The organism is Tahibacter soli, assembly GCF_025717065.2.
Classification (GTDB): Bacteria; Pseudomonadota; Gammaproteobacteria; order Xanthomonadales; family Rhodanobacteraceae; genus Tahibacter; species Tahibacter soli.
Genome location: NZ_JAOVZO020000018.1, coordinates 286,704 through 517,389 on the forward strand (window position 1 = coordinate 286,704; position 230,686 = coordinate 517,389).

Below are 230,686 nucleotides of genomic sequence, written 5' to 3' on the forward strand. Positions count from 1 at the left end.
ATGCGAACCGGCAGGCATTCGTCGACGCCGGCTGCGCGCCGCTCGTGTACCGGCGCATGAAGGAGCCGATGCCGATGAGCTTCTGGTCGGTGCCGGCCGAGGCGCTCGACAGCGAGGAGGCGATGCGTCCGTGGGCGCGCCTCGCGCTCGACGCGGCCGAGCGCAAGGCGGCGTCGAAGCCGAAGAAAACTAGTCGTTGAAACCGTCGGCGAACAACGCGTCGACGATCGTCACGCGATACAGCACCGCGTCGCCGATGCCGTAGCTGCCGATCAGCAGCTGCCCGTCCGGCGTCATGCCGAAGCCGGTCGGCATGCGCGGCAGATGACCGACGACGACGCGCTGCCAGCCGTCGTCGGGCCGCGCGGCGTAGATCGCGCCGGTGCAGAAGTCGGCGAACACGTAGCGGCCTTCGAGTTGCGAATACTCGCCGTTGCGCACGCGCGGGCCGCCGATCACGGCGCAGCCTTCGTTGTGGTCGTATTCGATGACGGGCAGCGTGAGACCGGTCGTGTCGCAGCCGGGATTCGGATAGCAGTGCGTGCCTTCCATGCGGTTCCAGCCGAAATTCACGCCGAACCGCGTGCCGGCCGGCACGAACGACACCTCCTCGTACGTCGACTGGCCGACGTCGCCGATCCACAGGTCGCCGGTCAGCGCATCGAAGCTGAAGCGATACGGATTGCGCAGGCCGAGCGCCCAGATTTCCGGCAGCGCGCCGGGCGTGCCGACGAACGGATTGTCGGCCGGAATGCCGTACGGCTGGCCGACGGGAATATTGTTCACATCGACGCGAAGTATCTTTCCGTACCGTTCGGCGAGCGACTGCGGATCGTGCACCGGCGTGAACGGCGGTCCGCCGTCGCCGCAGCCGATGTAGAGATAGCCGTCGGGACCGAAGCGCACCTCGTTGCAGTTGTGCGTCGGGTGCGGCTGGGACAACGTCAGAAGCTCGGTCTCGGATGCGGGATCGGCCGCGAGCACCGGGCCCGGCAGCAGGTGAAACCGCGACACGCGCGAAGCGCCGTCGAGGCGGATGTAGTGCGCATAGACGAAAGGATTCGCCGGAAACGCCGGCGACAGCGCGAAGCCGGTGAGGCCCTGCTCGAAGCCGGTCGACAGCGTGCGGTCGGTGATATCCAGAAACGGCGCCGCGCGCAGCACGCCGTTTTCGACGAGGCGCACGCGGCCGAGCTGTTCGGCGACGAACACCTTGTCCGGATACAGCGGCGTCGAGACGATCGTCGTGAGGCGGTCGAGGCCCGTGGCGACGGGCACGAAATCGATGAGGTCGGTAGCGGCAGTCGATACCGGGAACGCGGCGAAAAACAGAAGCAAAGCAGCAAAGCGGGTCATGTAGCCTCCCCCTCGAGGCGATGACGGACTCCAGTCAGCCGTAGTCAGCGTGAAAGTTCGGCGAAAGCTATCAGCCGAACCTCCCTCTCCCCCAAGCCTGCTTGGGGGAGAGGGCCGGGGCGACGAGGCGACGCCCGGCTGTTCGTCGAGCGCAACGCAGGTTCAGCGGCACCCCCTCAACCCATCCTTCTCCCCCAAGCAAGCTTGGAGGAGAAGGAGTCGTGATTTTCAACGCCACGCAAGGTTCGAACCGAACTACGCCCGGCTTCCGCTTTGTGGATTTATTCCGATCGGCGCGGCGATATCGCCGACCATCGCCTCGACCGACACGCCCGCGCCCGGCAGCCGATGCCACTGCGGATCGTCCGGCGTCACGCGCAGCATATATGCCCAGTGCACCACGAGCACCGGTCCCGCGCCCGACGACATCTGCATCTCGAAGCGCGGATCGCCCTGCCCCCCGATCGAACCCGTGCCGATCGTCGTCGAACCGTCGCCGTGTACAAACGTGATGTGCACCCGCCCTTGCGGCGTGACGCTCGCGAAGAACGTCATGTCGTTCTTGCCCGACGCGTCGGGCTCGCTGCCGGCCGGCGTCACGAGCGCCGACGCGACACCCCAGAAGTACCCGTCGGCGTAACCGGCGATCGACCACACCGTCTGGTCGATCACCGGCTCGAAGCGATTGCCCGGCAGCGTGCGCAGCGCGGGCATGCAGGCGGCAGCGCAGTACCAGTACGTGCCGGCAAGCCAGGCGTAGTCTGTGCGCGGCGGCGTCATCGGATTCCCCCGGAATCAGGTTCCGCCATTTTGCAGCGAATTGTACTTTTCCGCAACACGGGAACGACGAGGCCCGGACATGCCGGGCCTCGTTCGAACGCGTTGTCGCGGCAGATCAGACCCCGACCGGGCTCGCCTTCTCGACGTCGATCTTCCATTCCTTCGCCGCGCGCGCGACGTCCTTCGCGTGCATCTTGCCTTCCTGCGCGAGCGCGGCGATCGCCGCATGCGCGATGTAGTAGCGGTCGACTTCGAAGAACCGGCGCAGGTTCGCGCGCGTGTCCGAGCGGCCGTAGCCGTCGGTGCCGAGCACGGTGTAGCGCTTGCCTTCGGGCATGAACGCGCGGATCTGGTCGGCGTACTGGCGCACGTAGTCGGTCGCGGCGATCGCCGGACCCGCGCGATCCTTCAGCTGCGACGTCACGTACGCGACACGCGGTTCGGCTTCCGGATGCAGGCGGTTCCAGCGCTCGGCTTCGTAGCCGTCCTTGCGCAGTTCAGAGAAGCTCGGGCAGCTCCAGATGTCGCTGGTGACGCCGAATTCCTTCTCCAGCAGCTCGGCCGCGAAGATCACTTCGCGCAGGATCGTGCCCGAGCCGAACAGCTGCACGTGCGGCGCGTTCTTCTTCGGCTTGCCGCCGTCCTTGAACAGGTACATGCCCTTGATGATGCCGTCCTCGGCGCCCTGCGGCATGTCCGGGTGGCTGTAGTTCTCGTTCATCACGGTCACGTAGTAGTACGTGTCCTCCTGCTCGGTCAGCATGCGGCGCACGCCGTCCTGCAGCACGACCGCCACTTCGTAGCTGAAGGTCGGATCGTAGGCGCGGCAGTTCGGAATCACGCCGGCCAGCAGATGGCTGTGACCGTCTTCGTGCTGCAGGCCTTCGCCGTTCAACGTCGTGCGGCCCGACGTGCCGCCGACGAGGAAGCCGCGCGCGCGCATGTCGCCGGCCGCCCAGCACAGGTCGCCGACGCGCTGCATGCCGAACATCGAATAGAAGATGAAGAACGGCAGCATCGGCAGGTTGTTCGTGCTGTAGCTCGTCGCCGCGGCGATCCAGCTGCACGTCGCGCCGGCCTCGGTGATGCCTTCCTGCAGCACCTGGCCGCTCGTGTCTTCGCGGTAGTACAGGAGCTGGTCGGAGTCCTGCGGCTTGTACTTCTGGCCGAACGGCGCGTAGATGCCGATCTGGCGGAACATGCCTTCCATGCCGAACGTGCGCGCCTCGTCGGCGACGATCGGCACGATGCGCGGACCGATCGTCTTGTCGCGCAGCAGGAGGTTCAGGCCGCGCACGAACGCCATGGTCGTGGAGATTTCGCGCTCGCCGCTGCCCTTGGTGATCTGCTCGAGCGCGGACAGTTCCGGCACCGGCAGCGACTCGCTCTTCTGGCGGCGCTGCGGCAGCGAGCCGCCGAGCGCCGCGCGGCGCTCGAGCATGTATTTGACTTCCGGCGAATCCTTGCCGGGGTGATAGAACGGCACGTCGCCGATCTTGTCGTCGCCGATGGGGATGTTGAAGCGGTCGCGGAATGCGCGCACCGCCTCGTCGTCCATCTTCTTCTGCTGGTGCGTGATGTTCATCGACTCGCCGGCGCCGCCCATGCCGTAGCCCTTGACGGTCTTGGCGAGGATCACGGTCGGCCGGCCGTTCGTCGACATCGCTTCGGCGTACGCGGCGTAGACCTTGTGCGGATCGTGGCCGCCGCGGTTCAGGCGCCAGATGTCCTCGTCCGACAGGTTGGCGACCATTTCCTTGAGCTCGGGGTACTTGCCGAAGAAATGCTCGCGCGTGTACGCGCCGCCGAACGCCTTGCACGCCTGGTATTCGCCGTCGACGGTTTCCATCATCAGGCGGCGCAGCGTGCCCTTGGTGTCGCGCGCGAGCAGCGGATCCCAGTACGAGCCCCACACCACCTTGACGACGTTCCAGCCGGCGCCGCGGAACACGCCTTCGAGTTCCTGGATGATCTTGCCGTTGCCGCGCACCGGACCGTCCAGGCGCTGCAGATTGCAATTGATGACAAAGACGAGATTGTCCAGTTTTTCGCGACCGGCCAGCGAAATCGCGCCGAGCGATTCGGGCTCGTCGGTTTCGCCGTCGCCCATGAAGCACCACACCTTGCGGTCGCTCGCGGGCATCATTTCGCGGTGTTCGAGGTACTTCCAGAAGCGCGCCTGGTAGATCGCCATGATGGGACCCAGCCCCATCGAGACGGTCGGCGTCTGCCAGAAGTCGGGCATCAGCCACGGATGCGGATACGACGACAGGCCGCCGCCGTCCACTTCCATGCGATAGCGGTCGAGCTGCGATTCGTCGATGCGGCCTTCGAGGAACGCGCGCGCGTAGATGCCCGGGCTCGAATGGCCCTGCACGTACAGGAGGTCGCCCGGATGGCTCTCGCTCGGCGCACGCCAGAAATGGTTGAAGCCGACGTCGTACAACGTCGCCGAGGACGCGAAGCTCGCGATATGGCCGCCGAGCTCGCCCGGCTTGCGATTGGCGCGCACGACGGTCGCGAGCGCGTTCCAGCGGATCAGCGAACGGATGCGCCATTCCATCGCGGCGTCGCCCGGATTGCGCTTTTCCAGATGTGTCGGAATGGTATTGATGTACTCGGTCGTCGGCTGGAACGGCAGATGGCCGCCGGCCCGGCGGGTCGCCTCGACCATGCGTTCGAGCAGGTAATGCGCGCGGTCCGGGCCGTCGGCGCCGATCACGGCGTTCAACGCGTCGATCCATTCCTGGGTTTCGACCGGATCGAGATCCTGGTTCAAGATGTCTTGCAGCATGTTCACGGCTTACCCTCCACGAACGCCGTCCGACTGGGATGAACGCGGCGCTCTTTGCTGTTGTCGTCGTCGAAAGCAATGGCGCGGGCCAACGACCTGCGCAACAGGTCAAGTCTAGCCGTACGGTTCGAATCTGCCTATCGAACGAACGTTTAGGGTGTGCCGCGATGCGGCACGAAGCCGCGGCGCGAACCGTCGCGGTTCGCGCCGGTCGCGCCGCCGGATCAGCCGAGGATGGCGGCGCCGAGCTTGGCCTGCCCGCGAATCTGCGCCTCGACGCAGGCGATGGCGGTCATGTTGAGCACGCGGCGCACGGTCGCCGACGGCGTCAGCACGTGCACGGGCTTGGAGACGCCCATCAGGATCGGGCCGAGCACGACGCCGTCGGTCATCGCGCGCGTCATGTTGAACGCGATGTTCGCCGAGTCGAGATTCGGGAACGCGAACACGTTCGCGCAGCCCGACAGCTGCGAGTTCGGGAAGATGCGCTGTCGGATTTCCTCGTTCATCGCCGCGTCGGCCTGCATCTCGCCTTCGATCTCGAGCTTCGGCGCGCGCTTGCGCACGATTTCGAGCACGCGGCGCATCTTGCACGCGTTCGGCGTTTCGGCGCTGCCGAAGTTCGAATGCGACAGCAGCGCGATCTTCGGATGGATGCCGAACAGCTTCAGGCGGATCGCGGCCTGCAGCACCGCCTCGGCGATGTCTTCGGCGCACGGGTCGGGCTGCACGTGCGTGTCGAGATAGAAGAACACGCCCTTGTCGTTGAACACGGCCGACATCGACGACGGCTTGTCGACGCCGGCGTCGAGACCGATCACCTCGCGGATGTACGCAAGCTTCTTGCCGTAGCGGCCGACGACGCCGCAGATCAGCGCGTCGGCTTCGCCGCGCTCGACCATCAGCGCCGCGATCACCGTAGAGCGCGAACGCACGACGGCCTTGGCCAGCGCCGGCGTCATGCCGCGGCGTTCCATCAGGCGATGGTAGTGCTGCCAGTAGTCGTTGAAGCGCGGATCGTCGTTGATGTTGCACAGGTCGAAGTCGACGCCGGCCTTGATGCGCAGGCCGATGCGCTCGATGCGCTTGTTGATGACGTCGGGCCGGCCGATCAGGATCGGCCGCGCGAGGCCCTCGTCGACGACGACCTGCACCGCGCGCAGCACCGTTTCTTCTTCGCCTTCGGCGTACGCGACGCGCTTGGGGTCGGCCTTCGCGCGATCGAACACCGGCTTCATGATGAGGCCGGTGCGGAACACGAAGCTCGTGAGCTTTTCGCGATACGCGACGGGGTCGGGGATCGGGCGCGTCGCGACGCCGGAAATCGTCGCGGCGTGCGCGACGGCCGGCGCGAGTTCGACCAGCAGGCGCGGATCGAACGGCTGCGGAATCAGATAGTCGGCGCCGAACGACAGCGGCTTGCCGCCGTACGCTCGCGCGGCGACGTCGCTGACTTCGCGCCGCGCGAGCGCGGCGATCGCATGCACGCAGGCGACCTTCATCGCTTCGTTGATCGTCGTGGCGCCGACGTCGAGCGCGCCGCGGAAGATGTACGGAAAGCACAACGCGTTGTTGACCTGGTTCGGATAGTCCGAACGGCCGGTCGCGATGATCGCGTCGGGGCGGACCGACCGGGCGAGCTCCGGCAGGATCTCCGGCGTCGGATTGGCCAGCGCGAGAATCACCGGCCGTTCGGCCATCGTCGCGACCATGTCGGGCTTGAGCACGCCGCCGGCCGACAGGCCGAGGAAGATGTCGGCACCGACGACGATCTCGGCGAGGCTGCGCGCGGACGTGGCGCGCGCGTAGCGCGACTTCGCCTCGTCCATGTCTTCGGTGCGACCTTCGAAGACGACGCCGAATTTGTCCGCGACGAGGATGTTCTCGGGCTTCACGCCGAGCTGCACGAGCATGTCGAGGCAGGCGATGCCGGCCGCGCCGGCGCCGGAGCACGCGACGCGCACCTTGCCGATGTCCTTGCCGGTGACCTTGAGCGCGTTGATCACGGCGGCGCCGACGATGATCGCGGTGCCGTGCTGGTCGTCGTGGAAAACCGGAATTTTTACTCTTTCGCGCAGCTTGCGCTCGACGACGAAGCATTCGGGCGCCTTGATGTCTTCAAGGTTGATGCCGCCGAACGTCGGTTCGAGGCTCGCGATGATGTCGACGAGCTTGTCCGGGTCGAGTTCGTCGATTTCGATGTCGAACACGTCGATGCCGGCGAACTTCTGGAACAGCACGCCCTTGCCTTCCATCACCGGCTTCGCCGCGAGCGGGCCGATCGCGCCCAGGCCCAGCACGGCGGTGCCGTTCGTGATCACGGCCACGAGGTTGCCGCGCGCGGTGACGGTCGATACCTCGTTCGGATCGTCGACGATCGCCTCGCACGCGGCGGCGACGCCGGGCGAGTACGCGAGCGCGAGATCGCGCTGCGTGAGCATCGATTTGGTCGGTGTGACCTTGATCTTTCCGGCGGGGGCCTGGCGGTGGTAGTCGAGCGCGGCTTGCTTGAGTTCTTCTGAGTTCGACATGGGCGATGGCGCGCGCAAATGCTTGCCGCGCAACGACTTAGGGCGGGCGCAGGAATATAGCACAGGCGCCCGTGCCGCCCGGCCGCGAAACTATGCGCGTATCGCATGGTTCGATGACGGCGCCGCGCGACCGCGGCTCGCGGCGCGCTTTCGGGAAAGGTGGACTTCGCGCGGCGCAAGACGCGGCGTAGTGGCGTGCGGGAAAAAACGGGCGTCGCGCGACGGCGGGGGAAAGAGGCTAACGATGGCCTTCGCGCGGCGCCTCCCGTGAAATGGACGGGAGCAACGAAAGCGCGATGCGAGGCGGCGCGGATGACACGGCGACCGTCCTGATCGCCGTATCCGGGCCCAATGTGCGCACCGTGACGCTGCGCATGCTACCCCCTGGAGATTCGCGGCGCGGCGATCATCCGATCGCTGCGCCTGAAGTCCCGGCTAGGTTAGACCCGGCAATGGCGTTGCGCACATCGGTCACATTTTTTTGCACTCGGCGACGATCCGTATCCGACTCACAATCCGAGTACGAGATCCTCCGCTTCGACATGCGCCATGCGAATGTGGTTGGCGAACAGCGAGAACGCGAGCATGCCGGCAAGCCCGTTCGCGCGGCGCGCCCACGGCGGCAGGTACATCGGCTGCGCGATGTAGCCCGATGAAAAATACGGCTCCAGCGCGATCACGTCGTGCAGCGCCATCTTGCCCGCGAACAACGCCCTGCACAGCGACAGGCGCCGGTTCTTCAACGCCCAGCGAAAGAACGTGTGGACGGTCATCAGGCCGTGCAGGTACACATTGTCCTTGGTGAACGCCGCGCCGCCGGTCACCGGCACGCCGCGAAACACGCGCTGCGCCGACGAGAAGCTGTCGGCTTCGGTCTGGCCCGAATCGAGGAAGTAGCGGAACACCTCGATGAAGTCGGCGCCGCCGAGCGCCATGTGGATCGCGACGATGCGCAGCGAAATGCGCTTCATCCGCTCGATGTCGATAGAGCCGGACATCAGCTCGGCGAATACCGCGAGCCCTTCCTGCGTCGCGGTGACGCGGGGCGACGAACGCGACAGCGACTTGAGGTTCGGCTGCTCGCGACCGTTGAGACCCGTCAGCGAATGCACGAACGCTTCGTGCTCGATCAGCTGGTGGCGATCGTACTCGGTGAAACAGGTGGCCGAGCGCAGGCGGATGCGCGTCGGGCCGGCCGCGGCCTTGGCGATCAGGTCGGGGTCGATCTCCACGTCCACTTTGTGCGAATGGAAGAACGCGTCGAGCTGCTGCTGCAGTTCGAGGCGCAGCACTTCGGCCGGAATGCAGTAGTCGGCGTCGCGGCTGCCGAGTTCCTGATCGAACTCTCCGGCAAGGCCGATGAAGTGCCTCGCGGCGTCGAGGTTCGTCAGTTCCGATCCGGCGAGGAGATCGCCGGGGCGTCCGTACAAGCGGATCGAATGTCCGGTGATCGCCGGCGTGCCGACCGCATCGAGCAGTTCCGTCGCGATGCGCCACGATTCGGCGCTGCTGCGCAGGTATTTGCCGACCGGATGGCCCGGGTCGGCTTCGTGCGCGATCGCGGCGAGTTCGGCGCGTTCGCCGGCGAGTCCGGGCGCGCGGTATTCGATATGCGGCAACCGGCGTTCGCCGCGCTGCCAGTCGTCGCAGAAGCGCTGTTGCGCCGAAGCGGGCCAGCTCACCGCCTGCAGCAGGCGGATGCCGCGCGTCGCGGCGACGAGGCGCCGGTCCAGCGCCGTGCAACGTTCGAGGATGCGCTCCTCGCCGGAATCGAGTATGGCCACCATGGCCCGAATATAGCGCGGCGACGCGACAACCGAACGTGATGCGACGAGGCTAGCGCCGCCCGTACTTTCCCTTGAGCCGCTGCCCGAGCGCCTTGTTCGCGACGTGCGGTTCGCCCTTGCGCTTGAGCTGCGCTTCGAGATTCGCCGCCTGCACGTCGAGTTCGCCGCGCAGTTTCTGGTAGCTGGCCCAGCGCTCGTCCGACAGATCGCCCGCGTCGAGCGCCGCGCGCACGGCGCAGCCGGGTTCGCTCTGGTGCGCGCAGTCGCCGAAGCGGCACTGCGCGGCGAGCGCGTCGATGTCGGCGAACTGGCCGGCGTCGAGGTCTTCCTCGCCGGTGAGTTTCAGTTCGCGCATGCCGGGCGTGTCGATCAGGCAGCCGCCCTGCGGCAGCGAGATCAGCGCACGGAACGTCGTGGTGTGGCGCCCGCGGCTGTCGTTCGCGCGCACTTCGTTCGTCGCCATGCGTTCGCGGCCGAGCAGCGTATTGGTCAGCGTCGACTTGCCGACGCCCGACGAACCCACGACGACGACGGTCTGCCCGGGCCCGATATACGGATGCAGCACCCCGAGACTGGCGGCGTCCTTGGCGTTGACCGGATGGATTTCGACGTCGGGCAGCACGTCCATGACGTCGGCCATGACCGCCTCGAGGTCTTCGTGGCGATCGGCCTTGGTCAGCACGACGACGCAGTGCGCGCCCGACGCCTGCACCAGCGCAAGATAGCGTTCGAGGCGGCGCGGATTGAAATCGCCGTCGAGGCCCATCAGCACCATCACCGTATCGACGTTCGTGGCGATCAGCTGGCGCTGGTAGCGCTCGCCGGCCGCCGCGCGGGTCAGCGCGGCGTGGCGCGGCAGGATCGTTTCGATCTGCACCGGGTTGCCGGGCTTGAGCAGCACGAAGTCGCCGACGGCCGGGCGTTCGGTGGGATCGAGCGAGCGTTTGAGGAACCGCGGCGCCGGCTGGACGGTGGATTCTTCTTCGCCGTCGTGCACGACGTAGCCGTTGCGATGCTGGATCAGGACGCGGGCGGGCCGGTGGTCGGACGGGGCGTCGTCGGGCAGCGCGATTTCGTCGCGCCAGCCGATCGCGGCGAGACGGGCGCGCTGTTCGGGAGTTAACTGCATGGCCCGATTCTAAAAGAAAACCCGGAGCCTTCCTGGCTCCGGGCTTCGTCCCGACCTGAAACGAAAGTCAAAACCTCAGGCTTTCGGCACCACGGCGACCGCCGCGGCGACCGCGGCGCGCTTGAGCGCCTCGACGAGGCTGCCGTCGACGAGCGCGGCGTGGCCGGCGGTGATCACTTCGGCGCCCGGCTCGACGCCGGCCAGCACCTGCACGTTGTTGCCCGACTCGTAGCCCAGCTTGACCGGCACCTTGACGGCCTTGCTGTCGCGGACGATGAAGACGCTCGAATCGCGATCGCCGGTCAGAAGCGCCGACTTCGGCACGAGGATCGCCGCGGCGACGTGGTCGTACGAGATCTCGAGGCGCGAGAACAGGCCGGGGCGCAGGAGGCGTTCGCCGTTGTCGACCTTGACCAGCACTTCGACCGTGCCGCTCTTGGCGTCGACGACCGGGCTGACGCGCTCGACGGTCGCCTGGAACGTGGCGCCCGGCAACGCATCGGCGCGGTATTCGACCGGCTGGCCCGGCTTGAGCGCAACGCTCGCCCGTTCCGGCACGCGCAGGCGCGCCTTGAGATCGGAAAAGTCGGCCATTTCGAACGCCACGTCGTTCGCCTTGAGCAGCTGGCCTTCCTTGACCCAGCGGCGCGTCACGACGCCGTCGAACGGCGCGACGACCGCGCACTTGGACAGCGACAGACGTGCAAGCTCGACTTCGGCCTTGCGCGAGGCAAGGTCGGACTTGTTCTGTTCGTACAGGTTCTTGGCGATCAGCTGGCGCTCGAACAGGCGCTCGTTGCGCATGTCGTTGTGGCGCAGGCGTTCCATTTCCGCCTCGGCCTGGCGCACCAGCACCGCATGGCGTTCGCCGTCGAGCTTGGCGAGGATCTGGCCCTTGCGCACGAACTGGCCTTCCTCGACGTTGAGCTTGAGCACGACGCCGCCGATTTCGCTGACGACCTTGGCCTCGCGCTCGGCTTCGAGAGTGGCCGTGCCGGCGTACTTAGCGGTGATGTCGCCCTGCGCGACGGCCGCGACCTCGACCGGCACCGCGTCGACCTTCGGCTTCTTCGCGTCGGCCTCGGCCGTGGCGGAATGCGCGTCGCTGCCGCAACCGCTGATCAGCGGCAGGGCGGCGGACAGGAGAATCAGAGAAGCGAAGATGCGCGTTTTCATGGTCGTGGCTGTTGCCCTGGTGTTGTAGGTAACTATAACACCAATACTGTTATCGTCAAGCGGGAATGCTATGTGTCTAACGGCCTATGACTCGCGTGCCGAACGAGCTACTGACGTTCGGCACGCTGTCGGGTTCCTCAGATGCGCCGGCAGGAACAATGGTTGCGTCGAACCGTGGCGCCGCGAAGGCGCAATCGTGACGTTTTGCTTCCCCTGCCCCGTGCGCGGCGCATTCTGCGGCGTAAGTCCTGCACCGCAGCACAATGCCCGCAAAAAGCCCTGTTTGTGACGCAATGTCGTTTGGACATTTTCTGATCAACCATTAGGATGGCGCGGACTTTCACGAGGGCTCCGTCCATGCCGCAACGCACCGTTCCCGTCAGCTCGCGCCTCAGCGACGTCCGCTACGAGATTCGCGGAGCGCTGTCGCGGCGAGCTAGGGAGCTGGAAGCGGAAGGGCGTCACATCGTGCGCCTCAATATCGGCAACCCGGGGCTGTTCGGATTCGCCGTTCCGGCGCACGTGCGCGCGGAAGTCGAGGCGAATCTCTCGCGCAGCGAAGCCTATTGCCACCAGCAGGGTCTGCAGGCGGCGCGCGAAGCGATCGCCGCGCGCGAAATCGCCCGCGGCGCGCAGGGCGCGCATGCCGACAACGTGTTCATCGGCAACGGCGTCAGCGAGCTCATCGACCTGACGCTGCGCGCGCTGCTCAACACCGGCGAGGAAGTACTGCTGCCGAGTCCCGACTATCCGCTGTGGAGCGCCGCGACCGTGCTCAACGGCGGACGCGCGCGCTACTACCCGTGCCCGGCGTCGCGCGGCCATCTGCCCGATCCCGACGAGGTCGAAGCGCTGATCACGCCGCGCACGCGTGCGCTCGTGCTGATCAATCCGAACAACCCGACCGGCGCGGTGTACCCGCGCGAGCTGCTGGAGGCGCTGGTCGCCGTCGCCGAACGCCATCGCCTGCTGCTGCTCAGCGACGAGATCTACGACGGCATTCTGTACGACGACGCAAAGTTCCATCCGCTCGCGCCGCTCGCCGGCGACGTGCCGTGCGTCACCTACGCCGGCCTGTCGAAGATGCAGCGCGCGTGCGGCTATCGCACCGGCTGGATCAGCGTATCGGGCAGCGAAGCGAAGTTCGCCGAGTTCCGCGCGGCACTCGACCTGCTCTCGGCGCTGCGCCTGTGCGCGAACGTGCCCTCGCAGTGGGCGATCGTGCCCGCGCTGACCGGCCCCGACACGATGTCGGCGCTGACCGCGCCGGGCGGCCGTCTGTTCGAGGCGCGCCGTGCCGTGATCGAGGGTGTGCGTGCGAGCGAATTCCTCGAGGTCGTCGCACCGCAAGGCGCGCTGTACGCGTTCCCGCAGGTGAAACCGGGCGCACTGCCGGCGTTCGACGACGAGGCGTTCGCGCTCGATCTGCTGGAGACCGAAAGCGTGCTCGTCGTGCCGGGCAACGGCTTCAACATCCGCGAGCGCAACCATTTCCGCATGACGCTCCTGCCGCAGCCGGCGGAGATCGGCGACGTGTTCGCCCGCATCGAACGCTGCCTGCGCCGCACCGCCGAGCGCGCCGCGCCGGCGCGGCATGTGGCTTAAATACGCGCTCGCCGCCATGGTCACCATTGCAGCGCCCGCGACGCAGGCCGCCGAAGGGCGCTTTCTCGCGCTGGGCGATTCGTACACGATCGGCGAAGGCGTCGCCGCGAGCGGTCGCTGGCCGCAGCGCCTCGCGCAGCGCCTGCGCGCCGACGGCATCGGTCTTTCCGATCCGCAGATCGTCGCGACCACCGGCTGGACGACCGACGAGCTGTCGGCCGCGATGGACCGAGCCGCGCTCGCGCCGCCTTACGATTTCGTGACGCTGTCGATCGGCGTCAACAACCAGTATCGCGGTCGCGGCGTCGACGAGTATCGCGTCGAATTCCGTGCGCTGCTCGAACGCGCGATCGCGCTCGCGGGCGCGCGGACGCAGCGGGTCGTCGTCGTGTCGATACCCGACTGGGGCGCGACGAAGTTCGGCCGCGAATCGGGCCGCGACGTCGCCGTCATCGCGCGCGAACTCGACGAGTACAACGCCGTCAATCGCGAAGAATCGGCGCGGCGCGGTGTCGCGTGGGCCGATGTCGCGGCGATTTCGCGCAAGGCGGGCGACGAAGCCTCGCAGCTCGCCGACGACGGCCTGCATCCGTCGGCGAAGCAATATGACGCGTGGTTGACCGCGATCGAACCCAGGGCGCGGCAGGCGCTGTCATCGCCCTGACCCATCGCGGCAACGCTATCGACGCGCGCTTTCGCCAAGATTCGCAAGGCTTGGCTACCGGCGCGCCGTCATGGACCGCCTGCGTTACCGCAGCATCTTCGTTTCCGACGTGCATCTCGGCACGCGCGACTGTCGCGCCGAGTTCCTCCTCGACTTCCTGCGCTCCACGCACTGCGAGCAGCTGTATCTCGTCGGCGACATCGTCGACATCGAAGCGCTCGAACGCACGCCCTACTGGCCCGCGAGCCATAGCGCGGTGCTCGCCGAATTCCTCGACAAGGCGGCGCGCGGCACCGAGGTGATCTACATCCCGGGCAACCACGACTGCGCGATGCGCGGCATGGCGGGACAAAGCATCGGCGCGATCCGCGTTGAACTCGATGCGATTCATACAACCGCCGACGGCCGTCGCTTCCGCGTAAGCCACGGCGACGAATTCGATCCCGAGCACTACGGCAAGACCTGGCTCACGCGCTTCGGCGACAAGGCCTACACGTTCCTGTGCTTCTTGAATCGCCGTTTCAACGCGGTGCGCAAGCGGCTCAAACTGCCGTACTTCGCGCTGTCGATACTCGCCAAGTCGCATATCGGCAGGGCGCTGGCGTACATCCGCGCGTACGAGTCGATGGCGCTCGAACGCGCGCGCGCGCTCGGCCTCGCCGGCCAGATCTGCGGCCATATCCACTTCGGCGCGATCCGCGAGAACGACGGGTTGCTCTATTTGAACGACGGCGACTGGGTGGAGCACTGCACCGCGCTCGTCGAACTCGACGACGGCTCGCTCGAACTCATCCACTGGAGCGACCGCCGCGCGGCGCTCGTACGCGCGAACGCCGGCGAGTCGCAGCCGGCGCCGCTGCCGCTGCCGGCCTGGGCGCGCGCATTGCACGCGCGCTGAATCGGAAGTCGCCGCGGCCCGCCGGCGCGGGCCGCGGCTGCCGGTGTTACGGATTCGGCACGTTGGTGACGAAGACCACGACGATCGCCGTGGCCTCATGCCCGTGGTCGTCGGTGATCGTGTACCGCAGGCGGCCCGCGCCTTCGGTGCCGTGCACGTGTTCGAAGCGGATCGTGCCGTCCGGATTGATCGTCACCGTGGCCTGGTGCGGCCCGAGGTTTTCGACCGACACCACGCGCAGGCGGTCGCCGTCCGGATCGGTGTCGTTGGCGAGCACGTTGATGTCGGCGCCGCCGCCCTTGAGCACGTTCGCCGTGTCGTCGACGGCAATCGGCGCGCGGTTGCCGGCCGCGCCGATCGTCACCGTCACGCGCGCGGTCGCCGTGCCGCCCTTGCCGTCGCTGACCGTGTACGTGAACGTGTCGGTGCCGGTGAAGCCGGCCGCCGGCGTGTACGTGACCGCGCCGTTCGCACCGAGCGCCGCCGTGCCGTTGGCCGGCGTGCCGACGCTCGCGACCGAGAGCGTGTCGCCGTCCGGATCGCTGTCGTTCGACAGCACCGCGATCGTCACCGGCGTCGCGGGCTGCGTCGAGGCCGTGTCGTCCTGCGCGACCGGCGGACGGTTGCCGTCGGCGCCGATCGTGATCGTGACGGTGGCCGTGTCGGTGCCGCCCATGCCGTCGGCGATCGTGTACGTGAACGTGTCGGTACCGACGTAGCCCGTGACCGGCGTGTAGTTCACGACGCCGCCCGCGATCGTCGCGGTGCCGTGCGCGGGCGCGCCGGTCGCGGTGATCGTCAGCGGATCGCCGTCGGGATCGACGTCGTTCGCGAGCACCGCGATCGGCGTCGCGGCGGCGTTGCGCGGCACGGTCGCCGTGTCGTCGCGCGCGTCGGGCGGGCGGTTGGCGAATACGCGCGGACCGAGCGTCGTGGTGCTCGACGACTTCTCGAAGCGGTACACGTCGACCGTGCGCTTGTGCTGCGCCGGATTGCGCAGCGCGCGCTCGATCCACGCGGCCGGGGCCGGCACCGGCTCCCTCTTCCATTCGACGATCTTCTTCGGCTCCGGCGCGACCGGCGCGGCGGTTTCCTCGATCGTCAGGAACTCGACGTCGACGCGGCGGTTCTTCTGCCGGTTCGCGCGCGTGTCGTTCGGGTACGCCGGATTGCGCTCGCCGTCGCCCGCCGTGTCGATTTCGGCCGCGGATACGCCTTGCGAGATCAGATAGTCGGCTGCCGCCTTCGCACGGCGCTCCGACAGCCTCTGGTTGTACGCGTCGGTACCGACGCTGTCGGTGTGACCGACGATGCGGATACGACTGACACGCTTGGTACCGTTCGCCTTGGCGATCAGTTCGGTCAGTGCGGCAACCGCGTCGGGACGCAGCGTGGAACGGTCGAAATCGAAGAACGCGTCGCCGTCGAGCTTGACCTCGTTGCGCACCACCTGCATTTCGGCCGGCGCGGCGGCGACCGCTTCGGTGCGCTCGACCTGCACTTCGCGGTACGGCTGCTTGGGCCGGAACGTATCGCCGAAGTCGTAGCGCACGAACAGCCAGCCGCGATCGTCGTTCCTGTCGATCTCGAAGTCGCCCTTCTTGCGTACGTGCTCGCCTTCGAGCGACAGGCTCCAGCCGGAGTTGCGGAAATACTTGTCGACGCCGGCCGACAGCGTGAACTGGTCGGAGTTGTAGCGTCCGCGTTCGTAGTCGAGGCCGCCGCGCACGCGCCACAGCGAATCTTCGAAGTGCTTGCCGACGCGCACGCCGACGCCCGCTTCGTACGGACGCTCGAACGCGTCCACGACCGTGCGCGTGGTCGACGTCTGCGTATACTGTCGCCCATTTTCCACACCGGTAAGAATATCGGTGACGGTCGACGCCGCGCTCGAGACGAAGCGGCTGCCGGTGATGCCGCCCGACACGTAGCCGTCGACGAAGAAGTCGTCCTTCTCGTAGCCCATGCCGAGCGTGGCCTTGCGGTCGTGCCAGACGTTCTGGTCGACGGCGACGAACGCCTTGCCGACGCGCACGCTGTCGGGATTGTCGATCGTGTCCTGGCGCGTCTTGCCGCCCCACAGGAAGTGATAGTCGAGCTGCACGCCGCCGGCGCCGTGCTCGGCGAGCCAGAACTGCGCGATCCACGCCGAATCGCCGTCGAAGCCGAAGACGCCGAGGCCTTCGCCGCCGACGTCGCCGTCCTGGTTGACGCCGAGGCTGACGCGCGCGTTCGGGCCGACGTAGGTCAGCGGAACGCTCGGATCGACCGCCGGGCGGCGTTCTTCCGGCGTAGCGTTGTCCTGCGCCGCGACGGGCGCGGACAGGGCCAGAGCGATGCTCAGGGCGAGCAGCGAGCGATGCATAGGTTTTCTCCCCAGGGGTTCCTTGGCTCACGCCAGTGGCGCGGATTATCGCCGATGAACGCGTCGTTGCGTCGAACGGCGCCTCACTTCCACAACACGCTTGCGAACGGTGCGGGAATCCCCACATGCCGACCGTGAAGGCCGCGCGAAAACCGGCGGACCGATGTATATCGTTATACAAGCGCACCGCGAGCGCCGCGTCGCCTGCCCCGAGGGCACCGGCGTATGATGGTCGCCTTTCCCAGACGTTCGACCTTTCGAGTTCCCCCATGAACCTTGCCCCAGAAACCCGCGACCGCATCGAAGACATCCTCCGGAACCACCGCATCGTGCTGTTCATGAAAGGCACGCGCAACGCGCCGCGCTGCGGTTTTTCGGCCGGCACCGCCGGCATCCTGAACGGCCTCGTCGACGACTACGCCAGCGTCGACGTGCTCGCCGACCCGGAAATCCGCGAAGGCATCAAGGCGTACGGCAACTGGCCGACGATTCCGCAGCTGTACGTCGACGGCGAGCTCATCGGCGGCGCCGACATCGTCGCCGGCATGGCCAACTCCGGCGAACTCCACGAACTCCTGGGCCTGCCCAAGCCCGACCGCACGCCGCCGTCGATCACCGTCAGCGACGCCGCCGCCGACGCGATGCGCGCCGGCCTCGCCGACGCCGACGGCATGGCGCTGCACCTGTCGATCGACGCGCGCTTCCAGGCGCAATTCTTTCTGCGCGAAACCGACGGCACGGAAATCCGCGCCGAGTCGAACGGCATCGCGATCCTGATGGACGTCGCCACCGCGCAGCGCGCGCGCGGCATCGCGATCGACTGGGTCGACACCGTGCAGGGCAGCGGCCTGTCGATCACGAATCCGAACGCGCCGCCGACCGTGCAGTCGCTCGACGTGCAGGGCTTGAAGGCACGGATCGCGGCCGGCGACATCACGGTCGTCGACGTGCGCCCGGCGCCCGACCGGCAGTACGCGCCGTTCGCCGGCGCCGAGATACTCGACGAGGATTCCATCGCGCGTCTGTCGGCACTGCCGAAGGACCGTCCGCTCGCTTTCCTGTGCCATCACGGCAACTCGAGCCGCGGCGCGGCGGAGCACTTCCGCGGCCTGGGCTTCCGCCAGGTGTTCAACGTCGAAGGCGGCATCGACGCGTGGTCGCGCCAGATCGACGAATCGGTTCCGCGCTACTGAACGGTACGCGCAGCGCTGCAAAGCGGAGGCCGCGTACGCGCGATAGCCGCTGATATACTCGCCCGCGACGCAGCTGCCACTGCGCCGCGGCGAGTCCGCGCACCGGCCCGGACGCTCGCGGCGCTGCCACGAGGAGAACGTCGATGCGTGCACGCGAAGACCGAACCGCCGGGCGCCATCGTCGATCTCCGACGGCCGCGCTCTGGCGCGGCGCCGCGCTCGCCCTCGCCGCCGTGACGCTGGCGTCGTGCGGCGGCGGCAACGAGACCGCCGCGGCCACGGCGTGCGTCGACGCGGTACAGGCCAAGCTCGCCGGACGCAACTACGAGCTGCGCGCAAAGGATCTCGCCGGATCGGCCAAGACCGTCGGCGACGAATGGCACCTGAGCTCGCAGATCACGTTCGACAAGTCGCTGTCGAGCGAATACAAGCAGACGGTCGACTGCAAGGTGCGCCTGGAAGCCGGCAAGGCGCCGAGCGTCATCTTCCTGCAGTTCAACTGGAGCATGGACGACGTCAAGAAGGGCTGACGCCGGACGCCGACCGGGCTCGCGCATCGCGCGAACCCGGCCTGCCGCGCCATCAGAAACGCAGGTGCTTGACCGACTTGCCCTCGTCGCGAATTTCCTTCAACGCGTCGATGCCGATGCGGATCTGCGCCTCGACGAATTCGCCCGTCACCTTGCGGTCGCTTTCCTCGGTCTTGACGCCTTCGGGAATCATCGGCTGATCTGACACGAGCAGCAGCGCGCCTGTCGGAATCTTGTTCGCGAAGCCGACGGAAAACAGCGTCGCGGTTTCCATGTCGATCGCCATGCAGCGCGTGCGGCGCAGATAGCCCTTGAACGCCTCGTCGTGCTCCCACACGCGCCGGTTGGTCGTGTAGACCGTGCCGGTCCAGTAGTCGCGGCCGTGGTCGCGCACGGTGGACGACACCGCGCGCTGCAGCGTGAACGCCGGCAGCGCCGGCACTTCGGGCGGGAAGTAGTCGTTCGACGTACCTTCGCCGCGCAAGGCCGCGATCGGCAGTATCAGGTCGCCGAGCTGGTTCTTTTTCTTCAGGCCGCCGCACTTGCCGAGAAACAGCACGGCCCTGGGCATGATCGCCGAGAGCAGGTCCATCACGGTCGCGGCGGTGGGACTGCCCATGCCGAAATTGATGATGGAGAGGCCGTCGGCGTGCGCGCTCGGCATGGCCTTGTCGCGCCCGCGAACTTCTACACCATGCCAACTTGCAAACAAATCCACATAATTCGAAAAATTCGTGAGCAGCACGTGCTTGCCGAAGTCTTCGAGCGGCACGCCGGTGTAGCGCGGCAGCCAGTTGCTGACGATCTCGTTCTTGTCCTTCATCGCATGCCCCTGCTGGTTCGCCGCGCCAAGCGGCGAACCTGGGTTACCGGCGACGCCACGCCGGCGAGGTTCCATTTGAGCAACCATGCGATTTTAGCCACCGGCAGGTGATTGGGGAAATGAACGAAAGATGCGAAGCGCTGGGTCTCGCGCTCTCGCTCTCGGAGCCCCCTTAAGTTAAGGGGGCGCCTGACGCGGCAGCGTCAGGCAGGGTTGCGGGATGTGATACAGCGCCAGAAGAATCAAAGCACGAGCGCTTCTTCGCGCCCATGCAGCGACTAGTACACGCCGTGTTCCAGGCGCATCAGCTCGTTCACCACGGCTTCGCGATCGCCGACCATCAGCACTTCCAGCGGCGTGCGCTGCGACAGGTGGTGATTGCGCGAACACAGCCACGTCGAGGCGATGACGCTGTTGCCGAGCACGTGCGTGGCGAGCTGCACGAGGCTGTCGTCGATGATGCGCAGGCTTTCGTACAGCGTGAGCGCGCGGCGCGCGAAGGCTTCCTGAGCGGCCTGCAGTTCGCCGCGCGCGGTCCGCGCCTGACGCGCAAGATCGGCCAGCACGGCGCTGTTGGACTGGTGCGGGGGCGCCGACATCGGCGGATGCGACGGCGGCGGCGGGGTCGCCGGACGGCCAAGTCCGCCGGCACCGGCAGGCGGCCGTATCACGGGCGGAACGGGCGCGCGGGGCGGCGGATTCTGCTTGGAAGCAGCCGCAGGCTGCGCGGCTTCCGGCGCGCTCGGCGGCCAAGTCGGAGCCCAGGACGATCGCTGGCTCGACATATTGCCTCCATTCGATAGCGTAGTGCCGGTATTCCGCCGGGCCCTTTCCGGCTGAACATCCGCGCGTTGATCTCCGGCCGGACGGACTTTGCGCCCGGCCCCTCGCCGTCAGACTACGCCGCGATCCTACCATACGCAGCCGTCTACACGGCCGGTTCACGATATCTCGAAACGCCCGCGCCGATCGCGACCTGGCGCACGCTGCCGCCCGGGTTTCGGACCGGCGGCAGCGTTTGGTCGGCGTATCGGCCTTGCGGCGGCGCGCCGCTAGCGCCGCTCGCCCTTGGCCAGCATCTCGTCCATGAACGCGATCGCCTCGTCCGAACCCGACTGGCCGAGCCAGAAGAGCGCCTTTTCCTTGGCCGAGCGCGGGTAGTCGCCGCGTATGACCGCGATCAGCGCCTGGTCGGCGCCAGTCTCGAGCTGCGACAGTGCAAAAACCGCCTGTTCGCGCACCTCGTCGGACGGATCGCGGCGCAGCGCGGCCGTGATATCGGCCTGGGCGCGCGAATCGTGCATCTGCGCCATCCAGAACAGCGCCTTGCTGCGCACGTCGTCGCTCGCGTCGCTGCCGGCGATCGCCAGGATGCGCGCATACGCATCGCCGGCCTTCGACTGCGACAGCGCGAATACCGCGTGCTCGCGCACTTCCGGATCGTCGTCGCGCGTCGCGAAGCGCTCCACGATCGTCGCACCCTCGGCGCCGCGCAGCTGGCCGAGCCAGAACAGCGCCGATTCGCGCCGGTCGCGCGGCTTGCCCGGCGCGGCGGCATCGGCGAGCGCCTGCGTCGCCGCCGGTTCGGCGTGAAACGCGAGCGCGGCGACGGCATGGTCGGCCTCGTCCTTGTCCGCGACCGCGAGTCGGGCGAGCCAGGCGACGCTGTCGGCCGGCGCCGCGTCGATCGCGGCGATGTCGCCCTTCGCCTTCACCGGGCACGACGTGGCGAGCGCGCGCAGCTTGTCGACCTTGCCGCCCTGCACGTGCGCGTAGATCGTCAGCGATTCACCCGGCGTGTGCGGATAGTCGCTGCTCGACCCCCACGACCAGTTGCGGGCGTCGAGGTCGCAGGTGCGCACGCTGGCCTTGCGCGAAAAATTGCCGTAGCAGCACGGCGGTTCGGCGCCGTCGACGATCGGCACCTGCCACGACGTCCAGCCGTTCGCGCGCGACAGCGCCGCGTCGAGCGAGCCCGCCGCCGCCGGCATGGCGACCAGCGCCAGCACGATGCCGAAGAATCCGGTTGCTTTCGTGTATCCGTTGCGAGCCATCACTTGAGCTCCTGTTCGATGATGTCGAGCGCCGCGTCGTCGCCCATGACGCCGAGCATGCGCAGGATCGACTGCTTCTCTTCCTTCGATTTCGCCTGGCGGTACAGCGCCGCCATGCCCTTGCCGTCGCCGGCGATCAGGAGGCCCTGCAGCACCGCGTCGCGCAGCGCCGGCGTATTCGCGCTGCCGTACAGCTTCACCAGTTCTTCGCTGCCGCCGGCGACGCCGAGCGACTGCAGCGCGGCGATGCGCGTGTCTTCGCCGACGCCGCCGTCGGCGACGATCGCCGCGAGTCCGGCGCGGTCGCCGGCGACGCCCAGCGCCTGCACGATGTTCTTCTGGTTGTCCGGTTCCTTGACCGAGCCGAACAGCTGCTTGAGTTCCGCCGAGCCGTCCATCGCGCCGAGCGCGTTGATCGCCTCGCGCCGCACCGACGGATCGGTTTCGTTGCGCGCAGCGTCAAGCACCAGATCCTTGCGGTCGGCGACGAGCCACGCCTGGATCACGTCGCGTTTTTCCGGCGCGCTCTTGCTGGTCTTGTAGATCTCCATCAGGCGCGACATCGCCGCGTCGTCGCCGCTGATGCCGAGCATGCGGATCGCTTCGCCGCGCAGATCCGGATCGCCGCCGCGCGCGGCCTGCATCACGAGATCGATCGCGCCGGCGTCGTCGAGCTGGCTCGCGACGAACAAGGCGCGCTTTTTCACCTTGATCGAATAGTTGCCCTTGACGACCTTGGCCAGGAGCGGCAGCGCGCGTTCGGGCGGCGCGCTCATCAGGCCCTCGACCGCGATCTGCGCGAGATCGTCGTCGCCGGTGGCCAGTTCCTTCTGCGCGGCGGCCGGCTGCGGGTTCTGGCGCAGCAGCGCGTCGGCTTCCTTGCCCCAGCGGCTCTTCGGAAACTCGCGGTGCAGGCGTTCGACGGCGGCCTTCGCCTCGGCGCCGCGCTTGCCCTGCGACAGCGCGTACGCCTGCCAGTACACCGCCGCGTCGGCGCTTTGCGGCTCCTTGGCCTTGAGCTCGGCTTCGAGCGTTTCGAAGCGCTTGAGCGCGACGGTCCATTCGGATTTCTTCAGCGCCTCGTGGCCCTGCCAGTACAGCGTGTTGAGCACCTTGTCGTTCGGCGCCATGTCGCCGTCGGCGGCCGGCACCGCGCAGGCCGCGCCCGCGGCGCCGACGAGAATCGCAAATAGTGCTTTGTGCAAAAGACTCTTTTTCATGTTCGCTCCAATCAAGCCGAGGTCGGGCGGCGCGCGTCGGAATCGATGCGTTTGCGCGTCGCCCGCAACTGAAACAACAGATCGGTCTTGTCGAGGTAGTCGCGCAGACCGTCAGTGCTTTGGATGGACCCGCCGGCCGGCGGGTTAGCAAGTTCGAGCAACAAAGGTTCGAGCTGACGCAAAAAGTCGGCCAGGCGCGTATTGCCGGAGCGCGTCGCGGCGGCCGCGTACAGACGGTTCGATTCGATCAGGTTCGACGCCAGCTCGCGATTGCCGGCGAGGAGTTCGGCGCTGTCGCTGTTGACCGCGGTCAGCACCGCGCCCTCGGTCGCGCGCAGATGCGCCGTGACGTACGCGTCGAGCACGCGCGAGGCGCGCAGCGTGTCTTCCTGCGCGACGGTCGGATTCGTCGGCAGGCTTTCGCGGCCGAGCCGGTAGCCAACGCCGGCCGCGATCGCCAGCGCGAACGCGCCGCCGAGCGCGAGGCGCGGACCCGGCGCGAGCAGTCGCTCGAACCACGAGCGGCGCGGCGCCGCGGGCGGTACTGCCGCACGCTCGGCCGCGTCGATGCGCGCGTCGAGCACGTTCCACAGCCGCCGGTCGAAACCCGCGTCCGGTTCGAAACCGGGCAGCGTGTCGGCGGCGTGCAGCGTCGCGTAGATCGCCTCGTAGCGCCGGCGCAGGTCGGGCGACTGCGCGAGCGCCGCGGCGATCCGCGCGATCTCGTCGTCGGCCAGGCCGTCGCGGTAGTGGTAGAGGATCAGGTCCGTGTCGCGAATCGTGTCCATCGCGTTACCTCAAGGGTTCCAGCGCGCCGCGCAGCTTGCGCACGGCGCGAAAGATGGCCTGCTTGCAGGCCGATACGTTGATCGAGAGCTGGCCGCAGATTTCTTCCAGCGACTGGCCCTCGTGGTGACGCAGCACGAACGCGCTGCGTTCGAGCGCGGTCATGCGGCCAAGCTCGGTTTCGACGCGCCGGCGGATTTCGCCGCCGCTCGCGTGCCGGTCCGGGCCCGGCGTTTCGTCGGCGCGGGCGGCGAGGAAGTCGCCCGCGGCGTCCTCGTCGTCGGCCGGCGCGGCGTCGGTCGCCACCAGCTCCTTGCCGCTGCGCTTGCGCAGCTGCTCGAGCGCCGCGTTCACGGCGATCCGGTGCAGCCACGTCGCGAAACTCGCTCGGCCGTCGAAGCCGGCGAGGTTGCGCCATGCGTTGAACAGCGCCTCCTGCACCGCGTCCTCGGCCAGCACGGGGTCGCGCGTGATGCGCCCGCACAGCCCGTACAGCGGACGCGAATGGGCGTCCACCAGGCGTCGAAACGCGGTGCGATCTCCTCGTCGGGCCGCTTCGACCCAGGTTTTTTCGTCTCCCATGGCGCCTAGGATGCGCCCCGTGCGGTTTCGGTTAGCAAGCCCGCGCCGGTTCTTATGCCGCCCCGTCCGGGCGGCGGCGCGCCCGAAACGCTACAATCGGGGTCTTTGACGTTCCCACCCCTTGCTTGAGGAGCCTCCCATGGCGGTGAAAGTTGCCATCAACGGTTACGGCCGCATCGGCCGCAACGTGCTGCGCGCGCTGTACGAATCGGGCCGCAACCACGAGATCCAGGTCGTCGCGATCAACGACCTGGGCGACGCCGAGACCAATGCGCACCTGACGCGTTACGACACCGCGCACGGCAAGTTCCCGCACGAAGTGGCCGTCGACGGCGGCGATCTCGTCGTCAAGGGCGACCGCATCAAGGTGTTCGCCGAGCGCGACCCGGCCAAGCTGCCGTGGGGCGAGCACGGCGTCGACGTCGTGCTCGAATGCACGGGCCTGTTCACGACGAAGGCCAAGGCCGGCGCGCACATCGCCGGCGGCGCGAAGAAGGTGATCATTTCCGCGCCGGGCGGCAGCGACGTCGACGGCACGTTCGTCTACGGCGTGAACCACGACCAGCTCAAGGCGTCGCACGAGGTCATCTCGAACGCGTCGTGCACGACGAACTGCCTCGCGCCGCTCGCCAAGGTGCTGCACGAAAAGATCGGCATCGTGCACGGTCTCATGACCACGATCCACGCGTACACGAACGACCAGGTGCTGACCGACGTCTACCACAGCGACCTGCGCCGCGCGCGTTCGGCGACGATGTCGCAGATCCCGACGAAGACCGGCGCCGCCGCCGCCGTGGGTCTCGTGCTGCCGGAACTGAACGGCAAGCTCGACGGCTTCGCGATGCGCGTGCCGACGATCAACGTGTCGGTGGTCGACCTGTCGTTCGTCGCCGCGCGCGCGACGACGAAGGAAGAAATCGACGCGGCGGTCAAGGAAGCGGCCGAGGGCAGGCTCAAGGGCATCCTCGGCTTCAACAAGGCGCCGCTCGTGTCGATCGACTTCAACCACGACGCGCGCTCGTCGGTCTACGACGCCACGCTGACGAAGGTAATGGGCGGCACGATGGTCAAGGTGCTGTCGTGGTACGACAACGAATGGGGCTTCTCGAACCGCATGCTCGACATGACGCTGGCGCTCGTTGCCGCCCGCTAACGAATCGACCGCCCTGCGGAACGACCAAAGGCCGGCGCAAGCCGGCCTTTGCGTTTCTACTGTCTGGCGACGTCCGCCTTCCCCGCCAGATCCGCCGCCAGCAACCCGTTGCTGAACAGATAGCTCGCCGTCTGGTAGTAGCTCATCGCCTCGCGCGCGAGCTGCGGGTCGAGCGCCGTCTTCGGCTGCGGGCTGTTCTTGTCGTAGTCCGGCGTCACCGCGCCGACGTGCCGTGCCGGCGCCAGTTCGATCAGCGTGTCGTTGCGCAGCAATCCCAGGCGCTGATAGTTGCCGACGAACGCGCGTTCGCGTCCCGGCTCGAGCCGAAACACGTCGGCGCCGTAGAAGCGGCTGCGATAGCTCATGCCGAGCATGCCGAGCACCGTCGGCCCGACGTCGATCTGGCTGACTATGCGATCGAAAGTGCCCGGCTGCACGTTGCGCGGCGAATAAATCCACAACGGGATGTGGTAGCGAAATACCGGCAGACTCGCGATGCCGCCCGACGACGCGCAATGGTCGGCGGTGATCACGAACAGCGTGTCGTCGAACCACGGCTTTTCTTTCGCGCGGCGCAGGAAGTCGCCGATCGCCCAGTCGGTGTAGCGCACCGCGCTTTCGCGCTTGCCCTGCGGCGCATCGACGCGGCCCTCCGGAAACGTGTACGGCCGGTGGTTCGATGTCGTCATGATGTGCGCGAAGAACGGCTTGCCCTCGCCGTGCAGGCGGTCGAAGTCTTCGATCGCAAGCGTGTACAGGTCTTCGTCGGCGACGCCCCAGATGTTCGCCTGGTGGATCTTCTCCGGCGCGATCGCGGCGCGGTCGCGCACGACGTAGCCGTTGTTGCCGAAGAAATAGTTCATGTTGTCGAACGCGCCGTAGCCGCCGTACAGAAATTCCGACACATACCCTTTCTCGTTGAACACCGTGGCCATGCTGAACAGGTTTTCGTTGTGCGGTCTTTTCACGATCGACTCGCCCGGCGTCGGCGGCACCGACAGCGCGAGCGCTTCGAGTCCGCGCACCGTGCGCGTACCCGACGCGTACAGCCGCGTGAAGCGCAGGCTTTCGTCCGACAGCCGGTCGAGTTCCGGCGTCAGGCTCGGATGGCCGCCGTAGACGCCCGAATAGAACGCCGACAGGCTTTCGATGCTCACGAGCACGACGTTGAGTTTGCGCTCCGGCTTGTCGGCCGTGATGTCGCGCGTGATGTCGGCGACGTCGTCGCTGACGTACCGCGCGTCCGGCGTCTGCAGCAACCGGCGCAGCTGCGCGAACGCTTCGTCCCCGGGCAGCGTGCGGTAGAAGCGCGGGTACGACAGCTCGCTCGCGCGAAACGCCGCGAAGAACTCGTACACGCCGTTGCCGGCGAGCTGGTTGACGTATTCGTTGCCGGTGCGCTCCTTCAGATCGCTGCGCAGCGCGAACGTCACGACGACGCTCGCGGCGAGCCACGCGAGCGCGAAGACGCTGCGCTGCGCGAACGTCGACGTCGCATCGGCCGGTCGGCGCCAGCGCCGGCCCGCGAGAAACAGGCACGTCGTCGCGAACGCGACGCCGACGAGGATCGCGCCGATCGGATACGACTCGCGGATGTTGCCGATCACTTCGTTCGTGTAGACGAGGTAGTCGACCGCGATGAAATTGAAGCGCGTCTGGAACTCGTCCCAGAACGTCCACTCGGCACCGGCGACGAACACCAGCGCGAATACGAGCGCGAAGCACAGCGCGGCGAGCCCCGCACGACCGAACCGGCCCTCGTACGCGCGCCGCGGCACGAGCCACAGGAACAGAACGAGCGGCCAGGCGAAATAGACGAATGTCGCCGCGTCGTAGACGGCGCCGACGGCGAACGCGTACAGCCAGTACGACGGCGCGAAGCCGACGCCGTCGCCGGTCGCGACGAGCAGCGCCAGGCGCGTGGCCGTCGACAGCGCGAAGAACACCGCGGCGAACCACGCGAGCGGACGAAAGCGCGGCCACACGGAAGCGATCAGGGACACGTCGGTCTCGTCTGCGGGGATTTCGCGAAGCGTGACGGGCGGGTTGTAAAGCCGGCTCAGCCGAATCTCAGCCGTTCGTTAACGACGGCGCGGTTTCCGACCGTCGGTTACCGCAGCGACGCCGCCGCATGGCAAGCTAGCGCGACCTTTGCCCCCGATCGCCGTCGATGTCCCAGCCACAATCGATCCTGCTGATCGAGGATCAGCACGATATCGCCGCGAACATCTGGGATTTCCTCGAGCGGCGCGGCTATCGCATCGATCACGCGGCCGACGGCGAGGCCGGACTCGCCGCGGCGCTCGCCGGCGGCTTCGACGTGATCGTGCTCGATCTGGGCCTGCCGCGCCTCGACGGCCTGGACCTGTGCCGGCGCCTGCGCGAGGCCGGCCGCGATACGCCGATCCTGATGCTGACCGCGCGCGACACGCTCGACGACAAGCTGCGCGGCTTCGCCGAAGGCGCCGACGACTACCTCGTCAAGCCGTTCGCGATGAAGGAGCTCGAGGCGCGCATTCGCGTCGTGCACCGGCGCGGCCAGCCGCTGCCCGGCGCCGCGCTCGCCGTGGGCGATCTGACGTTCGATCCGTCCGCGATGCTCGCGGCGCGCGGCGGCAGGTCGATGCCGCTCACGCGCGCGCAGTCGGCCCTTCTCGAACGGCTGATGCGGCGCTCGCCGCAGATCGTCGGCCATCGCGAGCTGATCGAGGCGGTGTGGGGCGACGAAGGCGGCGACACGGCGGCGTTGCACACGCACGTCTACGAACTGCGCAAACTGATCGATCGCCCGTTCGCCGTCGCGCTGATCCAGAGCGTGCACGGCGTCGGCTACCGGCTGGCGGCGCCATGACCGGCCGCCGCCTGTCGCTGCGCCGGCGCGTCGGCCTCGCGTATACGCTGCTCGGCTTCGCGCTGTCCGTGCTGTTCGCGGCGGCGACGATCTATCTGACCGAAGCGTACGAAGAAATCGTCGTCACCGAAATCCTGGAAGGCCAGGCTCAGGACTACGCCGAGCGTCTGGCGCACGACCCGGGCACACCGCTGCCGAGCACCCACCGGTTGTCCGGCTATCTGAGACGGCCCGACGGCAGCGGCGACGTGCCTGCCGACATGTTCGACCTGCCGCCGGGCATCCACGAATCCGACGACGAGAACGAGGACGGCCGCCACATCGGCGTGTTCGATACGCCGCAGGGCCGATTGTTCTTCGTGATCGATCTGGGCCAGATCGAAGCGCTCGAACGCTATCTCGCCGGGTTTCTCGTCGCCGTCGTGCTGCTCGGCACCGCGGCCGGCGGCTGGATCGGCTGGCTGCTCGCCGGCAGCACGATCGAGCCCGTGCGCAAGCTCGCGCAGGCCGTCGACGCGCTGTCGACGCGACCGCACGTCACCGCGCTCGCGCAGCACGCGACCGACGACGAACTCGGCCGGCTCGCCGCCGCGATCGACGCGTATCAGGCGCGTCTCGTCGACGCGGACGCGAGCGAGCGCGCGTTCTTCGCCGACGCGAGCCACGAGCTGCGCACGCCCATGGCCGTCGTGCACGGCGTGGCCGAGGTGCTGCTCGACGAACCGAGCGCCGATCCGGTCACGCGTCGCCGGCTCGCCCGCCTCGACCGCGGGGTCGGCGAACTGACCGATCTCATCGACGTGCTGTTCGGCCTCGCGCGCCGCACCGCGTATACGCCGATCTCGGTCGACGCGGCGACGCTCCTGCGCGACGCCGTCGCGCCGCTGCGCGCGGCGCACGCGGGGGCGTTGACGATCGACATCGACGCGACGGGTTCGCTGCACGTGCCGCAGTCGCAGGCGCTGCTCGTGCTGCGCGGCCTGCTGCGGCGACTCCTGCCGCCGGCGCCGAACGGCGTGCTGCGCCTTGCGGCGATCGATACGCGCCTGACGCTCGACTATCGCGCGGATGCGGCTGCCGCCGCGCCGCCGCCGCACGATACGCGCAGCGACCGCGGGCTCGGCCTCACGCTCGTCGGCCGCTTCGCCGAGCACCTGGGCTGGCACGTCGCCGAGACGGCGAGCGATCCGCTGCATCGCGGCGTGACGCTGCAGCTGCCGGCGAGCGCGAGATCCTGACGGTGTTGCACACGTTCACGGCTGCCAACTACCGCTCGCTGCGCGACTTCAAGCTCGCGCTCGAGCCGCTGACCGTCGTCACCGGCGCGAACGGCAGCGGCAAGTCGAACGTGTATCGCGCGCTGCGCCTCGTCGCGCAGGCGGCCGACGGCCGGCTCGCCGATTCGCTCGCTCAGGAAGGCGGCATCGCATCGGTGCAGTGGGCCGGACCGCACGATACGCGCTCGCAGCAAAAGCGCGGCGTCGCGATTCAGGGCACGCAAGGCCGCGGACCGCTGCGCATCCGGTTCGGCTTCGCCACCGACGACCTCGCGTACGAGATCGCGCTCGGCCTGCCGAAGGCCGACGGCACGTCGCGCTTCAATCTCGATCCCGAAGTGAAGACCGAGGCGGTGTGGCAGCAGCCGCCGCGGCGGCGCGCGAACACGTGGCTCGAACGTGACGCGAGCGTCGTCAACCTGCGCGACAAGGACGGCGAGTGGCAGCGCCTGCGCGCGCCGGTCGAGAACAACCGCTCCGTGCTGTCGGAACTGTCCGAACCCGATCGTTTTCCCGAAGTGTTCGCGCTGCGCGAACGCATGCGCCGCTGGCGTTTCTACGACGGTTTCCGCACCGATCCCGACAGTCCGCTGCGACAGGCGCGTATCGGCGTGCGCACCGGCGCGCTCGCGCACGACGGCCGCGATCTCGCCGCCGCGTTGCAGACCATTCTCGAAATCGGCAACGCCGAGGCGCTGCACGCCGCGATCGACGATGCGTTTCCCGGCACGCGCCTGACCGTCCTCGACGAGTCGCCGCGCTTCGAGGTGGGCCTGCATACCGAAGGCCTGCTGCGCCCGCTGACGGCCGCCGAGCTGTCGGACGGCACGCTGCGCTACCTGTGCCTCACCGCGGCGCTGATGAGCCCGCGCCCGCCGGAACTCATGGTGCTCAACGAGCCGGAACAGAGCCTGCACCCGGATCTCCTGCGTCCGCTCGCGCGGCAGATCGCCGCGGCGTCGAAACGCAGCCAGGTGTGGGTGATCAGCCACGCCGCGGCGCTCGTCGCCGCGATCGAGGACATCGCGCACGTCAGCGCCGTGCACCTCGTGCGCGAATTCGGCGAGACGCGCGTCGCGGGGCAAGGCTTGCTCGACGAGCCGGTCTGGCCGTGATGCCGGCTCAGCGCGGTAGTGGCCTGCAACAGACAAATCGAAAGCAGCTCGCTCGTCCTGGCCGCGCAGTACTTGCTGCTCACTCGGCCAATAGCGGGTGCTATCGGCCTCGCTCCGCAGCGGCGTCCTGCACGACCAGTCCTTCGCGATCCCTCTTCCGATTTATCTGTTACAGGCCACTAGTTCGCGCGCCAGCAATCCGTAGATCGCCGAGTCGCAGACTTCGCCGTTGACGCGCCAGCGTTCGCGCAGCACGCCTTCGCGGCGGAATCCGATTTTTTCCACGAGCCGGCACGACGCGTCGTTGCGCGGATCGATATCGGCTTCCACGCGTGCCAGTTCGAGCACGTCGAACGCGTGCGCGAGCGCCGCGCGCAGCGCCTCGGCCGCGTAGCCGCGGCCCCAGTGGGCGGGATTGAAGATGTAGCCCACTTCGCAACGGCGCTGCACGCGGTCGATCTGGAACAGCGTGAGCGCGCCGATCAGCCCCTCCTCGTCGCGGCGCTCGACGCCCCACGGATAGTGTTCGCGCGAATGCCCGAGCGTACCGCGCTCGTCGAACCAGGCGTCGGCCTGCGCGCGGTCGGTCCACGCGGGGAAGCTCCAGTAGCGCATCGCGCGCGGATCGCCATGGAACGCGTAGACCGCATCGAGATCGTCGCGCGCGATGTGCCGCAGCACCAGGCGCGGCGTCGTCACCACCGGCACGTTCGCGAGTATCTCGGTCATGGCGCAACTCCGCGGAATGCGTGCATAGTGCCGCCGAAGGTACTCGAAGGAACGAAGCGATGGCGACCATTCTGATCCCCGGCATCAAGGGCAGCGAACTGACCGACGGCTATCCGCTCGACTGGCCGGTGCGCTGGAGCCTCGAAGACATGATGTTCGGCGACGCGTTCGAGAATCCGCTCGACTTCGCGCTGCTCGACGGCCGCTACGAGCGCAACGACGGCCATCGCATGCTGCCGTCGCGACCGATCCGCTTCGTCTACGGCGAGATGGTGGGCAAGCTGCGCGCGTGGCATCCGAACGAGCCGCTGCACGTGTTCACCTACGACTGGCGCCGGCCGATCGAACACGCCGCGGCTCGGCTCGTCGCGTTCTGCGCCGAACTCCAGGGCCGCGAAGCCGCGCTCGGACGCAAACCTGCGCTGAACTTCGTCACGCACAGCATGGGCGGGCTCGTGCTGCGCTCGGCGCTGCACCTGCGCGACGCGCGCGATCCGTTCGCCGGCATCGGCCGCGTCGTGTTCATCGCACCGCCGTTTCGCGGCACGATCGCCGCCGTGCAGATGCTCGTCGCCGGCGAACGCGACGGCTGGTTCGGCACCGACGAGGACTACCGCAAGATCGCGCGCAGCTTTCCGTCGGTGTACCAGATGACGCCGCACTACGCCGGCTGCGCGACCGACGAGGACGGCGCCGCCGTCGATCTGTTCGACCCGAACGCGTGGCAGGCGAACGTCCGCGACGGCAGCGGCGGCTTCGATGCGCGCTTCGTCGCGGCCGCGCGCGACTTCGCGTTCGGCGGCCCGGCGAGCACGGCGCCGCTCGTGCCGGACGCGATACTCGCCGCGAACGCCGACCGCGTGCTGATTCTGCAGAGCACGGGCTACGACACCGCACGCCGCCTGCCCGTGCAGACGCGCAATCCGAACAATCCGAACTGGTTCGACTTCACCGGCGCCGACCGCGACAAGCTCGGCGACGGCCGCGTGCACCTGACCAGCGCCGCGGTGACCGGCGTCACGCTCGCCGCGTTCGCGGGCGCCGCCGACCACGGCCGCGTCTGCCGCGACACGCGCGTGATCAACACCGTATCGCTATGGCTCGAAGGCAAGCGCGCGCTGAAGATGTCGCCGCGCGGCCCCGAGCACAGCGTCGAGCGGCGCGGTCGCAGCTATTTCGGCGCATGGGACGGCGACGCCGCCACGCTCGCCGATCACGTCGCGTAGAACACGTACGCGCCCCAGGCCGCAACGTTGATCGCGATCTGCCCCAGCGTCGCCGGCACGCCGAAGCGGCGCCCGCCGCCCGAGAACGCGGCAACGCATTTCATCAGTGAATTCGTGGAAAACGCGGCCAGCAGCGCCGGCTCGGCCTGCACGGCGTCGAGCCCTGTGCCGATCTGCTGACCGAGCGACACCGCCGCCGCATGCACGTCGGCGAAACCGGTCAGCGCCGACGCGATCGTCACGCCGCCGCTGCCGAACCAGTGCCGCGCGAGCGCCGACGCGAGCAGCGCCGTCGCGACGATGCCGGCGAACAGCAGCGCGTGCCACAGGCGAAACGGGCGGTCCGCGGTCGGCGCGTCTTCGCCCGCCTCGCGCCCGGCCTTCCAGGCGAACGCGAGGCCGCCGAGCGCGGCGACGACGCCGGCCGCCGCGAGCGGTAGCGCGAACACCGCGAGCAGCGGCCGCGACACCGCCGCGAGTATCAGCGAAAGATTGATCATCGTCGCGACGTTCGACAGCAGTGCGCCGGCGACGCAGCCGTGGTAAAGCTTCGGATCGGCCGCGAGGCGCTGACCCATGCTGTTGTGCGTCGCCGTGCTCGACACGAACCCGCCGGCGAAGCCCGCGATCGCGAGGCCGTAGCGCGCGCCCAGCAGACGCACCGCGACGTAGCCCGCGGCGTTGAGCGCCATCACGAGCACCGCGATCAGCCACAGCCGGCGCGGGTTGATCACGCCGAGCGGATCGAGCGCGCGATCGGGCAGGAGCGGCAGCACGATCAGCACCGAGGCGGCGAGTATCAGCGCATCGTCGAGTTCGCGCTCGCTCAGGGTCTGCCGCGTGAACGCGTGCAGCCATTGCTTGCTGTCGAGCAGGATCGTCGCGATGATCGCGACCGCCGCCGCGAGCTGCGCGTTGGCGAGCGCGAGCACGCCGAGCGCATACGTCAGCACCAGCGCAAGTTCGGTCGTCAGGCCCGGATCGTCCTTCGCGGTGCGGCGGTAGCTCGCGAACGCGAACAGCGCGACGGCGCCGCCGCCGAACAGCGCGAACGGCAGCCCGATCGACGCGCACACCGCGCCGAACAGGCCGGCGATGGCGAAGCTGCGTACGCCGGCCGATTCGCGCGACACGCCCTCGCCCTTCGCGCGCTCGCGCTCGATGCCGATCGCAAGACCGGCGCCGAGCGCGGCGAGAAAACTCAATGCGTGTTCGACGTCGAGCTCGTTCATGCGCCGCGGGCCGCCCGTTGCGAAGGTTCGGGCAAGCCTCGCCGAAGCGGACCGCTACGGCAAGCGCCACGGCGACCCTAAACCGTTCGCGAACGCGCGATCGGAGTCGTACGACGACTCGTACGCGCCGATGCCGCAGTCCGGCCCGTCGAGCGACCGAACAAGGAGCGTTGCATCCCGCGAACAGATCGACGGGACGCAACACTTGTGGAAGCGTGAACAAGCGGCCGATACTCGCCGGATGACCGTGACCTCCGACACGCCCGCGCGCATCGCCCTCGCCGGCTTCATCGTGTTCGCCGTCGTCGCGATCGAGTCGCAATTCCTGCGCGCCGATCTCGACTGGTACGCGACACCGTTGAGTTTCTACCTGCTCGGCCCCTACGGCGCGTGGCTCAAGGCGGCCTACGTCGCGCTCGCGATCGGCACGGCGACGCTCGCGAGCGCGCTGTACCGCGCGATGGAACCGGCGGCCCGCAGCGCGGCGCCGCTCTTGCTGTTCGCGCTGGCCGCGATCGGCATCGTCGTCACGGCGTTCGCGCATACCGACGTGCCGCGCGTCGATCCGACGTTCGAAGGCTTCGTGCACGGCAATGCCGCGCGCGCCGCGTTCCTGTGCGTCACGAGCGCGATGCTGCTGCAGTCGTGGCGCTTCCGGCACGATGCGCGCTGGCGCGCGTTCTTCGCGCCGGCGTTCGGCCTCGCCGCGCTCGCGTTCGCGCTCCTGTGGGCGCACACGCTGTGGCGCGGCTCGCCGCGCGGGCTCGGGCAGAAGGTCGTGATCGCGCTCGTCGTGGCCTGGCTCGTCGCGACCGCGTGGCGGCTCGCCCGCAAGCGGTACGCGCAAGCCCGGTAGCACCGGCTCTTGCGGGCGGCACCGGCCGCCCCTAGTGTTGTCCTCCCGCCGTACCGACGGTCGCGCCGCGTCATGCTGCATCTACTCCAAGCCCATCCGAACTCGGTGCTGCGCCACGGGCGCGTCGGCGAGGAGACCGGCGATCCGATCGAGTTCAGCTGGTATCCGCTCGTCATGCTGATGTGGACGTTCTGGATCTTCGCGACGCCCTACGTCCTGCCGAACATCTTTCCGAACTGGCTGTGGCCGACGGTCGTGAGCTTCGTCGCGTTCCTGTGGTTCTACGCGCGAGCCTACTGGGGCGACCGCCGCCACGTCGTGCGCTACGCGATCGGCATCGCGGCGCTGGGCTTTCTCGTCACGCCTTACAACGGCGGCGCGCAGGGCTACATCGTCTACGCCTGCGCGTTTCTCGCGTTCAGCCCGAACCTGAAGCTCGGCATCGCGCTGACCGCGCTCGTGCTCGGGCTGTACACGATCGAGTCGATCTGGCTGCACACGCCGGTCATCTACATCATCAGCTCGATCATGGTCAGCATCGCCGTGGCGACGATGAACTTCCTGTTCCGGCGCAACCAGCAGAAGGCCGCGAACCTGAAACTGTCGCACGACGAAGTGCGGCGCCTCGCGACCATGGCCGAGCGCGAGCGCATCGGGCGCGACCTGCACGATCTGCTCGGCCACACGCTGTCGCTCGTCGCGTTGAAATCGGAGCTCGCCGGCAAGCTGCTCGAACGCGACCTTGCCGGTGCGCGGCGAGAGGTGAAGGAAGTCGAACGCGTCGCGCGCGACGCGCTGTCGCAGGTGCGCCGCGCGGTCACCGGCATCCGCGCCGCGATGTTCGCGGCGGAAACTGCGTCGGCGCGGCTGCTGCTCGAATCGTGCGGCGTGGGCTTCCATCATTCGGTGATCGAAGTGCAGCTGCCGGGCGATGTCGAAACGTGCCTGGCGATGAGCCTGCGTGAAGCGGTGACGAATATTCAACGGCACGCGAACGCGGCATGGGTGCAGGTGTGCCTGAGCCTCGCCGACAACGGCGACGTCGTGCTGCGCATCGAAGACGACGGCGACGGCGGTCCGATCGTGCCGGGCAACGGGCTCACGGGGATGCGCGAGCGCGTCGAGTCGGTCGGCGGTTCGCTCTCGCTCGAGCCGGTGCGCGGGCGTGGCACGATCCTCACCGTGCGCATTCCGATGCGCGCGAATTCGGTGCCGGCGGTGGCCTCGGTGGTTTCTTCTCGCGCGGCTGCGGCGTTGCCTGCGGACGCTTCTTAGGTTTTGTCGGGAAACGTCACTTCGTAGCTTGCGCTTGGCTTTCGACAAAGCGTTTCGCCCGCCTGCCGGCGGCCGAGTCACTTTCTTCGACTGGCCGAAGAAAGTAACCAAAGAAGGCCACCCCAGCTACCGCGCCCTTCCGGGCATCCTGCCCGGAAGGTTCGCAAGCGCCCGGCGGGGTCCGTCGATGGTCCATCCATGGACCACGACGGACGACGCACATCCCTGTGCGTCCCCTGTCGGGCCTGATCGCCGGGCACTTGCTCGCGGCAGATGGGGCCCCGGGTGAAGCGGGCGGCTTCCTGCCGCCAGAGGCAACTGCAACTGCAACGGCCAAAGCATCGCAGACCACATGCTCGTCATCCCAGCGAAAGCTGGGGGTCCAGCCTTTGCTGTTGTTCTTGACGCCCGAAAAGCTGGATTCCAGCTTGACTCGCGACTTCGTCGCTCGCCCTCCGGGCCGGCTGCACCGTTGTCGCTTCGCTCCTCGCTGGAATGACGAGCTAAGGAATGGCCGAGCATCGGCTGTTGCTTCTGGCGGCAGGAAGCCGCCTGCTTCACCCGGGGCCCCGTCGGTCGCGGCGAGATCGTGGAGGATCAGCCCGCGCAGCGGGTGCGCACAGGATGTGCGCAGTTCGTTGACGGGCCATGGATGGCCCATCAACGAACTCCGGAGCGATCTCGCGGAGTCGGAGGGCAGGATGCCCGGAGACCGCGGCCGTCGGGGTGTCCTTGGGGGATGCAAGGGGAGATTGGACAAGCAATCTCCCCTTGCTCGCTCGCGGCAGCGAGCGAAACGCTTTGTTTAAAGCCAGGCGAAAACTACAAAGCGAGCGTCAACGAAACGACAAAGCCAAAGCGCAAAAGCGAACCGCGCCGGAACCACCCGACGCGGCCCCTCCCCGTCAGGGCTTCTGCAACGACAACGAATAACCACCCGTCCCCGCAAAGTTCACGACGCGAACGACGTAGTACCCCGCCGTGCCGTTGTAGGCGATCCGCTCGCTCGACGTCGGGCTGTCGCTCTTGGCGACCTGCGTCCAGCCGGTCCCGTTCCACTTGTCGAGATAGATATCGAAGTCGGTGCCGGCAGGCCCCGTCACGCAGACCGTGTGCGCGCCCGACACCGTCGACTGGTAGTAGTTGCCGTTCGGCTGGTACTGCGTCTGGCCCGTGCCGCCGCTGAAGCTGCCGCTGTAGCTCGTGCCCGGACACTGCCCGCCCGGTCCGCCGCCCACCGTCACCGCCTGTGTCGACGTGTTCGTCGCGCCCTGGTTGTCGGTCACCGTGAGGCTCACGTTGTACGTGCCGGCCGCCGCGTACGTGTGGCTCGTCGTCGCGCCCGTGCCGTTCGTCGAGTCGCCGAAATTCCAGGCATAGCTTGCGATCGAGCCGTCGGGATCGCTCGAACCGCTGCCGTTGAACGACACGCCGAGGCCGCTCGGCGACGCCGTGAACGAGGCCACCGGCGGCTGATTGCCGCCCGTGCCGCCGCACGCGTTCGGGTTCTGCGGTGCATTGCCGCTGACGCCGACCGCGTCCCACGCCTTGCCGATCGACACTTCATCGCACGCACCGACGGTTGCGGTGGCGCGCGCGCGCGTCATCATCGCATTGCGCACGCGGCTGAACGTGTCGTTCGCCTGCACGATGTTGACGTGCGCCTCGTACAGATAGCGGATGGCGCGCGCAAACGGAATCGCGGGCACGTTCACGCTCGACGCGCCGCGCGGATGCGTGCCGCCGGTCACCAGGAGGTAGAAGGCGAGATTGGCGATGCCGCTCGACGTGTGCACGCCGCAGTAGTCGTTCTGCGCGCTGGGCGAACAGTTGCCGTACTGCTGCTGGTACTGCTGGTAGTGATCGAGGCTGCGGCCGTCGGCCTTCGGGTCGTTCATGAAGCGCAGCGCGGCGGTGCCGTTGCGCATCAGTCCTTCGCCGAGCTTCCAGGTGTTCGCGTCGGCCGTGTAGGCGATCGTCGTCGACGCACCCGGCTCGCCCGACACCGTGTTCATCCAGGCTTCGACTGCCGATGCGTAGATGTCCGACGTCGCCTCGTTCAGGCCGCCCGACTCGCGCTGATACGCAAGGTTCGACGTCGACTGCGTCACCGCGTGACCGAGTTCGTGATAGATCACGTCGGGCTCGCTGTTCATGTCGTAGAACGTGCTGCCGCCGGTGCCCATCGCGATCTGAGAACCGTTCCAGTACGCGTTGCCGCCGTCGCAACCGCTGTTGCCCTGGAACGTCGCCTTGACCGATACGGTGAGCTTCGCGCCGGCGCCGTTGTAGCTGTCGCGGCCGAACGCGTCGCGGAAGAACCAGTACACGCGGCCCACGTTGCGGTACGCGTTGTTGACCACCGCGTCGCCGCTCGTGCCGCCCTCGGAGATCGCGAGCGGACCCGGCAGGCCGCTGCCGCTCGTCGACACGCACGAACCGTTCAAATTGTGGACGGCGCGGTTCAGCGCGTCCTGCACGTAGGTGTAGGCGTTGAGCAGCTTGCCGCTGCGCGCGTCGACGAACACGCGCGCGCGGAACGGACGGCCGGCGCCGTCGTAGGCGACATCGGCATCCCACGCGAGCGTCGGCGCATGGCCGTGCGCGGCGTAGATCGCGAGCGACGGGCTGCGCAGATAGCGGAAGTCGCGTGCGCCCGCGGCCGACGCGCGGCCGTCGCGACCGTCGACGCCGAGCGCCTGGCCCACGGCGCCGGCGAACAGTTCGCTCGCGGCGCGCGGCTTTTCCAGATCGACCGCGCCGACCGCGATCGTGCCGCCGAACACCGCTTCGACCGCGCCTTTCGCGTCGGTCGCGACGGTCAAGCCGTCGCCCCACACCGGCACGCCGCGATACGTCTGCTGCGCGCGGTAATAGCGGCGGCCTTCGGCGGTCACGTTCGCGTCGACGACGCGCACGGCGTCGTCGGCGCCGAATCCGTAGATTTCTCCGAGTGAACTTCTGAACAATGCACTTACGCCGTCGGCATCGGCCGCGACGAGGCCCGTTGCGCCGGCGATCAGGTCGAGCCTGCCGTCGGCGCCGTAGGCGATTTCGTGGAAGCCGGCGCGCGCGGCGGCAATCTGGAACGTCGGCGCGGCATGGGCCGCGGACGCGGCGGCGCAGGCCGCGGCGAGGGCGAGCGGAAGTACGGACAAACGCATGGCGATTCCTCGTGCTGGTGAACGCAACAGGGTGTTGCGCCAGCGAGGTCGCGTACGAACGAGGACGACCGCGCGTGCTCGCGCGGCGGCGGTGCGAAACCGCATTCGAACCTACGACGACTGCACCCCTGACCCGGAAGAACGCCGTCGAACCCGTGCTGTCCGCACGAGCGGCGCGGAAACTAGCGCGCGTCGCGCGGCGGTGCACGCTGCGTTGCAGCATGTCCTCGACGAGCGCGCGCGTCTCTGTTGAATATGTCTGACGATCTTCACTTGATCGCGAGCGGCGATCCGGACTCGGGTTTCAGCATCCACGCGTCCGACGCGCCGCGCATGCCGCTCTGCGCGATCAGCAGCGAGTGGCGCTGCGTATCGCACGCCATCGCGCCGTAGCGATCGAGCAGGCTGTGCGCGAGCAGTTCGCCGAGCACGTCGCCGCGATCGCGCGCGTCGGCGTCGAGCGCGGAAAGCGCCTGCGCGGTTTCCGGCGCGGTCGGCGCCAGCAGCGCCGCGACGGTGCGCAGGCGGCGCCGGCCGTACCAGTCGTCGGCGCCGGCGAGCGCTTCGGCGTGTGCGAGTTCGCGCCGCGCGACGTCGCGGTCGCCGTCGGCGAGCGCGCTTTCGGCGAGCGTCGTGCGCGCATCGGCTTCGAGCTGTGCGTATCCGGCCCGCTCGAGCGTCGGCAGCAGCGGCTGCACGAGACGGCGTGCCGAAACGGTGTCGCCGCTGCGTGCGAACACGGGCGCAAGTTCCAACGCGAGCATCCAGCGGTCGGGCGTGCTCGCGAGCGTGCGCAGGCGCGCCTCGATGCCGGCCAGCCCGCGTCGAGCGGCGTCGGGATCGCCGCCCTGCAGCGCGAGTTCGGCCTCGCCGATGCCGGCCAGGAGCTCGTAATGCGGCAGCCGGCGCGAACCGCAGCTGGCGAACGCCTGCCGCGCGCGCGCCGACTCGCCGCGCGCGAGCGCGACGGCGCCGCGCGCGCACGCGAGCCCGGCGGCCATCGCCGGTGCCGGCGCGTCGCCGAACGCGGCTTCCGCGCGATCGACGGTCGCCACCGACTGTGCGTACTGCCCGCGGCGGAACTGCATGCCGGCTTCGAACTGGCCGAGCCACGTCGCGGCCATGCCTTGCACCGATTCGCCGCGAAGCTGCGCCAGCCGTCCGTCGAGCGCCGCGTAGTCGCCGCGCAGCAGGTCCTGGTGCGCGAGGTCGAGCGCGAGCGTCTGCCGCGCCGTGCGGTCGCCCGCGGCGGCGGCGACGTCGAACGCCTGCGCGAGCCGCGCGCGGTACGCCGCCATGTCGCCGGCGCGATAGTGGAAAAAGGCCATTCGCCGCAACGCGTCGATTTCGGCGGCCGCGTTGCCGGCGGCGCGCGCTTCGGCCAGGAGTTCGTCGAGTCTGCGTTCGATGTCGCCGCCGACACCGAACGTCGCGGCGAGATAGCGCGCGCGCAGCGCGCCGAGGCGGTCGTCGACGCTCGCGAAGCGCTGCGCGGCGGTCTCGAACAAGGCGGCATCCGGCGCGTCGCCGGCGATCGCGTGCGCTTCGGCGTCGATCAGCGCGGCGCGTGCGCGTTCGTGCGCGAAGCCCAGGCGCGCACCGAGACGCTCGATGTCGGCGACGCTCGCGTGCACGTCGTGCGGTGCGCCCGTCATGAGCTCGGCGATCGCGCGTTCGAGCCGCCAGACGAGCGCGAGCGACGGTTCGGACGGCGCCGGTCCGCGCAACAGCGCGAGCGCCTCGTCGCTGCGGCCGGCGCGGCGCAGGCTGCGCGCCGCCGCGTAGCGAAACGCCGACGCGTCGACCGGCCGTTCGCGCGCGAGCGCGGCGTAGGCGGCGGCCGCGTCGTCGTAGCGCTGCGCGATGGCGAGACCGAGCGCGGCGAGCGGCGCCGTCGCGTCGCCCGGCAGCGCGGCGAGCCACGCTTGCGCGCCTCGCCAGGCATCGAGCGCGGCGCTCTGCTGGCCGAGTTCGGCCAGCGCTTCGGCATGCAGCACGCGCGCGAGGCCGAACCCCGGCGCGCGCTGCGCGACCGCGCCGAAGCCCAGCGCCGCGGCGCCCCAGCGATGTCGCGCGCGGGCATCGACGGCGTCGACGAACTGCGCGGCGATGGCGGCATCGAGTGCGAGCGACGGCCAGACGGTGCCGGCGTCGGACGGCGCGAGCACGGCGCGCACGCGTTCGCTCGTCGCGTCGAGATCGGCGATCAGGCGCTCAGGCGTCGAGGCGACGACGATGTCGGGCACGGTCGCTTCGCCGCGAAAACGGGCACGGATACGCCAGCTCTCCGCGGTATCGGCCGGCATGTCGACCGACAGCAGCACCGCCGTTTCGCGCGCGCCGTCGTCGGTCCCGGCGTCGCCCGGCGCGAGTACGCGCAACGACGGCGCCAGCTGCAGTTTCCAGTCGATCCAGGCGACCAGCAGCCGTTCGGGCCAGCGCGCGGCGCTGTCGCCGCCGGGGCCGGCCGCGACCAGCAGTACGCGCAGCGGCGCCGGTGCGCGTGCATGCCATTGCGCGGCGGCGACGGCGCAGCAGGCGAGCGCCGCCGCGGCAAACCAGCGTGCGCGCCGGCGCAGCGGCGCACGCGGCGCGGCGGTTTCCACAGGCGCCGAAAGTTCGATCGGGGAAATATCCACAACGACTTCCACCGGTACCGGCGGATCGAATACGTAGCCGCGCTTGGCGATGGTTCGCAGCCAGTGCCTGGACTCGTCGCCGAGCGCCTTGCGCAGCATCCATATGCTCGTGGTCAGGTTCGCGTCCTCGACCACCACGCCGGGCCACACGCGACGGAAGATGTCCTCGCGCGTATGCAGCACGCCCGGTTCGGCGAGAAACAGCTGCGCGAGGTCGAAGCAACGCTGCGTCAGCTCCGATTCGCCGTCGGCGTGCGCGACGCGGCGATAGCGCAGGTCGAGCGTCAACGCGCCGACGCGCAGCCGCGTCGTCTGCGGCGGCCATGCCGCCGGTATCGATCCGGTCATCGCACCCTCCGCGATCCGCGGCGCCGCACCGCGAGTCCTGCCGCGGCGCGCCGTCGGTCGGCACGGTTCCCGCGGACGAACGTCCGGCGGGTCCGAACCCGGCACGTCCGCGCAGGCGGACGCCGGCGCGCGGCGACCTCCCCGCCGCCGTGCGCCGCGCACTTGTTACCGCAGCCGGCGCCCGCGCACAAGCGCATGAGCGCCCCGCCACGGCGATGTCAAAGCGGTATCGGTGCCGGAACCAGACGCATTTGATGCGTATTTGATCGTCAGCCGGAGGTTTGCGGCGGCGGCGCGGTCCAGTCTGGGAACGCGCCAGCCACCCCTGACCCGGAGGCCCGCCCGCCGTTCGCGGCCCGGCTTCGCCGGGTCGCGGGCGGTTTCTTCGCCAGTGTGGTGATTCATAAGTACGTTGAAGAAATTCCGGATGGATTTCGTCGCGAGACTAGGCGCAACGAGGAGCCGTACTGGCAGTACGGCGACGAGTTGCAACGACGTATCGCGGCGAAAGACACCGGAATTATTTAATGGTACTTATGAATCACCACACTAGCGCCCTTCCGGCGGATCGGTTCGCCGGCGGTCGAACACGAGGTGCTCGCGCGGCTGCGACGCATCGAACCGATCGCCGAGCAGCCAGCTTTCGGAAGCGCCGCGTATACCGCTTTTGGCGACGAGCTCGCGGTCGCGCGCCTCGGGACACAGATTGTTGCCCCAGCTCACCGCCAGGCGATGCGCGCGCAGTTCCATCGCGATGTCGGCGTGCGCGCGCGCCGCTTCGTCGAGCGTGCGCAGCGACGCCTGCGCCCGGGTGACGTCGCCGCGATGAAAAGCGCTCGCGGCGTCGATCAGGGCGAGGCGGCTTTGGGCGTACCAGTCGTCGCCCGGCACGATCTCGCGCAATGCCGCGATCTGCGTCTGCGCCGCCGCCAAGTCGCCGCCTGCCGATGCGAGTTCGGCCAATCCAAGGCGCGCTTCGATTTCGGTGAGGCGGACGTGGCCGGGAGCGACCTGCGACAGAATCTCCGACAGCGCCGCTTCCACGCCGTCGCGATCGCCGATGCGCACGCGCAAACCCTGCGCGATCGCACCGAGGTCCCACCGGTCCACATCCGGCAATTGCTGCAGTGCCGGCAGCGCCGCGGCAATCCGACGCGCGGCTTCGGCGTTGTCGCCGCTCGCCACCGCGATCTTCGCGATCGCGAGATTGCCGGCCGCCAGATCGTACGGAAGATTGCTGCGCATGCAGCGCTCGGCGGCAAGCTGCGCGGCGGCAAGGTCGCCGGTCGCGATCAGCGTCTGGGTACGGTCGCAATCGATCATCGCCGCGGAAATCGTCGACGCCTCGACCGGATCGGCTGTCACGGCATCGGCGGCTTCGGCTGCCTTGTCATAGCGACCGCGATAGTTTTCCAGGCGGACCTTGATCTGACCGGCGAGCAGGCGCAACGTGCCCTGCGGCTTGGTGGCGTCGAATTCGGCGAGATGGCGGCTGGCGGCCGGAAAATCGCCAAGCACCATGCTCACCAGCGCCAGATCGCGACGCAGCGCGGCGTCGCGCTGCTCGTCGCCGGACGCGTGTGCGACGGCGGTCGCCTCGACCAGATAGTCGCGCGAGCGCACGAAATCGGCGGCGCGACGGAAGCGCCGTGCCACCAGTCGCAGCGCGTCGACTTCGATTTCCCGATTGCCTGCGGCACGCGCCTCGCCCAGGAGCGCCATGAGCAGCGTGTCGGCGCCGGTGCCGCGTTCCGGCGGTCGCATCATTTCGCCGGCGAGGCGGGCGCGCAGCATGTTCATGCGGTCGCCGGCCTGCTCGAACTGCGCGGCCGCGCGCTCGAACGGCAACCATTTTTCGGCGCTCGCATCGTTGATCGACGCGTTGGCGAAAATCAGCAGCGCGCGGGCGCGTTCGAGCGACCAGCCTGCGTCGTCGGCGAGCTTGCGGGCCTCTTCGGCCGTTTTCTTCGCCGCGTCGAGCGCGCCCGACTCGCACTGTACTTCCGCTCGCGCGAGCAACGCCTCGAGCCGCAGTCGCAGCGGCTGCAGGTTCCAGTCGATCCCGTCGAGCGCGCGCGTCGCGTCGGCGTAGCGTTGCGCCAGCCTCGATGCGCGCGCTCGATCTAGCCGGAAGCGCGGCTGGTACGGATAGTCGCGGACCAGCGCGGCATAGGCGTCCGCCGCCGCCGGATAGTCGCGCGCCAGCATCGCCTCACGTGCTTTCTGAATCCGCAGCGCGGCAGGCGGCAGGCGTGAAATCCATTGTTCGGCAAACGCCATTTGTTGCTTTGCCGCACCGATCTGCCCCAGCTCGTCGAGCATTTCGGCCAGTTGCAACCGCGCAAGGCCGAACTCGGGCCGGCGCTTGAGTACCGCCTCCAGAGCCGCGACCGCTTCGGCGGGCCGGCCCGCTTCGCGGCGTTGCGTCGCGACGATGTAGTCCTGTGCGCCGGCGGCATCCAGCACGAGCGGCGGGAACGGCTGAACGGCGCCGGCCGGCAGCAGACGATCGACGATCGCGCCGGTGATGCGATCGGCGGCCTGCGTGATGTCGTCCGGCAGCGCGTCGATCGTAATCCCGCCGGGTTCGTCCGTATTGCCGATATGCGCATGCAGACGCACCCGCTGCGCGTCGCCGGGACTTTCGCTGACCGACAGCAGCACGATACGGCCGCGCTCATCGGCGTCGGCGAGCTGCAGCGCGGAGACGACGAGCACGTCCGGTTCGCGCGAGAGTTTCCACTCGAGCCATTCGCGCAGCAGCTGCACCGGCCACTGCGGCGCGCTCGGCGGCGCCGACTCGTTTGACGGTGCGGCAATGACCAGCACGCGCAAGGGCTCCGAGGGCCGCAGGAAGCGCCACGCGCCCCACGCCACGGCAAACAGCGCGAACGCCGCCATCATCGCCAGTGCGAACGGTCGGCCGCGCCAGGCGGCCGCGCTTGCGTGCGCCGTCGACGGCAGCAGGTCGGTCTCGCCAGACGATGTCGCCGCACCGGCGGCGGGCGTATCGCCGATCGACTCGATCGGCAGCGGCGGATCGAACACGTAGCCGCTCTTGGCGACCGTGCGAATCCAGTCCTTGCCCTGTTCGCCGAGCGCGCGGCGCAACACCCAGACGCCCTGCGAAAGATTCGCGTCTTCGACAACCACGCCTTTCCAGATGCGGCGAAAGAGATCCTTGCGCGTATGCAGCGTGCGCGGTTCGGCCAGAAACAGGCACAACAGGTCGAACGGGCGCTGCGACAGCTCGATCGTCGCGCCGTCGCGTTCGACGCGGCGTCGCGCCTGATCGATCACGACGTTACCGATACGCACCACGCCGGGCATCGCTTCAATGGCATTCGCTTCGGACATCGCCGAATACACTCCAGCAGCGCGGCGACACGTTCCTTCGCCACCGCGTTTCCATCACGCATTCCGCCGAGCCGTTTCCGGCTCCCCCTGCGCGGTTCCGTTCGCAAGCATCGACATCGGTGAGCGAGTCGCGAAAAATTCAACAACACACGACGCGACGCCGACGACCGAATAGTTGCTCCCCTGCAACAACAAGCCTTGCGGTGCGAACAAGCATACACAGCGTACCGACCGTCAGGTTGTGAAGAATCGGTTCGTTTGTTCGGTCAGGTATGGACATCCGCGCTGGAATCCACGCCCCGATTTCAACCACGGGCGGGCGCGCGTGAAGACGACGTGACGATGCCGGTCCGCGAGTCGCATCGGCGTCGCGGCGCGGACGCCGGGCCGCCCGGAGCCGGAGCGAACCGGTTCGTGCGACGTATTCCGCCTCGGCTCCGCGGCACCGCGGCACCCGAGCACCCGAGCGACCGGGCCGGTCCGCGGCCGGTCCGTCGCGCGGGTCTCGCCGCCCCGGCCGTCTCGCAGCCGCGGCCCGGAATCGCGCCCGGACCGTCTCTTTCCTGCCCTGCGACGACGCGCCGATCGCAAATAATCCAAAACAAAGGGAATCGTCATCGCAACCGAATGACAATCCGGCGCATCCAAGTCACTGTCCGGCGTGTGTCCGCTGCCGGATGAACGGACAGCGCGGACACGCATACATGACTTCAAGCCCTTGATCGACAAGCGTTCGGCCCCCGGAAACGGCTGGCACGAAGCCTGCTGAAGCTCTCGGGTCGTCACTGGCCAGGTATGTTCGTTCGTGCGAGCATGCGTTTCGGCCGGAGCCTGTCGCTTTCCGGAGCATCCAGATGGTTACGCCAGCCAGTACGCGAATCCTCACGCTCGTTCTCGCCCTGACGGCGACGACGGCGTTTGCGGATGACTTCATGCTCGGCCCGGGCCGCATCATGAGCGATCCGGTACGCCCGTCGGCCGATTGCGACAACAACCCGGCCGAACCCGCCGCCAGCAGCGGCGCGACGGCCCGCGTGATCTATCACGACGGCCAGAACGCCCCGGTCAGCGTGCCGGTCAACCCGCGCGGCGGCGTCGGCGCCGGCGCGACGGTATCGACCGCCGCGGACACCCCGGACGCCGCTCCGGCGACGCCGAGGCTGCCTTCGGCCGAACCCGCGGTGCCGCAGAAACCGCGCAACGGCCTGCGCTGGCAGTCGGTGCTGCCCGGCTCGATCAAGTAACTCCGCTCGCCCCGAACCGTCCGTTCGCGGCATGATCGACGCATGTTCGATCTGATCCGCCGTTTGCGCGCGCGCCTCGCCCCGGCGCCGCGCCCGATTCCCGACGACCTGTGGCAGGCGACGCTCGCCGCCTGTCCGTTGCTCGCTCCGCTGTCCGCCGACGAGCGCGAACGCCTGCGCGCGCTGTGCGGCCTGTTTCTCGCGCACAAGCGCTACTCGCCGGTGCAGGGCATGACGCTCGACGACGCGCGTTGCCTCGTGATCGCCGCCTACGCCTGCCTGCCGGTGCTCGACCTCGGCTTCGACTGGCTGCGCGGCTGGCGCGAAATCATTGTTTATCCTGGCGAATTTCGCGTACGGCGCGAACATCACGACGACCACACCGGCGTCGTCACCGAAGGCGACGACGTGCTGATCGGGGAAGCGTGGGAGCGCGGCCCGCTGATTCTGTCGTGGGCCGACATCGAGCAGGATCTGGCCGACCCGCATGCCGGCTACAACGTGATCGTGCACGAAATCGCGCACAAGCTCGACATGCTCGACGGCGCGACCGACGGCGTGCCGCCGCTGCCGGCCGGAATGGAGCGACGCGAATGGATCGGCGCGTTCCAGCGCGCCTACGACGCGCACTGCGCGGCGGTCGACGACGGCGCAGACACCGTGCTCGACCCGTACGCGGCCGAAAGTCCGGACGAGTTCTTCGCCGTCCTGTGCGAAACCTGGTATTCGGCGCCCGCGCAAATCCGGGACGAAGCGCCGGAACTGGCACCGCTGCTGCAACGGTTTTTCCACGCGGGCCGTCTGGTACCTGCCTGAATACCGGCTTGCCGCCGCCGCCGTCCGACGGTCGGATGCCGCAGCGGCCGGCCGAGAGTTCGGCTACACTGCCGCCCGTTTCCCGACTTGCTGGAGCCCCTGGGATGTTCACCAAAGGATCGACGGCCGCCGTGGCCGCTGTGCTGTTGGCGCTGAGCTCGACCGCCGGCGCGGTCAACTTCCCGGGTACCGGCACCGGCGCGATTCCGGACGCCCCGGCCGGCGCACCGACGTGCGGCAGCAGCAACGAAGGCGGCACGCCGCTCGTCGTCAGCTTCCAGGTGTCGGGCCTGGCATCCAACGTGTCCACCGTCGGCCTCACGATGAACATCCGGCACCCGTACCGCGGCGACCTCGTGGTCAAGCTCGCGGCGCCGGGCGGCACGCCGAACAAGGTCGTCTTCAGCCATACCGGCACCAACGTTCCGAACGCCTGCGGCGACAACAGCCCGCTCGACGGCCTGTACCGCTTCTACGATCTCGCGCCTTTCACGTTCGACGCCACCGGCGGCGACTGGTGGGCGAGCACGCGCGATCCGGTCACGCCGGGCGACTACCGCGCCAGCACGGCCGGCGCCGGCGGCAGCCCCGAGGGCGGCATTCCGATCGCGCTCAGCGTGGGCTTCACGGGTCTGACGCCGGAACAGGCGAACGGTACGTGGACGCTGACGCTGCTCGACGCCGGCGACGCGGGCGTCGGCGACATCAGCGCCGCGACGCTGTACATCAACGAATCGCTGCCGGTATCGCTGCAGCAGTTCTCGGTCGACTGACCGGAGCCCACCGTTTGAAACGACGAAGCCGGCGCAAGCCGGTTTCGTCGTTTTCGCGCCGTCGTATTGTATTTTCTTCGACATATTCATTCGACGCGCAGTCGGCGCGCGCGCCGCCTTGGACGCGCGCGGCGCGGACGGCTAAGCTCGCGCGCCATGCCTACCTCGCTCATCGTCGTCGACGATTTTCTTCCGAATGCGCACGAACTGCGACGCGCCGCGCTGCGCCTGACGTACCCCGAACAGGACGGCGCGTTTCCGGGCCGCAACTCGCTCGAGCGCATCAAGATCGACGGGTTGATGGAACAGGTGTCGCGCATCGTCGGCGAGCGTCTCGCGCCCATGCAGCCGTTGCAGTCGCACGCGAAGTGCCGCATCACGCTGGCCGGCGACGTCGGTCGCGGCAAGGTGCACATCGACCGCTCGCACTGGTCGGGCATCTTGTACCTCAGCCGTCCCGAAGACTGCCGCGGCGGCACCGAATTCTTCCGCCATCGCCGCACCGGCACCGACCGCGCGCCGATGAACGCCGACGAGCTGCGCGCGACCGGCTATTCCTCGTACGAGGAGGCGCATCGCGAACTGATCGAAAAGGAAGGCGCCGTCGACGCCGCATGGGAGCGGACGATGGAAGTGCCGATGCGCTTCAATCGCCTCGTGCTGCTGCGACCGTACCTGTGGCACACGGCGGGGCCGGCGTTCGGCGACAGTCTCGAGAACGGCCGGCTCGTCTACCTGATGTTCTTCGGGCAAGGCTGAGCCGGCCCGACGGAATCGCCGGGCGCGGCCGGATGCGACGAGCATCCGGCCACGCACGAGACAGGTCAGTTCACCACGGCCTTGGTCAGCGTGATCGTGCGGTTCACGCCGTCGACGTTGTACGCGAACGTCGCCTGCGTCGCCGACACGAACGTCAGCGTGAACGTGCCGGTCTGCGTCAGGACGCGATCGCCGGGGTTGTACGTCGGACCCCACGGCGTGCCGGTCCACCGCACGACGCGGCCGCTGGCAACGTCCGGGCCGGTCCACTGCGCGTCGAGCTGGTACCACGACGCGCGGCCCTGGTTGTCGTAGACGAACCACAGCGCGAACAGGATGTTCTGGCCGAACGCGAACATCGACACGCCGCGGCCGGCCTCGCTCGGCAGGTCCCACTGGCCGGTGTAGTCGCGCGTCGGGCCGTTCTGCGCGGCGCCCGCGATGTACTGCGAGATCGACGGAAACACGAGTTCGAGCCGCGAGTAGAAATCGCGGTTGCCGGAAGCTTCGCTGCCGCCGCTGTTGCTGCAGCCGGCCGTGCCGCCGGCGAGGCCGCCGCGCAGCTGGTAGCCGCCGTTGAACGTGAACAGGCCGCTGCCGGAACTGCCGCCCTCGGTCGTGCCTTCGGCCCACGACGCGCGCAGCGCGCTCGACAGGATCTGCCCGTCGATGTCGACGTTCGAACTCACGCCGCTGTGGGTGCCGATGCTGACCTTCTTGATGTCGCCGCGCGGATGATGCACGCCGATGATCGACGTCGGCGTCGGCAGCGAACCTGCGTTCCAGCCGAGCAGCACCGCGCCGCCCGGCGGCGAGTTGTTCAGGCGCAACAGCGCGCCGTCCGTGCTCGCCTGCGAATACATCAGCTGCGAACCGCCCTGCACCTGGATGTTCGGGCCGGCGTTGTCGACGTTGCAGGTCGGCGTTTCGAAGTTCCAGAACGTCGTGACCGTCGAAGCCTCGGTCTGGTTGCCGATGCAGTGATGCGCCGTGTAGAACCACGGAATCTGCGTGGCCGCGACGGTGTCGTTGAGCAGCGTGCCGGTACACGTGTACGTGCCGCCGCCGGACTGGAACACGAGCCGCGCGACCGAGTTCTTCAGGTCGACGAAGTTCTGGCCGAGCGTGCCGGTGCGGCAGACGACGTCGATTTCGCACGCGCCCGAGTCGCCGAGCGCCTTCGCGTCGCCGCTCGAACCCTGCGGCCCGACGACGAGATGCGACACCGAATCGATCGAGAAGCGCACGCGCGAGGCATCGATGCCGGCCGGCACGAACAGCTCCAGGCGCTGACGCTCGCCGTCGGTCACGGCCGTCCAGTACACGCCCTGCGGATCGGCCTGGTTGCGGGCCGTGGCGGCGTCGACCGCGTAGATCGTGTCGCCGAACACCGTGCCGGCCACGCGCAGCTCGGCGCCGTCGGGCCAGGCGTCGACGCGCAGGCCCACGCGCAGCGCGGCGGCGCCGGCGGACGCGACGTCCAGGCGCAGCACCGTGCCGTCGGCGACGGCCTGCAGCGTCGGCTTCGGCACGTCGGAAACCGCCTCGCTCGCGACGGCGCGCACGACGCCGATCTGGAAGCGGCGATGCCGGCTTTCGCTGTTGCGGCGCTGCATCGCCTCGATACGTTCGTGCGCGAGCGCCGGCAGCGCCAGCGTCGGCGCCTCGGCGGCGGCCTTCGCCGCATCGCGCCATTCGACGCGCTTGGCGGCCGTCGCATCGATACGGAGGGGCTCGCTGCCCGTTTCCGTCACCTGCGCGTGCACGTTGCACGCGATCAGGCAAGCCAATACCGCACCGGTAGTCCTGACGATCATCACACTGCTCCTTGGCGACAAAAGGGGGATTGCACCCGTATACGAACTATAGCGCCGGCTCCTGTCGGCGCGGCAGCGCAACGTTCGGCCGTACGGCATTTGCAGAGTTTTTGAGCAACCGGTAACTTGGCCGATCCTGTCGCGCACGTCGCAGTCCGGTTTTCGCCGATGTCCTTCCGATCGAGCCTCGTCCTTTCCGCCGTCCTCGCCCTGCCGGCCGGCGCTTTCGCCTGTTCCGGCGCGCTGCACATCGAGCTTGAGCATCCGGGCGTCTACGCGCTCGACCGCGCCGGCATCGTCGCCGCCGAACCCGCGCTCGCCGACTGTCCGCGCGATTCGCTCGTACTGACGCAGAACGGCGAAGAAGTGCCGATCCGAACGACCGGCGAAGGCGCGACGCTCGGGCCGCAGGACCACATCGAATGGGTCGGCCGGCCGCTGCACGGACCGATGTCGTGGTTCGACAGCTACAGCACGGTCAACGTCTACCAGCTCACGTCGAAACCGGGCACGCACGCGCGCATCGCCGACGTGCCCGCGCCCGCCGCCGGCGGTCGCAACGCCGAGCTGTCGCGGCGCCTGCACCTGGAGCAGGAGAATCTGATGATTCGCCTCAACCAGTCGCTGACCAAGCTGTGGGAAGAGCCCGACGTGTGGCATTGGGCGAAACTCACGCACGTCGACCCGAAGCCGTACGAGGTGGCGTTCGATCTGCCCGACCTCGCCGCGCGCGGCAGCGCCCTCGCGGCGAAGATCAACCTGCGCGGCATGTCCGACGTCATGCGCATGGGCGACAAGCCCAAGCCCGACGACCATCACGTCAAGATCGTATTGAACGGCACGACGGTCGGCGAGCTCGCGTTCGACGGCCGCCAGGAGCGCACGCTCGACCTGCGCCTGCCGCTCGCCCTCCTCAAGGCGCAGGGCAACAAGATCGAACTGTCGGTGCCGCAGCGTCCGACCGCGCACGACCCCAAGACGCTGATCGTCGACGTGGTCATGTTCAACTGGCTCGAACTCGACTATCCGATCCAGGGCGACCTCGCCGCATCGAACGACGCGCTGTATGCGGCGACGCCGGGCATCGTCAGCGTGCGCCGCGCCGGCGCCGAGCCGGCGCTGTACGGCAGCGACGGCCGCCGCTACGTCGCGGCCGGCGCCGACGGCGCGTGGCGTTTCGCAGCGCCGGCCGGCAACGTCGAACTGCACGCGGTCGGCGCCGACGGCCTGTACAAGCCCACGCTCGTGCGCAAGCAGGCGCCGCCGCGCTGGCAGAACCCGAGCGAGCCGGTCGACTACATCATGATCGCGCACAAGCGCCTGATCGACGCCGCGCGGCCGCTGGCGGAGTTTCACGAACGGCGCGGGCTCAAGGTCGCGGTCATCGACGTCGACGACGTCTACGACGAATTCAACCACGGCATTTCGCATCCGCAGGCGATCCGCGCGCTGCTCGACCGCGCGTACCACGACTGGCCGAAGCCGGCGCCGCGCTTCGCGCTGCTGGTCGGCGACGCGAGCTTCGACATCCGCCACCAGCGCATCGACCGCCTCGCGCTCGCCAAATGGGCCGACAACGAACTGCTCAACCCGGGCGGCTTCGGCGACATTCCGAGCACGCCGTACGCGCAAACGCCGAAGGACCTGCCGCACCGCAACCTCATTCCGACGTGGCAGTTCGCCTCGTACGACGGCCAGTCGGCGAGCGACAACCACTTCGCGAGCGTCGGCGACGACCCGCTGCATCCGGTCATCGCGGTCGGGCGCCTGCCGGTCGTCGAGCCGGCCGAGGTCGCCGCGATCGTCGACAAGACCATCAAGTACATGAGCACGCCGCGCCTGGGCGCCTGGCGCCGCGACGTGATGTTCATCACCGACGAGAGCGACTACTTCAAATCGAGCTCCGACCAGATCGCGAACGAACTCGGCCAGAACGGCTTTCTCAGCGACAAGGTGTACGCGAGCGCCGACGAAAAGGACAACGTCGCGCACCAGAGCGCGATCAAGGACGGCCTGAACGAAGGCCGCCTGCTCGTGCACTTCATCGGCCACGGCGGCCGGTACATCTGGCGCACGGGCCCGCCCGACCTGCGCAAGAACCATGACTTGTTCACATTGGACGACGTTTCGCATCTGAAGAACGGCGCGACGCTGCCGATGATCCTGTCGATGACGTGCTACTCGGCGCCGTTCGACAACCCGACCGAAGACTCCATCGGCGAGCGCTTCCTGCGCGAAGCCGACCGCGGCGCGATCGCGGTGTTCGCGGCGTCCTGGCGCAACTCGCCGTCGCCCGAATACAGCAAGGCAGTCGTGCGCGAACTGACCAAGCGCGGCGCGACGATCGGCGAGGCGCTCGTCGCCGCGAAAAAGACGAGCCGCGACGACACGCTCGTGGAAACGTACAACCTGCTCGGCGATCCGGCCGTGATCCTCGAACGCCCCGAAGGCGAACTGTCGTTCGCGCGCGTGCCGGGTCCCTTCGGCAGCGAGCGCGTCGATGCGATCGTCAGCCGCGGCAGCTTCCGCGGACAGGTCGCGGTCGACTGGCTCGACGAGAAGGGCAAGGTCACGCACACCGAACGGTTCGCCGCGCTCGGCCCGCGTTTCGCGCTGCCGACGCCGCCGGACGACGCCGCCGCGAAGGCGACCGAGCTGCGCGCCTACGTCGCCGACCCGAACCGCGGCTTCGACGCGATCGGCCGCCTCGTGCTGCGCGAACCGGAAAAGCCGAAGCCGGCGGCCCCGGCCGCGCCGAAGACCGCCGTGCAGCCGCCGCCGGTGCAGCCGGGCCAGCACGATCCGAACGCCACGGCGAAGGCCGCCTCGGAAGACGTCGCCGCGGCACCGAAAAAGAAGCGCAAGGAAGGCGACGAGTTGTTGCGCGCCGGCTTCGAAGACGCGCCGCCGGCCAAGGCCGCGGCGAAGGCTCAGTCCAAGCCGGAACGCCGGTCCGTCGCCGACTCGGCGTCGCGCTCGGGCGGCGGCGGCGCCGACGAATCGCGCGCCGGCGCGCCCCACAGCTCGCGCAAGGCGTTGCGCAAGTAACCCTGGTCGTAGAAGCGCGCGCTGATGCGCGCGCCGAACTCGCGCGCGCCGATGCGCCGCGCGCGTTGAATCTTCCGGCGTTTCTTCCACATCCGCGCGAGCCCGAAGAACGCGTCGCGGTACAACCGTGCGACGACGCGCCCTTTGCCGCGCAGGCTGTGGCGCAGGATCACGCCGGCGTGCAGCGCGACGAGCCACGGCAGACGCGCGAGCACCGCCGTCGCCGGCACGCATTTCACCGCCATCCAGATCGAATTGCGGATGCCGTGGTACAGCACGAAGTCGTTGAAGCCGCCGCCGCTGGACGCCTGCCCTTCGTGCCACGCGAGCACGTCGTCGGAATACTGCGGCGTGAAGCCGAGCAGCAGCGCGCGCGCGGCGACGTCGGTGTCTTCCGCGTAGCAGAAGAAATCCTCGTCGAACACGCCGCCGTGCGCATCGCGCAGCGCTTCGAGCACGCGCCGCGCGTATAGCGCGCAGCCGCCGGTCGGGCCGAAGAACGGATCGCCGGCCGCAAGCCGGTTCGACGCCAGCAGGCTGCGGTAGAACGCGATGCCGAGCGAATCGATCTCGCCGCTCTCGCCGGGCGCCGCGCCGAGCTTGAGCACCCGGCCGCCGGCGAGATCGGCGTCGGCGCGGCCGTCCAGGTGCGCGCAGAGCCAGTCGCCGAGCGCGGGCGCGGCGACCGCGTCGTTGTTGAGCAGCAGGACGTGCGACACCGACGCGTCATCGAGAAACCGCGTGATCGCGCGATTGCAGCCGGCGGCGAACCCGATGTTGACGGGGCTTGCGACGAGCTCGGCGCCGGGCCATTCGTGCGCGAGGCCGGCTTCGAGCGCTTTCAGATCGTCGGCGCGCGAGCCCGAGTCGACGACGACGAGCCGCACGCGCGCGGCGAGCGCGCGCAGCGAGCGCACGCAACGCAGGCTGCGATCGGCCGTGTTGTAGTTGACCAGCACGACGCCGGCACGCGGTACCGACACCGCGTCGGCGCCGGGCCGCTGATGCGCGAGCGCGGGCGCCGCGTTCGCCGCGCGCGCGATCGCGGCGCGGTACACGTCGACCGTCGCGGCGACCGTGTTCGCCCAAGTATACGATTTCACCTGTTCCAGTCCGCGCGCGATCGCGCCGGCACGCCACGATGCGTCGTCGACCATCCGCGCCAGACCCGCGCGGATCGCGTCGACATCGAGCGGATCGACCAGCAGCGCGGCGTCGCCGGCCACTTCCGGCATCGACGCGGCGTTCGACGTGAGCACCGGCACGCCGCTCGCCATCGCTTCGACGAGCGGCAGGCCGAAACCTTCGTACATCGACACGAACGCGAACCCGAACGCGCCGGCGTACAGCGCCGGCAGGTCGGCGTCGTCGACGAAACCGAGGCGGCGCACCTGGCCTTTCCGCTCCAGCGGTTCGATCACGCGCGCGAGCGACGCGTCGAGCCAGCCGCGCGCGCCGACGACGACGAGCGGCACGCGTTCGCGCACGTTGGCATCGAGCTGCGCATACGCCTCGACGAGCCGTTCGAGGTTCTTGCGCGGCTCCTGCGTCGCGACGACCAGCAGATAGCCGCCGGCGGCGAGCGCGTGGCGCGCGAGAACCGGCGCGAGTTCGTCCGGCGTGCGCGGCCGGTACGCCGCGTCGACGCCGAGCGGCACGACGTGCAGCTTCGCGGCGTCGACGCCGAGCACGTTGACGAGCTCGTCGCGCACGTAGTGCGAGTCGACGATCAGCGCGTCGGCGCGCGCGAGCGTCGGCGGCAGATGCCGCTCGAGAAAACGCACGCGTTCGCGCGGATGAAACTGCGGATAGCGCAGGTAGGAGATGTCGTGCACGGTCGCGACGCTGGGACCGTCGAACGGCATCAGCACGAAGTTCGGCGCGTGCAGCACGTAGCCGCGCAGACGCCGCGCGTTCCAGCGAAACAGCTCGGCGCGCAGCTTCGTGTAGCCCTCCAGGGCGAACTGCCGGAACGGCAGGACGCGCCGCACCGACTGGATCGTGCGGTTGACCGCGAACGCCTGTTCGACGTCGTCGACCCAGCGATACGCCGAAAACAGCTTGAGCGGCGCGACCGCCCGATCGCCGGAAAGGCCACGCGCGAGTTCGCGCGTGTACACGCCGATGCCGGTCAACGGCGCGCTGATCGCGTCGACGTTCAGGATCAGGGGAATCGGCTCGGACAAACGCATTCCTTCAACGGGCGAGACGGCGCAACTCGGCGTCGAGCATTGTCCGGGCGAGGCCGGCAATGTCCAGCGACGGCGCAAAGCCGAGCTCGCGCCGCGCCTTGGCGGCGTCGCCGCGCTGCACCGCCGCGTCGAGCGGCCGCAGCAGACCCGGATCGACCCGCACGCGCAGCACGCCCTGCGCGTCGTGCGCGCGCTCGTCGATGCCGGCGCCGGACCAGCGCAGCGCGATGCCGGCTGCGGCGTACACGGTCGTGACGAAAACGCGCACGCTCGTGGCGACGCCGGTCGCGAGCACGTAGTCCGACGGCGCGTCGCGCGCGGCCATTGCGCGCATCGCGGCGACGTAGTCCGGCGCGTAGCCGAAGTCGCGCTGCGCGGAGAGATTGCCGAGCGCGAGCGCCTCGTCCGAGCCGCGGGCGACGCGCGCGGCCGTCGCGGCGATCTTGCGCGTGACGAAACCCGCGCCGCGCAACGGCGATTCGTGATTGAACAGGATCGCCGCACTCGCATGCACGCCATAGCTCGCGCGATACGCCTGCACCGCCGCGTGGCCGACGAGTTTCGCGAACGCGTAAGGACTGCGCGCGCGCGGCTGCACGCTCTCGTCGACGTGCGGCGCATCGAACAATTCCGCGCTCGACGCGTACACGAGGCGCGCATCGGGCGCATGGCGCCGCATCGCGTCGAGCAGGTTCGCGCAAGCCGTGCCGCTCGCCGCGAGCGCCGCCAGCGGCGCCTCGAACGCCGCCGCCACGCTGCTGACGGCGGCGAGATGAAACACCTGCGCGGGCTTGAGCGTCGCGACGAGATCGTCGCACGCATTCTCGTCGGCGAGATCGAGCGTGCGCAGATCGAGCCACGGGTGCGCCGCGATGCCCAGCTCGCGCAAACGCCACAGCGCCTCGTCGCCGCCCGCGCGGCGCGTGCCGCAGACGCGCCAGCCGTCGTCGAGCAGCGCGCGGCACAGGTACGCGCCGTCCTGCCCGGTCGCGCCGGTGACGATCGCGAGCGGCGCGCTCACGCGAGGCCGACGCCGAACGCGCGCGCGATCGCCGCGAGATCGTCCGGCACGCGGCCGGCAACGCGCTCGAACGCGTGGCGCTGCAGCCAGCGTGCGAACGCGATCGCGGCGTCGCGATCGCTCGCGCGGTCGACCGTCACGCCGTTCGGATCGCGCAACCGCTTCTCGCCGTCCACGCTCGTCAACGTCCACACTTCCGCATTTTCCACTTCAACCGCCGCGTCGAACGCGAGCACCCGCGGCGACGGCGGCGCGCCCGCGTAGAGGCGGCGCACGCGCCAGTCGAGCGCGAGGCGTTCGGGCGAAAACAGCGTCGCGCCGACCTGCGCGTCGTACGTCGGCCAGCGCTCGCGGATCACGCGCGCGCCCGCCTCGCCGAGCGCGGCGCGGCGCTCGTGGCCGAAACTCTGGCTGCGCGCGTGACGCACGAGCACGTTGCCGGCGATCACGTGCGTGAACCCGTGCGCGCAGGCGCGCTGGCACCAGTCGTTTTCCTCGCCGTAGCCTTGCGCAAAAGCGACCTCGTCGAGCACGCCGACCGCGGCGATCGCCGCGCGCTTCATGTACAGGCAGAAGCCGTTGCCGGTCGGCAGGCGCGGATACGCGAGCCCCGCCGACTGCCGCAGCGCGCGCGCCGCGTCGTGGAACGTCCAGCCCGCGGGCAGCGGGTTTTCGCGTTCGAGTTCGGGTACCGAGAACGCGCCGGCGTTGTCCGACACCGCGGTCGCGCTCGCGGTGTCGCCGCGCGCGTAAGCGGCGGCGCGCAGGTCCGCGAGCCAGTGCGGCGCGACTTCCGCGTCGGCGTTGAGCAGCACGACGTCGGCGTCGCCGGCCTCGGCGATGCCGCGATTCGCGGTCGCCGTGAATCCGCGATTGTGCGGATTCGTCAGCACCGTCGCGCGCGCCGACGCGTAGCGCGCGACCAGCGGCGCGACGGCCGCATCGGGACTCGCGTCGTCGATGACGATCAGCCGCACGTCGTCCGGCGTGTGCGCCAGCACGCTGTCGAGGCATGCCCGCACGAGTTCCGGCGCGTTGTACACCGGTACGACGACGGCGACGGGGCGCGCGAGATCCGCGAGCCGGTCGAGCGGTACGAGTTCTTCGGTCGCGAGCGGCGCGAGCGGCCGCGGTGCCGGCGCGAGCGCGAGGCCCGGCGTGCCGAGCGCGATGCCGACCGGCGCGCCGATCAACCCGTGCTCGCCGGCGAAACCGACCGCGAGCGAGGTGTGGCCGCTCGGCGAGAACGGCAGCGCGACGCGCGCGTGGCCGTGCGCGTCGGCGCCGATGCGCGCGTAGCGCACGCCGTCGAGCGTGAGATCGAACGCCGCATGCGGCGCGGTCGTCACGCGCAGGACGGCACCGTCCCAGTCGAGGCGGCGGATCGGCGGCGGATCGACGGCGGCATTCATGACTTTTTGACCTTGCCTCTATGTTGACGACGCAGCATCTCGGCGTGCTCGACCGCCAGCCGTGCCAGCAGCGCGACACTGTCGGGCGCGGGGGCCGGTACCGGTTCGCGCAGCGCGCCGCCGTCGGCGAGCGCGGCCCACAGCCGCGCGTGCTCGGCCAACAGCGGCGGCGTTCGCGCGAGACGGCGATGCGCCAGGCGCGGCGATACCCATGCGACGATTTCCGGCGCCGACGGCCAGCGCAGGCCGCGCAGGCCGGCGTCCCGCAGCGCGTCGTACAGACGCCGCGCGGTGGCGACCGGATCGGCCAGCAGCGCATGGTAGTCGACGATCGTGCGCGGACGCGAAGCGCCGGCCGCGAGCGCGGCGAGGTTGTAGTGCTCCCACAGCGCGAGCGCATGCGGCGCGGTCAGGCCGTCGCGCGCGGCGACCGACGCGGCGACCGCGCCCGGCGCGCGCACGACGTGCACGATCGCGGCGTCAGCGACGAGCGGCCCGATGTCGGGCCAGAGCAGGCACAGGCGCGGTTCCTTGACGAACCACGGCGCGCGCGATTCGAGTTCCGCGCGGATCGTGTCGAAGGTACCGCGCAGGCGCCGATCGGGTTCGGCGTTCGCGTCGCGGTCGAGCGGTATCGACCAGTCGGCGCCGCGCGCGGCGAGCGCTTCGACGCAGGCGGCGTGCAGGTCGCCGCGCTCGAAGAAGCCGCGCGCGTTCTCGTCGGGATTGGACAGAAAACCCGCCTCGTCGCCGCCGTAGCAGCCCATCAGGTGCAACAGGCCCGCGACGCACGACGTGCCCGAGCGGTGCATGCCGAGCACGATCGCGCCGCCCGCGCCGCGTCGCGGCACCGGCGCTCGCGGCGTCATCGGCAACGCGCGTTCGATGTCGGCGAGACGCTCGCGCACGCGCTCGGCGACCGCGGCCCAGCCGCGCTCGCGCCGCACGCGTGCGCTCGCCGCGAGCGCGGTGCGTCGCGCCGCGTGGCGATCGCGCCACGTTTCGCGCAGGCGGTCGATCGTCAGCGCCGCGTCGTCGGCCGCGACCACCGGCAGGCCCGCGGCGGCGGCGTGGAGCGCCGGCCCCTCGCGCGCGGTCGCGAACAGCGCGTCGGCACCGCGATAGATCAGCGCGCGTTCTTCTTCCGGCACGCGTCGCTGCGGTAGCACGCTGATGCGCGCGCCGTGCGGATCGAGCGCGAGCGCGCGCGTCGCGGCGGCGAGATCGACGCCGAGCGGATCGATCCACGCGACGAGCCGCACCGGCTCGTCGTGCGTGAACGCGCGCGTGAACGCGCGCAGCGCGAGCCACGGCCGATCGACGTCGTCCCACGACGCGACCAGGAGGTATACGAATTCCCCGTGTGGATTTTTCGGCGCGACGATCTGCGGATGGCAGTAGTCCGGATCGACGCCCCACGGCATGACGAGAACCGGCACCGCGACGCCGGCGGCGACGAGCCGGTCGCGCTGCGCGGCCGTCGGCGCCCACACCTCGTCGATCGCGTTGCACGCGTCGACGGTCGCGGCGTCCGGCGCGCGGTCGAACGCGGTCCAGCCGATGCGATGGTCGGCGTGCAGCTCGCGCCACAGCTGCGGATCGCCGAGCGCCAGCCCGATGCGCGGCGCGGCCGGCATCGGTCGCGCGCGCAGCGTGTTGAGCGTGTGGTCTCGGCTGTCGCCGGTCTCGGCGAGTGCGTGCGGCAGCACGCGCCGGTACAGCGACCGGTAGCGCACGTCCACGCCGGCCTCGTCGAGCGCGCGCGCGAGCGGCCGGGCGACCTCGGCGACGTCGTGCGGAAAATCCCACGCCGACGCCAGCACGAGGCGCTGCGTGTAGCCCGCTTCGAGCGTCGCACGCCAATGCCGCAGGAATACGGTGCGTCCCGCGCCCAGCAACTGCTCGCGCCACGCGCGGTCGGCGCCGGTCGAACCGTGCTGCCGGTGCACGAGCGTCACGCCGCCGCACAGCACGGTGAAGAAGCCGGCGGCGTGCGCGCGCAGGCAGTAGTCGCTGTCTTCGGCGTAGGTGTGATAGTCCTCGTGCAGCGCGCCGATCGCGCTGATGACTTCGCGCCGGATGTACGCCGCGGCGAACACCACGCCCTGCACGACGCGGTCGCCGCCGGCGTACTGGCCGACGTCGCGCTCGACGCGTCCTGACGCGATCTGCACGCCGGCGCCGTCGTCGGCGTAGACGCGCGTGCCGGCGTGCAGCAGCGAACCTTCGCCGTCGACGAGGCGGCAGCCGACGATGCCGACGGCGTCGCCGCCGTGCGCGCAGCGGCGCAGGCGCGCGAGCCAGTCGCGCTGCGTGAATTCCAGGTCGTTGTTGACGAGCACGACGTCCGACGCGGGATCGACCGCGGCGATGCCCGCGTTGTTGCCGCGCACGAAGCCGGCGTTCTCGGGCAGGCGCAGCACGCGCACGCGGTCGGCGTAGGCCGCAAGTTCCGCCGGCGTTTCGTCGGTCGAACCGTTGTCGACGACGAGGACGTCCGCCGCGTCGAGATCGGTCGCCAGCAGCGTGTCGAGCGCGCGCCGCGTCAGCGCCCACGCGTTCCACGCGAGCATGACGATGCTCGCGCGCCGCGTCATGGTTCCTGCTGCTGCACGCGCTCGTCGCCGGCTTCGCGCCACAGCGTCGCCAGCAGCGCGGCGACGTCGACCGTCGCGTCGGGATCGGCGACGAGCTGGTCGAGCAGCAGACGGCGGCGGCGCAGCGCGTCGTCGTGCGCGGCGACGATGCGGTGCCAGTGCGCGGCATCCTGCGCCGGCGCGGGCTCGAAGCCGAACGGGCGCAGGAGCGTCGCGGCGATGTCGGTCAGGCGCTTGCCGAGCCGCCAGCTGCGGCTCGCGAACACCGCCTCGCCTTCGCCGATCAGGATATCGAGCAGCTTGCGCAGTTGCTCCTCGGTATGGGCCGCTTCGGCGAGACGCAGTTCGAACTCGTAGTCGCGATTCATCGTGCGCCGATTGTGACGTCAGGCACAGCTGAGGTCGAGCAGCGGCGCGGCAAACGCGAGCGCGAGCAGCAGCGCGGCCAGCGATGCGCCGGCAAGCCGGCGCCACGCGCCGCGCAGCGCGACGGCCGCGCCGGGTTCGGGCCGCGCGAGGCTCGCGAGAAAACTCGCGCCGAACGCGCACAGGAACGGCAGCATCGGCAGCAGAAAACGCGCCTTGACGTGCAGCGGCAGATACAGCGCGAGTTGGTACGCGAAGAAGGCGAGCGCAAGCCACGGCAACGGTTCGCGCCAGCGCCGCCACAGCGCGAGGCCGAACGCGAATGCCGCGAGCGTCAGCGCGTGCGCGGCGTCGCTCCACAGCGTCAGCGTCGACACCAGCGCCGGCGCGGCCTCGCGATAGGCGCCGGTATAGCCCGCGCACGCGGCGCCCGGCAGCTGCGACAGCAGCAGCGTCTTGGCGTTGAACAACCGGAAATACTGTTTCGACAGCTGGCCTTCGATCGTCGCGACGACGCCGCGTTCGTCGACGACGCGCCGCGCGCGGTCGAGAAACGCCGCGTTGCGTTCGGCCGGCGTCGCGCCGGCGGCGAACCACTCGCCGAGCAGCACGCCGACGCTGTCGCCGACGTAGTCGCTGCGCCAACGGTCGGCGAGGCCGCCGACGATATTGAACGCCGAACTGTCCGCAACCATCGGCTTGCCGGTCGCCTGCCAGCCGCGCGCGAGCGGCACAGCGATCGTTGCGATGACGCCAGCGACGAACAGCGCCGCGATGCGCACGTCCAAGCGCGGCCGTTCGCGGCGCCACAAGAGCACGGCGAACAGCGGCCAGAACGGCGTGAGCAGGCTCTTGGCGAGGATCGCGGCGCCGGTGGCGATGCCGGCGAGAAAACCGGCGATGCCGCGCATCGCTCCCTCTCCCCCAACCGCGTTGGGGGAGAGGGTTGGGGTGAGGGGGCGACGCTCGGCACCACCTCGATCTCGACGAAGCGCGAGGCGCAGCCCCTCACCCAACCCTCTCCCCCAAGCGAGCTTGGGGGAGAGGGCTTGAGCGAAAGCAAATGCAGCGCCGCGAGCATCAGGAACAAATGCACGACTTCCGGCCACAGCCACTGCGCGTACGCCGCGGTCGAGGGATTCAACACGAACAACGCCGCGGCGAGATTCGCCGCGCGCCGCCGCCCGTCGCAGGCGAGCCACAGCGCGCGCAGCAGGCCCGCGCAGCCGAGCAGCAGCGCGGTCTGCACGAGCTGCACCGCGACGACGTTCGTATCGAGCGCGCGCAGAAACCACGCCTGCAGCGGCGGCCACAGATACGACTGCGCGAACGGCGCGAGCTCGGGCGCATCGCGCGCCCAGCCCGAATAGATCACCTCGTCGCCGGCGAGCGTCTTGGCGCCATGGCCCCAGTACAGCCACCAGAGCAGCGCCTGTTCGAGCGTATACAACGCCAGAAAGGCAAACCACCAGGCGCGCCGCCGCGCGGCGGGAGACATTTCTACGTATTACTTCGGCGCCGCGGCGCGGCGCTTGGCCGCCGCCTTGAACACCGGCGTGAACTTCTCGCGCACGCCCGTCGTCGAGATCGATTCGACGTAGTACCAGTAGTCCTTGCACGGATCGATCGTGTCGTCGCGGAACTCGTACTTCTTCGTTTCGTCGGTCGTGCCGGCGCCGGCGAGCGGCGATGCGGTGAGCTTCGTGAACGGACCTTCCTCGGCATCGCCGCGGAACACGTCGTAGCCGAAATTCTCGACTTCGCTCGCCGTCGTCCAGCGCGGCGTATTGGCCAGGCGTTCTTCCTTCGCCACCGCGCTCTGGTCGCCGCACGCGCCTTCCGGCGGCAGCGCGGCGGCGGCGGGCGCGGCCGGCGGTGTCGCGAGCGCGGCGGCCGGCGCCGCGGGTTTCGCCGCCTCGGCAGCGGGCTTCTGATCGGACGGCGGAGCGCTGCAGGCACCGAGAACGACGGCGAAAGCGAACGGAACGGCGAATCGGCGCATGGGAACTCCAGCTGTGACGGACGAATCGGGAGGCGCCGTTGCGGCGCCGCGGGCATGGACAACGAGGACCGTCCGCAACGATAGTCGGCGCATGCTTTCCTTGCAAACCCTCGCACGCGCCACGCTGCTCTGCCTCGCCCTGGTCGCGCCGTCCGCGCGGGCGCTCGACTTCTCGATCGCCATCACGCCCGACGACGCGCTGTATCCCGTGTTCGACCTGTCCCAGGGCCGTCCCGCCGCGCGCGCCGAAACCACCATCGTCGGCGCCGGCACGGGGCTCGTGCAGATCGAACGCGTCGCCGCGCGCGACGGCGAGCGCGTCGCGCTCGCCATCCGCTCGCCGTGGCTCGCGCAAGCGGCATCGCTCGACGCCACGCTCCCGCGCGCCGGCGAGCGTTATCGCCTGCGGCCGGCGCTGGAATGGAACACCGCCGCGCTCGCGCGCCTCGCCGCGCCGCAGGCCATCGCGCTCGACGTCGAGTTCGCCGTCGACGGCACGACCGAGCGCCGCAGCCAGCCGGCGCGCCTGCATCCGCTCGGCGAAGCGCTGTACTACGTGCGCGCCGGCAACGCCGAGGTCGACCTCGGCTGGATCTTCGCCGCGTACGCGGACCCGAGTTCGCGCATCGTCGACGCCATTCTCGACGCCGCGCGCGAACGCCATCCCGATCTCGCGTTCGACGCGCGCGGGCGCAGCCGCGCCGATACGCTCGCGCTCGCGTTCGCGATCTGGGAAGTGCTCGAGCGCCACGGCCTGCGCTACGCCGACGAAGATCCCGGCGTCGCGCGCGGGCCGACCGCGTGGAGCCAGCGCGTGCGCCTGCACGAGGACGTGTGGCGCGAACGCCGCGCGAACTGCCTCGACGGCAGCCTGCTGATCGCCGCGGCGCTCGAACGCATCGGCGTCGGCAGCGCGCTGATCCTCGTCCCCGGTCACGCGCTGCTCGCGTTCCACGGCGAATCCGGCGACGATGCGCCGCTGTTCGTCGAGACGACGCTGCTCGGCAAGCGCAGCCTGCCGCCGAGGCCGCGCGCGTCCTTCGCCGACCGTCTCGCCGGCTTCGATCCGCGCGCGATGGACAGCTTCGACGCCGCGCTCGCCGCGGGCCGCGCGCGTTACGCACGCGAGTCGGCCGGCTTCCGCCGGCGCAATCCCGACTACCAGTGGATCGACCTGCCGACCGCGCGGGCCTATGGCATCATTCCGCTCGCCGCGGGCGCCGCCGCGAGCGCGGGCGCCGCGCCGGGTGCCGCGCGCCGAACGTCCCGATGACCGCCGAACGACCGATCGACCACGACACGCTGCGCCGCGAAATCCGCGCCGAAGCCGAAGCGCTGCCGCCCGCGCGGTCGGCGCCCGCCGGGCCCGTCGCGCCGGCACCGGCGGCGAACGCCGCACTGCCGTACGACCATCCGCAGCGTACGTCGTACGCGCTCGGCGATTTCGTCAATGTGCACAACGAGGCGTTTGTCGAAATGGCGTACCGCTGCCTGCTCAAGCGCGCGCCCGACCCCAACGGCATGCTCGAACTGATGGAACGTCTCGTCGACGGCGACAGCAAGATCGCGATCCTCGGCGACGTGCGCTGGTCGCGCGAAGGGCGCGGCTTCGGCGTGCACGTCGCAGGCCTCGCATGGCGCTATCGCTTCTGGCGCGTCACGCGCTGGCCGGTCGTCGGCGGCATCGTCGAACGGCTGGCGCTCGTCGCCGAACTGCCGCAGATCGCACGCGAACAGCGCCGGCTCGGCCAGGCGCTGGCCCGTCACGGCGACGCGGCGAACGGCGACGATCTCGTCGCCGAACTGCGTGCGCTGCGCGACGAGGTCGCGGCGCTGCGCGCGGCGCACAAGGCGCGCGACGACTCGTGAAGATCGCGCTGCTCGCCCCGTCGCTGTCGGCGTTCGACGCGGTCGGCACCGACGTGCTCGAAATGGCCGCGGCGCTGCGCGCGGCCGGCCACGACGTGCGCCTGTACGCCGACAACGCCACCGGCATCGCGCAAGCCGTGCACGCGCCGGCCGGTTTCGACGCGTGGCTCGGCCCGCGCGACGCCGTGATCTACCACTATTCGATCGGCTGGCCGCGCATCGAGGCGATGCTCGAAAAGACGCGCGCGCGCCGCGTGCTGCGCTATCACAACATCACGCCGCCGGAATTCTTCCACGGGTATTCGCGCGACCACGTGCGCACCTGTGCCGCCGGGCGCGCGAGCCTGCCGCGCCTGTCGACGATGGGTTTCGACCTCGCGCTCGCCTGCTCGCGCTACAACCTCGACGAACTCGTCGCGCACGGCTTTCCGGCCGGACGCGGTCGCGTGCTCGCACCGTTCCACCAGATCGAGCGCCTGCTCGACTTGCCCGGCGACACCGACCTCGTCGACCGCTACAACGACGGCCGCCGCAATATCCTGATGCTCGGCCGCGTCGCGCCGAACAAGGGCCACCTCGCGGTGATCGACGCGTTCGCGTGCTACCGCCGCGCGTACGACGACGGCGCGCGCCTGTTGATCGTCGGCAAGCAGGATCGCCGGCTTGCCACGTACACGCGCCGATTGTTCGCGCACGTCGCGGCGCAGGGCATCGCGAGCCACGTGCACTTTCTCGACAACGTCGACGATGCGCGCCTGAAAAGCCTGTGGCTCGGCGCCGACGCGCTGCTGATGCTGTCCGAGCACGAGGGCTTCTGCGTGCCGCTGGTCGAAGCGATGGCGTTCGGCGTGCCGATCGTCGCGCGCGCGACGAGCGCGATTCCCGACACGCTCGGCGACGCGGGCCTGCTATGGGACGACACCGATCCGCGTATCTACGCCGCGAGTCTCGCGCGCATCTTCCGCGACGCCGACCTTGCGCAGGCGCTGCGCGACGCGGGTCGCGCGCGCTATCGACAGGCGTTTCGCCGCACGATCGGCGTCGCGCGTCTCCACGACGCGATCGGCGCGCTCGCATGAGCCGCATCGCGATCGTCGTGCAGCGCTGCCACGCCGACGTCGTCGGCGGTTCCGAAGCGCTCGCGTGGCAGTACGCGCAGCTGCTCGGCGAGCGCTGCGACGTCGAGATCCTGACGAGCTGCGCGCTCGACTACCGCACGTGGGACAACGCGCTGCCGGCCGGCGTCGAAACGCGCGACGGCGTGACGATCCGCCGTTTCGAAAGCGCCTGGCCGCGCGGTCGCTGGTTCGGCGACCTGCACCGGCGGCTTCTGGCGACCTACCGCGACAATGCACAACGCGGCGTCGTGGAAAAAGTACCGTGGCGCCCGCAGCTCGCCGAAGCGTTCATCCGCGCGCAGGGACCGTGGTGTCCGGGCCTGATCGATCATCTGGCCGAACGCCACGACGACTACGCCGCGATCGTGTTCTGCACCTACCTCTACCCGACGACGTACTACGGCATGGCGGCGGTTCCGCGCGCCAAGCGCGTGCTCGTGCCGACGCTGCACGACGAGCCGCCTGCCTATCTGCGGGTGTTCGCGCGCGCGGCGCGCGATACGGCGAACGTCGTCTGGCTGACGCAGGCCGAACGCGAACTCGGGCGGCGCCTCTGGCACGTCGAACACGGCGACGTCGTCGGCATGGCGGTGGCGTCGACGCCGGCCGCGCCCGAGCGCCGCGACGTGCCGTATCTCCTGTACTGCGGCCGCATCGACGAAGCGAAGGGCTGCCGCGAACTGATCGACGCGTTCGTGCGCTACCGGCGTGATCACCGCGCGCCGCTCGATCTCGTGCTGACCGGCAGCGACCACCTCGGCGTGCCGTCGCGCGACGACGTGCAGTATCTCGGCTACGTCGACGACGCGCGCAAGGCCGCGCTGATGGCCGGCGCGACCGCGTTCGTGATGCCGTCGCCGTACGAGAGCTTCAGCATCGTCACGCTCGAGGCTATGGCGCAGGGCGCGCCGGTGATCGCGAACGGCGACTGCGCCGTGCTGGCCGAGCACATCGCGCGTTCGGGAGCGGGTTGGACGTACCGCGGGCGCGACGAATTCGTGCGGCGCATCGGCGAGGCGGTGGCCGTCGACGCCGATGCCCGATCGGAACTCGGCGCGCGAGGGCGGTGCTACGTCGAGAGCCACTACGCCACCGCGAACATCGCGCGGGCTTTGTCCGCGGCGATCGGGCGCTAGACCGCTTCGAACCGCAGCACGAACAACGCGCCGCCCAGCGTCTCGGATTTGCGCACGCTCATCGTGCCGCGATAGCCCTTGACGATGTCCTGCACGATCGCAAGGCCGATGCCGTGGCCCTGCACGCGTTCGTCGCCGCGCACGCCGCGACGCAGCACATGTTCCACTTTTTCTTGCGGAATGCCGGGGCCGTCGTCCTCGACGCGCAGCTCCACGCCCGCGCGGCGCATGCGCGGCGCCTTGAGCACGTGCGCGGTGAACAGCACGCGCCGATCGGCCCACTTGAACGCGTTTTCGAGCAGGTTGCCGAGGAGTTCCATGAGGTCGCCGCGCGCGCCGAAGAAGCGTGCGTCCGAGTCGATCTCGAACTCGCACAGGATGCGCTTGCTCGCGTAGACCTTTTCCAGGCTCGTGACGATGCCCTCGGCCGCGACGTCGAGCGCGAGCGGCGTGGAGAACACCTGATGCCGCGACGCCGTCGCGCGCGACAGCTGGTACGCGACGATGTCATGCATGCGCTGCGTCTGGCTTGCGACGGTCTGGCGCAGGCTGTCCTCGTCGCCGGCGCTGTCGAGTTCGCTGCGCATCACCGCAAGCGGCGTTTTCAGACTGTGCGCGAGGTCGGACATCGTGTTGCGATAGCGCGCCAGCTGCTCGCTGCCGAATTCGATCAGTTCGTTCAAGCTCGCCGTGAGGCGGTCGAGTTCCGGCGGATACGCGCCGGACAGGCGCTCGGCGTCGCCGTTCATCACGCTGTCGACGTCGCGCACGACGCGCCGCAGCGGCGACAGACCCCATCGCAAAAGTGCAATCTGCAGCAAAAGCAAAACCACCGCGAGCGCGCCGAGCCAGCGCGCGAGCGTGCGGCGGAACGCGGCGACCTGGCGATGGAACTGCTGTTCGCTTTCGGCCACGTACAACGTCAGCGCGGTCGGCTTGCGCTCGTCGACTTCCCACGACACGCCCTGGCTCAGCACGAACATGCGTCCGACCGCCGTTTCGACCGGCCCTTCGAAGCGCGTTTCGCCGACCGGCAGCTGCGCGACGAACGGCAGGTCGCGACCGAGCGACGACGGCGATTCCCAGCGCAGCGCGCCGTCGGCGCCGCCGAGGATCACCGCGTACAGGCCCGAGCCGGGTCGGTTGAATTCGGGATCGGGCAGCGTTTCGGGCGGCAGGAGCTTCGTGCCGCGCGGCACGTCGGAACCGGCGAGGTACGCGTAGATGTAGCTCTGCAGGCGATCGCGCAGCGCCGCGACCGTGGCTTCGTAATACGCGCGATCGAGCGCGAAACCGGTGACGCCGAGAAACGCCGCGAGCGCGGCGCCGGCGGCGAGCGTCGAACGCGCCTGCAGCGACAGCGGCCGGCGCGCCGCCATCGACGCCTTCATCGACTTGACCGATCTCATCGGCGCACGCGCGCGCGCCGCGGCGCGCCGCGGGGGCGTTCAACGCGAACGGCGCGGCGCGCCGAAGGGTCTGGATTCACTGGACCCCGGCTTCGTTTTCAGGGGTTTCGGCGTTGTCGGTGCGCGGAATCGCGAAGCGGTAGCCGCGACCGCGCACGGTTTCGATCGGCTTCAAGTTGCCTTCCGGATCGAGCTTGCGGCGCAGGCGGCCGATGAACACTTCGAGCACGTTCGAATCGCGGTCGAAATCCTGCTGGTAGATGTGCTCGGTGAGATCGGCCTTCGACACCAGTTCGCCGGCGTGCAGCATCAGGTATTCGATCACCTTGTATTCGTAGCTCGTCAGATCCACGGGCTTGCCTTCCACGGTGATACTTTGCGCCGTCGTATCCAATACCACAGGGCCGCATTCGAGCACGGGCTTGGTCCAGCCGGTGGCGCGGCGCACGAGCGCGTTCAGGCGCGCGAGCAGTTCCTCGACGTGAAAGGGCTTGACGAGATAGTCGTCGGCGCCGGCTTTGAGGCCTTCCACCTTGTCCTGCCAGCTGGAACGCGCGGTCAGGATGATGATCGGGTAGCGCTGGCCGCCGTCGCGCAGCGCCTTGACCAGTTCCATGCCGGGACGCTTCGGCAGGCCGAGATCGATCACCGCGACGTCGAACGGCATCTCGCGCCCGAGGTACAGGCCTTCGTCGCCGTCGGCGGCGCAGTCGACCGCATACCCTTCCCGCTTAAGGCGCGCAGCCAGCGTTTCGCGCAGCGGCGCTTCGTCTTCAACCAGCAGGACTCGCATTTCGGATCTCCTTTTCGTCTGCGGCAATCTTCAGCACCTGGACCTTTCCGTCGCGGGTGAGAAGCTTGATCCGGTAAAGTTTTTTCTTGCCGATGGTGACTTCCTCGGCCTTGAGCACTCGCCCCTGGATCTCTTTCTGCACGCGTTCGACCACGTCTTCGAGACTAAGGTCCGCACGCGCCTGCCGTCCGAACGCCGCGAAGGCGATCAGACCGAGCGCCAGCACGGTCTTGGTCGGTCGAAAACTCATGCGTTCAGTTTAGCGAGGGTGTCCGAGTCTCGATAGCACGGATTGAATTGCGCCTGAATCCGCCACGCCCGGCCACGGCTTTGCGTCGCGTCCGCTTCGGACGCGCCCTGGCTACCGGTTACCTGTAAAAAAAACGTTCACCGGATCGGGCCGGCCGCGCTTTCCGGCCTAGAAGATTTCGCCGACGCAACAGCGCAGGCTGCCGCCGGCCTTCTCGATTTCCGGCAGCGCCACCGCTTCGAGCGCAAAACCGGCGTCGGCGAGCACCGCGCGCTGCACGCCGGACAGCGACGCCGCGGCGCGCGCGCTCATCCAGACGCTGGAATCGGACAGCGCAATGCAATTGCCGGCGTAGTCGGCCTTCTGCGCCGGCGTGAGCGTGACGACGCGCGGCGCGTACGCCCGCGCGATCGCCGCGGCGGCGGCGGGATCGGCGAAACCGTCCGGCGCGATCACGAGCGCGCGGCCGGCCAGCACCGACATCACGACGTTCGTGTGGTATTCGCCGGGCGCGAGATCGAAACAGTACGTCAGCGCGAGATCGAACGCGTCGTGCATCGCCGCGGCGCCCGCGGCGTCGCAGCGTTCGGAAAGACCGCAGTAGCCGATGCCGCGCGCGCGGTCGATCACGAGCGAACCGGTGAGTTCGGCCACGCCGTCGAGCGTCGACAGATCCACCTCGCGATAACGCAGCACGCCGCGGAAGAAGCCGCGGATGTCGTCGCGATCGGCCTCGCGCTGGCGCACCGCGTGGCGCATGCGGCCGACGATCGCGCGGCCCGGTGCCGTCGCGAACACGTTGTTCGGAAACACCGCGTCCGGGGTTTCGGGGTTGCCGGGAAACGTCACCGTCGGCAGCGCGGTGCCGACGCGCCGCGCGAGTTCCGCATGCTCGGCGAGCGCCGCGTTCGCATCGACCGACGACTGCATCGCCATGTAGCGGTTGTCCTGCGCCGATTCGTCGGCGAGACGAAACGCGAGCGGCGCGACGAGAAACGCGCCGCGTGCGGACGCGGGACGGTTCGGCGGCAGCGTTGCAAATGCGGCAAGAAATTCGGCGGCGGTGCGAACGATCACGTCAGACATCCGTGGCGGTGGTGGGCAGAACGAGCGTCCAGAGCGGCTCGTCGTCGGAGTCGGGCGGCGACTGCGCGACGAAGCCGCGATTGCGGCCTTCGCGCTTGGCGCGGTACAGCGCGGCGTCCGCGAAGCGCAGGCACGCGTCGAGACTTTGAGACGCCGGCGCGTCCGGATCGAACGGAAACGCGCACGCACCGATCGAACACGTGACGACCAGCGGCGGCTGGCCCGTGACGACGAACGGCGTGCCGCCGACGACGTCGAGGATGCGTCCGGCACTCGCGGCGGGGCCGGCGCGATCGTCGCCGAACAGCACGAGCAGGAATTCCTCGCCGCCCCAGCGCATCAGCTGATCGCCGTCGCGCGTCGCGCCGCGCAGCCGCGCGGCCAGCTCCACGAGTACCGCGTCGCCGACGTCGTGGCCGTAGCGGTCGTTGATCTGCTTGAAGTAGTCGCAGTCGATCAGCACGAGGCCGATCGCCGTGTCGCGATCGCCGTCCTCGACGCGGCGCAGCACGCGCGCGCAGGCGGCCGGCATTTCGAGCGCGAAATGGCGGCGGTTCCATAGGCCGGTCAGCGGATCGGTCAGCGACGCGTGTTCGAGGCGGCGGTTCGCGTCGGCGAGTTCGCGCGTGCGCGACGCGACGTCGCGTTCGAGCAGCGCGGCGCGGCGCTGCAACGCGCGGTTGCGCCAGCGGCCGAACGCGACGCCGGCGAGCACCAGCAGCACGGCCCAGGCCGCGAGCGCGGTGCGCGTTTTCCACCACGGCGCGCGCACATGGAACGGAATCTCGATCGGGCTCGCCTCGACGCCGTCGGCGTCGCGCGCCGACAGGCGCAGGCGGTAGTCGCCCGGCGGCAGGCGGCTGAAGCCGAAGCGGCTGTCGGCCGTCCACACCGCGTTCTGGTTGCGCAGGCCGTCGAGTTCGGCGCGGTAGCGAATCTGCTCGGGCCGTTCGTACGACAGCAGCGCGAGTTCCACCTGCACGCCATCGTCGCCGGCCGCGAGCGACACGCCCGGCGTCAGCGGCGTGCCGCGCTCAGTGTGCGCGGCGCGCAGGCGCAGCGGCGACGCCGGTGCGGGCGGCGCTTCGCTCGCGGGGTCGTACAGCGCGAGCCCGTCGACGCCGCCGGCCCACACGCGGCCGGCCGCGTCGACGAAGCTCGCGCGATTGAATTCGAGGCCCGGCAGGCCGTCTTCGATGCCGAACTGCGCCTGCGCGACCGGCGCGAGCGACGCGCCGGAAAACGTATACCTCGTGACTCCGGCCGAGCCGAACACGTACAGGCGGTCGCGGCCGTCGAACGCGAGGTGATAGATCTGCCCCGGCGGTCGCGACGACGCCGGCATCGTCTCGCAGGCGATCGCGCCGCCGACGGCGATGCGCGTAATCCCGCCGCGCGTCGCCGCCCACAGCATCGTGCGGCCGTCCGCGTCGGCGCGGCGCTTCACGTCCATCAGCTCGGGATGCGGCAGACAACCGTCCGGCACGGCGTGCCAGGCGTTCCCTTCGCGCCAGCCGAGGCCGTCGGACGTCGCGGCCCAGAGCCGCTCGGTCGCGTCCGTCGCCGGCGCATGCAGCAGCTCGCGCACGAGCGGATCGCCGCCGAATGCCGGCAACGGCTCGACCGCCACGACGCCGCGTTCGAGCCGGGCGAGGCCGTGGCGCGTAGCGATCCACAACCGGTCGCCGTTCGCGTCGTGCTCGGGTTCGACGTCGAGCACCGTGAGGCCCGGCAACGCGGAGTTGTCGACCGAATACTGCGCGACGCCGTCGCGGCCGAGACCGAGCAGGCCCTGGTCGGTGCCGAACCACAACCGCTCGCCGTCGCGCACGGCCGAAAACGCGATGCGGCGATCGTGCGGCGGCGGCAGCACGCGCTGCCAGCGGCCGTCGACCCAGCGAGCCGGCCCTTCGATCGTGCCGACCCAATACGTGTCGAGACCATCGGGAAACCGCGCGCGCCCCATGCCGAAGACGACGCGATGCGGCAGGCCGTGGCGCTCGTCGAGCGCGCTCCAGCGCGACGGCTCGCGACGCGCGACGCCGCTCGACGTGGTACCGACCCACAGCAGCCGGTGCCCCGCCGCAGCGCCGGTTTCGAGCACGCTGCGGATGGAATCCTCCGGCAAGCCTTCGGCGCGCGTCGTCAATCGCACGCTGCCGTCCTCGCGCAATTCGGCGAGACCGGCGCGCAGGCCGACGCGCAACAGCGGCGCGCCGGCGCCATCGGTGCCCGGCACGATCGGCGCGGCGCTGCCTTCGGGAAAGCCCGTGGTCGCGTCGTAGACGACGAGCCGGCCGCCGGACAAACGCGCGAGGCCGCGCCCGGTGCCGATCCACAGGTCGCGGCCGTCGGCACCGCCCCATTGCGCGAGCGATCGCACGGCGTCGTTCGACAGGCCGTCGGCCTTGCCGAGGTGCCAGTCCGACAGCGCCGGCTGCGGTGAATCGGGCGCGTCGAGACGATACAGGCCGTCGAGGTTCGTGCCGATCCACAGCGCGTCGCCGTTCGGCCCGGTGCCGCGATGCAGCGCCGCGACTTCGAGCGTCTGCGTGCCGACGAGCACCGCGCACTGCGATGCGTTGCAGCGATACGCGCCGCGCGGCGTGCCGGCGTAGACGCTCGCGCCGTCGCGCACCGCGAGCGCTTCGAGCGGCAGGTCGGCCGGCCATCCGGCCGATGCGGCGAGCGCGCCGGACGGCTCGCGGCGCCACAGGCCCGCGCTGTCGGTGCCGATCCACAGCGCGCCGTCGTCGGTGGCCGCGAGATGCGTCGTGAACGGCCGCACGCCACCGGGCTCGGGCAAGTCGATGCGATGCCACGCGCGGCCGTCGAACTGCGCGACGCCGTCCTCGGTCGCGGCGTAGACGTAGCCGTCGCGGTCCTGCGCGAGCGCCAGCACGGTGTTCTGCGGCAGGCCCTGCTGCGTGGAGTAGCGGCGCAGCGCTTCCCAGCGCAGGTCGACGCGCCGCTCGGGCGCGGGGCCGGCGACGCGTTCGAGCGCGGGCGCCGCCGCACAAGGCAGCGCGATCAGCAGCGCGAACGCGGCCTCAAGCGGCCGCGAGCGGCGCATGGGTCATATCCATCGCCGCGAGCAGCACGTCGACGCCGGCGTCGGCGCGATGCGAGCGTTCGCTCAGCACGCGCCGGAACGCGCGCGCGCCGGGCAGACCCTGGTACAGGCCGAGTATGTGCCGCGCGATGTGCTTGAACGCCGTGTCGCGCGTGCGCTCGGTTTCGATGTACGGAATCAGCGCGCGCAGCACCGCGTCGCGCGGCGGCGGCGCGACGCCGTACAGCGCCTCCTCGACGCGCGCGAGCACGTACGGATCGTGATACGCCGCGCGGCCGAGCATCACGCCGTCGACGTGGCGCAGATGTTCGACGACGGCGTCGACGGTGGTGATGCCGCCGTTGATGACGACGCAAAGATCCGGAAAATCCTTTTTCAACTGGTATACGCGCTCGTAGTTGAGCGGCGGCACCTCGCGATTCTCCTTCGGCGACAGGCCTTGCAGCCAGGCTTTGCGCGCGTGCACGACGAGCGTTTCGACGCCGGCGCCGATCATGCGTTCGGTGAAGTGCTGGAGGTCGGCGTAGTCGTCCTGGTCGTCGACGCCGATGCGACATTTGACGGTGACGGGCACCGCCACGGCGTCGCGCATCGCGCGGACGCAGTCGGCGACGAGCGCGGGCTCGCGCATCAGGCAGGCGCCGAAGCGGCCGGACTGCACGCGATCGGAAGGGCAGCCGACGTTGAGATTGATCTCGACGTAACCGGCGTCGGCGCCGTAACGCGCGGCGCGGGCGAGTTCGGCGGGATCGGAACCGCCGAGCTGCAAGGCGAGCGGCTGTTCGAAATCGCAATGTTCGAGCAGATGCGTGCGATGACCGTGCGTCAACGCGGCCGACGTGACCATCTCGGTGTACAGCCGCGCGTGCGGCGACAGCAAGCGGTGGAAGTAGCGGCAGTGACGGTCGGTCCAGTCCATCATCGGGGCGACGGAGAGGCGCCAGGGCTGTGGGCTGGGCGGGGTGTTGGGGCTGGGCATGCCCGTAGTTTAGTAGGTGGCGGGAGGGAGTGCTCGCGCCGGGCGGTTTGCCGAGCCTGTCGCTGCGACGTGGGTCAAGCGCTCTGCTGATGAGGGTCGGGGAATCTTCGATGGACGCGGACGCCGCGTCGGTGGGAAGTCCGTCGATCAGGCCCGTCGCGGACAAAGTCGACGAGTACCGGTCGTCAATGGAGCACGAGCCGCACGAATGCGACAAACAACACGGTGGCGAGGACTGCCAACACGCCTAACTGCCAGCGGTTAAAAACGACCCGTCGGCTGACGGCAAGCCCGAGCATCGACAGGATGAAAGCGCATGCTGTCGCCGACAAACCCACATGCAGCCGTTCATGCAGGCCTGCAGCTACAGCCAGAAGTATCCCGCCGACGAACCCGACGACGGCGATGATCGTCATGCTGAAGATCAGGACGGCTCTCTGCATGGCGGACGGGCCTTTGAGACGGAAGGTGGTTTGGCGGGCGGCCTTCTATCGAGGCACGGCTGCAACGGTAGTTCACTTTCCTGTCGGACGTCGCCGAAGCCAGTTCGTCACGCCTGTTCACAAAGCACCATTGCGACAAGCCCAGCGAGTGCCGATCATTCGTCGATACCGAACTCGCGAGTCGATTGCCGGACAAGGACGCATGATCGAAACGGTCCACGCCGAACGCTTCGACCACCAGGCAGCTCACGGCAGAACCGAGCCGCTGTTTCTTTCGTGTCGGCGCGCGAGCGGCGAATCGATCGATGTCGTGGCCAAGTTCACTTGGGCGCATTGCACACGCGGCGGACTGACACGCGAAGTCATCGCAAGCCTGTTGCTCCAGGATCTCGGCATTCCCGCAGCAACACCTCTGCTCGTCGAGTTCGACGATTTCCTCGCAGATTCGCTGCAACTGATCGGACAACCCCAACTTGCTGCGAGGGTTCGATCGTCAGTGACACCTGCTTACGGATCGAAAGTACTTGGAACCGGATACGCGTTATGCACCGAGGATTCGGCAACCGGAAGCCTCGGTCGGCAGGCAGCCGACGCCTGGGCGTTCGATCAGCTGATCTTGAACCCTGATCGGCGGCCAACGAAACCGAATTGCCTGACGAATGGTATGCAGATTGCACTGATTGACCACGAACTTGCGTTGGATGTCGTCGGCATCGGCATCCTGGTTCCGGCCCCTTGGGCCACGCCTTTGACATTTTTGGGATCGGAGTCCGAACATGTCTTCGAACGAGCGATCAAGGGCCGGGGATTCGATCTTGGCGAGCTTGAGCAGCGGTGGCGAGGAATAGGCGAGGAACGCATTCGTGGCTACGCCGCTTGCGTGCCTGCCGCGTGGAACGACGGTACGGAAACATTGAAGGAAATCGTGGAATACTTGGCGGCCCTGCAGATGAATCTTTCGGCAGCGTTCGATCGACTGAGGAAGGTGTTGTCATGAACCATCGCATCGTCTACGCCTATGCCGTGCTGCGGTACCTGCATGACGTCGTCTCAGGCGAACGACTGAACGTCGGAGTTGTCGTGCTGTCCCCGACATCAGGCAAGCTCATCGCCCGATTCGCCCCCAATCTGGAACGCGTGGTCGGCGCATTCCCTTCGGCCAGTCATTCCGGGCTGAAGGCTGCGCTCGCGTCGATCGAATCGAGGATCGACAGAGTGAATGCCACCGAAGGCATGACGCTGCCTGACCTCCTGGCTCGTGTGCTGCCGCCGGACGACAGCAGCTTCCAATGGTCCGAACCGGGCTCCGGTGTAACGATCGACATCAACTCCGTGCTTGAGGAATTGCACGAGCGATTCGTGACACGCCACGCGCGCAGCTATACCGAACCGCTTGACGCTCTGCAAACGGGCGATCTTTATGCGGTCGCCCCGGGCTGGACCAACAAGACCCTCGCCTGCAACGACCTCGGCGACTGGCAAGAGATCGAAGCCGCTGCAGGCGGCGCGCCATGACGCTCAATGCAAAGCTGGACAGGGCCGTCAAATGCCTGTTCATCGAGGATGTCGTGCTGAAGTCGATCGATGCACGGCTGAACGACGACGTGCGTCCGGGCATCAACCTGTTTCCGAACGATCGCGTTTCGATCCAGATGCGCGGACCGACATGCGTCGCAATCGTACCGTACAAGCACGTCTCCGATGACAAGGAACGCGTCGTTTTCGAAGTGCAGATGGCATTGCGAATTCTCCGGGGCACTACCGAGACGCTTGCGGCTTTTACAAAAGACGAGATCGATACGTACGTCCTTGCGACGATCGAAACGTCGTTCTTTTGCTACTACGAGCAACGCACGCCCGACGATGCCCCCCTCGACGCAGAGTCTCTCGTCGAGTTCGGCGCGCATAACGTTACATTTCAGCTATGGCCGTACTGGCGAGAGGCGGTACACGCCGCATGCAGCCGTATGTGCTTGCCCCGTATCGTGCTGCCTACGTATCGTCTGAAGAAATCTGCCGAGGCCCCATCACCGGCCTCGCCACCTGCCCAAGCACAATTGTCATTGACGCCTAACGACGCACCGCCCTCGTCGATTTGACTCCGCGCAGCATGGGTATCACTGCGAAGCTGCGTCAATCAGGTGACTCCCTCGTTCTTACGATTCCGAAGGCGATAGTCCGGTCCACAGGCCTCAAAGCCGGATCGATCGTCGAACTGGCGGTCGAGGGGCGTGCCCTGGCCGTTGCTCCCGTTCGGCGCAGCCTCGCTGATCGATTGGCGAACAGCCCGAAGTCACCAGCGGCATGGACGCGCGATGGCGAATGGCTCGGCGACACGGCGGCCGGGCGAGAACTGCTGTGATCGGAATGGAACGCCCATCTGCTGCACGACTCCCGCGCTGAAAGCGCTCGCCCTGCTCGCGCGGCACCTACCTTGCGGCTGATCACGTCAGGCCTTGACCGGCCAGATGGGATCGTCGTTGTCGTCGTAGCGGACACCGAAGTTGATGCAGGAAAGCTCACCGAGCTGGAACTGCAACTCTACCCAGGAGTCCCGGAAAGTCAGCGACTCAAAGTGGTTGTAGTCATCCAGCTCGGGTGCCTCGCCCAAGGAGCGGGTGAGCAGCGCCACGAGCTCGTCCCGGGGCATCAGCCATGGGGATCTCCCCAATAGGATCGAATCCCGGTTGTGCACTTCCATCCAGCCGAGTCGATTGTCGTTGCCCGACTCAGACTTGAGAACGAGCTTGAGCGCGAAGTACTGAACCTCTCGGCAGTCCGAGGCCGTCAGATAGCTCTTGTTCGGGAATCCGAGTTGCTCGAACACCTCGGACTTGGTCATACCGAAGTGCAGCATGTCCAGGCCGGTACCCGGGATGATTTCGATCAAGGCAGAACTTCACTCATACCCCGGCGGGGCGGGACGGCGTCAGTATGGCTTGGGTTTCCGGAGCTTTCCTAGCCGGCGCTGCGCCTTTCTCTGATGCTCTCCGCGGCAGGGATCTTCCATACACCGGGCACAGCCGGGAAGCCTGTTGCGACGCAGCCTGCCTCGCCGCCCCGCACTTCAGGCGAACCGAGACGGCTGACGAACTTTGGGTGTCCAAGATTCCGCACGCGAAGGTGATCCTACGTCACACGCGCTCAACGGAGCTAATGTATACGAATGAACACTTTGCTGATGCTTATGGCGGAGTACGGGACTGGCCAGATCCCTCTATCCAAATGCGCCCACCTTTTTGGCCTAAGCACAGACGAGGCAGCGAAACGCGCTGGGAGACAATCTCTACCGGTACCGACGTTCCGAGCCGGAACACAAAAGTCGCCGTGGATGATCGATGCTGCACGACTTGCGACGTATCTCGATAGGCAAAAAGAAAGGGCAGAGTCCGACTGGGCGAAGCTAAATTGCCAGAGATAGCTTCAACAACTACACCAGGAACTGATTGCAGACCTCAACTAGCTGGGCTTGCTTTTCTACTGGTTTCGAAATTTCTTAAATCTTCTTTTATTTCAGCAAGGGTCAATCCGCGCTTGTGGAAAGGCGCTGTCTCACTGCTTTCGCCGAAGATGCCGAGTTTGGCAGCAAAGTCGACGTGAAAAATGCGGACACTCAAAGTCCTGGAGCGAAAAATGCGAACACTCAAAGTCCCACGCCGAAATCTCGCCGCGGTGCTGATAGGCGCCCTGCCGATCTTTCTTTGCACTTGGAAACCGTGCGTGGCGTCATCGCTCGACCAGCCGCCGTGGTACGTGGGGCGATGGCTTCTGGCCGAGGACGAAGACGGTTCCCGTCCGGGCACCGACCTCACCGAGTTCCGAGCCGACGGTCGCTTTGTCGTCTACGGGCCTGGCTGCACGGAGTCGGTGGTCGCGACCTACCACGTGCACAACGGCGACATTTTCGTGTCCGTGGAGATCCCGAACAAAGGGCCGCTGGCGATGGTTTTTCGGCCGAGCGCGGATCATGAGAAGCTCACGTACACCTCGCACCGAACGCGGAACAACGCCGTCTATCGCCGCGCTCCCGCTTCGATTTGCGACCCTAAATAGAATTCAATGTACCGGCCCGGCATGATGCGGGCCCGCAAAATCCGAGCACTCAAATCCCAGAAAAATCCGATGAAACTCGGCGACAGCCGCCCGATGCGTGGCCTCCCTGACGACGCCATGCTTCGGGCATGACGATCGCTCGCATGCACCTCGTTGACGCTCATACGACCGGCACCTATCACGTCGCTTCACGCTGCGTTCGTCGCGCGTGGCTATGCGGACGTGATCCGGTGACGGGCAGCGACTTCTCGCATCGCAAGCGCTGGATCGAAGAGCGCATCGTTGCCCTTGCAGCGCAATTCGCCGTGGCCATCTATGCGTACGCCGTGATGAGCAATCACGTTCATCTGGTCGTACGAACCGATCCCGAAGCCGCGCAACGATGGGATGCGGAAACCGTCCTGCGTCGCTGGTTCGCGGTATCGCCGCGCAAGCACGACACCGGCGAGACGCTGCGGCAGCGAATCGATGTCAGCATTGGGAATGAAGCGCAAATCGCCGAGTACCGATCGCGGCTCGGCAGCCTCAGCTGGTTCATGCGGGCACTGAACGAATCGGTCGCCCGTGCGGCCAACACCGAGGATGGTTGCAAGGGTCGATTCTGGGAGGGTCGATTCCGTTGCCAGGCGCTGCTCGACGATTCCGCCGTGCTGAGCGCAATGACGTACGTCGATCTGAATCCGCTTCGAGCACGCGTGGTCGACACACCGGAAGCGGCGCAGAACGTGTCGTTCCGGCAGCGGTTCGATGCGATGAAACACGCGAAGGCGCTCGACCGACCGCTGCAGCCGATCGCGGGCGACGGCCCGTTGTGCGGCGTCAGCGAAGTGGAATACTTGAAACTCGTCGACGAAACCGGACGCCTGATTCGCGGCGACAAGCCCGGCGCCATCGACCGATCGCTGCCGGGCATCGTTCGGCGGCTGGGTCTTTCGGAAAGCGCGTGGCTCGGCCAAGTGCAGGGTACGCAAACGCGCTACTGGCGAGTCATCGGGCAAGTCGAATCGTTCATCGACAAGGCCACCGAGCTGCAGCAACGTTGGCTGCAGGGGCTCGCGTTCGCGAGGCGACTGCGAGCTACGGTGAGCGTCGCGTAGTTCTTTGCGGGTGTCTGCACAACGTTCGCCCCGTAGGCTATTCGCCGATTTCGCTCTGCCACAAAGCTGCGGCACTCGCCGCGGGCAGCGTATCGAAGCGCGCCCGGAAAAGTACCTGCCAAGCCATGCGGTCACGTGGCTTACGCAGGTTCCGGAACTAATTTGCAAAGTCTGGGTGCAAAGTCTGGGTGTCCAGGATTTCCTTCCGCGGAATCGGACTGGAAGAAACTACGCACCCACGTTTGCGCGCCTTGAAGCATCGACTCGCTTACGCCGACTCCAAACACGATCGTATCGCTGCAAGCTAGGGCACCTTAGAAGCGTCGCCGTCCAACGAAGACGGCGGCCGTACGTCGTGCCCAAGTCCGAGCTCGTAAGTTAGATCGTCGATGCTGCCGACGCGCGAAGCAACCGCGCGCGGGGAGCCTTCCGGTACGTCGTCGTCCTCGGCGGCACCGGTCGATGCAGACGACGGAGGACGCTCTTCGACTTTTGCATACCGCTCTAGAAGGACTCCTCCTCCGATGCGGGTAAAGTCGAGCGCCCGCGCGATAACCCCTCCCTCAAGTCCCATCCAGTACGAGACCTTTGTATCTAGCGCAACTGCAGCGGTGAGGTCATCGATCAGTATTCCGGTATCCACACATTGCCGTCGCATGAAATCCAGATCTGCCGCCGAGTAGTAAAGCCGCCGCACGGCCTCGCCGCCCTTCTCTCGCTTGATATAGCGAAGCCCTCTCGCCCGCGAGAAGTCATCGTGCCGAAATGCGAAAACGCCACCCGGAAGCCACGACGCGTGAACAATCTCGTTGCGCGATTCGTAACATATGACAGCCCGCCGGAAAATATTTTCTGAGATTTTCCGTCCATTGGGGTCCAGATCCGCCCGCTCGTTATACAACGTCTTGGCCAGACGAACCAAGTCTCGGGCTGCGAGATCAGCGACTAGGATATCTTCCACACCCCTGCTCGAAACGCCGCCCTTCCTTAACAACTGTCGAATGAGTTTGACGACGGACGCGCACATCTGTTCAAACGCTGCCAAATAACGCCCAAGCGCCTCAAACCAAACCGCCGATTGCGATTCGTAGCGCCCTACTCGACGACCATCGTCAGCTCGTTGTTCCCTATATTTCTGCGCGGGGTTCTCTGCCAAATATGCATCGAGCTCATCTGCACGAACTATTTTCCAGATCGGTGTTCGAAAGGGAGAAAATATGTGCCCGTCTGGAAATGCTTCCGAGCCGCGCAGAGGCCTTCCATGCTCATCGCAATGGATCGCACGGAGCATGTTGTACAGTTGTTGAAGCGTCAACGTGCCGATCATTTCCGGAGTACCGGCGGATATTTCTATTACCGAACCCTCGCACACCGCGTATCGAACACCGTAATTCGCCGACTCGTGCTGGTTCATCGTTACTCACTTTATTGGGCCAAGGAATATACGAGACAGCGGGGAGCACTCACGAGCGAGACACTCGTGTCATGTCGGCAGATTGCGCGAGCTTCGCAGCAGCGTCCTTGAAGGTGCTATTGCAGTAGGGGTGAGCCCATTGCGCATTATCGCCGGCATCCTTTCCCCCATGTTTCAAATCCTTTTTATGGTCCATGGTCGATGTCCGGGCGTTAAGCTTACTTCCACAGATGCCACAGGTGAACGAAACGGCTAGCGCGTCTTTAAGGAATTTCCACTGCCGCAAACTCTTCGAGAATCCATTCGCTGATTGAGCAAGCACCGGACTGTACTTGACGAGCTTTTGATATTTGTCACTTAGACTGAGTGCTTCAAGCACTTCCGAACCACTACTACCTTGAATGAAGAGATTCAAGACGAACAAAAGGTAGTCCTTCAGTTGTCGATACCCCTTCGTCATACTGCCGTACTGTGTTGTCAATTGATTAATAAACCCCTTGTTCTCAGTCAGGAAGTCCTCGAATAAATGCCGTACGGATGTAAATTCATTCAACAGCCGCTCGTCCTCAAGATGCTTGACCAATACCGTAAAAGCCAAAACCGCCGTCGGCTGATGCCTTCCATTGGATGAGTAGAAATAGATAGCCGGATGGAGCGCCAGAGATGACGCGTGAGTACCTGTCAGCCGCCTCGCCATTTTGACGGCGTTCCGCATTACCCTGAGCGTATCCGCTTCGTTTGCGACCGTTACGCTTTCACTGTCCTTTCGTCGGGTCTTGGATGCATCGACAACTGGCAGTCCGTTCGCAATATTGACGAAGTCGAAGATAAGGGGGAGAGTCTGCGAACCGTATCCCGGCCCAGCCATCGGCAAGTCAGCCGTCCGGATAGGCGCCTCAAGCGGCGGGTTATACAGGGATGCATATATTTCCCTACCCAGCGACTCGACTTCTCGCCGACCCTTAATAGAGAATTTGTCCCAGTAGCGATGTCCAGACGCGTTGCGAACAATGGCACGCGCTGCGATAGCGTTTGGCTCAAAGCGTCCACTGAGAATGCGTAGCTCTGTTGGATCAATTTGTACCGCAGACCGATTTATCGTTAGAAACGCGCGCTCAGCTTTCTTTGAGTCCTGACCCGGAATCCAAAGCAAGGGAATCTTGCTATGACCCACTGCGCGCGCCCTAGCCGAATAAGATGGATTTGATCCCGGATTTTTAGATTCGGCGCGAATATCTTTCCACGACCCAATAGTTCCATTAATTAGTTCGCGCGTCTTTGCGGCGATCTTTTTGAGCGTCGGGAATGACGTTGTTGTAGAACTTAATTGACTCTTCGCCGTCACCATAGTCATCACACAACCACGCCATTACCGCACTTAGGCGATGCGCACCGTCGATTACGAAAGTCAAGCGCGCCGGCGATTGCCAGCATATCGCGGCCGGAATCAAGTCACCGTCTACGAAGCCAGCGATAAAATCCCTAACTGCCTCGGGCGTCCACGCCGCAGTTTCGCGCTGGAAATCGGGCTTTCGTAGCGTCGCGCAGAAGCTCTCGCCCTTCGTTAAGTCGGTCCGAGACGCGTCAGCCTTGCCGGCGCTGCCGGCCCAATCGACCCCCTCTACGGCGAGAAAATCCTCGCGGGGAATTAGGGCGTCGAGGTTAACCGTGTCAGCCATACCATGCGCTCCCTGGGCGACGTAGCTTTTTTGTACTCCTAGCATAGCCGACCGATTGTTGGCGGCGGTATTCCCACGCCAAGAACCAAGTCGCGCGCTACAAAGACGCTACGCTTTCCGCGAGCGCATGCGTAAATCTATGTTTGTAAAGACATAACTCTTGGTGGCGATCCAGTCCATCATTGGCCAACGAGTGCCAAGCGGTAGCCATGGCGCACCGGAAGCCCCGCAGCGCGAGGCTCCCGGCTAGTAGCTCTACAGTTTGGTCAGGACGACACGCCCCGGCGTGGCGACGATGCCGATCGCGTCGTTCGGGCCGAAACCGGCCTCCGACAGCCAATGCCCCCGCAACCGGATGTACGGGACCGCGCGGACGCCGGCGTAACGCTTTGCCTCGAGCGGCGGGTAGTACGCAGTGGAGACGTGCAGACGCTTTCGTATGGGGTTTGCTGCCGTAAGCTTGCGCTTGATCATGATCCACTCCTAACTAGTGGCTTGTGGTCAGCGAACGGCGTGGTTGGCGCCACGCCGTTCGCGCTCTGCCTTTTGGCGATTGATCGCTGTGGGCGACCTTTCAGAGCCCCGCGCGCAGGTCGGTCAAGGATTCGCGCAGCGAACTTGCGTCAGTCCTTGACCGACCGAGCACGGGGCTACACTGAGACGACCGCAGCGAGCAGTTGTATTGCGCTCAACGCCGCGCGCTCCTCGCTTCGGCATCGCAACGGCCCGACCGGCGAAAGCAACGCGTCAAACGGTTCCACCCATTACGGGAAACAGGCGGGTCGAAGTTTTCGCGGTCTCCTGCAGCGCAGCGCGGCCTTTCATGCGCGATGCCCGAAAATCACCCAGCGACGACTGATTTCGATCAACCGTCTGGATAATTTTTGCTCACGCGCGAGGGGTGGTTGGAGGCGCGCGGGTGGCGCCTGGGGACGCGCCGGTGACCATCAGCCGCGCGTGCGTAGAAATCACCGGCGGGCTGCGTGATTTCCGGAGAGCCATGCCCGTCGATCATGGGCGCATGACTGCCGGACATCCGCGCTCGACTGACAGGTGGCCGACGATGGGTGATTCCTGGTCGGCGATGGGTAGTAATCGGGCATCTTGCGATGCTGGTGCGCTGGTACGGCGGATGACGCTTCGTTGCGCAGGTGAAATCGTTGGGCATTCGCTGACGTAGGGGGCAAGCAAGGGTCAGGAGCTCAGATTTACCGGCGTCTTCGACGCATCGTACTTCCGAGCGAAAGAGCTGGATCCCGGCCTTCGCCGGGATGACGAGCAAAAGGCGCAAAGCAAAAGCTGGATGACTCGCGGTATCCACCGCTCGCCCTACGGGCCGTTCGCTACGCGAACGTTCGCTCCGGCGTCCCGCCTGCGTAGTCCAGCGCCTATTGGGATGATGAGCAAAAGGCACAAAGCAAAAGCTGGATGACTCGCGGCATCCGCCGCTCGCCCTTCGGGCCGTTCGCTACGCGAACGTTCGCTCCGGCGTCCTGCCTGCGCAGTCCAGCTTTCGCTGGGATGACGAGCCCCGGGGGTTGGGGCGGCAGACGAGCGACGAATCAGATCAAGGGGCGTTTAGTTGATGCTTTCACATTCCGCTGCAACGGACACGCCAGCCCCTACTGCTCAAACCCATCCGCAAACACCACATCCCCCACAGTGAACCGATGCTCGTACGTCCGCGATTGGAACGTCGCGCGGAACCGCCACACGCCCGCCGGCGCGCCGGCCGGCAGCGTGTAGGTCCAGTACCAGTACGATGAGTCGTAGTACGGGTCGCTCGTCGCCTGCGCCATGTCGAAGTTCCAGCTCTGGAACGTCGTGCCGTCGGGCCGCACGATCGCGAAGTTCGTCACCTGCCCCGCGCGCTGGTCGCGGTAGTACGCCGCGAAGATCACCTGCTGGCCCGGCTGCACCGCGTCGGCGAAGTTCGGCGTTTCGGCCACCGGGTTCGGGCAGTTCGGGCTCGGGAAGTTCGGTGCCGCCGAGTGCGTGGCCAGTTCGTTGATCGCCGAGTCGTAGTACGCCGGCTGCTGCGCCCATAGCGTCGCGCCCGCGCGGCACGCGCCCGCATACGGCTCGACGATCTGGTAGTTCGACACCGCCGTGTGATTTTCAAAGTGCAGGTGCGGGCCGGTCGAGAAGCCCGAGCTGCCGACCTTGCCGAGAAACTCGCCGGCCGTCACCGTCGCGCCGATCGCCTTCGACGTGAGCGATCCGGTTTTCATGTGGCCGTACCACGCGACGCTGCCGTCGCCGTGCCGCACGTACACCGCGTTCCAGTCGGCCGAGTAGTTGTTCGGGCAGCTGCGGTCGTTGAAGCCGTCCTGCTTGCCGATGATCGTGCCGGGCGCCGCGGCCACGATGTCGACCATCTGCTGGTCCATCATGCGCCACGAGAACGGCCACAGAAAGAAGTCGATGCCGGCGTGGTTGTAGCCGTCGGACAAGTCGTACGAGCGCCCGCCGCAGTTGAAATCGAGCACCTGGTTCGGAAAGCCGGTGTTGAGATCGACGAAATTCGAGATGCCGTGATAGCCGAAGCCGCGGTACGCCGGCACCGCGCGCAGCGGCCACTGCAGGTTCGCCTGCCGCGGCGCGAGCATCGCCGGCGCGAGCTTGCCCTCGCGCGTGAGTGCTTCGACGTTGCGCGCGAGTTCCGCGTCGATGCGCGCGCGATGCTCGGCCGTGAGGTCGTCGCCCGGCGCGTGCCGCCACGGACCGCCGCCGTCGGGCGGTGCGGCCGTCGCCGCTGTCGTCGTTGCCAGAATCAGCAGTGTCGTTGCGATGCGCATCGGTGGTCTCCCTCGGTCCTTGGGACGCACAGGATAGCGCTGTCGCGAGGCGTCGGCGCGACGTGTTCGTGCGGTCGCGCTCGCTCGTCGTCGATGGCGAGCGCGGACCTCGCCCGGCGCATCGCCTGTCGCATCGCAACCTGTCGGTTCTGCGCGTTGACAATTTCACAATGATCTGAAATCGAGCGGCCATGCGGTTCCGGAAGCTGCGGCCGAAAAGGCGCAGCACCCCCGACCATCGTCGATCGCGATATCGCGGCTCGGGGCGATAGCCGCGATGCTGCATTTGCGCTTTGTAGCCAAGACCGCGAAGTAGCAACCGGAACAAACGGCGAAAGCGGCGCCGTCGCACGCGCATGATGCGGCGACGACGGCGACCCGCGCGCGGGCGCGGCCCGTTCCGGACAGCGCGGTCCGTCGCGCCGAACCCTGTCGGCGCGGCCGTTCATCCACCCACGCAATGGAGACATCCATGAAACTGCATTACGCGCTCGCGCTCGTCGTTGCCGCCGCCCTCCCGCTCGCCGCGACGGCGGCCGACAAGAAAGGTCCGACGAGCAAGACCGACCGTTCCGAAACCGTCGTGCCGGCCGCCGCGGCCGGTTCGACGTCGCTCGCCTGCTATTTCCAGAAGGGCAGCGACGTGACGTGGTACTGGGGCCTCACGTCCGACTCGCAGTGGTACGCGCTGCCGGGCGACTGGCAGAAGACGCCGCACACGAAGCTGCAGAAGTTCTTCACGACGGCGAACCAGAGCGCGGTCACTACGGCGTGCGCAAATTCGTCGACGTACTACGGCCTTGTCGGCTACACGCTGCAGTCGGCGTTCGCGGCCGACAAGGGCGCGGGCTACAACTATCCGATCATCTTCGGCGGCAACACGGAGCTGTGGCCGCAGTATTGATGCGGCAGCGCCGCCTCGCCTTCGGGCGGGGCGGCGCTTATTCCCGCCAGCTACCTTCGCCCGCCAAGCCACCAACCCTCGTCGTCGCGCGACCGCGTTGCGGCGTAGGCGTAGACACGCGATGCAAGGCCGGCTTCGCGCGCCACGAACACCGCATAGTGCTCGTCGGAACCACCGCCGTAAACCTGCGTGTAGACCCAGCCGTGCCGTGCGGCAAACGTCGCCGTCCGCATCTCGGCGCCCGCACCGAGTCGTCCGAATTTCCAGATGGCATCGAGCGGCGTCGTGTCCGGAAAGCACGCGCGCGCAATTGCGTCGTCGTGCGACGTTCGGCGCCACAGGTTCGCAAGCACCCGAGCCGACGTCACGCGATAGATCGCACGCAGCGCCGTCTCTCCGCATACATTTTCCACGCCGCAACGCAGGATCTGCGCTTCCGCCGTGTGTGGTCTCCACCAGTCACCGCTGTATGCGTAGAACTCGCAGTAGACGAGCACCGCGCCGTCGTGCTTTCCGGCGAACTCCCAGCAGACGCTTCCCTCCGCACCGTAGTCGCCGAAGCATGCCATTCGAAAATCGCCGTCGATGGACCCGATGTCGCGATAATCGCAATGCACGTGGTCGGCATGGCTTTCGCGCAGACGCCCAAGCCATTCGCTGTGCATGCCCGCCCGTGCGACAACCATCGTACCGATGAACGCATCGAACACGTGGCACGAGCGCCGCGACAAGACCTCGTGTATCCACGCGTCGGTTGCGCGCTCGATTTCCAGCTGCTGCGTCGTTCTTTGCGCATGCGAGAGCCGGGACGAAAGCTCGAAGGCAGGCTGGGGAGGAAGCGCTTCCGCAAGCGTATCTGCAGGGATCAGAAGCCGGACTTCAGCGGAAAGATCTTGTGCTTTGAGACCGGCAATCCCGCTGCAAAAAACCAGCGTGTCGAACTTCATGACGCAGCACAGATTTCGGCGACATCATTGAAGCCGGGCACATCCTCGGCGAATTCGCGGGCCCACGTAGCTAGTGGCTCGTGCAAATCCGAGGCATCCAGAAACACCTGGAACAGTACACGTTCGACGACTTCGACGCGGCGCTGCCGCAACGCCGCGATCGCAGTGGCGCGAGCCGCGCGATCGTCGACACCATCAATGCCCGCGATGCGCAGCACCCAATGCAGCCGCCGTCGCGTGTGTATGTCGCCGATCCGAGCCAGCGCGTCAAATCCGCGCGCCCACCAGGATGGCGAGCGGTCGACGGCGAGTTCGAAGAACGACGGCGCGTTGAACTGCAGTCGATGCTCGATATGCGCCTTCAAGTCGAGCACGGCCGCGATCGTCGCTTCGGCGTGCGTCAGGTCGCTCACCGCCACGCGACCGATCCGGGCAGCTGGACGCTCGGTGAGAAGTACCAATTGAAAATAGGCGGCTTCCGATTTCTTCATTCGACTATCCGTTTCGACACTCGCTCCCGAGAATCTGCCAGCAGGCGACCGACTTCGTACGCTCCAGATCAAACGCCTTCATTGCCAGATATCACGCAGGCTTTTTACCTGTCGCGCGAGTTCGCGGTAGTTCGCCCAGATTTCACCGCGCTCGACGCGCAGCTCCTCGCGAAGCTGATCGACAACGCCGGCGAGCAGCGACACGGGCGCATCGTCGAGCAGCGCGTGCAGGTGCGGCTCGTAGGCGGTCGGTAGCATTCCCGTCGCGAGTATCTTCGTCAGTCGCGCCGCCGTGATCGGCTTACGGTAGCTGACGCTGGCCGTAGCGGCCGCACGCGCAAGCGGCGCGAGCCTGCGACGGGGCGGCGACGTAACGCGACCATCGACAACCTGCAACCCAAGCCCCAGCGCGGAAGCAAGGCGCTCGGCCTTGTTGAGGCCCAGATCAGCGACGGCACCCGTTTCGACTTCGTTGATCGTCTGCCGCGACAAGCCAGCGAGCGAGGCGACCTGCGCCTGCGTCAGTCCCATTTCCGTACGCCGCGTCTTCAGCGCGCGCCCAAGTTCGTGGATGGTGCTCATGTGTCGATCGTACGCGCATCGCCGTTCGTGTCCAATATATCCGACATCGAATTCAGCCGGCCTTCTCGGCAACCGGCCGCCGCCCCGAGGCGGCGGCCGATCACGCCACACCTCAATCCCTCTCGAAAATCACATCCACCCAATAGTTGTTCGCATTGAACGTCTGATCCGGAAACACTGTGGTCGCGCCGTAGCGATACACCCCGTTGCCGCCGCTCGCTGCGCTCGACGGCGCGTGCAGCGGCGCGTTGTCGTATGCGCTCGCGAAGTAGTTCGCGTCGGCCGCGTAGTAGCCGTTCGGTGCGTGGTACGACGCGACGTACATCGTGTTCGCCGCGATCGTCACCGGCGTCGCGAACAGCACCGACTGCCATCCGCTCGCCGTTTCGTTCGCGAACGTCGCGGTCGCGAGCGCCGTGCCGTTCGCCGCCCACAGCGTGCCCGTGTGCGTGCCGGTGTTCTGCACGCCCTTGAAGAACCGCAGGCCGAGCACGCGGCCCGCGATGTCGCTCGTGAACTTCACGCCGAGTTCGACCGCGCTCGTGTCGTTCGCCGACGCGGTCGCCGGCGTCGTCGTGTCGCTCCACAGCGTGTCGGGCGGCACGTCGACGAATACCGGTTCGACCCAGTAGTTCGTCGCGTTGAATGTCGACGTCGGGAACGCGCTCGCGCCGTAGACGAACACGCCGTTCGCGCCCGATGCCGCATGCAGCGGCGGGTTGTCGACGCCGGCCGTCGCGAAGTACGCGCCATCGGCGGCATAGTGGCCGTCCGGGGCGTGGTACGACGCGACGTAGGTGGTGTTCGCTTCAACGTTTACCGGCGTCGCGAAGTTCACTTGTTGCCAACCGGTCGGCGTTTCGTCGGCGAACGTCGCGCTCGCGAGCAGCGTGCCGCTCGCGTTCCACAGGTTGCCGACGTGCGTGCCGGTGTTGCCCGACCCCTTGTAGAACCGCACGCCGATCACGCGGCCGCGCCGCTCGCTCGTGAACTTCACGCCGAGTTCCACCGCCTGCGTGTCGGCGAACGCAGGCGTCGCCGGCACCGTCGATGGCGTCCACAACGTGAAGCCGCCGGCCGCCGGTGGCGGAATCGGCGCGTCGTAGACCGCCGCGTAGTTGCCGTCCTGCGCGGCGAAGAACGCGTACGACACGCCCTTGATCGTCTGCGTCGCGAACGGCACGGCGACGCCGCCGCGCGTGATCGCCGACAGCGCGTGCGTCGCCGAGTTCGACGGCAGCATCGCCTGCAGGTTGTGCGCGCCGGCGTCGGCGTCGATCGCGAAGTTCAGCGTCGTGCCGTTCCACGCGAACGCCGAGAACGTCGACGCGTTGCGGCCGTCGACCCACGTCAGCGCCTGCTGCGCGCTGATCACCGGTACGCCGTGCGCGGCGGCGGCGCTGAGCACGCCATCGGAGAACGCGGTGTCGCGATAGTCGTCGTGCGTGCCGAACAGGCCGTAGTAGCCTTCGCTGCCGAGCGCGCGCGCGAGCAGCGTCGACGTCGCGGCCGGATACGCCAGGTCGTTTTCGTTGACGAGCTGCGAGACGCCCTGATAGACGTCGATGACGCTGCCGTCGAGATCGGCGAAGCGCATCGGCAGGCCCGAGCCGGTGAACACGCCCGGCCGGCCGAGCACCCAGCTGCCGGGCCAGTAGTAGTAGTCCATGCTGTAACGGATACCGTGCGCGAGCTGCGCCTTCGCCTGGCTCGCCCAGTCGCTCCACACGATGCAGTGGTAGCGCGACGTGCGTTGCGCCGGCAGGCCGGGCCACGTCGTCGCGAACTGCGCGAGCTGCGTCGTGTAGGTGTCGGAGAGCTGCGCGAGCGACGCGAAGTCGGTGCAGCCGTTCTGCGTGTGCACGCCGAGTTCGAAGCCTTGTGCGTCGTACGCGAGCGCCTGCGTCGGCGTCAGCGCCGCGCCGGTGTACATCCACGACGTCGCGCGCGGGCACGTCCAGTCGGCGACCGAGCAGCCCGGCGCGCTCGCGGCGAGAAACTTGTCGAACGTCGCGACAGTGCCCTGCGCGGTGTTGTGGTCGTCGAGCGTGTGCACGATCGCGGCCTTGATGCCGTTCGGCAGATACCAGAAGCGCGGCAGCGGCTTGCGCGCGAGGTTCATGCGCGTGACGAGATTCGCGAGCAGGCGCTGCTGCTCGTCGGCCTGCGGTATCGCCACCTTGTCGAGGTTGACGTAGTTCGGGAAGAACAGGTCGTCCGGGCGGATCGGCGACGAGCCGTCGGTCTCCGTGCCGGCCGCCGCGGGATTGCCCTGGCGCGTATAGACCACCGACTTTGCGAGATCGTATACGAATGCCGCCGCACGGCCGCCGTTCGCGCCGACGCTGCGCCACGTCACCGCGGGATTCGCCGTCGCCGTCGCGGCATTGCTGTACAGCGTCGCGATCGCGGTCGCGCCGTTCAGCGCGTAGCGGTCGGCCGTCGCGTGGAACTGCATCGTCGCGCCGACGATGCCGGCGCCGGGGCTCGCGCTCGTGTCGACGCCGATGTACGCGTCTGCGAGCGTCGCCGAGGCGTCGGTGAGACCGAGCAGCGGCGCGAGTTTCTTGTCCGGCCGCATCGCGACGAGATTGCCGCCGGCCGCGACGTAGTTTTCGAACAACGTCACTTGCGCGGTCGACAACGGCATTTCGCCGAGGATCACGACGTCGTAGCCGGCGAGCACGGTCGCGTCGATCGCGGCGATATCGGCCTGCGCGTAGGCGTTCAGCCCTTCCGCTTCGAGGATTTCGGCGTAGTAGCGCGTGAACGGGTTGGCCGCGGCGGTGACGATGAGAATCGGCGCGGCGGCCGGCGGCGGATCGACGGGCGGGCCCGACGGCTCGAACACCACGTCGACCCAGTAGTTCGACGCACGGAAGCTGTCGGTCGGAAACGCGCTCGTCGCGCCGTAGACGTAGACGCCGTTCGCGGGGCCCGCCGGCGCCGACAGCGGCGCGTTCGTCACGCCGCTCGTCGCGAAGTAGTCGTTGTCGGCCGAGTAGTTGCCGTTCGGCGCGTGGTACGACACGACGTAGGTCGTGTTCGCGGCAATCGCGACCGGCGTCGCGAGCGCCTGCTGCTGCCAGCCGCTCGCGGTTTCGTTCGCGAACGTCGCGCTCGCGAGCAGCGTGCCGCCCGCGCTCCACAGATTGCCGACGTGCGTGCCGGTGTTGTTCGGACCTTTGTAGTAGCGGATCGCCGTAATCGATCCGGCGACGTTGGCTGCAAACTTCACGCCGAGTTCGACGGCGTTCGTGTCGTTCGCGGTGATCGTCGCGGGCGTCGCCGTCGGCGGCCACAGCGACGCGGCGGATGTCGGCAGGGACAACGCGGCGACGAGCAGCGCCGCGCCTGCGCGCAGGGAAATATCGAATGTCATGGGAGCCTCGCTCGCGGCGCCAGGGTGCGCCGCAGGCGGCATTTTGTACTTGTGGGTTACTGCCGTTTCGTGTCGGGCGCAGCAGTTTTCCGCGCGTTCACTTTGTATCGCCGCGTCGTCGCGACGAGCCGTGCGCAGGGCGCGATCAGCCGCGCGAGACGCGATCGAAGTCGAGCCCGAAGCGCGCGAGATATTTGCGCAGGCGGTCGGCGTCGTTCGTGCTCGTGCGCTTGGCGCGCGACGCGGCGAACAGTTCGCGGCCCGCTTCCGACAGCGACCGCGAACGCCGGCAAACGGCGACGACGTCGCGCAGTTGCACGGCGTCGAAGCGGTCCACGTCGGCGGCCGCTTCGCCGAGCAGTGCGACGAGCGCGTCGGCGCCCTCGCCGCTCGGCCGCCACAGCCGGCGCAGGCGCGCGATTTCGTCGTCGACGGCTTCGCGCTGGATGCGACCGGCCGTCGCGAACGTGGCCATGCGCATCACGCTCGCGCCGAGATCGCGGAAGTTGCCGTGCCAGCTCGCCTCGGGCGACGTCGCGAAGCGCAGGTACGCGTCGCGCGCTTCGCGGTTGAACATCACGCGCTGGTTCTGCGCGCGCGCGTGGCGGTCGAGTTCGTAGTCGAGGTTCGGTTCGAGGTCTTCGCGCCGCTGCGCCAGGCCCGGCAGTTGAAACGTCCACAAGTTCAGGCGCGCATAGAGATCGTCGCGAAAGCGCCCTTCGGCGACGCGCTGGCCGAGGTCGCGGTTCGTGCCGGCGATCAGCTGGAAGTCGCTTTCGGTTTCGCGGTCGCCGCCGACCGGCAGAAAACGCTTGTCTTCGAGCGCGCGCAGCAGCATCGCCTGCTCGTCGGGGCCGAGTTCGCCGATCTCGTCGAGAAACAGCAGGCCGCGATGCGCCGAGCGCAGCAGGCCCGCGCGGTCGCTGCCGGCGCCGGTGTACGCGCCTTTGACGTGGCCGAACAGCGCGCTCATCGCGCCGTCGCCGCGCAACGTGGCGCAGTTCACTTCGACGAAGCCGCCGGGCAGCTGGTGCTTGAGCTTTTTCAGTTCGAACACGCGCCGCGCGAGCTGGCTCTTGCCGGCGCCGGTCGGCCCCATCAGAAGAATCGGCGCGTTCGAACGGATCGCGACGACTTCGATTTCTTCGATCAGGCGATTGAACGCGGGGTTGCGCGTGGCGATGCCGCTTTTCAGGAACGCGCGGTCTTCCTGCTGCTCGCGCGCGAAGCGCTGGGCGATGCGGTCGTACTTCGACAGATCGAGATCGATCAGGTTGAAGCTGCCGGGATCGCCCGCGGTCTGCTTGCGCGGCGGCGACGCCTGCAGCAGCCGCCCCGGAAAGCGACGGCTTTCGGCGACGAGAAACAGGCAGATCTGCACGACGTGCGTGCCGGTGGTGATGTGGAGAAAGTATTCCTCGTGGTCGACGTCGAACGGATAGTTCTCGCAGAAGTCGTGCACGCACGCGTACACCGATTCGAAATCCCACGGATCGTCGAGGCGGGTGTCGTGCACGCGCACCTGCGTTTCCGGCGCTACCTGCGCGAGATCGTCGACCACGCGCTTGAGCAGCTTCGCGTAGCGCCGCTCGTCGAGCAGCAGCTCGATGCGATGCGCGATGAAGTCCTCGTGCATGCCGAGCGACACGGTCGGCCGCCACTTCTCCCAGCGGCCGGGACCGTCGCCGCTGTCGAGCTGCGTGCCGAGAAAGCCGATGATCACGTTGCGCTTGGTCATATCCCATAGGATAAGTTGACGATTGCTTGGAATCCAATCTAGCGAAACCTTCCCGCCGACGACTTTCGCGATTTCGTCATCTATTTATTGATTTTCAATAAGTTAAGCAGACTCGTTCGTCGTTGGCACGCCGTTTGCGATATCCCTGGCGTCAACGAAGGAGAACGACATGGCCAACACCCAACTGTTCGCGACCCGCCGGCCGCAGCCGGCACCGATCGCGAATGCGATCAACGAAGCCGGCGGCCGTGCGTACCTGCGCGAACCGGAAGCGGCGCTGGCCCTGTACGCGTCGACCGGTTGCCTGAACGGCGTGTTCTATGCCGATGCGCAGACGCAGCTGGCGCAGGTGCTGGATCTGTGCAAGCAGGTGTCGGCGGAGTTCGTCGCGAAGACGGCGATCCATGCGCGCAAGCAGGGCCATATGAAGGACATGCCGGCGCTGCTCGCCGCGCATCTGGCACATCGCGACGGCGAACTGCTGGCGCGCGTGTTCGATCGCGTGATCGACAACGGCCGCATGCTGCGCAACTTCGTGCAGATCCTGCGCAGCGGCGTGGTCGGCCGCAAGTCGCTCGGTACGCGCTGCAAGCGTCTCGTGCAGCAGTGGCTGGCGCGTGCGTCGACCGAAACGATCATGGCGGCGGCGATCGGCAACCAGCCGTCGCTCGCCGACATCGTGAAGATGGTGCATCCGAAGCCGCAGGACGCGGAGCGTGAGGCGCTGTATGCATGGTTGATCGACAAGCCGCATGCGAAGAAGGCGTTGCCGCCGCTGGTGCGCGCGTTCGAGGCGTACAAGCGCAAGCCGGAAGGCTCGCCGCCGGATCTGCCGTTTCTGTACCTGACGGCGCTGGGCCTGAACACGACGCAGTGGAAGAAGATCGCGCTGCGCGCATCGTGGCAGGCCACGCGGATGAACTTGAACACGTTCATGCGTCACGGCGTGTTCGACGACAAGACGACGACGATGAAGATCGCGAAGAAGCTGACGGACAAGAACGAGATTCGCCGCGCCCGCGTGTTTCCGTATCAGTTGTTCGCGGCGTGGAAGGCCGCGCACGGCTTGCCGGTCGCGATCATGTCGGCGCTCGAGGAGGCGATGGAGCACGCCACCGCGAACGTGCCGGCACTGCCGGGCAACGTCGTGGTCGCGGTCGACGTGTCGGGGTCGATGGCCTCGCCGGTGACCGGACATCGCCAGGGTTCGACGACGTCGCTGCGTTGCGTCGACGTTGCCGCGCTGATCGCCGCGAGCGTGAAGCGCAAGAATCCGTCGGCGCGCATCCTGCCGTTCGATACGCAGGTGCGCACGGCGACGATGTCCGAGCACGCCGGCGTGATGACGCAGGCACAGCGGCTCGCCGCGCTGTGCGGCGGCGGAACGACGGTCAGCGCGCCGCTCGCGCAGTTGAACGCGGAGCGGGCGCGCGTCGATACGCTGATCGTCGTCTCGGACAACGAGAGCTGGGCGGAGACGAACGTCGGCATGGGAACGCGGACGATGCACGAGTGGAAAACGCTGCGTCAGCGGTGCCCGGACGCGAAGCTGGTCGCGATCGACCTGCAGCCGTACGCGACGAGCCAGACGGCGGCGTCGGACGACGTGCTGCACGTCGGCGGCTTCAGCGACACGGTGTTCGAGTTGCTCGCGGCTGCGGCAACGGGCCAGGGACCGGCCTGGTGGGTGGAGCGTATCCGTTCGATATCGCTCTGACGGACGTTTCGGCCTGTGCTCCATGGGGAGCTGACCTGGCCTTGCCGGACGTTCGCAACAGGTGCCGCGGCGGGAGGGCCCGCCGCGGCTCGAGGATTTCGGTTTGACGATTCGTTGCCCCGCGGCGAATGCGGGCGGAACTACATGATCGCTGATACGCAGGTTCGATTCCTGCCGGTTCGATGTTCGGACCGTCGTCCAATGGCAGGACGTAGCGAATGTTTCGCCGATTCTTGTCGCCGCACTTTACGAAGCAACGGATCTTTGGAGTTTTGGTTCGCAGCGAATGCAGATGGAACTACAGGCTAAAGACCTCCAGGTCGCGGGTTCGAGTCCCGCCGGCTCCGCCAATCTCAGGCTGCCGCAGGCAGCATGAGAACGCGATCCACGGATGGATCGCGCGAGAATCGATCGCACCGCGATCGATTCTCGGAGAACGTGCGCGAGCCATGCTTGCGCCGTTCGATCGAAGAACGGGCACGAGCCCGTTCTTCGACCACCGAACAAAGGGGCCGTAGCTCAGTCGGATAGAGCGGGAACGTTTCATCGATACTTGTCGCTGCACTTTTTCGTTAGACGGTTTTACGCGGCGAATGCCGGCGGAACTACATGGTCAACTCCACGGGTTCAAATCCCGGGCGTTGCGCAAGCTTCGCGGAGACGTTTCGCTACTTTTGTCGCCGCACTTTTTGAGGAATGAGAAATGACTACCGCCAACTACAACGTGATCCACGAAGGCGGCGTGCCGATCAAGGCGTGGACGCGCGGCGTGCCGCTCGAGGATGCCGCGCGCAAGCAGCTCGTCAACATGTCGCGCCTGCCGTTCGTGCACCGCTGGATCGCCGTGATGCCGGACGTGCATCTCGGCAAGGGCGCGACCGTGGGTTCGGTCGTGCCGACGGTCGGCGCGATCGTGCCGGCGGCGGTCGGCGTCGATATCGGCTGCGGCATGATGGCGTACCAGACGACGCTGCGCGCCGACCAGCTGCCCGACCAGCTCGGCGCGATCCGCAGCGATATCGAACGCGCCGTGCCGCACGGCTTCGTGACGGTGAAGGGCCGCAGCGACCACGGCGCATGGGTGACGCCGCCGAATTCGGCCGTGACGCGCTGGCGCGCGCTGCACGAGCGCTACGACGCGATCCTCGCGCGGCATGCGAAGGCCGCGCATCGCTCGCCGCTGTCGCAGCTGGGTTCGCTCGGCGGCGGCAACCACTTCATCGAGCTGTGTCTGGACGAAGCGGACCACGTGTGGGTGATGCTGCACTCGGGTTCGCGCGGCGCGGGAAACCTGATCGGCCAGTACTTCATCGAGCGGGCGCGCGAAGAGATGCGGCGTCATTTCATCAACCTGCCCGATCGCGATCTTGCGTACCTGTCGGAAGGCTCGACGCTGTTCGACGACTATGTGGCCGCGGTCGAGTGGGCGCAGGAATATGCCGCGCAGAACCGTCAGCAGATGATGGAGACGGTGATGCGCGTGCTGCGCGAGCACCTGCCGTCGTTCGCGCTGACGCGCATGGCGATCAACTGCCACCACAACTACATCAGCCGCGAGCGGCATTACGGTCAGGACGTGTACGTGACGCGCAAGGGCGCGGTGCGCGCGCGCGAAGGCGAGTTCGGCATCATTCCGGGCAGCATGGGCGCCAAGAGCTTCATCGTGCGCGGCCTCGGCAACGCCGAGAGCTTCCATAGCTGCAGCCACGGCGCGGGCCGCGTGATGAGCCGCACCGAGGCGAAGAAGCGCATCAGCGTCGCCGACCACGTGCGCGCGACGGCGCACGTGGAATGCCGCAAGGACAGCGACGTGGTCGACGAGTCGCCGGCCGCGTACAAGCCGATAGACGCGGTGATGGCGGCGCAGAACGATCTCGTGGAGATCGTGCATACGCTGCGCCAGGTGGTATGCGTCAAGGGTTGATACGAGAAGGAAAGGGAATGCGCCGCCCGGCGACACCGGGCGGCGCCGTCGTTGCGAAGACAAGAAGAACAACAATGCACACTTCCACCATGATCGAACTCGACGGCTCGGCCGGCGGCGGACAGCTTTTGCGCACCGCGCTGACGCTGTCGCTGTGCACGCTGACGCCGTTTCGCATGCGCGGCATCCGCGCGGGACGCGCGCGTCCCGGCCTCATGCGCCAGCACCTGACCGCCGTCGAAGCCGCGACGCGCGTCGGCAACGCGCACGTCGAAGGCGCGACGCCGGGTTCGCAGGACCTCGTGTTCGTACCGGGCGCGATCCAGGGCGGCGACTTCCGTTTCGCGATCGGCACGGCCGGTTCGACGACGCTGGTCGCGCAGACCGTGCTGCCGGCGCTGCTGCGCGCCGAACGCGTCTCGACCGTGCGGCTCGAAGGCGGCACGCACAATCCGATGGCGCCGCCGGCCGACTTTCTCGCGCAGGCGTTTCTGCCGCTGATGGCGCGCATGGGCGCGAACGCGCAGATCGACGTGAAGCGCCACGGTTTTTTTCCGGCCGGCGGCGGGCGCATCGACGTGCGCGTGGAACCGTGCGCCGCGCTGGCGCCGGTGCATCTCGTCGAACGCGGCGACGTGCGCGGCGTGCGCGCGACGGCGCTCGTCTCGGGCCTGCCGGCCGACATCGGCCGGCGCGAACTCGATGTCGCCGCGCGGCGCCTCGGCATCAGGCGCGACGGGCAGACGCTGACCGACGTCACACCGGCGCTCGGCCCGGGCAACGTGTTGCTCGTCGCGGTCGAAACGGAGCACGTGACCGAGGTGTTCGTCGGTTTCGGCGAGCGCGGCCTCGCGGCCGAGACGGTCGCCGAACGCGTGTGCCGCGAGGCGTCGCGCTACATCGACTCGGGCGTCGCCGTCGGCGAGCACCTGGCCGATCAGTTGCTGCTGCCGCTGGCGCTGGCCGGATCGGGATCGTTCACGACGCTCGCGCCCACCGATCATGCGCGCACGAACGCCGCGTTGATCGAGAAGTTTCTGCCGGTCGAGATCGCATTCGAACCGCAGCACGGCAAGACGTGGCTCGCCCGCGTCGACGGATAGACGGTGATGACATGCGCGATTCGGAAGAACTCAGGCAACGGATTCGCGCGAACGCGCAGGAGATCTCGCGGCTGCATGCGCGCGTCGGCGAGACGTTCGCACAGCGCGACACGCACGGCCGCCAGCCGTGGGAAGACGCCTGCCGCGAGTTCCACGCGCGTTACGACAGCCTCGCGCTGCCGGGCGGATACGACGACGCGCTGCTCAAGCGTCTCGCGTCCGGCGAGCGCAACGCCGTCGAGATCGTGCTGTGCTTTCTCGAAGTGCGCCCGTACTTTTTTCGTTCCGGCTATCTGTGGAAAGACCTGCTGCGCAAGGCGAAGCGCGCGCCCATGAACGCGCAGCACGCCGCGCGTCTCGCCGCGATCGTGCAGGGCTATGCGGAATATCGCGCGCGGCGGCTGGCCGCGCGCGCCTGACGGCTCACGGCGCCTTCGGCTTTTCGCGATAGCGCTGACGCGACTTGTACAGCGCCACGCGCGCGTCGAACGCGGCGATCGTCGCCTTTTCGCCGGGAAACGACGCCTTCATCGTCTCCAGCGCGTGGATCTGCGTCTGCACGGCGTCGTCGTAGTCGCCGGCGGCGGCCTGACAGGCCGCGAGCGTGTCCTGGAACGCCGGGGGCAAAGGCCCGTCGGCCGAATTCTTCTTGAACACCGCCAGCCCCTTGCGGCCGTCGACGATCGCGTCGTCGTCGCTCGCGCACAAGGCCCACGCGTATTCGTTGATCGCGTAGAGATCGCCTTTTTCCACGAGCGGCAACCAGAGCTTCTCGGCCGCCGCGCGGTCGCGCTCGACGCCGCGTCCGTTCCACAATCTCGCAGCGAGGCGTATTTTCGCGCGATCGTTCGTTGTCGCGGCCCGGCGCAGCAGCGCGACGCCTTCGGCCTGACGTGCCGGCGTCGTCGGGTCGTCGATCAAGAGTGCCGCCAGCGCAAACTGCACGCCCGCATCGTCGCGCGGCGTCGTCGGCAGCCGCAGCAGGCGTTCGGCCTCGGCGGCATCATGCTCGACGTCCACGCCGAATCGCAGCAGCTCGGCGAGATCGACGCGCGCCTGCGTGCGTGCCGGATCGTCGACGACGTCGCGCAGCAGCGCGACCGCACGCTGGTGGTCGCGCGGAATCGATCCCTTTCCGTACAGGAGCAACGTGGCAAGTTCCACTTTCGCGTCGGCGTTGCCGCTCGACGCGCCGCTCTCGAACCACCCTTTCGCTTCGGCGTAGTCCGGCTGCGCCAGTGCCTGTCTGCCGAGCCACAGCATCGCCGCGCGATCGCCGCCGTGCGCCGCGCGCGCGTACCAGTGCGCCGCGCGCTTGAGGTCGTCGCCGTTCGCCTCGCCGCGAAGATAGTGCTGCGCGAGCGCCGCCTGCGCGCGTGTTTCGTCGTTCGCCGCCGCACGCCGCAACCATCCGGCGGCTTCGTCGTCGCGCCGTTCGGCCGACAGGCGCAGCGACCACGCGTACTGCCCCGCGGCGCTGCCGGCTTCGGCCGCGCGCTTCGCCGCGTCGCGCTGCAGCGCCGACCATCGCGCGGTCTGCGCCGGCGTGTTCGCGGCGTCGACGAGCGCGAGCTGCGCGGCGAGATCGCCGCGCCGCGCGGCGGCTTCGATCGGTCCGCGCAGCACGGCAGGCAGTTCGAACGTCTCGCCGCCGCGGCGACGCAGCACCTGCGCGAGCAGGAGACGTCCGGTGACGCCGCCCGCACGGCGGTCGGCGGCGTCGAGGAGGACGCGCGCGGCGTTGTCGTCGCGCGGCACGCCGATGCCGCTGCGATACGCCTGCGCGAGCCAGACGAGCGCCGGCGAAAATCGGCCTTCGGCGTACGGCAGCAGCGCGTCGACGTGCCGCGTACCGCATTCGAGATTCTCGCGCGACGTCGTGCACATCGCCGCAAACGTATAAATCGCGACCTTGTTGTTGTCGCGCACCGCGACGTCGATCGGCATGTCGAACTTCGTGCCGCGGGCGTTCAGCATCTGGCGCGTCTGCAGCAGGCGCGTCGCGGCGATGCTGCCCGACTCGTGACCGTGCTTGAGCAGCGCTTCGGCAAGATCGTTGCGCCCCGTCGGAAACTTCGCGTCGGCGCGGTCGCGTTTCAGGCGCATGCGTGCGTCGAGTACGTCGAACACGAGCCGCCGCTCGATGCCCGCTTCCTTGTCGAGCAGCGTGACGACGAGTTCGAGATAGCGCCAGTTGCGCCCCGTGTCGTAGTACAGGTCGATCGCGTCGAGACCCGACTCGGCGATGACGGCCGCGACGTCGCCCTCGTCGAGCACGCGGATCGGCGTGCGTCCGGCGTCCGGCGGCACCGATTCGAACGCGTGGCGCACGAGCGCTTCGAAGCGCCGCCGGCGCTGCGCGGCGAGCCCGGCCTCGCCGTCCGCCTCGGCGCAGCGCCACGCGACGCGCCAGACGCCGATGCCGACCGGATTGGTCTGCGCCGCGGCGTCGATTCGCGCCTTGTGCTTTTTGCACAATGCGGGATCGACGCCGCTGCCCTCGCCGAGGGCGAGTGCGGCGTCGCCGTACGTGCGGACGATCTTGTCGTAGTCGCCCTGCGCAAACGTCTGCGTCCACAACGCGCCGATCGCCTCGTCGCGGTGCTGCGGTTCGTCGGCACGCGCCGCGGCGGACAGCACCGCGAAGGCGAACGCGGCAAGACGCCGGCGCGTCACGGCTTCGCCCGCTTCGCGGCGCCGGCGTTCTCGTCGATCAGGCCGCGCAGCAAACCTTGCAGCCGCCGGTCGCGCTCGCGGTCCGCGTCTGCCGGCGACAGCGCGAAGCGCCAGCGGCGGCCGAGCGAGTCGTGCACCTGGCGGCGCCAGCGCAGATGCGCGGCGACGTCGTCGACGCCGACGACGGGCGTCTTCGCGCGGTACAGCTGCGTGCGGACGATTTCGCCGGATTTCGTTTCGGTGCGCGAGGTGAATTCCGCGGCGACGTCGTCGAGCGTCGACTCGCCGTCCTCGCCCTGCCAGTGCCAGCCTTCCGGCACGACGAGTTCGGCGCGCTGCTCGACTTCGACCGGATAGCGCAGCGCCAGCGGCGTCTTGCGTTCGACCGTGTTCGGCAGTGCGACCTCCTGATTGAGGCTGTCGCCCCAGGTTTCGATCGCGCGTTCGCCGGGGCTGGCGCTCTCCCACGGATCGACGAGCGTATAGCGCTCGATCGTGCTGAACCGGTTCGCCGCCTCGTCGTCCTCGACGTCGAGCGCCGCGGTTTCGCGAACCTCGCCGTAGCGGCGGCGGTAGTATTCGACGAAGCGCCGCTGCAGCGCTTCGCGTCCCTGCGCCTTGAGGTCGCGGCGCGCGCGGTCGGCCGCCGTGCCTTCGTTGTCGGTGCGCACGGTCAGCACGACCTCGCGACCGGCCGCGGCCGGCGCGTAGCGTTCGACGACGGCGATGCGGTCGCGCGCCTGCGCCGGTCGCGCGACGGTCGCGAGATCCTTGGTGCCGGGCGCCAGCGGCAGCGCGACGCCGAGTTCCGAGACCGGTATCGCGCGCAGCGGCCCGCGCTGCAGCGTCTGGGTCGGATCGAGCCACAACGTCGCATCGGGCAGGCGCACCTGCACGATGACGTGATCGAACGCGTCGGCGCCCGGCGGCCACTGCGCGATCGCCTTGCCGTTGCGCGACGACACGAGCGCCGGATACGCCTCGACGCCGAGACGCTGCAGCAGCGTCGCGAGCAGCCTTGCCTTGTCCTTGCAGTCGCCGTAGCGGCGCGTCCACGTCAGCGCCGGCTCGGCCGGCTTGTGCGTGCTGTCGCCGATTTCGACGCCGAAATAGCGCACGTCCTCCTGCACCGCCGTCAGCACGGCGGCGACGCGCGCGTCGAGCGGTTCGATCGCACGCCACTGCGCCAGACGCAGTTCAAGGTCCGGCGGCAGCGCCTGCGGCTGCGGATACAGCGACTGCGCCCACGTGGCGACCTCGCCCCAGCTGCGCCGCTCGGCCAGGCGCACCTGCGCGTAAGGCGAGTACCAGCGCGGATAGCCGCCCTCGTCGTGCAGGCCTTCGATTTTCCTTTGTACGTATTTCCACTCTTGCGCATCGCCGTCGCGCGCGACCTGCGCCGGCGCGATCTGCGGCGAGCGCCATTCGAAGACGTCGGCGTCGCGGTCGAACAGCACGCGTACGCGGCGCTCGAGGATCGGATCGCTCCAGGCGAAGGTCGCCACCTCGCTGTCGCTGCCGCCGAGCACGGGGTTTTCGCCGACGATCGAATAGCGCAGCCGCACGACGTCGCCCGCGCGCACGTCGTCGAACACGATCAGCGCGCTGACGACGCCGGTCGCCATGTCGGCCTCGAAGTCGGTTTCGCGGCGCGCGAGCGTGATGCGCCCGGTGTCGAGCCGGTTCGACCACGCCCCGTCGCGGCGCAGTTCCGCGGAATGAATCACGAGTCGCTGGTATTCGGGATTGAAGCCGATCGTGTACTTGCCGGCGTCGCCGACGAGTTCGGCGGAAACGGGCTCGAACGCGACGTCCGAATACCGCGCGCGCACGCCGCGGCGGCGGTCGGCCTGCCGGTCGAACAGCCAGTTGCGCCAGCGCGAGTCGCCGGCGCCGGGCGCGTCGGCATCCCATTGTGGAGGAATGTCCGCGGCGACGACCCACGCCGGCACGGGACCGACTTCAAACGCGTAGCCGTCGCGTTCGATCTTGCGCGTCTGTGCCGTCGCGGCGGCATCGGGCGGCGGCGTGTCGGAACCGCAGGCGGAGAGGAGCGCCCACAGCGCGATCGCTGCGAACCGCAAGGTCTGACGTATCAATCGCTTCCCCCTGAGGATGCTTGCCCCGCAGAGGATAGCGCAGAGAAACGCGCCGCCGCGCTTCGACAAGCGCGGCGGCGCGTGGATCAGAAGTCGGTGCAGCCGTACGCGGAGAGCGCGGCCTTCGCCGCTTCGTGCGCCTGCGTGCACGCGGCGCCGAGGCTGGCCTTCGTCGCCTCGTTCGCGGCGGCGTTGCGCCACGCGGTGCGGGTCTGCTCGAGGCCCTGGCGCAGCGCGTCGCGCGCGGCTTCCGGCACCTTGCCGGAGACGCAGGCTTCGTACTTCGTCAGGTAGTTGTCGCATTCGGGGATGCCGATCGCCGCGGTGGCCGCGGGCGGCGTTGCAGCCGGCGTTGCAGCCGGCGTGGCGGCCGGCGGCGGCGCGGCCGGCGTCGAAGCCGGGGCGGGCGCGGCGGGCTTGGCCGGCGGGGCGGATTCCTGCTGGCATGCGGCGAGCGCAAGCACGGCGCAGACGGCAAGCAGCGGACGGGTGTAACGGATCATCGACGTTCTCCTCTGGATTTCCGTCACCGGATCGGGCGACGGGCACTTCAACGTGATGGCGGGCGCGAACCGAACTCGTCGGACGCGCTCCGTGCAACCGCGTGCGAGCGCGGTGCGCCGGCACTGTAGCTCAGTGCCGGCGCGCTTACGTTGCCAAGAGATGAACGGCGTTCAGCTTGCGCGACTCAGAAGCTCCAGTTGAGGCGCGCGTAGTAGTAGCCGCCGTTGAGGCCGAACGGCAGCGTTTCCCAGCCGTACTTGAAGCCGAGCGCCGGGAACGGATTGCTGTTCGCGTCGCCCGCGGTCCACTTGTCAGGATACACGTCGAAGATGTTGTTGCCGCCGAGCGTCACCTTCACGTCGTCGTTGAACGCGTAGCTGACGGCGATGTCGGTGAGCCACTTGCCGCCCCACTTCTGCTTGATGCCGGTGAAACCCGCGCCCGCGACCGAACCGTAGTAGTTCAGCGCAAGATCGGTACGCCACGGACCGGCGCCGTAGTTCGCGCCGAGCGTCGCGCGCTGCCGCGGCTGGCCCTCTTCGATCAGCGTGACCTGGATGTCGTTGAACAGCGCCGACGGCGACAGGAACGTCGACGGCGAGTTGATGCGCTCGATTTCGGTCTTGTTGAAGTCGAACGCGGCCGACAGGCCCAGCCTCGCGCCGTTCGCAAGCTCGGTCGTGTATTCGCCGACGAGGTCGACGCCGGTCGTCTTCGTGTCGATCGCGTTCGTGAAGAACGTCGCCTGACCGACACGCAGCGGACGCAGGAGCAGCGCGATCGGGCACACGGCCGGATCGGTGCAGTTGTCGCTGCCGGCTTCCGGCGTGATCTCGCTCGAGAACACGATGCGATCGTCGATCTTGATGCGGTAGAAGTCGGCCGTGAAGCTGAACTCGGACGACGGCTTCCAGACGAAACCGATCGAGTAGTTCTTCGATTCTTCTTCCTTGAGCGGCTTGATGCCGAACGCGCGCGCGAGCGCGCTGCCCTGGCGTGCGGTGACGGTGTCGGTCAGCTGGCCGGCGGCGTTGAGGTTCGTCGACACCTGGCTGAAGAACTGCTGCTGCACGCTCGGCGCGCGAAAGCCCTTCGACGCCGTGCCGCGCACCGAGAACGTGTCGGTAAAATTGTACCGAAGTGACAATTTGCCCGTTACATTGTTGCCGAAGTCGCTGTAGTCCTCGAAGCGCACGGCGGCGCCGACGAGGAAGTTCTTCGTCACGTACGACTCGGCGTCGACGTACACGCCGAGGCTGCGGCGGCTCTCGTCGATCTCGGTTGCCGGCGTGAAGCCCGGAAAGCCCTGGATGCCGGCCGCGGCCGCGCCGCCGACCTGATTGCGGATCACGATCGACGGATCGTTCGTGCGGCCGTACTGGTACGACACCGGATCGCCCTTGATGATCTGGTAGCCGTCGCGGCGCCACTCCGTACCGAACGCGAGATACAGCGGCTCGGCGCCGACGCCCCAGTCGATGTCGCCCTTGACGTCGAAGTTCGCGGTCGTCTGCTTGAAGCGCAGCGTGCCGTCCTTCGCCGCCGTCGGCGTTTCGGCGTAGATGCCGCCGCCGGGTTTCGGCTCGTAGTAGTAGCTGACGTTCGCGGTGCCCGCCGACGCGAATTCGAATTCGTTCCAGCCGCGGTTGACCGACAGGTCCCACTTCCAGCGATCGTTGAATTGGTGGCGGAAGCCGACCGCGAGCGAACGGTCTTCGGTCTTGGTCTTGAGCACCGGCAGGAAGCCGTTCGGATACAGCTCGGGAATCGTGCGGCCGTCGCCGGCCGAACGGAAGAAGCCGGACGAATCGCCTTCGCGCTTGGACACGCCGCCGAACGCGTACAGCGCGCCGCCCGCGAGCGGAATTTCGGAGTTGATCCACAACTGGCCCGATTCGGCGTCGGCGTCGCCGAGGCGCTGCGTCACGCGCGGCGGATCGACGCGCAGGCTGTCCGGGCCTGCGCGGTTCGTCTCGAAGCGGTTGAGATAGTCGAGCGTGAGGTTCAGAAAGCCTTCGTCGGCGATCTTGAAGCCGGTGTTGAGGCTGCCGCGGTACTGGTCGCCGTCGCCGGCGTAGGTCTCGCCGACTTCGAGCGCGATGTCGGTACGGTCGGTCTGGTCTTTCAGGATGATGTTGATGACGCCGGCGATCGCGTCCGAACCGTACTGCGCCGACGCGCCGTCGCGCAGCACTTCGATGCGCGCGATCGCGGCGATCGGAATCGAGTTGATGTCGGTGCCGGCCGAACCGCGGCCGATCGACTGCTGCACGTTGACCAGCGCCTGCTGGTGGCGGCGCTTGCCGTTGACGAGCACGAGCACCTGGTCGGGGCCGAGGCCGCGCAGTGTCGCCGGCCAGATCAGGTCGGTGCCGTCGCTGACGAAGCTGGTCGGAAAGTTGAACGACGGCGCGAGTTTCTGCAGCAGGCGGCCGGTCTCGGTCGCGCCGGTCGCTTCGATCGCTTCGCGCGTGATGACGTCGACCGGCGCGGCGGTGTCGGTGTCGGAACGGTTGCCGGCACGCGTGCCGGTGGATACGACGTTGACGGTTTCGAGCTTGTCGGCGTCGGACTGCGCCTGCGCCGGCAGGGACGCGAACGCGGCAAGGACGGACAGGTACAACGCGGCGCGCGGACGCGACCGCGGGAACAGCGGTTCCCCAATCATGGCGATCTCCCCAATCGTGGATTCAAAGGCACACGCAAGCGCCACGTCGCTCGGGAACGACGCGTGCGTCTACGGCATGGCTCTCCCGCCCCCCGGCAGGTTCCGCTCGATGCGCGCGCAGTGTCGCCGATCGTGAAAAAAACTTCACTGGATTTGTGAGTTTTTCTCAGAGTCTTTTGGGATACTCGTCACAAAGTTAACCCAACCGGCTGGTACGTTTGGATTTTCCGGCGACTATTCGCCGGCGCGCGGACGCGGCAGGAACAGCTTCAGCGCGTCGATGCGGACGCTGCAGCCGATCTCGTCCTTCACGGTGACGAGACGGGCGCGTTCGACGTCGCGATCGACGCGAACGTCGAGCACGACGGGCGCGAGGCACAGCGACGAACCGCCGGCCGCGGCGTGTAGCGCGAACAGCAGGCTGTAGCGATAGCGCGCGCAGCCGTCGGCCTCACGCGCGAATACGAGCCACGGTGCGTTGCGCTGCGCGGCGAGGTTGACGAACGCGTAGGCGATCGTCGCGTTGAACTGCTCGCGCATGCGTTCGGACAGCGGCAGGCCCAGATACGCGAGCAGCGCGTTCTGTACGCGCTCGATCATGTCGCCGGCGCGGTCGCGCTCCTGCGACAGAAGCGGCATGTAGCGCGCGGCGACGCCCCAGCCGGGCTGATGCGCCGCGTAGCGCGCGATGTCGTCGAGATCGACGCCGCTGCCGGACGTCGCCGCGCGCTGCAGCAGCCGCGCGGTGTCGAACGCCTGACGCGCCCACGACGGATCGTCGAGCGCGTAGATTTCTTCGAACGGTGTCGGCGCCGCGGACAACGGGCCGACGAGATGTACGCGACGCCCGACGACGGCCGGCGCGATCATGGTCGCGTCGCGATCAGCCGTACGCGGCGGCGTCGCTGCCGCCGATGTTGACCGCGATGTGCAGCGCGCGGATGCCGACCGAGGTTTCGCGCCGGCGCCGCAACAGGCCGCGCGTCTGCGTCACCGCGACGGTGAACGTGACGGGACTGAGCGGCACGCGGCCGTCGCGCGCGAGGCCGCCGACGACGAGCGCGTTGATTGACAGGCGCGACGTGTCCCCCGACGACTCCAGATGCATCCAGTGCGGCAGCAGCACGTGCGCGCGGCCGTCGAACAGGTCGCCGATCACGCGTTCGCATTCGGCGCCGAGCTCGCGCGGAATCGCGGCGTCGGCGAGGATGCGCAGTTCGCTCTCGATGTGCCGCGCGACGTCGGCCGCGGCGGCGCCGCCCAGATCGGCGCTGTCGGCGCGCGAACCGGCCAGAGCGAACACGCTCGCGTCGATCGTCGCGTTCATCAGCGCGTCGAGCGGCAGGCCGTCGACGCGGTCGGGCAGCGCTTCGAGCAGCATCGACGCCGCCTGCAGCGCGCCGGCGAGCGCGCGGCTGCCGCCAACCGAATAGATCTCGAACCACGGCGCGGTGCGTTCGGACAGCACCAGGATGCTGTGCGTGCGGGCCGGGACGTTGACGACGGGAGCGTAGATGGGCTCGTTCATGCGTTTCCTCCGCAGAAAATTCCGTAAACGCGAAATCATGGAATCCTCGCCAGGGCCGCGCGACGCGCGCTCCTTGTCTGCCGCTCCGCAAGGTGCCGCGCCGGCTGGTGGTGGTCAGCCGGCGCGACGGTTCGCGGTCGCCCGCGATGAGCAACGGAGCGGATTCCCCTCGTCCTACGCGTCCGTGGCCTGGGTCTTTGTCGCCGATCGGCGGGCGGCCGACCTTTCGGAAACCTTACGGCGTGGAAATCGTGGATTTTTCAGTGCCTTGCAGCTTCGGCCGTCGGAACCGGCGCTCGTCGGCGCCACGCTGCCGTGGTCCGTACTGAACACTTCGCGCGAACATGCCAACCTCGGCGCCGGCAAACGCCTTACCTTCGGGGCACATGATGAAACCCTCGCGAGCGCGAATGGCGGGTATCGCGATAGCCGCATTCGCCGCTATCGCCGTCGGCGCGATGTTGAACGCCCGAAAACACGACCCGACGCAGCGCGAGTCGTCGGCCGCGGCTTCTCCAGCCATGAGTCAGGCAATCGGGCAGCCCCCTGTCGCCGACCGGTCCGCAGCATCGGCCGACGCCGAACGAAGCGCGATCGCCGCACTGCTCGGCGACGGCCGTCGCCGTCAACGACTCAACGACATCGACCCGCAAACGTTCGTGCCGGCGTACGGCGCGCTGGCCGAACTCGCCGCGCAAGGCGACGTTCGCGCGGCCGTTGCATTGCACCTCGGCGTCAAGCAGTGCGAGCCGGCGCCGGTCGATGCGCACGACCTTGCCGGCACGATTCGCGACATCGAGTTTCGTATGCCACACGACGCGGCGGCCGACGAAGTTCAACGCGTGAAAGCCTTGTTCGACGCATGTCGGAAGCTGTCGTCCGAGCAACGCGGCTCGAACCGGCAATGGGTTGCCCGTGCGGCGGCGCTCGGCGATGACGAAGCGCGGTTCCGGTTCGCGCAGATGCCACCGGATCGCGCTACAACGGCCGACTACTGGGTCGACCTCGACGCGTTCCGCGCCACGGCGAACCGCTATCTCGACGACGAGCTTGCCAAAGGCAATCGCAAAGCGCTGCTCGCGATAAGCAATGCCTACCGCGGCGATTCGAGCGTGCGCAAACCCGATCCGACGCTCGAATACGCCTACCTGCACGCGTATCTCGCGAGCGGCGGCTCGCTGCCGGACGAAGAACTGCAGACGCTGGAGCAATACCAGCAACGACTCGGCCCCGCCAAGACGAAGGAGGCAGCGTGTGGGATTGATACGCACAGCTAGCCATCATTGCGAGGCCGAACGAACACAGAAGGTGACGTGCAGGCGCGATTGCGCACGTACAGTCATGTAGCATGAAGAATAGCGCGAAGCCAATCAATGACTTGCGCTAAGTGTGCCGCCGAAGTGTGCCAGCGCGTACGCGTCATGACCCCTCCCCCTGCCACACAGGATCGAACGGGGGCCGCGTGGGACAACGCGCCGAACACAGTAAGTGAAAGGGTTGCCGAATTTTTGCAGCAAAAATTAGTCCGAGTCGTGATCCCTTGCCGGTTAACTTTGCGAATAGCGAATGCTGCCATGAGAATGGAGAGGCATGCCTACGAGCGGCAAAAAACAAAGTCACCTAGATACCCAACGATCGCGATATCAATATGTTGAGACGTGCAGCTCTTGTTCTTCTGGCCGTCGCCGCAGTTGCGATCGGCGGCTGGTACTTTTGGCTATCTCGTGAGAAACCCGTTCGATCGGGCATCGGCGAAACCACAACGACCGCAGCCCCTCCAGTTAAAGTCATTCCGTCACCTGTGGAAGCACACTCTGCGCCCGACAGTCAAAGTGCCGAGCATCCTTCGCTGCCTTCCGGGATCAGTCCGGCACCCGTTTCGCCGTTAGCACTAGCGTTCGAATCATCCAGCAATCTCGCGCAGCTCGTACTTGAACTGTCGCCCCGTGCAGCCGCCGGCGACGCACAGGCGGCGCGAGTCATCGCGCAAGCACTGGATGAGTGCGCAACCCTTAGCGTCAGGCGCGGCGGTACCGAAGGTCTTGACAAGTTTGCCGAGGCAATGCCGCCAAACCGACGGAACGTTGCGCTCGCGCACATAGCTCAATACCGGGAACGGTGCGCCGAACTGGCAAAAGCAGAAAAGATGACGCCGGAACGACTGCGCGAGGCATCGCACGCCGGTTCGCTTGGCAATGATCTTGTCGATCAAGCTCAACGTGTCGTGGAGTCGTCAACGACCATGAGCGAAGCAGAGGTCAAGGACACCCTGCGTCGAATCGTGCAGTCTCGTGATGCACGGGCTATAGCAATCATGGCCGATGCAATGGGACAGAATCCCGATGATCGGGAAATCTTCGGCACTAAAGCTGGCACGCACATATACGCCATGGCGTGGAAGCTGGTTGCGTGCGATCTCGGCATGTCTTGTGGACCATCGAGCGCGCTGGTACGTCAGGGATGCGTGGTCTACGCAAGATGCATACCCGGTGATTACAGGGAGATCGTGCGGTTCTACCTTCTAACGCCCTCGGATTACGAGCTGACACTGGGAGTAGAGCGGGAGATTCTGCAAGACATTGCAGATGGAGGGATCGACAGGCTTTTTCCATGAGTGCGTGACAATAGGGAGCTTGTCATGCAAACAAGTAAGAAAGCGGTTTTTGTTTATGCGCTTTTTACCGCCGTAGCTAGTCCTATGGCTTTGGCTCAGTTGAACTGCGGTGGGCCGACACTTAATACGAACCAGCCGCCATATAGCCAGCTCGAAACTGTTAGGAATTCCTTTGTAACAATCGAAGACGAAGAAGCTGTTCGATCAGGGCTGATTACTGCTCTCGTTGGCGCGTACCGGAGTATTCCAGGCAATGGAACGTTTAGCCTACCTCCAGGCTCTCCCGTTCGAGTTGTGTACGAGGATCGATCAAAGGAATGCGGCATCGTCATTTCTCAGACCGGATCGATGAGTGCGGTTCCGGTTCCAGGCTCACGCCGCGAAGCACCGGGTGGAGGCGCCGGAGGGGGTGAGAATACCAATATGTACATTCGGCAGTTCCAGAGAAATGGAGTCAACGGCTTCTACCAAGTCTGCTATGACTACTACAGCAACGGCGAGTTGACCGAAACCCAGTGCTCTGTGCAAACGTGGTGATGGCCATAAACGTCGATGCGGAACATTTGCGGCAAGAGAAGCACGCGTGTCGCCTGCTCGCTGATCAGCCAGTCCTAGAGGAACGAGGATTCGTGGATCAACCCCAGGCTTCCCGAGCGCGCTCGCGGTGCCGGCGCGCGCAGTCCCGGTACCCGTACCGCCTCACGCTCCGCTCCGCGCAAAAACTGAATCGCCTTGATCGACTGCACGCGCACGACGAGATCGACGACGTCGTCGGTCTTGAGCGCGAGCACCGCGCTCCTGGCGAGCCGGCTCTCGATCGTGAGGCCGAACGGCACCGCGTACGCGAAGTCGCCGGTCTCCTCGCTCTGCACGACGATGCTGACGTTGTAGTTCCACACGCAGCGGCCCGCCGGTGCCGGCGCGAAATGCAGCCACGCGTCGCCCTGCTGCGCGGCGAGTCCGACGAACGCACCGGCGACGGCGGTGCGCAGCTGGTCGATATCGCGATGGTGCAGCGGCACGTCGATCGTCGAACGCACGATGCGCAGCACCGCGTCGATCGTCGCGTACAGCGGTTCGCCGTCGAACGCGAACGTCTGGTCGATCTTGCGCGCCAGCGCCATGTCGAACGACGCGGCGACGAGTTCGATCGCGCGGCCGAGGTCGAACGCGATGCGGTTGGCCGGCGTCGCGACGACGGCGCGCTGGAAGAATTCGGTCAGCTGCATCGCCTGGCGCGCGGCGGCGGGATCGGTCAGGACATAGGTTTCGGCGAACGCGATCGGCGCCTCGGCGACGCCCGGCGACAGTTTCGCGGCGGTAGCAACGAACATGGCGGAATCCTCTGCGTGGGGCCGGATCGCCGCCGCATCGCGGCGCGCTCCGGCGAGGGCGGATTACTGCACGAACTGCGCGGCGCCGGTCGCGGGATCCAGACCGCCGTAGCGCATCAGCATTTCGGTGCCGCCGCCGAGATGGACGACGTATTCGAGGCCGACCTGGGGTCCGCCGTGGATCGTTTCGGGGCAATACGCATCGAGGCGCGGATTGCCGGCGACGCGCTGCCATTCGCCATGGGCGGCCAGCAGCACGACGTATTCCGGCATCGTGCGGTCGCCGACGAGGATGTTCAGTACCGGTATGGCGGTGCTCGACGAGTCCATGGCGCCTTTCCTTGGGTAGCGGCCGGTCGACGACGCCGGCCGGTGTGGCGGCGATGCGCTGACCGACGGCGGTCCCGGGTCGGAACCGGGGCCGCCGCCGGCAGCGTCTCGTTCCGCATCGCAGGCGCGGGTTCCTGCGGTGCGGTGCCGACGTCCTCTATTCCGTCGGCGGGATCAAGACTGCGCCCGTGCCGCCGACACGCGCCTTACGGAAACCTTACGGTTTGATATTCATCGAAAAAGCGCCGGTACCGGCGCATCGCGAAACCGTCATGTGGCAATGCGCGGCGGGTGGCGCGCGCGCAAAGAAAAACACCGCCGACGAGCGCTCCGGGTCGGAACCGGAACGAACGCCGGCGGTGCCGGCCGCAACGACGGCGCGGGTTCCGTCGTTGCGGTACCAAGGGCCTGCGGCCCCCGGTGTCGAGATACTGCGCCGGCGGTGCCGATGCGTGCCTTACGGAAACCTTACGATCGCGTTTGCGGCAAAAAACGGCGTCTCCCTGCGGCTGTACGCGACCTCGCCTCGACGGCGCGCACCGCCGCGACGCTGCGAACGGTCGTTCGAAACGGTCTGCGATGACGGCGGGACGATCCCCCGACGAACGCACGAGACCGGGGAGCGGGACCGTTCGACGAGCGGACCCGCAGGCGACGCTACGCCGGCGCGCACCGACCGAGCGCGGGGTCGCGTCGCCCGGTTGCAACGGCGTGGACAAATACAACTCGACAGTTCGCCACAGAAGCTTTCGTGGTTTTTTTCCGCGCCTCCCTCTGCTATACGATGCGCTTGCGCACAGCCTAGCTTCCCGATGACTTCCAGCGGTAACTCCATCGCTTCTCGATTCCGACTGGGCGACTGGCTCGTCGTGCCGGACGAGTGCGCGCTCGAAGGACCGGCCGGCAAGACCACGATCGAGCCGAAGCTCATGACCGTACTGGTCACGTTGTGCGAGCGCGCCGACGAGACGATCAGCGCCGAGCAGCTCCTGATCGAATGCTGGCGCGGCACGTTCTACGGCGACAACCCGGTGCACAAGTCGATCGCGCAGCTGCGCCGCGCGCTCGGCGACAGCGCGACCGAGCCGCGCTACATCGCGACGATCAGAAAGCGCGGCTACCGCATCGTCGCGCCCGTGACGTTCCCCGAACGCTACAGCGCGAACGTCGCCGCGCTCCCGCGCTGGACGACCGGCAGTCCCTACGTCGGCCTCGGCGCCTTCGACGCCGGCCACGCGCAGGTGTTCTTCGGCCGCAGCCGCGCGCAGGCGTGGGTGCTCGGCCGCCTGCGCGAGCGCGTCGACGAGGGCTGCGGCTTCGTGCTCGTGCTGGCTCCGAGCGGCAGCGGCAAGAGTTCGCTCGTGCGCGCCGGCGTGCTGCCGCTGCTGACGCAGCCGGGCGGCTTCGACGGCTGCACCGCACTCGCGGTGAGCGAAGTCGACGCGATGCGCGTCGGCAACGACGCGTACGGTGCACTGGCCGACGCGATGCTCGGCTGGCAGGTCGACGACGAGGCGCTGTTCCTTCCCGGCGAGCGCGCGTTCCTCGTCGACTCGCTCGCCGGCGACAGGGCGCTCGTCGTCGCGACGATCGAGGAGCGGCTCTCGCGTCGTCGTCCGCGGCGCGACGGCGACGGCCATCGCGTGCTCGTGATCGTCGTCGACCAGCTCGAACGCGTGTTCGCGTCGGGCACCGCGCCGCTGGCCGAACTCGACCGCCTGTTCGCCGCGCTGCGCGATCTTCTGGCCGGACAGCGCGTGGCCGCGTTCGCGCTGTGCCGCAACGATTTCTATCCGCGCGTGGCCGAAGTGCCGGCGCTGGTCGAACTCAAATCCGACAACGGCGTGTTCGACCTGCCGCTGCTCGCCGCCGGCGAACTCGCGCAGATCATCCGCGCGCCGGCGCTCGCGGCCGGCCTGCGCTTCGAGCACGACGAATCGACCTCGCTGCGCCTGGACGACGTGCTGCGCGACGACGCCGTGCGCCAGCCGCAGTCGCTGCCGCTCTTGCAGCACGCGCTGCTCGAAATCTATCAGCGCCGCAGCGTGTCGGGCGTGCTGAGCTTCGAGGCGTACCGCGCGATCGGCGGGCTCGAAGGCGCGCTCGCGCAGCGCGCCGAGATGATCTTCAACGGCCTGCCCGCGTCGGCGCAGCGGCGCCTGCCGGAGCTGTTGCGCACGATGGTCGCGCTGGGGCCGGACGAAGGACTGCCGGTCGGCCGCCGCGTCGCCTGGGCCGACGTCGCCGACGCCGACACGCGCGCGCTCGCGCAGGGCTTCGTCGAACAGCGGCTGTTCGTATCCGACCTCACCGGCGGTGTGCCGGGCTTCGCCGCCGCGCACGAATCGCTGTTTCGCAACTGGCCGCGCGCGCGCGACTGGGTCGCCGAGAACCGGCGCCTGCTGCTGGCGCGCTCGCGCGTGTCGGCCGCGTACCGGCGCTGGCACAGCGAAGGCCGGCGCCGCGATTTTCTGCTGCCGCCCGGCACGCAGCTCGACGATGCGCGCGCGCTGATCGGCGACCGCCACGTCGCGCTCGACGCCGACGTGCGCCGCTACGTCGACGAATCGATCGCGCGCTGGCGCCGCCAGCGGCGCGTGCGCTACGCCGCGGTCGTCGCGGTGCTCGTGCTCGGCCTCGCCGCGGGCACGGCCGGCGTGATCGCCGCGCTGGCGCGCGCCGAAGCCGATCAGCGCCGCGTACAGGCCGAAGGCCTCGTCGGCTTCATGCTCGGCGAACTGACCGAGCGCCTGCGCGGCCTCGGCAAGCTCGACGTGCTCGACTCGGTCGGCAACGAAGCGATGCGCTATCTCGTGTCGCTGCCGCAGGACGACGGCAACGCGACGACGCAGCTGCTGCGCATTCGCGCGTCGCGGCAGATCGGCGAGATTCGCCTGTCGCGCGCCGAGCCGACCGCCGCCGACGCGTTCGCGCATGCGCGCGACCTCGCCGAAAGTCTCGCCGCGCGCGAGCCCGACAACGCCGACGCGTGGCTCGAACTCGGCAACGCGGCGTTCTGGCTAGGGCAGATTCCGTTCCAGAAGAACGACTACGCGGCGACGGCGCAGCACTGGCAGCGCTATCTCGACGCGGCGCGGCGCCTCGTCGCGCTCAAGCCCGACGACGCGAAGGCGCGGCTCGAGCTGTCGTATGCGCAGAACAATCTCGCGACGCTCGACTACCGCACGAGCCGCATGGCGTCGGCGCGGGAGCGCTTCGACGAGTCGGCGCAGCTCAAGCGCCGCGTGCTCGCCTCGACGCCCGACGACGCCGTCGTCGCCGATCTCGCCGACACGCTGACCTGGATCGGCCGCGTCGACGAAGCCGAGACCGCGCTCGAAACGGCCGAGAAGCACTACCAGGAAGCGCTCGATGCGCTTTCGTCGCTGCGTGCGCGGCAGCCGGACGACCTGCGCTGGCGCTATCGCGAATCGATCGCGCGCATGCACGTCGCGCGGCTCGCGCTGATGCGCGGCGACCTCGCCGGCTCGATCGACGGCTACTCGCGGGCACGCGAGGTTCTGATCGAACTGTCGCGGTCCGATCCGAGCAACGCGGTGTGGTCGCACGCCGGCGCGCTCGCCGCGGTCAACGCGGCAACCGCGAAGGAGCTCGCCGGCGACCGCGGCGCGGCCGAAGCGCTCACGCGCGAGGCGCTGGCGGAAATCGGCGCCGTCATCGAACGCGGCTCGCGCTCGACCGACTACCTGCGCCTGCGCCAGATGGCCGCGTTCCGCATCGCGCAGATCCGGCGCGCGGCCGGCGCGGCCAAGGCCGACGAAGAATTCGACGCGCTCGTCGACACGTTGACCACCGAGGCCGCGAGCGCATCGCCGCAGACGACGGCGGCGCTCGCGAACGTGCTGACCTCGCGCGCCGAGTACGCCGCGCACGCCGGCAAGGCACAGATCGTGCAACAGGATTCGCAAAGGGCGATCGACCTCCTGGCGCCGGTGGCCGCCAGCAACGAGGCCGTCGTACTCGATGCACGCATGCGAGCGTTGAGCCTGCTCGGACGCAACAACGAGGCTCGCACGCTCGCGGTTCGACTCGAAGCCGCGGGGTTTCGACATCCGGATCACATCCGGTTTCTTACCGACCACCCACTTGGAGCATCCGAACATGACTGACAAAGATCTGCCGACGATGACGATCACGCTCAACATCGCGCGCGTCGACTCGGGCGGCAACGCAGGCCAGGGCAAGTATTTCTATTCGTACAGCACGGACCCGATCATCGTGACGACCGCGACGATGATGGTGTTCGAGCTCGGCACCGACACGCCGATTTCGATCAATATCACCGGCGTCTCCACGAGCGACGCCATCGGACAGCTCGAACCGCAGCCGATCGAGCCGGGCAGCCGTGCGATCTACATCTACAACAAGGGCTCGGCGCCGTACCTCATGCAGCTGGCGATCGTCGCCTACGACTCGAAGTTCAGCACGTCGTTCGTCTGCGATCCGCAGGTGATCAACACCCCCGATCCGACCTGACGCGACGCGGCGCCGCCGCGCCTGCGCGTCGCGGCGCCTGCCGGCGACATCGCACGACGCTATTTCGAGACTTCGGCCATCGCCGCCAGCTCCACGCAGGCGGCGATCCGCACGCTGTTCGGGAACGGCGGATCGACCGTGCAGCGCGCCGGCGGCTCGCCGATGCGAGCCCCCAGAAGCTGCGCGTGTTCGGCGAAATACGTCGCGGCAACGCCCTCCAGCCGTGCGCGCGCCAGGCCGTGCCGGGCCGTGTCGCGGTCGCCGTCGGCGAGCGCCTGCCACGCGCGCAAGAGTTCGCCGACCCCGGCATACGACGGATCGGTGCCGAGCCCCGCTGCGACGTCGTGCGTCGTGCCGGGAGGCGCGAGGCCGTATTCGAGCGCCACCAGATGCAGCGCGGCGCGCTCCCACTCGAGCTGCGCGGCATCCCACGCTTCGGCCAGTCGCCGCGCCGCGATATCGCGCTCGCCGGCGCGCGCCGCGAGAACCGCAAGAAAGCCTCGCATGCGCACGACACACAGCGACCGCCCCTCGCCGCAGCGCGCGAGCACGCGCGAGAAGCGCGCCGCCGCCCCGGCATCGCCGCCGGCAAACGCCGCGAGCGCGCCGACTTCGGCGATCTTCATCGCGTTGTCGTACGCGCGGTCGGCATCGGCAAGGGCGACCGCGCGATCGGACTCGGCGACCGCCTGCGCCCAGCGCCCGCGCGTATACGCAAGGCGCGCGCGCACGCACGCCTCGAGCGCCGGCGAATGCGCGAGGCGTCCCGCATCGAGTTCGGCCTCCACCGCGTCGGCATCGCCGAGGCTCGCGCGGTCGCTCAGCGCGTAGACCATGACGGCCGGGCCGAGCGCGTCGAGCGGCACGCGCCGGTAGGCCGCGAGCGCGCGGCCGAATTCGCGCTGCGACATGTGCTGGTGCGCGATCGCCAGATGCAGGCGCCACGCGTTCGGGCGCAGGTCGAGCATCGCGTCCTCGACCTGTCGCGCGGCCGGCGCGCTCGTATCGATCACCTGCGCGAGCTCGACGAGCAGGCGCGTGTACGCGGGCGTGGACTCGCGCAGCCGCGCCTTCGCCGTCGCCGCCCAGCGCGCGACGTCGGCCGGCGCGCCGAACGAATAGATCGCGAGCAGCGCGGGCGCGACCGGCGACCGTTCGTCGCGCCGCGTGACCTGTTCGAACAGTTCCCGCGCACGCCCCTTGTCGGCGGCGCGCTCGGCCTCGAACGCGCGGCGCAGCAGATCCGCCGTGTCGGTGCGGCCGGCGTCGAGATCGCCGACACGAATCGCGTATTCCGCGCCGACGAGCGGATCGTGCAACGCGAAGACGAGCGCGCCCACCAGCGCGAGCACCGCGAAGACCGCGCCGATCCGCCACCTTGCCCGCGATCGCGGCGGCGCCTGCCGCGATGCGGCCGGCGAATCGACGCGCGGCTCGACGGGTTCCGCCGGCGGCGCGCGCAGCGGATCGGCACGCACGTCGGCGTCGAGCCGCACGCCGCCGCGACGCACCGTCTTGATCGCCTCGGCGGCGGGACCGAGCGCGCCGCGCAGGCGCCAGATCAGCTGCGTCAGCGCGGTGTCGCCGATCTCCTGGCCGCCGGGCCAGAGCCGGTCGAACAGCGCCTGCCGCGAGACGAGCGCGCCGCGCGCCTCGCACAGCATCACGAGCAGGCGGAACGCGAGCGGCTGGCACGCGACTTCGACCGCCTCGACCCATAGCTGCTGGCGCGCGACGTCGACGACGACGTTCGCGAAGCGATACACCGGCAGGTCGTCGCGCTCGGCCTCGCCGATTTCCGAACCGGGCAGATTCACGCGCGCAACGCCCTGACCGGCCGGCAAGTAATGCTGCGGAGACGTTCGCGTGAGGACGCGCCGCCGCCACGGCGACGAGCATCGCCGCCGGTCGGCCGGAATTGCCCGGCCCCCAGCGAGGGAATGGAAATGCACAATGGAAACATCGGCAAACGCGGCCTGGGCAAGCGGCTCGCGCAAATGATACTCGCGGTCGCCTTCGCGGCGTTCGCGTCCGCCGGGGCGTTCGCGTCGAACGCGCTCGGCGTCGCGATCGATCCCGCGTTCGGCGCGAACGGCTTCACCGCACTCCCGAGATATCCGACGGCGGACCCGGGCACGACGGTCGCGCCGATCGGCATCGCCCACCTCGACGTCGCCGGCGGCTACATGGTCGCCACGCTGCAGCGCGTGTCGGGCAACGACCGCATGGTGCTGACGCGCTACACCGAAAGCGGCGCGATCGACGCGGGCTGGGCCTTCGGTGGCAGCCAGCTGCCCGGACTGCCGGTCCCGTACACGCCGGGCGGCAGCCTGAACGCGATCAAGCTCGTCGCCGGCAAGGAAGCGGGCCAGGACATCTTCTACCTGGCATTCAGTCTGTTCTCGAGCCCCGACTTCTACGTCGCCGTCGCCAAGTTCCGCGCGGACGGCTCGTTCGATCCGAATTTCGGCGTCGGCGGCTACGTCTCGTCCCGGTTGCCGGTCAGTGCACCGGCCGGCCTCCTGACCGTCGGCGGCGCCGCGTTCACCGAGGTGTTCGGCCAGCCGGTGCTCGTGGTCGCGGTGACCGGAAAGAACAACCGCCTCGTGTTCACGCGCGCGCACGGCAGCGGCGCCGGGGCGCTGTCCGACCAGGGCGGCGGCTCGGCGCTGACGATGCTCGCGACGCCGAACATCCTGCAGATGCGCGGCTCGGGTCTGAATCACGTCGAGCTCGTCGGCTCCGTCGCCAACGACGCGCTCTACATGGACTACGACGCCGGCACGCTGGTCGCGCGCCCGCGCGTGTTTCGCCTGCCCTGTCCGGCCGGCAGCAACTGGTCGGCGGTCGATGCGATCGCGCGACCCGGCGCGTTCGTCGACGACGCGCTCGTCGCCGGCCGCTCGTCGTGCATCGGCCAGGGCGTCACCTCGATGGTCGCGCGCGTGCAGAACATCGTGAACGCACCGGTATTTCCCTGGACGGCCGTGACCGAAACGAATACGACCTGCAACGGCACCGGTCCGTGCATCCCGGTCGTGTTCGCGTACGACGATGCGCATCCCGACTACGCGCTGACCGTAACCCCGGGCGGCAATATCGCGCCGGTGCGCGTCGCCGACGGCGCGACGCTGTCGACGTTCCTGCTCAGCAACGTCGGCGGCGCGTCGTATCCGATCCACTCGACGTACCGCGGCACGGTGTTCCGCTGGCCGCGGCTCGTCGGCTTCGGCGTGATCCTGCCGAGTTCGGAGGCCGTGTCGGGTCTCGTGATCGACGGGCTGTTCAGCGACGGCTTCGATTGACCGCTCAGCGGCACGGATCGCGGCCGAGATTCTTCTCGTAGGTCGACACGTTCTCGTCGCGCTCGTGCCCCGCACGGCCGCTTGCGCTCGCGGCATGGATGCGCCGGCACGCGTCCTGCCGCGGGATCATCCGCGCCGACACGGCGGTCATCTGCGCCGGCGTCGCCGAACGGCCGCGGCCGCGATCGCGCTTGACCGAGCCGACCGCGACGACCGCCGCCGGGCACGGCCCGTGCTGATAGAACACCTCGCCGTTCGCGACGCGGCATTCGTAGGAAGTCAGCGCCGGCTCCGGCTCGCGCGTCGGCATGCGCCGCTGCGCGCGCGGCGCCTTGCGCTTCGGCGTTTCGGGCGCGGGCGCCGCCGCGGCTACGGCCGGTTCGCGCGCGAACGTGAAAAGACCGCCTTCGCTGCCGGCCGGGCACGGCGTCTGCAGGTAGGCAATTTCTCCTTTTTCATTGGTGCACTTGTAGGCTTTCGCCGCCGCGCAATCGAACGCGGCGGACAACGCGAGCAGCAGCAACAGGCAACGCATGGCGGTTCTCCGTAATCGGGGAACCGCACGATGCGCCCGGCGCGGCGCGCGCACATCGGGCGAACGCCGCGCCGTCGCTTGAGAAAATTCCGATCAGTCGCCCGGCTGCGGGTACGTCGTGATGCCGCGCTTGGCCTTTTCGGCCGCGACCATGTCGCGCACTTCCTTGAGCATCTTCTTCGCGTCGTAGACGATGCCGTCCTTGATCGTGTACTCGACGCCGCCGACGCGATGCGCCTTGCCGTCCTGGCCCAGGCGGATATGCCCCGTGCCGTACAGCACCTTGAGATTCGCGAGCGGATTCTCGGCGACCACCACGATGTCGGCGAGCTTGCCCGGCTCGAGCGAGCCGATGCGGTCGGCCGCGCCGAGCGCCTGGGCGCCGGCGAGCGTCGCCGCGCGGATCACCTCGAGCGGATGGAAGCCGGCCTCGCGCAACAATTCCAGTTCTTCAATCGTACCGAAACCGTAGATCTTGTAGATGTAGCCCGAATCGCTGCCAACCGTCACGCGACCGCCGCGGTTCTTGTAGTCGTTGACGAACGCCATCCAGCGCCGGTAGTTGTCGCGCCACGCCACCTCGTCTTCGGTGCCCCAGTCGAAGAAGAAGCTGCCGTGGTTGTCGCGGTTCGGCGTGAAGAAATTCCACAGGTCGGGCCACGTATAGGCGTCATGCCACTCGGCGCGGCGCACGCGCATGAGGTCGCGGCTGGCCTGGTAGATCGTGAACGTCGGGTCGATCGTGAAGTCGAGAGCGAGCAGCTCCTTGATCACCGCTTCGTACTTTTCGCTGCCCTTCTGCGCCGCCTGCGCCCACAGCCGTCCGGCCTGGCCGAAGCGGTGCGCCTCGTCGCTGTAGTTGTAGTCGGCCGGATAGTTCTGCACGGTCTGGCCGTCGAACAGCGCCTCGGGCAGGCCGTACCAGTGCTCCATCGACGTGAGGCCCCAGCGCGCCGTCGTCAGCACGTTGACGCGCGCGACGTCGAGCTGCGCGTGATGGCACGCGCTGCGCATGCCCTGTTTCTTGAGTTCGTCGAACGCGGCTTCGAGCACGTCGGGCCGATAGCCGAAGCACTTCATGCCGGCCGCGCCCTTCTTCTTCATGTCGCGCACCCACTCGCGCGCCTCCTCGGGCTTGGTCATCGGCGCGGCGCGGCCCTGGCCGAAGAACGCGTAGGGAAAGATGCGCGGCGCGGCGATCTTGTTCGCCTCGCTCCGGCGCATTTCGTTGACGCACCAGTCGATGCCGTTGCCGCAGGCCGGATCGCGCACCGTCGTGATGCCGTGGCCCATCCACAATTTGTATACATAGTCGGCGCTGACGCGCTGCTCGTCGCCGCCGATGTGGCCGTGCATGTCGACGAGGCCGGGCATGACGTAGTGGCCCGCAAGGTCGATCTCGCGACCGCCGGCCTTGAGTTTGGGGCGCTGGTCGGGCTTGATCGACGTGATGTCGGCACCGAGCATGCGGATCTCGACGATGCGATTGCCTTCGACGACGACGTCGGCCGGCCCGTAGGCCGGGCTGCCGGTACCGTTGATGACGTTGACGCCGCGCAGGATCAGCTGCGTATACGGCCCGTCGCCCTCGTGACGGTCGGCGCCGGGCGGAATCGCCGCGAACGCCGGCATGGCGGCAAGGCACAGCGCGGACCACAGCCATCGTTTCATCATCGTTACCTCCCCAGGCGAAACCCGAGGATACCCGGTCACCGCACGGGCTCGGCGCGTGACTTTGGTAACGGACATCCGAAACCGCGGCAACGGGCCGGTGCTAGCATTGCCCGATGGATGCTCAAAGTTCCGGTCGCTCGCTGACCGAAGGCGCGATCGGCAGGACGCTCGTGCTGTTTTCGCTGCCGATCCTCGCCGGCAACGTGCTGCAGTCGCTCAACGGCTCGGTCAACGCGGTGTGGGTCGGCCGCTATCTCGGCGAAGCGGCGCTCACCGCCACGTCGAACGCCAATCTGATCCTGTTCTTTCTCTTGAGCCTCGTGTTCGGCATCGGCATGGCCGCGAGCATTCTCGTCGGCCAGGCGATCGGCGCGAACGACGTCGCCCTCGCCCGGCGCGTCGTCGGATCGAGCGCGACGTTCTTCGTCGGCGTCGCGGCCGCGTGCGCGATCGGCGGGTGGCTCGCGACGCCGTGGATGCTCGCGCACCTGTCGATGCCGCCCGACGCGCTGCCGCTCGCCGCCGACTACCTCCGCGTGATCTTTCTCGCGCTGCCTTTCATGTTCGGCTTCACCTACGTGATGATGGTGCTGCGCGGCGCCGGCGACGCGCGCACCCCGTTCGTGTTTCTCGTGCTCAGCGTCGTGCTCGACATCGCGTTGAATCCGCTGTTCATCTTCGGCCTCGCGGGCCTGCCGGCCATGGGCATCGCGGGCTCGGCCACGGCGACGCTCGTCGCGAACGCCGTCAGTCTCGCGGCGATGGTCGCGTATCTGTACTGGAAGCGGCATTTCCTGCGGCTCGCGCGCGGCGACCTCAGGCATCTCGTACCCGATCCGGCGATCTTCCGTTCGCTCGTCGCGAAGGGGCTGCCGATGGGTCTGCAGATGATCGTGATGTCGCTCGCGATGATCGTGATGATCGCCTTCGTCAACCGCTACGGCTCGCATACCGTCGCGGCCTACGGCGCGGCTTCGCAGTTGTGGACGTATATCCAGATGCCGGGCTTCGCGATCGGCGCGGCGGTGTCGACGATGGCCGCGCAGAACGTCGGCGCCGGACGCTGGGACCGCGTCGAGCGCATCGCGCACGTCGGGGTCGGCGTCATCGTCGCGCTGACCGGCGCGCTCGTGCTCGTGATCTATGCGTTCAACCGCGGCGCGCTCGGGCTGTTCCTGCCCGACGACAGCAACGCGCTCGCGCAGGCGCAGCACATCAACGCGATCGTCGTGTGGTCGTTCGTGTTCTTCGGCGTCGCGCTGGTGTTTTCGGCCGTCGTGCGTTCGACCGGCGCGGTGATTCCGCCGCTCGTCAATCTCGTCGTCGCGCTGTGGCTCGTGCGCATTCCGTTCGCGTGGCTCATGACCGACGCATGGCAGGCCGACGCGCTGTGGTGGAGCTTTCCGCTCGGCTCGTTCGTCGCGGCACTGCTCGCCGCCGCGTACTACCGCTGGGGGCGCTGGCGCAACGCGCGCATGATCGCTCCTGCGGCGCGCTAGCGCCCGCGCATGCGATAGCGTTCGCGGTAGTCGTTCGGCGTCATGCTGACGACGTGCTTGAACAGGCGGCGGAAGCTCGACACGTCCTGGTAGCCGCAGCGCCCGACGATTTCCTCGAACGACAGCCGCGTCGATTCGAGCAGCGCCTTGGCGCGCTCCACGCGCAATTTCTGTACATATTCCAAAGGCGTCGAACCGAAATCCTGATGGAAGCGCCGCAGCAGGGTGCGCTCGCTGACGCGGCAGTGATCGGCGAGTTCGCGCACGCTGATCGCCTCGTGCAGCCGCTTCTGCAGCCACTTCTCGGCGCGTTCGGACAATCCCTGGCGCGGCCGTTCGGACAGCGCGAGGCTGATGTACGGCGCTTGGCTGCGGCGCTGGCGGTCCATCAGCATCAGCCGCGACACGTTCTGCGCGAGCGGCGTGCCGCCGGCCGTTTCTATGAGGTGAAAGCACAGCTCGTATTCGGCCGTCGCGGCGCCGGCGGTCGAAATCCTGCCGTCGTGCACGAGCACTTCCTCGACGTCGAGATCGACGAGCGGATAGCGCTGGCGCATGAGATTGGCGAGCCACCAGCTCGTCGTCGCGCGGCGGCCGTCGAGCAGGCCCCCGTCGGCGAGCATCAGCGCGCCGTTGCACGCCGCGGCGATGTGCAGGTCGGCGTCGGCGCAGCGGCGCAGCAGCTGCCGCTCGGCCGTCATCTCGTCGAGCCGCGCGATCAGCTCGCCGGTGCGCGTGTACTCGATCGCCGAGACGAACAGTACGTCGAGATCGTCGGGGCGCGCGAGTTCGAGGTCGAAGCTGACGCCGGAACCGACGCGCTGCGTACCGGCGCGCGCGCCGACGAGCTTGATCGAAATCGGCGGCGGCGCGCCGGGATGCTGCAGGTGCGCCAGCTTGTTCGCGACGCGCAGCACGTCGAGCGGCGCGGTGACCGCGCTCGGCACCGACGTGGCGTGAACCAGCAGCCCGACGCGCAGGGTCATCAGCGTGCTCCGGCGGCCGCGGCGATGCGCGCGTCGGCGTCGACGTAGATCACACCGCCGTCGCGATGAAGATGCTCGACGATCGCCGCCGGCAGCTTCAGCGTCGCGACGTTCGCCGCGGCAGTCGACGGATTCGCGCCGAGCGGCAGCAGGGCGACCGCGTCGGCGCCCGCCTGCGGCACCGCCAGCCACAGGCCCGGCGCGAGCGCGCGTGCGCCGTGCGTGTCGACGGCGGCGAGTTCGGTACGGCCGCTGGCCGTGTCGTAGCGTTCGAAGCGCGACGCGGCGACGTCGACGCGCATGTTGTAGTCGCGGCCGGCGAGCGGCTCGACGGCGCCGTCTTCGACGCGGATGGCGGCGGTTTCGGCGGCAAAAACCGGCAGCGACGCGAGTGCGATCAGCGCGGCGGCGACGCGGCGTAGCGTTGTGGATTTGGCAGCTTTCATGGCAAGGCTCCTTCGTAGGGTGGAACCATGCTAGGCCTCGCAAGGCTACGTCGCCGGTGGCGGAATCGCAATGCTGATGGCGAAATCCGCCAAGGCGAGTTCCGTCACGGGTCGGCGAATCAGAAGACCAGCGCGAACACGAAGATGCCGAGCATCGCGAACGACAGCGCGATCTTCGCGAGCGTGCCGAACAGGAGGCCGAGCCAGGTGCCGAATCCGACTTCGGCCGCGCGCCGCATCGTGCCGCCGGCGAGGAGTTCGCCCGCGAGCGCGCCGACGAACGGGCCGAGCAGCAGGCCCGGTATGCCCAGGAAGAATCCCGCGAACGTGCCGACCGCCGCGCCGAACAACGCCCAGCCGCTGGCGCCGACGCGCTTGGCGCCGAGCAGGCCGGCCACGACGTCGACCGCGATCGCGAGCAGGCACAGAAACCCGAGCAGCACGAGCGTCCACACGCCGATGTGCATGAAACCGTCGGCCCACGCGGCCAGCAGCATGCCGGCGAAGATCAGCGGTACGCCGGGCAGCGCCGGCAGGATCGTGCCGACGAGGCCGGCGAGCACCATGACGGCGGCGAGGACGAACAGGGCGGTGGTCATCGGGCAATCCGTGCTGCAACGTCATCGGTGTGGAGGCGCCCGGCACGGAAACAAGGCCCCGTCGCGGCGCCCCGCTCGTGCCGCGCGGGCGACGCGTCATGCGGCAGAAGCAACTTTGCGCGCGGCGGGCGACCGCGGTTTTGCCAAATCGGCGATTCGTACAACACGTCCGCGACCTCCGGCACATTCGATCGCCGCGGCGGCGGCCCAGACTCGCGCCGGTCTTTCATCGGGGAATTCCATGTCTCGTTTACGCACACTCGTCGCCGCCACGCTGCTGGCGCTCGCTCTGCCCGCCGTCGCGGCGCCTTCGAAAGCGCCATCGTCGAAAGGCGCACCCGCCCAGGCCGAATGGGTCACGCGCAGCAACGCGAACGCCCAGCCGATGCTGGACGTCCTCGCCGAGTTCTCGCCGGAGTTCGCCAGCCAGATGGGCATCCTCGGACACGACGAGGACGTGTTCGATCTCAAGCCCGAAGGCCCGGAGCGTTTCCGCCGCAAGGCGGAGGAAGCGAAGGCGGCGCTCGTCGCGCGCCGCGCGAGCGAATCCGATCCGCGCGTCAAGCAGGATCTCGACATCATGATCGAATCGATCGCGCGCCAGATCGATTCGAGCACGATCAACCAGAAGTACCAGCTGCCGTACACCGACGTCGGCCAGAACATCTTCCAGGGCATGTTCTCGCTGCTCAACGACCAGGTGCCGGCCAGGCGCCAGGCCGCGGCGGCCAAGCGCCTCGCGCGCTACGTCGGCCTCGAGAAGGGCTATACCCCGGTCGTCGAACTCGCCAAGGCGCGCTTCACCGAAGCGCTCGGCAAGCCCGGCATGCTCGGCCCCTTCAAGAAGCAGGTCGAGCAGGCGCTCGCCAACACGCCGCAGTACACGCAAGGCATTCGTAAATTGTTTGAAAAGTACAAGATCAAGGGCGGCGACAAGGCGCTCGCGGCGCTCGAAACGCAGCTCGCCGACTACGACGCGTGGGTCAAGGCGACGGTGATTCCGGCGTCGCGCACCGATTTCCGCCTGCCGCCCGAGCTGTACGCCGACAATCTCAAGAACGTCGGCCTCGACATCGCGCCCGAAGCGCTCGTGCAGAAGGCGCGCCTCGCCTACGCCGAGATGCGCAACGAGATGAAGTCGATCGCGGCGCAGATCGCCGCGCAGCGCGGCCTGCCGTCGAGCGACTACCGCGACGTGATCAAGGCGCTGAAGAAAGAGCAGATTCCGAAGGACCAGATCGAGTCGACGTATCACGACGTGATCGGCAAGATCGAAGAGATCATCCGCCGCGAAAAGATCATCACGCTGCCGGACCGCCCGATGGTGATGCGCGTCGCCTCCGACGCCGAAACGGCCGCGCAGCCGGCGCCGCACATGGACCCGCCGCCGCTGATCGGCAACAAGGGCGAGCGCGGCACGTTCGTGCTGACCGCCGGCAACCCGGGCAGCAAGGGCGGCGGCTACGACGACTTCAGCCACAAGGGCTCGACCTGGACGCTGACCGCGCACGAAGGCCGCCCGGGCCACGAGCTGCAGTTCACCGCGATGGTCGAGCGCGGCGTGTCGCTGCCGCGCAGCCTGTTCGCGTTCAATAGTGTGAATGTGGAAGGCTGGGCGTTGTATGCCGAGGCCGAGACGAAGCCGTACGAGCCGCTCGAAGGCCAGCTGTTCGCGCTGCAGGCGCGTCTGCAGCGCGCCGCGCGCGCGATTCTCGATCCGATGCTGAACCTCGGACAGATCACGCCGGAACGCGCGCACCAGGTGCTGACCGACGAGGTGGGCCTGTCGAACGCGATGGCCGACCAGGAAGTCGACCGCTACACGTTCCGCGCGCCGGGCCAGGCGACGTCGTACTTCTACGGCTATACGCGCCTGATGGAACTGCGCGCCGAAACGGAGATCGCCCTCGGCGACAAGTTCGACCGCATGGCGTTCAACGACTTCGTGATCGGCCAGGGCCTGCTGCCGCCGGATCTGCTCGCGCGCGCCGTGCGCGAAGAGTTCGTACCGAAGTACGCGAGCAAGTAAGCGGACATCGTGCGGGCGATCCGTCGCCGGATCGCCCGCACGCGAATCACACGATGTTCTTCGCGGTGCCGCCGTCGACGCGCAGCGCCGCGCCCGTCGTCGCGGACGCGAGCGGACTTGCGATGTACGCGACGAGCGACGCGACTTCCTCGGGCTCGGCAAAACGCTTGATCAGCGACGTCGGACGCACCTTCTCGAAGAATTCCTTCTCGAACGCCTCGAACGTCGTGCCTTCCTTGCTCGCGAGCGCGTCGACGAAATCGACGACGCCGCGCGAACGCGTCGGACCGGGCAGCACGCTGTTGACCGTGATGCCGGTGCCGGCCACCGCCTCGGCGAGGCCGCGCGCGACGGCGATCTGCGCGGTCTTGGTCATGCCGTAGTGGATCATCTCGGCCGGAATCTGCACGGCGCTTTCGCTCGAGATGAAGATGACGCGGCCCCAGTTCTTCGCGCGCATCGCCGGCAGGTACAGACGCGCCAGGCGCACGCCGCTCAGCACGTTGACGTCGAAGAAGCGCAGCCAGTCGGCGTCGGGAATGTCTTCGAACGCCTTGGGTTCGAAGATGCCGAGATTGTTGACGAGGATCTCGACGTCCGGATGTTCGCGCGCGAGCCGTTCGGCGGTCGCGGCGTCGGCGAGATCGCCGGCGAAACCGACCACCTTGCCGCCGGTTTCCTTCGTAAGTTCCGCGACGGCCTGGTCGACCGCATCGGCCTTGCGGCCGTTGACGATGACCGTGGCGCCTTCGCGCGCGAGCGCCGCGGCGATCGCGCGGCCGATGCCGGCGGTGCTGCCGCTGACCAGTGCGAGCTTGTTAGTGAGCTTAAGATCCATGACGACCTCGTTCGAAGAGTGAACGGGCGATATGCGGCGATCGCGCACGATCGCAAGGTCGAGACTTTCGTCTAGACGGGTGCGGCCGGCACGACGTACCACAGAATCGAGAAAAAGTGCAGAACGCTGCCGAGCAGCACGAAGCCGTGCCAGATCGCGTGGCTGAACGGCAGGCTGCGCCACAGGTAGAACGGCACGCCGAGCGTGTACGCCGCGCCGCCGAGGAACAGCAGCCACAGGCCGCCGCTCGGCACCGCCTGGATCAGCGGCCCGGCCGCGGCGAGCGCCGACCAGCCCATGCCGATGTACAGCGCGACGGCCGGCGCGCGCAGGCGCTTCAACGACGTCAGCTCCAGCGCGATGCCGACGAGCGCGAGACCCCAGACGACCGCGAACAGCGACCAGCCCCACGGCCCGCGCAGGCTCACGAGCGTGTACGGCGTGTACGTGCCGGCGATGAGGAGGTAGATCGCGATGTGGTCGAGCGTGCGCAGCGTCGGCTTCGCCACTTCGTTCGGAATGCCGTGGTACAGCGTCGAGGCCGTGTAGAGCAGGATCAGCGTCGTACCGAACACGGCGACGCTCGTGACGTGCCACGCGTCGCCGTGCATCGCGGCGTAGGCGACGAGAACGGTCAGCGCGACGATCGACAGCACGATGCCGATGCCGTGGATCGCGCTCGACAGCACTTCCTCGGCGAACGCGTAGCGCGGGGTCATCGCGGTGTTCATGCCGGCGTCCTCGAAAGATCATGCGACGCCGCACCTTACCGCAGCGCAGCAATTCTGTCAGCTTGCCGCCTTCTGGCGCGCGTTCTCGCGGATGCGGCGGAAATAGTCCATCACGCGCGAGGGCAGCGACACCTCGCGCGGCGCCTCGACCGCGTGGCGGCGCGCGCGCTGCGGATCGTGCGCGAGCTGCGCGTGGCGGTCGAGCGCCGCGGTCAGCGCGCGCCGCAGCAGTTCGCGGCCGAGCGGCTTGGGCAGGAAGCGGAACACCTGGCCCTGGTTGATCAGGTCGATCAGAAGGCGTCCGTCGCGCAGCGACGAGCACGCGATCGCGAGGGTGTGCGGGTTCGCCTGCTTCAGGAGCTTGAGCGCGCCGATGACGTCGTCGCTGCCGTGCTTGAGTTCGGCGAGGATCACCGCGTGCTCGGCCTCGCCCAGGCGCGCGAGCGCGGCCTCGACCGTCGTCGCGATCGTGATCGCGCACGACGGCGGCAGCAGGCCGCGCACGAGCATCGCGGTCGACGGATCTTCGTCGAGCACGAGCACGCGCGCCGCGACGATCGCCTCCGGCGGCGGCGCGACGCGGATCGGCTCGGCGAATTCGGCGTGCGCGATGTCGGCCGCCTGCGCGACGGCGTCCTGCAGCTTCAGCGCATCCCAGGGTTTTTCCAGAAAGCGAAAAATTTCGCCGTCGTTGACCGACGCCTCGACCGCGGCGAGATCGGCGTAGCCGGTCAGGAGGATGCGCATCGTGCGCGGCGAGTGGTCGCGAATCTGGCGCAGAAGATCGACGCCGGTGATCGCCGGCATGCGCTGGTCCGAGACGACGACGTGCACCGGCCGCGAGCGCACCACCTTGAGCGCCTCGACGCCGTCGGTGGTCGCGACGACGTCGTAGTGCGCGCGAAACAGCATCGCGAGCGAACGCAGGATGCGCTCTTCGTCGTCGACCAGCAGCAGGCACGGCTTGCTCATGCGCGCGCCCCGCTGCGGCCGGCGACCGGCAGCGCGACGACGAAGCGCGTGCCGACGCCGGGCGTCGACGTCGCGGCGATGCGTCCGCCGTGCGCCTGCACGATCTGCTGGCAGATCGACAGCCCCAGGCCCGTGCCCTGCCCGACCGGCTTGGTCGTGAAGAACGGCTCGAAGATGCGCGGCAACACGTCGGGCGGGATGCCCTTGCCGTTGTCCTGCACCGCGATCATCGCGTAGCCGCCGGAAGCCTGCGTGCGGATCGCGATGATGCCGCGATCGTGCTCGATCGCCTGCGCCGCGTTGCCGATGAGGTTGAGCAGCACCTGGTTGATCTGCGCCGGCGCGCACGTGACCGGCGCGATCTCGCCGAACTGGCGCCGCACCTGCACGTCGCGCCGGCGCAGCAGATGTCCGCCGATGCGCAGCGCGCTTTCGATCAGGCCGTGCAGGTCGACGTTCTCGCTGCGCGCCTGGTCGATGCGCGAATAGTCCTTGAGGCTCGCGACGAGATCGGCGATCTGGTGCACGCCGTGCAGCGTGTCGTCGAGCAGCGACGCGAGATCGCCGCACAGCGCCGGATCGAACGCGGCGAGCGCGTCGTCGAGGCGCTGCGCGCTCTGCGCGGCGGTCGCGTCGTCGCCGCCGGCCGCATCGAGCACGCCGGCATACGCGGCGAGCGTTTCGGCCGCGGCCGGCAGATGGTTGCGCACCATCTCGACGTTGTTCTGCACATAGCCGAGCGGCGTGTTGATTTCGTGCGCGAGGCCGGCGACGAGCTGACCGAGGCTCGCGAGCTTCTCCGACTGGATCAGCTGGTTCTGCGACGCCTTCAGGCGCCGGTACGCCGATTCGAGTTCGCGCGTGTGTTCGCCGACGCGCGCCTCGAGCGCGCGCAGCACGTCGAGCACGACGCCCATGCCGACGTAGTCGCCGGCGGCGTCGGTGACGACGAAGTCTTCGGTGATCGGGCTTTGAATGCGCGCGCCGATCAGCTGGCCGGCCGCTTCGATCGCGCTGTCGACGGCAATCACGAGCGGCGCGGCGTTCATCAGCGCCGTCACCGGCCGGCGGGCATGCAGCTCGCGGCCGTACGGCTGCATGTACACGCGCATCATGAGCTCGTGCCGGGTGACGCAGCCGAGCACCCGACCGCGTTCGACGATCGGCAGCGACAACAGCCCCGCGACGGCCGGTTCGAGAAAACGTTCGCCGGCCTGCTGCACCGTGCAGGCCGGCGTCAGCGGCGGTACGGGTGCGATCAGCGCGGCGAGATCGCCCGGCGGCGCGGGCGCGAGGGCGACCGGCGGCAGCGAAGACATCGAAGCGTTCATGGGCGCAAGGCTACGTCGCGCATGCGTCAGCGCGATTACGAATCTGTCGGCTGCGTCATGGATTTGCGCTATGAGGCCATGCCGGCGATGCCGTCGTCGACGCGGAACGCCGCGAGCGTCGACGCGCGCGCGTTCGGGTTGCGCGCGTCGTCGAGCACGCGCCATGCGACGTCGACGCGGTCGGGCGCGATGCGCGCGTCGAGCCAGCCGCGATGGCGGCCGTCGAACGCGCGCACATGCGGGTTCAGCGGCAGGTCGCGCGCGACCGCGTCGTGATCGACGTCGGCGGTCGTGAGCGATCCCGTGACGAACTCGGTCGCGATCGGCGGCGAACGTTCGTCGGAAAAGTCGCGCTTGAGGTCGGTGACGTAGAACGCGTGCACGTCGCCGCCGAACGTGACGACGTTCGGTATGCGCTGCGCGGCCACGCGATCGAGGAGGCGCGCGCGGCTCGCGGGATAGCCGTCCCAGCCGTCGCTCCACACGGTCGCCGAACCGTCGTCGCCGCGCGTGTAGAACGGCGCCATCAGCGTCTGCTGGCCGATCAGGTTCCAGCGCGCGGTGCTGTTCGACAGGCCCGCGTGCAGCCATTGCTCCTGCGCCGTGCCGAGCAGCGAGCGCGCCGGATCGCCGCGCTCGGCGCAGTCGGCCGCGATGTTCGGCGCGTAGCCGCCGCCGCGTGCGACGCACGGCTGCGCGTCGCGGTACTGGCGATCGTCGAGCAGGTGCAGTTCGGCCAGCGCGCCGAACGCGACGCGCCGATGAATACGCGTATCGACGCCGCGGCACGCGGCGCGCACCGGCATGTGTTCGAGCCACGCGCGATAGGCCCCGGCGCGGCGGATCGCGAACGTTTCGAGCGGCTCGCCGTTCATCGGCAGATTCGCCGCGTAGTCGTTGCCGACTTCGTGATCGTCCCAGATCGGCAGCCACGGACACGCCGCGTGCGCCGACTGCAGGTCGCGATCGAGCTTGTACCACGCGTGTCGCGTGCGGTAGTCGTCGAGGCCGGCGAGCGGCTTGTCGGATTCGAAGCGGCGCACGCGCTCGCCGTACGAGCCTTCGTAGATGTAGTCGCCCAGGTGCAGCACGGCGTCCGGCGCGGAAGCGGCGATATGCCGGTGCGCGGCGAACCAGCCGTGCTCGTAGTGCTGGCACGAGGCGATGACGAGGTGCAGATTGCGCGCCGGCCAGCCGGCCGCCGGCACGGTGCGCGCGCGACCGGCCGCACTGTATACATCGCCGCAGCGGAAACGGTAGAAAAACCAGCGGTCGGGCGCGAGGCCGTCGACGTCGACGTGTACCGCATGCGCGCGTTCGGGCAGCGCCTGCGCGACACCGCTGCGCACGACGCGGGCGAAGCGCTCGTCGTCGGCGACTTCCCAGTGGACCGGCAGCGCGACCGGATCGAGCCCGCCGTTGCGCGCGAGCGGATCGGGCGCGAGGCGCGTCCAGATCACGAAACCGTTCGGCACCGGGTCGCCGCTCGCGACGCCGAGCGTGAACGGATAGCCGGAAAAACGCGCGGGCGCGTCGACGCGGGCGATCGCGCCGGTCATGCCGAGGCCTGCGAAGGCGACGGCGCCGCGCAGCCAGGTGCGGCGCGATGCGTCTTCGAGCTGGCCGGTTTTCGGATTGCGCATGCGACGACGCCCTGCCCGAGAGTGGGCAGGGCGTCAGCATGCGGCAGCGAGGTTGCTCGAATTTTGCGCGCGGGTTGCGCGCGCGTGGACGTCCGGTTACCGGCTGATGACGAACTTGCCGAAATCGATGCCCAGATCGACGCCTTCGCCGGTGCCGGCGAGCGCGAGCGACACGTCGCCCTTGGTCACGACGCTCGCCGCCGACGATTTGACGACGCCGGCATGCGCACCGCCCGACGCATACGTGCCGAGGATGTCGCTCATGCGGTGGACGCCCGAGAATTCGCCGCGACCGTCATGGATCTTCTGCTTGCCGAACGTCAGACCGCCGCCTTTTGCGCGAATTTTCACTTTCATGCTTTGGCCATTGTTGCAGCGGACCGTGCCGCTGCCGGTCGCGGTCTTGTAGAACGCCGACCAGCCGGACATGTTGAAACTCATCTCGCAGTCGATCTTCGCCGTGTCGGCGTGCGCCTGCGGCGCGACGAGCGCGAACGCGCCCGCCGCAAGCAGACTGAGCAAGGTCTTGGTCATGTCGGCAGCTCCTTCTGAAGAGGTGTCGCTATGGTGCACGCAAAAAATGAACGATGCCATTCCGTGCGGCGCGGCACGCGTGAAGAAATCGCCAATATCGAGCGCTTCGCTCAGTTCGGCGCGCCGGCCGGCAACCGTTGCCGCTGACCGCGATTGACCGCCCAGACGACGAGCGCGATCGCCAGCAGCGGCAGCCACACGGGCGCGAGCGACAGGAACAGCACGCCCAGGCCGCCGACCAGCACGAGCGGCAGCGCGACGAGGCCGATCGCCGCGGCGGCGACGCCGAAGACGACCCAGAACGCGACGCGCACGAGCGCGAACGCAAGCCATAGCGCGAACGCGACGGCGCCGGCGACGAGCGCCACAACGAGAACGATCGGCGCAAACACCAGCGCCGGCAGCAGCACGAACGCGCCGCCGAACAGCAGGGCGGCGGCGATCATCAGCGTAACGATAAGGGCGAACATTGCCGTCTCCTTCGTCGAACGGGCGCGAGAGAATATTGCGCCTGTCCTTGCGATGCGTGCGCGTGCCGAAAGGTTGGAATGCGCGCGATCAACTCGGCTCCGCGCCGCTGGGCTAAGCTACGCGCAACGCGACGGAACAGGAGGCAACGCCATGCGCGCTCTCGATATTCTCGTCCACGTGCGGCAGTACCAGGGCGATCCGCCGTCGGTTCGCGCCGCGACCGCGCTCGCCAGGCGCATCGACGCGCGACTGCACGGCCTGTACGTCGCGCCGATCCCGCCGGCCGCGTTCACGTCGCCGGAAACCGTCGCGGTGCTGGTGCAGGAGTCCGACCGGCGCTTCCACGAGGCGCAGTCGGCCGCGAGCTGGTGGAACGGCCTCATCGAGGCGGCCGGCGCGCGCGGCGACTGGCAGGTGGCGCAGGCCGACGCGCTCGATGCGATCGTGCACGCGGCGCGCTGGAACGACCTCATCGTCATCGAACGTCCGCAGCTCAAACCCGAAGCGCCGCTCGGCTGGGGCCTCGTGTCGCGTACGGCGTTCGGCACCGCCACGCCGCTCCTCGTCGTGCCCGAAGGCGCGCAGATCGGCGCGCTCGGCGAGCGCGTGACGATTCTCTGGAACGGCAGCCGCGAAGCGATCCGCGCGGTGCACGGCGCGCTGCCGGTGCTCAAGCAGGCCGCATCGGTCGTCGTGATCGACGGCGAAGAACCGCCGTCGAACGGCGGCATCCTGCACCTGCCGCGCTTCGACCTGCGCGCGCATCTCGTCGACCACGGCGTCAACGCGGTATTCAAGCCGTTCGCGCCGACCGGCGAGCGCGGCGCGGCGCTCCTCGCGGCCGTGCGCGACAGCGGCGCCGACCTCGTCGTGATGGGCGCGTGGGGCCATTCGCGCATCGCCGAGCTCGTGCTCGGCGGCGCGACGCGGCACCTGTTTCAGAACACCGACAAGCCGCTGCTGGTCGCGCACTGACGAGGACCGTTCCGTGGCCATCGACGACATCGCGCACGTCATCCAGCTTTCCGTCGCACCGGTCTTCCTGCTGACCGGCGTCGGTGCGCTGCTCGGCGTGTTCACCGGCCGCCTCGCCCGCGTCGTCGATCGCGCGCGGCGGCTCGAGGACCGGCTCGAACACCTCTCGATCGAGCGGCATCCCGATCTTCTCGACGAGTTGCGCAAGCTGTCCAAACGCGCGCGCCTGATGAACGTGTCGATCAGCGCGGTGGGCGCGTGCGCGCTGCTCGTGTGCAGCGTGATCGTCGTGCTGTTCGCCGGCGCGATTCTCGGCTTCGACGTCAGCTACGTCGCCGCAACGCTGTTCGTGCTCGCGATGGTCGCGCTGATCTCCGGGCTGCTCGTGTTTCTGCACGAGATCTACTACGCGACGAAACACCTGCGCCTCGGCCCTATCGGCGGCCGCGGCACGAGCGATTGAACCTGCGAACGGAACTTCAATGAGCACACATGCAGCCACCGTTTCCTGGCAGCGCGGCGACGCCGCGTTCGTCGACAACCGCTATTCGCGCGCGCACCGCTGGCGCTTCGACGGCGGCGCGGACATCGCAGCCGCGGCGTCGCCCGACGTCGTGCCGGCCGCGCTGACCGACGCCCGCGCGGTCGATCCCGAAGAGGCGTTCGTGGCGTCGATCGCGAGCTGCCACATGCTGTGGTTCCTGTCGCTCGCGGCACAGGGCGGCTGGCGCGTCGACGCGTACGACGACGACGCCGTGGGCCACATGGCGCCGATAAGGCCGGGTCGCCTGGCGTTTCGCGAGGTCGTGCTGAGGCCGCGCATCGCGTTCGGCGGCGAGCGGCAGCCCGACGCGGCAGCGATCGCGGCGCTGCATGACGACGCGCACGATCGCTGCTTCATCGCCAACTCGGTACGCTGCGACGTGCGGGTGGAACAACCTTAGCTATCGCTCGCTTCGGCCTTGCGATCGTCGACGCGCACGACCTTGCCGCCGGCGATCCACAGGTCGATCACGCGGCCCTTGCGCCGATAGGTCCACACCGACAGCGCCGGATTGTCCGGATCGATCGCCTCGGTTTTTTCCGGCGAACCGGCGACGTCGCGCACGCGATCGGCGTCGTCGCCGATCGAGATCATGCGCGAACCGAACCGCGCGCTCTGCGCCGTCGCATCGAGGCAGGACAACAGTCCCGCCAACAACCAAACCGCTTTCATACGTGGAGTCCCCTGTAGCGGACGCCAGTATTTCAGCACTGTGTGCCAGGAATCTGACGCGGGGGCTACGAGCGCACGTTCGATGCAACATCGCCGCTCGCGCCCGCTATTTTGGTGACGGCGATCACAACGTCGCCGACCATGCGGTCGCGGTTCAGCACCGATCGATTGCAATCGCCCCGGCAAGCAACAACCGGGGAAACACCATGGACAACAAACTCATCCTGGGCATCGGGGTCGGTGTCGTCATCGCGATCGGCGGCATGGCCGCGGCGCAACGATTCTCGGGTCCGGCCGCGGAGCCGGAGGCGAATCCCGCCGCGACGGCGCCGCCCTCGCAGCAGCAGTATCCGCAGCAGGAACCGCAGCCGTTCGCGGCCGTCGAACCGGCGCGCGACGAAGGCGAATACGCCGACGTGCGCCGCGTGCGTCCCGTGATCGAACAGGTGACGACGCCGCGCAAGGACTGCGAGCAGGCGACCGTGACGAAGCGCCAGCCCGAACGCGACGGCAACGTCGGCGGTACGGTGCTCGGCGCGGTGATCGGCGGCGCGCTCGGCAACCAGGTCGGCCGCGGCAACGGCCGCAAGGCCGCGACGGTCGCCGGCGCCGTGGCGGGCGGCTTCGTCGGCCACGAAATGGACCAGCGCCACCAGGGCGGCAAGGTCGTCACGACCACCGAAACCCGCTGCAAGACCGTCAACGAAACGAGCGACAAGATCGTCGGCTACGACGTGACCTACGTGCACAACGGCCGCGAATACACCACGCGCATGGATCACGAGCCGGGCGACCGCCTGCTCGTCGAACCGACCGTGCGTCCGGTCGACACGGCGCGCTGAACCCACGGTTCGTCGCGCCGCCTGCGCGGGCGGGAACTCGCCCGCGCGGGCTCTGTCCCAGTCGTTCGATGCGCGGCGCCGTCGCGCCGCGTCGAACGGGGAACCTCATGAAACTGCCGATGCTCATGTCCGCGGCGCTGCTCGCGCTCGCCGCGCTGTCGCCGCCCGCGCACGCGGCCAAAAATCCTGAAGTGACAATGTACGTAATGCCGCAATGCGGCTATTGCGAAAAAATGCGCCATCACCTCGAAGGCGTCGGCGTCGCCTGGACCGAGCGCGACATCTCCGAGCCCGCGATCAAGGCCGAGTTCGACGCGAAGGGCGGTATCGGCACGCCGCTCGTCGTGGTCGGCGACGAGGTGATCAAAGGCTTCATGCCGCAGGCGGTCGACGCATCGCTGCGCCGCCAGGGCGTTGCGTTGAAGGCCGATTAATCGTTTCGCAGCGCCCGGGCGATCGTATCGATCGCGGCGGGGTCCAGATGCGGCCCCATCGGCAGGCTCAGCACGTCGCCCGCCATGCTTTCGGCGAGCGGCAGGCTGCCCGGCGCGTAGCCGCAGTCGGCATACGCGGCCTGTCGATGCGGCGGAATCGGATAGTGGATCAGCGTGCCGATGCCGTGTGCGGCCAGCCGCTGCTGCACGCGCTCGCGATCGGCGACGCGCACGACGTACAGATGCCACGCGGGCGCGGCCCACGCCGGCACGTGCGGCAGCACGATGTCGGCGCCGGCAAGCGCTTCGCCGTATGCCGCCGCGAGCGCGGCGCGGCGCGCGTTCCACGCGTCGAGATACGCAAGCTTCGCGCGCAGCGCGGCGGCCTGCAGCGGATCGAGCCGGCTGTTCCAGCCCTGCATTTCGTTGACGTATTTGACGCGCGAGCCGTAGTTGCGCAGCACGCGCAGGCGATCGGCGATCACGGGATCGTTCGTCGTCACCGCGCCGGCGTCGCCGTAGGCGCCGAGGTTCTTGCCGGGATAGAAGCTCCACGCGACGGCGTCGCCGTGCGCGCCGACGCGGCGGCCCTTGCAGGCCGCGCCGTGCGCTTGCGCGGCGTCCTCGAGCACGACGAGACCGTGCCGCCGCGCGAGCGCCATGATCGCGTCCATGTCGGCCGGCTGACCGTACAGATGCACCGGCAGTATCGCCTTCGTGCGCGCGGTCAGCGCCGCTTCGATACGCGCGGGATCGAGGTTGTACGTGCGCGCGTCGGGCTCGACCGGCACCGGTGTCGCGCCGCACTGGCTCACGGCGAGCCACGTCGCGATATACGTGTTCGACGGCACGATCACCTCGTCGCCGGCGCCGACGCCGAGCGCGCGCAGCGCCAGGTGCAGCGCGTCGAGCCCGTTGGCGAGGCCCACGCAATGTGCCGCGCCGCAGTACGCGGCGTACTCGGCCTCGAACGCGTCGACTTCCGCGCCGAGGATGTACCAGCCGCTGTCGAGCACGCGCGCGATCGCGGCGTCGACGTCGGCCTTGGCCTCGACGTACGCGGCCTTGAGGTCGAGAAACGGAATCGTCGTCACGTCGAATGATCCGGGCTATTTCTTGGGCGGGTTCGGCAGTTTCGTCAGATCGAGCCCGGACACTTCGAACTCGAGCATGCGCTTGCCGCGGTCGGCCCACTGCGTGCCGATCTGCACCTTCTTCGCCTTCAGGAGCTTGGCGATGAACGCGACATCGGGGTCGATGAACAGCGCCGGTTCGCCGGTCGGCGGCTTCGTCGCCGGCAGGAGCTGCGCGGGTTCGTCGTCGAAGATCGCGCTGACCTGGCACTTCGCGCCGCAGACGAAGCCCGACTCGTCGCGCAGCAGGTACACGCTCTGGCCCCACTCGGGATGCTGGCGCAGCACGAGGCGCACGCGCTCGGGACCTTCCTGCGCCGGCGAACCGGCCGCGAGCACGTACGCGGTGTACTGCGTGCCCTTGGCTTCCTTCACCTGGTTGTAGGTCCACAGTTTCGCGATGCGCCGCGCTTCGGCGGCGGCGGCCACGCGCGCTTTGATGTCCGGCAGGGTCTTGCCGATTTCGGCGGCGGCCGGCGTGCCGGGAAACTTCGCGACGATGTCGTCGCCGAGACCGGCGGCGAGATCCCAGCGCTCGGTCGTGCGCATCTGGTCGTACATCTTCATGCGCTCGGCGGCCTGCGCGGCCCTCACCTGTTCGGGCGTCGGCGGCGGCGGTGGCGGCGGACCCTTGCTGCACGCGGCGAGCGCAAGAGCCGCGATCAGGGCGGCGGCAACGGGATTTCGCAGGTTCGACATGGCGCGCATCGACGTTCAAAAACGCAACGATAGCGCATGGCGGCGCGGCGCGCATGACGCGTTCCGACGCGCCCCGGTGCTACAACCACTGCCGCAGCGCGAGCCAGCGTTCGAGCTTCGATCCGCGCGGCACCGACGCGTTCGCGGGGCTCGTCGACGGCAGCGGCACGAGTGCGACGCGCGCGGCGACGGCGTCCGGCAGGCGCGGCTGCACATGGCGGCGAAACGACTGCCAGGCCTTGCCGCCGTTGAACGCGAGCGCGCGCAGCGACGGATGGCTCGCGACGAGTTCGCCGATCGCGTTCGGCTCTTCGCTGTGCGCGGCGATTTCGCTGTCGAGGCTGCCCGGCCGCTCGCACGCCTTGAGCACGTCCCACAGGCCGACGCCGGCGGCGTTGAGCGCCGCGACGCGCGTCGCGTACGGCAGGTCGGCCGCCACGCCGCACAGCGCCTGCATGAACGGCCAGAACAGGTTGTGCGGATGGCCGTAGTACTGCGACAGCGCGAGCGAACGCACGCCGGGCATCGAACCGAGCACGAGCACGCGGCACTCGCGCGTCACGCGGGGCGGAAAGCTTTCGACGCGCGCGTCTGCGTTCGACGGCGCGGCAACAGAGGCGCGCGGCATCAGTCGGCGGCGGCGGTCTCGATGCTCGCGGCCTCGGCTTCGTGGCGGCGCGCGACGCGTTCCTTGAGGCGCTGCAGCAGGATTTCGTACAGCGTCAGCGCATCTTGCGCGGCCATGTCGGGGCGCGCCGCTTCGATCGGGTAGCGGCCCGACGCGATGATCGCCGCCGCGAGATCGAGCGCGATCTGCGACGCGCTCGGCGCGGTGACGGAATTGACGACCGGCGGTGTGCTCATGATCGGCTCGGCGATGGCGGCGATTGGTCGCAAGCCTAGCACCGCGGCGCACGTTTGGGCGCGACCGGCGACACGATCGCCGCGGTGCGTCATTGCGTACTTTTACCCAACTACACGCAGGTGAAGAAAACGTGAGAGGCCGGGCGATCTCTCGCCCGGCCTCGCTGGCATCGGCTCGCGCCGGTCGGAGGTTTACGGGAACGTCGACTTGAAGTAGCTGATCGCGTCGAGCACGTCCGGCGTCAGGCGGCGGATGCCGTTCGGGTAGTCGTCGGCCGCGGTGCAGGTCGAGCAGGTCTGCGTGCTGACGACGCCGAACACCACGTTGTTGCCGCCGGACCAGCGGTTCGTGTAGACGGCCGAACCGGAGTGGCCGCCCGACAGGTCGCAGTTCACCGAGAAGCGCGAGTTCCAGCCGTCGGCGCCCTTGCTGCCGAAGCCGCCGATGTTGCACGGCTTCGTATCCTGGTACGCCCAGCCCTGCTGGCACGCTTCGTTGGCGACCGGGGCGTTCGACAGGCCGCACGCCGGATAGCCGCGGCTGTAGCACTGGCCCAGGCTGAACGTGTTCGCGTCGCAGTAGTCGCGCAGGTTGTCCTCGCCGATCGCGACGTAGCCGAGCCAGCCGGTTTCGTCGCCCGGCGCCGTGCCGAGCACCATCACCGCGTAGTCGTAGGTCCAGTCGGTGTCGCTGTTGCGGAACTGTTCCGGCGTGAAGTACCACACCGCGTCGTGCGCGCCGTACGGTTCGCACGCTTCGCCGCTGCAGGTGCCTTCGCGACCCGGACGGAAGCGCGTCGCGCCGAGCGAGTACCAGAAGTCGTCGTCGCGGTTGTACAGGCAGTGCGCGGCGGTCAGCACGTGGCGGCGGCCGACCAGCGTGCCGGAGCAGCCCGACTTGTTGCCGCCGCCCATCTGGCCCATCGCGCGGTTCGGAAACGCGGTGTTGTCGTAGCGGCGCGTGCGGGTGTCCGACCCGTCGCTCCAGCCCTTGAGGCCGTCGTCGCCGGCGGACTTCTCCGTTTCGGACGCCGTCGCGCCCTTGCCGGCCGCGAGGCCCGACTGCAGCGCCAGGCGATGCAGATCGTGCGCGAGTTCGCGCGGCATCTCGACGCGATACTTCTGACCGGTCTGCGCGTTCACCGCGGTCCAGTACTGATCGCCGCTCGTGACCGTCTTGTCGCCGTCGCCCTTCGCGCTGTCGCCGGCGCCGATTTTCGCGGCGTCGCCGGCGCGCTTCAAACGCTCGGCCCAGGCGGTCTCGGCCGCCGCCGCATTCTTCGGTTCGAAGCGCACCTTGCCTTCGCTGCGCCACACTTCCTGCGTGAAGCCCGTCGCGCCCGGCAGACCGGCGGTGACGTCGACGACGAGATCCGCGCCCGAACCCACCGCTTCGGCGCTGGCGACGCCGGCCGCAGCCGCGTAGTGCGAACAGCCGACGCCGAGCAACAGGACCAGGGCGCCGCGAACAGTTCCGTTAACCATTTCCATACCCTCCGCATGATGTTGAAGAAACGCCGGATCGTCCGGCGGTGTCGACATCACGTACGGCGAACCGGTGCGGCAGGGATCACGCTCGCGGCAATTTGTTGTCGAGGCGGCGTGAAAAGCGCCGCGCGACACTTCATCGCCGCGCCGCGCAGGACTACGATTCGGCCATGCAGACATCCGCGGCCATCGCGATTCCCTGGCTGGGCGAAAGGCCCCGCCTGCTGCTGGTCGGCGGCGAGCGTCGCGACCTCGCGCCGCTGCTGCGCGCGATCGGCTGCGCCGACGTCGCGGTCGCCGCGGACGCGCTCGCCGCCCGCACCGTGCTGCGCGAGCGCGGCGCCGATATCGTCGTGCTCGATCTCGCGGCCGATCGCCGGCAACTTCTGGACATTGTCAAATCGTTGCGTCTGGAATTTCCGCGCATCGCGCTGGTCGCGCGCGGACCGCGCGACGAGACCGGCGCGCTCGACCTCGTCGCCGCCGGCGTGAACGAGTACATCGATCTCGACGCCGGTGCGCACGAGGTCGCGCGCGCGCTGCGCCTGGCCGAAGCACGCGCGCGGCGCGGACTCGACGACGGCGTGCAGCGCCAGGCGATCGCGACGATCGAACGCAACGAGCGCCGCTATCGCGACCTGTTCGAGTACAGCCTCGGCCTGTTCTGCACGCACGACATCGACGGCGTGCTGCTCGCGCTCAACCCGGCGGCGGCGGCGGCACTCGGCTATTCGGTGTCCGAGCTGATCGGCCGGCCGCTCGCCGATTTCGTGCCGTCGCCGCTGCGCCGCGAGTTCGCGGCGTACCTGAAACGCATCGCCGACCGCCACAGCGACACCGGCCTTCTGTATCTCGTGCACCGCAGCGGCGAGCAGCGCATCTGGGAATTCCACAACCGGCTCGTGTTCGAAGCCGACGGCACGCCGTTCGTCATGGGCAGCGCCCAGGACGTGACCGCCAACCGCGTTGCCGAGCGTCGGTTGCGCCAGCAGCGCGCGGCGATGGAAGCCGTGAACGACGCCGCGCTCGTCGGCCTGTTCCACACCGACGCGGCCGGCTCGTGGACCTACGTCAACACCACCTACGAGCGCATCAGCGGCCTATACGCGGCGCAGGCCGCGCGCGACGGCTGGCTCGACGCGGTGCATCCGGACGATCGCGACCGCGTCGCGCGCGAATGGACGCACTCGGTCGAAAACGGCCGCCGCTACCGCAGCGACCATCGCTACGTGCACGCCGACGGCCGCGTGACCTGGGTGCACGTGCAGGCCGCGCCGATCGTGCTCGACGGCGACGTGACCGGCCATGTCGGCTGCGTCGAAGACGTCACCGCGCGGCGCCACGCCGAGCAGTCGCTCAAGCGCAGCGAGCAGCGCCTGCGCACGATCGCCGACGCGCTGCCGGCGATGATCTTCTATCTCGACGCCAAACAGCGCTTCGTGTTCGCCAACGCCGCGTACGAACGCGTCTACGGCGGCGGACGCGGCGTCGCCGGACGCTACCTGCGCGACGTGCTCGATGCCGCGAACTACGAGCAGCGCCGGCCGTGGCTCGCGCGCGCGTTCGCCGGCGAGCGCGTGTGCTTCGAGCTCGAGCAGACGGTCGACGGCGTCGTGCGCCACTTCGAGTTCAACTACATCCCGCAACGCGACGACGAAAACCCGCGCGAGATCGCCGGCATCCACGCGCTCGTGCTCGACGTGACGCCGCAGAAGCACGAGGCGGCGCGCCTGACGCAGCTGGCGCAGGTCGACCCGTTGACCGGCCTCGTCAACCGTGCCGGCTTCGCCGAACGCCTGACGCGCGCGCTCGCGCGCAGCCGCGACCAGCGCACGACGCTCGCGACGATGTATCTCGACGTCGACCACTTCAAGCAGATCAACGACACGCACGGCCACGCGGTCGGCGACGCGCTGCTCAAGGCGTTCGCGCAGCGGCTGGTGGGCTGCCTGCGCAGCTCCGACGTGGCCGGCCGTCTCGGCGGCGACGAATTCGCCGTGATCAGCGAAAGCGTACGCCGGCGCGAATACGCCGCGGCGGTCGCGGCGAAGATCGTCACCGCGATGCGCAAGCCGTTCGTGCTCGACGACCTGACGCTCAACGTGACGACGAGCGTGGGCCTCGCGTTCGGTACCGGCGCCGAATCGGCCGACGCGATCCTGCACAGCGCCGACACGGCGCTGTACCGCGTCAAGCAGGCCGGCCGCAACGGCTACCGCGTCGCCGAGTAGCCCGGCCGGCGGCGCTGTGCGAGCATTCGCGCCCCGTCCCACGCCGCGATCCCATGCGCCTGAACAAATACATCAGCGACACCGGCCTGTGTTCGCGCCGCGAAGCCGACGCGCTGATCGAAGCCGGCCGCGTGACCGTCGACGGCAAGCGCGCCGGCGTCGGCGCGGTCATCGAAACCGGTGCCGACGTGCGTGTCGACGGCAACGCGCTCAAGCTCAAGAACCAGCGCGGCGGCGCGAAATCGGTCTACATCGCGCTGAACAAGCCGGTCGGCGTCACCTGCACGACCGAGTCGACGGTCAAGGGCAATATCGTCGACTTCGTCGACCATGCCGAGCGCATCTTTCCGATCGGACGCCTCGACAAGGATTCGGAAGGACTCATCCTCCTGACCAACAACGGCGACATCGTCAACGAGATCCTGCGCGCCGAGAACAAGCACGAAAAGGAATACCTCGTCGCCGTGAACAAGCCGGTCACGGAGGAATTTCTCGTCGGCATGTCGCGCGGCGTGCGCATCCACGGCCAGATGACGAAGCCGTGCAAAGTCTACAAGCTCAACAAGTTCGCTTTTCGCATCATCCTGACGCAGGGGCTGAACCGGCAGATCCGCCTGATGTCGGCCGAGTTCGGCTATCGCGTCAAGCAGCTGCAGCGCGTGCGCATCGTCAACATCCGCCTCGGCAATCTCAAGCTCGGTCAATGGCGCAACCTGACGCCGGCGGAACTGCACGGCCTGCTACCGGGCCGCACGCAGTGGTAGCGATCCGTGCGGCTTGCACGCGAGGGAGGCGCGACGTTGCAGTTTGCTGCCTGAACGCTACTTCAATTTATTGATTTTACTTGGTTTTTTTCTTGGCACGACACTTGATCGTACTAAGCCAGCACCGGCCTTCGACGCCCTGAGTCGATTACCGGTCTGACCCCCAACCAAGGAGACGATCATGCGTCTTAACACCGTTACGAAGTCTGCTGCCGCCGTTCTGATCACCCTGCTCGCGGGCGCCTCCTGGGCGGCCGGTCCGAACGACAACAAGACCACGCCGACGTCGACCTCCGCCGAATCGAACCAGCCGGTCGGCGACACGTGGATCACCACGAAGGTGAAGTCCGAACTGCTCGCCGACAGCGACGTCAAGGGCACCGACATCAACGTGTCGACGAAGAACGGCGTCGTGACGCTGGCCGGCGTGCTCGACAACCAGATGGCGATCGACAAGGCGATCACCATCGCCAAGAACATCAAGGGCGTTTCGGACGTCGATACGCGCGCCCTGAAGCTGCGCAAGTAACGCAGCCGCGCTCGTGACGGACCGGATGTCCGTCGCCAGGGAGCAAAAACCACAACAGGACAATGCGGCCCGGGCGTCGGCAACGCCCGGGCCGTTCTTGTTTTCGTTGCCGCAATCCTTGATCGGGTGCGATGCGGCCGTATAACGGTCAAACCACAGCGCCGACCGGGCGCGCCATTTTCCGGAAAACCGCATGACACCGACGATCGAGGAAATACTGAAGTTCTGGTTCGGCGAGGCCGACCCGACGCCGGACGAACGTGCCGCGACCGCCCGGCGCTGGTTCGTGCGCGATGCGGCGTTCGACGATGCGATCCGCACGCGCTTCGGCGCGCTCGTCGAGCGCGCGATCGACGGCGAGCTGGGTCCGGAATGGTCGGCGACGCCGCGGGCGCGGCTCGCGCAGATCCTCCTCGTCGACCAGTTCACGCGCAACGTGCACCGCGGTTCGGCGCGCGCGTTCGCCGGCGACGCACACGCGCAGCGACTGGCGCTCGAGCTCGTCGACAGCGGCGACGACCGTGCGCTCGCGCCGATCGAGCGGGTGTTCGCCTACCTGCCGCTCGAACACGCCGAAGACGCGGCCTTGCAGGAACGCAGCGTCGCGCTGTTCGAGGCGCTCGCGGCGCAGGCGCCGGCCGCCGAGCGCGCGAGTTTCGACAACTATGCCGACTACGCGCGGCGTCACCGCGACGTGATCGCGCGCTTCGGCCGCTTTCCGCACCGCAACGCCGCGCTCGGCCGCGTCAACGGCGCCGACGAGCAGGCCTGGCTCGACGCCGGCGGCGGATTCTGATTCCGATGCCGGCAGATCGCCGCATTTAGCGGCCGAATCTGCGACAATGCGCGCCCGCTCGCGCTCGCGCGCGGCTTCGTTCCCGCAACCAGGATTTCGGCTCCCATGTCTGCATTGATCTGCGGCTCGCTCGCGTACGACACCATCATGGTGTTCCAGGACCAGTTCAAGAACCACATCCTTCCGGACAAGGTTCATATCCTGAACGTGGCGTTCCTCGTGCCGCGGATGCGCAAGGAGTTCGGCGGTTGCGCCGGCAACATCGCGTACAACCTCAAGCTTCTCGGTGCCGATCCGCTCCCGATGGCGACGGTCGGCCAGGACTTCGCCCCGTACCGCGAACACTTCACGCGCTGCGGCATTCGCCTGGACCAGGTCAAGGAGATCGAAGATCTCTACACCGCGCAGGCGTTCATCACGACCGACCTCGACGACAACCAGATCACCGCGTTCCATCCCGGCGCGATGATGCGCTCGTACGAAAACCACGTGCGCGACGTCGAAGGCGTGACGTTCGGCATCGTCGCGCCGGACGGCCGCGAAGCGATGCTGCAGCACGCCGAGCAGTTCGCCGAGCGCAACGTGCCCTTCATCTTCGATCCGGGCCAGGCGATGCCGCTGTTCAACGGCGACGAATTCCGCGCGTTCATCGAACAGGCGCAGTACGTCACCGTGAACGACTACGAGTCGCAGCTGCTGCAGCGCAATACCGGCTGGACGCCCGAACAGATCGCCGACCGCGTCAAGGCGTACATCGTCACGCGCGGCCCGAAGGGCTCGCTGATCTACACGAAGGACGAAGTGCACGACATCCCGCCGGCGCACGAGCGCCGCGTGTCCGACCCGACCGGCTGCGGCGACGCGTACCGCGCCGGCCTCATCTTCGGCATCATGCGCGACATGGACTGGCCGACGATCGGCCGCCTCGCATCGCTGATGGGCGCGCTCAAGGTCGAGCATCCGGGCACGCAGAACCAGCGCTTCACGTACGGGGAATTCGCCGATCAGTTCCGGCAGCAGTTCGGGTACGCGCTGGATTGAGTTTTACAGACAAAAACGGCTCCGCAGACGACATGCGGAGCCGTTTTTGTCCGGGCAGCGACAAACAGTACAATCGCGCACTCTGTACAACGCAGCCAACGGACGGCTACGCATGGTCGAGCACGCAGACATTGAGGGCTGGTTCGGGGCGGAAATAGCGACATACTTCGCCAACAAGCGTCGCGGCGGGGACGCCGGCAACAAAGGCACGCGATACGAAGATCATTTTGTCGCGTACAAGGTTGCAGAGGCCGCAGCCGCGTTGATCGACGCTCCATCGGGTGCGGATCCTCATATTCGATCGCAAGCCGATGGGTTCGTGGACGATGTGCGCATCGCAATCCCAAGCGCGACGGACTACTACCAGCTCAAGAACGCAGACTCGGTCAACTGGTCTTCCGGCGAACATCCAATAGCGACGGACTTCGCGCTTCAGTTCCGGCTTTCCCGCCATCTCGACGAGCCGGGACCGAGTACCGCGCTGGTCGTGCCGACCGCGAATCTCGCAGCGATGCTCCGCAAAAATATCCCGGGTGCCATAGCAGCGCACACGCAAGTGCGTCATTTTCCGTGGGCGGTGACCTTGAATCGCCTGGTGCTGGAATCGGATACGTTACGCAACCTCTTGCGCAAGCTGGCCAGCGTCGAGAATGCGTCGGACGACGTGTTGCCGGGCGTCATGTACGCGTTGATGAACGCATGTCTGGAACGACCGGAAGGCGCCACCGCTCTGGAGCTGTTCGCGCAAGCTGCGAAGCTGTTTCCGAACCAGTTGCGACTCATGCCCGCTGACGCCGATTCGTTCCGCTACTTGTTTTTGCGGGACGCTTTCATGCGCGTTCTTGCCAACATCGAGGGTCTGAGCTACGGTGCCGAGCGAGGATTTTTCCATTGGTCGGGCTTCGGCACGTCCGGCATATTCGAATCGGACGTGTCGAGCGATGCGTTCAAGGCCTTCCAGGACGAAGTCGTCCGGCGCAATCCGGCAACGTTCGAAGACTTCGAGAAGGTTGTCCCATGAGCAGAACATTCACCGTTTTCGCCGAAAGCGACCCTCTCGCCCGCTCGCTGCTCGACGAACTCCTGCGTGCGAAGGAGGACGTCGAAGGCTATCGGCGGCACATGCGCGAACTCGGCTCGCACCTCGCGTCGGTCATCCTCTCCAAGCTCGGCAACGAATCGGCGAAGAACATCTGCGTGATCTGTTCCGTCGAGGACGCCGATTTCCTTGCGCGCGGCGTTGTCGAAACGCTCGAATTGAGCAATCTTCGCGCAACCACGCGCATGATGTGCTTGTGGAATCGCCGAGTCAGGAATGACCGCGTCTCGATTTCGCCGGTGGTGCGCAGCTACGCCGAGGAGTTCGACCGCAACGACGCCGTCTTCATCATCGTCAAGTCGGTCATTTCCGGCGCGTGCGTCGTCAAGACGAATCTGACCAAGGCCTTGACTGCTTCGGAGCCCAAGCGCGTTTTCGTTGCCGCGCCGGTCATGCTCGCCGGTGCCGAGCAGCGGCTCGCGCGCGAATTCCCGGACGCTGTGTCGGCGAAATTCGAGTTCGTGCACTTCGCGACCGATACCGACAAGTCGCCGGACGGCGACGAAGTGCTGCCGGGCATTGGCGGATCGGTCTATGAGCGCCTCGGTCTCGGCGACGAAGCGGCGAAGAACGGCTACGTGCCGGAAATCGTGAAGGAACGCCGTCGCAAGGCTTATCCGTCGTTGCGAACCGCGTAGGCGCGCATCGCGGGGAAGGGGTCAAAACCCCTTCCCCCGCGCATTTCCTCAAAACGCCTTGATCAGCTCGTCGGCGAACTCCGAGCACTTCACTTCCTTCGCGCCGTCCATCAGTCGCGCGAAATCGTAGGTGACGGTCTTGTTGCCGATCGCCTTGTCCATCGCGGCGATGATCGCGTCGGCCGCTTCGGTCCAGCCCATGTAGCGCAGCATCATTTCGCCCGACAGGATGACCGAACCCGGGTTCACTTTGTCCAGATTGGCATATTTGGGCGCCGTGCCGTGCGTGGCTTCGAACACCGCGTGACCCGTCACGTAGTTGATGTTGCCGCCGGGCGCGATGCCGATGCCGCCGACTTGCGCGGCGAGCGCGTCGGAGAGGTAATCGCCGTTCAGGTTCAGCGTCGCGATGACGTCGAATTCGTCCGGGCGCGTCAGCACCTGCTGCAGCGTGATGTCGGCGATCGCGTCCTTGATGAGGATCTTGCCCTTGGCGAGTTCGGCCTTCTGCTCGGCGTTCGCCTCGGCCTCGCCCTTGGCGGCCTTGGTGCGCTCCCACTGCTCCCAGGTGTACGTCTGGTCGCCGAACTCGCGCTCGGCCAGCGCGTAACCGTAGTTGCGGAACGCGCCTTCGGTGAACTTCATGATGTTGCCCTTGTGCACCAGCGTCACCGACTTGCGCTTGTTGGCGATCGCGTACTCGATCGCCGCGCGGATCAGGCGCTCGGAGCCTTCCTTGGAAACCGGCTTGAAACCGATGCCCGAGGTTTCCGGGAAGCGGATCTTGCCGTATTCCTTCGGATACGCTTCCTTGAACATCGCCATGAACTTCTTGAGCGACTCGCTGCCCGCCTCGAATTCGATGCCGGCGTAGATGTCTTCGCAGTTCTCGCGGAAAATCACCATGTCGACCTTGTCCGGCGACTTGACCGGCGACGGCACGCCCTTGAACCAGCGCACCGGGCGCAGGCAGACGTAGAGGTCCAGCATCTGGCGCAGCGCGACGTTGAGCGAACGGATGCCGCCGCCGACCGGCGTCGTCAGCGGGCCCTTGATCGACACGAGATAATCGCGGCAGGCCTGCACCGTCGAATCCGGCAGCCACGTGCCGAACTGGTTGTTCGACTTTTCGCCGGCGTAGATTTCCAGCCAGTGGATCTTGCGCTGGCCGCCGTACGCCTTCTCGACCGCGGCGTCGAACACGCGCACCGAGGCGCGCCAGATGTCGGCGCCGGTGCCGTCGCCTTCGATGAACGGGATGATCGGATTGTTCGGAACGTTGAGGACGCCGTCGGCGATCGTGATCTTGGCGCCGCCGGCGGGGGCGGTAACGGTGGGCTCGGCCATGGGAACTCCTTGGAGGGATAGGGCGCGGCCGGGGGATCGGGACCGCGGACAGTCGCCAAGATTAGCAGGCGGCCCCGGCAGCGGAAACCCGACGAACGCAGGCGGCGCTCGCAACTGCTTGGTTTTGCTGCGTTTGCGCCTCGCGCGCGGACGCCGCGCGCGAGGCCGCCGGCACCCGCGGCGCGCGCCGGCGCGCACGCGGCGGGCGACCGCGCCTGCTCGACCGGCACGGCCGCGCGGCGGATCCAGGCAGCCGCGACGGCGCGCACCCAATTATCAAATTCCACTCTGTAACTCTTTACAGGTGTTTTCCCCGCCGATAGTGCGCAAGGCTACACGCCACACCGGCGCTGGGCCGGCGCGCACACAAGAGGCAGTCATGAAGCACCTACGACTCGGCGCCCTGGCGCTGGCCCTTTCGATCGCCGTCGCGCAGCCGAGCGCGACCGCGGCGACCGCGACGACGACGCTGCCGGTCACGGCCACCGTGCTCGCGACGTGCATCGTCGTCGCCACGCCGCTGATCTTCGGCAACTACAGCGGCGCGCAGCTCGACGCGCAGGCGGCGCTGACGGTCACCTGCACGCTCGGCACGTCGTACAACGTGCGACTCGACGCGGGCGCCGGCACGGGCGCGACGGTCACGACGCGCAAGCTGTCGTTCGGCGTCAACACGCTCGACTACACGATCTGGCGCGACGCGGCGCGCACGCAGAACTGGGGCGTCACCGACGGCACCGACACGGTCGCGGGCACCGGCGCGGTGCTGCCGAACATCCACAACGTCTACGGCCGCATTCCGGCCGGGCAGTTCTCCGCGCCCGGCGCCTATCTCGACACGGTCGGCGTCACCGTCTTCTACTGACCCGGCGGATCGGGTCCGACGACGCCTGCGTCGCGCTTTTGCGCGTAGTACCTCATGCAACTTGTGAAAGTGTATCCTGTCGCCGGATCGACGACGGGCCGGGGTAGCGCGATGACATCGACACGATTGCGCCTCGTCGCGGCGGCCTTCGCGGCGCTCGCCGCGATGCCGGCGCGGGCGCAGGGCGTCGCCGCGGCGCCGGTGCGCCTGGACATCGCCGCCGACGCGAAGGCGCAGGTGCTGACGCTGACGAACCGCGGCGACGCGCCGGCCGACATGCAGGTGCGCGCGCTGCGCTGGACGCAAGCGGGCGCCGACGACGCCTACGCGCCGACCGACGACATCACCGTGAGCCCGCCGCGCTTCACGCTGGCGCCCGCCGCGCAGCAGGTCGTGCGCGTCTATCGCCGCACCGCCGCGCCGCCGGCCGAGCGCGCCTATCGCGTGTTCGTCGACCAGATTCCGGGCGGCGACGCGGCGGCGCCCGGCACGGTGCGCATGCCGATCCGGCTCGTGATTCCGCTGTTCGTTGCAGGTACCGAACCTGCGGCGGTCGCGCTCGACTGGCAGGCGCAGGCCCGCGGCGACGCGATCGATATCGCGGTCGCCAACCGCGGCGACCGTCACGTGCGCATCGGCCGCCTCGCGCTCGCGCCGCTCGACGGCGCGCCACCCGCCGACGGCGCGCAACTGGTCTACGTCCTGCCCGGCGCGCAACGCACCGTTGCGCTCGCGCGGCCGGCCTGGCTCGCCGACGGCGTACGCGCCGTGCGCATCGTCGGCGACAGCGACGCGGGACCGATCGATGCGCGCGTGGATCTTGCCGGCGCTCGTTGAACTCGCGCTCGCGGCGCCGGCATTCGCCGCGCCCGACCCGGAAGCCGGCGACCGGCTCGTCTACGACGTCGTGCTGCAAGGCCGTCCTACCGGCAAAGTGGAAGAATTCCGCCGCACCGACGGCGCGCTGTATGCGCCGCGCGCGCTGCTCGTCGAACTCGCCGTGCCGGTGCCGCCGGGCGAGGATGCGTGGGTGCGCCTGACCGATGTCGCCGGGCTCGCCGCGACGGTCGACGAGGCGCGCGGGGAACTGTCGCTGCGCCTCGCCGCGTCGCTGCGGCCGGCGACCACGCTGCGCTTTCTCGACGAACCCGGCGACGCGCCGCAGCCGCTCGCGCACGGCGCCGCGCTCGACTACACGCTGAGCGCGCAGACGTCGGGCGGCGACGCCGACGTCGGCGCGCGCATCGCGCCGCGCTGGTTCGGCCCGTTCGGGGTCGTCGCGAGCGACGCGGTGTATCGCAACACCGGCGACCCGCGCTGGCAGCGCATCGAAACTTACTGGCAGAAGGATTTTCCGCAACACATGCGGCAGCTGCGCGTCGGCGACGCGATCACGCCGGGACCGGCGTGGAGCCGCGCCGTGCGCTACGCCGGCGTGCACTTCGGCCGCGACTACGGCCTGCGCCCCGACCTCGTCACGTATCCGCTGCCGGCGTTCGCGGGCCAGGCCGCGGTGCCGTCGGCAGTCGACATCGTCGTCAACGGCCTGCGCACGCGGCGCACCGAAGTGCCGGACGGACCGTTCTCGATCCCGCGCCTGCCGGTCGTCACCGGCGGCGGCGAGGCGCTCGTCGTCGTCGCCGACGCGCTCGGCCGCGAAACCGTCTACCGCGTGCCGTTCTACGTCAGCACGAAGCTCCTGCGCACCGGGCTTTCGGATTATTCGTTCGACGCCGGCGCGCTGCGCCGCGGCTACGCCGACGACTACGGCGACGCGTTCGCGTCGTACGCCGTCCGCTACGGCGCGACCGACGCGCTGACGCTCGAAGGCCAGGCGCAGGCGAGCGGCGACGTGCGCCGCGCGGGCGTCGGCGCGATCGCGCGCGTCGGGGAATTCGGCGCCGTGCAGGCGGCGGTCGCACGCAGCGGCGGCGACCGCTGCGACGGCACGCAGTGGTATTTCGCGAGCGAATTTCAACGCGGCCGGTTCAGCGCGAACACCGCGCAGTCGTGGACGCGCGGCGACTACTGCGACCTCGCCACGTTCGACGGCGACGCGCCGCCGAGGCGGCAGACGCAAGTGACGCTCGGCGTCGCGACGGCGCTCGGCCAGTTCAACCTGTCGCGACTGGATCGCACCGACGCCGACGGGCGGCTGCGCTTCGATTCGCTGTTCTGGTCGCAGCGCGTCGCCGTGCGCGCCTATCTGTCGCTCGGGGTGCAGCGCACGCGCGACGCCGACGGCCGGCGCGACACGGCCGCGCAGTTCAGCCTGCTGGTGCCGCTCGCCGACGGCATGACGTCGTTCTCGGTCAACGGCATCGGCGGCGAACGCGACCGCGCGATCGCGCGGCTGGCGCGACAGCCGCCGGCCGGCCCGGGCTGGGGCTGGTACGTCGAAAGCGCGCTCGAACGCAGCGACGCGCGCGCCGGCGGCGAGTGGCGCACGCCGTGGACCGCGCTGTCGCTCGATGTCGACCGCACGCGCGACGACACCGCCGTGCGTGCCGGCGCCGACGGTGCGTTCGTGTGGATCGGCGGCCACGGCTACGCGTCGAGGCGGCTCGGCGACGCGTTCGCGATCGTCGACACCGGCGACGCTCCCGACGTGCCGATTCACCGGGAAAACCAATGGCTCGGGCGCACCGACGCGCACGGCCGCTTCCTCGTGCCGGAACTGCGCGCGTTCGAAGCGAACCACATCGGACTCGAACCGACCGAGCTGCCGCCCGACGCCGACGCGCAGACCGACCGGCTCGTGCTGCGCCCATATCGCGGCGGCGGCATCGTCGCGTCGTTCGGGGTGCGCCGCACCGGCCTGCGCGACCTGCGCCTCACGCTCGCCGACGGCGCGCCCGCGCCGACCGGCAGCGTGCTCGTCGTCGACGGCGCCGACCGGCAGAGCGTCGGCTACGACGGGCTCGTGCACGTCGAACCTCCGACATCGGGCGCAACGTGGGAACTGCGCGGCGCGTTCGGGCGCTGCCGGCTCGCGCCGGTCGACGCCGCCACGCTGCGCTGCGAGGGCGTGCGATGAAACGAACGATCGGTGCCGCGCTGATGCTCGCGCTGCCGGCCGCAGCGGCGGCGCAGTCGTGCCGCGTCGACGTCACGGCGCTCGCGTTCGGCGTCTACGATCCGGCGCAGGCCGCGCCGGCGCTCGCACGCGGCGAGATCGCGCTCGTCTGCGGCGGCGATGCGCTGGCCAGACCCGTCACCCGCGCGGCGATCCGGCTCGGCGGCGACGCGGTGCGCGAACTCGCCGGTGCCGGCCGCGCGCTGCGCTATACGTTGTTCCAGGATGCCGCTGCCGTCCGGCCGTGGCGCGCGCCGGACACGCTCGTCGTCGCCCTGCCCGACGCGCAAACCGGCCGCGTCGGCGAAACGCGCGTGCCGGTGTACGGCCGTATCGCGCCGGGGCAATGGGTGCCCCCGGGCACGTATCAGGACGTCGTCGAGGTGATCGTCGAGTTCTGAACGGCGCGCAGCGCGGCCCAGAATTCCGGCGTCAGCGCCGGCAGGCCGTACGCGGCGCGCGCGCGATCGCACTGCGGACTCGGCGCGCCGTCTTCCCACGCGGGCTTCAGGTCGCGGCACGGCGACGGTCGCTGCGCGTACGCGAGGCAGCGCGCGTCGACGCCGACCTTGCCGTCGAGCATCGTGCAGTGCGGCCACTGCCCGTCGGTGCCGCGCATCGCGACGCGGTGCGGATCGATCGAGACGACGTGTTCGACCGGCATGCCGGCCGGATCGAGCGCGCTCGTCTCGGACCAGTGGAACGCCACGCGGTAGCGGGCGCAGCAGGCGCCGCAACCGATGCAGGGATGTTCCGGGACGGGGCGTTCGCTCATGCGCGTATTGTAGCGGCCCAAAATCCGTACACTGCGGCGTCTTTGCGCGAGCGACCCATGTCCGAATCTTCGATGCGCCGCGGCATACGCTTCGCGGCCGGCACGTTCCTGATCGCCAGCGGCATGCAGGCGGTGGCGCACTACCAGTTCTACCTCGCCGACCGCGCACGCGGACCGGCCGCGCAGGAACTCGTGCGCGCGCTCAAGGGCTACGTCGTCGCGCCGGCGTTCGGCACGACGATGTGGACCGTGCTGTGCATGTTCTCGCTCGCGTTCGCGATCCTCCTGATGCTGGCCGGCACCGCGTACTGGTGGATGGCGAAAGATCTGCCGGCACCGCGTCTGCGCCCGCTCGCGACGGCCAGCGCGTGGCTGTGCCTGGCCGGCACGGCCGCGATGGCGCTCCTGCATCCGGTGCTGCACACCGTGCTGATCCTGCTCGCGGCGGGCCTCGCCTTCAGCTACGCGAGCTGGGCCGGGCGCGTCAGCTGATCCGCACGTTCGGGTAGCGCTTTTCGATCGCGCGCCGCTCCGAGGCGCTGAGCGCGACGCCGTCGAGCCAGACCGTTTTCAGCTTGCGGATCTTGCGCAGCGCCGGCACGACGTCGCGGCCGCGCAGCGCGCCGGGATCGCCGTCGTAGCTGCCGAGCGAGATCGTGTCGAGTTCGGGCAGCGTCGCGAGCAGCGCAAGATCGGCGGCGGCGATCTTCGTCGCCCACAGGTCGAGCGCGCGCAGCTGCCGCATGCCGCACAGCGCGGCGAGCCCGCGGCCGGTCAGGCGCGTGTTGCAGACCCAGAGCGAGACGATCGTCGGCGACGCCGCAAGGCGCTGCGCCATCGCATCGTCGAATCGCGAATCCTCGATATCCAGCGATTCGAGCCGCGGCATCGCGACGAGCGCATCGACGACGCGCGGCGTGATCTTCGACCCGTGCGCGGCGAGTTCGCGCAGCGTGGGCGAGCGCGACAGCTCCAGCAGATCCGATTCGGCCAGCCAGGACGAACGGAACACTTCCAGGCGCGCGGCTTCGGCCGCGCCACGCAGACGTCCGGGCGCCGCGACGCCGAGCACGTGCAGTTCGCGCAGGCCAGGCAGCGCGAACACATGCCGCATCGCCGCGCGCGTCGCGGTGCACCACAGCCAGAAATAGTCGACCGACGCGATCGACGCGAGGCCGCGCGCCACCGGTTCGGTCAACGGCGTCGCGCGCTGCGCGAACGACAGCTTGTCGATCGCGCCGTGCGCGGCGAGCGCCGCGACGTCGGCGTGCGTGAATTCGCCTTCGAGGCCGATGAATCCGTCGTCGCGCTTGACCAATCGCCGCTCCCTGCACGTTGCCGCGCGATCATCGCGGAACCGCCGCGACCGCCGCAACCCAGTGTGGTGATTCACAAGTACCATTAAATAATTCCGGCGTCTTTCGCCGCGATACGTCGTTGCAACTCGTCGCCGTACTACCGGTACGGCTCCTCGTTGCGCCTAGTCTCGCGGCGAAATCCATCCGGAATTTCTTCAACGTACTTGTGAATAACCACACTAGCACGGCGCGAACGAAACGCAGAAACTTTCGCGCGCGATGTCGAAATCGCGCGCCCGGCTCCGACCGTTCGTCGAAGGCGGCCCGCACCGGGGACGCCGTGACAGGAGCAAGCCATGAAATTCATGCTGATCATGAACACCCCGTACGACGGCTACGACGACTACCTCAACTGGCCGCAGAAGATCCGCGAAGCGAACATCGCCTTCATGGTCGCGTTTTCCAGGCGGCTCGCCGCGGCCGGCGAACTCGTCGCGACGCAGGGGCTCGACTCGCCGCACCATGCGCGGCGCGTACGCGCCGGCGCCGACGGCAAGCCGATCACCGACGGCGTGTTTCCCGAATCGAAGGAGTTTCTCGCCGGCTACTGGCTGATCGATGTCGACAGCGCCGAGCGCGCGTACGCGCTCGCGGCCGAGGCGTCGATGGCACCCGGCGTGCCGAGCGAGCGCATGCCCGAGTTCTGGATCGAGGTTCGGCAGCTCATGGCCTGTCACGAGGACATCCGTTGACGCCGACGCGCGACGCCGGTCTGGAGCGCCTGCTGCGCGAACTCGCGCCGCAGGCGCTCTCGGCGATGCTGCGGCGCTACGGCCGCTTCGGCGCCGCCGAAGACGCGGTGCAGGAAGCCCTGATCGCCGCGAGCCGGCAATGGCCGCACGACGGCGTGCCCGGCAATCCGCGCGGCTGGCTGATCCAGGCCGCGCAGCGGCGCCTGGTCGACGAGGTGCGCGCGGACGCGTCGCGTCGCGAACGCGAGGCGATCGTCGCGGCCGACTTGCCTGCAGCCGTCTTCGACGACGACGCGGTCGATCCCGACGACATGCTGTCTCTCCTGTTTCTGTGTTGCCATCCGTCGCTCACCACGGCGTCGGCGATCGCATTGACCTTGCGCGCGGTCGGCGGCCTGACGACCTCGGAAATCGCCAGCGCGTTCCTCGTGCCCGAAGCGACGATCGGCCAGCGCATCAGCCGCGCGAAGCAGACGATCAAGGCATCGGGCATCGGTTTCGCGCCGCCGGACGCGACCGAGCGCGCGCAGCGGCTGGGCACCGTGCTGCACGTGCTGTATCTCGTCTTCAACGAAGGCTATACGACGAGCTCGGGCGACGCGCTGCACCGCACCGATCTTTCGAACGAAGCGATCCGCCTGATGCGGCAGGTGCGCGCGCTGCTGCCGCGCGACGGCGACGTCGCCGGACTGCTCGCGCTGATGCTGCTGACCGACGCGCGGCGCGACGCGCGCACCGGGCCGCGCGGCGAGCTGATTCCGCTCGACGAGCAGGATCGCGCCTCGTGGAACCGCGACGCGATCGCCGAGGGCATCGCGCTCGCGAGCGCCGCGCTCGCGCTGGGCGCGGTCGGCGAGTATCAGCTGCTCGCGGCGATCGCCGCGGTGCACGACGAGGCGCCGAGCGCGCAGGCGACCGACTGGCCGCAGATCGCCGCGCTGTACGCGATGCTGATGCGGCTCACCGACAACCCGCTCGTCGCGTTGAACCATGCGGTCGCCGTCGCGATGGTCGAGGGGCCGCAGGCCGGTCTCGCGCTGATCGTGCCGTTGCAGAACGACGCGCGATTGCAACAGGGCCATCGGCTCGACGCCGTGCGCGCGCATCTCGTCGAACGCGCGGGCGACGCCGGGCAGGCCGCCGCGCTGTACCGGCAGGCCGCCGCGAAAACGACGAGCCTGCCGGAGCGCGACTATCTCGTCGGCAAGGCGGCGCGCCTGGACGACGCGCCGCGCTGAGCGACTACAGCCGGACCCACGCGTCCTGCCAGTTCGCGCCGGTGCCCGGCGCGTAGTGGAACGCGCTGTCGATATTGCACCACTGCCCTTCCGGGAACGGCCGGCAGCGGTAGCGCAATCCGTCGCTGCCCTTGACGATCGTCGTACCCGGCACGTAGCTGCCGATGCCCGCCGGATACACGTAATCGTAGGTGCCGCCGCCGCTCGCGCGATGCGCGATCGCGACGCTTTCGTCATCGCTGCCGCCGCTGTTGGATACGGTCACCGCGACCGTGACGGTCTGGTCCTGCGGCGGCGCGGCGAGCTGCAGCGTCGTCGTCGCCGCATTCGTCGAACTCAAGGTGCCGGTGCCCGAGACGATGCGCCAGTTGTACGTCAGCGCCGCGTTCGACGGATTGCTCGAACCGGTCGCCGACAGAGTCACGCTGCCGGCACCGGTGACGGTCGTCGCGCTCGCGCTGATCGCCGCGACCGGCGGCTGCACGCCGGTGTCGGGCGCGCGAATGTCGATCTGATGATTGAGATTGTCGGCCGACCGCGTGTAGACGCGATTGCCGCTCGCCGCACGCACCGGATCGATGTTGCCGGCGCCGTCGAGCCGCCCGACGCGCGCGCGCTGCGAACGCGCGTTGACCGCCAGCGCGAACTGGTACGGCCATTCCGCCGCGGCGCCCTGCCCGGCCGCGACGACGTGCTCGATGCGCTCGACGTCGTTGCCGGCCGCGTTGAACAGGCGCAGGGTCACGGTCGTGCCGGTCGCGAGCGCGTTCTGGCCCGTCACCGGGCCTTCGTCGACCCAGCTCGTGCTGCCGCCCGGAAAGACCACGTCTACACAGGTATAAAACGCCTCGGTGCTGTCCGAGCGCTGCCACACGTTGTAGATCACGTGCCGGCCGCGGCTTTGCGGCAGCGGACAGTTGAGCCGGTACACGCCGCCGCTCGACAGCGCGACGTTGCCGAGGCGGCAGAATTCGTACAGGTCGGCCCAGCGCAGCGGCTGGTTCGGATCCCAGCCTTCGCGCGTGACGTAGAAGATCCAGTCCTTCGTCGCGTGCGGCGCGGTGCCGCGGAACACGAATTCGAAACGCCCGTTCGCGTCGGGCGCGATCGGCGTGGCCTGCCAGTCGGCGCGGGCGAGGTCGAGGCCGCGGAACGTCGGATTGCCGCCGCCGCACAGCTTGCCGTCGGGCACGACGGCCGTGTGATTGCTGTTCGCGTTCGCCTGGTTGATGCTCATCCAGTCGTAGAACTGCTGCGTGCCGGCGGCTTGCGTCGCGGCCTTGCAGGCGGGGTCGGTCGGGTTTTCGATATTGCCCTGGGCGCACGTGTAGACACGGCTCGGCGGCGTGGTCATCGAGCCGTGCGCGAGAACGAGCGAGGGCGTCGACAGGACGAGGGCGAAGAAAAGCGGCGTAGCGCTACGCATAGCGGGTGCTCCTGTAGATGGAAGGAGAAACCCGACGAGCAGCCCTGGCTCCGATCATCGGCGCGCGGATGATGCGCACGCCGCCCGCCCCGCACAAGGAACTATTTCACCTATTGCATTGCAGCACTATTGCCGCGCGCCGCGCGGATTGCCGGGTTCGCCCGGATACGAGGCGCGATACGGATTGATGTCGAGCCCGCCGCGCCGCGTGTAGCGCGCGTACACCGCGAGCTGCCGGGGCGCGCAGCGGCGCATGACGTCCATGTAGATGCGCTCGACGCATTGTTCGTGGAAGTCGTTGTGGCGGCGGAACGAGACGAGATACCGCACGAGCCCGGCGCGGTCGATGCGCGGTCCGGCGTAGCGGATCTGCACGCTCGCCCAGTCGGGCTGGCCGGTGACCGGGCAGTTCGATTTGAGCAGGTGCGACACGAGCGCCTCGTCGACGCTCGCCGCCGCGTCGGCGACGAGGTATTCGGGCTTCGGCGGACCGTAGTCGTCGATCGCGACGTCGGCGTCGTCGACGCATTCGCCATCGAGTTCGCGCACGGCCTCGCGCGCGAACGCGTCATGCGTGGAAAGCCGCACGCCGACCGCGGCGCCGGCCGCGGCCGACAGATCCTGCGCGAGCCGCTGCGCGACGGCCGCCGTGTCGGCGAGCCGCGTCTGGGTATACGAGTTCAGATACAGCTTGAACGATTTGGATTCGACGATGTTCGGCGACGCGGCCGGCACGCGAAATTCCGCGAGCGCGACGACGGGCTTGCCGCGGGCGTCGAGCCACGACAGCTCGTACGCGTTCCACACGTCGACGCCGTGAAACGGCAGCGCGTCGGGAACGCCGATCTCGATGCGCTTGGGTGCGCGCGGAATCGGAAACAGCAGGCTCGCGTCGTATTCGTCGACATAGGCGACGGACTTGCCGAGCGCGGAGAGTTCGGGGGTGGTCATCGCGGCATTTTAGCGGCGTTTGGCGGGGGCCGGCGTGGCTTTGGCGCTGTTGCTGCGGCTGTTGATGTTGCTTCTGGCGGCAGGAAGCCGCCCGCTTCACCCGGGGCCCCATCTGCCGCGAGCAAGTGCACGGCGAAAAGGCCCGCAGGGGACGCACACGGATGTGCGTCGTCCGTCGTGGTCCATGGATGGACCATCGACGGACCCCGCCGGGCGCTTGCGGTCCCCGCAGGGCAGGATGCCCGGAGGGGCGCGGCAGCTGGGGTGGCCTTCTTTGGTTACTTTCTTCGGCCAGTCGAAGAAAGTGACTCGCCCGCCGGCAGGCGGGCGAAACGCCTTGTCGAAAGCCAAGTAAAAACTACAAAGCGACAGTCCGCAAAACAACAACAGGAAGAGCTGGATGATTCGCCGCATCCGCGGCTCACCCCTCCGGGGCCATTCGCTGCGCGAATGTTCGCTTCGGCATCCATGCCTGCGCAGTCCAGCTTACGCTGGGATGACGAGCCAAAGATAAAGAGCCCCCTCAAGCATTCACGAGCCGCATCATATTCGCCGGATACCGATCGCCCGCGACCGCCTCGCGCGGAAACACCGCGTCGATCTGCGCGAGCTCCTCCGACGACAGCGCCACGTCGAGCGCCCCGATGTTTTCGTCGAGGTACGAGCGCCGCTTCGTACCCGGAATCGGCACGAGGTGTTCGCCCTGCGCGAGCACCCACGCGAGCGCGAGCTGCGACGGCGTGCAGCCCTTCGCGCGCGCGAGTTCGCCGACGGTATCGACGAGCGCGAGGTTCTTGCCGAAGTTGTCGCCCTGGAAGCGCGGATTGTTGCGGCGGTAGTCGTCGGCGTCGAAATCCTCGATGCTGCGGATCGCGCCGGACAGGAACCCGCGGCCGAGCGGGCTGTACGGCACGAAGCCGACGCCGAGGCGTTCGCAGGTCGCGAGCACGTCGTCTTCCGGGTCGCGCGTCCACAGCGAGTATTCGCTCTGCAGCGCCGTGATCGGATGCACCGCGTGCGCGCGCTCGACGGTCTTCGCGGACGCTTCCGAAAGACCCAGCCACCGCACCTTGCCCTGTTCGACGAGCCGCGACATCGCCCCGACCGTGTCTTCGACCGGCACGTTCGGGTCGACGCGATGCTGGTAGTACAGGTCGATCGTCTCGACGCCCAGGCGCGCGAGGCTCGCATCGCACGCGCTGCGCACGTATTCGGGGCGGCCGTTCACGCCGCGCGTCGCGGGATTGTTCGGGTCGAGCTGGATGCCGAACTTCGTCGCGAGAAACGCGTCGTCGCGGCGGCCCTTGAGCGCGCGGCCGACGAGCGTCTCGTTCGTGTACGGGCCGTACATGTCGGCGGTGTCGAGAAAGTTCAGGCCGGTGTCGAGCGCATGCCGGATCGTCGCGAGCGATTCGTCGTCGTCGCGCGCGCCGTAGAACGCGCTCATGCCCATGCAGCCGAGGCCGAGCGCGGAAACCTGCGGGCCGTTCTTGCCCAGTTTGCGGTATTTCATGAGGCGGCTCCTTTGACGTCAGGTCGAAAGATTAGCCGCCCGCGAGAACCGCGCGGTAGCCGGAACGCGGTCGATTCTTGCCCGATCCTGTCGGCACGCCCGGTCGGCACACCTGCCGGTGCGGCCCGGAAAAGCGATCCCGATCAGAACGCCGCGTCGAACGTGACTTCGCCTTCGACCGCCACCTGGTACGCTGAAACGCGGCGTTCGAAGAAGTTCGTCAGTTCCTGCACGTCCTGCAGGTCCATGAACGCGAACGGATTGCGCGCGCCGTAGCGCTTGGCCATGCCGAGCTGCGCCAGGCGCTGGTCGGCGACGTATTCGAGGTACTGGCGCATGTCCTTGATCGACAATCCCGCGACGCCGCCCGACAGCACGTCCTCGGCGAAACGCTGCTCGCAGTCGATCGCCTCGTCGAGCATGCGGCCGATGTCGGCCTGCAGGCTTTCGTCGAACAGCGCCGGATCTTCCTCGCGCACGACCTTGATCACTTCGAACGCGAAGGCCATGTGGCCCGATTCGTCGCGAAACACCCAGTTCGTGCCGGACGCAAGGCCGTGCAACAGACCGCGCGAACGCAAATAGTACACATAGGCGAACGCGGCGAAGAAGAACAGGCCTTCGATGCACGCGGCGAAGCATACGAGGTTGAGCAGAAACTGGCGGCGCTGCTCGCGCGTTTCGAGACGGTCGAGCTTGTTGATCGAGTCGATCCACTTGAAGCAGAACTCGGCCTTGTGGCGGATCGCCGGAATGTTCTCGATCGCATCGAACGCCTTGGCGCGCGCTTCGGGCTCGGGCAGGTAGGTGTCGAGCAGCGTCAGGTAGAACTGCACGTGCAGCGCTTCCTCGTACAGCTGGCGCGACAGATACATGCGCGCTTCGGGCGCGTTGATGTGCTTGTACAGGTTCAGCACGAGGTTGTTCGAGACGATCGAGTCGCCGGTCGCGAAGAACGCGACGAGACGCTCGATCAGATGCCGCTCGGCCGGGCCGAACTTGTTGCGCAGATCGTTGACGTCGAGCGAAAAATCCACTTCTTCCACGGTCCACGTATTGCGAATGGCATCGCGATACATGTCGTAGAACTGCGGATAGCGCATCGGGCGCAGCGTGAGGTTGAAGCCGGGGTCGAGGAGGTTGGACATGGTGACACCTGTTTGCCTGTAGCCCTCTCCCCCGCAAGCCTGCGGGGGAGAGGGTCGGGTGAGGGGGCGGCGCCCGGCGCTTCGTTGCGATCGAGGAACGGCTCGGCGCCGCCCCCTCACCCCAACCCTCTCCCCCTGCGCAGCAGGGGAGAGGGAGTTACTTTACTGACACGCCTCGCAATACTCGGGATTCTCGAGCGAGCAGAACACCGCCGCCTGCGCTTCTTCTTGCGTCGGCGCGACCGGCGCGGGCGCCGGTGCGGCGGCCGGCGTCGCGACCGTCGTCTTGGCGATCTTCGTCGCCGGGCGCGAACGCAGGTAGTACGTCGTCTTCAGGCCCGCCTTCCACGCGTACATGTACATCGACGAGAGCTGGCCGATGTTCGGGCTTTCCATGAACAGGTTCAGCGACGCCGACTGGTCGATGTACGCGCCGCGCTCGGCCATCATGTCGATCAGCGAGCGCATCGGCACTTCCCACGCCGTGCGGTAGATTTCGCGTAAGCGCTCGGGAATTTCCGTCAGCCCCTGCACCGATCCTTCGGCGAGCTTGATGCGGTCGCGCATCTCCGGCGTCCAGTGGCCGAGCTGCTTCAATTCCTCGACGAGATACTTGTTCACCTGCAGGAAGTCGCCCGACAGCGTTTCGCGCTTGAACAGGTTCGACACCTGCGGCTCGATGCATTCGTAGCAGCCGGCGATCGACGCGATCGTCGCGGTCGGCGCGATCGCGATCAGCAGCGAATTGCGCAGGCCGGTCTCCTTGATGCGCTCGCGCAGCGCGTTCCACCGCGCCGTATCGCTCGGCGTCACGCCCCACGCGTCGAACTGCAGTTCGCCGTTCGCGCTGCGCGTGTCGGCGAACGCCGGCAGCACGCCGCGTTCGACCGCGAGTTCGCTCGACGCCACGAGCGCGTTGTAATAAATCTCCTCGGCGATGCGCGCCGACAGCTTGCGCGCCTCCATCGAATCGAACGGCAGGCGCAGTTTGAAGAACACGTCCTGCAGGCCCATGATGCCGAGGCCCACCGGGCGCCACTTGAGGTTCGCCGTGCGCGCCGTTTCGATCGGATAGAAGTTGAGGTCGATCACGCGGTCGAGCTGGCGCACCGCGACGCGCACCGTTTCGGCGAGCTTGTCGAAGTCGAAGCCGCGTTCGCCGAGGTGATGGCCGAGGTTGATCGAACCGAGGTTGCACACCGCGGTTTCGCTCTGCGACGTCACCTCGATGATCTCGGTGCACAGATTGGACAAGTGGACGACGTTGCCTTCCTTAGCGGTCTGGTTGCACGCGCGGTTGGACTTGTCCTTGAACGTCATCCAGCCGTTGCCGGTCTGCGCGAGCGAACGCATCATCCGCGCGTACAGGTCGCGCGCCTTGATCTGCTTGACCGCCATGCCGGCCGTCTCGGCCTGCTCGTACGCGGCTTCGAAGCGCGGGCCCCAGCTGTCGACGAGCTGCGGCACGCTCTTGGGATCGAACAGCGACCACAGGCCGTCCGCCTCGACGCGGCGCATGAAGAGGTCGGGAATCCAGTTCGCGAGGTTGAGGTTGTGCGTGCGGCGCGCCTCGTCGCCGGTGTTGTCGCGCAGCTCGAGGAACTCCTCGACGTCGGCATGCCACGGTTCGAGATACACGCACGCGGCGCCTTTGCGCTTGCCGCCCTGGTTGACGGCCGACACCGACGCGTCGAGCGTTTTGAGCCACGGCACGATGCCGTTCGACAGGCCGTTGGTCGACTTGATCAGCGAACCGCGCGTGCGCACGCGCGTGTACGACAGGCCGATGCCGCCGGAGAACTTCGACAGCATCGCGACGTCGGCGTAGCGCTTGTAGATCGCTTCGAGCGAATCGTCCGGCGAGTCGAGCAGGAAGCACGACGACAGCTGCTCGTGCGTCGTACCGGAATTGAACAGCGTCGGCGAGCTCGGCAGGTAGTCGAGGCTGCCCATCAGGCGATACAGCTCCAGCGCCTCGGCGACGTCTTCGGACAGCGCGCACGCGATGCGCAGGAAGAACTGCTGCGGTGTTTCGATCACCTTGCGCGTTTGCGGATGGCGCAGCAGGTAGCGGTCGTACAGCGTGCGCAGGCCGAAGTAGTCGAAGCGGCGGTCGAGGTCGGCGTCGAGCGCGCTGTTCAACTTGCGCGCGTTCGCCTGCACGAATTCGAGCAGGCGCGCGTTGATGAGGCCGAGTTCGTGGCCGCGCGCGACCGACTGCGAGAACGCGTGGATTTCCTGGCCGCCGACCTCTTTGTCGATGTACGCGGCGAGCAGGCGCGCGGCGAGGCGGCCGTATTCGGGTTCCTCGGCGGTCAGCATCGCGGCGGTGCGGATCGACAGCTCGTCGAGTTCGCGCGTCGTCGCGCCATCGTACAGGCCGGAAATCGTGCGCGTGGCGACGCGCATCGGATCGGTGGAATGCAGGCCTTCGGCCGCGCGCGTCACGGCGCGCACGATCTTGTTGAGATCGACGGGTTCGCGCTTGCCGTTGCGCTTGGTGACGGCCATCGCGCCGCTCGAATGCGGCGGCGTCAGCGCGAATTGCGGCGTGCGCGGGTCGGCGTCGCGCGTGCGTTCGCGCGTGGCGGCCTGGGTCGGGTTGGTCAGTTCGGTTGTCGTGCTCATGGCGTCCCTCCGGTGCGAGTGGGGGCACGGGCCGCCGTCCTCTCCCTGAGGACGGCGAAACGAAGGGACGACGATGCCGCGGTCAGGTGCCGCAGCATGGCCACGCCCCCTCGGGCGTGCGGAGTTTTTCGTAGGCTGCTTCCCCTACGGAAGCTCCGTAACCGTGACCGCGCGATGTGCGGCGCGCGGCTGTCGGCGGGTATCCGGGCTTGCGGGGGTTCCGCTTACCGTTGCGGGGCAGCTCCGGATTCGCACCGGAATTCCCAGGGACCACCGATATGGGGTCCGACACCGACCGACACAACATATCGGGGTTGACACGGCAGGGTCAACACAATCTGATGTGGATCGATGCACAGTTTCGAAAGACCGCGCGGCGCTTGCGTGTCAAGCGCCGCGTGCGCGAGTCGCGTTGCGCGACCCGCGCGGCGGGGCCGTGAAGCGCCGATGAAGTTGGCTATTTTTTGTTCACGGCCCGGTTTTTCGTCACGGGCTCGTCTTGTTTGCGCCGTTCAGAAAATCGACCGCGGCAGTGAGCATCGCGCGCGTGCCGACGTCGAGCGCCTTCTCGTGGAGGAAGAACTTCGGCGAATGATTCGGCGCGACGGTGGCCAGATCCTGGTCCGGCGGCACCGAGCCGACGAAGAAGTACAGGCCGGGCACTTCCTTGGCGAAGTACGAGAAATCCTCGGCGACCATGTTCGGCGGCACGTCGACGACGTTGTCCTTGCCGACGGCGCGCTCGAGGCTCGGGCGCATGCGCGCGGTCAGGGCCGGATCGTTGTAGGTCACGGGATTGACCGCGCCTTCCATCGGCACTTCCATTTCGACCTTCGCGCCCTGTCCTTCGGCCACGTTTTCGGCGACGCGCTTCAGGCGCGTCATCACCTCGTCGCGCATCGCCGCGTCGAACGTGCGGATCGTGCCTTCGAGTTCCACGCGCTCGGGAATGATGTTGTAGCGCACGCCGCCGTGGAAGATGCCGAACGACAGCACGGCCGGCAGCTTGGAGATGTCGAGCTGGCGGCTGACGATCGTCTGCGCCTGACCGACGATCGCGGCGGCCGTGACGACCGGGTCGACGCCGCGCCACGGCTGCGCGCCGTGCGTCTGCTGACCGAGCACGCTGATCTTGAAGCGGTCGGAGCCGGCGAGCAGCGGGCCCTGCCGCACGCCGATCTTGCCGGCGTGCAGCGTGTAGAACACATGCAGGCCGAACACCGCGTCGGGCTTGAACGCATCGAACACGCCTTCCTTGAGCATCAGCTTCGCGCCGCCCTCCTCGCCCGGCGGCGAGCCTTCCTCGGCCGGCTGGAACACGAACATCACCTCGCCGGGAAGCGCCTTGCGCATGCCGGCGAGCGCCGTGGCGACGCCCAGCAGCATCGCGGTATGCGAATCGTGGCCGCACGCGTGCATCACGCCGACGTCCTGGCCGGCGTACTTGCCGCGCACCTTCGACGCGAACGGCAGATCGACTTCCTCGGTGACCGGCAGCGCGTCCATATCGGCGCGGATCGCCAGCTTCGGGCCGGGCTTGCCGCCCTTCAGGATCGCCACGACGCCGGTGTGGGCGACGCCGGTCTTCACGTCCATGCCGAGCTTTTTGAGCTGCGTGGCGACGAGCTTGGCCGTGCGCGTCTCCCGGTTGCCGAGTTCGGGATGCTGATGGATGTCGCGGCGCCACGCGGTGACCTGCGGCAGCACTTTCGCGGCGGCGTCGCCGGCGGCGTCCTGGGCGTGGACCGGCATGAGGCCGGCGAGAAGAGCGATGACGAGCGCGCTGCGGAGCATGGCGAGACGGTTCCCGGCGGAAAGCGTCGATCGTAGCGAGGCGGGGCGCGGCGTGCACGCGGGGACGGTGCGACTTTGGTCGGCGGGGCAACGAACGAGCACTACGGCTTGTGCTCCAACGCCAGATAAGCCTCGCTCTGCATCTCGATCAGCCGCGACTCCGTGCGTGCGAACTCCGCGCGCAGCCTTGCGCCGTCGTACAGGTCGACGATCGGCACCGCCGCCGACAGCACGAGCTTGACGTGCCGGTCGTAGAATTCGTCCACAAGTTCAATGAATCGCCGCGCCGCGTCTTCCATCTGCGGCGTGAACTGCGGCAGGCCCGACACGATCACCGTGCCGTAGCCCTTGCCGATCTCGATGTAGTCGGCGACCGCGCGCGGGCCTTCGCACAAGTCCTCGAATGCGAACCAGACGATGTCGCGGCCGAGCTTTTCCACCGCGATCGGACGGTCGTGGATCACGATCGCCCGGTCGGGCCGCACCACGCCGTGGCCGATGCGCGCGAAGCAGTCGGCAAGCGCGCGATCCGTCGCGTGGCCGAGCGGCGTGTGATACACCCGCGCCTGCGCCAGCGTGCGCAGACGCCAGTCCTGCGTCGAGACGATCTCCACGACGCGGCAATGCTTTTCGATCAGCGCGATCGCCGGCAGAAAGCGTTCGCGCTGCAGGCCTTCGCGATACAGATTGACGGGCGGCGTGTTCGACGTGGTGACGAGGCTCACGCCGCGCTCGAACAGATGCTTGAACAGCCCGCCGAGGATCATCGCGTCGCCGATGTCGCTGACGAAGAACTCGTCGAGGCACAGCACGCGCTGGTCGCGCGCGATGTTCTCGGCGACGAGCGCGAGCGGATCTTCGACGCCCGGCAGGTCGCGCAACGCGGCCTGCACCTCGCGCATGAAGCGGTGGAAGTGGATGCGCCGCTTCTGCGCGATCGGCAGGTGCTCGAAGAACACGTCCATCAGGAACGTCTTGCCGCGACCGACGCCGCCCCACAGGTACAGCCCGACGACGGGTTCGGGCGTCGACAACTTCGCGCGCAGCCGCGCGAAAAGGCCGGCCGACTCGCGTTCGACGAGCTCGCGCGCGATGCGGTCGAACTCGACGAGCACCGAACGCTGCGCCGGGTCGTCCTGCCAGTCGCCGCGTGCGACGCCGGCGTCGTAGTGCCGGCTCGGCAGCACCGCCCCGCTCGCGCTCAAGCGGGGTCCCGCGGCGGCGGCAGGTTGTCGCGCACGCCGTTCTTGACCGCGCCGCGCAGGTCCATCAGGCGTCGGTGGAAGAAATGGCTCGTGTCGGGCATGCGCACGAGCGTCGGCGGCTTGGCCAAACTCGCGATCCACGCATACACGGCGTTCGGATCGACCACTTCGTCCGCTTCGCCCTGCACCACGAGCCACGGACACTCGGGCAGTTCGATGTCCTCGAACGCCCAGCGCCCGACCGGCGGCGCGATCTGGATCAGCTGCTTCGCGCCCAGCCGCTTCGCCGCGCGCAGCGCGATATAGCTGCCGAACGAAAAGCCGGCGAGCCACAGCGCGTCGTGCGGACGTTCGCGCCTGAGCCATTCGCCGATCGCGATCACGTCGTCGGTTTCGCCGCGGCCCTCGTCGTGTTCGCCGGCGCTCGCGCCGACGCCGCGGAAATTGAAGCGCACGGTCGCGATGCCGAGTTCGACGAGGCTGCGCGACACCATCGTGACCACCTTGTTGTGCATCGTGCCGCCTTGCAGCGGATGCGGGTGGCACACGATCGCGACGCCGGCGCGCGCATCGGCGTCGGGCAGTTCGATCGCAGCTTCGATCGCGCCGGCGCCGCCGGCGAGCGTCAGCGCGGTCGACGCGCCCGGAAAGGAAGGCTGGTTGTCGTTCATGGCGCGATTGTAGCGGGCGTCGCTACGATTCCAGGAATTTCGGAATGCCGACTTTCAGACCTTTGCCCGGCAGGGTCATGACGGTCGACGTGCCGTGCGCGACGAGCTGGCCGGCTTCGTCGTACACGCTCGCGACGGTGTAGCTGATCTGCCGGCCCGCGCGCAGACATTCGCCTTCGGCGCGCAGGCGGCCGCTGGCCACGGCCTTCAGATAGTTCAGTTTCAGATCGACGTTGACGAGGCCCGCATCTTCGTCGATGCGCAGGAAAGCGGCCCAGAACGTCGCCGTGTCGATCAGCGTCGCGAGCACGCCGCCGTGCACGATGCCGAACGGCTGCAGATGATCGCGGCGCAGGTCGAGTTCGATGCGGCAGCGGTCGAACTCGAGCGACGCGATGCGCATGCCGATCAGCGCCGGATACGGCGAGTCGTGCACGCTGTCCTGCACGGCGCGGATGTACGCGGGGTTCGGTGTCATGGCGGGCCTCTTCGACGAAACCCGCCGAGTTTACGGCGGTGCTGCGGACGCCGTCACCGGCCGCGGCAAACCGCGCGCCGCCGACCCGCAAACGAGAACCCGATCACATCCGACGGATTCGGCTGCGTATCTTTTGCGACTTTTCGTACAAAGTCTCAAAGTGCCGACGCGAATTGGAAGACAGTGCACACGATGCCGTCGTCGATTCCGGCGCTCAGGGACGCCGCCCATGGCCGCAAGGCCGCCACGCAGTACTTCCGGAGGGAAAGTCCATGCGTTTTTGTCGTCCGATTCTGGTAGTCGCCATTTCGTCCGCCGTCGCATTGCCGACCGTCGCACACGCGGCACCGTCGTTGTGGGCCGAGAATGCCGCTGAAACGAACGCCGCCGCGATCGAGCCCGGCCGCCGTTTGCTGCTCGACGTCGGCGCCCTGCGCCGCTTCGTCGATGTCGAGACCGTCAAGGGCGCGGCGCTCGCCGTGCCGCGGCCCGACGGCGGCTATGCGCAGTTCGCGCTCGAAGATTCCGGCACGATGCCGCCGGAACTCGCCGCGAAGTTTCCCGAGATCCGCAGCCTCAAAGGCATCGACGCCGACGGCAATCGTATCCGTGTGGATATTTCCCCGCTCGGCTTCCAGGCCATGGTGTTCGGCCACGACGGCGATGTGTGGGTCGTGCAGCCCGAGAATTTCGAAGCGCTGGCGGCCGAATCGTCGCGGCAGTCGCTCGACGTCGGCGTGCACGCGTACGTCAGCGTGCGCCGCGCGGACGTCGCGAGCGCCGGCTTCCGCTGCGCGGTCGGCGACGAAAAACACGATCACGCGAAGGATTTCGCCGACGCGAAGGCCGGCGCGACGATCGAGACGGTGACCGGCGGCAACCGCCGCACGATGCGCCTCGCGCTCGCGGCCACCGGCGAGTACACCGCGAAGTTCGGCGGCACCGTGGCCGGCGGCCTCGCGGCGATCACCACGGCGGTCAATCGCGTCAACCAGGTGTACGAACGCGATTTCAGCGTGCGCATGACGCTGGTGCCGAACAACAACCTGCTCGTCTATACGAATGCGTCGACCGATCCGTACACGAACAACAACGGCTCGACGATGCTCGGCCAGAACCAGACGAACGTAACGAGCGTGATCGGCTCGGCGAACTACGACATCGGTCACGTGTTCTCGACCGGCGGCGGCGGCGTGGCCGGCCTCGGGGTGATCTGCTCGAGCGGCAACAAGGCGCGCGGCGTAACGGGCTCGTCCAATCCCGTCGGCGATCCGTTCTATATCGACTACGTCGCGCACGAGATGGGCCACCAGTTCGGCGGCAACCATACGTTCAACTCGACCTCGAACAGTTGCGGCGGCGGCAATCGCAACGCCTCGACGGCGTACGAAACCGGCAGCGGCTCGACGATCATGGCGTACGCCGGCATCTGCGGCACCAACGACCTGCAGCCGAATTCCGATCCGTACTTTCACGCGAAAAGCCTCGAGGAGATCGGCGCGAAGCTCGCCGCTACCACTTGCGGCACCTCGACGGCGAATCCCAACGCCGCACCGGTGATCGCGCCGCTCGCGACGAGCTACGTGATTCCCGCCAAGACGCCGTTCGCGCTGACCGCGAGCGCGACCGACGCCGACGGCGACGCACTGACGTACGCATGGGAGCAGTACGACCTCGGCGCCGCGACGAACGTCGGCGTCGACAACGGCACGAGCCCGATCGCGCGGTCGTTCAATCCCGCCGCGAGCGGCACGCGCACGCTGCCGCGCCTGTCGAACCTGCTGGCGAACACGGCCGCGACCGGCGAAATCCTGCCGCAGGTCAACCGCACCGCGATGAAGTACCGCGTGACGGTGCGCGACGGCCACGCCGGCGGCGGCGCGACCGTCAGCGCCGACATTCCGCCGATCCGCGTCGTGCTGACGTCCGCGCCGTTCGCCGTCACGGCGCCGAACACGGCCGTGACCTGGACCGCCGGCACCGCGCAGAACGTCACCTGGAACGTCGGCGGCACGACGGCGGCGCCGATCTCGTGCGCGAACGTCGACATCGCCTTGTCGAAGGACGGCGGCAACACGTTCCCGACGGCGCTCGCGAGCAACGTCGCCAACAGCGGCACGCGCAGCGTGACCGTGCCGGCCGGCGCGACGAGCCAGGCGCGCGTGCGCGTGCAGTGCCGCGGCAACATCTTCTTCGACGTTTCCAACGCGAACTTCACGATCAACTGATCGCGTCCCCCGCTCCGCGCCGCCACGGCGGCGCGGAGTTCGGCCGCCGTCCGCACGATCCGCCTCCGTCTGGAGTCCCATGCCCGGGTCGGAGAACCGCGCTAGGCTGCGCGATCGAACCGGCGACCGGGCGCTGCCCGCGCGATCGCCGCCACGCCAGCGACGAGGACACGACCGATGCACCACCATCACCGAACGGCGCTCGCCGCCGCCCTGCTTCTGTGCGCGGCGTCGCCCGCGGCGCTCGCGCAGGGCGCGCGCGACGCCTGGACCGATCGCGCGGCGCGGCCGTCGGCGAGCGGACCGGCGCAGCCGACCGCGTACCGCAGCCTCGATCTCGATGTCGCCGCAATAACCGGATTTTTAAACAATGAGGCAATGACCGGCGCGGCGCTGTCGCTGCCGCGGCCCGAAGGCGGATTCGCCGACTTCGTGCTGGAGGACTCCGGCACGATGGATCCGCAGCTCGCGGCGAAATTCCCCGAGATCCGCAGCCTGCGCGGTCGCGACGCGAACGGCAACGCCGTGCGCGTGGACGTCTCGTCGCTCGGCTTCCAGGCGATGGTGTTCGACCGCGACGGCGGCGCGTGGGTCGTCGAGCCCGAAACGTTCGGCGGCAGCGCGTACCTGAGCTTTCGCCGCGAAGCGGTGCACGCCGGGCGCGGCTTCCAGTGCGACGTGCACGGCGACGCGGCCGAAGCCGCCGACACGCCGCCGCGCATCTGGGACGCGCCGCACCCCAACACCGTCACCGGCGCGAACCTGCGCAACATGCGCACGGTGGTCGCCGCGACCGGCGAATACACCGCGCGCTTCGGCGGCACGGTCGCCGGCGGGCAGGCCGCGATCGTCACGGCGATGAACCGCGTCAACCAGATCTACGAAGCCGACTTCAGCGTGCACATGACGCTGGTCGCGAACAACAGCCTCGTCGTCTACACCGACGCCCTGACCGATCCGTACACGAACAACAACGGCTCGACGATGCTCGGGCAGAACGTCACGAACCTCAACACCGTGATCGGCTCGGCCAACTTCGACATCGGCCACGTGTTCTCCACCGGCGGCGGCGGCGTCGCGGGCCTCGGCGTGATCTGCGGATCGAGCAAGGCGCGCGGCGTGACGGGCCTGTCCAATCCGGTCGGCGATCCGTTCTACGTCGACTACGTGGCGCACGAAATGGGCCACCAGTACGGCGGCAACCATACGTTCAACTCGACGACCGACAGCTGCGGCGGCGGCAACCGTTCGTCCGGCGCCGCCTACGAAACCGGCAGCGGCTCGACGATCATGGCGTACGCCGGCATCTGCGGCGCGAACGACCTGCAGCCCAACTCCGATCCGTACTTCCACGCGAAAAGCCTCGACGAGATCGGCGCGCGGCTCACCGCGACGACGTGCGGCACCATCACGCCGAATCCGAATGCCGCACCCGTGATCGTGCCGATGACGACGAGCTACGCGATTCCCGCGAAAACGCCGTTCGCGTTGACCGGCGCCGCGACCGACGCCGACGGCGACGCGCTGACCTACGGCTGGGAGGAATACGACCTCGGCGCGGCGACGAACGTCGGCGTCGACAACGGCACGAGCCCGATCGCGCGTTCGTTCAATCCGACGACGAATCCCACGCGCCGCATTCCGCGCCAGTCGAATCTGGTCGCGAATACGTTCGCGATCGGCGAAATCCTGCCGCAGGTCGCGCGCACCGCGATGAAGTTCCGCCTGACCGTGCGCGACAGCCACGCCGGCGGCGGCGCGACGGTCAGCGCCGACCTGCCGGCGATCCAGGTGGTCGCCACCGCCACGCCGTTCGCCGTGACCGCGCCGAACACGGCCGTGACGTGGACGTCGGGCACGGTCGAGAACGTGACGTGGGACGTCGGCGGCACGACCGCCGCCCCGATCTCGTGCGCGAACGTCGACGTCACGCTGTCGACCGACGGCGGCGCCACGTTCCCGATCGCGCTCGCGCCCGCCGCGCCGAACACCGGCAGCGCGGCGATCACGGTGCCGGCGGTCGCGAGCACGACCGCGCGCGTGCGCGTGAAGTGTTCGACCAATATCTTCTTCGACATCTCGAACGCGAACTTCACGACGGTGATCGCGCCATCGTCCGACGTGGTGTTCGCCGACGACTTCGAGACCGACGTCGCGCGCTGACGCGTCGCGTGCCCCGGCCGCGGCCGGGGCGCGCGCGGCGCGATGCTAAGCTGCCGCGATGAACATCCTCGCCCACGCGCTGCTCGGCGCGCGCAACGACGACCTCATGCTCGGCAGCGTCATGGGCGACTTCGTGCACGGACCGGTGCCGCAGGGGCTGCGGCCCGACGTCGAAGCCGGCGTGCGCCTGCATCGCGCGGTCGACGTCTACACCGACGCTCATCCGATCGTGCGCGAACTGCGCGGCACGTTCGTCGCGCCGTTCCGGCGCTACGCCGGGATCATTCTCGACATCTGGTTCGACCACCTGCTCGCGCGCGACTTTTCGCGCTACGGCGGCGAACCGATCGATGCGTTCTCCGACCGCCTGATGGGCCTGCTCGACACGCATGCCGGCGAGCTGCCCGAATCGATGCGCGGCTTCGTCGCGTACATGCGGCGCTACGGGCTACCGGCCCGCTATGCCGACCGCGCCGCGATCGCGCGCGCGTTCGCGGGCGTCGCGTCGCGGTTTGCACGCGCGAACCCGATCGCCGACGCGCTCGGCGCGATCGACGCGAATGCCGAGGTCATCGCCGACGGCTTCGCGCGGTTCTTTCCGCAGCTGCAGGTTTTCGCAGACGCGCAGGCGTAGCGCGTCGTTGCGGCGCCCGAAAACGACAACGCCGCCCGAAGGCGGCGTCGTGTTTCATTGCGTTGGTAGCGGTCGGCTTACTTGACCTGGCTCATCATCCACTCGACGGTGGCCTTGACCTGCGCGTCGTTCAGCGCCGGGTTGCCGCCGCGCGCCGGCATGATGCCGGACTTGCCGGTAAAGCCTTCGATCGCGTGCTTGAGCAGGGTTTCTTCGCCCTGCGCGATGCGGGCCGTCCACGCGCCCTTGTCGCTGAGCTTCGGCGAACCGCCGGCGCCCGACTCGTGGCAGGCGTGGCAGAGCTGGTCGTAGATGGCCTTGCCGTCCGTCGTGCCGCCGTAGGCGACCTGCGAGGCGGCGAGCTTCTTGCGCTCTTCCTCGGCCGCGAGCATCGCGGCGCGGCCGGACTCGCCGGCATACGAATCGCCGACGGGCGCGATGCGCGCATCGACGATCGCCGACGCATTCGGACTGACCGGCGCCGGGTTCTTCTGGTAGATCCAGTGCGCGACGATGATGAACACCAGCGCCATGGCGGCGAGGATGCCGATCAGCATCGAGAAGTACTTCAGGAACTTAACGTCGGTCGGGGTAATCGGGCTGCTCACGGAACACCTTTTCCTAGCGGCGGCTCGGCCGGTGCTGCGCCGGCCCAGAAAAAAGACGGGCAAGTATATCGGTCGCCCGCCCAACTAGGAAGCACGGGCCTCACGCAGGGCTGGTGCCGCGCCCCGGCCGGCGGCTATCATGCGCCCTCGCCGCGGTTCGGACCCCTCTTGAGGGCCGCCCGAACCGCCCGCGCAACGCGCCCGTAGCTCAGCTGGATAGAGTACCGCCCTCCGAAGGCGGTGGTCGGGGGTTCGAATCCCTCCGGGCGCGCCATCCGATCACGCACACGGCCGGCCGCCGGCGAGACGACCGCATCGCGGCCCGTCAACGGCGACCCGCGCCCGCTCGCCGGCGGGCACGATGCGGCAGAGTGTACAAATCCCTCCGCAGCACCTCATTCGCCATCGCTTGAATCGGCCGGCATCGGAAAGCGCTCCTGCAGCCACGCCTCCCACACCGGCTTCTCGCGATCGAGCGTCGCGGCGGCCTCGTCGCCGTACAGATAGAGATTCACCCCGACCATGCTCGGACCGCCGGGCATGCCGGCGACGCCGAGCGCCACGATGCCCGGCGCCGGCCGGTCGATGCGCAGCAGCGCGTCGTACGGGTTCTCGGTGACGTATTCCACAATGCCGCCGAACGGCGGAACGCCGGCCGGTGCCGCGAACCGCTGTCCGACGCTCGCGCCTTGCAGTCCCAGCGCCGTCGTCAGCGCTTCCCAGATCTGCGCGTCCGTGCCCTCGGCAGGGCTCCTCAACTGCGTCAGCGCGGAACGCCGGCCACGGAAATGCGCGACGTAGACGCGCAGTATCGCCAGGAAACCGGACCATCCGGATTCGGCGCCTTCGAGCTGGTCGTCCCACTCGTCGGTGCTCGCGAAAAGGCTGTGCACGATGCGAATGACGCACGTGCCGCCGGAACGCGCCTCGACGTTCCACTCGGTCGCGATCGGCGGCGCGCCGCCCCAGCCTTCTTCCTGTCGCGCGGCATACGTGCGCGGCGGATCCCAGGCCGTGACGATGCCGCGGATTTCCGAACCGGGGCCGAATTCGTACGTGACGCCGACGGGCTTGCCGTCGCGCTCCTCGAACCGCGCCGGAACGAACCACGCCGAAATGCCCGGCCCCGTCGCGATCGCTTCCCAGACTTCCTCCGGCGTGCCGGGAACCTCGAATTGCGTCTCGACGAACCGGCGTCCCGACGCTTCGTGCTTCACGCTCATGACGGCTCCTTGGACTCGGATGGCTGCGGCAGGGGATGTGCGACGACGACGAGGCGATGCGGACGGCCGCCGGGCGCCGCGTCGTCGTGATACTTCGACGCGAGTTGCGCGATGGCTTCGGTGAGTTCCCGGGTGAAGGCGGCGCGGTCGGCCGCCGAGCGGAAGCGGATCTCGGTATCCGCCGCGAGCGTGGCCAGACGTTTGTCGGCCTTTGGCGCGCGACGAACGAGGTCGCTGACTTCGCGAATGATTCGCGCGCCCAGGGCGATGAGGTAGCTCGCGGACAGCCGGTCGACTTCCCGCTTCGGATCGGCGGCGGCAGGGCCGAGCGCGTCCGGCGAAACGATATACGAGGCGGCCGTGGCGACGAGCAGCCGCTCGGTCAGCCCGCCCCATTTGCGTTCGTCCGCCAGGCGCACGAGCCCGTGCGCCTCCAGGGCGTTGAGGTGGTAGTTGACCTTCTGCCGGGCCAGACCGACCCGCGCGGCAAGCGTCGCCGCCGAAGCGGGCTCGGCCAGTTCGGACAGGATGCGGCTGCGCGTCGGCTCCAGCGCCACTGCCGCCGTGGCCGGATCGTCGATGACGTGGATATCGAGCATGGCGCGAGGCTAGCTTTGACAAAAAATATTGTCAATGCCGGATTCGAACGCGATCGCGCGACGACGAAGACCGCGCGATCGCGCGGTCTTGCCGTTCTAGTCAGTCCGACGATCCGGCCGTCGCCGCGTCGATCCGGCCGATGTAACTTACGACCGGTTGCAATGGGCAACCCGATCAGCGCGCCTGTGCCGCGCGGGGAGAAGCGCGTCATGGCGAGGCTCGTGTTCGGAATGAACCAGTCGCTGGACGGCTACGTCGATCATATGTTGTTCGCACCGAGCCCTACGCTCTTTCGCCACTTCGTCGAGGAGGCGCGGGGACAGGCCGGCAGCATTTACGGCCGCACGCTTTACGAGCTCATGCGCTATTGGGATGAAGATCGCCCCGAATGGACCGACGACCAGCGCGCGTTCGCGACCGCGTGGCGAAAGCAGCCGAAGTGGGTCGTCTCGCGCACGCTGACGTCGGTCGGGCCGAACGCCACGCTGGTTGCGGACGATGTCGAGGGCGCGATCCGCAGGCTGAAGGCCGAGCGCGACGGCGAGTTCGAAGTGGCCGGTCCGAACCTCGCGCAAAGCCTCACCGCGCTCGGGCTGATCGACGAATACCGGATCTACCTGCACCCCGTCGTGCTCGGCCAGGGCACGCCGTATTTCGCGGGGCCGCGGCCGCCGCTGCGCCTCGTGGCGCACGACCGGATCGGCGACGACGTGATCCGGTTGAAGTACGTCCCCGCCTGATCTCGCGGTTCGCCGACGGCGTGGCTACAACGCTTCCTTGAACGTCAGCGTCAGCGGTCCGACATGACTCGTCGCGCTGAACTTGAGCGCGCCGGCATCCTGCAGGCAGACGAGGAAGCCCGTCGCCTGCTGCAATGCCGTCATGTCCGCCGAACCGTGAAGTCGCGGCAGCGCGACGACGGCGAGCGAGTCGGCGGCGATCAGACGATAGACGAACTCCTGCAATGTCAGCGCGCCGACGCCGGCGATCGCCTTGTCGTACGTCTGCGGCGGAATCGTCACGGTGAGCTGGCGCTGCGGCGTGCGCTTGACGCGCCGGATCGTGCCGTCGGAGGCCTCGTTCGTCAGCGAAAGATCGACCGGCTTGATCTCGAGGTCCGCCGCCGGCCAGTCGATGACGGGCCCGGCGAACACTTCGCCGATCTGCACGGTCGAGCCGGGCACGATCGACGCCTGGCCGCTGACATTGTTGAAAATGCGAAATGCGAAATATTCGTGGGTTCTTCCCTGGCCCTGCTGCCTTGCGACCCATTGGCCGGGGCGTCCGTTCGGCATCGAGCCGAGCGAGTTCGACCACACGTACGACAACGACGACGGCGAAGTGCCCGAATACACCGCGACCAGGGTGAACTGCGGGATACCGACGAGACTGTCGATGAACCACAGCCGGCTTTCCGGCACGGCCGGCATGTAGGGCGCGGCCGGTTCGACGCGAACGATGATTTCCATGTAGTCCGACGTCGTCGCGCCGATCCACTTGATCGCGCAGCGCGTCGACGGCCGGCCGTCCGTGATGTTGCTCCCGCCGGTGAACTCGGCAGCCTGGCCGTTGCTCGCCCGAATCGAGTGCAGCACGCAGCGGTAGCGGGTGTCGCTGAACATGGTCATAGGGTTCCCCAGGCGACGATCTGCATCGTCTTGGTGTAAGGGTTGATGGTCGTGCCGACCACGGCGAGGTTCTGGCCGTTGCCGAGCCGGTGGCGCGGATACGTCACGCGGATCACGTCGCCGAACACGAGCGGCGGCGGCGACGGCGTGTCGTAGTGCACCGAGAACTCCACGAACCGCGGCAGCATCGGCGTTCTGACCTTGCCGTTGGTGTCGCTGCGGTTCGCCGAATACGGCTGCGTGACGCGCAGGATTTCGCGCTGCGCGACATCGGGATCGTCGAGCAGGCAGGGCAGCTCCGGTGCGCTCGACGCGAAGCGGTACGCCGGCGAGATGTCGGCCGGCGCGTTGCGCACGAACTGGTGCTGCGCCTTGAACTGCGTGCGCAGCGAGGCCGGCACGAGCAGGAAGTCGGTGACGAAGTCGTTGTCGTTGAAGCGCTGCCAGTTGCGCCGCGCGCCGATCGACGACGTCAGCCCCGGCGCGAGATCGTTGCGCGGCGCGACGCCGCGCGGAATGTCGCTCGCGCCGAACGCCCTGGCGATCGTCGTGGCCGTCGACGGATTGACGAGCCGGCGTACGCGGAATTTGCCTTGTGCATCCGTGAACATTGCCGCACCGTACGTGTCGAGCGGCAGGCGCAGCGCCTGCAGCACGGTGACCGGTTCGCGGATGTGCACGCCGAACTTGTAGCCGGTCGCGGCGTCGATCGCCGCGCAGTCGGCGCGCACCCACGCGCTTTCCGGCACGCCGGCGCGCGAGAAGATTTCCGACCAGTAGCGTTCGAGCGTGATGCCCTGCAGCGGCAGCGCCTGCTCGACTTCGCCGAGGCGCTCGACCTTGACGTCGTAGAAATAGACGCCCGACGCCACGCCGGTGCCGGCCGACGTGCCCGCCCCCTCCGCGGTCGTCGCGATGAACGCGAGGTTGCGCGCGGCGCCGGGCGGCACGGTGTAGGTAAACGTATACGCCGTGCCCTGCGTGCCGAACTGCGGCGCGGACAGCGGCCGACCGTGCGGCGAGATCGCGTCGCTCGGACTGCCGCGGTCCGGTCCGGTCGCCGCGAGACAGCGCACCAGCAATCCGTACTCGTTGCCGCCGATCACGCCCGACGGCTGCCCGAACGCGCGCACGAGCTTGAACTGGATGCGATACGACTTGCCCGGTTCGAGAATCGCCTGGCCGTAGCGCAGCTGCGCGCCGTAATGGCCCGCGGCCGGGTTGTAGATCTTGTTCGTCGACAGCGCCGCGACATAGTTCTGCGGCATGCCCTGGCCCGATCCGGTGCCGGTGCGCTGCAGCGAGTCGCCCGCAACCCCGGCGTACACCCAGCCGGTCGGCGCGGTCGCGCCGTTCGGCCAGTTCGTGAACGCACCCGCGCCGTTCAGCACGTCGGCGACGCCGGGAATCGTCACCTGCTGACCTTCGCTCGAGATGTCGGCGGTGAGGAGGCCCACCGGCAGGGTTTCGAGCGTCAGTCCTTGCAGGTCGTTCGTCGGAACGTATTGCGGCGGCGACGAATACTTGTCGAGCGGCGTGCCCTTGTCGCGCACGGCCGTGATGTTCGTGATCGGCGCGTCGTGCAGGCGGTAGCGCCGCGTCGCCTGGTCTTCGAGCATCGGCGCGACGTTGCGGCACGCGCCGAGCGTGATCGGCAGCGGCCGAAACGCGACGCCGGGATCGGCCCACGGCGGAAAGATGCGCCGCTGCAGCGGACGTTCGAGCGTCGACTGCATGTCCTTGAACGACACGCGCAGCTTCGATTCGCCGATGCATTTGACGTCGTCGACGACCGCGGTGAACGCCGCGTTCGCGACGTCGTACGAACCGCCCGCTTCGGCCACGACGATGCGCGCGATCTGGTCGCGCAGATCCTGCCCCGCGAGCGTGTCGTAGCGGCCGTCGGCGTTGTCGATTTCCAGCTCGCCGTAGCTCGACCCGGCGTTGCCGCCGCCCCACGGCCACACGGTGCTGCGCGTCGATACCGACATCGCGTCGGCATTGGCGATGCGCGACTCGAAGGTGACGAGCGGCAGCGCGTCGGTCGGCAGCGACGTGAAGCCGGCGCTGTTGCGCGGACACAGGTACAGCGGATCGGGCCGGCCGTTGTCGGAATACCAGCCCTCGACGAGCGCCTCGTCGAAATTGTCGGAACCGTCCTGCGGAAACGCGAACGCGTACTGTCCGAAATTGAGGTAGCAGTAGAGCGCATTGGCGGTCGCGCCCGAGATCGTGACGGCCGGATACCAGCGGTCCGCGGCGATGTTCGTCACGCGCGCATGCAGGCTGCCGTTGACGTACCACGTGCACGTCCGCGCATCGAGATCGACGAGCACGCCGATGAACGTCCTCTTCTGCACGGGCGCGGTCGCCGCTTCGAGTAAGCCGTTGCGATAGACGCCGCCGTTGCCGGCCTTGAGGCCGTAGCCGGTCGGCTGCGCGCCGACCCACTGGCCGAGCGAGTGCAGCGGCCCGACGATGCCGACGGAAACCCGGTCGAGCAGCGGGCCGTCGCCGTAGAACGCCGCTTCGAAGAACGCCTTCTTGCCGGTCGCGGCGATCGTGCCGCGGGCCAGGCGATTGATCGTCGTCGCGTTTTCTTCGTTGGTGACGACGAGGCCGCCCTGCTCGAGCGCGAGACTCGCGCCCAGGCCGTTGCGGTCGAGTGTCGCGTATACGCGTGCCATGAGAACTCCTGATGTTCGGTGCCGCGAAGCGATGAATTTTTTCTAGGAATTCATCGTTGCCGCGCTAGATCGTGACGCGGCAGACGCCGCCGGCGCCGCCGGTCTTGCCGACCGCCGCGCCGCCGCTCGCGAGCGCTCCGCGCGTGCTCGTGCCGCTGCCGATATCGAAGACGACGATCGTGCCGGACTGGCCGCCGGCGCCGCCGACGCCGGTCGTCGCGGCGCCGCCGCCGCTTTCGCCGCCGGTGCCGCCCCTGCCGCCGGATGCGTCGAGGAGATCGGCGACGGCGAAGCCGGTGCGGATCTGGAACGCAAGGTCGATGTAGCCGCCGCCCGCGCCCGACGCGCCGCCGCCGCCGCCCGCGGACGTACCGACGCCCGCGCCGCCGTTGCCGCCGTCGCCGCCTTTCGCGGCAATCGCCCCGGCTGCCGTGATCACGCTGGTACGCAGTTCGTTGCAGCGCACGTACAACACGCCGCCGCCCCCACCGCCGCCACCGCCGCCGCCGCCGGTCGCGCCGAGCGCGCCTCCGCCGGAACCGCCGGCCGAACCGCCGCAGCCGCCGCCGACCAGCGACGCGCCGGACATCGGTTCGCGCATCGGCGTGCCCAGACTTTGCGCCACCGGCGCCGGCGCGCTCGCGCCGCCGGCGCCGCCGGCGCCGGATGCGCCGGTGCCGCCGCTGCCCCCGGCGGCGCCCTGCCCGCCGTTGCCGATCAGGAGGATCGCGCCCGCGCCGCCGGCCGTGCCCGCGCCGGACCCGCCGTTCGGACCGGCGGCGCCCTGCGAACTGCCGCCGATCGTGACGCCCGAACGGCCGCCGCCGAACGTGCCGCCGGTCGAACCGCTGCCGGCGCCGCCGGTCGTGCCGCTTGCCCGCAGCGCCGCCGCCGACGCGCTGCTCAGGTCGAGCAGGTGCACGTACAGCCGGAACCCGTTCGTGAACAGCGAGGTCCCGCTCGCGAAGCTCAGACTGGACAGGTATACGTCGCGCGTGAGCGCGTACGCCGAACCGAATTTCGTCGCCCACGCATACGTGTTCGTGCCGTTGAGCACGCCCGCGCCGTCGGAGCCGTCGCCGGCGAGCGCGAGGCGCATCGCATACGACGTGGAGATGCCCAGCGCCGCCGTGCCGGCGGTCAGGTCGGCATGGCCGCCGAGCAGCGACAGTCCGCTCGCGAGCGCGAATCCCGATTCGACGAAGACGCCGTCGTCGCAGCCGAGCGCGAGCCCGGTCCTGGCGGCGGGGTCCGCGCGAAAATAGGCGTATTGATTCGACGCCAGGTCGGCGAACGCGATGCGCGTCGACGCCGAGCCGGTGGCCGGCGCGATCGTGACGTTCGCCGTCGCCGGATCGCCGCCATCGTCGCGCTGAAACGTCGCCGTGCCGAGAAAGCGCGTCGACGCGTTGAAGATCTTCGGACGCGTAAAAATGGCCATGGCTACCCCGTGATGATGATCGTGTACTGGCCCGGCGCCGGGACGGTCGCCGTCGTCACGCTGATCGTGTCGAGATCGACCATCGACCACTCGACCTCGACGATCGGCCACGGCGCCTCGCCGGACCCGTCGTAGACGACGACGCTGCGCGGCACGCCGCCGAACTGGTGCGACACCTGGAACTCGTAGCTCGACCCGTCGCCGATCTGCGCCTCGTAGATCTGGTCGATGTCCGTCACGGCGGCGATGCGGCTTCGCATCGGCGACGAGATCGCGCCGCCGAGCGAGTCGGTCATCGTCACCGTGTAGCTGTAGACGCCGCTCGCGGTCGGCGTTCCGTAGATCGTGCCGGTCAACGGACTGATCGAAAGGCCCGGCGGCAGCGCGCCGTCGCTGATCGCGTAGTTCGTCGTCGGACGCTCGGTCTCGTACAGGCGCAGCATGCCGTAGCGCGTACTCAGGCGCTGTTCGAACGGCAGGTTCACCAGGCCGTCCGACTGCGGCGGCCCTTCCCACTGCAGCGAGGGCCACAGAATCACGCTGAACGTGTGATCGGAATAGTTGCCGGCCGAGTCGGTCGCGCGCAGCGTGAACTGGTGCCGCAGCGCGACGACGTACGTGTTCGGATTCGGATCGACGATGCGGCCGGCGGTCGCGCCGCTGATGTGCAACTGTGCAAAAGGAAAAGATCCGCTCTGTACCCCGAACGTGTACGGCGGCGACCCGCCGGACACCTTCAGCTGCGCCGAGTAGGGAACGTGATACTCGGCGTCCGGCAGGTGCTTCGTTTCCCACACGATGCCGCCCTCGACGTACATCGAGTTGACGATGCTGAACGTGGTCGACTCGGCGTCGGTGACTTCGACGACGAATTCGTAGTGTCCCTGCTGCGTCGGCGTGCCGGAGATCTCGCCCGTGTCCGCGTCGAGCGACATGCCCGGCGGCAGATCGTCGTTCGGTGCCGCGTAGACGAACGGCTCGACACCGCCGTCCGGCACGATCGTCGCGGAGTACGGCTCGTTGCGCACGGGCTTTTCCGGCGACTGCGTTTTCGTCGTCAGATGCTTCTGCAGGGACACCGGTTCGCCGATGGCGACCAGCAGTACGACTTCTGCGCTCATAGCGTTTCCTCAGTTCGTCATGCGCGTGGAGCGCTGCGGCGCGAACGCTTCGCGAAAGTCGCGGCCGAGTTCGCGGATCGATACGTCGATGCGGTCGAGCCGCGCGCCGTTCTCGCGCGCGATGCGCTCGTTCGCTTCGGTGCCGCGGCGCACCTCGACCTGCACGTCGGCGCTCGTCGCGCCGGACTTGTCGTCGGCGCCGTCGGCCGCGCCGTCGTCCTTCGGTCCCCAGAGCTCCTTCATCGTCGCGATCAGCCGGTCGATGTTGTCGGTGAACGCGTCGACGACCGGATCGGCGCTGACGTCGATGTTGCCGAGGTACTCGGTCAGCTCGGCGAGGTTTTCCATGCCGAGGTCTTTGGCGAGTTTTTCCAGATCCAGGCCGATGCTCTCGGCGACTTCCGCGAACGACTCGCCCTGCGCCGCCGCGAGCATCGCGACGGTGTTCGCAAGATCGCGCGCCTCGTTGATGCGCTGCTGCCTGACCAGCTCGTCGCGCTGCTGCATGAGATCGGCGAGCCGCTCCTGTTCCTCCTGCGTCAGCGCCTGCTGCTGCGGCGCCGCGCCGCCGCCGCCACCGCCGCCGCCGCCCGAACGGCTGCCGCCCATCGACGTGACCTGCCCGAACAGCGCGTCGTAGTTCGCGCTGCTCGCGTACAGGCGCCGGCCGATTTCGAGCACCTGCTCCTGCGTCACCGTGCCGGCCGCGAGGCCCGCCATGGCCTGCTGCAGTTTCTCCTGATCGTTCAACGGGCTGAGATCGCCGAGCAGGAGGTTCATCGCGTCGGTCGCGGCGCTAGCGGCATCGCCCATGGCGCTGCCGAAGTCCTGCACCGCGCCGCTCGCCGTTCCGGCGCGCGACTGCAGCTCGGCGATGTCGGCGTTCACCTGGTCGAGCGTGAACGCGCCGCCGTAGAGGCTGCGCACCTGGTTGCGCCCGATGTCGGTCAGGCGCGCGATCGCCGACGCCGCCTGCCGCGCCGCGAGCTCGTGGATGCGCGCGAGCTGCTGCGTGCTCGCGCCCGCCTGGCCCTGCGCGCGGGCCAGCATGTTCGCCTGCGCGATGTTGTCGTACAGCGACTGCGCAATCGCGCGCATCGACGCGGCGAAGTCGCCGGCCGGCGTATTGACCTGCGTGATCGCCTTGAACTGCTCGTCGATATTGCCCCAGAACCCGTCGACGAGCTGGGCGATGCGCGCGTTCTCTAGATCGCGCACCGCGGCGAGATCTTCTTCGCGCGCGGCGGTGAGGCCCGCGGCGATCGCCGCGTCGTTGAGCGCCTTGACCGTCGCCTCGGTCTGCTTGGTGATCTGCTCGAGCGCCGCACGCAGCTGCTCGACCGGGCCCGCGCCGACCTGGATCTGCTCGAGCGCCTGCGCGGTCTGTTCGACGAGCGCGTTGTACTGCGCCGTCGCCTGCGACAGCCGCGCGTAGGTCGCGGCGAGGGTTTCGTCGCCCTTTCGCTGCTCCTCGACCCAGGCCATCACCGACGTCAGCGTGTCGCCGCCGCCGAGCAGGCCCTTGCCGTCGTTGAGATCGGCGCGCGCCTGCACCATCGTCGCGGCGGCGTCGGCCAGCGCCTCGGCCTCCTTGCGATAGCGTTCGGCGATCTTGCTCGCCTCGGCCTCCTTCTGGCCGAAGTCGAGCGACGCGATCATCTGCTCGGCGGCGATGCGCTTGGTCGCCAGTTCCGCCGACGCTTCCTCCCACGAACGGCCGAGCGCTTCCACAATGAACTTCGTTGCTTTTTCGCGTCCCTTCTTGTCGTATTCGGTGACCGTGCGCAGCGAGGCGTCGATGACCGGCGCGACGTCGCCGCCGATCGACTTGGCGACATCCTTGGCGATGTCCGCGAGCTGCTTCCAGAACTTGTTCGCGGCCTCGGTCATCTCGGGCGTCACTTCGCCCGCGCTCGTACTCCACTGCCGCCCGCGGAACAGCGAGCGCTGGCGCACTGTCGTGACGAGCATCGACGCCTCGGCGCCTTCCGCGCCGATGTCGATGCGGCTGTCGGTGTACTGCGTGCGCGCCTTGGTGCCGAACAACTTGCCGCCGGCGACCATGTCGACCAGCATCGCGATCGCGGCGATCCAGCCGATGACCGGAATCGCGGCGAGCCCGATCGAGCCCATCGCGCCGGCCATGCCTGCAGCCGCGCCCGCGCCGCCGAGCACGCCGCCGACCGCGCCCATCACGCCGATCGTGCCGACGCCGTAGGCCGCGGCGCCCAGGCCGCCGGCGAGACCGCCGTTGCTGTTCTGGTAGCGGTTGTAGCCCGCGTAGAGGCCGCCGGCCACGCCGAGCGTCGTGCCGAGCGCGCTCGGCGTCCAGGTCGTCGCCATGCCGGGGCCGTAGGCCGCGGTGCCGAGGTAGCTGCCGAGCTGGGTCATCTGGCCCGAGCCATACCAGAGCTGGCTGAAGCCCGACCACAGTGACTTGCCGGCGCTGATCCACGAGTCGCCGCTGAAGAGCGAACCGTCGCTCGAATACTGGAAGCCGCCGGTCTGCATCGCACCCGACGACGACGACGCGCCGCCGCCGGTCACGAGATCGACGACCGATCCGCCGCTCAAGGAAACGGGCATCCCGAACGCGCCCGCCGTCGCGCCGCGGCGCGCGCCGGGGTCGTTGAAGAACGCGCCGATGAAGCGCGTCTTGATCCATTCGGCGAGCATCTGCGCGACCGAGCGCTTGACGATGTCGACCATGCTCTTCCAGAAGTCGCGCGCCTTGGAAAAGCCGTTGACGGCCCAGTTCGAGATCGCGTCGGCCATGCCGTTCATGCCGTTGCGCACGATGTCGCTCTGCCGCTTCGCGGCGGCGGTCGCGGCCTCGGCCGCCTTCGCTTCGTCGTATCTCGCCGCGGCGACCGCGCCGACCGTCGACTGCAGCTCGCCGAGCGACTGCTGGTTCTCGATATTGGCCTTGGTGTTGGCCTCGTATTCCTTCGTCGCGGCCTGCACCGCCTGCACGACCGCCTTCTGGCGGTCGGTCAGGCCGTCGAGCGCGCGCGACTTGTCCACCTCCCTGAGGTAGCGCCCGAGGACGTCGCCCTGTTCCTTGATCTTCGCAATTTCGCGGTCGCGAATCGTTTGCGCGTATTTCAACGCGTCGGCCGACATGCGGTTCGCGTCGGCCTCGGCGAGTCCCTTCTTCGTGGCGTCGTCGATCGAGAGGTTGAAGTCGTCGACGGTCTTGTTGAATTTCACCCACGCGGCGTCGACCGGGCTGATCGAACCGTGCAGGCCGTTGAGCGTCTCGTTGAGCTTTGCCTTGGCGGCCTCGAGTTCTTTCGTCTTGTCGTCGGGCTTGCCACCGCCGCTACCGACGCGCGGCGCGGTTTCGCGCGGGTCTTCGTTGAGTTTCGCGAACGCGTTGGCGATCGCGCCGATCGTCGCGTCGGCGGCCTTGAGCATGTCGCCGAAGCCGTCGGCCTTGGCGAACTGCCCGAAGGCGACCTTCACCGCTTCGAGCGACGGCGCGAGCCGCTTGCGCAGCGCCTCGTCGATCCTGACGATCGGCGCTTCGACCGCCGACACGTACTGGATGAATTCCTGCGTATTCTGGTTGACGCCGTCGACCGCGCTCGACCAGGCACCGCTGATGCGCTGCGTGCCTTCCTGCCAGCTCGACGAGATCGTCTCGCTGGCGGCCTTCGACATCGTCTCGTAGCCCTTCGTGTCGCCCGTGACTTTCGCGTACGCCGCGCCGATTCCCTGCGCGACGCCGGCGCTCGCGCCGGACACGATGTCGAACGCGCCGCCGATGGTGTCGAATCCCGCCGCGACGAAGTTCGTCATGTTCTGCACGATGTTCGTCACGGCCAGCGCGACGCCGCCGACGATCTTGAGCGCGCCCGACAGCACGTCGGCGGCGACCGTCAGGAGGCCGCTCGACTTCGTCGCCTCGAGAATGTCGCCGGAGAACTGCACGAGCGTGGGCAGGATTTCCGCGGCCACCTGGTTGGCGACGCCGGCGCCGGCGAGTTCGAGCGCCGCGAGATTTTCCTGGAACTGCGACGCGGCCTGCGCCGTCTCGCCGCCGACGATCGCGCCGAACGACGCCGCGGTGCTCGCATAGTCGTCGAGCGCCGCCGAGCCGCCGTTGAGCAGCGGAATCAGCGACGTCCCGGCGTCGCCGAAGAGTTTCGTCGCCAGCGCCGACTTCTCGGCGCCGTCGCGATAGCCTGAAAATTTGTCGGCGATTTCAGCCAGCAGCCGGTCGCCGGCCTTGACGCGGCCGGTCGCGTCGGCGATCGACACGCCCATCGCCGTGAACGCCGCGGTGTTCTCGCGCGAGCCGCCGGCCGCGTTCATCGCGTTCTCGGTCAACTTCGACATCGCCTTGCCGAGCGTGTCGAAATCGGTGCCGCTGATCTTCGCGGTCGCGGCGAGTCGCGACGTCGCCTCGGCGCTCAGGCCGAGTTTCTGCGACATCTCGTCGATCTTCGCCTGCGCGTCGATCGCGGCGTTGACCCACTGCGTCAGCTTGCCGGCGCTGTCGAGCGCCAGGCCGCCGACGGCCGCGACGGCGCCGCCGATCTGCGCGATCGCGGCGCCGGCCGCGACGGCGCTGGTTTTCGCGACGTCCTGAAACCGCAGCAGCGTCGCCTGGAAGCGGCCGATGGCTTCGGCGTCGTTCGCCGACGCCAGCATGCTCGGGTTCGCGCCGGTCATTGTCGTGATCATGGATGAGTTCCTTGACGGGTACGGATCCCGGCGGCGTCGGTCGGGCGCACGCGAACGAGCCGGCTCACGCCGGCTCCGGGGATGGATCGCTTTGCGGCAGGCGCCGGAAGAACGAGCGGAATTTCTCGTCCAGCGCCTTCGGGTCTTCTGGTTTTGGTGGCGCGCGTTCGGGCAGGAGGTCGCGGATCGTGACCGGCCGGCCGTCCCTGCCGCCGCCGTGCGCGTTGATGATCGTCGAGGCGACGAGCGCGGCCGGCACGAGGTACATCGACTCGGGATCGAACGGGTAGTGCCGCATGAAGCGGCACCATCCGTCGAACTCGTCGGCGTCGATCGTCTCCTTCAACTGGAAGACCGGCACGCCCCACCACAGCGACAGCGAATACCAGACTAGTTCGCTGCCGGCGAAGGGTTTTCCTCGGCCTTCCTGCCGACGTCGGGGAACTCGCGCGCGAACACCTTGCGCGCGAGGTCGTAGACAACGCCGCCGTCCCAGTCGAGGATTTCCTCGATGCGCGCGATCATGCGGCCGGCCTCGTCGCACAGCGTGTCGGCGAGCATTTCGGCGTCGAGGTAGAGCCCCTTGTCCGGCGTCGAGCCGTACAGCGAGCCGCCGGATTCGGCGACGCGCTTGGTCACCAGTTCGGCGCGGCGCTTGAACGTCAGCGGACGCACGAACACCTTGACCGGACCTTCGCCGTCGTTGAAGTCGTGCTCGAAATGGCCGACGCGCGGCGCCAGCTTGTTCTTCAGATAGCTCATTGTGAATTCCTGCCGTTGTGTAGAAGCGGCCGGCGCGGCGCGTAGGCGCCACGGCAAACGGCGTAGTGGACGCCGCGCCGGCCGCGGGGACTTTCAAGCCGTATCGCGGTTCGCGGAAGCGTTACGCCTTCCAGGTCGTCGCGATCGCGCCGGAAATGCGCAGCACGCAGTTCACGCGATTCGCATCGTTGGTCTTGATCGCGCGGCGGAACGCCTTCACCGACGCTTCGAAGAGGTAGCTCGTGCGGCCGGTCGGCGCGGTGAACACGGTCGACACGAGCGTCGGGGCCGCCGTGCCGTCGCTCAGGCACACGGCGAACTTGAAGCGCTCGCCCTTGCCGGCGTTGGCGTCGAGCAGCCGGTGCGCGGGGCTGGCCGGATCGAGGTTCAGCTGCAGCGTCAGCTCGCCGTTGTCGGCGAGGCCGGTCAGGTATTCCTTCGCGGCGCTGTCGAAGTTGGTGACGTCGATGTCGTCGGCCTGCGGACCGAATTCGCCGATGTCGACGACGTTCGGAATCTGCTTGACGTCCGCCGACGGGGTGGCGGTCTTGTCGTAGATGTAGACCTGGGTGCCTTGCGTGCGAATTTCGCCGCTCATGTGGTATCTCCGGTAGTGACTTGATCCGCCTCGCAGCGGCTCGAGCGGCTGCCGTTCGCGGCAGCCGTTTTCGGCGGGATTGCCGAAATGAAAAGGCCCGGCGTTCGTGCCGGGCCTCGTGGGGGTGTGGCGCGTCGCGTCGCGCGACTCAGCGGTTCACCCAGAAATCGAACTTGCCGCGCACGCGGTAACGTTGCGTCGCCGCGTCGTACTTCTGCTTGTTGCCCCAGACGAGCGTGTTGGCGCCGCCGTCTTCGAGCGCGGCGCGCGCCGCATCGAACAGGGCCATCGCGACGTCGGGGTCGGCCGCCCATGCCTCGACGCGAACGCGCAGGCGCTCGACCGCGGGCGGCGCGCCGAGCGTCTGCTCCGGTCGGCTCGTGAGCGTCTTGTAGGTGAGGCACGGCAGGTGATAATCGGCCGGCTCGCCGACCGGCGGCGCCGGCACGACGCCGAACGCGAAACAGCGCACGGGCGCGGTGCCGATGATGTCGGTGACCGCGGCCGAGGCGCTCGCGAGCGCGAGGACCGGCGGGTTCATGCGAACACCCGGCGCTGCGCAAAACGATAAACGTGGACGATGTTCATGGCTTCTCCTTGAGTCGATCGGGCGGCGAAGGGTCGACGGGCTCAGCCGCCGCCTCGCGAACCCCAGTTGACGATGATCTTCTCGACGACCTGCGCGCCGCCGACGCCGAGCGCCGAGCCGATGCCGAGGATCGCGATCAGCGGCAGATCGGGTATCTGCATCACGGCGGCGCCGGCGATCATCGTGGTCGCGGCGCCGAGCAGCGACCGGCCCGCGACGAGGCGCCAGCTGAGCGGATCGGAACCGGACAAGAGCTTGCCGAGCGCGATCGAGATGCCGAGCAGGATCAGCCAGAGGATGTTCCTGTCGTGTTCTTGCATGTACTTTTTCCTCTTGTGCAGATGTCCGCATCGAGCCGGGGCCATGACCAGGCCCTCAAACGCCGACGAGTTCGCGGTGAATGCGTTCGATGCGCTCGACGTAGGCGCGCGTTTCGCGCGCATGGTCGGCACCGGTGACCTCGTGCAGCCGCGCGGCGATCGACGCGTAAGCCGTCGCGCCGCCAGCGCGCTTCTGCGCCTTCACGACGTTGCCGAGGCCCGCGTTGTAGCTCGCCTGCACGAGACGGCGCCGGTCGTCTTCCGCGCGCGGCGAACGCCACTGCCGGCGCAGCAGGCCCAGATACCAGGCGGCGCCCTTGATCGCGTATGCCGGATCGAACGGCGTCGTGTGCGCGGGAAACGCGAGCGCCGCCCGCACGTCGTCCCACGTCGGCGGCATGAACTGCGCGATCCCCTGCGCGCCGGCCGGCGACACGGCCGCGGGGTCCAGCGCCGATTCGGCGATCAGCTGCGCCTTGAGCCACAGCCAATGCCACTGCGGCAGATATTGTTCGGCCGCCGCGCGTATCGGCGTGTCGTAGAGCGTCGCGTACATGGCCGCACTCAGCGCGACAGGCGCGCGAGCGCGTCGCGGACGCCGGCGACGTCGCTCGCGCGGACGCGCACGCGCTCGTACCTGTGCTTGCCGTCCGCCTCGGCGTCTTCCCAGCGCAGTCCGCCGACGGCGTCACTGCCTGCGACGCGGCGCAGCGGCAGCACGAACACGTTGAGCGACTGCCCTTCGCGCCAGCCGAACGGCTCCGGGCCGCTGCCCTGCGGGTTGCCGTCGGCGTCGCAGCCGCACTGCATCATGATGTTGCCGATCTGTTGCGGTGTCGTCGCATTTTTCAACGCGGCGATGCTGAACACGCGCAGGCCCGGCGCCAGGCCGTCGAACGCGTGCGAACCGAACTCGTCGAGCGGACCGATGCCGGCGACCGGCGCCGGCGGCGCGAGCGCCTTCATCGCGTCGCCGAGCGCCTTCTTCGCTTTCGTCGCGCTGATATTCGCGGCGCGGGCGACCCGCGCCGCCGCGGCGATGACGGCGTCGAACTGAGCGGACATGGCAGTCTCCGATAAAGCGGCCGGCGCGCCGCGTTCCGGGAGTGAGGCGGAATGCGGCGGCGACCGGCCGAAAACGAGAAGCCCGGCGCGACGGCCGGGCTTCGGATACAACGTGGAGTGTGGCCAGATTACGCAGGAAACCCGAACCCGACCACTTCGGATGCGGTCGCGCGAACGTCGCGCGAAACGCAAAAACGCGAAGCCCGGCGCGGGGGCCGGGCTTCGTCGCTGCTTCGTGTGTGGCCAGATTACGCAGGAAACCCGAACCCGGCTACTTCGCTACGCCGTGGCGGCGTAGCGGCGCTCGTCGTGCGCGCCGAGCGCGCGCGTGAGTTGTGCCGCGGCCGTCGATTCGAGATCCGATACGAGGCTATAAGTCCACTCGTAGACCGGCTCCCACGACTGGCGGAAGTTCGCCTCGGTCATGCCGAGCGCGTTCGCGCGCCACGCCTTCGACTGCGACTTCTCGCCGCGGCCGTCGCAGGCGGCACAGACGCGCGGGCCGTTCGATCCGGCGACCGCGCCGCGACCCTTGCACGTCGCGCAGTGGCGCGGCGTCACGAACTCGGTCAGCACCGCGCGCAGCAGCTGCGGATACGTCGCCATGGTGCCGGGCCAGAGCTGGCGGTGAGCGCGTTCCCACGCGGCGTGGCGCGTGTCGAACTCGCGCCGGTCGTGCTCGCCCGGCGAACGCCGGGCGGCCAGTTCGCCTTCGGCGATGTGCAGGTCGAGCCGCGCGAGCTGCGCGGCGCGATGGCGGCGCGAGAACTCGCTCCAGATCCGGTCGCGCAGCGCCTTGAGCACGCGTTCGCGGTTGAGCGCGGTGCTGTCGGGCCACCACAGGCAGCAGAACACGTCGCGCGCGAGCGGGTCGCCGACGAGGGCCAGCGCGCCGGCGACGTCCTGCGCGGTGATTTCGGGCACGCCGCCGCGCGCGACGTCGTAGCGCGCCGTCGCTGCGTTCAGGCGAGTCATGATCTTGCGTACATTCATTGCGGCGCTTCCTCCGATTCGATGCCGGACGCGACGCGCGGCGACGAAGGCGCAGCGCGGTGCGGGCGATGGAACGGAAGGATCGCCGATGGCGATTGCACGCCCTGAGATCGGCGCGGTTGCTCGATTCGAGACGAACGACGATGCTTTTCGGGGGCCGCTACGCCGTCTCATGTTTTGAGCCGGAGGGTTTCGTCCGCTTGAGTGCCGATCTTTCTGTACATACACTGTGCATACACTACTACCCGGAGATCGAGGTGGCCCGAACCGCAGCGAACACCGCCGTCATCAATCTGCGAGCGCCGAGCGCAAAACGCGCGCTGATCGACCAGGCCGCACAGGCTTCCGGCAAGAACCGCTCCGAATTCATTCTCGACGCCTCATGCGAGAAAGCGCAGGAGGTGTTGGCCGATCGGACACAGTTCGCGCTCGATCCCAGGGCGTTCAGGCGTTTCGCCGAACTTCTCGATGCGCCGCTGCCTGCACCCGATGCGCTCGTCGGTCTCCTGCGCAAACGCGCACCTTGGGAGTCTTGATTGGCGAATCTTTCACCGCCGGAGCCGCTCGACGGTCGGCACAGGCTCGATGCGTTTTCGTGCGCCGCGGACGAACTCGAGCACTGGCTGAAGCAGCGTGCGCGCAAGAATCACCTGGAAGGTGCCACCCGATGCTTCGTCGTTTGCGACGGCGACGCCGTCGTCGGGTACTACGCGCTGGCCGCCGGGTCGGTCGGGCGCGCGGCCGCGCCCGGCGGCATCCGGCGCAATATGCCGGACCCGAGTCCCGCTATCGTGCTGGGCCGTCTCGCCGTGCATCGCGACTGGGGCGGACGCGGAATCGGTGCCGGCTTGCTCAAGGACGCCGTGCTGCGCACATTGAGAGTGTCTCAGGAACTCGGCATACGGGCGATGCTGTGTCACGCGATCGACGACAGCGCCAAGCGCTTCTACCTGCACCACGGCTTCGTCGAATCCCCCGGCGAACCGCTGGCGGTGATGCTCAATCTGGCGCACGCGCTGGAACTCCTGCGCCGGCGCGCACGCTGATCGCGCCCAACCCCGCCAGCGTCGCCGCTACCGCATCGTCGAGCCGCGTATGCGGCTCGGCGCCGATCAGCGCGACGAGCCGCGCGTTGTCCATGCGTACCGGCTCGCGCCACAGGTAGCGCATTTCGTTCAGTTCGCGAAACAGCGGCACGAACGGCGTGGCCAGCGGCAGCGCCCACCACGGGAATGTCTTGACCGCGGGCCGCGCGCCGCCCTGCGCGACGGCGACGCGGCGTATCGCCTCGACCATCTGCGTGCCGTCGGCGTCCCAATGGCCCTGCATGTGCACGCGGCAGAACGCGTCGAGCGCATCGCCGCGTTCGAGAAGACGCACCATCGTCGCGGCGACGTCCGGCAGGTACGCCCATTGATGCCCGACACCGGCGCGCGCCGGATTCGTCACGGTCGTCAACGGCTTCCCGGGCTTCACCAATGCCTGCGAGAACCAGTTGTTGCCGGCGCGCGGGCCGAAGTAGTCGCCGGCGCGCACGATCAGCACTTTTGCGCCGCGCCCGCTCGCGGCGTGCAGCCGCTTTTCCATTTCTGCGCGAATGGCACCTTTGCGCGTCGCCGGGTTCTGCGGCGAGTCTTCGTGCGGCGCCGGCAGCGCGTCGGGGCCGTAGTTGTAGACCGTGCCGGGCAGCACGATGCGCGCGCCGCTGCCCTGCGCCGCGGCTATCGTGTTGTCGAGCATCGGCAGCACGAGTTCGGCCCAGCGCCGATAGCCCGGAGGATTCACCGCATGCACGATCGCATCGGCACCGCGCGCCGCGGCGACCACGTCGTCGCGGCGCATCGCGTCGCCCTGCATCCAGTCGAAGTCCGGCTGCGCCGCGGCGGCCTTGGCCGCGTCGCGATTGAGCGCCTTCACGCGCCAGCCGGCAGCGCGCAGGTGCCGCGCCGCTTCGCCGCCGATGCCGCCGGTGGCGCCCAGTACCAATGCCGTCTTCGTCGCCTGCATGATCCGCTCCCGCTCTTCGCAACCGTTGTGGTGCGTGCAGTCTGGGCGCCGGACGGCTAGCATGGAATTGCCGAGGACCTACCAGAGACTATACGTTTTCGTATGACGACTAACGAGCCGGGCTGGGAGCTTTACCGATCGTTTCTCGGCGTGCTGCGCGAAGGCTCGCTGTCGGGCGCGGCGCGCGCGCTGGGCGTCGCGCAGCCCACGATCGGCCGGCATGTGCAGGCGCTGGAGGAGGCGCTAGGCGTCGCGCTCTTCACGCGTTCGCAGCTCGGGCTCAAGCCGACGGAGGCCGCGCTCGCGCTGGCGCCGTACGCACAGAGCCTCGCCGACACGAGCGCCGCGCTCCTGCGCGCGGCGTCGGGCCAGGGGCCGGGCGTGCGCGGCGCCGTGCGCGTGAGCGCGAGCGACGTCGTCGGCGCCGAAGTGCTGCTGCCGATACTCGCGACGCTGCGGCGTACCTATCCGCAACTCGTCGTCGAGCTCGTGCTGACCAATCGCGTCGAGGACCTGCTCAAGCGCGAAGCCGATATCGCCGTGCGCATGCTCAAACCGACGCAGGCGGCACTCGTCGCGCGGCGTGTCGGCACGATCGAGGTCGGCCTGCACGCGCATCGCGACTATCTCGACACGTTCGGCAAGCCTGCCAACTGGGACGATCTGGCATCGCACAGCGTGATCGGCTTCGACACCGAAACGGCGTATACACGCAGCTTCGCCAAGGTGCTAGGGCCGCTGCGGCGCAAGTCGTTCGCGCTGCGCACCGACAGCGACCTGGCGCAGCTCGCCGCGATCCGCGCCGGCTTCGGCATCGGCGCGTGCCAGGTCGGGCTCGCGCGGCGCGATGCGGCGCTCGTGCGCGTGCTGCCCAAGCAGTTCGCGCTGGCGTTCGACACGTGGCTGACCATGCACGAGGACCTGCGCGACAGCCCGAGCTGCAAGGCCGTGTTCGACGCGCTGCACGCGGGGCTCGCCACGTACGTGGGCAAACGCTAGCTATTCTGCGTTGCCCGCGGCACGCGCATAGTGCGCCGCTATCGCCACGAGGCGTACGAGTGCGCGCGGAAGTGCTCGGCACGAAGCCGTGCCGGCGATGACGAGCAGCGGCGAAACTATCGCGGCTGCGTTGAAAATCGACCGGAATCCGCAAACGCGCCGACGATCGCGTGGGCGAGGTTGCGGCCGTGCGCGCCGGTCGGATCGAGATCGGGGTCGTAGATCGTGAGCTCGAGGCCGACCGCGCGCGGGCTCTCGAGCAGCGCCGCGAGCAACGCGCGCAGCTGCGCGAACGAGATGCCCTCGCCGTTCGGCGAATCCACGGCCGGCATCACGCTCGCGTCGAGCACGTCGGCGTCGACGTGAATCCAGTAGCCGTCGGTGCCGGCGCCTGCGAGCCGCTCGCGCGCCGACGCCCCGACCGCCGCGGCGCCGCGCCGTTCGATCGCGGCGCGGTCGAGGATATGGATCGGCGAACGTTCGAACCGCGCGACGTCGCCGTACGCGGCGTCGCCGGCTTCGCGCACGAGGCCGAGGTGGACGACGTCGCTTTCCGCGAAATACGGCGATGCGCCGTCGATCGCGGTCAGCGCCGCTGGACCGTGTCCGGTCGCGAGGCCCAGGTCGAGGCCGGCGGCCGTGTAGCGACCGCGGTAGCGCGCCGCGTCGCGCGGATACGTGTAGTCGTCGTGCGCGTCGACGAACGCGAGACCGTAACGGCCGCGGCGCTTCAGCGCGACGCCGGCGCCGAGCAGCACGCTGCAGTCGCCGCCGAGCACGACGACGAACGCGTCGTCGGCGAGCAGCGTGCCGAGCCGGTCGGCGAGCGTTCGCGAATACGCCGCGAGCGCCGTGCCGTTGCGAAAGCCGGTCGCCGCGTCGGCATCCGGCGAATACGGCGGCGCGTCGACGCGACCGGCGTCGCGCGCGCCCAGGCGATCGACGAACCCGGTGCCGCGCAGCGCCGCGGCGAGTTTGCGCGCGCCGGGCTCGACGCCGGGCGCCGGCGGTCGCAAACCGAGATTGCTCGGCGCGTCGACGACGACGATCGCCGGCGATGCCGTCGCGACGCCCGTGGAGCACGCCAGCGCGAACAGTCCGCGGCGCAGGCAGGTTTCGATCGTCATGGTCCGTAACCTTCAAAATACGTATTGACAGTTTCGTCCCGTGCCCAATAACCTGTCAATAGACTTTCGAAGGTTATGGCATGCGCATCGAGCATCACGACTTCCGCACGGCCGACCTCGTCGGCGGCGATCTGGCTGCGGACCTCGTCAACACCGTCACCGCGCGCGACACGCAGCCGCGCGACTGGCTCGACGACTACGACGCGCTCGTGCGCTGGGCGCGGCGCAGCGAGCGTTTCTCCGCGCGCGAACTCGACGCACTCGCCGATCTTGCGCAACGGCACCCGGTGAAGGCCAAGGCGGCGCTCGCGCGTACCAAGGCGCTGCGCGAGGCGCTATGCACGGCGCTCTACGCGCTGGTGGCCGACCGCGATCCCGAGCCGGAAGCGCTGTACGCGATCGACGCGGCGCGCACGGCCGCCGCGAACGCCGCGCAACTCGTCAGCCGCGCGCGCCGCGTGCGGGTGGAATGGACGGTCGAGCGCTCGGGGCTCGACTACGTCACGCACGTGGTGGCCGCTCACGCGCTCGCATTGTTCGAGCACGCCGATCTCGAACGCGTGCGCGTCTGCGACGGCAGCGACTGCGGCTGGGTGTTCGTCGACACCTCGAAAAACGGGCGCCGCCGCTGGTGCGACATGGCCACGTGCGGCAACGTCGCCAAGGCGCGGCGATTCCACGCGGCGGCAAAAGCGGAGCGCGACGCATGATCGCCGTCGCGCTGTTCGCCGTCGCGCTGACCGCGGCACCGGTACGCTGGGCGCCCGCGCCGCTGTCGAGCGACGGATACGAGTCGTCGGCGACGTTTACGCCGGACGGCCGCGAGATCTACTTCATGCGCAGCGACCGCAGCTTTCGCCAATGGAAGATTCTCGCGGCGCGCTGCGAGCGCGGCGCGTGGTCGACGCCGCACTCGCCGTCGTTCGCGGCGACACCGCCGGGTCTCGACGCCGACCCGTTCGTCAGCGCGGACGGCAAACGTCTGTACTTCGTCTCGACGCGGCAGAACGCCGACGGCGGCGACCAGCTCGACATCTGGCTGACGCGCCGAGACGCGAACGGTGCGTGGGGCGAGCCGCAGCGGCTGCCCGAGCCGGTCAACTCGACGGCGTCGGAACTGCTGCCGCGCGAGACGGCGGACGGTCGGCTCGTGTTCGGATCGGACCGCGCCGGCGGCTTCGGACAGGGCGACATCTATATAGCGACCCCGCGCGCCGACGGCTGGACCGTCGCGAACGCCGGCGCGCCGGTCAGCAGCGCGGCGAACGAGTACGAAGCGGAAGTTTCGCAAGACGGCAAGACGCTGGTCGTCGTCGCCGACCGCGGCACGCGCTCGCATCTGTACCGATATCGCCGCGAGGGCGAACGATGGATCGGGCAAGGGCAGGTGCCGGCCGACGACGCGGTGTTTCAGGTCGGTCCGCTATTGTCGCCGCGCGGGGATCGGGTGTTGTTTGCGCAGGCTGACGGTGCGCGGTCGGGGGAGTTCTTTCTCGTCGATCTTGCCGAGAACGCCAACGCCTCATGGCCGCCGATCTGCGGAAAATAGCGCAAGCCCTCTCCCCCAAGCGTGCTTGGGGGCGAGGGTTGGGTGAGGGGCTACCCATCGCGCCGCGTCAATCTCGACGAAGACTCCGGCGCCTTCCCCCTCACCCCATCCCTCTCCCCCGCGCGAGCGCGCAGGAGAGGGTGCGCTCTGTAGAATCCATGTCCAGAATTTCTACGCCGACAATCTTTCCCGAAACCTGCGCTGATCCCGCGCCGGCGGCGCGCCGAACAACCGGCTGTACTCCCGACTGAACTGCGACGGGCTCTCATAGCCCACGCGATGCCCCGCCGTCGCGGCGTCCACCGCCTCGCTCATGAGCAACCGCCGTGCTTCCTGCAGACGCAGCTGCTTCTGGTATTGCAGCGGCGAGAGCGCCGTCACCGCCTTGAAGTGGTGATGCAGCGACGACGTGCTCATATGCACTTCGCGCGCGACTTCCTCGATGCGCAGCGGCTCGGCGTAGTGCGCCTTGAGCCACGCGATCGCGCGCGCGATGCGCTGCGCCTGGCTGTCGGCCGTGGCGATCTGGCCGAGGCGCCAGCCCTGCTCGCCCTTGAGCGTGCGATAGAGAATTTCCTGCTTGGCGAGCGGCGCGAGCACCGGGATGTCGTCGGGCGTGTCGAGCAGGCGCATCAGGCGCAGCACCGCGTCGAGCAGGCTGCCGTTGGTGCGGCCGAGAAACATGCCGCGCGCGCTGCGCTGCACGCCGGTTTCGACCGGCCCGACGCGCAGCATCAGTTCGGCGATTTCGGCCGCGTCGAAATCGAGTCGAAACGACAGGTAGGGCGCCTCGGGCGACGCCTCGACCACCTGCCCGCACACCGGCAGGTCGAGCGACACGACGAGGTAGCGCAGCGCGTCGTACACGTACAGCTCGTCGGCGAGCATCACGTGCTTGGAACCCTGCGCGATCACGCACAGCGCCGGCGAATGCACCGCGCGATTGAGATCGCCCGGCTTGGTCAGGCGCGCGAAGAACAACCCCGGCAACACGGTTTCGAACAGGCCCTCGCCGGGCGTGTGGCGCTCGATCCGCCGGCACAACTCCGCGCGCGGCGCGGCGAGTTCGGGATGCTCGGCATCGACGATATGACTACTGGAAGGCATTCGCAGAATGTTGTTCATGGCGGCTCGCAGCTTAGCGCCGGTCCGCGCGCGCGCAACGGCGCGGCACGCTGTTTCGCAGGATCGTGCAAGGATCGCGCGGTTTTCGGCTATCGACGCGCGGGGTCGCGCCGCTAGCCTTTGCACACCCCGCCGAGCGCTCGCCTCCGGCGGGAATCGAACGTCTCACGAGGAGACCCCACGATGACGATCTTCTAGCACCCTCCCGCCGGCTTCGCCGCCCTGTCTATCTCGCCTGGTGCGCATCGAGCAGCGCCCGCACGGCCGGCATCAGCGCCGCCATCGGGCCGTTCACGCAAGGGAACGCCAGGCGCGTGAAATAGGCGCCTTCCATCAACAACAACAAAGCGTCGCCGAGCTGGTCGGCATCGCGTGCGTTCGCTGCACGCGCGAGATTGCGCAACCGTTCGCGCACCTCGCGCTTGTAGCCGCGCACGACCTGACTGACCGCGTTGTCGCCGTTGGGCATCTCGACCGCCGCGTTGCCGAGTGCGCAGCCGCGGCAGTCCGATTCCATCACGACGTCGACCTGCGCCTGGAACAGCGCTTCGATCTGCGCCCGAGGATCGCCCTCGAGCGCACCGACCGCGCCGTCCCACCACTCGAAGTAGTCGCGTTCCTGCTCGCGCAGGTATTCGACGACGAGATCGTCCTTCGACGGAAAGCTGCGATAGAAGCTCATCTTGTTCGTGCCGGCCTCCGTCGCGATCGCGTCGACGCCGACCGCGCGAATGCCGTGCCGATAGAACAGCTCGCAGGCGGTATCGAAGATGCGATCGCGAACACGCGGCTTGGCGGGCTTTTCGGCGCCGGCCTCGAGCGCCGCGGCGGAAACCTTTTCGGCTGACATTTTTTACTCCAACACAAATCTACGTTTTCACCATTGCACGAGCGGTGCGGACGCATGGTGCATCCGTACCGCGGCCGGGTCGTCTCCTTGACGTCTGGCTTTGCGAACGCCGGCCCGTGTTGCAACCACAGATGCGGCCGGCATTGAAAGATTCCAGTTGACACGTTACTTACCGGTCAGTAACGTATTGGATGTTACTTACCGGTAACTCACTTGCGAGCATCTGCCTGTTTGAGTGCCAAGTCAAGTCCTAAGTCTTTGGGGAATCACACTTTTGAATCGATCGGCCTACGGGGGTCGGACGGTTCTGTCTTATCGGAGTTTGCCATGCACGTCGGGAAACTGGTTCCGCTTGTTCTCACCCTCGCCATCGCCACGGTTCTGTCCGGCTGCGGCACGTCCAAGGCCGACGCGCCGGTCGCCGCGGCGCCCGCGCCGGACGTCACCGTCGCTCAGGTCATCGCCAAGCCCTTGCATCAGTTCGAGGAATTCACCGGCCAGCTGCAGGCCGTCAACACGGTCGACGTGCGCCCGCGCGTCAGCGGCGTGATCGACAGCGTGCGCTTCGCCGAAGGCACGCGCGTCAAGAAGGGCGACCTTCTGTTCCAGATCGACCCGCGCCCGTTCCAGGCCGAGGTCGACCGGCTGCAGGCCGAACTCAAGCGGTCGAGTTCGCGCCTGTCGCTGGCCAAGAACGACCACGCGCGCGCCGAACGCCTGTCCGCGCAGAACGCGATCGCGCGCGAAGAATTCGAACGCCGCGCGTCGGTCGAAGCCGAGGCATCGGGCGAAGTCGGCTCGGTCGCGGCGCAGCTCACCGCCGCAAAATTGAACCTGGAGTTCACGCAGGTGCGTTCGCCGATCGACGGCCACGTGTCGCGCGCGCTGATCACCGAAGGCAACCTCGTCACGAGCGCGAGCCTCCTGACGTCGGTCGTCTCCGACAATCCGATCTACGCGCACTTCGACGCCGACGAGGCGACGTTCCTGAAGTTCCGCGAACTCGCGCAGAACGCCGGCGGCGCGGCGGTGAGCCCGGTGTACCTCGGTCTCATCAGCGAACAGGGCTACCCGCACGAGGGCAAGCTCAACTTCATGGACAACCGCGTCGACGGCCGCAGCGGCACGATCCGCGCGCGCGCCGTGTTCGACAACGCCGACGGCCGCTTCACGCCGGGCCTGTTCGCGCGCATCAAGCTCGTCGGCAAGGAGAGCTACGACGCGATCCTGATCGACAACAAGGCGGTCGGCACCGACCTCGGCAAGAAGTACGTGTTCGTGCTCAAGGCCGACGGCACGCTCGACTACCGCCTCGTCGAACTCGGACCGAACGTCGACGGCCTGCGCGTCGTGAGCCAGGGCCTCACGCCCGAGGACGTCGTCGTCGTCAACGGCCTGCAGCACGTGCGCGCCGGCGTAAAGGTCAACGCCACAAAGGTGGCCATGGACACCGGCAAGCAGGGCCTGCAACAGATCGCCGCGGAACCGGCACCGCGCGGCACCGTCGCCGCCACGACGCCGGCCGCGCGCTAACAACAGCGAGCACCCGCAATGAACTTTTCGCAATATTTCATCAAACGGCCGATCTTCGCCGCGATGCTGTCGGCAGTGATCCTGCTCGCCGGCCTCATCGCGCTGCCGAACCTGCCGATCAGCGAGTACCCGGAAGTCGTGCCGCCGACGGTCGTCGTGCGCGCGTCGTACCCGGGCGCCAATCCCACGGTCATCGGCGACACCGTCGCCTCGCCGCTCGAACAGTCGATCAACGGCGTCGAAGGCATGCTGTACCAGTCGTCGCAGGCGACGATGGACGGCGTGATGACGCTGACCGTCACGTTCGGCCTCGGCACCGACCTCGACAAGGCGCAGCAGCAGGTGCAGAACCGCGTGTCGCAGGCGCTGCCGAAACTGCCGCCTGAAGTTCAACGGCTCGGCGTGACGACGAACAAGGCCTCGCCCGACCTGACCATGGTCGTGCACCTGCTCTCGCCCGACGACCGCTACGACATGCTGTACCTGTCGAACTTCGCGCGGCTGCGCGTCAAGGACGAACTCGCGCGCCTCGACGGCGTCGGCGACGTGCAGATCTTCGGCGCCGGCAACTACTCGATGCGCGTCTGGCTCGATCCGGAAAAGGTCGCCTCGCGCGGCATGACCGCGAGCGACGTCGTCGCCGCGGTGCGCGAGCAGAACGTGCAGGTCGCGGCGGGCCAGCTCGGCGCGCCGCCGGTGCGCGGCACGGCCGACTTCCAGCTGTCGATCAACACGAAGGGCCGGCTCGCGTCGGAAGAAGACTTCGGCAACATCGTGATCAAGAGCGGCGAAGCCGGCGCGATCACGCGGCTGCGCGACGTCGCGCGCATCGAACTGGGTTCCGATTCGTACGCGCTGCGCTCGCTGCTCGACAACAAGTCGGCGGTCGCGGTGCCGGTGTTCCAGCGCCCCGGTTCGAACGCGATCAACATCTCCGACCAGGTCCGCGCGAAGATGGCGGAGCTCAAGAAGGACTTCCCGCAAGGCGTCGACTACCGCATCGTCTACGATCCGACCGTGTTCGTGCGCGGCTCGATCGCGGCGGTCGTTAAGACGCTGTTCGAGGCGATCGTGCTCGTCGTTATCGTCGTGATCGTGTTCCTGCAGACGTGGCGCGCATCGATCATCCCGCTGGTCGCGGTGCCGGTGTCGCTGATCGGCACGTTCGCCGTGATGCACCTGTTCGGCTTCTCGCTCAATGCGCTGTCGCTGTTCGGACTCGTGCTCGCGATCGGCATCGTCGTCGACGACGCGATCGTCGTCGTCGAAAACGCCGAGCGCAACATCGAACTCGGATTGAAACCGGTCGACGCGACGGTGCAGGCGATGAAAGAGGTCACCGGCCCGATCATCGCGACCGCGCTCGTGCTGTGCGCCGTGTTCGTGCCGACCGCGTTCATCACCGGCCTGACCGGCCAGTTCTATCGCCAGTTCGCGCTGACGATCGCGATCTCGACGGTCATCTCGGCGTTCAGTTCGCTGACGCTGTCGCCGGCGATGGCCGCGCTGCTGCTGCGTCCGCACGGCGCGCCGCCGGATCGCCTGACGCGCATCCTCGACACGCTGTTCGGCTGGTTCTTCCGTCCGTTCAACCGCTTCTTCGAACGCTCGTCGAAGGCGTACGTCGGCGGCGTCGCGCGCGTGATGCGCAAGAGCTCGATCGCGCTGTTCGTCTATGCCGGTCTCATCGGCCTGACGTACTTCGGCTTCGCGCACACGCCGACCGGCTTCGTGCCGGGACAGGACAAGCAGTACCTCGTCTCGTTCGCGCAGCTACCCGACGCCTCGACGCTCGACCGCACCGAAGACGTGATCCGCCGCATGAGCGACATCGCGCTCAAGCAGCCCGGCGTCGAATCGGCGGTCGCGTTCCCGGGCCTGTCGATCAACGGGTTCACGAACGCGCCGAACTCCGGCATCGTGTTCGCGACGTTGAAGCCGTTCGAAGAGCGCAACTCGCCGGAACTGACGGCCGGCGCGATCGCGGGCGCGCTGAACGCTAAATATTCAAAAATACAGGATGCGTACATCGCGGTGTTCCCGCCGCCGCCGGTGCAGGGCCTCGGCACGATCGGCGGGTTCCGCCTGCAGGTCGAAGATCGCGGCAGCCTCGGCTTCGAAGAGCTGTTCCACCAGACGCAGAACCTCGTCGCGAAAGCGAATGCGACGCCGGGTCTCGCCGGACAGTTTTCGAGCTTCCAGGTGAACGTGCCGCAGATCGACGCGGAAGTCGATCGCGACAAGGCGAAGTCGCAGGGCGTGGCCTTGTCCGACCTGTTCGAGACGATGCAGGTGTACCTCGGCTCCGTCTACGTCAACGACTTCAACCGCTTCGGACGCACGTACCAGGTGAACGTGCAGGCCGAGCCGGGCTTCCGCATGCAGGCCGAAGACATCGCGCGCCTGAAGACGCGCAACGCGAACGGCGACATGGTGCCGCTCGGCGCGTTCGTCGACGTGAAGCAGACGTCGGGCCCCGATCGCGTGATGCACTACAACGGCTACGTCACCGCCGAAATCAACGGCGGCCCGGCGCCGGGCTACAGCACCGGCCAGGCGCAGGCGCTGATGGAAGAGCTCGCGCACAAGGAGCTGCCGAACGGAATGAGCTTCGAATGGACGGAGCTTACGTACCAGCAGATCCTCGCGGGCAACTCGGCGATCTACGTGTTCCCGTTGTGCGTGCTGCTCGTGTTCGTCGTGCTCGCCGCGCTGTACGAAAGCCTGTCGCTGCCGCTCGTCGTGATCCTGATCGTGCCGATGTGTCTTCTGTCCGCGATCTTCGGCGTGCAGCTCGCCGGCAGCGACAACAACATCTTCACGCAGATCGGCCTGATCGTGCTCGTGGGCCTTGCGTGCAAGAACGCGATCCTGATCGTCGAATTCGCGCGCGATCGCGAAGCGCACGGCGAGAGCGTGTGGCAGGCCGTGCTCGACGCGTGCCGCCTGCGTCTGCGTCCGATCCTGATGACGTCGCTCGCCTTCATCATGGGCGTGGTGCCGCTGCTCACCTCGCACGGCGCCGGTGCCGAAATGCGCCATGCGATGGGCGTCGCGGTGTTCTCCGGCATGCTCGGCGTGACGTTCTTCGGCTTGCTGCTGACGCCGGTGTTCTACCTCGTGATCCGCCAACTCGTGCGCCGTCGCCGCGCCGCCGCCGAAGAAGCGGCGCTGCCGGAACCGTCGCATCTGCCGGCCTGAGCCGGCACCGAGAGGAATGCACATGTTTACGAAGAAACGTTTTACCCGGACGACCGCGGCGGCGCTCCTTGCCGCCACGCTCGCCGGCTGCGCGGTCGGACCGGACTACGTGCGGCCCGACACGCCCGACGTCGCGCTGCGCAACGCCGATCCGGCGCACTACGACACCGCGCCGGCACCGGCGCAGTGGTGGCGCCAGTTCGACGATCCGGTGCTCGCCGGCCTCGTCGATCGCGCGCTGACCGCCGCGTTCGACGTGCGGCTCGCGGTGGCGCGCGTCGACGCGGCGCGCGCCGCGTTCACCGAAGCCAGGCTCGACCAGCTGCCGCATGTGACGGTCGGCGCCGACTACGCGCACAGCCGCCAGCAGCAGCCGGGTTCCGGCAGCGGCGAACGCGTCGAACTGGAAAGCCGCAGCGCCGGTTTCGATGCGCGCTGGGAGCTCGACCTGTTCGGCCGCGTGCGCCGCCAGACCGAAGCGGCGCGTGCCGAACTCGGCGCGCGCGAGGCGAACCTGCGCGACGCGCAGGTGACCGTCGCGGCCGAAGTCGCGCGCAACTACTTCCAGTTGCGCGGCGCGCAGCGCCAGCTCGGCGTGGCACGCGACAACCGCGACAACCAGCGCGAAACGCTGCGGCTGACACAGTTCCGCTTCGACGAAGGCGGCGGCACCGAACTCGATGTCGCGAGTTCGCGCGCGCGCCTCGCCGCGACCGAGGCGACGATTCCGTCGTTCGAGGCGGCCGAGAAGCGCTACGCGTACCGGCTCGCGGTGCTGCTCGGACAAAAGCCCGGCGCGCTCGACGCCGAGCTCGCGCCGAAGACCGCGCCGGCCTACGTCAAGGCGCTGCCGATCGGCGACGTCGCCAATCTGCTGCGCCGCCGTCCCGACGTGCGCGCCGCCGAGCGCAATCTCGCCGCGGCGACGGCGCGCGTCGGCGTCGCGACGGCCGACCTGTATCCGCGCATCAGCGTCGCCGGTTTCATCGGCTTTCTCGCCGGCACCGGCACGGGCCTCGGTGATGCCGCGAGCAAGGCGTGGTCGGTCAATCCGAGCGTGTCGTGGACGGGTCTCGACTTCGGCTCGGCGCGCGCGCGGCTGCGCACGTCGAAGGCCGACGCCGACGGCGCGCTCGCCGCGTACGAGCAGAGCCTGCTCGTCGCCCTCGAAGACACCGAGAACGCGTTCGTGAACTACGGCAAGCAGACGGCGCGCCTCGCCAGTCTCGTCGACCAGGCGCAGGCCTCGCGGCGCGCGGCGCAGCTCGCGGAAATCCAGTTCCGCGAAGGCGGCGCCGACTTCCTGCTGCTGCTCGATGCGCAGCGCACGCTGCTGTCGGCCGAAGACGCCGTCGCGCAAGCCGAAACCGACGTCAACACCGGCGCGGTCGCCGTGTACAAGGCACTCGGCGGCATCGACGACGACGCGGCGCCGATCGCCGCGCGATAACGCCGCAAAGGCTCCTCAAACCCGCGGACCGGAAGGCGGTTTTCCCGGTCCGCGGTTTTTTCTTCGCGGCGTCGCGGCGCAACGGCGAACGGCTACTATTGCCGCTTCGTGCCGTCCCGGAACGCCCCGTCGTGAACACCGCCATCGAAGCCGCCGCCGCGCGCCTGCGCGACGTCGTCCGCACCGCGACCGCGGGTCTCGTCGGACGCGAATCGCTCGCCGAACTGATGGTGCTCGCCGCGGTCGCGCAGGAACACCTCCTCATCGTCGGTCCGCCCGGCACCGCCAAGAGCGCGGTCGTGCGCCGCGTCGCGCAGGCGCTCGGCGGACGCTACTTCGAATACCTGCTCGGCCGCTTCACCGAACCGAGCGAGCTGTTCGGCCCGGTCGACCTGCGCAAACTGCGCGAGGGCAGCGTCGAAACCGACGTCACCGGCATGCTGCCCGAAGCCGAAGTCGCGTTTCTCGACGAAGTGTTTCTCGGCTCCACGGCGATTCTCAACACGCTGCTCTCGGTGCTCAACGAACGGCGCTTCCGCCGCGGACACACGGTGCTCGACTGCCCGCTGCGCATCTGCGTGGGCGCCGCGAACGCGTTGCCCGACGACGAATCGCTCGCGGCGTTCGCCGACCGTTTTCTGCTGCACGCGTTCGTCGATCCGGTGCCCGACCACGCGCTCGAAGCGCTGCTCGCGGGCGGCTGGCAGTCCGAACGCGCGACGCCGGCGCACTGCGCCGACATCGCCGATCTCGACCTCTTGTGCGCGAGCGTCGCCGCCGTCGACATGAGCGACGCGCGCGGCGAACTCGCCGGTCTCGTGCGGCGCCTGCGCGCGGCGGGGCTGACGCTGTCGGATCGCCGCATCGTCAAGGCGCAGCGCCTGGTCGCCGCGGCGGCCGTGCTCGCGGGACGCACGCGCGCGACGAGCGCCGACCTGTGGCCGCTGTTCTACGCGATGCCGACGCGCGAAGCGCAGACGAGCGCGCAGGACGCGCTGCGCGACGCGTTCGCGCTCGCGGCGAATCCGAGCCTGCGCAGCGCCGTCGAACACGCCGCGCTGCAGCCGCTGTCGCGCAGCGCGCGACTGGCCGAAGCGGCGCGGGCATGCCTCGACGCGCAGCCGTCAGAACGCGCCGCGGTCGAAGCCGTATTGCGCGAAATCGACGCGAATTTTTCAGCGACCACCTTGCCGCCCGAGCTGGACGCGCTGCGCGCGCGGCTCGTCGATATCGCGGCGGTCGCGTGATCCGCTGGCGCTGGCGCAACGAGACCGAACCGCCGGAGCCGACCGCCGTCGTCGGCATCGGGGCCGCGTCGCGCCGGCTCCTCGCCGTCGTCGCGGCGCTCGGCACGCGCGAGCGCGCCGCGCTCAGGGCCACGGCGAACCAGGACGTGCTCGTGGTCACCGGCCCGGCCGCCGCGCTGCCGTGGGCGAACGGCGTACGTTACGCCGCGCCGCGCGCCGAGGCGCCGGCCGTGTGGCTGCCGACGACCGAACGGCCCGACGTCGCGCTCGACCTCGTCGAGCGCGCGCTGCGCGTGCGCCATCCGCAGACGCCGCTGCTGTTGTGGCGCGAACCGCCGCAGATCGTGCCGCTCAATCGCCTGCTGCCCGCGACCGACGCGCTGCTTGCGCGTATCGAAGCGCTCTGGAATCGCTGATGCGGTTGCCGGCCGCTCTTGCGCCGTGGTACGGCTGGCTGTCGTGGTTCGACGACAAGGTCGCCGCGGCGCTCGGCCCGATGCTCGTCGCGCTCGATCCGCTGCTCGGCCTGCCCGGCCCGCGCCTCGTGCAAAACGCGCACGAACCCGACGGCGTCGACGGCCTGCAGCGGCGCGGCAACTACGAGCGCCTGCTCGTCAGCGAATGGGCGATGGCCGACGCGATGCCGGACGAATTTCTGCGTCGCGCGGCCGGCGGCGAGCACCTGTTTCTCGCGCCGCGAATGCGCGCGCCGCGCGTCGACCGCGAACTCGTGGCGCTGTTCGACGCGGGGCCGGAACAGCTCGGCGCACCCAGGCTCGTTCATATCGCTTTGTGGATTTTGCTCGCGCGCCGCGCCGAGCGCGCCGGCGCGCGGTTTTGCTGGGGCGTGCTGCAGGCGCCGGGCACGATCGTCGACGCGCAGTCGCCGGCGACGCTGCGGCAGCTGCTCGAGGCACGCTCGTTCGAGCGCGCGAGCGATGCGCATCGCGACGCGTGGCGCGCGGCGCTTGCCGCGAGCGTCGGCGAGCGCTGGTCGATCGGCGCGCAGCCCGACGTCGACGCGACGCATGCGGCGACGATCCGTCTGCGCTACACCGGCGAAATCGATGTCGCCGTCGGCGCGCGCCGCGCGCCGCGGCGTACGACGCTGCAGCCGCCGCGCGACGACCTTGCCGTGCGGCTGCTGCAAGGCCGTTTCGCACCGGTGGCGGAACCCGGCGATACGGTGCCCGGCCGCTGGCGCTTCGCGCGACAGCCGGCGCCGCTGTTTTCGTGGCGCGGCAATCACATCGCCGTACAGCAGGTCGGCACGGACGCCGTCTTCGTACTGCACGTGACCGGCAATGCGCGTAAGCGACAGGCGCCCAGGCGCGTCGATGCCTCGTGGGTCGGACAGCTCGTCGCGGCAACCGTATCGGAGAACCGCTGGGGCGGCATCGTCGCGCTCGGCGACGAGATCGGGCTGTGGAACGGTTCCGGCGTGCGCCGCGTGCCGCGGCCGGGCGACGACGCGCTGCGCCTCGTACCGGGCCAGGCCGACCGGCTGTGGTGCGAGCGGTTCGGCGGCGGCGTCGTCAGCTACGTCATGCTCGACGACGCGCGCCGCCTCGTGCGCTGGCGCGAGTCGTCCGCGGGCGTCCGGTTCGACACGATCGCGCAACATGTCGTCGGCGCCGTGCGCGCGGGCCAGGAACGCCTGGCGTACGTGACGTTTCACGAGCGTCGCGCCGATCTGCACTACTGGAGAGACAACGGCCATGCGCGGCACGTCGCGCGGCTTGCGCGCGTCGAGGCGACGACCCGTCCGCTGCGCTGCGAACTCGCCGGCGCGCGCTTGCGCTCGGTATGGCACGGCGCCGTCGCGATCGAATGGCGCTCGGAGGTCGTCGGCGACGAAATGCGCCACTGGTCGCTCGTCGCGGTTCGCACCGACCGGGACGATCTCTCGCTGCAGCGCATACGCACCGACGCGGACTGGAAAGTCATTGGCCCCGTGCGCTCCACGCACGACCACGCGGTCGACGGATTCGGCCTGCTCGCGATCGACCGCAGAAAGCATCGTCTCGTCGTGGCCGGCACGAGCGGCCACGCCGAGCTGTACGCGGCGGGCGGCGAAATCGCGACGGTGGGCGTCAGCAGCGACGGCACGCGCGTCGCATTCGTCGACGAGGCGCGACAGATCGTCGTGCTCTCGCACGACGGCCGCGTGCTGGTCCGCACGAACTACCACGATCCGCGCGATGACTGAACCCGCGACGATCCGCCACCCGGTCTGGCACGGCGTGCAGCCGATCGCCGCGCTGTGGTTCGCGCACGACACGCTCGGCGCCGACGCGCGCATCGCACGGCTGTTCGCCGAATGGATGCCCGGCGCGCAGGCGCTGCGTTTTCCCGAAGGCGACGTTTTGCTTTTTGCCGAGCCGCGCCTGCGCCGCTGCGACGATTGCCCCGGACTGCCGCTGTGCCGCGTCGGCGGCGTGCTGGCGAGCGGTCCGCTCGCGAGCGACGAGCGGCGCGCACTCGCCGGCGCCGATCTCGGCATCGTCACGGGCGCGCGGCTGGTCGCGCTGCGCCGCGCCGACGGCGTCGCGATCGATCTCGACCGGCACCTCGACCTCGACGACTACGCGCTGCACGACACGTACGACCTCGCCGAATCGCTGCCGCCGCCGGCGACCGGCCGGCTCGCGGGCAAGCACGCACGCGAGGCGCTCGGCGGCGCGGTTCCGCCGTCCAGCGCCGAACGCGACGCGGTGCTCGACGCCCTCGCGCGGCGTGACGCCGGCAAAGGCCGGCGCTGGCGCGGCGCGATCGACGGCGCGGCCGGCGGCGGCTCGCTGGTGATCGGCGCGCTGCGCCGGTTGTTCGCGAAGCGTCCGGTGCCGAACACTGGCGGCGTCGCGCCGCGCGCGCCGACGCCCGCACACGCGTCGTGGCGCGACGCCGCCGCGCGGCTCGCGATGCTCACGCGCGCGTCATGGCTGATCGGCCGGCGGCAGGCGCAGCATCTGGCGCGGCTGCTGCGCCAGTTCGAAGACGGCAATCTCGACGAGGCGCTGCGCAACGCGCTGCCGCTGGCCGGCGACGACGGCGCGAACCCGCAGAGCCCCGCGTTCGGCTGGCTCTCGCGGCGCGCCGACCTGCGACTGTCCGCGCGCGCTTCGGGCGGCGGGTCGAGCATCGCGATCGGCGACGCGTTGATGGAACATTTGCGCAAACTGTACCGACGCGCGTTCGAGAAGCTCGACCGCGCCGGCCGCGTCGACGAAGCCGCGTTCGTGCTCGCCGAACTCCTCGACGCGAAAGCCGAAGCGCTCGACTATCTGGTCAAGCACGACCGCGCGATGCAGGCCGCGGAACTCGCGCTCGGGTGGGACATGCCCGCCGCCATGATCGTGCGCCTGCTGCTCGCGGCCGGCGACGCGCCGCGCGCGGTACAGGTGGCGAGGCGCGACAATGCGTTCGCCGCGGCCGTCGCGCAACTCGAACCGCAGCATGCGGAGCACGCGCGCCTGCTGCGTCGCGAATGGGGCCGCGCGCTCGTCGCACAAGGCGACTGGCTCGGCGCCGTCGACGCGATCTGGCCGCTGACCGACCTGCGCGAACTCGCCGCCGCGTGGCTGCTCGCGGCCGAAACGGCCGGCGTCGAGCTTTCGGCGCGCGCGCTCGTGCGGCGCGCGATTCTGCTGCCCGAAACGCTGGACGATCACGCCGAACGCATCGAAGCGCTCGCCGAGCCGGGCAATGCGGCGGCGCGCACGGCCGTGGCCCAGGCGATCCTCGACCATCGCCAGCGCGGCGACGGCGTGCGGCGGCTCGCCGCCTGGTTGCTGCCGGCCGTCGCGGGCGATCGCGCGGCCGGTGCCAACGCGTTGAACCGCGATGCGCTGGACCGCCTGGCGAGTCTCGCCGGCAGCGCGACGCTGTCGGCCGACCTGCCGCGCTGGCAGTTGCCGCCGATCTCCGGCGGCGGCCGGCTGATCGATCGCGCAACGCCGTTGGCGCTGCCGCTGCCGGCCGCCGGGCTGCACGCGGTGTACGACGCGGCGCGCCTGCGCGACGACCGCTGGCTCGTCGCGCTCGGCGAAGCGGGCGTCGCGGTGGTCGATGCGTCGGGGCGGCTGCTGCAGCGGTTTGCGGCGCCGGCGATGCGGTTGGTGATTGCGACGAGTCGGAATGTGGCGCTGGCGCTCGCGCCCCGCGGCAACGCGACGGCGCTCGCACCGCACAGCGAGTTGATGCAGATCTCGCGGCTCGATCTCGTGCGGCATACGATTGTCGATCTCGGCGTGATGCGGGTTTCGGCGTACTCCGGCACGTTCGACGGCATCGCGTGGAACCTCGTCAGCGGGGTCTTCATCCTCGTGATCGACACGACGACTCCGGCGCGCGAGGTGCTGTGGCAGGTGCCGGATCAGCCCCGGACATGGATGACTTCCGCGTATTCGGCAACGAGCGAGGCGCATCTGCTGCGGACCACAACGTTCGGCGAACAGCCCGAACATTGGGAGTGCTGGCGATACCAGCTGCCGGGGCGCCGACTGGCGCAGCGCGCCGACGTATCGGTACGAGGCCAGGCCGTTCTGCACCCGCAAGGCGTCTTGCTCGAACGGCGTTATGAACGTGCGGTCGACGGCCATTTGGAACTGATCTTCCATTGGCAGGGAGCGCATCGCGTCGCACTCGGCGTCGTCCCCGAAGTGGGGTACGGCGTCCAGTACGTTTGCCTCGACGACGCGCTCGTGATCACGCTGAAACTGGAAGACAGCTGCCGGCATTTCTTCGTCCGGCTGAGCAACGGCGCATGCATCGCCCGGATCGACTGGCCCGGCGCCACCTCGTCGGTTCGCGAACACGACGGACACCTGCTGATCGTCGACGAACAGGGCCGCCTGCTCGACATCGACCTGGCCAACTCGCTCTGCCGCGCGATTTCCGTGATCTGAGGACGCCCCCAGGCGCGCCGCCACTCGAATCACGCCCCTGACGCCCCGATGTCACGGTCTCGTCACGAAATTCCCGGCACGCGTCGGGAAAAGATCAAGACCGCCCCGCCGCATCGCGCTGCAATGGCGGCCTCCCCGACCGTCGGAGTCTTCCATGATTCGCCCCCTTCTCGCCGCGCTGCTCGCGCTCGCCAGTACCGCCGCCTCGGCCGATATCGTCAAGGTGCGCTACAACTTCTTCGATGTGGCGGGCTTCTCGTACCTCTGGGGCTGGTTCGGCTCCGATCTCGGTCCCACCCAGGGCACGATCCTCGACGCCAAGCTCGTGTTCAAGGACTACCGCGTGCCCGAAGGGCTCGACGCCGCGCAGTTCCACTTCGACTTCGCGCTGCCGACCACCGGCCCGGCGCCGTACATCGTGCTCGACGGCGTGGACATGGGCTGGTCCGGCACCGGCTCGTTCGACTACGAAGCGACGTTCGACGGCTTCAACGGCGAAATCCTGCCGGGCCGTTTCGGCGCCGAGATCATGCACATCCTCGAAGACGGCTCGCCGGTGAGCGGCGGCACGTTCTACGGCGACCACTATCTCGAATTCACGGTCGACCGCATCCTGCCCGACGATATCTTCGCCGACTCGTTCGACGTCGGCGGCGAAGAGCGCCCCGTCGAAACCGTGGCCTTCCCGGCACGTTGACCGTTCGCGACCGGCGGCGGCGCGCTCCTCCCCTCTCTACGCGCGTCGCCGCCGGTCGATCCTTCCGCTACGGCCGCTTGCGCGGCGGCGGTCCGAACCGCGGACCGCCGGCCGCGACCACCGCATCGAACACCTGGCGCGCGACGGTCATCGCGAGCGGCGGTGTGTCGCCGCGACCGGCCGGCGCCATATTCGACATCAGCACGACGACGAGCCCCGAGTCGCGCGACGCCCAGAATTCCGATGCCGTGCCCGGCGATCCGCCCGGATGGCCGTAGACGACATCGTCGCCCGCGGCGAGCACCAGCGCACCGAGGCCGCTACCGCGCAGGCCGCCCTCGCCGGGCGTAGCGAGCGGCGTGAGCCAGCGCGCGCGCGCCGCCTCGCCGATCAACTTGCCGCGCATCAGCGCATCGTGAAAACGCAAGAGATCGGCCGGCGTCGACCAGCCGCCGCCGGCCGGTCCGCCGCGCCATTCGCGCCAGCCGTCGTTCGTCTCGCTGCCGGTCGGCGCGAGATAGCCGACGGCCACTTTGTCGGCCTTGCCGTCGCGACCGTAGTAGCCGGTGTCGCGCATGCCGGCCGGCGCGAACACGTGTTTGGCGACGTAGTCGTAGTAGTCCTCGCCCGACACGACCTCGACGATGCGGCCGAGCAGCATGAAGCCGCTGTTGCTGTAGGCAAAGCCGCTGCCCGGCGCGAAAGCCGGCGCCTCGTTTGCGAACAACGGCAGGTGGTCGGCGACGCTGAGCAGCTGCGCGCGCTTGTCGCGATAACCCGGTGCGTTGAAGTAGCTGCCGAGGCCCGAGGCGTGCGTCAGCAGGTGGCGCAGCGTGACCTTGTCGCGCACGTCGGCCTGCGGCCAGTCCGGCAGATAGCGGCCGACGGTCGCGTCGAGGTCCAGCTTGTCGGCTTCGACGAGCTGCAGCACCGAGACGGTCGTGAACAACTTGCCGGTCGAGGCGAGACCGAAGCGCGTATCGGCGGCGACGTCGACGCCGCGTTCGCGATCGGCCTTGCCGACGAACGCCTGGTACAACGTCTTGCCGTTCTGCGCGACGAGCAAAGTACCGGAATAGCCTTGGTCGCGAGCGCCGACCACAGCGGCGTCGAGCGCGGTGCGCAGCGCGGCGGCATCGAGCGACGGCGTGGCAGCGGGCGATGCGACGGCAACGAGTACGGCAAAGAGCGCGGATAGCAGGCGGGGCACGGCGATCTCCTTCGGCGTAAACCGGCGAAGATGCGGCGGCGGGCGGAGCGGTCGCGCGGAGACGATCGATGCGCACGCGGCGTCAAGCCGATTCGCAACACGGCACGCAGCGGCGAATCACCCGCGGCGCCCGGGCTCCCATCGCGACGGGTCGTCGCCGCGACACTGCGGCAGATCCGCGAGGCGTTCTCCGCGCAGGAGTGCGGCGTAGATAGCGTCTTCCGGCTCGTCCCAGTTCGCGTAGCGGCGATAACTCCAGCGGTCGGGCACCGGGTGCCAGTCAGGGAGGCCGGCTTCCGCGAGCGCGGACGCGGCGAGTTCGCGCAGGTGCGCCCAGACGGGATCGGTGTAGAAACGTTTCTTTGTGTAGATATCGCAGGCGAAGCGCGCTCGGTCGGTGATCTCGACGACGTGGTTCGCCAGCCGTTCGCGCAAAGCGAGGCAGGATGTCGAGCCGTATTGGGTCGCGAAGTCTTCCGTCATCTCGCGGTCGACGAGCAGCGAGCGCAGTTGCAGCAGCGGGTTGCAGCGGACGAGTCCGCAGAACGGCGAGCTCTCGTCGAGCAGCGGTTCGGCGAGCGCGGCGGCGAAGGCGTCGGGCGGCAACTTCAGATGCGACAGCGCGAGCCAGACGACTTCGTCGTCGTCGATGGGATTGAGGAAGCCGCTCTCAGGGCGCACGGCGCTTCCGGCGGCGTTCGTCGGCCGGCTTCGACGCGTCTTCGGGGCCGTGCCATTTGCGAAGTTTGGGTGTCCAGGATTTGCGGGACCTCAACCTCCAGTAGTCGACGCAACCCCGCCAAATCAGAAGCCCGCACACCACCAACATAAATCCCAGGCAAGCAAGCTTCCATGCCAAATCCGGCCCCGGAGTCCGAACCGACAAAAACAGAACGCCCAAGATCCAAAGCACCGAGGCGAGCAGCACAAGCAAAAAGACCTTGTCCGCGACCCCCAATTTTTCTTTGCGACCAGCCACGGCAATTCGGACCATACCTGCGTAGTTGAACACTACCGACGCAACCGCAATTGCCGACAACAGCATAAAGAGTGTCATTCGACCATGTCCAATATATATGCGCCAACTCTGGGCGCTCAAAATACCAGAAGCTCCTACACGGCTTGACAGCTACCACCCGATGCGCCTAAGCCTGGACGTAGTACCAGCGAAGCTTGGGCGTCCAGGATTTGTGAGGCCATTTGTCAGAATTCGGGGCATCTAGAGAAAATCCTTAAACCGAGCGGCCACCCTATCGCCGCCCGGCTATTCATCATGGCCAGCTTCCGAGTCCCGCCTTCCAGACCCCCTCCACTCACCAACGGGGACGGCTAACAGGAAATCAATTTTAAAATACCCCTCTTCTGCGTCTTCAAATTGGCCCATTTTATTGGCGACAACAGCGGCGTCCGCGGCAGATGTCATGCAGAATCGCATGAGAAACGGCTTCGATTGCAGCGCGGCAATGACTTCATCGATAGGCCGACCATCGGAGGCCAGTTCGAGTGCCATTCCATCGGAGTCGAATACTAATGCCCTCGCACAATTCAGAGTTTTCGCCACGCAATATGCGCTCCTGATGGCGTCAATTCGGGCATTCAAGTTCGACAGAAACACACCCCACTTATATCCAGCCGCAATGGCCAATACAGATTGACCCGCCCAACCCAATCTTCCCCATGGACCGGCTAGATAAATCACATTGCTAGCCGGATCTGGCTCAGGCGTGACCGGGGTATACCTCCGAACTTCTCCAAACGCTTTTAGCATGCAGTCGCAATACGTTGACGAGATGCCACTCGCAATGCTGCCGGCAGGCTCCAGTTCACGCAGGTCGATATCTTTGATGTCAAATGCTACAACCGTGAATGTGCTCAATAGACGGCCCCCGAGAATCTTGTCAGCGCCCCGCCACACAATGTCCAGGATTTGGCCATTTTTGCTCACTTGGCAGATAGTTCCGAACTCCCCAACTCCTCCGGCGTAACGACTGTTCCATGTCTATGCTTGAGCATCAAGCACAGATACGGAAGCGCGTACTCCTCGATCTCTCGAAGCATGCCCTCTTTAATCTGCTCGAGTGATTGCTCGCTCGCATCGAAGCCGCCAAACGGACGACATAGCGCCGACGTTGATATGCGCATCTCCGCATGCGGAGCAATTCTGGACACTCAAAGTACCAGAAAATTCCTACGCAATTCGGCGGCAATCGCCCGATGCGCCGACGTCCGGACGAAGTCATTCTGCGGGCATGACGATCGCCCGCATGCACATCGTTGACGCTCATACGGCCGGCACTTATCACGTCGTTTCGCGCTGCGTTCGTCGCGCCTGGCTGTGCGGTCGTGATCCCGTGACGGGCAGCGACTTCTCACACCGCAAGCGGTGGATCGAGGAACGCATCGTCGCCTTGGCCGCCCAGTTCGCCGTCGCGGTCTACGCATACGCCGTGATGAGCAATCACGTTCACCTGGTCGTACGAACCGATCCCGAGAGCACGCAGCAGTGGAACGCGGAAACCGTCCTGCGTCGTTGGTTTGCGGTATCGCCGTGCAAGCACGACAACAGCGAGACGCTGCAGCAGCGAATCGACGTCGGCGTCGGGAACGAAACGCAAATCGCCGAGTATCGATCGCGACTCGGCAGCCTCAGCTGGTTCATGCGGGCGCTGAACGAATCGATCGCTCGTGCGGCCAACGCCGAGGATGGCTGCAAAGGTCGATTTTGGGAAGGTCGGTTCCGTTGCCAGGCACTGCTCGACGACTCGGCAGTCCTGAGCGCAATGACGTATGTCGATCTGAATCCGCTTCGAGCACGCGTGGTCGATACGCCGGAAGCGGCGCAGAACGTGTCCTTTCGCCACCGCTTCGATGCGATCAAGCGAACGCAGGCGCGTGACCTTCCACTGCTGCCGATCGTGGGCAGCGGCCCGTCGTGCGGCGTCAGCGAAGTGGAATACTTGAAGCTCGTCGACGAAACCGGACGCATGATTCGCGGCGACAAACCCGGGGCCATCGACAGATCGTTGCCGAGTATCGTTCGACGGCTCGGTCTTTCGGAAAGTGCGTGGCTTAGGCAAGTGCAGGGCACGCTGTCGCGATACAGGCGAGTCATTGGGCGGGTCGAGTCGTTTATCGACAAAGCTGCCGAACTGCAGCAGCGTTGGCTGCAGGGGCTGGCGTTCGCGAGGCGCCTGAAAGCAACGCCGGCCTCCGTGTAGTTCTTTGCGAGCGCCCGTCCAGCGCTCGCTCGTTGACTATCTGTCGATATCGTTCCCCGCAGAACTGCGGTGTTCGCCGTCAGCAGCGCGTGGGAGCCTGTCTGGATATGTGTCCGCAGAGCTGATCGCTTGTTCGATCGCACGGCTTGAGATTTCGTAGCTACGTTGCAAAGTTTGGGTGTCCAGGACTTCGGATTGTCGTCGGCACGATCTGCTACGCGCCGTTGGACGGTAACTACTACGCGCCCTTACGGCAGGTTCCCTACATCCGACTACGCGGATTGTGGCTGGCCAAGGCCGGATTCTCGCCGCACGATCGCGTCGAGGTGATCGTCGAGGCCGGGCGCGTCGTGTTGAATCGGCTGTGAGCTAAAAACGAAAGCCCCGCTTGGCGGGGCTTTCTCTAGCGAGCTCTGGGTGTCCAGGATTTTGATCGGCCGGAAGAACCGCGACCACGATGGGCAGTCCAGACTGTCCACGGCTAGCGTGCGCCGAAGCCGAGAATCCGCCATTTCAACAACCAACGGCGCCGAATACGGCGCCGTTGGTTGATCATCGCGAGCGAACGAGAAGCTTGTACGCTCAGATTTTCCGCATTCGTTGAGATACTAATATCAATTTCTCAACGATCCTCGCTTCTGGTCGGTTTGGACGGGACAACATTATTCCCGTCGCCGAAATAGCCAAAAGCTTTTTTTAAAAATCGCACCAATCCATACCTATTCAACTGCGCATCTGCAATGTACTTACGAAGATCGTAGCCGCACCAAGGGCAGTACTCAATTGGCCGCCTTTCGCCAATGAGTAGCTTTGCAACGAATTCGCTACGAGCCAACAACTCCCTGTATTCTCCTTCATTCTTCAAAGCAATGCCCCTGAACTCGATTACGTAGAATGGACGAATGTCGTCAACCAGCCTTACAAAAAGACCTTCTCCATCCACATTTTCTTGCATGGCACGCATCGCATCACAGCATATCTTCATTATTAACTCCTCGCCACGCAAGAAAGAGAAGCTCCCACGAAATATCTAACTAGCCCTTCCCCACAAAGAACCTTTCAATTATGTAAGCTAGTGAAGCACCCTTCTCGAAAAAGTACTCCATCTCCCAGACACCAGCCTCGAGAGTTTGCCTTCGAGTAAGAAGGCCCATTTTCTCCAACTGATTCGCAACAGCCTGAGGAACTCTAAATAAGTAAATCGGATAGTTGCCTCTTCCACCTGCCGCCGCGAGCGATCGCGCCGTAGACGCGGATAATGTGTATCCAGACTGGGGAAGTTTTGAAAGAGCACTATAAAGCGTAACCAAATTTGAATTTGCCGCGAGGCGGTCGAGCTCACGAACAGTGGTAACTGTATTGTTCGCACCTCTAATAATCCGCTGCGAAGGAGAGATCCAGGTTGCTACCATCATTTGCATTCGATGAATGAATGGCGTCATTCCAATCATGGCAGCAAGAGCATTGACTCCGGAATAGTATCTACCCACACCTCCGACGACACCCCCGATAACAGCCCCCTTTGATCCTCCTAAGTAGTATCCAACCCCCGATCCCGTAAGCGCACAGTTTGGGTGTCCAGGATCCGCACGTGATCGCGGAAATCTTCAATCGCCGCTTCGCCGAGCGCCATGTCATCGTCAGCAAGAGCTTCGTCGCGTTGACTTTGCGGCGGCATCACGCCGAGATTGTCCGCCTGCGGCGAACGATCAAGCACCGCGTTCCACGTAGCGGACCAACGAATCGGACATGGGCGATGGACCTGACCGCCAAGGCCGATTTGAGCGGGCGGCAGCAGTTGGTCCTTGGCATCCTCGATCACGGCAGTCGTGCCGCGTTGCGGCTCGCGAACCTGACCGACAAACGCAGCCTGACGATCTTGCGTGAGGTGATCGAAGCGATTCGGCGATACGGCATTCCACAGCGGATTCGCGTCGACAACGAAGCCTGCTTCGTCTCGGCGGCGATGCAGGTCGCGCTCGGACGGCTCGGCATTCGCCTGCAACGCATCCAGCCTCGCTGTCCGTGGCAGAACGGCCGGATCGAACGGTTCTTCCAGAAGCTTAATCACATCGCGATTGTCGACGGCGACGACTTGTGCGCCAAGCTCGCGACGTTTCGTTGCTGGTACAACCATGCGCGACCGCATCAACACCTGCTTGGCCGCGGGGGCCGCACGCCAGCCGAAGCCTGGGGTGGCCGGACGAAAGCGACCGGTATGCCGACGTATTTCAGCGGTTGGAATGGGCGATTGGTCGGTTGGTTCTTCCCGCCGGAACGCTGATCGGCCGGAAGAACCGCGATCACGATGGGCAGTCCAGACTGTCCACGGCTAGCGTGCGCCGAAGCCGAGAATCCGCCGTTTCAACAACCAACGGCGCCGAATGCGGCGCCGTTGGTTGATCATCGCGAGCGAACGAGGAGCTTGTACGCTCAGATTTTCCGCATTCGTTGAGATATCAATATAAATTTCTCAACGATCTTCGCTTCTGGACGGTTTGGACGGGACAATTTTCCGCCTAGGTTCCAGTGATTTGTACAGGATAACCATCCAGACCCGAAAGCTCGATATCAGCTTCGGTCGCCTCTAACCACTCTTGCCCTAATTGCTTTGACAGCTCGCCAGCGGCCGCCTTTGCGCCCAACACAACCCAAAAGGCGTGATCCACACATGCCGCTGCCACACGAATATCGCCATCATGCCAATAGAGAAGTTTCGACCAATCCGGGCTCACAATCTCACTTAGCGCTTTAGCAACCGCAAAATCCTTCACACATATATCCCCCTTCTCGCTTACCTCAAAAGCCCCACCATGGACCTCTTGGAAGCCCTCCCAATTGTCATTTTCAATAACAAATCCCGAAAAAGTCCACGCCCCAGGCACCTCGACGGGAAAAATCACCCCCCATAGCCGGCCAAAAGGTATGCTGCCTGCGGCATTTATTCTACACCCATTACGGTACGCCATGATTAATATTAACTCCTGCATAGTTGATATGCACATGCGGACTAAATTTTACCGGCAGGGTCTGGAAATCTAAATAATCATACCTGAACCGAAACAGGCCTCCGGGCGGATTCTTTCCTATTTTATATACAAACTGAAATACTCTCCCCGGCAACCCCCATTGTGCAACTCCAATGATAGAACCTTGGGAATTACTGCTATCTTCGGCCCCACCACCTCTGGCGTCTTCACCGCCGGGCTTGGCCCCCAAAGTTCAATTTCATGCTTTCCTGCCTTTTGAAATGCCTTTGATTTTACAAATCGCTGAAAATGACCAAAAAGCCTCGATAGAACACGCCCCATCTGGGCGCCAATCTTTGGCATAGAAGTCACGTAGGGCCTAACTTGAACAGCAACTCTAACCGTATGCGCAACAAGCTGCATTGCCGCCCTTGCACCGACCTGTGCCGCCACATTACCGAAAGTTGCTGTTGCCTGTGCCGCACGAATCATGGTGTTCACTATTCCTGCGTTAATCTCCCCCAAAGTAACTAGGCCGCTTGGGTCTCTATTTGATATCGGACTTGCGCTTGTATAAACATACTTATGAAGAGATAGGGGCTCCAACGGCGCGCCTTCGTAAGGATCCTGTTGCGTGAACCTTCCGTCACCCGGATTCATGTACCTTGCCCGCAGGTAGTAGAACCCACTATTCGGATCTAACTGTTCTCCCGTGTACAGGAAGCTGTTGTCACTGGCCTGCACCGAAGCCCCGGCCTCCAGCTCTCCAAACGCTTCATAGAAGTACCGATCGGTCACGACACCCGCACTGTCGGTCAACAGCCTTGTACTCCCCAGCCCGTCCGCGTGGTAGTGCCTGACTGTGGCCGGCGTCGCACCGTTCGCAGGCCGGTACTGGCTGATGCGGTCATCGCCAAAGGTGTACAACGCCGCCAGCGTCTTCGGATTCGAACCCACCTGCGCATGCTCTTCAACGACCTGCGCATACGCCTGGTTCGGATCGACGAGATAGTGCGCCGTCTGCGGGTTTGATCCCGTCGCGTCTTTGGTCTGCTTGATCCTGATCCCATTGTGGTTGTACGCATACCGCGTCACTTCCTGGTTCGCGGCGATCAGTTCGACCATGCGGTTCGCATCGTCGTAGACGTAGTTTTCCGTGCCCTGCGGACTCGTCTTTTGCGTCAAGTTCCCCGCCGCGTCGTAGGCATACGTCGTCGTCCCGACATCCGGTGCCGTGCCGCTCGTCGTGTGCTGCGTCAGCCGGTCGTTCGCGTCGTAGCTGTACGCGCTGTTCGCCGTGCGCACGCCCGTGCGCGCTTCGGTCAGGCGGTTGCCCACCTTGTCGTACGTCCAGTTCACGGTCCGCGAGCGTCCGGCCGGCAGGAACACGTATTCGCCCGTCAGTCGCTTGACCTTGTCGTACTCGTAGTCGTACGTCGCGCGCGTGAACGTGTCCTGCAGCTGCGCCACCTGCGTGCGCAACCCGCTCTTGTCGATCCGATACGCCAGCACGTATTCCTGCACGTTGCCCGGCCGCGTCGTCGTCAGCGTTCTGAGCTGATTGCCCGGGTGGTACGTGTACGTCGTCGTGACGCCGTTCGCGTGCGTCACCGTCGCTGCGGTTGCCGACCGCGTCGTAGTCGTACGTCGCGCCTTGGCCCAGCGTCGGCGTCACCGTCTTCAAGCGATTCAGCTCATCGAACGTGTAGCTCACGCTCTGGTCGGCCGTCGTCAGCTGCGTGCGGTTGCCTGCGTCGTCGTAGCCGTATTCGATCCACAGCCCGCTCGGCCAGGTGACTTTTTCCAACCGTCCCCGATCGCCGTATTCGTACGACGTCGTGCCGTTGCCGTCCTGCACGGTGTCGATCTGGCCTTCGGCCGTGTACGCGATCGTCGTGTCGGTGTCGGTCGCGTAGTCGATCGTCTGCAGCAGGTCGGTGTTCGGCTTGTACGCGTAGTTCGTCGTTCGGCCTCGGAAGTCGATGTGCTGCGTGCGCCTTCCGAGCGTGTCGTAGACGAACGTCTCTTGCTGCAGCAGCGGCAGCGTTCGCGTGAGCACACGCCCCGACTCGTCGTACGTCCAGCTCGTCGTGCGGTTCAGCGCGTCGATCTGTCGCCGCTTGTGGCCCAGCGTGTCGTATTCGTAGCGCGTCACCAGCGTGCCGGCGTTCGCGGGGCTTTCGCCGTTCACGAGTTCCGGATTCGCGCCCGTCGCCGGATTCGGCAGCACCACCATGTCGAGCTGACCGCCGATGCCGTAGCGATACCGCGTGATGCGGCCCTCGCCGTCGGTCTCGCGCGTCTTGCGGCCCAGACGCGTCGTACGCCGACCACGAGCGCGGATTGTCGCTGTCGGTCCACGGCGTTTCGTCCGGCGATATCGTCTCGGTCAGTCGACCCGCTTCGTCGTAGACGAACTTCGTCGTGCGGCTCAGCGCATCGGTCACCGACGTGCGACGCCCCGCGACGTCGTACACCGTCGTCGTCGTCTGGTTCAGCGCGTTCGTCACGCTCGTCTGGCGGCCCGCGTCGTCGTAGCCGTAGGTCGTCGTGTGGCCGCGTTCGTTGCTGACCTGATGCAGCCTTCCCGCCGCGTCGTACGTCTGTTCGGTGAACGGGTTGTCGTCGGGATCGCTCGTGCCGTCCGGAAGGATCGTCGTCTTCAGGCGATCGAGTTCGTCGTAGACGTAGCGCGTCGTTCGTCCGGCGCGGTCGGTTTCCGTTTCGACATTGCCGTTCGCATCGTACGTCTTCGATTCGCTCGTGCCGTCGGGGTACGTCGTCGATTGCAGATGGCCGGCGTTGTCGTACGTGTACGTCGTGCAGCGGTTGATTGCATCGCACTCGGTCGCCGGTTTGTCGATCGCGTTGTAGGTCGTTGTCGTGGTCGTTGCGTCCGGATGCGTCGTGCTCGTCAATCGGCCCTTGTCGTCGTACACATAGCTCGTCGTGCGCGTCTCGTTCGGCTTCGTCGCGTCGGGCGTCACCACCTGCGTCTTCACGCGACCGACCGTGTCGTGCGTGTAGCGCGTGTGCACCCCTTGCGGGCGAAAGCGACCGGTACGCCGACGTATTTCAGCGGTTGGAATGGGCGATTGGCCGGTTGGTTCTTCCCTCCGGAACGCTGATCGGCCGGGATAGCCGCGATCACGATGGGCAGTCCAGACTGTCCACGGCTAGCGTGCGCCGAAGCCGAGAATCCGCCATTTCAACAACCAACGGCGCCGAATACGGCGCCGTTGGTTGATCATCGCAAGCGAACGAGGAGCTCGTACGCTCATATTTTCCGCATTCGTTGAGATATCAATATCAGTTTCTCAACGATCTTCGCTTCTGGACAGTTTGGACGGGACAGTTTGGACGGGACAGCTCAGGGTTTTTCCAAATGCCCAGGGCTTTCTGGCTCGCTTGCTGCGCAAGCTCGCGCCACCAAATCAATCGCCTGTCTCACGGTGTATACGTTGGACCACTCACTCGTCGGCGTCCTGATTTTTAATTTATCTTCAATTTCTATTATTAGAACATTCCCAAAATCATCGCCATATAGAATGCTATCAAAAACAATAGAGTCTTCTTCATTCACAATAAAGTCTTTGTCACGCATTAAAGATTGAATCGCGCCAACAACAACGCCCTTCACAAAATCTCTATTTATATTTGCCATTTTATTCACCAAATAAATGATCCGTCACACACAAACCAATGGATGTCATGTCGTACGCAAAGAAACCGGTAGCGACAACGACGTTCCCGCGCCCAACCAAGGTATATGGTCGCACCGTTCCAGCAAGTCTGAACGGTAATCGGAAATTCGTTTTTCTCAATGTAAAAAAGCCGAACGCATTTATGAAATTTGTAAATCGCGAAGCTCCACCAAGCACTGGAACACCCATCCACGGCTTGTAGATCGGAATTGCGCCAAACTCGGATATATCTCTCACGATTTCCATACCTTCCTGATCAAACGGGTTGTATCGCTCTTCCACACAAGCGCACAATGCGTCGCCGACACTTTGCTGCTCCGAGTCGGATAGATTCAGCGTTCCAACAAAATTTTCACCTCGCTGACTACCCTTGCTCCGGAACGGCGAATGGGGTGATGTAGCCAGAGCGGTGATCACTCCGGCTACCGCAGACGCCGTCGCAAGTGCGGACATCGTGGACATTCGCCCGGACGGATCAAATCTATTTGACGGATCATTTTCCCCGTAGATATGAGCATTCAGTGAGAACGGCCTTGAAGCGATCCCAGCTGCTGGATCGCGCGAAGTAAACCGTGCCGCATTTGGGTCCATATACCGCGCCCGCAGATAGTAGAACTCACTATTCGGATCGAGCTGCTCTCCTGTGTAGAGGAAGTCGTTATCGCTTGTGACCTGCGAAGCCGCCGCTTCCAGTTCGCCGAACGCTTCGTAGTAGTAGCGATCGGTCACGACGTCCCGCGCTGTCGGTCAACAGCCTTGTACTCCCCAGCCCGTCGGCGTGGTAGTGCCTGACTGTGGCCGGCGTCGCACCGTTCGCAGGCCTGTACTGACTGATACGGTCATCGCCAAAGGTGTACAACGCCGCGAGTGTCTTCGGGTTCGATCCCGTCTGCGCGTGTTCTTCGACGACCTGCGCGTACGCCTGGTTCGGATCGACGAGATAATGCGCCGTCTGCGGGCTTGATCCCGGTCGCGTCTCGCGTCTGCTTGATCCTGATCCCGTTGTGGTTGTACGCATACCGCGTCACTTCCTGATTCGCCGCAATCAGTTCGACCATGCGGTTCGCATCGTCGTAAACGTAGTTCTCCGACGCCTTGCGGGCTCGTCTTCTGCGTCAAGATTTCCCGCGTCGTCGTAGTGCATACGTCGTCGTCCCGACATCCGGCGCCGTGCCGCTCGTCGTGTGTTGCGTCAACCGATCGTTCGCGTCGTAGCTGTACGCGCTGTTCGCGATACGCACGCCCGTGCGCGCTTCGGTCAGGCGGTTGCCCACCTTGTCGTACGTCCAGTTCACGGTGCGCGAACGCCCCGCCGGCAGGAACACGTATTCGCCCGGTCAGCCGTTTGACCTTGTCGTACTCGTAGTCGTACGTCGCGCGCGTGAACGTGTCCTGCAGCTGCGCCACCTGCGTGCGCAATCCGCTCTTGTCGATCCGGTACGCCAGCACGTATTCCTGCGCGTTGCCCGGCCGCGTCGTCGTCAGGGTTCTGAGCTGGTTGCCCGGGTGGTACGTGTACGTCGTCGTGACGCCGTTCGCATGCGTCACCGTCGCACGATTGCCGACTGCGTCGTAGTCGTACGTTGCGCCTTGACCGAGCGTCGGCGTCACCGTCTTCAGGCGGTTCAGCTCGTCGAACGTGTAGCTCACGCTCTGATCGGCCGTCGTCAGCTGCGTGCGGTTGCCTGCGTCGTCGTAGCCGTATTCGATCCACAACCCGCTCGGCCAGGTGACTTTTTCCAACCGTCCCCGTTCGCTGTATTCGTACGACGTCGTGCCGTTGCCGTCCTGCACGGTGTCGATCTGGCCTTCGGCCGTGTACGCGATCGTCGTGTCGGCGTCGGTCGCGTAGTCGATCGTCTGCAGCAGGTCGGTGTTCGGCTTGTACGCGTAGCTCGTCGTTCGGCCGCGGAAGTCCGTGTGCTGCGTGCGCCTTCCCAGCGTGTCGTAGACGAACGTCTCCTGCTGCAGCAGCGGCAGCGTTCGCGTGAGCACACGCCCCGACTCGTCGTACGTCCAACTCGTCGTGCGGTTCAGCGCGTCGATCTGCCGCCGCTTGTGGCCCAGCGTGTCGTATTCGTAACGCGTGACCAAGGTGCCGGAACCGTTCGGACTTTCTCCGTTCACGAGTTCCGGATTCGCGCCCGTCGCCGGATTCGGCAGCACGACCATGTCGAGCTGACCGCCGATGCCGTAGCGATACCGCGTGATGCGGCCCTCGCCGTCGGTCTCGCGCGTCTTGCGGCCCAATGCGTCGTATGCCGACGTTGTGCGCGGATTGTCGCTGTCGGTCCACGGCGTTTCGTCCGGTGCGATCGTCTCGATCAGCCTCCCCGCTTCGTCGTAGACGAACTTCGTCGTGCGATTCAGCGCATCGGTCACCGACGTGCGCCGGCCCGCGACGTCGTACACCGTCGTCGTCGTCTGGTTCAGCGCGTTCGTCACGCTCGTCTGGCGGCCCGCGTCGTCGTAGCCGTAGGTCGTCGTGTGGCCGCGTTCGTTGCTGACCTGATACAGCCTTCCCGCCGCGTCGTACGTCTGCTCGGTGAACGGGTTGTCGTCGGGGTCGCTCGTGCCGTCCGGCAGGATCGTCGTCTTCAGGCGATCCAATTCGTCGTAGACGTAGCGCGTCGTTCGTCCGGCGCGGTCGGTTTCCGTTTCGACATTGCCGTTCGCGTCGTACGTCTTCGATTCGCTCGTGCCGTCGGGGTACGTCGTCGACTGCAGATGACCGGCGTTGTCGTACACGTACGTCGTGCAGCGATTGATTGCATCGCACTCGGTCGCGGGTTTGTCGATCGCGTTGTACGTCGTGGTCGTCGTGGTGCTGTCCGGATGCGTCGTGCTCGTCAGCCGGCCCTTGTCGTCGTAGACGTAGCTCGTCGTGCGCGTCTCGTTCGGCTTCGTCGCGTCGGGCGTCACCACCTGCGTCTTCACGCGCCCGACCGTGTCGTGCGTGTAGCGCGTGTGCACGCCCTGCGGATCCACCTCGTCGGTGCGCCAGCCGAACACCATGTGCACGTAGTACGCCGTGCGGCGGCCCACCGCGTCGGTCATCGATTTCAGCTCGCCCGTCGCCGTCGAACCGATGCCGGTGTCGTAGCTGAACCGCGTCGTCGCGCCGCTCGCGTCGGTCGTCGTCAAGCAGCGTCTTGGCGAGGTCGTTGTACGTGTTCGTCACGACCGTCCGGCCGCTCGGATCGACCTGCGTCAGCAGCTGGTTGCTCGCGTCGTACGTCATCGCCGTCGTGCGCTGCATGCCGTCGGTCTCGGTCAGCACGTTGCCGCGGATGTCGTACGTGCGGCATCGTCGTCACGTTGCGCGGATCGGTCGCCGACAGCTCGTTGCCGTTCTCGTCGTACGTGCGCGTCGTCGTCTGGTTCAGCGCGTTCGTTTCGGTCAGCACCCAGCCGTTGTCGTCGTACTGGTACACCGTCTCGTAGCCGCGCCGGTTCTTCACGCGCTCGGTGCGCGCGTCGATCGCGTGCGTGAACTCCATGCGCCGGCCGTCCGCGTCGATCAGCGCGACCAGGCGGCCTTGCGGGTCGTATTCGCTGCGGCTCACGCGCACGCCGCGAGGGTCCGTGATGTCCTTGAGGTAGTGCGGATGGTTCGGCTGCGCGTAGGCGTAGGTCGAGGTCTGGTTCACCGTGTCGGTCGCCGACGTCAGGTTCGCCGTTCGTGTCGTAGCCGTACGTGCGCTCGGTATCGTCGGGCAGGTGCATCGTCGTGATGCGGCCGGCCGTGTCGCGCACGAACGTCACGGCCATGCCGCTGGAGTGCTCCACGCCGTCGCGCGTGAACGTCAGCGTGTTGCCGTGCGGATCGCGCACCTGGCGTGCGCCGAAGTGCTGGTCGATCGACCACTGCAGGCCGTCGGGCGTCGTCAGACGGTACTGGCTCGCGTCGATCGGCGTGTCCGGCGCGCCGATCTCGGTGATGCGGTCCTCGATGATCCGCACGTTGCCATAGTTCATCTGTTCCAATTTGGACGTCGTGCCCGGCAACGCCTCGAACACGATTTCCACGTCCGGCTGCGGGATGAACATCTGGCACTCGGGGTGCGCCTTCGCCTTGAACCGCTGCACGTCGCCGTCGGGCATCGTCACGCTCACGATCGGATTGCCGTTGGGCAGCACGCACCAGTTCGAGAAGAAGCCGTTGCGGTATTCGATCAGGCTCCAGCCGAAGCCGAGCTTGCGCGACTCGTGCACGCGCACGTTGTTGTAGTCCACCGTCCAGCCGTAGCCGAAGTCGAG

Annotated in this window: 199 protein-coding genes, 1 tRNA gene and 1 riboswitch (2 of these 201 only partly in view); of the genes, 83 read left to right on the forward strand and 117 right to left on the reverse strand. The window is 67.9% G+C overall.

Annotation, left to right across the window (positions count from 1 at the left end):
• Positions 1 to 200, forward strand: partial view of a TfoX/Sxy family protein gene (locus OD750_RS14810; protein ID WP_263541458.1) — the 3' portion only. 151 nt of this gene lie to the left of the window's left edge; only the last 200 of its 351 coding nucleotides appear in the window; the start codon falls outside the window, past its left edge; the stop codon is at positions 198 to 200.
• On the opposite strand, the gene OD750_RS14815 is transcribed toward OD750_RS14810, so the two are convergent.
• The 7 genes from OD750_RS14815 to OD750_RS14845 all read right to left on the reverse strand — a co-directional run bounded on the left by OD750_RS14815 (position 190) and on the right by OD750_RS14845 (position 11,553).
• Complete coding sequence (locus OD750_RS14815) at positions 190 to 1,356, reverse strand: PQQ-dependent sugar dehydrogenase (protein ID WP_263541459.1); 1,167 nt, start codon at positions 1,354 to 1,356, stop codon at positions 190 to 192. The genes OD750_RS14810 and OD750_RS14815 overlap by 11 nt on opposite strands.
• Positions 1,357 to 1,611: 255 nt before the next feature.
• Positions 1,612 to 2,136, reverse strand: a complete 525-nt coding sequence (locus OD750_RS14820; RefSeq protein ID WP_263541460.1) for a hypothetical protein — start codon at positions 2,134 to 2,136, stop codon at positions 1,612 to 1,614.
• Between the two features lie 115 nt (positions 2,137 to 2,251).
• On the reverse strand, positions 2,252 to 4,930 hold the full coding sequence (gene aceE, locus OD750_RS14825) for a pyruvate dehydrogenase (acetyl-transferring), homodimeric type (protein WP_425508244.1): 2,679 nt from the start codon (positions 4,928 to 4,930) through the stop codon (positions 2,252 to 2,254).
• Between the two features lie 224 nt (positions 4,931 to 5,154).
• Entirely contained in the window at positions 5,155 to 7,461 is a 2,307-nt protein-coding gene (locus OD750_RS14830; RefSeq protein WP_263541461.1) for an NADP-dependent malic enzyme, read from the reverse strand.
• A 509-nt stretch (positions 7,462 to 7,970) separates the two neighbouring features.
• Entirely contained in the window at positions 7,971 to 9,248 is a 1,278-nt protein-coding gene (locus OD750_RS14835; RefSeq protein ID WP_263541462.1) for a peptidase MATCAP family protein, read from the reverse strand.
• 49 nt (positions 9,249 to 9,297) lie between these two features.
• Positions 9,298 to 10,377 carry a ribosome small subunit-dependent GTPase A gene (gene rsgA / locus OD750_RS14840; RefSeq protein WP_263541463.1) on the reverse strand — a complete coding sequence of 360 codons (1,080 nt, stop codon included), beginning with the start codon at positions 10,375 to 10,377 and terminating at the stop codon, positions 9,298 to 9,300.
• 75 nt (positions 10,378 to 10,452) lie between these two features.
• On the reverse strand, positions 10,453 to 11,553 hold the full coding sequence (locus OD750_RS14845) for an efflux RND transporter periplasmic adaptor subunit (protein ID WP_263541464.1): 1,101 nt from the start codon (positions 11,551 to 11,553) through the stop codon (positions 10,453 to 10,455).
• A gap of 327 nt (positions 11,554 to 11,880) precedes the next feature.
• Between OD750_RS14845 and OD750_RS14850 the strand changes: the two genes are divergently transcribed.
• The 3 genes from OD750_RS14850 (at position 11,881) to OD750_RS14860 (ending at position 14,720) form a co-directional block, all read left to right on the forward strand.
• Entirely contained in the window at positions 11,881 to 13,158 is a 1,278-nt protein-coding gene (locus tag OD750_RS14850; protein WP_425508233.1) for an aminotransferase class I/II-fold pyridoxal phosphate-dependent enzyme, read from the forward strand.
• Between the two features lie 16 nt (positions 13,159 to 13,174).
• Complete coding sequence (locus OD750_RS14855; RefSeq protein ID WP_263542103.1) at positions 13,175 to 13,822, forward strand: SGNH/GDSL hydrolase family protein; 648 nt, start codon at positions 13,175 to 13,177, stop codon at positions 13,820 to 13,822.
• 70 nt (positions 13,823 to 13,892) lie between these two features.
• The gene (locus OD750_RS14860; protein ID WP_263541466.1) at positions 13,893 to 14,720 is read left to right on the forward strand and encodes a UDP-2,3-diacylglucosamine diphosphatase; all 828 of its coding nucleotides are present in this window, start codon (positions 13,893 to 13,895) and stop codon (positions 14,718 to 14,720) included.
• A 46-nt stretch (positions 14,721 to 14,766) separates the two neighbouring features.
• Here OD750_RS14860 and OD750_RS14865 read toward each other — a convergent pair whose 3' ends face one another.
• A complete protein-coding gene (locus OD750_RS14865) occupies positions 14,767 to 17,085 on the reverse strand; it encodes an Ig-like domain-containing protein (RefSeq protein ID WP_263541467.1) in 2,319 nt (772 codons plus the stop codon).
• A 269-nt stretch (positions 17,086 to 17,354) separates the two neighbouring features.
• Here OD750_RS14865 and grxD point away from each other — a divergent pair, with 269 nt between their 5' ends.
• Together grxD and OD750_RS14875 are read left to right on the forward strand one after the other, a co-directional pair.
• Positions 17,355 to 18,278: a Grx4 family monothiol glutaredoxin gene (gene grxD / locus OD750_RS14870; protein WP_263541468.1), complete on the forward strand. Its 924-nt coding sequence runs from the start codon at positions 17,355 to 17,357 to the stop codon at positions 18,276 to 18,278.
• 143 nt (positions 18,279 to 18,421) lie between these two features.
• On the forward strand, positions 18,422 to 18,808 hold the full coding sequence (locus OD750_RS14875; protein ID WP_263541469.1) for a hypothetical protein: 387 nt from the start codon (positions 18,422 to 18,424) through the stop codon (positions 18,806 to 18,808).
• Positions 18,809 to 18,860: 52 nt separating this feature from the next.
• On the opposite strand, the gene OD750_RS14880 is transcribed toward OD750_RS14875, so the two are convergent.
• The 6 genes from OD750_RS14880 to OD750_RS14905 form a co-directional block, all read right to left on the reverse strand.
• Positions 18,861 to 19,631 (reverse strand): AMP nucleosidase, encoded by a 771-nt coding sequence (locus OD750_RS14880; RefSeq protein ID WP_263541470.1) that lies wholly within the window; start codon positions 19,629 to 19,631, stop codon positions 18,861 to 18,863.
• A 278-nt stretch (positions 19,632 to 19,909) separates the two neighbouring features.
• Complete coding sequence (locus OD750_RS14885) at positions 19,910 to 20,230, reverse strand: MbcA/ParS/Xre antitoxin family protein (protein ID WP_263541471.1); 321 nt, start codon at positions 20,228 to 20,230, stop codon at positions 19,910 to 19,912.
• Positions 20,231 to 20,683: 453 nt separating this feature from the next.
• On the reverse strand, positions 20,684 to 21,685 hold the full coding sequence (locus OD750_RS14890; RefSeq protein ID WP_263541472.1) for a HEAT repeat domain-containing protein: 1,002 nt from the start codon (positions 21,683 to 21,685) through the stop codon (positions 20,684 to 20,686).
• Positions 21,685 to 22,905, reverse strand: a complete 1,221-nt coding sequence (locus tag OD750_RS14895; protein ID WP_263541473.1) for a HEAT repeat domain-containing protein — start codon at positions 22,903 to 22,905, stop codon at positions 21,685 to 21,687. The genes OD750_RS14890 and OD750_RS14895 overlap by 1 nt, the downstream gene beginning before the upstream one ends.
• 11 nt (positions 22,906 to 22,916) lie before the next feature.
• Positions 22,917 to 23,693: a hypothetical protein gene (locus tag OD750_RS14900; RefSeq protein ID WP_263541474.1), complete on the reverse strand. Its 777-nt coding sequence runs from the start codon at positions 23,691 to 23,693 to the stop codon at positions 22,917 to 22,919.
• Positions 23,694 to 23,697: 4 nt separating this feature from the next.
• Complete coding sequence (locus tag OD750_RS14905; RefSeq protein ID WP_263541475.1) at positions 23,698 to 24,273, reverse strand: RNA polymerase sigma factor; 576 nt, start codon at positions 24,271 to 24,273, stop codon at positions 23,698 to 23,700.
• Between the two features lie 139 nt (positions 24,274 to 24,412).
• Here OD750_RS14905 and gap point away from each other — a divergent pair, with 139 nt between their 5' ends.
• Positions 24,413 to 25,426: a type I glyceraldehyde-3-phosphate dehydrogenase gene (gap, locus tag OD750_RS14910; protein ID WP_263541476.1), complete on the forward strand. Its 1,014-nt coding sequence runs from the start codon at positions 24,413 to 24,415 to the stop codon at positions 25,424 to 25,426.
• A 56-nt stretch (positions 25,427 to 25,482) separates the two neighbouring features.
• Here gap and OD750_RS14915 read toward each other — a convergent pair whose 3' ends face one another.
• Positions 25,483 to 27,429 carry an LTA synthase family protein gene (locus tag OD750_RS14915; RefSeq protein WP_263541477.1) on the reverse strand — a complete coding sequence of 649 codons (1,947 nt, stop codon included), beginning with the start codon at positions 27,427 to 27,429 and terminating at the stop codon, positions 25,483 to 25,485.
• Between the two features lie 167 nt (positions 27,430 to 27,596).
• Between OD750_RS14915 and OD750_RS14920 the strand changes: the two genes are divergently transcribed.
• The 3 genes from OD750_RS14920 to OD750_RS14930 are packed head-to-tail and all read left to right on the forward strand — an operon-like array spanning position 27,597 to position 30,669.
• A complete protein-coding gene (locus OD750_RS14920) occupies positions 27,597 to 28,277 on the forward strand; it encodes a response regulator transcription factor (protein WP_263541478.1) in 681 nt (226 codons plus the stop codon).
• The gene (locus OD750_RS14925; protein ID WP_263541479.1) at positions 28,274 to 29,515 is read left to right on the forward strand and encodes a sensor histidine kinase; all 1,242 of its coding nucleotides are present in this window, start codon (positions 28,274 to 28,276) and stop codon (positions 29,513 to 29,515) included. The genes OD750_RS14920 and OD750_RS14925 overlap by 4 nt, the downstream gene beginning before the upstream one ends.
• A gap of 2 nt (positions 29,516 to 29,517) precedes the next feature.
• The gene (locus OD750_RS14930; RefSeq protein ID WP_263541480.1) at positions 29,518 to 30,669 is read left to right on the forward strand and encodes an AAA family ATPase; all 1,152 of its coding nucleotides are present in this window, start codon (positions 29,518 to 29,520) and stop codon (positions 30,667 to 30,669) included.
• A 162-nt stretch (positions 30,670 to 30,831) separates the two neighbouring features.
• On the opposite strand, the gene OD750_RS14935 is transcribed toward OD750_RS14930, so the two are convergent.
• Entirely contained in the window at positions 30,832 to 31,398 is a 567-nt protein-coding gene (locus OD750_RS14935; RefSeq protein ID WP_263541481.1) for a GNAT family N-acetyltransferase, read from the reverse strand.
• Between the two features lie 59 nt (positions 31,399 to 31,457).
• On the opposite strand from OD750_RS14935, the gene OD750_RS14940 reads away from it, so the two are divergent.
• Entirely contained in the window at positions 31,458 to 32,624 is a 1,167-nt protein-coding gene (locus OD750_RS14940; RefSeq protein WP_263541482.1) for an esterase/lipase family protein, read from the forward strand.
• Here the strand turns inward: OD750_RS14940 and OD750_RS14945 are convergent.
• On the reverse strand, positions 32,612 to 33,856 hold the full coding sequence (locus OD750_RS14945) for an MgtC/SapB family protein (protein ID WP_263541483.1): 1,245 nt from the start codon (positions 33,854 to 33,856) through the stop codon (positions 32,612 to 32,614). The genes OD750_RS14940 and OD750_RS14945 overlap by 13 nt on opposite strands.
• Before the next feature lie 241 nt (positions 33,857 to 34,097).
• On the opposite strand from OD750_RS14945, the gene OD750_RS14950 reads away from it, so the two are divergent.
• Together OD750_RS14950 and OD750_RS14955 are read left to right on the forward strand one after the other, a co-directional pair.
• Complete coding sequence (locus tag OD750_RS14950; protein WP_263541484.1) at positions 34,098 to 34,712, forward strand: DUF998 domain-containing protein; 615 nt, start codon at positions 34,098 to 34,100, stop codon at positions 34,710 to 34,712.
• Between the two features lie 72 nt (positions 34,713 to 34,784).
• Positions 34,785 to 35,987 (forward strand): sensor histidine kinase, encoded by a 1,203-nt coding sequence (locus tag OD750_RS14955; RefSeq protein WP_263541485.1) that lies wholly within the window; start codon positions 34,785 to 34,787, stop codon positions 35,985 to 35,987.
• Positions 35,988 to 36,892: 905 nt separating this feature from the next.
• On the opposite strand, the gene OD750_RS14960 is transcribed toward OD750_RS14955, so the two are convergent.
• The 3 genes from OD750_RS14960 to OD750_RS14970 all read right to left on the reverse strand — a co-directional run bounded on the left by OD750_RS14960 (position 36,893) and on the right by OD750_RS14970 (position 45,495).
• On the reverse strand, positions 36,893 to 39,151 hold the full coding sequence (locus OD750_RS14960; protein ID WP_263541486.1) for a M4 family metallopeptidase: 2,259 nt from the start codon (positions 39,149 to 39,151) through the stop codon (positions 36,893 to 36,895).
• A gap of 269 nt (positions 39,152 to 39,420) precedes the next feature.
• Entirely contained in the window at positions 39,421 to 42,138 is a 2,718-nt protein-coding gene (locus OD750_RS14965; protein ID WP_263541487.1) for a winged helix-turn-helix domain-containing protein, read from the reverse strand.
• Positions 42,139 to 42,687: 549 nt separating this feature from the next.
• A complete protein-coding gene (locus OD750_RS14970; RefSeq protein ID WP_263541488.1) occupies positions 42,688 to 45,495 on the reverse strand; it encodes a winged helix-turn-helix domain-containing protein in 2,808 nt (935 codons plus the stop codon).
• Positions 45,496 to 46,349: 854 nt separating this feature from the next.
• Between OD750_RS14970 and OD750_RS14975 the strand changes: the two genes are divergently transcribed.
• The 4 genes from OD750_RS14975 to OD750_RS14990 all read left to right on the forward strand — a co-directional run bounded on the left by OD750_RS14975 (position 46,350) and on the right by OD750_RS14990 (position 49,087).
• The gene (locus OD750_RS14975) at positions 46,350 to 46,739 is read left to right on the forward strand and encodes a hypothetical protein (RefSeq protein WP_263541489.1); all 390 of its coding nucleotides are present in this window, start codon (positions 46,350 to 46,352) and stop codon (positions 46,737 to 46,739) included.
• A gap of 42 nt (positions 46,740 to 46,781) precedes the next feature.
• Entirely contained in the window at positions 46,782 to 47,555 is a 774-nt protein-coding gene (locus OD750_RS14980; RefSeq protein ID WP_263541490.1) for a M90 family metallopeptidase, read from the forward strand.
• A 104-nt stretch (positions 47,556 to 47,659) separates the two neighbouring features.
• A complete protein-coding gene (locus OD750_RS14985; RefSeq protein ID WP_263541491.1) occupies positions 47,660 to 48,328 on the forward strand; it encodes a proprotein convertase P-domain-containing protein in 669 nt (222 codons plus the stop codon).
• 156 nt (positions 48,329 to 48,484) lie between these two features.
• A complete protein-coding gene (locus OD750_RS14990) occupies positions 48,485 to 49,087 on the forward strand; it encodes a DUF6445 family protein (protein WP_263541492.1) in 603 nt (200 codons plus the stop codon).
• Positions 49,088 to 49,152: 65 nt separating this feature from the next.
• Here OD750_RS14990 and OD750_RS14995 read toward each other — a convergent pair whose 3' ends face one another.
• Complete coding sequence (locus OD750_RS14995; RefSeq protein WP_263541493.1) at positions 49,153 to 50,904, reverse strand: hypothetical protein; 1,752 nt, start codon at positions 50,902 to 50,904, stop codon at positions 49,153 to 49,155.
• Positions 50,905 to 51,072: 168 nt separating this feature from the next.
• Here OD750_RS14995 and OD750_RS15000 point away from each other — a divergent pair, with 168 nt between their 5' ends.
• Positions 51,073 to 53,952, forward strand: coding sequence for a C25 family cysteine peptidase (locus OD750_RS15000; protein WP_263541494.1), 2,880 nt, complete (start codon positions 51,073 to 51,075; stop codon positions 53,950 to 53,952).
• On the opposite strand, the gene OD750_RS15005 is transcribed toward OD750_RS15000, so the two are convergent.
• From OD750_RS15005 to OD750_RS15030, 6 genes are read right to left on the reverse strand one after another with little or no spacing between them, the layout of a single operon-like run.
• Positions 53,835 to 56,138 carry a glycosyltransferase gene (locus OD750_RS15005; RefSeq protein ID WP_263541495.1) on the reverse strand — a complete coding sequence of 768 codons (2,304 nt, stop codon included), beginning with the start codon at positions 56,136 to 56,138 and terminating at the stop codon, positions 53,835 to 53,837. The two genes, OD750_RS15000 and OD750_RS15005, sit on opposite strands and share 118 nt — an antisense overlap.
• 10 nt (positions 56,139 to 56,148) lie before the next feature.
• Complete coding sequence (locus OD750_RS15010) at positions 56,149 to 57,165, reverse strand: GDP-mannose 4,6-dehydratase (protein ID WP_263541496.1); 1,017 nt, start codon at positions 57,163 to 57,165, stop codon at positions 56,149 to 56,151.
• Positions 57,162 to 58,577 (reverse strand): glycosyltransferase, encoded by a 1,416-nt coding sequence (locus tag OD750_RS15015; protein WP_263541497.1) that lies wholly within the window; start codon positions 58,575 to 58,577, stop codon positions 57,162 to 57,164. Before OD750_RS15015 ends, OD750_RS15010 begins: the two co-directional genes overlap by 4 nt.
• On the reverse strand, positions 58,574 to 61,174 hold the full coding sequence (locus OD750_RS15020; RefSeq protein ID WP_263541498.1) for a glycosyltransferase: 2,601 nt from the start codon (positions 61,172 to 61,174) through the stop codon (positions 58,574 to 58,576). The genes OD750_RS15015 and OD750_RS15020 overlap by 4 nt, the downstream gene beginning before the upstream one ends.
• Positions 61,171 to 61,542, reverse strand: coding sequence for a hypothetical protein (locus OD750_RS15025; RefSeq protein WP_263541499.1), 372 nt, complete (start codon positions 61,540 to 61,542; stop codon positions 61,171 to 61,173). Before OD750_RS15025 ends, OD750_RS15020 begins: the two co-directional genes overlap by 4 nt.
• 18 nt (positions 61,543 to 61,560) lie before the next feature.
• The gene (locus OD750_RS15030; protein WP_263541500.1) at positions 61,561 to 62,451 is read right to left on the reverse strand and encodes a hypothetical protein; all 891 of its coding nucleotides are present in this window, start codon (positions 62,449 to 62,451) and stop codon (positions 61,561 to 61,563) included.
• Positions 62,452 to 62,589: 138 nt separating this feature from the next.
• Here OD750_RS15030 and OD750_RS15035 point away from each other — a divergent pair, with 138 nt between their 5' ends.
• On the forward strand, positions 62,590 to 62,910 hold the full coding sequence (locus OD750_RS15035; protein ID WP_263541501.1) for a hypothetical protein: 321 nt from the start codon (positions 62,590 to 62,592) through the stop codon (positions 62,908 to 62,910).
• A gap of 137 nt (positions 62,911 to 63,047) precedes the next feature.
• Here OD750_RS15035 and OD750_RS15040 read toward each other — a convergent pair whose 3' ends face one another.
• Complete coding sequence (locus OD750_RS15040; RefSeq protein WP_263541502.1) at positions 63,048 to 63,542, reverse strand: hypothetical protein; 495 nt, start codon at positions 63,540 to 63,542, stop codon at positions 63,048 to 63,050.
• Positions 63,543 to 63,633: 91 nt separating this feature from the next.
• On the opposite strand from OD750_RS15040, the gene OD750_RS15045 reads away from it, so the two are divergent.
• The 4 genes from OD750_RS15045 to OD750_RS15060 are packed head-to-tail and all read left to right on the forward strand — an operon-like array spanning position 63,634 to position 67,665.
• Positions 63,634 to 64,815, forward strand: a complete 1,182-nt coding sequence (locus OD750_RS15045; protein ID WP_263541503.1) for a hypothetical protein — start codon at positions 63,634 to 63,636, stop codon at positions 64,813 to 64,815.
• On the forward strand, positions 64,812 to 65,411 hold the full coding sequence (locus OD750_RS15050) for a hypothetical protein (protein ID WP_263541504.1): 600 nt from the start codon (positions 64,812 to 64,814) through the stop codon (positions 65,409 to 65,411). Before OD750_RS15045 ends, OD750_RS15050 begins: the two co-directional genes overlap by 4 nt.
• The gene (locus OD750_RS15055; RefSeq protein ID WP_263541505.1) at positions 65,408 to 66,490 is read left to right on the forward strand and encodes a glycosyltransferase family 4 protein; all 1,083 of its coding nucleotides are present in this window, start codon (positions 65,408 to 65,410) and stop codon (positions 66,488 to 66,490) included. The genes OD750_RS15050 and OD750_RS15055 overlap by 4 nt, the downstream gene beginning before the upstream one ends.
• Positions 66,487 to 67,665 carry a glycosyltransferase family 4 protein gene (locus tag OD750_RS15060; protein WP_263541506.1) on the forward strand — a complete coding sequence of 393 codons (1,179 nt, stop codon included), beginning with the start codon at positions 66,487 to 66,489 and terminating at the stop codon, positions 67,663 to 67,665. Before OD750_RS15055 ends, OD750_RS15060 begins: the two co-directional genes overlap by 4 nt.
• Here the strand turns inward: OD750_RS15060 and OD750_RS15065 are convergent.
• From OD750_RS15065 to OD750_RS15095, 7 genes are all read right to left on the reverse strand, one after another.
• Positions 67,662 to 69,074 (reverse strand): ATP-binding protein, encoded by a 1,413-nt coding sequence (locus OD750_RS15065; protein WP_263541507.1) that lies wholly within the window; start codon positions 69,072 to 69,074, stop codon positions 67,662 to 67,664. The genes OD750_RS15060 and OD750_RS15065 overlap by 4 nt on opposite strands.
• A 76-nt stretch (positions 69,075 to 69,150) precedes the next feature.
• Positions 69,151 to 69,867 carry a response regulator transcription factor gene (locus tag OD750_RS15070; protein WP_263541508.1) on the reverse strand — a complete coding sequence of 239 codons (717 nt, stop codon included), beginning with the start codon at positions 69,865 to 69,867 and terminating at the stop codon, positions 69,151 to 69,153.
• Positions 69,848 to 70,117 (reverse strand): PepSY domain-containing protein, encoded by a 270-nt coding sequence (locus OD750_RS15075; protein ID WP_263541509.1) that lies wholly within the window; start codon positions 70,115 to 70,117, stop codon positions 69,848 to 69,850. The genes OD750_RS15070 and OD750_RS15075 overlap by 20 nt, the downstream gene beginning before the upstream one ends.
• A 168-nt stretch (positions 70,118 to 70,285) precedes the next feature.
• Positions 70,286 to 71,194: an arginine deiminase-related protein gene (locus tag OD750_RS15080; RefSeq protein WP_263541510.1), complete on the reverse strand. Its 909-nt coding sequence runs from the start codon at positions 71,192 to 71,194 to the stop codon at positions 70,286 to 70,288.
• 1 nt (position 71,195) lies between these two features.
• Positions 71,196 to 74,276 (reverse strand): ligand-binding sensor domain-containing diguanylate cyclase, encoded by a 3,081-nt coding sequence (locus OD750_RS15085; RefSeq protein ID WP_263541511.1) that lies wholly within the window; start codon positions 74,274 to 74,276, stop codon positions 71,196 to 71,198.
• Complete coding sequence (gene dusA / locus OD750_RS15090; RefSeq protein WP_263541512.1) at positions 74,254 to 75,255, reverse strand: tRNA dihydrouridine(20/20a) synthase DusA; 1,002 nt, start codon at positions 75,253 to 75,255, stop codon at positions 74,254 to 74,256. The genes OD750_RS15085 and dusA overlap by 23 nt, the downstream gene beginning before the upstream one ends.
• 185 nt (positions 75,256 to 75,440) lie before the next feature.
• A complete protein-coding gene (locus OD750_RS15095) occupies positions 75,441 to 75,671 on the reverse strand; it encodes a hypothetical protein (protein ID WP_263541513.1) in 231 nt (76 codons plus the stop codon).
• Positions 75,672 to 75,900: 229 nt separating this feature from the next.
• Between OD750_RS15095 and OD750_RS15100 the strand changes: the two genes are divergently transcribed.
• From OD750_RS15100 to OD750_RS27510, 4 genes are read left to right on the forward strand one after another with little or no spacing between them, the layout of a single operon-like run.
• Complete coding sequence (locus tag OD750_RS15100; RefSeq protein WP_263541514.1) at positions 75,901 to 76,695, forward strand: HipA family kinase; 795 nt, start codon at positions 75,901 to 75,903, stop codon at positions 76,693 to 76,695.
• Positions 76,692 to 77,213, forward strand: coding sequence for a DUF3037 domain-containing protein (locus tag OD750_RS15105; protein WP_263541515.1), 522 nt, complete (start codon positions 76,692 to 76,694; stop codon positions 77,211 to 77,213). Before OD750_RS15100 ends, OD750_RS15105 begins: the two co-directional genes overlap by 4 nt.
• Positions 77,210 to 77,797 carry a hypothetical protein gene (locus tag OD750_RS15110; protein WP_263541516.1) on the forward strand — a complete coding sequence of 196 codons (588 nt, stop codon included), beginning with the start codon at positions 77,210 to 77,212 and terminating at the stop codon, positions 77,795 to 77,797. The genes OD750_RS15105 and OD750_RS15110 overlap by 4 nt, the downstream gene beginning before the upstream one ends.
• 11 nt (positions 77,798 to 77,808) lie before the next feature.
• Positions 77,809 to 78,060 carry an AbrB/MazE/SpoVT family DNA-binding domain-containing protein gene (locus tag OD750_RS27510; protein WP_425508234.1) on the forward strand — a complete coding sequence of 84 codons (252 nt, stop codon included), beginning with the start codon at positions 77,809 to 77,811 and terminating at the stop codon, positions 78,058 to 78,060.
• 87 nt (positions 78,061 to 78,147) lie between these two features.
• On the opposite strand, the gene OD750_RS15115 is transcribed toward OD750_RS27510, so the two are convergent.
• Positions 78,148 to 78,588 (reverse strand): hypothetical protein, encoded by a 441-nt coding sequence (locus OD750_RS15115; protein WP_263541517.1) that lies wholly within the window; start codon positions 78,586 to 78,588, stop codon positions 78,148 to 78,150.
• A 291-nt stretch (positions 78,589 to 78,879) separates the two neighbouring features.
• Here OD750_RS15115 and OD750_RS27515 point away from each other — a divergent pair, with 291 nt between their 5' ends.
• The 3 genes from OD750_RS27515 (at position 78,880) to OD750_RS15125 (ending at position 80,848) form a co-directional block, all read left to right on the forward strand.
• A complete protein-coding gene (locus OD750_RS27515) occupies positions 78,880 to 79,119 on the forward strand; it encodes a pyocin activator PrtN family protein (protein ID WP_425508245.1) in 240 nt (79 codons plus the stop codon).
• A 212-nt stretch (positions 79,120 to 79,331) separates the two neighbouring features.
• Positions 79,332 to 79,751, forward strand: coding sequence for a hypothetical protein (locus tag OD750_RS15120; RefSeq protein WP_263541518.1), 420 nt, complete (start codon positions 79,332 to 79,334; stop codon positions 79,749 to 79,751).
• Positions 79,752 to 79,879: 128 nt separating this feature from the next.
• Positions 79,880 to 80,848 (forward strand): transposase, encoded by a 969-nt coding sequence (locus OD750_RS15125; protein ID WP_263541519.1) that lies wholly within the window; start codon positions 79,880 to 79,882, stop codon positions 80,846 to 80,848.
• A gap of 304 nt (positions 80,849 to 81,152) precedes the next feature.
• Here OD750_RS15125 and OD750_RS15130 read toward each other — a convergent pair whose 3' ends face one another.
• From OD750_RS15130 to OD750_RS15150, 5 genes are all read right to left on the reverse strand, one after another.
• Positions 81,153 to 82,262 carry a hypothetical protein gene (locus OD750_RS15130; RefSeq protein WP_263541520.1) on the reverse strand — a complete coding sequence of 370 codons (1,110 nt, stop codon included), beginning with the start codon at positions 82,260 to 82,262 and terminating at the stop codon, positions 81,153 to 81,155.
• A 49-nt stretch (positions 82,263 to 82,311) separates the two neighbouring features.
• Positions 82,312 to 83,436 carry an HNH endonuclease gene (locus OD750_RS15135; RefSeq protein WP_263541521.1) on the reverse strand — a complete coding sequence of 375 codons (1,125 nt, stop codon included), beginning with the start codon at positions 83,434 to 83,436 and terminating at the stop codon, positions 82,312 to 82,314.
• An 85-nt stretch (positions 83,437 to 83,521) separates the two neighbouring features.
• The gene (locus OD750_RS15140; RefSeq protein ID WP_272841997.1) at positions 83,522 to 83,941 is read right to left on the reverse strand and encodes a DUF262 domain-containing protein; all 420 of its coding nucleotides are present in this window, start codon (positions 83,939 to 83,941) and stop codon (positions 83,522 to 83,524) included.
• Between the two features lie 255 nt (positions 83,942 to 84,196).
• The gene (locus OD750_RS15145; RefSeq protein WP_263541523.1) at positions 84,197 to 84,415 is read right to left on the reverse strand and encodes a type I toxin-antitoxin system SymE family toxin; all 219 of its coding nucleotides are present in this window, start codon (positions 84,413 to 84,415) and stop codon (positions 84,197 to 84,199) included.
• A gap of 1,148 nt (positions 84,416 to 85,563) precedes the next feature.
• A complete protein-coding gene (locus OD750_RS15150) occupies positions 85,564 to 86,739 on the reverse strand; it encodes a peptidoglycan DD-metalloendopeptidase family protein (RefSeq protein ID WP_263541524.1) in 1,176 nt (391 codons plus the stop codon).
• Between the two features lie 472 nt (positions 86,740 to 87,211).
• Between OD750_RS15150 and OD750_RS15155 the strand changes: the two genes are divergently transcribed.
• The gene (locus OD750_RS15155; protein WP_263541525.1) at positions 87,212 to 87,643 is read left to right on the forward strand and encodes a hypothetical protein; all 432 of its coding nucleotides are present in this window, start codon (positions 87,212 to 87,214) and stop codon (positions 87,641 to 87,643) included.
• 50 nt (positions 87,644 to 87,693) lie between these two features.
• On the opposite strand, the gene OD750_RS15160 is transcribed toward OD750_RS15155, so the two are convergent.
• The 5 genes from OD750_RS15160 to rtcR form a co-directional block, all read right to left on the reverse strand.
• The gene (locus OD750_RS15160) at positions 87,694 to 88,590 is read right to left on the reverse strand and encodes a hypothetical protein (protein WP_263541526.1); all 897 of its coding nucleotides are present in this window, start codon (positions 88,588 to 88,590) and stop codon (positions 87,694 to 87,696) included.
• Positions 88,587 to 89,081 (reverse strand): hypothetical protein, encoded by a 495-nt coding sequence (locus tag OD750_RS15165; RefSeq protein ID WP_263541527.1) that lies wholly within the window; start codon positions 89,079 to 89,081, stop codon positions 88,587 to 88,589. Before OD750_RS15165 ends, OD750_RS15160 begins: the two co-directional genes overlap by 4 nt.
• 78 nt (positions 89,082 to 89,159) lie before the next feature.
• Positions 89,160 to 89,663, reverse strand: coding sequence for a helix-turn-helix transcriptional regulator (locus OD750_RS15170; protein ID WP_263541528.1), 504 nt, complete (start codon positions 89,661 to 89,663; stop codon positions 89,160 to 89,162).
• A gap of 112 nt (positions 89,664 to 89,775) precedes the next feature.
• Positions 89,776 to 93,045, reverse strand: coding sequence for a DUF4082 domain-containing protein (locus tag OD750_RS15175; protein ID WP_263541529.1), 3,270 nt, complete (start codon positions 93,043 to 93,045; stop codon positions 89,776 to 89,778).
• A 145-nt stretch (positions 93,046 to 93,190) separates the two neighbouring features.
• Positions 93,191 to 94,783 (reverse strand): RNA repair transcriptional activator RtcR, encoded by a 1,593-nt coding sequence (gene rtcR / locus OD750_RS15180; RefSeq protein ID WP_263541530.1) that lies wholly within the window; start codon positions 94,781 to 94,783, stop codon positions 93,191 to 93,193.
• A gap of 169 nt (positions 94,784 to 94,952) precedes the next feature.
• On the opposite strand from rtcR, the gene OD750_RS15185 reads away from it, so the two are divergent.
• The 4 genes from OD750_RS15185 (at position 94,953) to OD750_RS15200 (ending at position 99,946) form a co-directional block, all read left to right on the forward strand.
• On the forward strand, positions 94,953 to 96,500 hold the full coding sequence (locus OD750_RS15185) for a vWA domain-containing protein (protein ID WP_263541531.1): 1,548 nt from the start codon (positions 94,953 to 94,955) through the stop codon (positions 96,498 to 96,500).
• Positions 96,501 to 97,203: 703 nt separating this feature from the next.
• The gene (locus OD750_RS15190) at positions 97,204 to 98,424 is read left to right on the forward strand and encodes an RtcB family protein (RefSeq protein WP_263541532.1); all 1,221 of its coding nucleotides are present in this window, start codon (positions 97,204 to 97,206) and stop codon (positions 98,422 to 98,424) included.
• Between the two features lie 74 nt (positions 98,425 to 98,498).
• Entirely contained in the window at positions 98,499 to 99,527 is a 1,029-nt protein-coding gene (gene rtcA / locus OD750_RS15195; protein WP_263541533.1) for an RNA 3'-terminal phosphate cyclase, read from the forward strand.
• A gap of 11 nt (positions 99,528 to 99,538) precedes the next feature.
• On the forward strand, positions 99,539 to 99,946 hold the full coding sequence (locus OD750_RS15200) for a hypothetical protein (RefSeq protein ID WP_263541534.1): 408 nt from the start codon (positions 99,539 to 99,541) through the stop codon (positions 99,944 to 99,946).
• A gap of 4 nt (positions 99,947 to 99,950) precedes the next feature.
• Here OD750_RS15200 and OD750_RS15205 read toward each other — a convergent pair whose 3' ends face one another.
• The 6 genes from OD750_RS15205 to OD750_RS15230 form a co-directional block, all read right to left on the reverse strand.
• A complete protein-coding gene (locus OD750_RS15205; protein WP_263541535.1) occupies positions 99,951 to 102,203 on the reverse strand; it encodes a tetratricopeptide repeat protein in 2,253 nt (750 codons plus the stop codon).
• Positions 102,200 to 104,287 (reverse strand): DUF3857 domain-containing transglutaminase family protein, encoded by a 2,088-nt coding sequence (locus OD750_RS15210; RefSeq protein ID WP_263541536.1) that lies wholly within the window; start codon positions 104,285 to 104,287, stop codon positions 102,200 to 102,202. The genes OD750_RS15205 and OD750_RS15210 overlap by 4 nt, the downstream gene beginning before the upstream one ends.
• Positions 104,288 to 104,388: 101 nt before the next feature.
• Positions 104,389 to 104,805, reverse strand: a complete 417-nt coding sequence (locus OD750_RS15215; protein ID WP_263541537.1) for a hypothetical protein — start codon at positions 104,803 to 104,805, stop codon at positions 104,389 to 104,391.
• A gap of 185 nt (positions 104,806 to 104,990) precedes the next feature.
• A complete protein-coding gene (locus tag OD750_RS15220; RefSeq protein WP_263541538.1) occupies positions 104,991 to 107,474 on the reverse strand; it encodes a TonB-dependent receptor plug domain-containing protein in 2,484 nt (827 codons plus the stop codon).
• Between the two features lie 234 nt (positions 107,475 to 107,708).
• Complete coding sequence (locus OD750_RS15225; protein WP_263541539.1) at positions 107,709 to 108,344, reverse strand: hypothetical protein; 636 nt, start codon at positions 108,342 to 108,344, stop codon at positions 107,709 to 107,711.
• Between the two features lie 13 nt (positions 108,345 to 108,357).
• Positions 108,358 to 109,002, reverse strand: coding sequence for a hypothetical protein (locus OD750_RS15230; protein WP_263541540.1), 645 nt, complete (start codon positions 109,000 to 109,002; stop codon positions 108,358 to 108,360).
• A gap of 344 nt (positions 109,003 to 109,346) precedes the next feature.
• Here OD750_RS15230 and OD750_RS15235 point away from each other — a divergent pair, with 344 nt between their 5' ends.
• The 3 genes from OD750_RS15235 (at position 109,347) to OD750_RS15245 (ending at position 112,153) form a co-directional block, all read left to right on the forward strand.
• Complete coding sequence (locus OD750_RS15235; RefSeq protein ID WP_272841999.1) at positions 109,347 to 110,279, forward strand: hypothetical protein; 933 nt, start codon at positions 109,347 to 109,349, stop codon at positions 110,277 to 110,279.
• A gap of 371 nt (positions 110,280 to 110,650) precedes the next feature.
• The gene (locus OD750_RS15240) at positions 110,651 to 111,616 is read left to right on the forward strand and encodes a hypothetical protein (RefSeq protein WP_263541543.1); all 966 of its coding nucleotides are present in this window, start codon (positions 110,651 to 110,653) and stop codon (positions 111,614 to 111,616) included.
• Positions 111,617 to 111,640: 24 nt separating this feature from the next.
• The gene (locus tag OD750_RS15245) at positions 111,641 to 112,153 is read left to right on the forward strand and encodes a hypothetical protein (protein ID WP_263541544.1); all 513 of its coding nucleotides are present in this window, start codon (positions 111,641 to 111,643) and stop codon (positions 112,151 to 112,153) included.
• Between the two features lie 74 nt (positions 112,154 to 112,227).
• On the opposite strand, the gene OD750_RS15250 is transcribed toward OD750_RS15245, so the two are convergent.
• Positions 112,228 to 112,950 (reverse strand): hypothetical protein, encoded by a 723-nt coding sequence (locus OD750_RS15250; RefSeq protein WP_263541545.1) that lies wholly within the window; start codon positions 112,948 to 112,950, stop codon positions 112,228 to 112,230.
• A gap of 63 nt (positions 112,951 to 113,013) precedes the next feature.
• Entirely contained in the window at positions 113,014 to 113,280 is a 267-nt protein-coding gene (locus tag OD750_RS15255; RefSeq protein WP_263541546.1) for a hypothetical protein, read from the reverse strand.
• A gap of 812 nt (positions 113,281 to 114,092) precedes the next feature.
• Here OD750_RS15255 and OD750_RS15260 point away from each other — a divergent pair.
• Positions 114,093 to 117,410: an nSTAND1 domain-containing NTPase gene (locus OD750_RS15260; protein WP_263541547.1), complete on the forward strand. Its 3,318-nt coding sequence runs from the start codon at positions 114,093 to 114,095 to the stop codon at positions 117,408 to 117,410.
• Positions 117,403 to 117,777: a hypothetical protein gene (locus OD750_RS15265; protein ID WP_263541548.1), complete on the forward strand. Its 375-nt coding sequence runs from the start codon at positions 117,403 to 117,405 to the stop codon at positions 117,775 to 117,777. Before OD750_RS15260 ends, OD750_RS15265 begins: the two co-directional genes overlap by 8 nt.
• Before the next feature lie 59 nt (positions 117,778 to 117,836).
• On the opposite strand, the gene OD750_RS15270 is transcribed toward OD750_RS15265, so the two are convergent.
• Positions 117,837 to 119,594 (reverse strand): winged helix-turn-helix domain-containing protein, encoded by a 1,758-nt coding sequence (locus OD750_RS15270; RefSeq protein WP_263541549.1) that lies wholly within the window; start codon positions 119,592 to 119,594, stop codon positions 117,837 to 117,839.
• Between the two features lie 129 nt (positions 119,595 to 119,723).
• Here OD750_RS15270 and OD750_RS15275 point away from each other — a divergent pair, with 129 nt between their 5' ends.
• Positions 119,724 to 121,082 (forward strand): hypothetical protein, encoded by a 1,359-nt coding sequence (locus OD750_RS15275; RefSeq protein ID WP_263541550.1) that lies wholly within the window; start codon positions 119,724 to 119,726, stop codon positions 121,080 to 121,082.
• 4 nt (positions 121,083 to 121,086) lie between these two features.
• Here the strand turns inward: OD750_RS15275 and OD750_RS15280 are convergent, their stop codons facing one another.
• A complete protein-coding gene (locus tag OD750_RS15280; RefSeq protein ID WP_263541551.1) occupies positions 121,087 to 121,617 on the reverse strand; it encodes a DUF4124 domain-containing protein in 531 nt (176 codons plus the stop codon).
• 93 nt (positions 121,618 to 121,710) lie between these two features.
• The gene (locus OD750_RS15285; RefSeq protein WP_263541552.1) at positions 121,711 to 123,288 is read right to left on the reverse strand and encodes an amidohydrolase family protein; all 1,578 of its coding nucleotides are present in this window, start codon (positions 123,286 to 123,288) and stop codon (positions 121,711 to 121,713) included.
• Positions 123,289 to 123,404: 116 nt separating this feature from the next.
• On the opposite strand from OD750_RS15285, the gene OD750_RS15290 reads away from it, so the two are divergent.
• Complete coding sequence (locus OD750_RS15290; RefSeq protein WP_263541553.1) at positions 123,405 to 124,790, forward strand: MATE family efflux transporter; 1,386 nt, start codon at positions 123,405 to 123,407, stop codon at positions 124,788 to 124,790.
• Here the strand turns inward: OD750_RS15290 and OD750_RS15295 are convergent.
• From OD750_RS15295 to OD750_RS15305, 3 genes are all read right to left on the reverse strand, one after another.
• A complete protein-coding gene (locus tag OD750_RS15295; RefSeq protein ID WP_263541554.1) occupies positions 124,787 to 125,776 on the reverse strand; it encodes a GlxA family transcriptional regulator in 990 nt (329 codons plus the stop codon). The genes OD750_RS15290 and OD750_RS15295 overlap by 4 nt on opposite strands.
• Positions 125,776 to 126,222 (reverse strand): hypothetical protein, encoded by a 447-nt coding sequence (locus OD750_RS15300; RefSeq protein WP_263541555.1) that lies wholly within the window; start codon positions 126,220 to 126,222, stop codon positions 125,776 to 125,778. The genes OD750_RS15295 and OD750_RS15300 overlap by 1 nt, the downstream gene beginning before the upstream one ends.
• A gap of 119 nt (positions 126,223 to 126,341) precedes the next feature.
• Positions 126,342 to 126,821, reverse strand: a complete 480-nt coding sequence (locus tag OD750_RS15305; protein WP_263541556.1) for a DUF456 domain-containing protein — start codon at positions 126,819 to 126,821, stop codon at positions 126,342 to 126,344.
• Between the two features lie 241 nt (positions 126,822 to 127,062).
• On the opposite strand from OD750_RS15305, the gene OD750_RS15310 reads away from it, so the two are divergent.
• Positions 127,063 to 128,850 carry a DUF885 domain-containing protein gene (locus OD750_RS15310; RefSeq protein ID WP_263541557.1) on the forward strand — a complete coding sequence of 596 codons (1,788 nt, stop codon included), beginning with the start codon at positions 127,063 to 127,065 and terminating at the stop codon, positions 128,848 to 128,850.
• A gap of 46 nt (positions 128,851 to 128,896) precedes the next feature.
• Here the strand turns inward: OD750_RS15310 and OD750_RS15315 are convergent, their stop codons facing one another.
• From OD750_RS15315 to OD750_RS15345, 7 genes are all read right to left on the reverse strand, one after another.
• On the reverse strand, positions 128,897 to 129,688 hold the full coding sequence (locus OD750_RS15315) for an SDR family NAD(P)-dependent oxidoreductase (RefSeq protein WP_263541558.1): 792 nt from the start codon (positions 129,686 to 129,688) through the stop codon (positions 128,897 to 128,899).
• 71 nt (positions 129,689 to 129,759) lie between these two features.
• On the reverse strand, positions 129,760 to 130,419 hold the full coding sequence (gene trhA / locus OD750_RS15320) for a PAQR family membrane homeostasis protein TrhA (protein WP_263541559.1): 660 nt from the start codon (positions 130,417 to 130,419) through the stop codon (positions 129,760 to 129,762).
• A 57-nt stretch (positions 130,420 to 130,476) separates the two neighbouring features.
• Positions 130,477 to 131,391: a response regulator gene (locus OD750_RS15325; RefSeq protein ID WP_263541560.1), complete on the reverse strand. Its 915-nt coding sequence runs from the start codon at positions 131,389 to 131,391 to the stop codon at positions 130,477 to 130,479.
• Positions 131,388 to 132,710, reverse strand: coding sequence for a sensor histidine kinase (locus OD750_RS15330; protein WP_263541561.1), 1,323 nt, complete (start codon positions 132,708 to 132,710; stop codon positions 131,388 to 131,390). The genes OD750_RS15325 and OD750_RS15330 overlap by 4 nt, the downstream gene beginning before the upstream one ends.
• An 80-nt stretch (positions 132,711 to 132,790) precedes the next feature.
• Positions 132,791 to 134,365, reverse strand: a complete 1,575-nt coding sequence (locus tag OD750_RS15335) for an alkaline phosphatase D family protein (RefSeq protein WP_263541562.1) — start codon at positions 134,363 to 134,365, stop codon at positions 132,791 to 132,793.
• 96 nt (positions 134,366 to 134,461) lie between these two features.
• Positions 134,462 to 134,899, reverse strand: a complete 438-nt coding sequence (locus tag OD750_RS15340) for a hypothetical protein (protein ID WP_263541563.1) — start codon at positions 134,897 to 134,899, stop codon at positions 134,462 to 134,464.
• A gap of 110 nt (positions 134,900 to 135,009) precedes the next feature.
• The gene (locus tag OD750_RS15345) at positions 135,010 to 135,369 is read right to left on the reverse strand and encodes a hypothetical protein (RefSeq protein WP_263541564.1); all 360 of its coding nucleotides are present in this window, start codon (positions 135,367 to 135,369) and stop codon (positions 135,010 to 135,012) included.
• A gap of 151 nt (positions 135,370 to 135,520) precedes the next feature.
• Here OD750_RS15345 and OD750_RS15350 point away from each other — a divergent pair, with 151 nt between their 5' ends.
• Genes OD750_RS15350 through OD750_RS15360 form a run of 3 tightly spaced genes read left to right on the forward strand, consistent with a single transcriptional unit; the run spans position 135,521 to position 137,289 of the window.
• Positions 135,521 to 136,345, forward strand: coding sequence for a universal stress protein (locus tag OD750_RS15350; RefSeq protein WP_263541565.1), 825 nt, complete (start codon positions 135,521 to 135,523; stop codon positions 136,343 to 136,345).
• A 13-nt stretch (positions 136,346 to 136,358) separates the two neighbouring features.
• Positions 136,359 to 136,808, forward strand: coding sequence for a DUF2721 domain-containing protein (locus OD750_RS15355; protein WP_263541566.1), 450 nt, complete (start codon positions 136,359 to 136,361; stop codon positions 136,806 to 136,808).
• 19 nt (positions 136,809 to 136,827) lie between these two features.
• Positions 136,828 to 137,289: an OsmC family protein gene (locus OD750_RS15360; protein WP_263541567.1), complete on the forward strand. Its 462-nt coding sequence runs from the start codon at positions 136,828 to 136,830 to the stop codon at positions 137,287 to 137,289.
• Here OD750_RS15360 and OD750_RS15365 read toward each other — a convergent pair.
• Positions 137,286 to 137,561 (reverse strand): hypothetical protein, encoded by a 276-nt coding sequence (locus OD750_RS15365; RefSeq protein ID WP_263541568.1) that lies wholly within the window; start codon positions 137,559 to 137,561, stop codon positions 137,286 to 137,288. The genes OD750_RS15360 and OD750_RS15365 overlap by 4 nt on opposite strands.
• A gap of 206 nt (positions 137,562 to 137,767) precedes the next feature.
• Here OD750_RS15365 and OD750_RS15370 point away from each other — a divergent pair, with 206 nt between their 5' ends.
• Entirely contained in the window at positions 137,768 to 138,403 is a 636-nt protein-coding gene (locus tag OD750_RS15370; RefSeq protein WP_272842003.1) for a glycine zipper 2TM domain-containing protein, read from the forward strand.
• Between the two features lie 107 nt (positions 138,404 to 138,510).
• Positions 138,511 to 138,837, forward strand: coding sequence for a glutaredoxin family protein (locus tag OD750_RS15375; RefSeq protein ID WP_263541569.1), 327 nt, complete (start codon positions 138,511 to 138,513; stop codon positions 138,835 to 138,837).
• Here the strand turns inward: OD750_RS15375 and OD750_RS15380 are convergent.
• The 5 genes from OD750_RS15380 to OD750_RS15400 all read right to left on the reverse strand — a co-directional run bounded on the left by OD750_RS15380 (position 138,834) and on the right by OD750_RS15400 (position 143,018).
• Complete coding sequence (locus OD750_RS15380; protein WP_263541570.1) at positions 138,834 to 139,931, reverse strand: DegT/DnrJ/EryC1/StrS family aminotransferase; 1,098 nt, start codon at positions 139,929 to 139,931, stop codon at positions 138,834 to 138,836. The genes OD750_RS15375 and OD750_RS15380 overlap by 4 nt on opposite strands.
• A gap of 15 nt (positions 139,932 to 139,946) precedes the next feature.
• Positions 139,947 to 140,669, reverse strand: coding sequence for a hypothetical protein (locus OD750_RS15385; protein ID WP_263541571.1), 723 nt, complete (start codon positions 140,667 to 140,669; stop codon positions 139,947 to 139,949).
• A 79-nt stretch (positions 140,670 to 140,748) separates the two neighbouring features.
• The gene (locus OD750_RS15390) at positions 140,749 to 141,297 is read right to left on the reverse strand and encodes a DNA-deoxyinosine glycosylase (RefSeq protein WP_263541572.1); all 549 of its coding nucleotides are present in this window, start codon (positions 141,295 to 141,297) and stop codon (positions 140,749 to 140,751) included.
• Entirely contained in the window at positions 141,297 to 141,533 is a 237-nt protein-coding gene (locus tag OD750_RS15395) for a hypothetical protein (RefSeq protein ID WP_263541573.1), read from the reverse strand. Before OD750_RS15395 ends, OD750_RS15390 begins: the two co-directional genes overlap by 1 nt.
• A gap of 192 nt (positions 141,534 to 141,725) precedes the next feature.
• Positions 141,726 to 143,018 (reverse strand): trypsin-like serine peptidase, encoded by a 1,293-nt coding sequence (locus tag OD750_RS15400; RefSeq protein WP_263541574.1) that lies wholly within the window; start codon positions 143,016 to 143,018, stop codon positions 141,726 to 141,728.
• A gap of 173 nt (positions 143,019 to 143,191) precedes the next feature.
• On the opposite strand from OD750_RS15400, the gene OD750_RS15405 reads away from it, so the two are divergent.
• From OD750_RS15405 to OD750_RS15435, 7 genes are all read left to right on the forward strand, one after another.
• On the forward strand, positions 143,192 to 145,252 hold the full coding sequence (locus tag OD750_RS15405; protein WP_263541575.1) for a PAS domain S-box protein: 2,061 nt from the start codon (positions 143,192 to 143,194) through the stop codon (positions 145,250 to 145,252).
• A gap of 53 nt (positions 145,253 to 145,305) precedes the next feature.
• Complete coding sequence (gene rluF / locus OD750_RS15410; protein WP_263541576.1) at positions 145,306 to 146,016, forward strand: 23S rRNA pseudouridine(2604) synthase RluF; 711 nt, start codon at positions 145,306 to 145,308, stop codon at positions 146,014 to 146,016.
• Positions 146,017 to 146,197: 181 nt separating this feature from the next.
• A complete protein-coding gene (locus OD750_RS15415) occupies positions 146,198 to 146,545 on the forward strand; it encodes a BON domain-containing protein (RefSeq protein WP_263541577.1) in 348 nt (115 codons plus the stop codon).
• A 193-nt stretch (positions 146,546 to 146,738) separates the two neighbouring features.
• Positions 146,739 to 147,341: a DUF924 family protein gene (locus tag OD750_RS15420; RefSeq protein WP_263541578.1), complete on the forward strand. Its 603-nt coding sequence runs from the start codon at positions 146,739 to 146,741 to the stop codon at positions 147,339 to 147,341.
• 105 nt (positions 147,342 to 147,446) lie between these two features.
• Positions 147,447 to 148,382: a carbohydrate kinase family protein gene (locus tag OD750_RS15425; RefSeq protein ID WP_263541579.1), complete on the forward strand. Its 936-nt coding sequence runs from the start codon at positions 147,447 to 147,449 to the stop codon at positions 148,380 to 148,382.
• A gap of 112 nt (positions 148,383 to 148,494) precedes the next feature.
• Complete coding sequence (locus OD750_RS15430) at positions 148,495 to 149,403, forward strand: hypothetical protein (protein WP_263541580.1); 909 nt, start codon at positions 148,495 to 148,497, stop codon at positions 149,401 to 149,403.
• Positions 149,400 to 150,119, forward strand: a complete 720-nt coding sequence (locus OD750_RS15435; protein WP_263541581.1) for a hypothetical protein — start codon at positions 149,400 to 149,402, stop codon at positions 150,117 to 150,119. The genes OD750_RS15430 and OD750_RS15435 overlap by 4 nt, the downstream gene beginning before the upstream one ends.
• 48 nt (positions 150,120 to 150,167) lie before the next feature.
• Here the strand turns inward: OD750_RS15435 and icd are convergent, their stop codons facing one another.
• Positions 150,168 to 151,466, reverse strand: a complete 1,299-nt coding sequence (gene icd, locus OD750_RS15440; protein WP_263541582.1) for an NADP-dependent isocitrate dehydrogenase — start codon at positions 151,464 to 151,466, stop codon at positions 150,168 to 150,170.
• A gap of 379 nt (positions 151,467 to 151,845) precedes the next feature.
• On the opposite strand from icd, the gene OD750_RS15445 reads away from it, so the two are divergent.
• The 4 genes from OD750_RS15445 to OD750_RS15460 all read left to right on the forward strand — a co-directional run bounded on the left by OD750_RS15445 (position 151,846) and on the right by OD750_RS15460 (position 155,808).
• Positions 151,846 to 152,331, forward strand: a complete 486-nt coding sequence (locus OD750_RS15445) for a Csu type fimbrial protein (protein WP_263541583.1) — start codon at positions 151,846 to 151,848, stop codon at positions 152,329 to 152,331.
• 111 nt (positions 152,332 to 152,442) lie between these two features.
• Positions 152,443 to 153,168, forward strand: coding sequence for a fimbrial biogenesis chaperone (locus OD750_RS15450; protein WP_263541584.1), 726 nt, complete (start codon positions 152,443 to 152,445; stop codon positions 153,166 to 153,168).
• Positions 153,137 to 155,368, forward strand: coding sequence for a fimbria/pilus outer membrane usher protein (locus OD750_RS15455; RefSeq protein WP_263541585.1), 2,232 nt, complete (start codon positions 153,137 to 153,139; stop codon positions 155,366 to 155,368). The genes OD750_RS15450 and OD750_RS15455 overlap by 32 nt, the downstream gene beginning before the upstream one ends.
• Positions 155,365 to 155,808 carry a spore coat U domain-containing protein gene (locus OD750_RS15460; RefSeq protein ID WP_263541586.1) on the forward strand — a complete coding sequence of 148 codons (444 nt, stop codon included), beginning with the start codon at positions 155,365 to 155,367 and terminating at the stop codon, positions 155,806 to 155,808. Before OD750_RS15455 ends, OD750_RS15460 begins: the two co-directional genes overlap by 4 nt.
• Here the strand turns inward: OD750_RS15460 and OD750_RS15465 are convergent.
• Complete coding sequence (locus OD750_RS15465) at positions 155,775 to 156,182, reverse strand: YkgJ family cysteine cluster protein (protein WP_263541587.1); 408 nt, start codon at positions 156,180 to 156,182, stop codon at positions 155,775 to 155,777. The two genes, OD750_RS15460 and OD750_RS15465, sit on opposite strands and share 34 nt — an antisense overlap.
• A gap of 57 nt (positions 156,183 to 156,239) precedes the next feature.
• Here OD750_RS15465 and OD750_RS15470 point away from each other — a divergent pair, with 57 nt between their 5' ends.
• Entirely contained in the window at positions 156,240 to 156,674 is a 435-nt protein-coding gene (locus OD750_RS15470; protein WP_263541588.1) for a hypothetical protein, read from the forward strand.
• Here OD750_RS15470 and OD750_RS15475 read toward each other — a convergent pair.
• On the reverse strand, positions 156,667 to 157,500 hold the full coding sequence (locus tag OD750_RS15475) for a leucine-rich repeat domain-containing protein (protein WP_263541589.1): 834 nt from the start codon (positions 157,498 to 157,500) through the stop codon (positions 156,667 to 156,669). The two genes, OD750_RS15470 and OD750_RS15475, sit on opposite strands and share 8 nt — an antisense overlap.
• Before the next feature lie 336 nt (positions 157,501 to 157,836).
• Between OD750_RS15475 and OD750_RS15480 the strand changes: the two genes are divergently transcribed.
• Entirely contained in the window at positions 157,837 to 158,232 is a 396-nt protein-coding gene (locus OD750_RS15480; protein ID WP_263541590.1) for a YciI family protein, read from the forward strand.
• The gene (locus tag OD750_RS15485) at positions 158,229 to 159,470 is read left to right on the forward strand and encodes an RNA polymerase sigma factor (RefSeq protein WP_263541591.1); all 1,242 of its coding nucleotides are present in this window, start codon (positions 158,229 to 158,231) and stop codon (positions 159,468 to 159,470) included. Before OD750_RS15480 ends, OD750_RS15485 begins: the two co-directional genes overlap by 4 nt.
• Before the next feature lie 4 nt (positions 159,471 to 159,474).
• Here the strand turns inward: OD750_RS15485 and OD750_RS15490 are convergent, their stop codons facing one another.
• The 9 genes from OD750_RS15490 to OD750_RS15530 form a co-directional block, all read right to left on the reverse strand.
• Positions 159,475 to 160,896, reverse strand: coding sequence for a lytic polysaccharide monooxygenase (locus OD750_RS15490; protein WP_263541592.1), 1,422 nt, complete (start codon positions 160,894 to 160,896; stop codon positions 159,475 to 159,477).
• A 126-nt stretch (positions 160,897 to 161,022) separates the two neighbouring features.
• A complete protein-coding gene (queF, locus tag OD750_RS15495; protein ID WP_263541593.1) occupies positions 161,023 to 161,847 on the reverse strand; it encodes an NADPH-dependent 7-cyano-7-deazaguanine reductase QueF in 825 nt (274 codons plus the stop codon).
• A gap of 523 nt (positions 161,848 to 162,370) precedes the next feature.
• Positions 162,371 to 163,360 (reverse strand): aldo/keto reductase, encoded by a 990-nt coding sequence (locus tag OD750_RS15500; RefSeq protein ID WP_263541594.1) that lies wholly within the window; start codon positions 163,358 to 163,360, stop codon positions 162,371 to 162,373.
• A gap of 143 nt (positions 163,361 to 163,503) precedes the next feature.
• A complete protein-coding gene (locus OD750_RS15505) occupies positions 163,504 to 164,508 on the reverse strand; it encodes a ribonucleotide-diphosphate reductase subunit beta (RefSeq protein WP_263541595.1) in 1,005 nt (334 codons plus the stop codon).
• A gap of 162 nt (positions 164,509 to 164,670) precedes the next feature.
• Complete coding sequence (locus OD750_RS15510; protein WP_263542105.1) at positions 164,671 to 167,019, reverse strand: ribonucleoside-diphosphate reductase subunit alpha; 2,349 nt, start codon at positions 167,017 to 167,019, stop codon at positions 164,671 to 164,673.
• A 294-nt stretch (positions 167,020 to 167,313) separates the two neighbouring features.
• Positions 167,314 to 167,447, reverse strand: a riboswitch (cobalamin riboswitch).
• A gap of 175 nt (positions 167,448 to 167,622) precedes the next feature.
• On the reverse strand, positions 167,623 to 168,930 hold the full coding sequence (locus OD750_RS15515; protein ID WP_263541596.1) for an amidohydrolase: 1,308 nt from the start codon (positions 168,928 to 168,930) through the stop codon (positions 167,623 to 167,625).
• A gap of 101 nt (positions 168,931 to 169,031) precedes the next feature.
• Positions 169,032 to 170,135 carry a cell division protein ZapE gene (gene zapE / locus OD750_RS15520; RefSeq protein WP_263541597.1) on the reverse strand — a complete coding sequence of 368 codons (1,104 nt, stop codon included), beginning with the start codon at positions 170,133 to 170,135 and terminating at the stop codon, positions 169,032 to 169,034.
• The gene (locus OD750_RS15525; RefSeq protein ID WP_263541598.1) at positions 170,132 to 170,806 is read right to left on the reverse strand and encodes an alpha/beta hydrolase; all 675 of its coding nucleotides are present in this window, start codon (positions 170,804 to 170,806) and stop codon (positions 170,132 to 170,134) included. The genes zapE and OD750_RS15525 overlap by 4 nt, the downstream gene beginning before the upstream one ends.
• A 22-nt stretch (positions 170,807 to 170,828) precedes the next feature.
• A complete protein-coding gene (locus OD750_RS15530; protein ID WP_263541599.1) occupies positions 170,829 to 171,284 on the reverse strand; it encodes a PaaI family thioesterase in 456 nt (151 codons plus the stop codon).
• A 272-nt stretch (positions 171,285 to 171,556) separates the two neighbouring features.
• On the opposite strand from OD750_RS15530, the gene OD750_RS15535 reads away from it, so the two are divergent.
• The 3 genes from OD750_RS15535 to OD750_RS15545 all read left to right on the forward strand — a co-directional run bounded on the left by OD750_RS15535 (position 171,557) and on the right by OD750_RS15545 (position 176,309).
• On the forward strand, positions 171,557 to 173,512 hold the full coding sequence (locus OD750_RS15535; RefSeq protein WP_263541600.1) for a reprolysin-like metallopeptidase: 1,956 nt from the start codon (positions 171,557 to 171,559) through the stop codon (positions 173,510 to 173,512).
• 177 nt (positions 173,513 to 173,689) lie between these two features.
• A complete protein-coding gene (locus tag OD750_RS15540; RefSeq protein WP_263541601.1) occupies positions 173,690 to 175,675 on the forward strand; it encodes a reprolysin-like metallopeptidase in 1,986 nt (661 codons plus the stop codon).
• 58 nt (positions 175,676 to 175,733) lie between these two features.
• Complete coding sequence (locus tag OD750_RS15545; protein ID WP_263541602.1) at positions 175,734 to 176,309, forward strand: acyl carrier protein phosphodiesterase; 576 nt, start codon at positions 175,734 to 175,736, stop codon at positions 176,307 to 176,309.
• A gap of 77 nt (positions 176,310 to 176,386) precedes the next feature.
• Here OD750_RS15545 and OD750_RS15550 read toward each other — a convergent pair whose 3' ends face one another.
• Positions 176,387 to 176,866, reverse strand: coding sequence for a c-type cytochrome (locus OD750_RS15550; protein ID WP_425508246.1), 480 nt, complete (start codon positions 176,864 to 176,866; stop codon positions 176,387 to 176,389).
• A gap of 248 nt (positions 176,867 to 177,114) precedes the next feature.
• Here OD750_RS15550 and OD750_RS15555 point away from each other — a divergent pair.
• Positions 177,115 to 177,191: transfer RNA gene (locus OD750_RS15555), tRNA-Arg, on the forward strand.
• Between the two features lie 121 nt (positions 177,192 to 177,312).
• Here OD750_RS15555 and OD750_RS15560 read toward each other — a convergent pair.
• Positions 177,313 to 178,140: an SRPBCC family protein gene (locus tag OD750_RS15560; RefSeq protein ID WP_263541603.1), complete on the reverse strand. Its 828-nt coding sequence runs from the start codon at positions 178,138 to 178,140 to the stop codon at positions 177,313 to 177,315.
• Positions 178,137 to 178,739, reverse strand: coding sequence for a helix-turn-helix domain-containing protein (locus OD750_RS15565; RefSeq protein WP_263541604.1), 603 nt, complete (start codon positions 178,737 to 178,739; stop codon positions 178,137 to 178,139). The genes OD750_RS15560 and OD750_RS15565 overlap by 4 nt, the downstream gene beginning before the upstream one ends.
• Before the next feature lie 162 nt (positions 178,740 to 178,901).
• On the opposite strand from OD750_RS15565, the gene OD750_RS15570 reads away from it, so the two are divergent.
• Entirely contained in the window at positions 178,902 to 179,480 is a 579-nt protein-coding gene (locus OD750_RS15570; protein WP_263541605.1) for a dihydrofolate reductase family protein, read from the forward strand.
• Between the two features lie 24 nt (positions 179,481 to 179,504).
• On the opposite strand, the gene OD750_RS15575 is transcribed toward OD750_RS15570, so the two are convergent.
• The 13 genes from OD750_RS15575 to OD750_RS15635 all read right to left on the reverse strand — a co-directional run bounded on the left by OD750_RS15575 (position 179,505) and on the right by OD750_RS15635 (position 194,633).
• Positions 179,505 to 180,362 carry a hypothetical protein gene (locus OD750_RS15575; protein WP_263541606.1) on the reverse strand — a complete coding sequence of 286 codons (858 nt, stop codon included), beginning with the start codon at positions 180,360 to 180,362 and terminating at the stop codon, positions 179,505 to 179,507.
• Between the two features lie 2 nt (positions 180,363 to 180,364).
• The gene (locus OD750_RS15580) at positions 180,365 to 183,055 is read right to left on the reverse strand and encodes an SPRY domain-containing protein (RefSeq protein ID WP_263541607.1); all 2,691 of its coding nucleotides are present in this window, start codon (positions 183,053 to 183,055) and stop codon (positions 180,365 to 180,367) included.
• 64 nt (positions 183,056 to 183,119) lie between these two features.
• Positions 183,120 to 184,496: a hypothetical protein gene (locus tag OD750_RS15585; protein WP_263541608.1), complete on the reverse strand. Its 1,377-nt coding sequence runs from the start codon at positions 184,494 to 184,496 to the stop codon at positions 183,120 to 183,122.
• A 2-nt stretch (positions 184,497 to 184,498) separates the two neighbouring features.
• Positions 184,499 to 185,617, reverse strand: a complete 1,119-nt coding sequence (locus tag OD750_RS15590) for an Ig domain-containing protein (protein WP_263541609.1) — start codon at positions 185,615 to 185,617, stop codon at positions 184,499 to 184,501.
• A 9-nt stretch (positions 185,618 to 185,626) separates the two neighbouring features.
• Positions 185,627 to 190,306, reverse strand: coding sequence for a phage tail tape measure protein (locus OD750_RS15595; protein WP_263541610.1), 4,680 nt, complete (start codon positions 190,304 to 190,306; stop codon positions 185,627 to 185,629).
• A 64-nt stretch (positions 190,307 to 190,370) separates the two neighbouring features.
• Complete coding sequence (locus OD750_RS15600; protein WP_263541611.1) at positions 190,371 to 190,667, reverse strand: phage tail assembly protein T; 297 nt, start codon at positions 190,665 to 190,667, stop codon at positions 190,371 to 190,373.
• Between the two features lie 29 nt (positions 190,668 to 190,696).
• Positions 190,697 to 191,068 (reverse strand): hypothetical protein, encoded by a 372-nt coding sequence (locus tag OD750_RS15605; RefSeq protein WP_263541612.1) that lies wholly within the window; start codon positions 191,066 to 191,068, stop codon positions 190,697 to 190,699.
• Between the two features lie 121 nt (positions 191,069 to 191,189).
• Positions 191,190 to 191,666 carry a phage tail tube protein gene (locus tag OD750_RS15610; RefSeq protein ID WP_263541613.1) on the reverse strand — a complete coding sequence of 159 codons (477 nt, stop codon included), beginning with the start codon at positions 191,664 to 191,666 and terminating at the stop codon, positions 191,190 to 191,192.
• Positions 191,667 to 191,814: 148 nt separating this feature from the next.
• Positions 191,815 to 192,207 (reverse strand): DUF3168 domain-containing protein, encoded by a 393-nt coding sequence (gene gp17, locus OD750_RS15615; protein ID WP_263541614.1) that lies wholly within the window; start codon positions 192,205 to 192,207, stop codon positions 191,815 to 191,817.
• Positions 192,208 to 192,296: 89 nt separating this feature from the next.
• The gene (locus OD750_RS15620) at positions 192,297 to 192,575 is read right to left on the reverse strand and encodes a phage holin family protein (protein ID WP_263541615.1); all 279 of its coding nucleotides are present in this window, start codon (positions 192,573 to 192,575) and stop codon (positions 192,297 to 192,299) included.
• Positions 192,576 to 192,630: 55 nt separating this feature from the next.
• Complete coding sequence (locus OD750_RS15625) at positions 192,631 to 193,131, reverse strand: transglycosylase SLT domain-containing protein (RefSeq protein WP_263541616.1); 501 nt, start codon at positions 193,129 to 193,131, stop codon at positions 192,631 to 192,633.
• Between the two features lie 8 nt (positions 193,132 to 193,139).
• The gene (locus tag OD750_RS15630; protein WP_263541617.1) at positions 193,140 to 193,640 is read right to left on the reverse strand and encodes a hypothetical protein; all 501 of its coding nucleotides are present in this window, start codon (positions 193,638 to 193,640) and stop codon (positions 193,140 to 193,142) included.
• 279 nt (positions 193,641 to 193,919) lie between these two features.
• Complete coding sequence (locus OD750_RS15635) at positions 193,920 to 194,633, reverse strand: DnaJ-like cysteine-rich domain-containing protein (RefSeq protein WP_263541618.1); 714 nt, start codon at positions 194,631 to 194,633, stop codon at positions 193,920 to 193,922.
• 257 nt (positions 194,634 to 194,890) lie between these two features.
• Here OD750_RS15635 and OD750_RS15640 point away from each other — a divergent pair, with 257 nt between their 5' ends.
• Both OD750_RS15640 and OD750_RS15645 read left to right on the forward strand, forming a co-directional pair.
• Positions 194,891 to 195,169 (forward strand): type II toxin-antitoxin system TacA family antitoxin, encoded by a 279-nt coding sequence (locus OD750_RS15640; RefSeq protein WP_263541619.1) that lies wholly within the window; start codon positions 194,891 to 194,893, stop codon positions 195,167 to 195,169.
• Positions 195,170 to 195,679, forward strand: a complete 510-nt coding sequence (locus tag OD750_RS15645; protein WP_263541620.1) for a GNAT family N-acetyltransferase — start codon at positions 195,170 to 195,172, stop codon at positions 195,677 to 195,679.
• Here OD750_RS15645 and OD750_RS15650 read toward each other — a convergent pair.
• Entirely contained in the window at positions 195,633 to 196,640 is a 1,008-nt protein-coding gene (locus OD750_RS15650; RefSeq protein ID WP_263541621.1) for an NAD-dependent epimerase/dehydratase family protein, read from the reverse strand. The genes OD750_RS15645 and OD750_RS15650 overlap by 47 nt on opposite strands.
• Positions 196,641 to 196,742: 102 nt before the next feature.
• Between OD750_RS15650 and OD750_RS15655 the strand changes: the two genes are divergently transcribed.
• A complete protein-coding gene (locus OD750_RS15655) occupies positions 196,743 to 197,639 on the forward strand; it encodes a LysR family transcriptional regulator (protein WP_263541622.1) in 897 nt (298 codons plus the stop codon).
• Positions 197,640 to 197,755: 116 nt separating this feature from the next.
• Here the strand turns inward: OD750_RS15655 and OD750_RS15660 are convergent, their stop codons facing one another.
• On the reverse strand, positions 197,756 to 198,766 hold the full coding sequence (locus tag OD750_RS15660; RefSeq protein WP_263541623.1) for an arginase family protein: 1,011 nt from the start codon (positions 198,764 to 198,766) through the stop codon (positions 197,756 to 197,758).
• 80 nt (positions 198,767 to 198,846) lie between these two features.
• On the opposite strand from OD750_RS15660, the gene OD750_RS15665 reads away from it, so the two are divergent.
• Positions 198,847 to 199,476 (forward strand): CGNR zinc finger domain-containing protein, encoded by a 630-nt coding sequence (locus tag OD750_RS15665; protein WP_263541624.1) that lies wholly within the window; start codon positions 198,847 to 198,849, stop codon positions 199,474 to 199,476.
• Positions 199,473 to 200,315 (forward strand): TolB family protein, encoded by an 843-nt coding sequence (locus OD750_RS15670; RefSeq protein WP_263541625.1) that lies wholly within the window; start codon positions 199,473 to 199,475, stop codon positions 200,313 to 200,315. Before OD750_RS15665 ends, OD750_RS15670 begins: the two co-directional genes overlap by 4 nt.
• A 171-nt stretch (positions 200,316 to 200,486) precedes the next feature.
• On the opposite strand, the gene OD750_RS15675 is transcribed toward OD750_RS15670, so the two are convergent.
• Together OD750_RS15675 and OD750_RS15680 are read right to left on the reverse strand one after the other, a co-directional pair.
• A complete protein-coding gene (locus tag OD750_RS15675; protein ID WP_263541626.1) occupies positions 200,487 to 201,440 on the reverse strand; it encodes an AraC family transcriptional regulator in 954 nt (317 codons plus the stop codon).
• Positions 201,441 to 201,666: 226 nt separating this feature from the next.
• Positions 201,667 to 202,290 (reverse strand): TetR/AcrR family transcriptional regulator, encoded by a 624-nt coding sequence (locus OD750_RS15680; protein ID WP_263541627.1) that lies wholly within the window; start codon positions 202,288 to 202,290, stop codon positions 201,667 to 201,669.
• Positions 202,291 to 202,617: 327 nt separating this feature from the next.
• On the opposite strand from OD750_RS15680, the gene OD750_RS15685 reads away from it, so the two are divergent.
• From OD750_RS15685 to OD750_RS15720, 8 genes are all read left to right on the forward strand, one after another.
• Entirely contained in the window at positions 202,618 to 203,823 is a 1,206-nt protein-coding gene (locus tag OD750_RS15685; RefSeq protein WP_263541628.1) for an efflux RND transporter periplasmic adaptor subunit, read from the forward strand.
• Positions 203,824 to 203,841: 18 nt separating this feature from the next.
• Positions 203,842 to 207,024, forward strand: coding sequence for an efflux RND transporter permease subunit (locus OD750_RS15690; RefSeq protein WP_263541629.1), 3,183 nt, complete (start codon positions 203,842 to 203,844; stop codon positions 207,022 to 207,024).
• Between the two features lie 22 nt (positions 207,025 to 207,046).
• Positions 207,047 to 208,474 carry an efflux transporter outer membrane subunit gene (locus OD750_RS15695; protein WP_263541630.1) on the forward strand — a complete coding sequence of 476 codons (1,428 nt, stop codon included), beginning with the start codon at positions 207,047 to 207,049 and terminating at the stop codon, positions 208,472 to 208,474.
• Between the two features lie 131 nt (positions 208,475 to 208,605).
• A complete protein-coding gene (locus tag OD750_RS15700; RefSeq protein ID WP_263541631.1) occupies positions 208,606 to 209,721 on the forward strand; it encodes an AAA family ATPase in 1,116 nt (371 codons plus the stop codon).
• Positions 209,718 to 210,137 carry a bpX5 domain-containing protein gene (locus tag OD750_RS15705; RefSeq protein WP_263541632.1) on the forward strand — a complete coding sequence of 140 codons (420 nt, stop codon included), beginning with the start codon at positions 209,718 to 209,720 and terminating at the stop codon, positions 210,135 to 210,137. The genes OD750_RS15700 and OD750_RS15705 overlap by 4 nt, the downstream gene beginning before the upstream one ends.
• Positions 210,137 to 211,930, forward strand: a complete 1,794-nt coding sequence (locus OD750_RS15710) for a hypothetical protein (RefSeq protein WP_263541633.1) — start codon at positions 210,137 to 210,139, stop codon at positions 211,928 to 211,930. The genes OD750_RS15705 and OD750_RS15710 overlap by 1 nt, the downstream gene beginning before the upstream one ends.
• Complete coding sequence (locus tag OD750_RS15715) at positions 211,923 to 214,628, forward strand: bpX6 domain-containing protein (protein WP_263541634.1); 2,706 nt, start codon at positions 211,923 to 211,925, stop codon at positions 214,626 to 214,628. Before OD750_RS15710 ends, OD750_RS15715 begins: the two co-directional genes overlap by 8 nt.
• Before the next feature lie 154 nt (positions 214,629 to 214,782).
• Entirely contained in the window at positions 214,783 to 215,325 is a 543-nt protein-coding gene (locus tag OD750_RS15720; RefSeq protein ID WP_263541635.1) for a hypothetical protein, read from the forward strand.
• A 67-nt stretch (positions 215,326 to 215,392) separates the two neighbouring features.
• On the opposite strand, the gene OD750_RS15725 is transcribed toward OD750_RS15720, so the two are convergent.
• From OD750_RS15725 to OD750_RS15740, 4 genes are all read right to left on the reverse strand, one after another.
• Positions 215,393 to 216,535, reverse strand: coding sequence for a serine hydrolase domain-containing protein (locus tag OD750_RS15725; protein WP_263541636.1), 1,143 nt, complete (start codon positions 216,533 to 216,535; stop codon positions 215,393 to 215,395).
• A 117-nt stretch (positions 216,536 to 216,652) separates the two neighbouring features.
• Positions 216,653 to 217,216 carry a hypothetical protein gene (locus OD750_RS15730; RefSeq protein ID WP_263541637.1) on the reverse strand — a complete coding sequence of 188 codons (564 nt, stop codon included), beginning with the start codon at positions 217,214 to 217,216 and terminating at the stop codon, positions 216,653 to 216,655.
• Positions 217,206 to 217,592 carry a hypothetical protein gene (locus tag OD750_RS15735; protein ID WP_263541638.1) on the reverse strand — a complete coding sequence of 129 codons (387 nt, stop codon included), beginning with the start codon at positions 217,590 to 217,592 and terminating at the stop codon, positions 217,206 to 217,208. The genes OD750_RS15730 and OD750_RS15735 overlap by 11 nt, the downstream gene beginning before the upstream one ends.
• Positions 217,593 to 217,799: 207 nt before the next feature.
• Positions 217,800 to 218,480, reverse strand: a complete 681-nt coding sequence (locus tag OD750_RS15740) for a hypothetical protein (protein WP_263541639.1) — start codon at positions 218,478 to 218,480, stop codon at positions 217,800 to 217,802.
• Positions 218,481 to 218,784: 304 nt separating this feature from the next.
• Between OD750_RS15740 and OD750_RS15745 the strand changes: the two genes are divergently transcribed.
• Complete coding sequence (locus OD750_RS15745) at positions 218,785 to 219,753, forward strand: transposase (protein WP_272842006.1); 969 nt, start codon at positions 218,785 to 218,787, stop codon at positions 219,751 to 219,753.
• 146 nt (positions 219,754 to 219,899) lie between these two features.
• Positions 219,900 to 220,121: a SymE family type I addiction module toxin gene (locus OD750_RS27520; RefSeq protein ID WP_425508235.1), complete on the forward strand. Its 222-nt coding sequence runs from the start codon at positions 219,900 to 219,902 to the stop codon at positions 220,119 to 220,121.
• A gap of 254 nt (positions 220,122 to 220,375) precedes the next feature.
• Here the strand turns inward: OD750_RS27520 and OD750_RS15750 are convergent, their stop codons facing one another.
• Positions 220,376 to 220,738 (reverse strand): hypothetical protein, encoded by a 363-nt coding sequence (locus tag OD750_RS15750; RefSeq protein WP_263541641.1) that lies wholly within the window; start codon positions 220,736 to 220,738, stop codon positions 220,376 to 220,378.
• A 606-nt stretch (positions 220,739 to 221,344) separates the two neighbouring features.
• Here OD750_RS15750 and OD750_RS15755 point away from each other — a divergent pair.
• Positions 221,345 to 222,037 (forward strand): integrase core domain-containing protein, encoded by a 693-nt coding sequence (locus tag OD750_RS15755; protein WP_263541642.1) that lies wholly within the window; start codon positions 221,345 to 221,347, stop codon positions 222,035 to 222,037.
• Positions 222,038 to 222,272: 235 nt separating this feature from the next.
• On the opposite strand, the gene OD750_RS15760 is transcribed toward OD750_RS15755, so the two are convergent.
• From OD750_RS15760 to OD750_RS15790, 7 genes are all read right to left on the reverse strand, one after another.
• Entirely contained in the window at positions 222,273 to 222,722 is a 450-nt protein-coding gene (locus OD750_RS15760) for a hypothetical protein (protein WP_263541643.1), read from the reverse strand.
• A 117-nt stretch (positions 222,723 to 222,839) separates the two neighbouring features.
• Positions 222,840 to 224,333, reverse strand: a complete 1,494-nt coding sequence (locus OD750_RS15765) for an RHS repeat domain-containing protein (protein ID WP_272842007.1) — start codon at positions 224,331 to 224,333, stop codon at positions 222,840 to 222,842.
• Positions 224,334 to 224,416: 83 nt separating this feature from the next.
• Positions 224,417 to 225,724 (reverse strand): hypothetical protein, encoded by a 1,308-nt coding sequence (locus OD750_RS15770; protein WP_272842008.1) that lies wholly within the window; start codon positions 225,722 to 225,724, stop codon positions 224,417 to 224,419.
• 368 nt (positions 225,725 to 226,092) lie between these two features.
• A complete protein-coding gene (locus OD750_RS15775) occupies positions 226,093 to 226,395 on the reverse strand; it encodes a hypothetical protein (RefSeq protein WP_272842009.1) in 303 nt (100 codons plus the stop codon).
• Positions 226,388 to 227,155: an RHS repeat-associated core domain-containing protein gene (locus OD750_RS15780; RefSeq protein ID WP_272842010.1), complete on the reverse strand. Its 768-nt coding sequence runs from the start codon at positions 227,153 to 227,155 to the stop codon at positions 226,388 to 226,390. The genes OD750_RS15775 and OD750_RS15780 overlap by 8 nt, the downstream gene beginning before the upstream one ends.
• Before the next feature lie 18 nt (positions 227,156 to 227,173).
• Positions 227,174 to 229,570, reverse strand: coding sequence for an RHS repeat domain-containing protein (locus tag OD750_RS15785; protein WP_272842011.1), 2,397 nt, complete (start codon positions 229,568 to 229,570; stop codon positions 227,174 to 227,176).
• Between the two features lie 129 nt (positions 229,571 to 229,699).
• On the reverse strand, positions 229,700 to 230,686 hold the 3' end of the coding sequence (locus OD750_RS15790) for a putative Ig domain-containing protein (protein WP_272842012.1). The gene runs 7,758 nt beyond the window's last position; the window shows 987 of its 8,745 coding nt (coding positions 7,759–8,745); the start codon falls outside the window, past its right edge; its stop codon occupies positions 229,700 to 229,702.

Coding starts and splice junctions, on each gene's coding strand:
- OD750_RS14815 (WP_263541459.1), bottom strand. CDS start 1,356: ATGACCCGCTTTGCTGCTTTGCTTCTGTTTTTCGCCGCGTTCCCGGTA.
- OD750_RS14820 (WP_263541460.1), bottom strand. CDS start 2,136: ATGACGCCGCCGCGCACAGACTACGCCTGGCTTGCCGGCACGTACTGG.
- aceE (WP_425508244.1), bottom strand. CDS start 4,930: ATGCTGCAAGACATCTTGAACCAGGATCTCGATCCGGTCGAAACCCAG.
- OD750_RS14830 (WP_263541461.1), bottom strand. CDS start 7,461: ATGTCGAACTCAGAAGAACTCAAGCAAGCCGCGCTCGACTACCACCGC.
- OD750_RS14835 (WP_263541462.1), bottom strand. CDS start 9,248: ATGGTGGCCATACTCGATTCCGGCGAGGAGCGCATCCTCGAACGTTGC.
- rsgA (WP_263541463.1), bottom strand. CDS start 10,377: ATGCAGTTAACTCCCGAACAGCGCGCCCGTCTCGCCGCGATCGGCTGG.
- OD750_RS14845 (WP_263541464.1), bottom strand. CDS start 11,553: ATGAAAACGCGCATCTTCGCTTCTCTGATTCTCCTGTCCGCCGCCCTG.
- OD750_RS14850 (WP_425508233.1), top strand. CDS start 11,881: ATGGCGCGGACTTTCACGAGGGCTCCGTCCATGCCGCAACGCACCGTT.
- OD750_RS14855 (WP_263542103.1), top strand. CDS start 13,175: ATGGTCACCATTGCAGCGCCCGCGACGCAGGCCGCCGAAGGGCGCTTT.
- OD750_RS14860 (WP_263541466.1), top strand. CDS start 13,893: ATGGACCGCCTGCGTTACCGCAGCATCTTCGTTTCCGACGTGCATCTC.
- OD750_RS14865 (WP_263541467.1), bottom strand. CDS start 17,085: ATGCATCGCTCGCTGCTCGCCCTGAGCATCGCTCTGGCCCTGTCCGCG.
- grxD (WP_263541468.1), top strand. CDS start 17,355: ATGAACCTTGCCCCAGAAACCCGCGACCGCATCGAAGACATCCTCCGG.
- OD750_RS14875 (WP_263541469.1), top strand. CDS start 18,422: ATGCGTGCACGCGAAGACCGAACCGCCGGGCGCCATCGTCGATCTCCG.
- OD750_RS14880 (WP_263541470.1), bottom strand. CDS start 19,631: ATGAAGGACAAGAACGAGATCGTCAGCAACTGGCTGCCGCGCTACACC.
- OD750_RS14885 (WP_263541471.1), bottom strand. CDS start 20,230: ATGTCGGCGCCCCCGCACCAGTCCAACAGCGCCGTGCTGGCCGATCTT.
- OD750_RS14890 (WP_263541472.1), bottom strand. CDS start 21,685: ATGGCTCGCAACGGATACACGAAAGCAACCGGATTCTTCGGCATCGTG.
- OD750_RS14895 (WP_263541473.1), bottom strand. CDS start 22,905: ATGAAAAAGAGTCTTTTGCACAAAGCACTATTTGCGATTCTCGTCGGC.
- OD750_RS14900 (WP_263541474.1), bottom strand. CDS start 23,693: ATGGACACGATTCGCGACACGGACCTGATCCTCTACCACTACCGCGAC.
- OD750_RS14905 (WP_263541475.1), bottom strand. CDS start 24,273: ATGGGAGACGAAAAAACCTGGGTCGAAGCGGCCCGACGAGGAGATCGC.
- gap (WP_263541476.1), top strand. CDS start 24,413: ATGGCGGTGAAAGTTGCCATCAACGGTTACGGCCGCATCGGCCGCAAC.
- OD750_RS14920 (WP_263541478.1), top strand. CDS start 27,597: ATGTCCCAGCCACAATCGATCCTGCTGATCGAGGATCAGCACGATATC.
- OD750_RS14925 (WP_263541479.1), top strand. CDS start 28,274: ATGACCGGCCGCCGCCTGTCGCTGCGCCGGCGCGTCGGCCTCGCGTAT.
- OD750_RS14935 (WP_263541481.1), bottom strand. CDS start 31,398: ATGACCGAGATACTCGCGAACGTGCCGGTGGTGACGACGCCGCGCCTG.
- OD750_RS14940 (WP_263541482.1), top strand. CDS start 31,458: ATGGCGACCATTCTGATCCCCGGCATCAAGGGCAGCGAACTGACCGAC.
- OD750_RS14945 (WP_263541483.1), bottom strand. CDS start 33,856: ATGAACGAGCTCGACGTCGAACACGCATTGAGTTTTCTCGCCGCGCTC.
- OD750_RS14950 (WP_263541484.1), top strand. CDS start 34,098: ATGACCGTGACCTCCGACACGCCCGCGCGCATCGCCCTCGCCGGCTTC.
- OD750_RS14955 (WP_263541485.1), top strand. CDS start 34,785: ATGCTGCATCTACTCCAAGCCCATCCGAACTCGGTGCTGCGCCACGGG.
- OD750_RS14960 (WP_263541486.1), bottom strand. CDS start 39,151: ATGCGTTTGTCCGTACTTCCGCTCGCCCTCGCCGCGGCCTGCGCCGCC.
- OD750_RS14965 (WP_263541487.1), bottom strand. CDS start 42,138: ATGACCGGATCGATACCGGCGGCATGGCCGCCGCAGACGACGCGGCTG.
- OD750_RS14970 (WP_263541488.1), bottom strand. CDS start 45,495: ATGTCCGAAGCGAATGCCATTGAAGCGATGCCCGGCGTGGTGCGTATC.
- OD750_RS14975 (WP_263541489.1), top strand. CDS start 46,350: ATGGTTACGCCAGCCAGTACGCGAATCCTCACGCTCGTTCTCGCCCTG.
- OD750_RS14980 (WP_263541490.1), top strand. CDS start 46,782: ATGTTCGATCTGATCCGCCGTTTGCGCGCGCGCCTCGCCCCGGCGCCG.
- OD750_RS14985 (WP_263541491.1), top strand. CDS start 47,660: ATGTTCACCAAAGGATCGACGGCCGCCGTGGCCGCTGTGCTGTTGGCG.
- OD750_RS14990 (WP_263541492.1), top strand. CDS start 48,485: ATGCCTACCTCGCTCATCGTCGTCGACGATTTTCTTCCGAATGCGCAC.
- OD750_RS14995 (WP_263541493.1), bottom strand. CDS start 50,904: ATGATCGTCAGGACTACCGGTGCGGTATTGGCTTGCCTGATCGCGTGC.
- OD750_RS15000 (WP_263541494.1), top strand. CDS start 51,073: ATGTCCTTCCGATCGAGCCTCGTCCTTTCCGCCGTCCTCGCCCTGCCG.
- OD750_RS15015 (WP_263541497.1), bottom strand. CDS start 58,577: ATGAATGCCGCCGTCGATCCGCCGCCGATCCGCCGCCTCGACTGGGAC.
- OD750_RS15020 (WP_263541498.1), bottom strand. CDS start 61,174: ATGACGCGGCGCGCGAGCATCGTCATGCTCGCGTGGAACGCGTGGGCG.
- OD750_RS15025 (WP_263541499.1), bottom strand. CDS start 61,542: ATGAATCGCGACTACGAGTTCGAACTGCGTCTCGCCGAAGCGGCCCAT.
- OD750_RS15030 (WP_263541500.1), bottom strand. CDS start 62,451: ATGCGCGGCATCGCCGGTTTTCTCGCCGGCATCGCCACCGGCGCCGCG.
- OD750_RS15040 (WP_263541502.1), bottom strand. CDS start 63,542: ATGCGCCGATTCGCCGTTCCGTTCGCTTTCGCCGTCGTTCTCGGTGCC.
- OD750_RS15045 (WP_263541503.1), top strand. CDS start 63,634: ATGCTTTCCTTGCAAACCCTCGCACGCGCCACGCTGCTCTGCCTCGCC.
- OD750_RS15050 (WP_263541504.1), top strand. CDS start 64,812: ATGACCGCCGAACGACCGATCGACCACGACACGCTGCGCCGCGAAATC.
- OD750_RS15060 (WP_263541506.1), top strand. CDS start 66,487: ATGAGCCGCATCGCGATCGTCGTGCAGCGCTGCCACGCCGACGTCGTC.
- OD750_RS15065 (WP_263541507.1), bottom strand. CDS start 69,074: ATGAGATCGGTCAAGTCGATGAAGGCGTCGATGGCGGCGCGCCGGCCG.
- OD750_RS15070 (WP_263541508.1), bottom strand. CDS start 69,867: ATGCGAGTCCTGCTGGTTGAAGACGAAGCGCCGCTGCGCGAAACGCTG.
- OD750_RS15075 (WP_263541509.1), bottom strand. CDS start 70,117: ATGAGTTTTCGACCGACCAAGACCGTGCTGGCGCTCGGTCTGATCGCC.
- OD750_RS15085 (WP_263541511.1), bottom strand. CDS start 74,276: ATGCGCCGCTCGCGGCCGCTTGAGGCCGCGTTCGCGCTGCTGATCGCG.
- dusA (WP_263541512.1), bottom strand. CDS start 75,255: ATGCCCAGCCCCAACACCCCGCCCAGCCCACAGCCCTGGCGCCTCTCC.
- OD750_RS15095 (WP_263541513.1), bottom strand. CDS start 75,671: ATGACGATCATCGCCGTCGTCGGGTTCGTCGGCGGGATACTTCTGGCT.
- OD750_RS15100 (WP_263541514.1), top strand. CDS start 75,901: ATGATCGAAACGGTCCACGCCGAACGCTTCGACCACCAGGCAGCTCAC.
- OD750_RS15105 (WP_263541515.1), top strand. CDS start 76,692: ATGAACCATCGCATCGTCTACGCCTATGCCGTGCTGCGGTACCTGCAT.
- OD750_RS15110 (WP_263541516.1), top strand. CDS start 77,210: ATGACGCTCAATGCAAAGCTGGACAGGGCCGTCAAATGCCTGTTCATC.
- OD750_RS27510 (WP_425508234.1), top strand. CDS start 77,809: ATGGGTATCACTGCGAAGCTGCGTCAATCAGGTGACTCCCTCGTTCTT.
- OD750_RS27515 (WP_425508245.1), top strand. CDS start 78,880: ATGCTTATGGCGGAGTACGGGACTGGCCAGATCCCTCTATCCAAATGC.
- OD750_RS15120 (WP_263541518.1), top strand. CDS start 79,332: ATGCGAACACTCAAAGTCCCACGCCGAAATCTCGCCGCGGTGCTGATA.
- OD750_RS15125 (WP_263541519.1), top strand. CDS start 79,880: ATGACGATCGCTCGCATGCACCTCGTTGACGCTCATACGACCGGCACC.
- OD750_RS15130 (WP_263541520.1), bottom strand. CDS start 82,262: ATGAACCAGCACGAGTCGGCGAATTACGGTGTTCGATACGCGGTGTGC.
- OD750_RS15140 (WP_272841997.1), bottom strand. CDS start 83,941: ATGGCTGACACGGTTAACCTCGACGCCCTAATTCCCCGCGAGGATTTT.
- OD750_RS15145 (WP_263541523.1), bottom strand. CDS start 84,415: ATGATCAAGCGCAAGCTTACGGCAGCAAACCCCATACGAAAGCGTCTG.
- OD750_RS15150 (WP_263541524.1), bottom strand. CDS start 86,739: ATGCGCATCGCAACGACACTGCTGATTCTGGCAACGACGACAGCGGCG.
- OD750_RS15155 (WP_263541525.1), top strand. CDS start 87,212: ATGAAACTGCATTACGCGCTCGCGCTCGTCGTTGCCGCCGCCCTCCCG.
- OD750_RS15160 (WP_263541526.1), bottom strand. CDS start 88,590: ATGAAGTTCGACACGCTGGTTTTTTGCAGCGGGATTGCCGGTCTCAAA.
- OD750_RS15165 (WP_263541527.1), bottom strand. CDS start 89,081: ATGAAGAAATCGGAAGCCGCCTATTTTCAATTGGTACTTCTCACCGAG.
- OD750_RS15170 (WP_263541528.1), bottom strand. CDS start 89,663: ATGAGCACCATCCACGAACTTGGGCGCGCGCTGAAGACGCGGCGTACG.
- OD750_RS15175 (WP_263541529.1), bottom strand. CDS start 93,045: ATGACATTCGATATTTCCCTGCGCGCAGGCGCGGCGCTGCTCGTCGCC.
- rtcR (WP_263541530.1), bottom strand. CDS start 94,783: ATGACCAAGCGCAACGTGATCATCGGCTTTCTCGGCACGCAGCTCGAC.
- OD750_RS15185 (WP_263541531.1), top strand. CDS start 94,953: ATGGCCAACACCCAACTGTTCGCGACCCGCCGGCCGCAGCCGGCACCG.
- OD750_RS15190 (WP_263541532.1), top strand. CDS start 97,204: ATGACTACCGCCAACTACAACGTGATCCACGAAGGCGGCGTGCCGATC.
- rtcA (WP_263541533.1), top strand. CDS start 98,499: ATGCACACTTCCACCATGATCGAACTCGACGGCTCGGCCGGCGGCGGA.
- OD750_RS15200 (WP_263541534.1), top strand. CDS start 99,539: ATGCGCGATTCGGAAGAACTCAGGCAACGGATTCGCGCGAACGCGCAG.
- OD750_RS15215 (WP_263541537.1), bottom strand. CDS start 104,805: ATGATCCGTTACACCCGTCCGCTGCTTGCCGTCTGCGCCGTGCTTGCG.
- OD750_RS15220 (WP_263541538.1), bottom strand. CDS start 107,474: ATGATTGGGGAACCGCTGTTCCCGCGGTCGCGTCCGCGCGCCGCGTTG.
- OD750_RS15225 (WP_263541539.1), bottom strand. CDS start 108,344: ATGATCGCGCCGGCCGTCGTCGGGCGTCGCGTACATCTCGTCGGCCCG.
- OD750_RS15230 (WP_263541540.1), bottom strand. CDS start 109,002: ATGAACGAGCCCATCTACGCTCCCGTCGTCAACGTCCCGGCCCGCACG.
- OD750_RS15235 (WP_272841999.1), top strand. CDS start 109,347: ATGCCAACCTCGGCGCCGGCAAACGCCTTACCTTCGGGGCACATGATG.
- OD750_RS15240 (WP_263541543.1), top strand. CDS start 110,651: ATGTTGAGACGTGCAGCTCTTGTTCTTCTGGCCGTCGCCGCAGTTGCG.
- OD750_RS15245 (WP_263541544.1), top strand. CDS start 111,641: ATGCAAACAAGTAAGAAAGCGGTTTTTGTTTATGCGCTTTTTACCGCC.
- OD750_RS15250 (WP_263541545.1), bottom strand. CDS start 112,950: ATGTTCGTTGCTACCGCCGCGAAACTGTCGCCGGGCGTCGCCGAGGCG.
- OD750_RS15255 (WP_263541546.1), bottom strand. CDS start 113,280: ATGGACTCGTCGAGCACCGCCATACCGGTACTGAACATCCTCGTCGGC.
- OD750_RS15260 (WP_263541547.1), top strand. CDS start 114,093: ATGACTTCCAGCGGTAACTCCATCGCTTCTCGATTCCGACTGGGCGAC.
- OD750_RS15265 (WP_263541548.1), top strand. CDS start 117,403: ATGACTGACAAAGATCTGCCGACGATGACGATCACGCTCAACATCGCG.
- OD750_RS15275 (WP_263541550.1), top strand. CDS start 119,724: ATGCACAATGGAAACATCGGCAAACGCGGCCTGGGCAAGCGGCTCGCG.
- OD750_RS15280 (WP_263541551.1), bottom strand. CDS start 121,617: ATGCGTTGCCTGTTGCTGCTGCTCGCGTTGTCCGCCGCGTTCGATTGC.
- OD750_RS15285 (WP_263541552.1), bottom strand. CDS start 123,288: ATGAAACGATGGCTGTGGTCCGCGCTGTGCCTTGCCGCCATGCCGGCG.
- OD750_RS15290 (WP_263541553.1), top strand. CDS start 123,405: ATGGATGCTCAAAGTTCCGGTCGCTCGCTGACCGAAGGCGCGATCGGC.
- OD750_RS15295 (WP_263541554.1), bottom strand. CDS start 125,776: ATGACCCTGCGCGTCGGGCTGCTGGTTCACGCCACGTCGGTGCCGAGC.
- OD750_RS15300 (WP_263541555.1), bottom strand. CDS start 126,222: ATGAAAGCTGCCAAATCCACAACGCTACGCCGCGTCGCCGCCGCGCTG.
- OD750_RS15305 (WP_263541556.1), bottom strand. CDS start 126,821: ATGACCACCGCCCTGTTCGTCCTCGCCGCCGTCATGGTGCTCGCCGGC.
- OD750_RS15310 (WP_263541557.1), top strand. CDS start 127,063: ATGTCTCGTTTACGCACACTCGTCGCCGCCACGCTGCTGGCGCTCGCT.
- OD750_RS15315 (WP_263541558.1), bottom strand. CDS start 129,688: ATGGATCTTAAGCTCACTAACAAGCTCGCACTGGTCAGCGGCAGCACC.
- trhA (WP_263541559.1), bottom strand. CDS start 130,419: ATGAACACCGCGATGACCCCGCGCTACGCGTTCGCCGAGGAAGTGCTG.
- OD750_RS15325 (WP_263541560.1), bottom strand. CDS start 131,391: ATGAGCAAGCCGTGCCTGCTGCTGGTCGACGACGAAGAGCGCATCCTG.
- OD750_RS15330 (WP_263541561.1), bottom strand. CDS start 132,710: ATGTCTTCGCTGCCGCCGGTCGCCCTCGCGCCCGCGCCGCCGGGCGAT.
- OD750_RS15335 (WP_263541562.1), bottom strand. CDS start 134,365: ATGCGCAATCCGAAAACCGGCCAGCTCGAAGACGCATCGCGCCGCACC.
- OD750_RS15340 (WP_263541563.1), bottom strand. CDS start 134,899: ATGACCAAGACCTTGCTCAGTCTGCTTGCGGCGGGCGCGTTCGCGCTC.
- OD750_RS15345 (WP_263541564.1), bottom strand. CDS start 135,369: ATGTTCGCCCTTATCGTTACGCTGATGATCGCCGCCGCCCTGCTGTTC.
- OD750_RS15350 (WP_263541565.1), top strand. CDS start 135,521: ATGCGCGCTCTCGATATTCTCGTCCACGTGCGGCAGTACCAGGGCGAT.
- OD750_RS15360 (WP_263541567.1), top strand. CDS start 136,828: ATGAGCACACATGCAGCCACCGTTTCCTGGCAGCGCGGCGACGCCGCG.
- OD750_RS15365 (WP_263541568.1), bottom strand. CDS start 137,561: ATGAAAGCGGTTTGGTTGTTGGCGGGACTGTTGTCCTGCCTCGATGCG.
- OD750_RS15370 (WP_272842003.1), top strand. CDS start 137,768: ATGGACAACAAACTCATCCTGGGCATCGGGGTCGGTGTCGTCATCGCG.
- OD750_RS15375 (WP_263541569.1), top strand. CDS start 138,511: ATGAAACTGCCGATGCTCATGTCCGCGGCGCTGCTCGCGCTCGCCGCG.
- OD750_RS15385 (WP_263541571.1), bottom strand. CDS start 140,669: ATGTCGAACCTGCGAAATCCCGTTGCCGCCGCCCTGATCGCGGCTCTT.
- OD750_RS15390 (WP_263541572.1), bottom strand. CDS start 141,297: ATGCCGCGCGCCTCTGTTGCCGCGCCGTCGAACGCAGACGCGCGCGTC.
- OD750_RS15395 (WP_263541573.1), bottom strand. CDS start 141,533: ATGAGCACACCGCCGGTCGTCAATTCCGTCACCGCGCCGAGCGCGTCG.
- OD750_RS15400 (WP_263541574.1), bottom strand. CDS start 143,018: ATGGTTAACGGAACTGTTCGCGGCGCCCTGGTCCTGTTGCTCGGCGTC.
- OD750_RS15405 (WP_263541575.1), top strand. CDS start 143,192: ATGCAGACATCCGCGGCCATCGCGATTCCCTGGCTGGGCGAAAGGCCC.
- rluF (WP_263541576.1), top strand. CDS start 145,306: ATGCGCCTGAACAAATACATCAGCGACACCGGCCTGTGTTCGCGCCGC.
- OD750_RS15415 (WP_263541577.1), top strand. CDS start 146,198: ATGCGTCTTAACACCGTTACGAAGTCTGCTGCCGCCGTTCTGATCACC.
- OD750_RS15420 (WP_263541578.1), top strand. CDS start 146,739: ATGACACCGACGATCGAGGAAATACTGAAGTTCTGGTTCGGCGAGGCC.
- OD750_RS15425 (WP_263541579.1), top strand. CDS start 147,447: ATGTCTGCATTGATCTGCGGCTCGCTCGCGTACGACACCATCATGGTG.
- OD750_RS15430 (WP_263541580.1), top strand. CDS start 148,495: ATGGTCGAGCACGCAGACATTGAGGGCTGGTTCGGGGCGGAAATAGCG.
- OD750_RS15435 (WP_263541581.1), top strand. CDS start 149,400: ATGAGCAGAACATTCACCGTTTTCGCCGAAAGCGACCCTCTCGCCCGC.
- icd (WP_263541582.1), bottom strand. CDS start 151,466: ATGGCCGAGCCCACCGTTACCGCCCCCGCCGGCGGCGCCAAGATCACG.
- OD750_RS15445 (WP_263541583.1), top strand. CDS start 151,846: ATGAAGCACCTACGACTCGGCGCCCTGGCGCTGGCCCTTTCGATCGCC.
- OD750_RS15450 (WP_263541584.1), top strand. CDS start 152,443: ATGACATCGACACGATTGCGCCTCGTCGCGGCGGCCTTCGCGGCGCTC.
- OD750_RS15455 (WP_263541585.1), top strand. CDS start 153,137: ATGCGCGCGTGGATCTTGCCGGCGCTCGTTGAACTCGCGCTCGCGGCG.
- OD750_RS15460 (WP_263541586.1), top strand. CDS start 155,365: ATGAAACGAACGATCGGTGCCGCGCTGATGCTCGCGCTGCCGGCCGCA.
- OD750_RS15465 (WP_263541587.1), bottom strand. CDS start 156,182: ATGAGCGAACGCCCCGTCCCGGAACATCCCTGCATCGGTTGCGGCGCC.
- OD750_RS15470 (WP_263541588.1), top strand. CDS start 156,240: ATGTCCGAATCTTCGATGCGCCGCGGCATACGCTTCGCGGCCGGCACG.
- OD750_RS15480 (WP_263541590.1), top strand. CDS start 157,837: ATGAAATTCATGCTGATCATGAACACCCCGTACGACGGCTACGACGAC.
- OD750_RS15490 (WP_263541592.1), bottom strand. CDS start 160,896: ATGCGTAGCGCTACGCCGCTTTTCTTCGCCCTCGTCCTGTCGACGCCC.
- queF (WP_263541593.1), bottom strand. CDS start 161,847: ATGACCACCCCCGAACTCTCCGCGCTCGGCAAGTCCGTCGCCTATGTC.
- OD750_RS15500 (WP_263541594.1), bottom strand. CDS start 163,360: ATGAAATACCGCAAACTGGGCAAGAACGGCCCGCAGGTTTCCGCGCTC.
- OD750_RS15505 (WP_263541595.1), bottom strand. CDS start 164,508: ATGTCCAACCTCCTCGACCCCGGCTTCAACCTCACGCTGCGCCCGATG.
- OD750_RS15510 (WP_263542105.1), bottom strand. CDS start 167,019: ATGGCCGTCACCAAGCGCAACGGCAAGCGCGAACCCGTCGATCTCAAC.
- OD750_RS15515 (WP_263541596.1), bottom strand. CDS start 168,930: ATGCTCCGCAGCGCGCTCGTCATCGCTCTTCTCGCCGGCCTCATGCCG.
- OD750_RS15525 (WP_263541598.1), bottom strand. CDS start 170,806: ATGAACGACAACCAGCCTTCCTTTCCGGGCGCGTCGACCGCGCTGACG.
- OD750_RS15530 (WP_263541599.1), bottom strand. CDS start 171,284: ATGACACCGAACCCCGCGTACATCCGCGCCGTGCAGGACAGCGTGCAC.
- OD750_RS15535 (WP_263541600.1), top strand. CDS start 171,557: ATGCGTTTTTGTCGTCCGATTCTGGTAGTCGCCATTTCGTCCGCCGTC.
- OD750_RS15540 (WP_263541601.1), top strand. CDS start 173,690: ATGCACCACCATCACCGAACGGCGCTCGCCGCCGCCCTGCTTCTGTGC.
- OD750_RS15545 (WP_263541602.1), top strand. CDS start 175,734: ATGAACATCCTCGCCCACGCGCTGCTCGGCGCGCGCAACGACGACCTC.
- OD750_RS15550 (WP_425508246.1), bottom strand. CDS start 176,866: ATGCTGATCGGCATCCTCGCCGCCATGGCGCTGGTGTTCATCATCGTC.
- OD750_RS15560 (WP_263541603.1), bottom strand. CDS start 178,140: ATGAGCGTGAAGCACGAAGCGTCGGGACGCCGGTTCGTCGAGACGCAA.
- OD750_RS15565 (WP_263541604.1), bottom strand. CDS start 178,739: ATGCTCGATATCCACGTCATCGACGATCCGGCCACGGCGGCAGTGGCG.
- OD750_RS15570 (WP_263541605.1), top strand. CDS start 178,902: ATGGGCAACCCGATCAGCGCGCCTGTGCCGCGCGGGGAGAAGCGCGTC.
- OD750_RS15575 (WP_263541606.1), bottom strand. CDS start 180,362: ATGTTCAGCGACACCCGCTACCGCTGCGTGCTGCACTCGATTCGGGCG.
- OD750_RS15580 (WP_263541607.1), bottom strand. CDS start 183,055: ATGGCACGCGTATACGCGACACTCGACCGCAACGGCCTGGGCGCGAGT.
- OD750_RS15585 (WP_263541608.1), bottom strand. CDS start 184,496: ATGGCCATTTTTACGCGTCCGAAGATCTTCAACGCGTCGACGCGCTTT.
- OD750_RS15590 (WP_263541609.1), bottom strand. CDS start 185,617: ATGAGCGCAGAAGTCGTACTGCTGGTCGCCATCGGCGAACCGGTGTCC.
- OD750_RS15595 (WP_263541610.1), bottom strand. CDS start 190,306: ATGATCACGACAATGACCGGCGCGAACCCGAGCATGCTGGCGTCGGCG.
- OD750_RS15605 (WP_263541612.1), bottom strand. CDS start 191,068: ATGAGCTATCTGAAGAACAAGCTGGCGCCGCGCGTCGGCCATTTCGAG.
- OD750_RS15610 (WP_263541613.1), bottom strand. CDS start 191,666: ATGAGCGGCGAAATTCGCACGCAAGGCACCCAGGTCTACATCTACGAC.
- gp17 (WP_263541614.1), bottom strand. CDS start 192,207: ATGAACCCGCCGGTCCTCGCGCTCGCGAGCGCCTCGGCCGCGGTCACC.
- OD750_RS15620 (WP_263541615.1), bottom strand. CDS start 192,575: ATGCAAGAACACGACAGGAACATCCTCTGGCTGATCCTGCTCGGCATC.
- OD750_RS15625 (WP_263541616.1), bottom strand. CDS start 193,131: ATGTACGCGACGCTCTACGACACGCCGATACGCGCGGCGGCCGAACAA.
- OD750_RS15630 (WP_263541617.1), bottom strand. CDS start 193,640: ATGTCCGCTCAGTTCGACGCCGTCATCGCCGCGGCGGCGCGGGTCGCC.
- OD750_RS15635 (WP_263541618.1), bottom strand. CDS start 194,633: ATGAATGTACGCAAGATCATGACTCGCCTGAACGCAGCGACGGCGCGC.
- OD750_RS15650 (WP_263541621.1), bottom strand. CDS start 196,640: ATGCAGGCGACGAAGACGGCATTGGTACTGGGCGCCACCGGCGGCATC.
- OD750_RS15655 (WP_263541622.1), top strand. CDS start 196,743: ATGACGACTAACGAGCCGGGCTGGGAGCTTTACCGATCGTTTCTCGGC.
- OD750_RS15660 (WP_263541623.1), bottom strand. CDS start 198,766: ATGACGATCGAAACCTGCCTGCGCCGCGGACTGTTCGCGCTGGCGTGC.
- OD750_RS15665 (WP_263541624.1), top strand. CDS start 198,847: ATGCGCATCGAGCATCACGACTTCCGCACGGCCGACCTCGTCGGCGGC.
- OD750_RS15670 (WP_263541625.1), top strand. CDS start 199,473: ATGATCGCCGTCGCGCTGTTCGCCGTCGCGCTGACCGCGGCACCGGTA.
- OD750_RS15675 (WP_263541626.1), bottom strand. CDS start 201,440: ATGAACAACATTCTGCGAATGCCTTCCAGTAGTCATATCGTCGATGCC.
- OD750_RS15680 (WP_263541627.1), bottom strand. CDS start 202,290: ATGTCAGCCGAAAAGGTTTCCGCCGCGGCGCTCGAGGCCGGCGCCGAA.
- OD750_RS15685 (WP_263541628.1), top strand. CDS start 202,618: ATGCACGTCGGGAAACTGGTTCCGCTTGTTCTCACCCTCGCCATCGCC.
- OD750_RS15690 (WP_263541629.1), top strand. CDS start 203,842: ATGAACTTTTCGCAATATTTCATCAAACGGCCGATCTTCGCCGCGATG.
- OD750_RS15695 (WP_263541630.1), top strand. CDS start 207,047: ATGTTTACGAAGAAACGTTTTACCCGGACGACCGCGGCGGCGCTCCTT.
- OD750_RS15710 (WP_263541633.1), top strand. CDS start 210,137: ATGCGGTTGCCGGCCGCTCTTGCGCCGTGGTACGGCTGGCTGTCGTGG.
- OD750_RS15715 (WP_263541634.1), top strand. CDS start 211,923: ATGACTGAACCCGCGACGATCCGCCACCCGGTCTGGCACGGCGTGCAG.
- OD750_RS15720 (WP_263541635.1), top strand. CDS start 214,783: ATGATTCGCCCCCTTCTCGCCGCGCTGCTCGCGCTCGCCAGTACCGCC.
- OD750_RS15735 (WP_263541638.1), bottom strand. CDS start 217,592: ATGACACTCTTTATGCTGTTGTCGGCAATTGCGGTTGCGTCGGTAGTG.
- OD750_RS15745 (WP_272842006.1), top strand. CDS start 218,785: ATGACGATCGCCCGCATGCACATCGTTGACGCTCATACGGCCGGCACT.
- OD750_RS15750 (WP_263541641.1), bottom strand. CDS start 220,738: ATGAAGATATGCTGTGATGCGATGCGTGCCATGCAAGAAAATGTGGAT.
- OD750_RS15760 (WP_263541643.1), bottom strand. CDS start 222,722: ATGGCGTACCGTAATGGGTGTAGAATAAATGCCGCAGGCAGCATACCT.